This is a genomic window from Rhizobium sp. LjRoot254 (assembly GCF_964254105.1).
Classification (GTDB): Bacteria; Pseudomonadota; Alphaproteobacteria; order Rhizobiales; family Rhizobiaceae; genus Rhizobium_E.
Genome location: NZ_CAXUSM020000001.1, coordinates 4,950,001 through 5,177,662, shown reverse-complemented (window position 1 = coordinate 5,177,662; position 227,662 = coordinate 4,950,001). Strand labels below are relative to the sequence as shown.

218 protein-coding genes, 1 pseudogene and 1 riboswitch (2 of these 220 running past the window's edge) are annotated in these 227,662 nt (G+C 61.4%); of the genes and pseudogenes, 90 read left to right on the top strand and 129 right to left on the bottom strand.

The annotated features are described in order from the left end of the window. A protein-coding gene (locus tag ACSQ26_RS25510; protein ID WP_436013925.1) for a methyl-accepting chemotaxis protein crosses the window boundary here: on the top strand, positions 1-1,244 show its 3' portion. Its footprint begins 988 nt before the window's first position; 1,244 of the gene's 2,232 nt are visible here — the last part of the coding sequence; its start codon lies beyond the left edge, outside the window; its stop codon occupies positions 1,242-1,244. A gap of 64 nt (positions 1,245-1,308) precedes the next feature. Here the strand turns inward: ACSQ26_RS25510 and ACSQ26_RS25505 are convergent, their stop codons facing one another. Together ACSQ26_RS25505 and ACSQ26_RS25500 are read right to left on the bottom strand one after the other, a co-directional pair. After that, complete coding sequence (locus ACSQ26_RS25505) at positions 1,309-1,950, bottom strand: LysE family translocator (protein ID WP_436013923.1); 642 nt, start codon at positions 1,948-1,950, stop codon at positions 1,309-1,311. Next, positions 1,950-2,813: an SDR family NAD(P)-dependent oxidoreductase gene (locus tag ACSQ26_RS25500; RefSeq protein ID WP_436013921.1), complete on the bottom strand. Its 864-nt coding sequence runs from the start codon at positions 2,811-2,813 to the stop codon at positions 1,950-1,952. Before ACSQ26_RS25500 ends, ACSQ26_RS25505 begins: the two co-directional genes overlap by 1 nt. 119 nt (positions 2,814-2,932) lie before the next feature. On the opposite strand from ACSQ26_RS25500, the gene ACSQ26_RS25495 reads away from it, so the two are divergent. The 3 genes from ACSQ26_RS25495 to ACSQ26_RS25485 all read left to right on the top strand — a co-directional run bounded on the left by ACSQ26_RS25495 (position 2,933) and on the right by ACSQ26_RS25485 (position 4,938). After that, positions 2,933-3,208: a type II toxin-antitoxin system Phd/YefM family antitoxin gene (locus tag ACSQ26_RS25495; RefSeq protein WP_436013919.1), complete on the top strand. Its 276-nt coding sequence runs from the start codon at positions 2,933-2,935 to the stop codon at positions 3,206-3,208. Continuing rightward, the gene (locus ACSQ26_RS25490) at positions 3,195-3,626 is read left to right on the top strand and encodes a plasmid maintenance toxin (PemK-like) (RefSeq protein WP_436013917.1); all 432 of its coding nucleotides are present in this window, start codon (positions 3,195-3,197) and stop codon (positions 3,624-3,626) included. The genes ACSQ26_RS25495 and ACSQ26_RS25490 overlap by 14 nt, the downstream gene beginning before the upstream one ends. Before the next feature lie 88 nt (positions 3,627-3,714). Next, on the top strand, positions 3,715-4,938 hold the full coding sequence (locus ACSQ26_RS25485; RefSeq protein WP_436013915.1) for an argininosuccinate synthase: 1,224 nt from the start codon (positions 3,715-3,717) through the stop codon (positions 4,936-4,938). A gap of 184 nt (positions 4,939-5,122) precedes the next feature. Here the strand turns inward: ACSQ26_RS25485 and ACSQ26_RS25480 are convergent, their stop codons facing one another. Beyond that, entirely contained in the window at positions 5,123-6,034 is a 912-nt protein-coding gene (locus tag ACSQ26_RS25480) for an IS110 family transposase (protein WP_436013913.1), read from the bottom strand. 259 nt (positions 6,035-6,293) lie between these two features. Then, positions 6,294-7,469, bottom strand: a complete 1,176-nt coding sequence (locus ACSQ26_RS25475) for an FAD-dependent oxidoreductase (RefSeq protein ID WP_436013911.1) — start codon at positions 7,467-7,469, stop codon at positions 6,294-6,296. 92 nt (positions 7,470-7,561) lie between these two features. Here ACSQ26_RS25475 and ACSQ26_RS25470 point away from each other — a divergent pair, with 92 nt between their 5' ends. The 5 genes from ACSQ26_RS25470 (at position 7,562) to ACSQ26_RS25450 (ending at position 13,065) form a co-directional block, all read left to right on the top strand. Continuing rightward, a complete protein-coding gene (locus ACSQ26_RS25470; RefSeq protein WP_436013909.1) occupies positions 7,562-8,116 on the top strand; it encodes a TetR family transcriptional regulator in 555 nt (184 codons plus the stop codon). 116 nt (positions 8,117-8,232) lie between these two features. Beyond that, positions 8,233-10,290 carry a M3 family metallopeptidase gene (locus tag ACSQ26_RS25465; RefSeq protein WP_436013907.1) on the top strand — a complete coding sequence of 686 codons (2,058 nt, stop codon included), beginning with the start codon at positions 8,233-8,235 and terminating at the stop codon, positions 10,288-10,290. Between the two features lie 114 nt (positions 10,291-10,404). Further along, the gene (locus ACSQ26_RS25460; RefSeq protein WP_436013905.1) at positions 10,405-11,988 is read left to right on the top strand and encodes an alkaline phosphatase D family protein; all 1,584 of its coding nucleotides are present in this window, start codon (positions 10,405-10,407) and stop codon (positions 11,986-11,988) included. A gap of 133 nt (positions 11,989-12,121) precedes the next feature. Then, positions 12,122-12,613 (top strand): hypothetical protein, encoded by a 492-nt coding sequence (locus tag ACSQ26_RS25455; protein ID WP_436013903.1) that lies wholly within the window; start codon positions 12,122-12,124, stop codon positions 12,611-12,613. Next, the gene (locus tag ACSQ26_RS25450) at positions 12,610-13,065 is read left to right on the top strand and encodes a hypothetical protein (RefSeq protein WP_436013901.1); all 456 of its coding nucleotides are present in this window, start codon (positions 12,610-12,612) and stop codon (positions 13,063-13,065) included. Before ACSQ26_RS25455 ends, ACSQ26_RS25450 begins: the two co-directional genes overlap by 4 nt. On the opposite strand, the gene ACSQ26_RS25445 is transcribed toward ACSQ26_RS25450, so the two are convergent. The 3 genes from ACSQ26_RS25445 to ACSQ26_RS25435 form a co-directional block, all read right to left on the bottom strand. After that, on the bottom strand, positions 13,055-14,731 hold the full coding sequence (locus ACSQ26_RS25445) for a M20/M25/M40 family metallo-hydrolase (RefSeq protein ID WP_436013899.1): 1,677 nt from the start codon (positions 14,729-14,731) through the stop codon (positions 13,055-13,057). The two genes, ACSQ26_RS25450 and ACSQ26_RS25445, sit on opposite strands and share 11 nt — an antisense overlap. Before the next feature lie 964 nt (positions 14,732-15,695). Then, positions 15,696-16,640: an IS110 family transposase gene (locus tag ACSQ26_RS25440; protein ID WP_436005541.1), complete on the bottom strand. Its 945-nt coding sequence runs from the start codon at positions 16,638-16,640 to the stop codon at positions 15,696-15,698. Between the two features lie 355 nt (positions 16,641-16,995). Continuing rightward, positions 16,996-17,598: a TetR/AcrR family transcriptional regulator gene (locus ACSQ26_RS25435; RefSeq protein WP_436013897.1), complete on the bottom strand. Its 603-nt coding sequence runs from the start codon at positions 17,596-17,598 to the stop codon at positions 16,996-16,998. A gap of 110 nt (positions 17,599-17,708) precedes the next feature. Here ACSQ26_RS25435 and ACSQ26_RS25430 point away from each other — a divergent pair, with 110 nt between their 5' ends. The 3 genes from ACSQ26_RS25430 (at position 17,709) to ACSQ26_RS25420 (ending at position 22,197) form a co-directional block, all read left to right on the top strand. After that, positions 17,709-18,395, top strand: a complete 687-nt coding sequence (locus ACSQ26_RS25430; protein WP_436013895.1) for a PspA/IM30 family protein — start codon at positions 17,709-17,711, stop codon at positions 18,393-18,395. A 30-nt stretch (positions 18,396-18,425) separates the two neighbouring features. Further along, positions 18,426-18,707: a YiaA/YiaB family inner membrane protein gene (locus tag ACSQ26_RS25425; RefSeq protein WP_258159122.1), complete on the top strand. Its 282-nt coding sequence runs from the start codon at positions 18,426-18,428 to the stop codon at positions 18,705-18,707. Between the two features lie 94 nt (positions 18,708-18,801). Then, positions 18,802-22,197, top strand: a complete 3,396-nt coding sequence (locus tag ACSQ26_RS25420) for an acyl-[ACP]--phospholipid O-acyltransferase (protein ID WP_436013893.1) — start codon at positions 18,802-18,804, stop codon at positions 22,195-22,197. Positions 22,198-22,263: 66 nt separating this feature from the next. On the opposite strand, the gene ACSQ26_RS25415 is transcribed toward ACSQ26_RS25420, so the two are convergent. Further along, a complete protein-coding gene (locus ACSQ26_RS25415; RefSeq protein ID WP_436013891.1) occupies positions 22,264-22,812 on the bottom strand; it encodes a hypothetical protein in 549 nt (182 codons plus the stop codon). Positions 22,813-23,043: 231 nt separating this feature from the next. On the opposite strand from ACSQ26_RS25415, the gene typA reads away from it, so the two are divergent. Together typA and ACSQ26_RS25405 are read left to right on the top strand one after the other, a co-directional pair. Beyond that, on the top strand, positions 23,044-24,876 hold the full coding sequence (gene typA, locus ACSQ26_RS25410; protein WP_436013889.1) for a translational GTPase TypA: 1,833 nt from the start codon (positions 23,044-23,046) through the stop codon (positions 24,874-24,876). A 390-nt stretch (positions 24,877-25,266) separates the two neighbouring features. After that, the gene (locus ACSQ26_RS25405) at positions 25,267-25,776 is read left to right on the top strand and encodes an N-acetyltransferase family protein (protein ID WP_436013887.1); all 510 of its coding nucleotides are present in this window, start codon (positions 25,267-25,269) and stop codon (positions 25,774-25,776) included. Between the two features lie 202 nt (positions 25,777-25,978). Here ACSQ26_RS25405 and ACSQ26_RS25400 read toward each other — a convergent pair whose 3' ends face one another. Both ACSQ26_RS25400 and ACSQ26_RS25395 read right to left on the bottom strand, forming a co-directional pair. Further along, positions 25,979-26,626, bottom strand: a complete 648-nt coding sequence (locus tag ACSQ26_RS25400) for a hypothetical protein (RefSeq protein WP_436013885.1) — start codon at positions 26,624-26,626, stop codon at positions 25,979-25,981. Positions 26,627-26,679: 53 nt separating this feature from the next. Next, entirely contained in the window at positions 26,680-27,285 is a 606-nt protein-coding gene (locus ACSQ26_RS25395) for a hypothetical protein (protein ID WP_436013883.1), read from the bottom strand. A 152-nt stretch (positions 27,286-27,437) separates the two neighbouring features. Between ACSQ26_RS25395 and ppa the strand changes: the two genes are divergently transcribed. After that, positions 27,438-27,971: an inorganic diphosphatase gene (gene ppa / locus ACSQ26_RS25390; protein WP_436013881.1), complete on the top strand. Its 534-nt coding sequence runs from the start codon at positions 27,438-27,440 to the stop codon at positions 27,969-27,971. 83 nt (positions 27,972-28,054) lie between these two features. On the opposite strand, the gene ACSQ26_RS25385 is transcribed toward ppa, so the two are convergent. Next, positions 28,055-28,345 carry a YggT family protein gene (locus ACSQ26_RS25385; protein WP_436013879.1) on the bottom strand — a complete coding sequence of 97 codons (291 nt, stop codon included), beginning with the start codon at positions 28,343-28,345 and terminating at the stop codon, positions 28,055-28,057. Between the two features lie 170 nt (positions 28,346-28,515). Here ACSQ26_RS25385 and ACSQ26_RS25380 point away from each other — a divergent pair, with 170 nt between their 5' ends. After that, entirely contained in the window at positions 28,516-29,766 is a 1,251-nt protein-coding gene (locus ACSQ26_RS25380) for an MFS transporter (protein ID WP_436013877.1), read from the top strand. On the opposite strand, the gene ACSQ26_RS25375 is transcribed toward ACSQ26_RS25380, so the two are convergent. From ACSQ26_RS25375 to hemC, 7 genes are all read right to left on the bottom strand, one after another. Next, entirely contained in the window at positions 29,759-30,115 is a 357-nt protein-coding gene (locus ACSQ26_RS25375) for a YybH family protein (RefSeq protein WP_436013875.1), read from the bottom strand. The genes ACSQ26_RS25380 and ACSQ26_RS25375 overlap by 8 nt on opposite strands. Positions 30,116-30,329: 214 nt before the next feature. Further along, positions 30,330-31,058: a glutamine amidotransferase gene (locus ACSQ26_RS25370; protein ID WP_436013873.1), complete on the bottom strand. Its 729-nt coding sequence runs from the start codon at positions 31,056-31,058 to the stop codon at positions 30,330-30,332. A gap of 9 nt (positions 31,059-31,067) precedes the next feature. Continuing rightward, positions 31,068-31,448 (bottom strand): TerB family tellurite resistance protein, encoded by a 381-nt coding sequence (locus ACSQ26_RS25365; protein WP_436013871.1) that lies wholly within the window; start codon positions 31,446-31,448, stop codon positions 31,068-31,070. A 106-nt stretch (positions 31,449-31,554) separates the two neighbouring features. Further along, positions 31,555-33,162 carry a heme biosynthesis protein HemY gene (locus ACSQ26_RS25360; protein WP_436013869.1) on the bottom strand — a complete coding sequence of 536 codons (1,608 nt, stop codon included), beginning with the start codon at positions 33,160-33,162 and terminating at the stop codon, positions 31,555-31,557. A 14-nt stretch (positions 33,163-33,176) separates the two neighbouring features. After that, positions 33,177-34,370 (bottom strand): COG4223 family protein, encoded by a 1,194-nt coding sequence (locus ACSQ26_RS25355; RefSeq protein WP_436015471.1) that lies wholly within the window; start codon positions 34,368-34,370, stop codon positions 33,177-33,179. Positions 34,371-34,451: 81 nt separating this feature from the next. Further along, the gene (locus ACSQ26_RS25350) at positions 34,452-35,177 is read right to left on the bottom strand and encodes a uroporphyrinogen-III synthase (protein ID WP_436013867.1); all 726 of its coding nucleotides are present in this window, start codon (positions 35,175-35,177) and stop codon (positions 34,452-34,454) included. A 6-nt stretch (positions 35,178-35,183) separates the two neighbouring features. Then, positions 35,184-36,113, bottom strand: coding sequence for a hydroxymethylbilane synthase (hemC, locus tag ACSQ26_RS25345; protein WP_436013865.1), 930 nt, complete (start codon positions 36,111-36,113; stop codon positions 35,184-35,186). A gap of 76 nt (positions 36,114-36,189) precedes the next feature. On the opposite strand from hemC, the gene tsaD reads away from it, so the two are divergent. The 9 genes from tsaD to ACSQ26_RS25300 all read left to right on the top strand — a co-directional run bounded on the left by tsaD (position 36,190) and on the right by ACSQ26_RS25300 (position 44,328). After that, positions 36,190-37,284, top strand: a complete 1,095-nt coding sequence (tsaD, locus tag ACSQ26_RS25340) for a tRNA (adenosine(37)-N6)-threonylcarbamoyltransferase complex transferase subunit TsaD (protein WP_436013863.1) — start codon at positions 36,190-36,192, stop codon at positions 37,282-37,284. After that, positions 37,281-38,270, top strand: coding sequence for an NAD(P)H-dependent glycerol-3-phosphate dehydrogenase (locus tag ACSQ26_RS25335; RefSeq protein WP_436013861.1), 990 nt, complete (start codon positions 37,281-37,283; stop codon positions 38,268-38,270). The genes tsaD and ACSQ26_RS25335 overlap by 4 nt, the downstream gene beginning before the upstream one ends. A 17-nt stretch (positions 38,271-38,287) precedes the next feature. Then, entirely contained in the window at positions 38,288-38,581 is a 294-nt protein-coding gene (locus ACSQ26_RS25330; protein ID WP_436013859.1) for a YciI-like protein, read from the top strand. 1 nt (position 38,582) lies between these two features. Continuing rightward, on the top strand, positions 38,583-39,017 hold the full coding sequence (locus tag ACSQ26_RS25325; RefSeq protein ID WP_436013857.1) for an EVE domain-containing protein: 435 nt from the start codon (positions 38,583-38,585) through the stop codon (positions 39,015-39,017). Further along, positions 39,014-39,670 (top strand): class I SAM-dependent methyltransferase, encoded by a 657-nt coding sequence (locus tag ACSQ26_RS25320; protein ID WP_436015469.1) that lies wholly within the window; start codon positions 39,014-39,016, stop codon positions 39,668-39,670. Before ACSQ26_RS25325 ends, ACSQ26_RS25320 begins: the two co-directional genes overlap by 4 nt. A 247-nt stretch (positions 39,671-39,917) precedes the next feature. Next, positions 39,918-40,358 carry a DUF1761 domain-containing protein gene (locus ACSQ26_RS25315; RefSeq protein ID WP_436013855.1) on the top strand — a complete coding sequence of 147 codons (441 nt, stop codon included), beginning with the start codon at positions 39,918-39,920 and terminating at the stop codon, positions 40,356-40,358. A 34-nt stretch (positions 40,359-40,392) separates the two neighbouring features. After that, complete coding sequence (locus ACSQ26_RS25310; RefSeq protein WP_436013853.1) at positions 40,393-41,331, top strand: tyrosine recombinase XerC; 939 nt, start codon at positions 40,393-40,395, stop codon at positions 41,329-41,331. 69 nt (positions 41,332-41,400) lie between these two features. Next, entirely contained in the window at positions 41,401-42,495 is a 1,095-nt protein-coding gene (locus ACSQ26_RS25305) for a TraB/GumN family protein (protein WP_436013851.1), read from the top strand. 363 nt (positions 42,496-42,858) lie between these two features. Beyond that, positions 42,859-44,328, top strand: coding sequence for a DHA2 family efflux MFS transporter permease subunit (locus ACSQ26_RS25300; RefSeq protein ID WP_436013849.1), 1,470 nt, complete (start codon positions 42,859-42,861; stop codon positions 44,326-44,328). Between the two features lie 43 nt (positions 44,329-44,371). Here the strand turns inward: ACSQ26_RS25300 and ACSQ26_RS25295 are convergent, their stop codons facing one another. The 10 genes and pseudogenes from ACSQ26_RS25295 to ACSQ26_RS25250 form a co-directional block, all read right to left on the bottom strand. Then, positions 44,372-45,862, bottom strand: coding sequence for an FAD-dependent oxidoreductase (locus tag ACSQ26_RS25295; protein ID WP_436013847.1), 1,491 nt, complete (start codon positions 45,860-45,862; stop codon positions 44,372-44,374). A 128-nt stretch (positions 45,863-45,990) separates the two neighbouring features. After that, positions 45,991-47,187, bottom strand: coding sequence for a glycoside hydrolase family 172 protein (locus ACSQ26_RS25290; RefSeq protein ID WP_436013845.1), 1,197 nt, complete (start codon positions 47,185-47,187; stop codon positions 45,991-45,993). A 29-nt stretch (positions 47,188-47,216) separates the two neighbouring features. Next, positions 47,217-48,065, bottom strand: a complete 849-nt coding sequence (locus ACSQ26_RS25285; protein WP_436013843.1) for a carbohydrate ABC transporter permease — start codon at positions 48,063-48,065, stop codon at positions 47,217-47,219. Further along, complete coding sequence (locus ACSQ26_RS25280; RefSeq protein ID WP_436013841.1) at positions 48,055-48,573, bottom strand: carbohydrate ABC transporter permease; 519 nt, start codon at positions 48,571-48,573, stop codon at positions 48,055-48,057. Before ACSQ26_RS25280 ends, ACSQ26_RS25285 begins: the two co-directional genes overlap by 11 nt. Further along, the gene (locus ACSQ26_RS25275; RefSeq protein ID WP_436013839.1) at positions 48,567-48,743 is read right to left on the bottom strand and encodes a hypothetical protein; all 177 of its coding nucleotides are present in this window, start codon (positions 48,741-48,743) and stop codon (positions 48,567-48,569) included. The genes ACSQ26_RS25280 and ACSQ26_RS25275 overlap by 7 nt, the downstream gene beginning before the upstream one ends. 62 nt (positions 48,744-48,805) lie before the next feature. Further along, positions 48,806-50,164 (bottom strand): annotated as a pseudogene (locus ACSQ26_RS25270) (ABC transporter substrate-binding protein). 58 nt (positions 50,165-50,222) lie between these two features. Further along, on the bottom strand, positions 50,223-51,227 hold the full coding sequence (locus ACSQ26_RS25265; RefSeq protein ID WP_436013837.1) for a LacI family DNA-binding transcriptional regulator: 1,005 nt from the start codon (positions 51,225-51,227) through the stop codon (positions 50,223-50,225). Positions 51,228-51,379: 152 nt separating this feature from the next. Next, positions 51,380-52,348 (bottom strand): substrate-binding domain-containing protein, encoded by a 969-nt coding sequence (locus tag ACSQ26_RS25260; protein WP_436013835.1) that lies wholly within the window; start codon positions 52,346-52,348, stop codon positions 51,380-51,382. After that, a complete protein-coding gene (locus ACSQ26_RS25255; protein WP_436013833.1) occupies positions 52,335-53,660 on the bottom strand; it encodes an ABC transporter permease in 1,326 nt (441 codons plus the stop codon). Before ACSQ26_RS25255 ends, ACSQ26_RS25260 begins: the two co-directional genes overlap by 14 nt. Beyond that, positions 53,657-55,258 carry a sugar ABC transporter ATP-binding protein gene (locus ACSQ26_RS25250; protein WP_436013831.1) on the bottom strand — a complete coding sequence of 534 codons (1,602 nt, stop codon included), beginning with the start codon at positions 55,256-55,258 and terminating at the stop codon, positions 53,657-53,659. Before ACSQ26_RS25250 ends, ACSQ26_RS25255 begins: the two co-directional genes overlap by 4 nt. A 215-nt stretch (positions 55,259-55,473) precedes the next feature. On the opposite strand from ACSQ26_RS25250, the gene ACSQ26_RS25245 reads away from it, so the two are divergent. Then, complete coding sequence (locus ACSQ26_RS25245) at positions 55,474-56,490, top strand: LacI family DNA-binding transcriptional regulator (protein ID WP_436013829.1); 1,017 nt, start codon at positions 55,474-55,476, stop codon at positions 56,488-56,490. Between the two features lie 40 nt (positions 56,491-56,530). On the opposite strand, the gene ACSQ26_RS25240 is transcribed toward ACSQ26_RS25245, so the two are convergent. The 21 genes from ACSQ26_RS25240 to sdhC all read right to left on the bottom strand — a co-directional run bounded on the left by ACSQ26_RS25240 (position 56,531) and on the right by sdhC (position 78,865). After that, entirely contained in the window at positions 56,531-58,072 is a 1,542-nt protein-coding gene (locus ACSQ26_RS25240) for a SpoVR family protein (protein WP_436013827.1), read from the bottom strand. Positions 58,073-58,084: 12 nt separating this feature from the next. Further along, complete coding sequence (locus ACSQ26_RS25235) at positions 58,085-59,407, bottom strand: YeaH/YhbH family protein (RefSeq protein WP_436013825.1); 1,323 nt, start codon at positions 59,405-59,407, stop codon at positions 58,085-58,087. A gap of 24 nt (positions 59,408-59,431) precedes the next feature. Beyond that, complete coding sequence (locus ACSQ26_RS25230) at positions 59,432-61,381, bottom strand: PrkA family serine protein kinase (RefSeq protein WP_436013823.1); 1,950 nt, start codon at positions 61,379-61,381, stop codon at positions 59,432-59,434. Between the two features lie 199 nt (positions 61,382-61,580). Further along, positions 61,581-62,987, bottom strand: a complete 1,407-nt coding sequence (lpdA, locus tag ACSQ26_RS25225) for a dihydrolipoyl dehydrogenase (RefSeq protein ID WP_436013821.1) — start codon at positions 62,985-62,987, stop codon at positions 61,581-61,583. 20 nt (positions 62,988-63,007) lie between these two features. Continuing rightward, on the bottom strand, positions 63,008-63,766 hold the full coding sequence (locus tag ACSQ26_RS25220) for an SDR family oxidoreductase (RefSeq protein WP_436013819.1): 759 nt from the start codon (positions 63,764-63,766) through the stop codon (positions 63,008-63,010). Continuing rightward, positions 63,754-64,245: a hypothetical protein gene (locus tag ACSQ26_RS25215; protein WP_436013817.1), complete on the bottom strand. Its 492-nt coding sequence runs from the start codon at positions 64,243-64,245 to the stop codon at positions 63,754-63,756. The genes ACSQ26_RS25220 and ACSQ26_RS25215 overlap by 13 nt, the downstream gene beginning before the upstream one ends. 10 nt (positions 64,246-64,255) lie before the next feature. Beyond that, a complete protein-coding gene (locus ACSQ26_RS25210; protein WP_436013815.1) occupies positions 64,256-64,672 on the bottom strand; it encodes an MAPEG family protein in 417 nt (138 codons plus the stop codon). Positions 64,673-64,693: 21 nt separating this feature from the next. After that, a complete protein-coding gene (gene odhB, locus ACSQ26_RS25205; protein ID WP_436013813.1) occupies positions 64,694-65,938 on the bottom strand; it encodes a 2-oxoglutarate dehydrogenase complex dihydrolipoyllysine-residue succinyltransferase in 1,245 nt (414 codons plus the stop codon). A 50-nt stretch (positions 65,939-65,988) separates the two neighbouring features. Further along, positions 65,989-68,979, bottom strand: a complete 2,991-nt coding sequence (locus ACSQ26_RS25200; RefSeq protein ID WP_436013811.1) for a 2-oxoglutarate dehydrogenase E1 component — start codon at positions 68,977-68,979, stop codon at positions 65,989-65,991. A 93-nt stretch (positions 68,980-69,072) separates the two neighbouring features. After that, complete coding sequence (gene sucD, locus ACSQ26_RS25195) at positions 69,073-69,975, bottom strand: succinate--CoA ligase subunit alpha (protein ID WP_436013809.1); 903 nt, start codon at positions 69,973-69,975, stop codon at positions 69,073-69,075. Beyond that, positions 69,975-70,178 (bottom strand): hypothetical protein, encoded by a 204-nt coding sequence (locus tag ACSQ26_RS25190; RefSeq protein ID WP_436013807.1) that lies wholly within the window; start codon positions 70,176-70,178, stop codon positions 69,975-69,977. Before ACSQ26_RS25190 ends, sucD begins: the two co-directional genes overlap by 1 nt. 4 nt (positions 70,179-70,182) lie before the next feature. Further along, positions 70,183-71,376: an ADP-forming succinate--CoA ligase subunit beta gene (gene sucC / locus ACSQ26_RS25185; protein WP_436013805.1), complete on the bottom strand. Its 1,194-nt coding sequence runs from the start codon at positions 71,374-71,376 to the stop codon at positions 70,183-70,185. 22 nt (positions 71,377-71,398) lie between these two features. Further along, positions 71,399-72,361, bottom strand: coding sequence for a malate dehydrogenase (mdh, locus tag ACSQ26_RS25180; RefSeq protein WP_436013803.1), 963 nt, complete (start codon positions 72,359-72,361; stop codon positions 71,399-71,401). Between the two features lie 196 nt (positions 72,362-72,557). Beyond that, entirely contained in the window at positions 72,558-73,703 is a 1,146-nt protein-coding gene (gene zapE, locus ACSQ26_RS25175) for a cell division protein ZapE (RefSeq protein WP_436013801.1), read from the bottom strand. A gap of 15 nt (positions 73,704-73,718) precedes the next feature. Next, the gene (locus ACSQ26_RS25170; protein ID WP_436013799.1) at positions 73,719-74,240 is read right to left on the bottom strand and encodes a protease inhibitor Inh/omp19 family protein; all 522 of its coding nucleotides are present in this window, start codon (positions 74,238-74,240) and stop codon (positions 73,719-73,721) included. Positions 74,241-74,344: 104 nt separating this feature from the next. Next, on the bottom strand, positions 74,345-75,163 hold the full coding sequence (locus tag ACSQ26_RS25165; protein ID WP_436013797.1) for a nucleotidyltransferase domain-containing protein: 819 nt from the start codon (positions 75,161-75,163) through the stop codon (positions 74,345-74,347). Continuing rightward, positions 75,163-75,942: a succinate dehydrogenase iron-sulfur subunit gene (locus ACSQ26_RS25160; RefSeq protein ID WP_436013795.1), complete on the bottom strand. Its 780-nt coding sequence runs from the start codon at positions 75,940-75,942 to the stop codon at positions 75,163-75,165. Before ACSQ26_RS25160 ends, ACSQ26_RS25165 begins: the two co-directional genes overlap by 1 nt. Further along, positions 75,935-76,228, bottom strand: coding sequence for a CPCC family cysteine-rich protein (locus ACSQ26_RS25155; RefSeq protein ID WP_436013794.1), 294 nt, complete (start codon positions 76,226-76,228; stop codon positions 75,935-75,937). The genes ACSQ26_RS25160 and ACSQ26_RS25155 overlap by 8 nt, the downstream gene beginning before the upstream one ends. A gap of 4 nt (positions 76,229-76,232) precedes the next feature. Continuing rightward, on the bottom strand, positions 76,233-78,074 hold the full coding sequence (sdhA, locus tag ACSQ26_RS25150) for a succinate dehydrogenase flavoprotein subunit (protein ID WP_436013792.1): 1,842 nt from the start codon (positions 78,072-78,074) through the stop codon (positions 76,233-76,235). A 6-nt stretch (positions 78,075-78,080) separates the two neighbouring features. Continuing rightward, positions 78,081-78,461 carry a succinate dehydrogenase, hydrophobic membrane anchor protein gene (gene sdhD, locus ACSQ26_RS25145; RefSeq protein ID WP_436013790.1) on the bottom strand — a complete coding sequence of 127 codons (381 nt, stop codon included), beginning with the start codon at positions 78,459-78,461 and terminating at the stop codon, positions 78,081-78,083. A gap of 11 nt (positions 78,462-78,472) precedes the next feature. Then, positions 78,473-78,865, bottom strand: a complete 393-nt coding sequence (gene sdhC / locus ACSQ26_RS25140) for a succinate dehydrogenase, cytochrome b556 subunit (RefSeq protein ID WP_436013788.1) — start codon at positions 78,863-78,865, stop codon at positions 78,473-78,475. A 328-nt stretch (positions 78,866-79,193) separates the two neighbouring features. On the opposite strand from sdhC, the gene ACSQ26_RS25135 reads away from it, so the two are divergent. Then, a complete protein-coding gene (locus ACSQ26_RS25135) occupies positions 79,194-79,745 on the top strand; it encodes a hypothetical protein (protein WP_436013786.1) in 552 nt (183 codons plus the stop codon). On the opposite strand, the gene hisC is transcribed toward ACSQ26_RS25135, so the two are convergent. Together hisC and ACSQ26_RS25125 are read right to left on the bottom strand one after the other, a co-directional pair. Beyond that, complete coding sequence (gene hisC, locus ACSQ26_RS25130) at positions 79,735-80,796, bottom strand: histidinol-phosphate transaminase (RefSeq protein ID WP_436013784.1); 1,062 nt, start codon at positions 80,794-80,796, stop codon at positions 79,735-79,737. The two genes, ACSQ26_RS25135 and hisC, sit on opposite strands and share 11 nt — an antisense overlap. Further along, positions 80,796-81,704, bottom strand: a complete 909-nt coding sequence (locus ACSQ26_RS25125) for a polyprenyl synthetase family protein (protein ID WP_436013782.1) — start codon at positions 81,702-81,704, stop codon at positions 80,796-80,798. Before ACSQ26_RS25125 ends, hisC begins: the two co-directional genes overlap by 1 nt. Before the next feature lie 238 nt (positions 81,705-81,942). Between ACSQ26_RS25125 and mtgA the strand changes: the two genes are divergently transcribed. The 4 genes from mtgA (at position 81,943) to ACSQ26_RS25105 (ending at position 84,257) form a co-directional block, all read left to right on the top strand. Beyond that, a complete protein-coding gene (mtgA, locus tag ACSQ26_RS25120; protein WP_436015467.1) occupies positions 81,943-82,617 on the top strand; it encodes a monofunctional biosynthetic peptidoglycan transglycosylase in 675 nt (224 codons plus the stop codon). Between the two features lie 72 nt (positions 82,618-82,689). Next, positions 82,690-83,337: a glutathione S-transferase family protein gene (locus ACSQ26_RS25115; protein ID WP_436013780.1), complete on the top strand. Its 648-nt coding sequence runs from the start codon at positions 82,690-82,692 to the stop codon at positions 83,335-83,337. Positions 83,338-83,513: 176 nt separating this feature from the next. Continuing rightward, positions 83,514-83,699, top strand: a complete 186-nt coding sequence (gene rpmF / locus ACSQ26_RS25110; protein WP_258159173.1) for a 50S ribosomal protein L32 — start codon at positions 83,514-83,516, stop codon at positions 83,697-83,699. 153 nt (positions 83,700-83,852) lie between these two features. Beyond that, complete coding sequence (locus ACSQ26_RS25105; protein ID WP_436013778.1) at positions 83,853-84,257, top strand: hypothetical protein; 405 nt, start codon at positions 83,853-83,855, stop codon at positions 84,255-84,257. A gap of 64 nt (positions 84,258-84,321) precedes the next feature. Here the strand turns inward: ACSQ26_RS25105 and phbB are convergent, their stop codons facing one another. Next, the gene (gene phbB / locus ACSQ26_RS25100; RefSeq protein WP_436013776.1) at positions 84,322-85,047 is read right to left on the bottom strand and encodes an acetoacetyl-CoA reductase; all 726 of its coding nucleotides are present in this window, start codon (positions 85,045-85,047) and stop codon (positions 84,322-84,324) included. A gap of 62 nt (positions 85,048-85,109) precedes the next feature. Next, complete coding sequence (locus ACSQ26_RS25095; RefSeq protein ID WP_436013774.1) at positions 85,110-86,291, bottom strand: acetyl-CoA C-acetyltransferase; 1,182 nt, start codon at positions 86,289-86,291, stop codon at positions 85,110-85,112. A 55-nt stretch (positions 86,292-86,346) separates the two neighbouring features. On the opposite strand from ACSQ26_RS25095, the gene ACSQ26_RS25090 reads away from it, so the two are divergent. Then, positions 86,347-86,544 carry a hypothetical protein gene (locus ACSQ26_RS25090; protein ID WP_436013772.1) on the top strand — a complete coding sequence of 66 codons (198 nt, stop codon included), beginning with the start codon at positions 86,347-86,349 and terminating at the stop codon, positions 86,542-86,544. Between the two features lie 62 nt (positions 86,545-86,606). Next, on the top strand, positions 86,607-87,194 hold the full coding sequence (gene phaR / locus ACSQ26_RS25085) for a polyhydroxyalkanoate synthesis repressor PhaR (protein ID WP_436013770.1): 588 nt from the start codon (positions 86,607-86,609) through the stop codon (positions 87,192-87,194). 248 nt (positions 87,195-87,442) lie between these two features. Here phaR and ACSQ26_RS25080 read toward each other — a convergent pair whose 3' ends face one another. Further along, positions 87,443-87,700, bottom strand: coding sequence for a YMGG-like glycine zipper-containing protein (locus ACSQ26_RS25080; protein ID WP_436013768.1), 258 nt, complete (start codon positions 87,698-87,700; stop codon positions 87,443-87,445). A gap of 23 nt (positions 87,701-87,723) precedes the next feature. Further along, entirely contained in the window at positions 87,724-87,879 is a 156-nt protein-coding gene (locus tag ACSQ26_RS25075; protein ID WP_436013766.1) for a DUF3309 family protein, read from the bottom strand. Between the two features lie 644 nt (positions 87,880-88,523). Between ACSQ26_RS25075 and ACSQ26_RS25070 the strand changes: the two genes are divergently transcribed. The 5 genes from ACSQ26_RS25070 to ACSQ26_RS25050 all read left to right on the top strand — a co-directional run bounded on the left by ACSQ26_RS25070 (position 88,524) and on the right by ACSQ26_RS25050 (position 94,198). Further along, positions 88,524-91,838: a helicase-related protein gene (locus ACSQ26_RS25070; RefSeq protein ID WP_436015465.1), complete on the top strand. Its 3,315-nt coding sequence runs from the start codon at positions 88,524-88,526 to the stop codon at positions 91,836-91,838. Between the two features lies 1 nt (position 91,839). Then, positions 91,840-92,235 (top strand): RNA-binding S4 domain-containing protein, encoded by a 396-nt coding sequence (locus tag ACSQ26_RS25065; protein WP_436013764.1) that lies wholly within the window; start codon positions 91,840-91,842, stop codon positions 92,233-92,235. Positions 92,236-92,398: 163 nt separating this feature from the next. Next, positions 92,399-92,737 (top strand): ferredoxin FdxA, encoded by a 339-nt coding sequence (gene fdxA, locus ACSQ26_RS25060; RefSeq protein ID WP_436013762.1) that lies wholly within the window; start codon positions 92,399-92,401, stop codon positions 92,735-92,737. A gap of 450 nt (positions 92,738-93,187) precedes the next feature. Next, positions 93,188-93,754 (top strand): CarD family transcriptional regulator, encoded by a 567-nt coding sequence (locus tag ACSQ26_RS25055; RefSeq protein WP_436013760.1) that lies wholly within the window; start codon positions 93,188-93,190, stop codon positions 93,752-93,754. 105 nt (positions 93,755-93,859) lie between these two features. Continuing rightward, the gene (locus tag ACSQ26_RS25050) at positions 93,860-94,198 is read left to right on the top strand and encodes a DUF2185 domain-containing protein (RefSeq protein ID WP_436013758.1); all 339 of its coding nucleotides are present in this window, start codon (positions 93,860-93,862) and stop codon (positions 94,196-94,198) included. A 36-nt stretch (positions 94,199-94,234) separates the two neighbouring features. Here the strand turns inward: ACSQ26_RS25050 and ACSQ26_RS25045 are convergent, their stop codons facing one another. From ACSQ26_RS25045 to ACSQ26_RS25020, 6 genes are all read right to left on the bottom strand, one after another. Beyond that, on the bottom strand, positions 94,235-95,755 hold the full coding sequence (locus tag ACSQ26_RS25045) for a M48 family metalloprotease (protein ID WP_436013756.1): 1,521 nt from the start codon (positions 95,753-95,755) through the stop codon (positions 94,235-94,237). A gap of 162 nt (positions 95,756-95,917) precedes the next feature. Beyond that, positions 95,918-96,604 (bottom strand): thiamine ABC transporter ATP-binding protein, encoded by a 687-nt coding sequence (locus ACSQ26_RS25040; protein WP_436013754.1) that lies wholly within the window; start codon positions 96,602-96,604, stop codon positions 95,918-95,920. Further along, entirely contained in the window at positions 96,601-98,208 is a 1,608-nt protein-coding gene (thiP, locus tag ACSQ26_RS25035) for a thiamine/thiamine pyrophosphate ABC transporter permease (RefSeq protein ID WP_436013752.1), read from the bottom strand. The genes ACSQ26_RS25040 and thiP overlap by 4 nt, the downstream gene beginning before the upstream one ends. Beyond that, on the bottom strand, positions 98,205-99,185 hold the full coding sequence (gene thiB / locus ACSQ26_RS25030) for a thiamine ABC transporter substrate binding subunit (RefSeq protein ID WP_436015463.1): 981 nt from the start codon (positions 99,183-99,185) through the stop codon (positions 98,205-98,207). The genes thiP and thiB overlap by 4 nt, the downstream gene beginning before the upstream one ends. A 60-nt stretch (positions 99,186-99,245) precedes the next feature. Further along, positions 99,246-99,361: riboswitch (TPP riboswitch) on the bottom strand. A gap of 125 nt (positions 99,362-99,486) precedes the next feature. After that, positions 99,487-100,068 carry a DUF6000 family protein gene (locus ACSQ26_RS25025; RefSeq protein ID WP_436013750.1) on the bottom strand — a complete coding sequence of 194 codons (582 nt, stop codon included), beginning with the start codon at positions 100,066-100,068 and terminating at the stop codon, positions 99,487-99,489. Positions 100,069-100,132: 64 nt separating this feature from the next. Then, a complete protein-coding gene (locus tag ACSQ26_RS25020) occupies positions 100,133-101,113 on the bottom strand; it encodes a bifunctional helix-turn-helix transcriptional regulator/GNAT family N-acetyltransferase (RefSeq protein WP_436013748.1) in 981 nt (326 codons plus the stop codon). A 188-nt stretch (positions 101,114-101,301) separates the two neighbouring features. Between ACSQ26_RS25020 and leuB the strand changes: the two genes are divergently transcribed. Both leuB and ACSQ26_RS25010 read left to right on the top strand, forming a co-directional pair. Next, positions 101,302-102,414, top strand: coding sequence for a 3-isopropylmalate dehydrogenase (gene leuB, locus ACSQ26_RS25015; RefSeq protein WP_436013746.1), 1,113 nt, complete (start codon positions 101,302-101,304; stop codon positions 102,412-102,414). Between the two features lie 19 nt (positions 102,415-102,433). Next, a complete protein-coding gene (locus ACSQ26_RS25010) occupies positions 102,434-103,180 on the top strand; it encodes a phosphatase PAP2 family protein (protein ID WP_436013744.1) in 747 nt (248 codons plus the stop codon). Positions 103,181-103,261: 81 nt separating this feature from the next. Here ACSQ26_RS25010 and ACSQ26_RS25005 read toward each other — a convergent pair whose 3' ends face one another. Continuing rightward, positions 103,262-105,136 carry an MFS transporter gene (locus tag ACSQ26_RS25005; RefSeq protein WP_436013742.1) on the bottom strand — a complete coding sequence of 625 codons (1,875 nt, stop codon included), beginning with the start codon at positions 105,134-105,136 and terminating at the stop codon, positions 103,262-103,264. A 504-nt stretch (positions 105,137-105,640) separates the two neighbouring features. Here ACSQ26_RS25005 and ACSQ26_RS25000 point away from each other — a divergent pair. Both ACSQ26_RS25000 and ACSQ26_RS24995 read left to right on the top strand, forming a co-directional pair. Further along, positions 105,641-106,663, top strand: a complete 1,023-nt coding sequence (locus ACSQ26_RS25000) for an aspartate-semialdehyde dehydrogenase (RefSeq protein WP_436013740.1) — start codon at positions 105,641-105,643, stop codon at positions 106,661-106,663. A gap of 157 nt (positions 106,664-106,820) precedes the next feature. Continuing rightward, entirely contained in the window at positions 106,821-107,648 is an 828-nt protein-coding gene (locus ACSQ26_RS24995; protein ID WP_436013738.1) for a lytic murein transglycosylase, read from the top strand. Positions 107,649-107,692: 44 nt separating this feature from the next. Here ACSQ26_RS24995 and betI read toward each other — a convergent pair whose 3' ends face one another. Continuing rightward, the gene (betI, locus tag ACSQ26_RS24990) at positions 107,693-108,313 is read right to left on the bottom strand and encodes a transcriptional regulator BetI (protein WP_436013736.1); all 621 of its coding nucleotides are present in this window, start codon (positions 108,311-108,313) and stop codon (positions 107,693-107,695) included. 110 nt (positions 108,314-108,423) lie between these two features. Between betI and ACSQ26_RS24985 the strand changes: the two genes are divergently transcribed. Next, complete coding sequence (locus ACSQ26_RS24985) at positions 108,424-109,956, top strand: alpha/beta hydrolase domain-containing protein (protein WP_436013734.1); 1,533 nt, start codon at positions 108,424-108,426, stop codon at positions 109,954-109,956. 38 nt (positions 109,957-109,994) lie between these two features. Here ACSQ26_RS24985 and ACSQ26_RS24980 read toward each other — a convergent pair whose 3' ends face one another. Both ACSQ26_RS24980 and pdxY read right to left on the bottom strand, forming a co-directional pair. Continuing rightward, positions 109,995-110,645, bottom strand: a complete 651-nt coding sequence (locus ACSQ26_RS24980; protein WP_436013732.1) for a carbonic anhydrase — start codon at positions 110,643-110,645, stop codon at positions 109,995-109,997. A gap of 13 nt (positions 110,646-110,658) precedes the next feature. Further along, positions 110,659-111,534, bottom strand: a complete 876-nt coding sequence (pdxY, locus tag ACSQ26_RS24975) for a pyridoxal kinase PdxY (RefSeq protein ID WP_436013730.1) — start codon at positions 111,532-111,534, stop codon at positions 110,659-110,661. A 211-nt stretch (positions 111,535-111,745) separates the two neighbouring features. Here pdxY and ACSQ26_RS24970 point away from each other — a divergent pair, with 211 nt between their 5' ends. Further along, the gene (locus ACSQ26_RS24970) at positions 111,746-113,071 is read left to right on the top strand and encodes an MFS transporter (protein WP_436015461.1); all 1,326 of its coding nucleotides are present in this window, start codon (positions 111,746-111,748) and stop codon (positions 113,069-113,071) included. A 1-nt stretch (position 113,072) separates the two neighbouring features. Here the strand turns inward: ACSQ26_RS24970 and purH are convergent, their stop codons facing one another. The 4 genes from purH to htpX all read right to left on the bottom strand — a co-directional run bounded on the left by purH (position 113,073) and on the right by htpX (position 119,004). Then, entirely contained in the window at positions 113,073-114,686 is a 1,614-nt protein-coding gene (gene purH / locus ACSQ26_RS24965; protein ID WP_436013728.1) for a bifunctional phosphoribosylaminoimidazolecarboxamide formyltransferase/IMP cyclohydrolase, read from the bottom strand. 93 nt (positions 114,687-114,779) lie between these two features. Beyond that, the gene (locus tag ACSQ26_RS24960; protein ID WP_436013726.1) at positions 114,780-116,483 is read right to left on the bottom strand and encodes a heparinase II/III family protein; all 1,704 of its coding nucleotides are present in this window, start codon (positions 116,481-116,483) and stop codon (positions 114,780-114,782) included. Positions 116,484-116,587: 104 nt separating this feature from the next. Beyond that, a complete protein-coding gene (locus tag ACSQ26_RS24955) occupies positions 116,588-117,970 on the bottom strand; it encodes an RsmB/NOP family class I SAM-dependent RNA methyltransferase (RefSeq protein ID WP_436013724.1) in 1,383 nt (460 codons plus the stop codon). Then, positions 117,967-119,004: a zinc metalloprotease HtpX gene (htpX, locus tag ACSQ26_RS24950; protein ID WP_436013722.1), complete on the bottom strand. Its 1,038-nt coding sequence runs from the start codon at positions 119,002-119,004 to the stop codon at positions 117,967-117,969. Before htpX ends, ACSQ26_RS24955 begins: the two co-directional genes overlap by 4 nt. A gap of 104 nt (positions 119,005-119,108) precedes the next feature. On the opposite strand from htpX, the gene ACSQ26_RS24945 reads away from it, so the two are divergent. From ACSQ26_RS24945 to ACSQ26_RS24935, 3 genes are all read left to right on the top strand, one after another. After that, on the top strand, positions 119,109-119,318 hold the full coding sequence (locus tag ACSQ26_RS24945; protein WP_436013720.1) for a DUF1674 domain-containing protein: 210 nt from the start codon (positions 119,109-119,111) through the stop codon (positions 119,316-119,318). A gap of 55 nt (positions 119,319-119,373) precedes the next feature. Next, positions 119,374-119,823: a thermonuclease family protein gene (locus ACSQ26_RS24940; protein WP_436013718.1), complete on the top strand. Its 450-nt coding sequence runs from the start codon at positions 119,374-119,376 to the stop codon at positions 119,821-119,823. Between the two features lie 63 nt (positions 119,824-119,886). Further along, on the top strand, positions 119,887-120,129 hold the full coding sequence (locus ACSQ26_RS24935) for an excalibur calcium-binding domain-containing protein (protein ID WP_436013716.1): 243 nt from the start codon (positions 119,887-119,889) through the stop codon (positions 120,127-120,129). 51 nt (positions 120,130-120,180) lie between these two features. Here ACSQ26_RS24935 and acs read toward each other — a convergent pair whose 3' ends face one another. Beyond that, a complete protein-coding gene (gene acs, locus ACSQ26_RS24930) occupies positions 120,181-122,133 on the bottom strand; it encodes an acetate--CoA ligase (RefSeq protein ID WP_436013714.1) in 1,953 nt (650 codons plus the stop codon). Positions 122,134-122,365: 232 nt separating this feature from the next. On the opposite strand from acs, the gene ACSQ26_RS24925 reads away from it, so the two are divergent. Beyond that, the gene (locus ACSQ26_RS24925; protein ID WP_436013712.1) at positions 122,366-123,058 is read left to right on the top strand and encodes a DUF1013 domain-containing protein; all 693 of its coding nucleotides are present in this window, start codon (positions 122,366-122,368) and stop codon (positions 123,056-123,058) included. 87 nt (positions 123,059-123,145) lie between these two features. On the opposite strand, the gene ACSQ26_RS24920 is transcribed toward ACSQ26_RS24925, so the two are convergent. Then, positions 123,146-123,532 (bottom strand): ectoine synthase, encoded by a 387-nt coding sequence (locus ACSQ26_RS24920; RefSeq protein WP_436013710.1) that lies wholly within the window; start codon positions 123,530-123,532, stop codon positions 123,146-123,148. Between the two features lie 107 nt (positions 123,533-123,639). Between ACSQ26_RS24920 and ACSQ26_RS24915 the strand changes: the two genes are divergently transcribed. Further along, entirely contained in the window at positions 123,640-124,527 is an 888-nt protein-coding gene (locus tag ACSQ26_RS24915) for a LysR substrate-binding domain-containing protein (protein WP_436013708.1), read from the top strand. 125 nt (positions 124,528-124,652) lie between these two features. Then, positions 124,653-125,033, top strand: coding sequence for a hypothetical protein (locus ACSQ26_RS24910; protein ID WP_436013706.1), 381 nt, complete (start codon positions 124,653-124,655; stop codon positions 125,031-125,033). Here ACSQ26_RS24910 and ACSQ26_RS24905 read toward each other — a convergent pair. After that, entirely contained in the window at positions 125,025-125,684 is a 660-nt protein-coding gene (locus tag ACSQ26_RS24905) for a YggS family pyridoxal phosphate-dependent enzyme (protein WP_436013704.1), read from the bottom strand. The two genes, ACSQ26_RS24910 and ACSQ26_RS24905, sit on opposite strands and share 9 nt — an antisense overlap. A gap of 131 nt (positions 125,685-125,815) precedes the next feature. Here ACSQ26_RS24905 and leuS point away from each other — a divergent pair, with 131 nt between their 5' ends. Genes leuS through holA form a run of 3 tightly spaced genes read left to right on the top strand, consistent with a single transcriptional unit; the run spans position 125,816 to position 130,017 of the window. Beyond that, the gene (leuS, locus tag ACSQ26_RS24900) at positions 125,816-128,446 is read left to right on the top strand and encodes a leucine--tRNA ligase (RefSeq protein WP_436013702.1); all 2,631 of its coding nucleotides are present in this window, start codon (positions 125,816-125,818) and stop codon (positions 128,444-128,446) included. Continuing rightward, the gene (gene lptE, locus ACSQ26_RS24895; RefSeq protein WP_436013700.1) at positions 128,433-128,960 is read left to right on the top strand and encodes an LPS assembly lipoprotein LptE; all 528 of its coding nucleotides are present in this window, start codon (positions 128,433-128,435) and stop codon (positions 128,958-128,960) included. The genes leuS and lptE overlap by 14 nt, the downstream gene beginning before the upstream one ends. Before the next feature lie 10 nt (positions 128,961-128,970). Beyond that, a complete protein-coding gene (gene holA / locus ACSQ26_RS24890) occupies positions 128,971-130,017 on the top strand; it encodes a DNA polymerase III subunit delta (RefSeq protein ID WP_436013698.1) in 1,047 nt (348 codons plus the stop codon). Positions 130,018-130,037: 20 nt separating this feature from the next. Here the strand turns inward: holA and ACSQ26_RS24885 are convergent, their stop codons facing one another. The 8 genes from ACSQ26_RS24885 to hemE all read right to left on the bottom strand — a co-directional run bounded on the left by ACSQ26_RS24885 (position 130,038) and on the right by hemE (position 138,858). Further along, positions 130,038-130,919, bottom strand: coding sequence for a ParB/RepB/Spo0J family partition protein (locus tag ACSQ26_RS24885; RefSeq protein WP_436013696.1), 882 nt, complete (start codon positions 130,917-130,919; stop codon positions 130,038-130,040). A 35-nt stretch (positions 130,920-130,954) separates the two neighbouring features. Next, entirely contained in the window at positions 130,955-131,749 is a 795-nt protein-coding gene (locus ACSQ26_RS24880; RefSeq protein WP_436013694.1) for a ParA family protein, read from the bottom strand. A 13-nt stretch (positions 131,750-131,762) separates the two neighbouring features. Next, positions 131,763-132,410, bottom strand: a complete 648-nt coding sequence (locus ACSQ26_RS24875; RefSeq protein WP_436013692.1) for a 16S rRNA (guanine(527)-N(7))-methyltransferase RsmG — start codon at positions 132,408-132,410, stop codon at positions 131,763-131,765. After that, positions 132,407-134,278, bottom strand: a complete 1,872-nt coding sequence (gene mnmG, locus ACSQ26_RS24870; RefSeq protein WP_436013690.1) for a tRNA uridine-5-carboxymethylaminomethyl(34) synthesis enzyme MnmG — start codon at positions 134,276-134,278, stop codon at positions 132,407-132,409. Before mnmG ends, ACSQ26_RS24875 begins: the two co-directional genes overlap by 4 nt. Before the next feature lie 78 nt (positions 134,279-134,356). Continuing rightward, positions 134,357-135,682: a tRNA uridine-5-carboxymethylaminomethyl(34) synthesis GTPase MnmE gene (mnmE, locus tag ACSQ26_RS24865; RefSeq protein ID WP_436013688.1), complete on the bottom strand. Its 1,326-nt coding sequence runs from the start codon at positions 135,680-135,682 to the stop codon at positions 134,357-134,359. Between the two features lie 167 nt (positions 135,683-135,849). Next, complete coding sequence (gene rho, locus ACSQ26_RS24860) at positions 135,850-137,115, bottom strand: transcription termination factor Rho (protein ID WP_258159222.1); 1,266 nt, start codon at positions 137,113-137,115, stop codon at positions 135,850-135,852. A 178-nt stretch (positions 137,116-137,293) separates the two neighbouring features. Next, positions 137,294-137,821, bottom strand: a complete 528-nt coding sequence (hemJ, locus tag ACSQ26_RS24855) for a protoporphyrinogen oxidase HemJ (protein ID WP_436013686.1) — start codon at positions 137,819-137,821, stop codon at positions 137,294-137,296. Next, positions 137,818-138,858, bottom strand: coding sequence for a uroporphyrinogen decarboxylase (gene hemE, locus ACSQ26_RS24850; protein WP_436013684.1), 1,041 nt, complete (start codon positions 138,856-138,858; stop codon positions 137,818-137,820). Before hemE ends, hemJ begins: the two co-directional genes overlap by 4 nt. A 401-nt stretch (positions 138,859-139,259) precedes the next feature. Between hemE and ACSQ26_RS24845 the strand changes: the two genes are divergently transcribed. Genes ACSQ26_RS24845 through dnaQ form a run of 5 tightly spaced genes read left to right on the top strand, consistent with a single transcriptional unit; the run spans position 139,260 to position 142,870 of the window. Beyond that, entirely contained in the window at positions 139,260-140,078 is an 819-nt protein-coding gene (locus ACSQ26_RS24845; RefSeq protein WP_436013682.1) for a pyruvate, water dikinase regulatory protein, read from the top strand. A gap of 29 nt (positions 140,079-140,107) precedes the next feature. Then, a complete protein-coding gene (locus ACSQ26_RS24840; protein ID WP_436013680.1) occupies positions 140,108-140,707 on the top strand; it encodes a Maf-like protein in 600 nt (199 codons plus the stop codon). Beyond that, the gene (locus tag ACSQ26_RS24835; RefSeq protein WP_436013678.1) at positions 140,700-141,560 is read left to right on the top strand and encodes a shikimate dehydrogenase; all 861 of its coding nucleotides are present in this window, start codon (positions 140,700-140,702) and stop codon (positions 141,558-141,560) included. Before ACSQ26_RS24840 ends, ACSQ26_RS24835 begins: the two co-directional genes overlap by 8 nt. Beyond that, the gene (gene coaE, locus ACSQ26_RS24830) at positions 141,560-142,150 is read left to right on the top strand and encodes a dephospho-CoA kinase (protein ID WP_436013676.1); all 591 of its coding nucleotides are present in this window, start codon (positions 141,560-141,562) and stop codon (positions 142,148-142,150) included. The genes ACSQ26_RS24835 and coaE overlap by 1 nt, the downstream gene beginning before the upstream one ends. A gap of 6 nt (positions 142,151-142,156) precedes the next feature. Beyond that, positions 142,157-142,870, top strand: coding sequence for a DNA polymerase III subunit epsilon (gene dnaQ, locus ACSQ26_RS24825; protein WP_436015459.1), 714 nt, complete (start codon positions 142,157-142,159; stop codon positions 142,868-142,870). Between the two features lie 267 nt (positions 142,871-143,137). Here the strand turns inward: dnaQ and secB are convergent, their stop codons facing one another. Together secB and ACSQ26_RS24815 are read right to left on the bottom strand one after the other, a co-directional pair. Beyond that, entirely contained in the window at positions 143,138-143,623 is a 486-nt protein-coding gene (secB, locus tag ACSQ26_RS24820) for a protein-export chaperone SecB (RefSeq protein ID WP_436013674.1), read from the bottom strand. Positions 143,624-143,764: 141 nt separating this feature from the next. Further along, a complete protein-coding gene (locus ACSQ26_RS24815) occupies positions 143,765-144,265 on the bottom strand; it encodes an FxsA family protein (protein ID WP_436013672.1) in 501 nt (166 codons plus the stop codon). An 82-nt stretch (positions 144,266-144,347) separates the two neighbouring features. On the opposite strand from ACSQ26_RS24815, the gene ACSQ26_RS24810 reads away from it, so the two are divergent. The 5 genes from ACSQ26_RS24810 (at position 144,348) to gyrB (ending at position 149,719) form a co-directional block, all read left to right on the top strand. Beyond that, positions 144,348-145,070 carry a Tim44/TimA family putative adaptor protein gene (locus ACSQ26_RS24810; protein WP_436013670.1) on the top strand — a complete coding sequence of 241 codons (723 nt, stop codon included), beginning with the start codon at positions 144,348-144,350 and terminating at the stop codon, positions 145,068-145,070. A gap of 9 nt (positions 145,071-145,079) precedes the next feature. After that, the gene (mltA, locus tag ACSQ26_RS24805) at positions 145,080-146,183 is read left to right on the top strand and encodes a murein transglycosylase A (RefSeq protein ID WP_436013668.1); all 1,104 of its coding nucleotides are present in this window, start codon (positions 145,080-145,082) and stop codon (positions 146,181-146,183) included. Further along, positions 146,183-146,776: a Smr/MutS family protein gene (locus ACSQ26_RS24800; protein WP_436013666.1), complete on the top strand. Its 594-nt coding sequence runs from the start codon at positions 146,183-146,185 to the stop codon at positions 146,774-146,776. The genes mltA and ACSQ26_RS24800 overlap by 1 nt, the downstream gene beginning before the upstream one ends. Beyond that, positions 146,773-147,150, top strand: a complete 378-nt coding sequence (locus ACSQ26_RS24795) for a helix-turn-helix domain-containing protein (RefSeq protein WP_436013664.1) — start codon at positions 146,773-146,775, stop codon at positions 147,148-147,150. The genes ACSQ26_RS24800 and ACSQ26_RS24795 overlap by 4 nt, the downstream gene beginning before the upstream one ends. Before the next feature lie 136 nt (positions 147,151-147,286). Beyond that, positions 147,287-149,719, top strand: a complete 2,433-nt coding sequence (gyrB, locus tag ACSQ26_RS24790; protein ID WP_436013662.1) for a DNA topoisomerase (ATP-hydrolyzing) subunit B — start codon at positions 147,287-147,289, stop codon at positions 149,717-149,719. A 232-nt stretch (positions 149,720-149,951) separates the two neighbouring features. Here the strand turns inward: gyrB and ACSQ26_RS24785 are convergent, their stop codons facing one another. From ACSQ26_RS24785 to ACSQ26_RS24735, 11 genes are all read right to left on the bottom strand, one after another. Next, positions 149,952-151,298: a bifunctional folylpolyglutamate synthase/dihydrofolate synthase gene (locus ACSQ26_RS24785; protein WP_436013660.1), complete on the bottom strand. Its 1,347-nt coding sequence runs from the start codon at positions 151,296-151,298 to the stop codon at positions 149,952-149,954. Positions 151,299-151,322: 24 nt separating this feature from the next. Beyond that, a complete protein-coding gene (accD, locus tag ACSQ26_RS24780) occupies positions 151,323-152,216 on the bottom strand; it encodes an acetyl-CoA carboxylase, carboxyltransferase subunit beta (RefSeq protein WP_436013658.1) in 894 nt (297 codons plus the stop codon). A gap of 59 nt (positions 152,217-152,275) precedes the next feature. Continuing rightward, complete coding sequence (gene trpA / locus ACSQ26_RS24775; RefSeq protein WP_436013657.1) at positions 152,276-153,115, bottom strand: tryptophan synthase subunit alpha; 840 nt, start codon at positions 153,113-153,115, stop codon at positions 152,276-152,278. Between the two features lie 2 nt (positions 153,116-153,117). After that, positions 153,118-154,338, bottom strand: coding sequence for a tryptophan synthase subunit beta (trpB, locus tag ACSQ26_RS24770; protein ID WP_436013655.1), 1,221 nt, complete (start codon positions 154,336-154,338; stop codon positions 153,118-153,120). Positions 154,339-154,351: 13 nt separating this feature from the next. After that, positions 154,352-155,017 carry a phosphoribosylanthranilate isomerase gene (locus ACSQ26_RS24765; protein WP_436013653.1) on the bottom strand — a complete coding sequence of 222 codons (666 nt, stop codon included), beginning with the start codon at positions 155,015-155,017 and terminating at the stop codon, positions 154,352-154,354. Between the two features lie 95 nt (positions 155,018-155,112). Beyond that, positions 155,113-155,313: a hypothetical protein gene (locus tag ACSQ26_RS24760; protein WP_258159241.1), complete on the bottom strand. Its 201-nt coding sequence runs from the start codon at positions 155,311-155,313 to the stop codon at positions 155,113-155,115. Between the two features lie 44 nt (positions 155,314-155,357). Beyond that, positions 155,358-156,116, bottom strand: a complete 759-nt coding sequence (locus ACSQ26_RS24755) for a M48 family metallopeptidase (protein ID WP_436013651.1) — start codon at positions 156,114-156,116, stop codon at positions 155,358-155,360. A 286-nt stretch (positions 156,117-156,402) separates the two neighbouring features. Beyond that, positions 156,403-156,996 carry a nitroreductase family protein gene (locus tag ACSQ26_RS24750; RefSeq protein ID WP_436013649.1) on the bottom strand — a complete coding sequence of 198 codons (594 nt, stop codon included), beginning with the start codon at positions 156,994-156,996 and terminating at the stop codon, positions 156,403-156,405. A 20-nt stretch (positions 156,997-157,016) separates the two neighbouring features. Next, on the bottom strand, positions 157,017-157,304 hold the full coding sequence (locus ACSQ26_RS24745) for a DUF2218 domain-containing protein (protein ID WP_436013647.1): 288 nt from the start codon (positions 157,302-157,304) through the stop codon (positions 157,017-157,019). Positions 157,305-157,386: 82 nt separating this feature from the next. Further along, positions 157,387-158,493, bottom strand: coding sequence for a mannitol dehydrogenase family protein (locus ACSQ26_RS24740; protein ID WP_436013645.1), 1,107 nt, complete (start codon positions 158,491-158,493; stop codon positions 157,387-157,389). Positions 158,494-158,500: 7 nt separating this feature from the next. Beyond that, positions 158,501-159,382, bottom strand: coding sequence for an FCD domain-containing protein (locus ACSQ26_RS24735; protein ID WP_436013643.1), 882 nt, complete (start codon positions 159,380-159,382; stop codon positions 158,501-158,503). A 342-nt stretch (positions 159,383-159,724) separates the two neighbouring features. Here ACSQ26_RS24735 and ACSQ26_RS24730 point away from each other — a divergent pair, with 342 nt between their 5' ends. Continuing rightward, positions 159,725-161,029: a polyhydroxyalkanoate depolymerase gene (locus ACSQ26_RS24730; RefSeq protein WP_436013641.1), complete on the top strand. Its 1,305-nt coding sequence runs from the start codon at positions 159,725-159,727 to the stop codon at positions 161,027-161,029. 207 nt (positions 161,030-161,236) lie between these two features. After that, positions 161,237-161,683: a DUF2852 domain-containing protein gene (locus tag ACSQ26_RS24725; protein ID WP_436013639.1), complete on the top strand. Its 447-nt coding sequence runs from the start codon at positions 161,237-161,239 to the stop codon at positions 161,681-161,683. Positions 161,684-162,049: 366 nt separating this feature from the next. Here ACSQ26_RS24725 and trxA read toward each other — a convergent pair whose 3' ends face one another. The 7 genes from trxA to ahcY form a co-directional block, all read right to left on the bottom strand. Next, positions 162,050-162,370, bottom strand: coding sequence for a thioredoxin (gene trxA / locus ACSQ26_RS24720; protein WP_436013637.1), 321 nt, complete (start codon positions 162,368-162,370; stop codon positions 162,050-162,052). A gap of 74 nt (positions 162,371-162,444) precedes the next feature. Beyond that, complete coding sequence (addA, locus tag ACSQ26_RS24715) at positions 162,445-165,981, bottom strand: double-strand break repair helicase AddA (RefSeq protein ID WP_436013635.1); 3,537 nt, start codon at positions 165,979-165,981, stop codon at positions 162,445-162,447. Next, a complete protein-coding gene (gene addB / locus ACSQ26_RS24710; protein WP_436013633.1) occupies positions 165,974-169,162 on the bottom strand; it encodes a double-strand break repair protein AddB in 3,189 nt (1,062 codons plus the stop codon). Before addB ends, addA begins: the two co-directional genes overlap by 8 nt. 193 nt (positions 169,163-169,355) lie before the next feature. Next, the gene (locus ACSQ26_RS24705; protein WP_436013631.1) at positions 169,356-170,099 is read right to left on the bottom strand and encodes a nucleotidyltransferase family protein; all 744 of its coding nucleotides are present in this window, start codon (positions 170,097-170,099) and stop codon (positions 169,356-169,358) included. Next, on the bottom strand, positions 170,096-171,622 hold the full coding sequence (gene tsaE / locus ACSQ26_RS24700; RefSeq protein ID WP_436013629.1) for a tRNA (adenosine(37)-N6)-threonylcarbamoyltransferase complex ATPase subunit type 1 TsaE: 1,527 nt from the start codon (positions 171,620-171,622) through the stop codon (positions 170,096-170,098). The genes ACSQ26_RS24705 and tsaE overlap by 4 nt, the downstream gene beginning before the upstream one ends. Before the next feature lie 15 nt (positions 171,623-171,637). Beyond that, positions 171,638-174,166: an ATP-binding protein gene (locus ACSQ26_RS24695; protein WP_436013627.1), complete on the bottom strand. Its 2,529-nt coding sequence runs from the start codon at positions 174,164-174,166 to the stop codon at positions 171,638-171,640. A 338-nt stretch (positions 174,167-174,504) separates the two neighbouring features. Further along, positions 174,505-175,905: an adenosylhomocysteinase gene (ahcY, locus tag ACSQ26_RS24690; RefSeq protein WP_436013625.1), complete on the bottom strand. Its 1,401-nt coding sequence runs from the start codon at positions 175,903-175,905 to the stop codon at positions 174,505-174,507. 339 nt (positions 175,906-176,244) lie between these two features. On the opposite strand from ahcY, the gene ACSQ26_RS24685 reads away from it, so the two are divergent. The 6 genes from ACSQ26_RS24685 (at position 176,245) to ACSQ26_RS24660 (ending at position 180,708) form a co-directional block, all read left to right on the top strand. Beyond that, complete coding sequence (locus ACSQ26_RS24685; RefSeq protein WP_436013623.1) at positions 176,245-176,505, top strand: helix-turn-helix domain-containing protein; 261 nt, start codon at positions 176,245-176,247, stop codon at positions 176,503-176,505. 76 nt (positions 176,506-176,581) lie between these two features. Next, entirely contained in the window at positions 176,582-178,285 is a 1,704-nt protein-coding gene (locus tag ACSQ26_RS24680) for a SulP family inorganic anion transporter (protein WP_436013621.1), read from the top strand. 108 nt (positions 178,286-178,393) lie between these two features. Further along, the gene (locus tag ACSQ26_RS24675; protein ID WP_436013619.1) at positions 178,394-179,077 is read left to right on the top strand and encodes a glutathione S-transferase family protein; all 684 of its coding nucleotides are present in this window, start codon (positions 178,394-178,396) and stop codon (positions 179,075-179,077) included. After that, complete coding sequence (locus ACSQ26_RS24670) at positions 179,074-179,418, top strand: ArsR/SmtB family transcription factor (protein ID WP_436013617.1); 345 nt, start codon at positions 179,074-179,076, stop codon at positions 179,416-179,418. Before ACSQ26_RS24675 ends, ACSQ26_RS24670 begins: the two co-directional genes overlap by 4 nt. Beyond that, a complete protein-coding gene (locus tag ACSQ26_RS24665) occupies positions 179,418-179,906 on the top strand; it encodes an SRPBCC domain-containing protein (RefSeq protein WP_436013615.1) in 489 nt (162 codons plus the stop codon). The genes ACSQ26_RS24670 and ACSQ26_RS24665 overlap by 1 nt, the downstream gene beginning before the upstream one ends. Before the next feature lie 61 nt (positions 179,907-179,967). Next, positions 179,968-180,708 (top strand): phosphotransferase family protein, encoded by a 741-nt coding sequence (locus ACSQ26_RS24660; RefSeq protein WP_436013613.1) that lies wholly within the window; start codon positions 179,968-179,970, stop codon positions 180,706-180,708. 49 nt (positions 180,709-180,757) lie between these two features. Here the strand turns inward: ACSQ26_RS24660 and ACSQ26_RS24655 are convergent, their stop codons facing one another. The 5 genes from ACSQ26_RS24655 to ACSQ26_RS24635 form a co-directional block, all read right to left on the bottom strand. Continuing rightward, positions 180,758-181,039 carry an HPr family phosphocarrier protein gene (locus ACSQ26_RS24655; RefSeq protein ID WP_436013611.1) on the bottom strand — a complete coding sequence of 94 codons (282 nt, stop codon included), beginning with the start codon at positions 181,037-181,039 and terminating at the stop codon, positions 180,758-180,760. A gap of 8 nt (positions 181,040-181,047) precedes the next feature. Next, positions 181,048-181,449, bottom strand: coding sequence for a PTS sugar transporter subunit IIA (locus ACSQ26_RS24650; protein WP_436013609.1), 402 nt, complete (start codon positions 181,447-181,449; stop codon positions 181,048-181,050). A gap of 154 nt (positions 181,450-181,603) precedes the next feature. Continuing rightward, entirely contained in the window at positions 181,604-182,062 is a 459-nt protein-coding gene (locus tag ACSQ26_RS24645) for an HPr kinase/phosphorylase (protein WP_436013607.1), read from the bottom strand. Between the two features lie 259 nt (positions 182,063-182,321). After that, positions 182,322-184,109 (bottom strand): stimulus-sensing domain-containing protein, encoded by a 1,788-nt coding sequence (locus tag ACSQ26_RS24640; RefSeq protein WP_436013605.1) that lies wholly within the window; start codon positions 184,107-184,109, stop codon positions 182,322-182,324. Between the two features lie 24 nt (positions 184,110-184,133). Then, on the bottom strand, positions 184,134-184,871 hold the full coding sequence (locus tag ACSQ26_RS24635; protein WP_436013603.1) for a response regulator transcription factor: 738 nt from the start codon (positions 184,869-184,871) through the stop codon (positions 184,134-184,136). A 319-nt stretch (positions 184,872-185,190) separates the two neighbouring features. On the opposite strand from ACSQ26_RS24635, the gene ACSQ26_RS24630 reads away from it, so the two are divergent. The 4 genes from ACSQ26_RS24630 to ACSQ26_RS24615 all read left to right on the top strand — a co-directional run bounded on the left by ACSQ26_RS24630 (position 185,191) and on the right by ACSQ26_RS24615 (position 188,041). After that, complete coding sequence (locus ACSQ26_RS24630) at positions 185,191-186,801, top strand: phosphoenolpyruvate carboxykinase (RefSeq protein ID WP_436013601.1); 1,611 nt, start codon at positions 185,191-185,193, stop codon at positions 186,799-186,801. A gap of 160 nt (positions 186,802-186,961) precedes the next feature. Beyond that, the gene (gene arfB, locus ACSQ26_RS24625) at positions 186,962-187,396 is read left to right on the top strand and encodes an alternative ribosome rescue aminoacyl-tRNA hydrolase ArfB (RefSeq protein WP_436013599.1); all 435 of its coding nucleotides are present in this window, start codon (positions 186,962-186,964) and stop codon (positions 187,394-187,396) included. 35 nt (positions 187,397-187,431) lie between these two features. Then, the gene (locus ACSQ26_RS24620) at positions 187,432-187,701 is read left to right on the top strand and encodes a BrnT family toxin (protein ID WP_436013597.1); all 270 of its coding nucleotides are present in this window, start codon (positions 187,432-187,434) and stop codon (positions 187,699-187,701) included. Positions 187,702-187,738: 37 nt separating this feature from the next. Then, positions 187,739-188,041, top strand: coding sequence for a helix-turn-helix domain-containing protein (locus ACSQ26_RS24615; RefSeq protein WP_436015457.1), 303 nt, complete (start codon positions 187,739-187,741; stop codon positions 188,039-188,041). Between the two features lie 12 nt (positions 188,042-188,053). On the opposite strand, the gene ACSQ26_RS24610 is transcribed toward ACSQ26_RS24615, so the two are convergent. After that, positions 188,054-188,575, bottom strand: coding sequence for an SRPBCC family protein (locus ACSQ26_RS24610; RefSeq protein WP_436013595.1), 522 nt, complete (start codon positions 188,573-188,575; stop codon positions 188,054-188,056). Between the two features lie 1,041 nt (positions 188,576-189,616). Between ACSQ26_RS24610 and ACSQ26_RS24605 the strand changes: the two genes are divergently transcribed. Beyond that, positions 189,617-190,258, top strand: coding sequence for an alpha-ketoglutarate-dependent dioxygenase AlkB family protein (locus tag ACSQ26_RS24605; RefSeq protein ID WP_436013593.1), 642 nt, complete (start codon positions 189,617-189,619; stop codon positions 190,256-190,258). A gap of 36 nt (positions 190,259-190,294) precedes the next feature. Here ACSQ26_RS24605 and coaA read toward each other — a convergent pair whose 3' ends face one another. Genes coaA through hisF form a run of 3 tightly spaced genes read right to left on the bottom strand, consistent with a single transcriptional unit; the run spans position 190,295 to position 192,403 of the window. Beyond that, positions 190,295-191,290: a type I pantothenate kinase gene (coaA, locus tag ACSQ26_RS24600; protein WP_436013591.1), complete on the bottom strand. Its 996-nt coding sequence runs from the start codon at positions 191,288-191,290 to the stop codon at positions 190,295-190,297. Further along, the gene (locus ACSQ26_RS24595; RefSeq protein WP_436013589.1) at positions 191,287-191,610 is read right to left on the bottom strand and encodes a phosphoribosyl-ATP diphosphatase; all 324 of its coding nucleotides are present in this window, start codon (positions 191,608-191,610) and stop codon (positions 191,287-191,289) included. The genes coaA and ACSQ26_RS24595 overlap by 4 nt, the downstream gene beginning before the upstream one ends. Positions 191,611-191,626: 16 nt before the next feature. Further along, on the bottom strand, positions 191,627-192,403 hold the full coding sequence (gene hisF / locus ACSQ26_RS24590) for an imidazole glycerol phosphate synthase subunit HisF (protein ID WP_436013587.1): 777 nt from the start codon (positions 192,401-192,403) through the stop codon (positions 191,627-191,629). Positions 192,404-192,776: 373 nt separating this feature from the next. On the opposite strand from hisF, the gene recQ reads away from it, so the two are divergent. After that, positions 192,777-194,630 (top strand): DNA helicase RecQ, encoded by a 1,854-nt coding sequence (gene recQ / locus ACSQ26_RS24585; protein ID WP_436013585.1) that lies wholly within the window; start codon positions 192,777-192,779, stop codon positions 194,628-194,630. 86 nt (positions 194,631-194,716) lie between these two features. Here recQ and ACSQ26_RS24580 read toward each other — a convergent pair whose 3' ends face one another. From ACSQ26_RS24580 to ACSQ26_RS24535, 10 genes are all read right to left on the bottom strand, one after another. Continuing rightward, a complete protein-coding gene (locus ACSQ26_RS24580; protein WP_436013583.1) occupies positions 194,717-195,076 on the bottom strand; it encodes a cytochrome C oxidase subunit IV family protein in 360 nt (119 codons plus the stop codon). A gap of 9 nt (positions 195,077-195,085) precedes the next feature. Then, positions 195,086-195,808, bottom strand: a complete 723-nt coding sequence (locus ACSQ26_RS24575) for a heme-copper oxidase subunit III family protein (protein ID WP_436013581.1) — start codon at positions 195,806-195,808, stop codon at positions 195,086-195,088. Positions 195,809-195,820: 12 nt separating this feature from the next. Then, positions 195,821-196,525 (bottom strand): cytochrome c oxidase subunit 3, encoded by a 705-nt coding sequence (locus ACSQ26_RS24570; protein ID WP_436013579.1) that lies wholly within the window; start codon positions 196,523-196,525, stop codon positions 195,821-195,823. After that, positions 196,522-198,300 (bottom strand): cytochrome c oxidase subunit I, encoded by a 1,779-nt coding sequence (locus tag ACSQ26_RS24565; protein WP_436013577.1) that lies wholly within the window; start codon positions 198,298-198,300, stop codon positions 196,522-196,524. Before ACSQ26_RS24565 ends, ACSQ26_RS24570 begins: the two co-directional genes overlap by 4 nt. 57 nt (positions 198,301-198,357) lie before the next feature. Further along, positions 198,358-199,173, bottom strand: a complete 816-nt coding sequence (coxB, locus tag ACSQ26_RS24560) for a cytochrome c oxidase subunit II (protein WP_436013575.1) — start codon at positions 199,171-199,173, stop codon at positions 198,358-198,360. Positions 199,174-199,307: 134 nt separating this feature from the next. Further along, positions 199,308-199,694 (bottom strand): c-type cytochrome, encoded by a 387-nt coding sequence (locus ACSQ26_RS24555; RefSeq protein ID WP_436015455.1) that lies wholly within the window; start codon positions 199,692-199,694, stop codon positions 199,308-199,310. A gap of 69 nt (positions 199,695-199,763) precedes the next feature. Beyond that, complete coding sequence (locus ACSQ26_RS24550; protein ID WP_436013573.1) at positions 199,764-200,579, bottom strand: DUF2189 domain-containing protein; 816 nt, start codon at positions 200,577-200,579, stop codon at positions 199,764-199,766. A gap of 243 nt (positions 200,580-200,822) precedes the next feature. Beyond that, complete coding sequence (locus ACSQ26_RS24545; protein ID WP_436013571.1) at positions 200,823-204,020, bottom strand: efflux RND transporter permease subunit; 3,198 nt, start codon at positions 204,018-204,020, stop codon at positions 200,823-200,825. Positions 204,021-204,154: 134 nt separating this feature from the next. Beyond that, positions 204,155-205,342: an efflux RND transporter periplasmic adaptor subunit gene (locus tag ACSQ26_RS24540; protein ID WP_436013569.1), complete on the bottom strand. Its 1,188-nt coding sequence runs from the start codon at positions 205,340-205,342 to the stop codon at positions 204,155-204,157. A gap of 59 nt (positions 205,343-205,401) precedes the next feature. After that, a complete protein-coding gene (locus tag ACSQ26_RS24535; protein ID WP_436013567.1) occupies positions 205,402-206,199 on the bottom strand; it encodes an alpha/beta hydrolase fold domain-containing protein in 798 nt (265 codons plus the stop codon). Between the two features lie 168 nt (positions 206,200-206,367). On the opposite strand from ACSQ26_RS24535, the gene ACSQ26_RS24530 reads away from it, so the two are divergent. Then, positions 206,368-207,279, top strand: coding sequence for a LysR family transcriptional regulator (locus ACSQ26_RS24530; protein ID WP_436013565.1), 912 nt, complete (start codon positions 206,368-206,370; stop codon positions 207,277-207,279). 362 nt (positions 207,280-207,641) lie between these two features. Here the strand turns inward: ACSQ26_RS24530 and hisA are convergent, their stop codons facing one another. The 4 genes from hisA to hisB are packed head-to-tail and all read right to left on the bottom strand — an operon-like array spanning position 207,642 to position 210,120. Further along, the gene (hisA, locus tag ACSQ26_RS24525) at positions 207,642-208,370 is read right to left on the bottom strand and encodes a 1-(5-phosphoribosyl)-5-[(5-phosphoribosylamino)methylideneamino]imidazole-4-carboxamide isomerase (protein WP_436013563.1); all 729 of its coding nucleotides are present in this window, start codon (positions 208,368-208,370) and stop codon (positions 207,642-207,644) included. 15 nt (positions 208,371-208,385) lie between these two features. Continuing rightward, positions 208,386-209,036, bottom strand: coding sequence for an imidazole glycerol phosphate synthase subunit HisH (hisH, locus tag ACSQ26_RS24520; protein ID WP_436013561.1), 651 nt, complete (start codon positions 209,034-209,036; stop codon positions 208,386-208,388). After that, positions 209,036-209,515, bottom strand: coding sequence for a DUF2628 domain-containing protein (locus ACSQ26_RS24515; RefSeq protein ID WP_436013559.1), 480 nt, complete (start codon positions 209,513-209,515; stop codon positions 209,036-209,038). The genes hisH and ACSQ26_RS24515 overlap by 1 nt, the downstream gene beginning before the upstream one ends. Next, positions 209,515-210,120 carry an imidazoleglycerol-phosphate dehydratase HisB gene (gene hisB / locus ACSQ26_RS24510; protein ID WP_436013557.1) on the bottom strand — a complete coding sequence of 202 codons (606 nt, stop codon included), beginning with the start codon at positions 210,118-210,120 and terminating at the stop codon, positions 209,515-209,517. Before hisB ends, ACSQ26_RS24515 begins: the two co-directional genes overlap by 1 nt. Positions 210,121-210,306: 186 nt before the next feature. Here hisB and hslV point away from each other — a divergent pair, with 186 nt between their 5' ends. From hslV to hslU, 3 genes are read left to right on the top strand one after another with little or no spacing between them, the layout of a single operon-like run. Beyond that, positions 210,307-210,867 (top strand): ATP-dependent protease subunit HslV, encoded by a 561-nt coding sequence (gene hslV, locus ACSQ26_RS24505; RefSeq protein WP_308737881.1) that lies wholly within the window; start codon positions 210,307-210,309, stop codon positions 210,865-210,867. Next, entirely contained in the window at positions 210,857-211,399 is a 543-nt protein-coding gene (locus tag ACSQ26_RS24500) for a GNAT family N-acetyltransferase (protein ID WP_436013555.1), read from the top strand. Before hslV ends, ACSQ26_RS24500 begins: the two co-directional genes overlap by 11 nt. After that, positions 211,396-212,700, top strand: coding sequence for an ATP-dependent protease ATPase subunit HslU (gene hslU / locus ACSQ26_RS24495; protein WP_436013553.1), 1,305 nt, complete (start codon positions 211,396-211,398; stop codon positions 212,698-212,700). Before ACSQ26_RS24500 ends, hslU begins: the two co-directional genes overlap by 4 nt. Here hslU and ACSQ26_RS24490 read toward each other — a convergent pair. Further along, complete coding sequence (locus tag ACSQ26_RS24490) at positions 212,697-212,975, bottom strand: hypothetical protein (RefSeq protein ID WP_436013551.1); 279 nt, start codon at positions 212,973-212,975, stop codon at positions 212,697-212,699. The genes hslU and ACSQ26_RS24490 overlap by 4 nt on opposite strands. A gap of 148 nt (positions 212,976-213,123) precedes the next feature. Between ACSQ26_RS24490 and ACSQ26_RS24485 the strand changes: the two genes are divergently transcribed. The 5 genes from ACSQ26_RS24485 to ACSQ26_RS24465 all read left to right on the top strand — a co-directional run bounded on the left by ACSQ26_RS24485 (position 213,124) and on the right by ACSQ26_RS24465 (position 216,550). Beyond that, positions 213,124-213,441 carry a hypothetical protein gene (locus ACSQ26_RS24485; RefSeq protein ID WP_436013549.1) on the top strand — a complete coding sequence of 106 codons (318 nt, stop codon included), beginning with the start codon at positions 213,124-213,126 and terminating at the stop codon, positions 213,439-213,441. 49 nt (positions 213,442-213,490) lie between these two features. Continuing rightward, entirely contained in the window at positions 213,491-213,673 is a 183-nt protein-coding gene (locus ACSQ26_RS24480; RefSeq protein WP_436015453.1) for a type II toxin-antitoxin system HicA family toxin, read from the top strand. 31 nt (positions 213,674-213,704) lie between these two features. Next, positions 213,705-214,103, top strand: a complete 399-nt coding sequence (locus ACSQ26_RS24475; RefSeq protein WP_436013547.1) for a type II toxin-antitoxin system HicB family antitoxin — start codon at positions 213,705-213,707, stop codon at positions 214,101-214,103. A gap of 113 nt (positions 214,104-214,216) precedes the next feature. Continuing rightward, entirely contained in the window at positions 214,217-215,158 is a 942-nt protein-coding gene (locus ACSQ26_RS24470) for a DUF1402 family protein (RefSeq protein WP_436013545.1), read from the top strand. After that, complete coding sequence (locus tag ACSQ26_RS24465; protein WP_436013543.1) at positions 215,159-216,550, top strand: cytochrome P450; 1,392 nt, start codon at positions 215,159-215,161, stop codon at positions 216,548-216,550. On the opposite strand, the gene ACSQ26_RS24460 is transcribed toward ACSQ26_RS24465, so the two are convergent. Then, positions 216,516-217,064 (bottom strand): hypothetical protein, encoded by a 549-nt coding sequence (locus ACSQ26_RS24460; protein WP_436013541.1) that lies wholly within the window; start codon positions 217,062-217,064, stop codon positions 216,516-216,518. The two genes, ACSQ26_RS24465 and ACSQ26_RS24460, sit on opposite strands and share 35 nt — an antisense overlap. A 172-nt stretch (positions 217,065-217,236) precedes the next feature. Here ACSQ26_RS24460 and ACSQ26_RS24455 point away from each other — a divergent pair, with 172 nt between their 5' ends. The 3 genes from ACSQ26_RS24455 to ACSQ26_RS24445 all read left to right on the top strand — a co-directional run bounded on the left by ACSQ26_RS24455 (position 217,237) and on the right by ACSQ26_RS24445 (position 222,143). Next, positions 217,237-219,234, top strand: coding sequence for a hydantoinase/oxoprolinase N-terminal domain-containing protein (locus ACSQ26_RS24455; RefSeq protein ID WP_436015451.1), 1,998 nt, complete (start codon positions 217,237-217,239; stop codon positions 219,232-219,234). A gap of 98 nt (positions 219,235-219,332) precedes the next feature. After that, complete coding sequence (locus ACSQ26_RS24450) at positions 219,333-221,504, top strand: malate synthase G (RefSeq protein WP_436013540.1); 2,172 nt, start codon at positions 219,333-219,335, stop codon at positions 221,502-221,504. A gap of 3 nt (positions 221,505-221,507) precedes the next feature. Continuing rightward, the gene (locus ACSQ26_RS24445) at positions 221,508-222,143 is read left to right on the top strand and encodes a glutathione S-transferase family protein (RefSeq protein WP_436013538.1); all 636 of its coding nucleotides are present in this window, start codon (positions 221,508-221,510) and stop codon (positions 222,141-222,143) included. 72 nt (positions 222,144-222,215) lie between these two features. Here the strand turns inward: ACSQ26_RS24445 and ACSQ26_RS24440 are convergent, their stop codons facing one another. Then, positions 222,216-222,866: a L,D-transpeptidase gene (locus tag ACSQ26_RS24440; RefSeq protein ID WP_436013536.1), complete on the bottom strand. Its 651-nt coding sequence runs from the start codon at positions 222,864-222,866 to the stop codon at positions 222,216-222,218. 182 nt (positions 222,867-223,048) lie between these two features. Between ACSQ26_RS24440 and ACSQ26_RS24435 the strand changes: the two genes are divergently transcribed. Next, a complete protein-coding gene (locus ACSQ26_RS24435; protein ID WP_436013534.1) occupies positions 223,049-223,573 on the top strand; it encodes an MmcB family DNA repair protein in 525 nt (174 codons plus the stop codon). 13 nt (positions 223,574-223,586) lie between these two features. On the opposite strand, the gene ACSQ26_RS24430 is transcribed toward ACSQ26_RS24435, so the two are convergent. From ACSQ26_RS24430 to hrpB, 3 genes are all read right to left on the bottom strand, one after another. Then, a complete protein-coding gene (locus tag ACSQ26_RS24430; RefSeq protein WP_436013532.1) occupies positions 223,587-224,153 on the bottom strand; it encodes an ActR/PrrA/RegA family redox response regulator transcription factor in 567 nt (188 codons plus the stop codon). A gap of 78 nt (positions 224,154-224,231) precedes the next feature. Continuing rightward, positions 224,232-225,512 (bottom strand): ActS/PrrB/RegB family redox-sensitive histidine kinase, encoded by a 1,281-nt coding sequence (locus ACSQ26_RS24425; protein WP_436013530.1) that lies wholly within the window; start codon positions 225,510-225,512, stop codon positions 224,232-224,234. Between the two features lie 14 nt (positions 225,513-225,526). Then, positions 225,527-227,662, bottom strand: the 3' portion of a protein-coding gene (hrpB, locus tag ACSQ26_RS24420) for an ATP-dependent helicase HrpB (RefSeq protein ID WP_436013528.1). The gene runs 327 nt beyond the window's last position; the window shows 2,136 of its 2,463 coding nt (coding positions 328-2,463); its start codon lies off the right edge, out of view; the stop codon is at positions 225,527-225,529.

Here is a 227,662-nt window from a genome sequence, read left to right as displayed (position 1 = left end):
ATGCACCGATATCGAGCCAGAACCGCAAGGACGAGATCGGCGCGATGGCGCGCGCCGTCGATGTGTTCAAGGTCGCGGCGAACGAGAAGAAGCATCTTGAGCAGCAGGCGCTGGAAACGCGCCGCAAGCAGGAAGCCGAACGCGACCGCCTCTCGAACCTCGAAAACGCCAAGGCCGAGGATCTCCGTGCCTTCGTTCACGCCGTCGAAAAGGGCTTCGACAGCCTTGCGGCCGGCGACCTGACCGCCAGGCTGGATACCGCTGTTGCAGCCGAATTCGAGCCGATCCGCTCCAAGTTCAACCAGAGCATATCAGAACTCGAGGAGGTCATCGGCTCGGTTGTCGGTTCCGTCGGCACGATCAGGGCGGGCCTGCAGGAAATCTCCACCGCATCGAACGACCTCGCCAAGCGCACCGAACAGCAGGCGGCATCGCTTGAGGAAACCGTGGCCGCCCTCGGTCAGGTGACCAGTGCCGTCAATGACAGCGCCTCGGGTGCGGTGCGTGCCCAGAACGTTGCCACCGCCGCCCAGCAGAAGGCGTCGCGCGGCGGCGAGATCGTTGCCAATGCCGTGGAGGCGATGGCCGCCATCCAGCAATCCTCGGCGCAGATCAACACGATCATCAGCGTCATCGAGGATATCGCCTTCCAGACCAATCTGCTGGCGCTCAATGCCGGTGTCGAGGCCGCACGTGCCGGTGACGCCGGACGCGGCTTTGCAGTGGTAGCCTCCGAAGTACGCGGCCTCGCACAGCGTTCTGCCGATGCCGCCAAGGAGATCAAGGTGCTGATTTCCGCCTCTGCGGCGCAGGTCAAGCAGGGTGTGGATCTGGTGAGCGCATCGGGCGCCTCGCTCGGCGAGATCGTCGCCGAAGTGGGCCAGATGGGGCTCTTCGTCAACACGATCACGGCGAGCACCAGCGAACAGGCCGTAAGCCTGAGGGAAATCTCGTCCTCCGCCGACAATATGGACAAGGCAACCCAGCAGAACGCGGCCATGGTGGAGGAAACCACCGCCGCGACCCAGAGCCTGTCGCGGGAAACCGAGACGCTCGCGGATGTGGTCGCGCGCTTCAGGGTGCGCGGCAGCCACCAGCCGGCGGCACGCATCCCTCTCGCAGCGCCACGGGTCGTCGCTACGGCACCCGTTGCCCCACGGTCGGTCCCGAAGGCGGCGCCGCGCTATGCCTCGGCGGGCTCCGCAGCGATCGCGGTCAGCAAGGACGAATGGGAAGAGTTCTGATCGGCACGCCCGGCGTCCTGTTTTCTTCTACGGACTTTGAGTAAGTATGACGCAGGCGCGGTGATCACCGCGCCTGCGTCATGAATATCTTGACCGCAAACAGCGAAAATACCCCGGCAAAGGTATAGTCGATGCCGCGTAGCACTTTGCGGTTCCTTTGCAGCCAGGAGGACAATGCCTCGGCAGTTAGCACGACGGCGAAATTCACCGGCATGCCCCAGATGATGAACCACAGGCCGAGGAAGATCAGCTTGCCGGTGACATGGGGATCGGACGCGCTGACGAATTGCGGCAGGAAGGTCATGAAGAATATGATGACCTTTGGATTGAGCAGGTTGATCCAGAAACCGGAGAGATAATTCGCCATCCCCGAATTGACCGGGCCTTCCGCGCGCTTGACCGAAAGGCTCGAACCATGCCGGATGGCCTGGATCGCCAGCCAGACGAGATAGGCGGCACCACCCGTCTTGAGCACGAGAAACGCCGTCGGAGAGGCGACGATCAGCGCCGAGACGCCGAATGCCACCAGCAGGGTATGGACCACGACGCCCGTGGAAGTGCCGAGCACCACCATCGCACCGCCGAGTCGTCCGTCCGTGAGCGCGCGGCTGATCGAGATGGTCATGTCAGGGCCAGGCGTGATCGCCAGCAACAGGGTGGCGACGGTGAACGCCACCAGCGTCGTGAGATCGGGCAGGAATTCCATCACTTGAGGTCCTTTTCGAGGAATGCCTTGAAGGCATCGCCGTAATCCTTGTGCCAGCGCGACAGCGGCGGCCGGTTCTCGATGATGTCATGCGCCGCCCAATGGATACGCTTCTCGTCGAGACTACGCGGCACGTCGTTGTCGGGGCAGAGGATATAGAAATCGCCCTTCGCCAGCGACGCCATCATGAACTCGACCGTCTGCTCGGAAGTCCAGGCCGCAGCCGGCTTCTCCGTGCGGTTGCCCGCCGTCAATCCAGTAAAAACGAAACCGGGGATCAGCAGATGTGCGCTGATCCTACCGCCCTCGGTGTTGCGCAGCTCATGTTCCAAGGCCTCGGTAAAGACCTTCACGCCAGCCTTCGCTATGTTATACGCCGGATCGCCGGGCGGCGTAGTGATGCCCTGCTTCGAGCCGGTATTGATGATCAGCCCCGGCTCGCCATGCGCCAGCATCTTGGGTCCGAACACGCGGCTGCCGTGGATCACGCCCCAAAGATTGACCGCGAAGACCCGCTCCCAGTTTTCCAGCGGCCCGAACAGCGCGCTGCCGCCCCCGATGCCGGCATTGTTCATCAGCACATGCACATTGCCGAATCGTGCGGCGACATCGGTCGCGAGAACCTTGAGGTCTTCGAGTTCGCTGACATCGGTCGGGATCGCCGCAACCGCATCCGCCCCGCGCGGCGACGCGGCGGCGACTTCGTGTTCGGCCAAATGGAGCTTGTCGCTGCCGAGATCGGCGATCACGACATTGAGGCCGAGGGATGCAAACTGCTTGGCGGCGGCAAGGCCGATGCCTGAGGCTCCGCCGGTGATGACGGCCGTATTGCCGGGTTTGAAGACAGGGTGATGTTCGCTCATTGTCGCGATCCCTATGAAATGAATTTGCTATGCTTTTATCGCGATTGCCGGAATTGGCAAAGACCATAGATATTGCGGATATTACGGATTTCCCGTAATATCGGTTTAGGAGTATCCCGATGGTCTCAAAAGTCCCCGCTGCTGCAATCTCGAAGAATTTCGGCGCTTATCAGGACGATGCGTTGCGCGAACCCGTCATCATAACCAAGAATGGCCGTCCCCGCACAGTGCTGATGGCTTATGACGATTTCATGCGGCTTTCGAAGCTGGAACGTCGCGTCGAATTGACGACCGATCTCCAGGCTGAGGAACTTGCAGCCATCGAGATATCCGAAATGGAATCGGGCCTCGAATATCTCGATCGGGAACTGACGGCGACCGATGTTTCCAAGTGACATCAAGGTTGGTTACATTTTCCGCTATTCGTATCTGTGGCATGAGCAATATCGACAAGGCCGAGTGGAAGGCGACAAGGATCGGCCCTGCCTTGTACTCGCCCTGGTGAAGGTCGATGAAGACGGCAATCGTATCGTAAGAGTTCTGCCGATCACTCACACGCCGCCGGCCAATCCGGACGACGCAGTCGAGATTCCCCATGCCGTCAAGAGCCGCCTGCAGCTCGACGATGAGCGTTCCTGGATTATCCTCACGGAAAGCAACCGCTTCATCTGGCCAGGTCCGGACATCAGGCCGCTTGATACTGAGACCGGCTATTACGGGCCTTTGCCGCCCGGGCTTTTCAGGCAAGTGAAGGAGCGTTTCGTGGCGATCGCGAAAACTGCATCGCATCGGGCAATTCCACGCAGCGACTGAGACCTTTCCTATCGTCATCAGGGCTTGCACTTGCCGCATTTCGCGCTAAAAGACCGGCAATTCCAATCTATCCAGGCGGTTTATCATCATGGCGCTTCCCAAGGACGTGAAAAAAGTCGTGCTCGCTTACTCGGGCGGCCTCGATACGTCGATCATCCTGAAATGGCTGCAGACCGAACTCGGTGCCGAAGTCGTCACCTTCACCGCCGATCTCGGCCAGGGCGAGGAACTTGAACCCGCCCGCAAGAAGGCCGAAATGATGGGCATAAAGGAGATCTTCATCGAGGATGTCCGCGAGGAATTCGTCCGCGATTTCGTCTTCCCGATGTTCCGCGCCAATGCCGTCTATGAAGGCGTCTACCTGCTCGGCACATCGATCGCCCGGCCACTGATCTCCAAGCACCTCGTCGAGATCGCCAAACGCACCGGCGCCGATGCAATCGCCCATGGCGCGACCGGCAAGGGCAACGACCAGGTCCGCTTCGAGCTCTCGGCCTATGCGCTGAACCCCGACATCAAGATCATCGCCCCCTGGCGCGACTGGTCGTTCAAGAGCCGCACAGATCTCATCGAATTCGCCGAACAGCACCAGATCCCGGTCGCCAAGGACAAGAAGGGCGAAGCGCCGTTCTCGGTCGACGCCAATCTTCTGCACTCGTCCTCCGAGGGCAAGGTGCTGGAAGACCCTGCTGTCGAAGCGCCGGAATACGTCCACATGCGGACGCTTTCTCCCGAGGCCGCGCCCGACAAGGCGACCGTGATCAAGGTCGGCTTCGAAAAGGGTGATGCCGTCTCGATCAATGGCGTCCGCATGAGCCCGGCCACTTTGCTCGCCAAGCTCAACGATTATGGCCGCGACAACGGCATCGGCCGCCTCGATCTCGTCGAAAACCGCTTCGTCGGCATGAAGTCGCGCGGCGTCTACGAGACCCCCGGCGGCACGATCCTGCTCACTGCCCATCGCGCGATCGAATCGATCACGCTCGATCGGGGTGCCGCCCACCTCAAGGACGACCTGATGCCACGCTATGCGGAGCTGATCTATTACGGCTTCTGGTTCTCGCCCGAGCGCGAAATGCTGCAGGCCGCAATCGACCTCAGCCAGAGACACGTCGAGGGTGAAGTGACGCTCAAGCTCTACAAGGGCAATGTCATGGTCATCGGCCGCGAGTCGAACAAGTCGCTCTATTCCGACCAGCTCGTCACTTTCGAGGACGACCAGGGCGCCTACGACCAGAAGGATGCGGCCGGCTTCATCAAGCTCAATGCGCTGCGCCTGCGCACGCTCGGCAAGCGCAACCTCAAGGGTTGATTGCGGTTTTTATTCAAACGTGAGGCCTCGGCATCATCGCCGAGGCCTTTTCTGTTTCTCCGACGCCCACCTCACCACGGACGTCATCCTAGGGCTTATCTCTAGGATCTGGTACGGTCGCCACATCATAGACGTCGATTGCTGTACTTCGTCACCAGATCCTAGGGACAAGCAACCGTGGTTTTCAGGGTGCGAAAGCTGGATCGGTCCTTGCGATGGCGTTGAGGATTGTGATGAGCTTGCGGATGGTGGCGACCATGGCGAGTTTGAAGGGTTTTCCGTTCTGTCTGAGGCGTTTGTAGAAGCCACCGAGGACTGGGTCGGCTGCCTTGATGGCGCTCAAGACCGCCATGTAGGCAATATCGCGCAGATGTTTACGACCGCCCGAACACCGTCCCGGCCGGTTGGCTTTTCCTGATTGGCGTGCATGCGGTGCGACGCCGAGAAGAGCGGCGACGGTCTTACCCGAGACCTGGCCTAGTTCCGGCAGGTCGGCGAGCAGCGTGGTGGCGAGCACTGGTCCGACACCGCTGACCGCCGGATTGTCGGCGACAAGCGCATGCACCGCGTCCTTGATGCGCACGATCGCTCGCTCGATCGCGGCGAGGCGCTCTTCGATCAAGCTGAGCACCAGGGGTTCGGTCTCGGTATCGCACTGGCTGAGCAACCCACTGCGCTCGGCGACCAGCCGCCGCCTGTGGCCGAGCAGCGCCCCAAGGCTGCCAAGCGCCGGATCCCGACGGTAGGGTGCAAGCGCCTGATGGGCGGTCGCGAGATAGCGGGCAATCACGGCGGCATCGATCGCATCGGTCTTGGCGAGCTGTCCGATCGAGCGGGCAAAGCCGCGCACGCGCGATGGCTGCAGGATACGGACATCGATGCCCGCGGCATGGAGCGCGTCGGCAAGCGGCCGTTCATAGCCACCCGATGCCTCAAGACCGACGACAGATGCCCCCAGAACACGCAGGCGTGCGATGAGATCACTGAAATGCTCTGAAATATTGGCGAGCACCAGGACGTGACCCGCAGGATGGATGTGGACATCGAGGCGGGCTTTGGAAACGTCGATGCCGACAAAGGAAAGTTCAGATATCATGGCCTTGCTCCCAGGCTTGTGGTGCGGGCGAAAGCCCGATCAACCGTTCGGGGTCTAAGGGAGCAGGCAGGGCCAAGCTTGTCCTCGGCTATTCAAAGCCAGCCCAAGTGAACGGCCTCCTGCCTGCACCGGCCGGAGGTTCAGTCCGGCCGGTGCATCAAGTTAAACACACTTCGTCCACACAAGCCCGAGGATGACGAAAGGGGTGTCCCGCCGGTCCTAGCGCTTTCCGGCGAAGGGATAATGCCCGCTCCGAAACTCACAGCTCGGAATAAGCCTTGCGGCTGAGCCCCGACAGGCCGAGTTCCAGCTTCCGCTTCAGCGGCCCGATCTTGTCGAGAACGCCGAGCGCCACGTTGCGCACCGCGCGACGGAATCCGCCCTGGACCATTGCAAGACCGGTCAGGCGATCCGCCATGGCGAGGACTTCGATTGCTGCTGGACGCCGCAGCGCCTCGTAGCGGTCGAGTTCCGTTTCGGGCCGACCGTCCCTGACCACCCGCGTTAGCGCTTCGCCCAGAACCATGGCATCGACCAACCCGGTATTCATGCCCTGCCCGCCGGCCGGGCTATGGACGTGGGCGGCATCACCCATCAGCAGCATGCCGCCGTTGCGATAGGCCGTGGCGACGCGGTGATGCAGCCGGAAGCGCGAACTCCAGATCACCTCGCGAACCATCGTCTTGCCATCCGACGGACCCCGCGCCGCAAGAATCGACTGGATGTCGGCGATGCCGGGCTTCTCAGGCGCATTCTCCATCGTCGCAACGACGCGGTAGCGGCCATGCGGTAGGGGCGCCACGACAGCCATGCCTGATGGCGAGAAGAACAGCGACACTTCCTCATTGCCGATGCTCCAGTCCATGGTGATATCGGCGAGCACAAAGGATCCGGCATAGGTCTCGCCTTCGAAGCCGATGCCCGCACTCTGGCGCACGATCGAATGCATGCCGTCGGCGCCGACGACGAAACGGGCCTGCACTGCACGCTCGCCCTCTGATGTCGTGAGCCGCGCCACATGGCCATCGCCATGCTTCTCGACCGACGACACCGCCGTGTTCCAGTGAACCGATCCGCCCAGCGCCAGAAGGCGCTCCTGCAGCACCGCTTCCGTCTCGTCCTGCGGCAGCATCAATATCTCGGCATAGCGCGAAGGCAATTGGTCGAACCGTAGCCTGAGCAATGTGCGGTCGCGATCCCGAAGTGCGAACTTGGTGAGGTTCATGCCGCGGCGCGTCAGCTCGCCGACGACATCAAGCTTTTCCAATGCTTCCAGCGTATGGGCATGGATGACGGCTGCCCGCGAGGTGTTCTGCCCCGACGGCAGCTTTTCGACCAGCAAATGGGCTACGCCCGCCTGCTTCAGGGCAATGGCCAGGGCCAGTCCGGTGGGACCGGCGCCGACGATCAATACATCCGTCTTTTCGGTCAACATTTCGATCTCCTTTTGTCAACGTGTGTTGACTTTTAGATCGAGCCCTTGCATTTGTCAACGGGTGTTGGCATTTTTGTCGGATGAGTGATTCCGTGAAGCAGACCAAATCCGAACGAACCCGGGCGACCATCCTGGAAGCTGCGCGCCAGATCTTTGCCGAGAATGGTTATGAGCGCACCACGATCCGGGATATCGCCTCGGCGGCCTCGATCGATCCGGCCATGGTGATCCGCTATTTCGGCAGCAAGGACGAACTTTTCGCCCGTATCGCCGTGTTCGATCTCAAACTGCCCGACCCCAGCCAGGTCGAGCCTTCTCGGTTGGGCGAAGTGCTGGTCCGGCATTTCCTCGATATCTGGGAGGGCGAGCAGGGCAATAGCGGCATGGCGGTTCTGTTGCGCTCCGCCGCATCGAACGAGTTCGCGCTGCAAAAGCTCCGCGAGGTCTTCGCCGGCCAAGTCATGCCGGCGCTGGCGCGCATCGAAGGACCGCTGAAGCCAAAAGACCGGGCGGCTCTTGTCGCAACCCAGCTTCTGGGGCTAGCCTTCAGCCGCTACGTCATCAAGTTGCAGCCTGTCGTCGATCTTCCCCCGGAACTCATTGTCCGCGAACTGGGGCGTACTCTGCAAGCCTACCTGAAGGGCTGAGGTGGGCGACAAGCGGAATTTTCGGCCCTTTCAACGTTTGCGGTATCAAATCCCCGGCATGACTTCCTATATTGCTGGTGATTCACGAGACCAGATGCATCCGCGAAGGAAAGCCCATGACCGAACCCGCCATCAACCAGGCCATCTTCAACTGGGACGGCCCGCACGGCCTGCCGCGCTTCGCCGCCGTCCGCGACGAGGATTTCAAGCCGGCCTTCGATTTCGCTCTAGTGGCCCATGACGCAGAGATCGACACGATCGCCAACAATCCCGAAGCGCCGACCTTCGCCAACACCATCACCGCGCTGGAAATCGCCGGCGACGAACTCTCCCACGTCTCGTCGATCTTCTGGAACAAGGCGGGTTCGGATACCAACGAGGCGATCCAGCATCTCGAACGCGAAATCTCGCCCGTCATGTCGCGGCACTATTCGAAAATCGGCCAGAACGAACCGCTGTTCAAGCGCATCGATGCGCTCTGGGAGAGCAAGGACAGCCTCAGCCTGACGCTCGAGGAAACCCGCGTACTCGAACGTCACTGGAAGGGTTTTGTGAAATCCGGCGCCAAGCTGCCCAAGGAGCGGCAGAAGCGCCTTGCCGAGATCAACGAAAAGCTTTCGAGCCTCGGCACCAATTTCGGCCAGAACGTGCTGGCCGACGAGAAGAACTGGTTCCTGTTGCTCTCCGATGAAGACGAACTCTCCGGCCTGCCGGATTTCGTCCGCGATGCCATGGCCGCGGCCGCCGAGGCGCGGGGCGAGAAGGGCAAATATGCCGTCACTCTCTCGCGCTCGATCATCGAGCCGTTCCTGACCTTCTCCGAACGGCGTGACCTCCGCGAACAGGCCTTCAACGCCTGGACCGCGCGCGGCGAAAATCCCGGCCCTACGGATAACCGCGAGATCATCGCCGAGACGGTCGCGCTTCGCGACGAAAAGGCCAGGCTGCTCGGCTATCCGCATTATGCGGCACTCAAGCTCGACAACACCATGGCCAAGGACGCCGGCGCCGTGAACGGCCTGCTGATGAAGGTCTGGGAAAAGGCCCGTCTCCGCGCCCTGGAGGAAGAGGCCGATCTGGCCCGCCTGATCGCCGAGGAAGGCAAGAACCACGGCGTGCAGCCCTGGGACTGGCGGCATTTCGCCGAGAAACTCAGGGCCAAAACCTTCAATTTCTCGGAAAGCGAACTCAAGCCCTATCTCCAGCTCGAAAAAATCATCGACGCCTGCTTCGCGGTCGCCGGCAAGCTCTTCTCCATCAAGGCCGTGCGCCGCACGGATATCGCAGGCTACCATCCCGATGTCCGCGTCTATGAGATCCGCGATTTCGACGACAATCTGGTAGCGCTGTTCATGGGCGATTATTTCGCGCGGCCCTCGAAGCGTTCCGGTGCCTGGATGAGTGCCTTCCAGAGCCAGCACAAGCTGCCGCTCAAGAACGGCGCCAAGGGTGAGATCCCGATCATCTACAATGTCTGCAACTTCGCCAAGCCCGCCGAAGGCAAGCCGGCGCTGCTCTCCATAGACGATGCCCGCACGCTGTTCCACGAATTCGGCCATGCGCTCCACGGCATGCTGTCCGACGTGACCTATCCGACCGTGTCCGGCACCAGCGTATCGCGCGACTTCGTCGAACTGCCGTCGCAGCTTTACGAGCATTGGCTGACCGTGCCCGATATCCTCAAGGAATACGCCCTGCATTACGAGACCGGCGCGCCGATGCCCGAGGAACTGCTCGACAAGGTTCTCGCCGCACGCACCTTCAATGCCGGTTTCAACACGGTCGAATTCACCTCCTCGGCGCTGGTCGACATGGCCTTCCACACCAGGCCGCCGGGCGACCCGATGGTGCTGACAACGGAAGTGCTGGCCGAGATCGGCATGCCGTCGTCGATCGTCATGCGCCACCGCACGCCGCATTTCAGCCACGTCTTCTCCGGCGACGGCTATTCCGCCGGCTACTATTCCTACATGTGGTCGGAAGTGCTCGATGCCGACGCTTTCGAGGCCTTCATGGAAACCGGCAACCCGTTCAACGCCGAGACCGCCAGGCGGCTCAAGGAAAACATCTATTCCGTCGGTGGCTCGATCGACCCGGAGGATGCCTACAAGGCCTTCCGCGGCAAACTGCCGAGCCCCGACGCGATGCTTAAGAAGAAAGGACTGGCGGCCTGAGTTCTGTCACCAAAGCATCATCGAAACGTCATCGGGATATAACCCGGCTGACATGAATTCCCTGTTTGTTGCCGCCCGCGGGCATGACCCGCGAGCGGAATCAAGGAGAGCTTCATGTCCAGGATCACCAGCACACTTTCACGCCGAACCCTTTTGAAGAGCACGGCCGCGACAGGCCTCTTCGCAGCCACATCAGGCCTCGCGATGCCCTTCTATGCGCGCGCCGCCAACGCGCCGAGCTTCACGCACGGCATTCAGTCGGGCGACGTCGATTCGTCCTCGGGCATGATTTGGACGCGCGTCGACCGTCCCTCGCGGATCCAGATGGAGATTTCCACCGTCGAGAGCTTCAAGGACCCGATCCGGCTCGCGCCGATGAACGCGCTGCCCGAAAGCGATTTCGCCGTCAAGCGCCTCGTCGAGAACCTGCCCTCCGACCAGGAGATCTTCTATCGCTTTACGGCGGCCGATCTCTCCGACATCAATGTCATGTCCGAGCCGGTCACCGGCCGCTTCCGTACCGGGCCGTCGTCGCGCCGCAACATCCGCTTCGCATGGTCGGGCGATACGGTCGGCCAGGGCTGGGGCATCGACGACAAGGGCATGTATTCCTATGCCACGATCGCCAGGCACCAGCCGGATTTCTTCCTCCATTCCGGTGACACGATCTATGCCGACGGTCCGCTCAAGGAGAGCGTCGACCTGCCGGATGGCACCAAATGGGTCAACAAGGTCGTCATCCCCGAAAAGATGAAGGTCGCCGAGACGCTCACTGAGTATCGCGGCCAGTGGAAATACAACATGATGGACGAACACGTCCGCGCACTGAACGCCGTCTGTCCAACCTTCTTCCAGTGGGACGACCATGAAGTGACCAACAATTGGTCGGCGTCCAAGAGCCTGATGGCGGATGATCGCTACACGGAAAAATCGGTCGCGCTGCTCTCCGCCCGCGCTGCCCGCGCCTTCCATGAAATGACGCCGATCAGCTATACGCCGGCCGAGCCGGGCCGCATCTATCGCAAGATTTCCTACGGCCCGATGATGGATGTGTTCTTCATCGACCTGCGCTCCTATCGCGGCCCGAACGGTGAATCGAAGGAGACGGTGCTCGACGACAATTCGCGGATTGTCGGCGCCGAGCAGATGCGCTGGCTGAAGCGCGAACTCGCCAATTCCCGCGCCACCTGGAAGATCCTTGCCTGCGACATGCCGATCGGCATTATCGTCTGGGACAACGGCAAGGAGAAGAAGGGTGCCGAGGCGATCTCCAACGGCGACAACGGCCCCGCAAGCGGCCGCGAACTCGAAATCGCCGACCTGCTGCGCTACATCAAGACCTCGGGTATCACCAACACGGTCTGGCTGACCGCCGATGTGCATTACTCCGCCGCACATTACTACAATCCCGACAAGGCACAGTTCCAGGATTTCAACCCATTCTGGGAATTCGTCGCAGGCCCGATCCATGCCGGCAGCTTCGGCCCCAACGACATGGATGCGACCTTCGGTCCGGAAGTGAAGTTCGTCGGCGCGCCGACCAAGGAGCAGGGCCAGAACCTGCCGCCCTCGGCCGGCCTGCAGTTCTTCGGCCTCGTCGATATTGACGGCGCGACCGAACAGCTCACCGTCCGGCTGATCAACCGCGACGACAAGGAACTCTACAAGGTGACACTCGATCCGGTCCGGATGATCTGACGTCCGATCCATCGGCGGCAGGGCGCAGCCTCGTCTGCGCCCTGCCGAGAATAAATGCTTGCATCCCGCCGTTCCCACGTAGATTTTCATATCGGAAGCGCCGGCCCATCGGGTTCGGCGGATGGTGACGAATTTGGCGGACACAGGCGGATCGAGCGATGCAGTCGGAACCTCGGCGCGATGGATTCTGCTTGCGGTCCTCGGCATTGTCGGCCTCGGCCTGCTCATACCCGGCGGCCTGGTATATCTGACGGTTATCGGCGAATGGGCCGATAGCAGCAGGGGTTTCACTGGCATCGAAGGCGCCATCGGCTGGCTCTTCGGCCTTTGCGCCGCGGCTGCGATCGCGGCCGGACTGATTATCGTCGGCGTGATGCTCAGGCTCGCGCATTGGGGTCGTGCGCCGCTTGCGAGCCTTTTCCTCGCCGTCCTGTCGGTCGGGTTCATCATCGGCACCTACTTCGTCTTCTCCGACACCAACACGTCCGACAACAGCATCGAGGTGGTGTTTCTCCAGGGCTGCTGCATCGTCGCCTTGCTGGTGGTGGCGCTTCCGCCCTTCCTGCATTGGGTGATGACTAAACCGCAGCCTGCTATCACCGAGACACCGAAGGGTTGGGAATGAGCGAGCCGGTCACGAGCCAGAACCAAGGCAATGGGCCGGTGGTGCTCCGCATCGTGCTGGCGGTGCTCTGCATGATCCCCGGCTCGATGGGCCTGCTCGTGCTGGGCTTCCTCGTATACGCCTTTGCCGCCCAGGGCTTCCGCCTCATCGAGTCCGACAAGGAACTGACACGGCCCTATATAATCGGCTCGGTCGTCTTCATCGGCTCGTCGGTGATCGCCGTCGGCATCATTCTCCGCTATGCGCGCTCAAAGCGGGCGCCAGCCGCCAGCCTGTGCCTCGCCATCTTCTTCCTCATTGCCGTCATGATCGGTACCGGCATGATGCAAGCCACGTTCGATGCCGGCGACAGCGATAGCTGGCTATTCCTGATCATCGCCAGCGCCTTCGCTATCTTGACCGGCGCGCTGCCGCCGTTCCTGCATTGGTGGAACGCCCGCCCTACCGCTTGAGCAACACCTCCCGGACGATCTCGACGAGGAATTTCGGGAAAACGTCGAAGGCGTACGGCATGTAGAGCCGTTCGAGCCGCTGATGAAACTCCCGTCCCCATGGACCGATATTGACGACGGGATAGGTGAGCGTATCGGCCGGCGGGCGATCGACCCAGAGCGCCGCGGGCGTGTTGTCGGCCACGACGGCGGTATCGCTTTCATCGATCGCGGCGCCGAAGAAGCTCATGTCCGATATGCCGGTGAAATATTCGCGCCGCTTGAAGCTGGTGGCGTGCCGGCTCTCGATCGCGCCGCGCGCCCGGTCCAGCGCTTCGGCAAAACTCCGGTCGAGATCGCGCGACAGGTCCAGATGCGTGTGCGGATAGTGCAGGCTGGAGAAGCCGGTGATGACGGCCGGGCCAGTGATACGCGCCTCGGCCGCCATGAACTCGACCAGCGAGCGGGTGACGTTCAGCGGATTGTCGTTGCCGGCGAGCGACGAAGCCAAAGCATCGAAGCGATGCTGCGCATCCAAGCCTCCCGCCTTCAACGTCTCTTGCCTCAGTTCGGCAAAGCTGATCACGCGACCCGTGAAATCGAGTTTGCCCGGCTCGGTGCCGTTCATGTGAGCATAGTCCGCAGCCTTGGCCTTGAAGTCGCCAAGCGCTTTCTCCACCGCGCGTCCCACGATCGCATTGAAATCGCTGTAGAGTTCGGACGGCGTGCGCGAATGGAAGAGCCAGTTGAAGGCGAGCCAGACCTTGTCGGGCGTCGTCACCTCGTAGCCGCCGCGCAGGTCCTTCGCCTCGAGGCAGATCGGCGGCGGCGAGACTTGCGCCTCGCCGGTGTCGCAAAGCGCCGGATTGGCCTCGAAGGCGAGCATGATCTCGGATGCGATGCGATGCGCGCTGATGCCCTCGAACGGATAGCTCGCATGCGACGCCTGGCCGACAACGAAGGCGAAGGGCAGGAGCTTGCCGATCGTGCCGCGATAGATGGCGCGGCCCTCGGAGCCATCGCCCTGGTCGCTGGTCGCATCGAGATTGACCCCGGCGACAATATCGAGATTCCAGCGTTTCATGAGACCGGGCAGCGCATCGCGGAGCGACCGCATGCCGCGCGAATTGCGCTCCTCGTCGGGCGTGGCGAACAGAACGAGATTGCCCACGCGATCGGCCATTTCGGAAAAACGCTCCAGCGCGGCAATGCCTGCCGCCACACCGCTCTTCATATCAAGCATGCCGCGACCGGGGACGAAATCGCCGCTCCTCAGATCGTCTAGCGCCCGCGCTTCGGTCGCCGTGAGCGGTCGGCTTTCGAGATCGGCGATCAGCGCCGCCGTGAGTTCATCCGGCTTGCAGGCGAGATGCTTGAGTTCGAGATAGTTGCTGGTCTCGACCGTGTCGAAATGGCCGCCGAAAGCCAGCGTCCGCTTGCCCGACCCGCGCACTACGGCCACGACATTCCCAGCCGTCGGCGCGCCGTGGCTGTCGATCAGGGCGATGTCCTCGGGATGGTCGCGGAAATAAGGGATCTCGCGCAGCAGACCGGCGAGCCTGTCGGCGAATTCCGCCTCGCCCGACGTGCCGCTCTCGCTCGGCCAGGAGACGAGGCGGTAGGAGATGTCCTTCACGCGGTTGAATGGCTGCCAGGTGGCATCAACGTCGGTGGCATCGTCGGTCATGTCTGTCTCCTGCCCCATCGAGTCTCGATTCGGATTTCGGTTCGCGTGCAGTCTACCCCCCTCTGCCCTGCCGGGCATCTCCCCCACAGGTGGGGAGAATGGCTAGAGGCGTAAACCTCGCCAAAATCGAATGTCGTTGCTGAGCAACGGACGGTGAATTGGGGCAATGAGTGTGCCGCAGATATTCTCCCCACCTGTGGGGGAGATGCCCGGCAGGGCAGAGGGGGGCGAGCTTGCTCTGACGCTTGCGATTTCATCTCCATCTTCCCTCAAAACACACCTCCGCATTCACGCGAGCCCTTTCGCCCCGTGGTTTGATCATGCACGTCACCGATCTTCTTGCCTTGGCATGAGAGATCGGCCGGGGCACGTTTCCGTGCCACAGTTAGATGACCGGCCCTCGGAAGCCGGTCGTTAAGACACGTAGCCGTGCCCCGTATTCGGTGGTTTTTCCCGTGCAACTCCGGTTCCTCTGCGTCACCGAACGGCTTGGTACCGCTCAGGTTCTCGAACCCGTCGGCATCCGATGTCGATATCCCGCCATCCATCGCTGGCATGGCGTTCGCGGGATCATCACCCCCGCATTCCGATCGGGCCTCCAATGCCTCACAGGCACGCCCCGGCCTTTTTCAGCCGGGAGGAGAACCATTTTCTGCACGGGCCCGATCATGAGGCTTTGCGTCGCCTCCCCATGACCAGCACCGGCTCCGCCCCGCCCGCATCGCCATGCGGGGTAGCCGAAGGTGGAACGAGGGGATTGTGCCATGGAGTTTGAGAAATGGGAAGAGATATGAGGATTATTTTCCTATATTGGACCGCAAGCAATTGATCTTGCTGCAAATAAAAAATGCCAACAAGGCCAGTTCTGGCTAAGAAAGACCCCGCCCGAACCCATATGGATCTGTCACGAAGCGAGCCGCTTGCTCCCTCTTCTCCCCTTGGGGGAGAAGCAACCATGTCATTTTTATTGTGGAACCCAAGGCGTATCGCGCAGGATGACGAGGTTTGCGGCCTCGATGAGCTTTCGCATGATGGCGACGAGGATGAGCTTGGGCGGTTTTCCGGCGGCAGCCAGGCGTTGGGCGAAGCTGCGATGGCCGGGATCGCATCGTTTGGCGGCAAGAGCAGCCATGTAGAGCAGTTTTCGAGGCCTGCGGCGGCCTCCGGCAATGAAGCGCTGGCCCTTTCGCTCGCCGGAATCGCGGTCGAACGGCGCAACACCGACCAGGGCGGCGGCCTGTCCGCGCTTCATCGCGCCCAGTTCGGGCATCCGGATCAGCAGGCTCAGCGCCACGATGGAACCGACACCAGGCAAGGAGTTGAGCAGGGCGAGCCGCCGGGCGAGGTCGGGCCAGAGCCGGACGCGGGCCATGATGTCGGCGACAATCCTGGCCTTTCGCGCCAGCAGGATGGTCAACTGGGCGCGGGCATCCTCAATCAGGTCGGGCAGGCTCAGATGCTCCATCTGGGTCTTCAGCAGCGTTGCAAGCTCGCTGGCTTGCTCATAGGCCGTCAGTCGCTCGGCCAGTTCGGCAAGGCGCGGATCGGCGGCGGCTCTGACGCTCTCGACCTGGGCCGTGGCGCAGGCGATCAGCCGGGCGTCGATGCGATCATTCTTGGCCCGCAGGCGCTTGATGCGGGCAAACAGCCTGACCTCGATGGGCTGGTGCACGACCACCTCAAGCGCTGCGTCGCGCAAGGCTTTGACGATGGCGCGCTCATAACCGCCGGTGGCCTCCAGTCCGACGCGCCCGGCGCCCTGGGCACAAAGCCAGTCGATCAGCTCGCCATGTCCGGCCGGCGTGTTGGCCACCCGAACCATCGCCTCCGAGCCGTGGATCGCCGCGTCCAGCCAGAGCTTGGCGACATCGACCCCGGCGCTAAATGTGTTAGACTTCGATATGTTCATCGATCCCTCCTTGTGGCTCCGGACCCGATCGTCCCTGCAACCATCCGGATCAGTGAACAGCCGACGGCGACCCAGCTTCTCCACAGCCCAAAGGGCTCTGATGCCAACGGTCCCTCCGACGGTGGTCCGCCTGGTGCGTCAACATCAGGCGGACAAACCGGACAAAACCAACTTTACCAGAAATTCAACACACAAGATGCCCGAAGGGCTCAGGCGCAGCATGTCGCGCCCGGGATGAGGGGTTGCGCGCAGCGCCCGAGACCAGAGTTGGAACCCCTCATCCGGCGCATTCGCGCCACCTTCTCCCCAAGGGGAGAAGGGGGAGCCGGCGGCGATGTCTCCGTCCCTCACGGCCCTAAGAGGCCCTTGCCCCCGCCGCCAGCAATGCCACGAAATCATCCAACTCGCTTTCCAGACGCGTCGCGGGAATGCCGACGAAGCGGCCTTCGAGGCTGATCGAGATGATGCCGTGCACGGCGCTGAACAGGGTCAGCGCGCGGATCTGGCGATCTTCCGCTGGCATATCGGGATTGAGCCGGGCGAGCGGGCGGGCGATGAACTGGATCAGGAACATATGACGCTCCAGATGCCAGTCCGGCGGCGTCACATCGTCCGGCAGCTTGTGATCGAAGAGGGCCGCCCAGAGATTCCGGTTCTCGAGCGCGAATTTGAGATAGCCGCGCGCCAGGATTCTCAATTGAGCAGCGGGGTCGCTCTCCTCGGCCAGCATTTCGGTCAGTTGATGCTCCAACATTTCGAGCGTCGAGGAGTTCACATGCCATACCAGCTCGTCGAGATCGCGGAACGCCGTGTAAAGCCCGCCAAGCGCGCAGCCGGCATCCTGCGTCACATCACGCGCCCGGAGATTGCCGAGACCATCCAATATGATCCGGTTGCGTGCCGCCTCGATCAGGCGCGCCTTGAGATCCTCGCGTTTCATTTCCCGTTTGCCGGCCATTAACCATTCACTTTCGAAATAATGAACGACGTTCAAAATAATTCTTGAACATTGTTCGTCTTTGTGTCAGAACTTAATCGTGAACGTTGTTCATACATGGAGAAACCGAGATGTTCAAACAAATTCTCACATTGCTGCGCGGCCGAGCTTTCGAGGCCGAGCAGGACTTTCTCGACAGACAAGCCATCCCGCTGCTCGGGCAGCAAATCCGCGACGCAACGTCGGCGATCCAGTCGGCGCGCCGGGCCGTGGCCATCGCCATCGCCCAGAATGAACAGGAGGTCGGCCAGCACAAGGCCGCACTCGCCCGCATCGCCGACCTCGAAACCCGGGCAATCGCTGCCCTCAGCCAAGGCAATGACCGGCTGGCCCGCGAGGCCGCCGAAGCGCTCGGCTGGCTCGAGGCGGAATGCACAGCCTCCGAGAAGGCGCAGGCGCAGTTCGGCGCCTCGATCGACCGGATGAAATCGGTGGTCCGGGCGTCGGAAGCCCGGCTCAGGGAACTGCAGCGCGGCGAACGCCTCGCCCGCGCCACCGAACATACCCAGAAGCTCGACCGCTCTGCCGGCCATCACGGCCTCGCCACGCTTTCCGAAGCCGAGGAGACGCTGCTGCGCTTGCGCACCCGCCAGCAGGAGATCGATACCACAGCGGCGGCGCTCCGCGAGATGGATGCCGGGACCGATCCCGCCGCCATTATCGAGAAGCTCGCCAGGGCCGGATGCGGCGCGCCGCTCCAGCCCGACCCCGAAAACATTCTCGCTCGCCTGCGCGCGAGAATGAACGACGCCGCCTGACCGTATCAACACTGGACAAGGACCACTGCTATGAACGAGAGTTTCCAGAAGCATTCTTCCGCCTGGGTGAGCTTCTCCTATCTGAGCTTCGGCGCGGCGGGCACCATGCTGGCGCTTGGCCTCTACATGATGCCGCTCGATCTCTGGGGTAAGGGCTACCTCGTCATGGGCATTTTGATGCTCGTGCAGACCACCGTGAATGTGACCAAGACCATCCGCGACAACGCCGAGGCCGACAAGCTGATCCGCAAGGTCGAGGATGCCAAGACCGAGAAGCTGCTGTTCAACATCAATCGTAACGACGCGAGTTAGTGCGCATTAACCTCGCCGCAGGGTTGTTGTCCGATGCAACCATTGGCTAACGACTCTGTGGCTTGGTGACACTGCCCGCAAAAGGAAGATCTCGATGCAACGCAATCTGATGACATCGCGCCAGTTCGCGCCGCTGTTCTGGACGCAGTTCCTCTCGGCGTTCAATGACAATTTCCTCAAGAACACGCTTGTGTTCCTGATCATGTTCCAGATGGCGGCCGAAGGCGCCTCGTTGGTGACGGTGGCGGGCGGCATTTTCATCCTGCCCTTCCTGGCGCTCTCGGCGATCGGCGGCGAACTCGCCGACAAATACGACAAGGCCAAGATGGCGGAGTTTTTGAAACGCGCCGAGATCGGCGTCGCCGCGGTCGCCGTGCTGGGCATCGGGCTATCATCGATCTGGGTCCTGATGTTTGCCCTGTTCGGCTTCGGCGTGATTTCCGCGCTGTTCGGCCCGATCAAATACGGCATCCTGCCCGATCATCTCGACCGCCGGGATCTGCCCAAGGCCAATGCCTGGATCGAGGGCGGCACCTTCATCGCCATCCTGACCGGCACGATCGTCGCCGCCGTGGCCTTCAGCGGCGGCGATAATGTGCTCGTCTTCGGGCCGATGATGATGGGCCTTTCGGTTCTCTGCTGGCTCGCCGCCCGCATGATCCCGCCGACCGGCTCCAAGGCGCCCGACCTGGTGATCGACAAGAACATCTTCCGTTCGAGCGTGACGCTGGTGGGCGAAATCCGTGCGGACCAGCGCATCTGGCGCTCGGCCCTGATGAACTGCTGGTTCTGGTTCGTCGGCGCCTTCGTGATGACCATGCTGCCAATCATGGTCAAGGATATCCTCGGCGGCTCGGAAATCGTTGTGCCGGCCTATCTCGCCATCTTTGCGATCTCGATCGCCGTCGGTTCGGCGATCGCCGGCTGGATGTCGGCCGGGCGCGTCGTGCTGCTGCCGGCGCCTGTTGGTACCGCCATCATCGCGCTGTTCGGCCTCGACCTCGCCTGGAATCTCTGGGGCCTCACGTCGGTCACCCATGCCACGACGATATCAGGCTTCTTCGCCGGGGAGAACACGATCCGCGTCGCGGTGGATCTCGCCGGCATGGCGATCGGCGGCGCGTTCCTCGCGGTCCCGACGTTCGCGGCCATGCAAACCTGGGCGCATGAGGATCGCCGCGCCCGTGTCATTGGTGCGGCGAATGTGCTGTCGGCGCTGTTCATCACCGTAGGGTTGGGGCTCGTCGCCGTGCTGCAGGCTGTCGGCCTGTCGATTCCGATGATCATCCTGGGGCTCTCCGTGCTCAATCTCGGCATTGCCTGGCTGATGCTGAAAACGCTGCCGACCAACCCGTTCCGCGACCTCATCTCGATCGTCTTCCGTGCCTTCATGCGGCTGGAGGTGGAGGGGCTGGAGAATATCAAGAAGGCCGGCGTCGCGCCGATCATCGCGCTCAACCATGTGAGCCTTCTCGACGGTGCGCTCGCGCTCGCCATCACCGAGGAAGAGCCGACCTTCGCCGTCGACTACAAGATCGCGCAGGCCTGGTGGGTGAAGCCGTTCCTGAAATTCGCGAAATTCCTGCCGCTCGACCCGACCAAGCCGATGGCCACCCGCACCCTGATCAAGGTCGTGCAGGACGGCAATCCGATCGGCATCTTCCCTGAGGGCCGCCTGACCGTGACCGGCACGCTGATGAAGGTCTATGACGGTGCCGCCATGGTGGCCGACAAGACCGGCTCGATGGTCGTGCCAATCCGCATTGACGGCCTGGAGAAGAGCTATTTCACCTATCTCAACGACGAGAAGGTGCGCCGCCGCTGGTTCCCCAAGGTCAAGGTGACGATCCTTGAGCCCCGCAAGCTGGAAGTGCCAGCCGAACTCAAGGGCCGCGCCCGCCGCATCGCCGCCGGCGCCGCGCTCTACCAGATCATGTCGGACCTGATGTTCAAGACCTCGAATACCAATTCGACCGTGATCGAGCGGGTGATCGAATCCGCCAAGGATCGCGGCATGAGAAAGCTGGCGGTCGAGGATCCGGTGACCGGCAAGCTGACCTACGGCAAGCTGCTGACCGGTTCCGCCGTGCTGGCCGCCCAGTTCAAGGCACGCTTCCCGGACGACGAGACACTCGGCGTGATGCTGCCCAACGCCAATGGCGCCGCTGCCACGCTGTTCGGCGTGATGAGCGCCGGCAAGGTGCCGGCGATGCTGAACTTCACGGCGGGAGCGACCAATATTCTCTCCGCCTGCACGGCTGCGAAGGTGAAGCATGTGCTGACATCCCGTGCTTTCGTGACCCAGGCCAAGCTTGGACCAGTGATCGAGGAGATGGAAAAGCAGGTCAAGATCGTCTGGCTCGACGATCTGCGCAGCGAGATCGGCTTCAAGGACAAGCTGATGGGCTACCTCGGCAAGGCGCATCCACTGGTCAGGCGGAAGCCCGACGATGCGGCAGTGATCCTGTTCACCTCGGGTTCCGAGGGCACGCCGAAGGGTGTGGTGCTGACCCACCGCAACATCCTGTCGAATGCCGCCCAGGCCGCCGCACGCATCGATTTCCACTCGGGCGACAAGGTGTTCAACATCCTGCCGGTGTTCCATTCCTTCGGGCTAACGGCGGGCACCGTGCTGCCGCTGATCTCGGGCGTACCGGTCTATTTCTACCCCTCGCCGCTGCACTATCGCATCGTGCCGGAACTGATCTATGCCTCCAACGCGACGATCATCTTCGGCACCGACACCTTCCTGTCGGGCTATGCCAGGACCGCGCACCCCTACGATTTCCGCTCGATCCGCTACATCTTCTCCGGCGCCGAGCCGGTCAAGCCCTCGACGCGCGAGACCTATATGGAGAAGTTCGGGCTCAGGATCCTCGAAGGCTATGGCGTCACCGAAACCGCGCCGGTCGTCTCGATCAACACGCCGATGTACAACAAGTCGGGCACGGTCGGTAAGATCATGCCCGGCATGGAATGGAAGCTCGAACCGGTGCCCGGCATCGATGAAGGTGGCCGGCTCTATCTCAAGGGTCCGAACGTCATGGCCGGCTATCTCCGCGCCGAAAATCCCGGCGTGCTGGAGGTCCTGCCCGACGGCTGGCACGACACCGGCGACATCGTCACCATCGATGCCGACGGCTTCGTCAAGATCCGCGGCCGCGCCAAACGCTTCGCCAAGATCGGCGGCGAGATGGTGTCGCTGGCAGCCGTCGAGGCGCTTGCCGGCAGCCTGTGGCCGGGCGCGCTTTCCGCGGTGTCAGCCGTGCCGGATACCAAGAAGGGCGAACGCCTGATCCTGCTCACCGACGCCCCGAACGCCACCCGCGCAGAATTCCTCGCCTACGCCAAGTCGAAGAACGCCATGGACATGATGGTGCCGGCCGAGGTGCGGGTCGGCAAGGTGCCGGTACTGGGCACGGGCAAGGTGGATTTTGTCGAGGCTCGGAAACTGGCGCTGGAGCCGGTGGTGGCGACGGCGGCGGCTTAAAGTTTCGCGCCGTCCGGTGCCTCCCTCTTCTCCCCAGCGGGGAGAAGAGGGAGCAAGCGGCGTAACTCAGCCATAGTCTTGCCCGTAGCCAAACTCGGGATTTCGACTAATCGAGAAAGATGATTTGTCATATCTGTTGAATATCAAATGTATCTCTTGGTTCATGCTGTCGTAATACGCGGAATACCAATCGTCTTCATCATCGTCACTGAGGTGTTTGTCTCTTACAAGGGCATTTTCACCTGTAAATCTCGGCAGAACGTTTTCCTTCTTCATTCCCGATAAACGCTTGCCATCCGAGAATTGGAGATCTTCGGTGTGGATGCAATAGACCCGATAGTGGCTCTTAGCGCCCGGTTCCAACCAGAACGTATTGATCAAGCACACCTCGATGCTTTTTCTGCGGGTTTGAAATTGGAAATGAATACAATCTGCGTCTTCACGTTCAACAGATAGAACTTTCCATCCTACTGCGGCTTCGAACACCTGATCGGCTGACATGTCGAGATAGAATGGGTGGATGCCTTGGCCTAAAACCAGTTCAAAATCAGCAGGGGCCTTTGCCTTTTGCTCTGTGTCCATGGCCTCTCCTCTCGCTGCAATGGCAGCTTGCATTCCTGTGTTCTGACACTTTCTGCTAACTCTTTTCTCTACTCCTGTACATTCCCGGCCCTCTTTTGAACGCAGATGACAAGTCACCCAAGCCCTGCATTTGTCGCATCCCTGTTAAGCGCATTCATTAGATTGTCGCTTCACCCCTTTCGCAAATGCAAAAAAAGGGGTATGAGCCCGCCAAATTGAATTGCGCGCCACTGTGCCCGCCACAAACTTTCAGAGACCGATCAGATGAAAATGCGAAATATCGCGATTATCGCACACGTTGACCATGGCAAAACGACGCTCGTCGATGAACTGCTGAAGCAGTCGGGTTCGTTCCGTGACAACCAGCGCACGACCGAGCGCATGATGGACTCCAACGACCTCGAAAAAGAGCGCGGCATCACCATTCTCGCCAAGGCGACCTCGATCGAGTGGAAGGGCGTCCGCATCAACATCGTCGACACGCCAGGCCACGCCGACTTCGGCGGCGAAGTCGAGCGCATTCTCTCGATGGTCGACGGCGCAATCGTGCTGGTCGACTCCTCCGAGGGACCGATGCCGCAGACCAAGTTCGTGGTTTCCAAGGCGCTCAAGGTCGGTCTTCGCCCGATCGTGGCGATCAACAAGATCGACCGTCCCGATGGCCGCCATGAGGAAGTCATCAACGAAGTCTTCGACCTGTTCGCCAATCTCGACGCCACCGACGAGCAGCTCGATTTCCCGATCCTCTACGGTTCGGGCCGCGACGGCTGGATGAACGTCAATCCGGAAGGTCCCAAGGACCAGGGCCTCGCGCCGCTGCTCGACCTCGTGCTGGAACATGTTCCGGAGCCGAGCGTCGGTGACGAAGACGGCGCCTTCCGCATGATCGGCACCATTCTCGAAGCCAATCCCTTCCTCGGCCGCATCATCACCGGCCGCATTCATTCCGGCTCGATCAAGCCGAACCAGTCCGTCAAGGTGATCGGCCAGGACGGCAAGCTGATCGAAAACGGCCGCATCTCCAAGATCCTCGCCTTCCGTGGCATCGAGCGTACGCCGATCGACGAAGCCCATGCGGGCGATATCGTCGCGATCGCCGGCCTCTCCAAGGGCACCGTCGCCGATACGTTCTGCGACCCCTCGGTCACCGAGGCGCTGCATGCCCAGCCGATCGATCCGCCGACCGTCACCATGTCCTTCATCGTCAACGACAGCCCGCTGGCCGGCACCGAAGGCGAGAAGGTGACCAGCCGCGTCATCCGCGACCGCCTGCTCAAGGAAGCCGAAGGCAATGTCGCGCTGAAGATCGAGGAAGCCGAAGGCAAGGATTCGTTCTTCGTTTCCGGTCGTGGCGAATTGCAGCTCGCCGTGCTGATCGAGACCATGCGCCGCGAAGGCTTCGAACTGGCCGTATCGCGTCCGCGCGTCGTCATGCACAAGGATGAGAACGACGTCCTGATGGAGCCGATCGAGGAAGTCGTCATCGACGTCGATGAAGAGCATTCCGGCGTCGTCGTGCAGAAGATGTCCGAGCGCAAGGCCGAGATGGTCGAGCTTCGCCCGTCGGGCGGCAACCGCCTGCGCCTGCGCTTCTTCGCCCCGACCCGTGGCCTGATCGGCTACCAGTCGGAACTCCTGACCGACACGCGCGGCACCGCGATCATGAACCGCCTGTTCCATGCCTATCAGCCGTTCAAGGGCAATATCGGCGGCCGCGTCAATGGCGTGCTGCTGGCCAATGCCGCCGGCGAGGCCGTGGCTTACGCGATGTTCAACCTGGAAGACCGCGGCCCGATGATCATTGAGCCAGGTGAAAAGGTCTATGCCGGCATGATCATCGGCATCCACACGCGCGACAACGACCTTGAAGTCAACGTGCTCAAGGGCAAGCAGCTGACCAACATCCGCTCGGTCAACAAGGACGAGGCCGTCAAGCTGACGCCGCCGATCCGCATGACGCTCGACCGCGCGCTTTCCTGGATCCAGGACGATGAACTGATGGAAGTCACGCCGAAGTCGATCCGGCTCCGCAAGATGTATCTCGACGCCAACGACCGCAAGCGCTTCGAAAAGTCGCGCGCTGCCGGCGCGGCCTGATATTTAGCCGACGAAAGGATGGCTCGCCAGCGATTGAGCAGGCCATCCGCCCAATACGCGACGTCATCCTAGGGCTTGTCCCTAGGATGACGTCGCGGATGTGGTTCCGGCGCCTTGCCGAACAAGCTCTCCAGGCCCTGAGCTCCGACTATCCTGATAATCGGCACGAAAACCCGGCCATCTGATCGAGCCAATTCCCTCCCCAGCGGCCAGAACCTTGTTGATAACTTGGCCTCGCCTCAGAAGTCGCTCCACCCCGACTCCCCGATCTTTTAACGTCTGATTCGGAACTTGCGTCTTGCCGCGATGGTTAACAATCGGTTAACCTGACTGGCAGTCCCTTTTGAGTATTCGTGGCGTCAGCCACGGCGTGTATGGTGGATAGACGTTATGACGACGTTGTCAATTGACGTGAGGCGTGCCGATCCGCGCGATGCCAGAGCCATCGCAGGCGTTCATCGGACGGCCTGGATCAGCGCTTATGCCGGCATGATTCCGCATCGCGCGCTCGTGCAGATGATCGAGCGGCGGCGCGAAGACTGGTGGCGCCGCGCGGCGCGGGGTCCCTCGACCCTGCTGGTTGTCGAGGTTGCGGACAAGATCGCGGGCTATGCCACGATCGGCCTGAACCGCGTCCGCGAACTGAAGCAGGAAGGCGAGATCTACGAGCTTTATCTCCTGCCGGAATACCAGGGCATCGGGCTCGGCAGCTATCTGTTCCGCGAATGCCGTGCCGTCCTGAGCGGGCTGGGCATGCAGGGCCTCGTCGTCTGGTGCCTGGAAGACAACGACAATGCCGTGACCTTCTACCGCGCCATGGGCGGCATGGATGTCGCCGAGGGCATGGAGCGCTTCGGCGAGAAATCGATCAAGAAGCTCGGGTTTGTCTGGCGGAGTTGATACGCCCGCCGCTTTAGAAAGACCCCGCCCCAAACCCCTCCCCACAAGGGGGAGGGGCTTAACCCGCTGCACACTCGGCACTCAAACAGAATCGTCGCAGCAAGCGCCAACGTTCCCTTTGGGCAATGGGAGTGCCACAGTTTGGCCCCTCCCCCTTGTGGGGAGGGGTTTCGGGGCGGGGTCTTCCTTTCTAAACACAAACCTATTTCGCCGCGCTCAAATCCGGGTAATTGTAAACCGGATAGCCGGAGAGCTTGCCTGTTTTGCCGTGGAATTTCGGCTGCTGCTTGCCGCAGGGAAAGCCCGGCGCCTGTTCATCCGCGAGTTTGCGGGCGATGTCGTTGGCATCCTTGTTCTCCAGTGCATCGACGTAAGCCGTGATGCAGCCGGTCATATCGTCGGGCTGGCCGACGCGGGAGATCACGAGGACCTGGCCCTCATGCGCCTTGTCGGGCTCCGAGGTGTCCGGGTTGAGGTTCTGGATCATGTAGCGCAGGATGGTCGCGCGCGGCACGCCATGATCGTCGAGACGCCACTCGATCTTGTCGCCGATATAGTTGAACGTCTCGAACGTCTCGCCGGCGCCGTCGAGGATCTCTTTGCTCAGGTGGCCGAAATAGGTGCTTTCCCTGTTGTCATAGGCGTTGAAATAGAAGGGATAATCCTTGTAGCCCGGGCACTTGAGCGAGACGTTCCCCATATCCTCGTCTTCAGGCGTCGGCGTGCCCGATGTCACGCAACCCTTGTCGGTCGCGGTGCTCGTATAGGCGCTCTCTCGGGCATGAGCCGGTGCGTTGATGCCAAGCACGGCAAGGGCGGGCAGGGCAATGATGGAAGCGCGGAGGGTCATTGCGGTATCCTTTCGCATAGGGATACGCATGACTGGTCGGATTCATTCAACCGCTAACCGTCATCACCGTGGTAGATCATGGGATCGGCTGCCTTGTCGCCTTTCGCACCATGATAGTCGGGCGTGTCCGCACCGCAGCGGAAGTGCAGGGCAAGGCCGTCGGCGACGGCGCGTGCCAGGTTGTTTGCATCCTTGCTGGCCAGCGCATCGACATAACCCACGGGACACCCTTCCTCTTCGTCCGGCTGGCCGACCTTCGAGATGACGAGGATCTGGCCCTGGGAATTTTCATCTCCGACGAAGAAGCGCTGGATCGCCGCGATCGGCTTGCCGCTGGCGCCGATCCGCCATTCGATCTTCGGGTTCATGTGGTTGAACGGACCGAAGGATTCGAAGGCGTGATCGATGATCGCTTTCTTGAGGAAGCCGTAATGCACACTCTGGCGCAGGTCGCCTTCCTTGAAGAGAACCTTGTAGTCGCCGAGACCAGGGCAAAGCAGGGACGTGAAATCGCCGCCCGGTTCGCCCGGATCGGGCGCCACCAGGGTCTCGCACTTCTCCAGCTCGAGATCGGTAAAGGCGCTCCCGGCGGCCAGTGTGGCATCGGATTGCGTCGCCATCGTAACAAGACAGATCGAGATCGTTGTCGCCCAGCGCATCGCCACCTCCATCACAGGACTAGTGATTAACGCATTCCATTTACCGCCGCATCCGAATTTCTCTTAAATCCGGCCTTTCACGACCACGGCAATGTTGTCAGAACGGCGGAATCCTTCTATTGCCGGGCACGAACAAATGTAGGAGACGCCTGATGCGCATCGACGCTATCAAGATCGGCAACAATCCGCCGGAAGACGTGAACGTGATCGTGGAAGTGCCCGTCGGCGGCGATCCGATCAAATACGAGATGGACAAGGAAGCCGGCGCGCTGGTCGTCGATCGTTTCCTCTATACGCCGATGCACTACCCAGGCAATTACGGCTTCGTGCCGCATACGCTGTCGGAAGACGGCGACCCGATCGACGTGCTGATCGCCTCCACTCGCCCGCTGGTGCCGGGTTGCGTGATCAATGTGCGTCCCATCGGCGTGCTGATGATGGAAGACAATTCCGGCAAGGACGAAAAGATCATCGCCGTTCCCTCGCCGAAGCTGACGCTGCGCTACGAGAAGGTGCATGAATATACCGACATGCCCGAGATCACGATCAAGCAGATCGAGCATTTTTTCGAACACTACAAGGATCTCGAGCCCGGCAAATGGGTGAAGCTCGATGGTTGGCGGGGGGCGGCCGATGCGCGCCGCCTGATCGTCGAGGCGATCGAGCGCTACAAGGCGAGCAAGTAAATCACGCCTTTGGAATAGATTTGCAAAAAGCCTCCAGACCGGGATCGGTCCGGAGGCTTTTATTGGAGTGTGGTGGTTCGCTATCAGCCGTAGGTGCGGGCGATGTAAGCGATGACCTGCTGCAGGAAGAACAGGATGACCAGCACCACGAGCGGCGAAAGATCGATGCCGCCGAGGTTCGGCATGAAGCGGCGGATCGGCCGGTAGAGCGGCTCGGTCAGGCGATAGAGCGCGCCGCCGACCTGGTTGACGAACTGGTTGCGCGTGTTGATGACGTTGAACGCATAGAGCCAGGAGAAGATCGCCGAGACGATGATGATGAACCACATGATGTTGATGATGAAGTTCAGGGTCGACAGGATGACGAGTAGCATAGGGTTCCTCTTGGCCGCGCCCCCAGCCGTTCCGGCCGGGGCTTGCGCGATTTCACGTTGACAGACATGTAATCATTGGCTCTTTATCGGGCAAGAGCGAGCCTGCTTCGCTTACCCGCTATGATTAACGGCCACGCGCCGTTCCAGCTTTTCCCGCATACGAGCGTCACATGCAAGTCAATCCGGCGGAAGACCGCTTCGCCGCCTTTCGCCATCGTTCCTATACACTGTTTTTCTGCGCCCGCTTTCTGGCCGCTTTCGCCACGCAGATCATCTCGGTCGCCGTCGGCTGGCAGATGTACGAGGTGACGAAGAGTGCCTTCCTGCTCGGCATGATCGGCCTCGTCCAGTTCCTGCCGGCACTCATCCTCATCCTCGTCACCGGTTCGGTGACGGATCGCTATAACAGGCGTGCCATCGTGTCGATCTGCCTGACGATCAGCGCACTCTGCGCCGCCGCACTGCTGCTGCTCACCATATCAGGCACGTTCGCGCCGATACCGGTCTTCATCGTGCTTGTCGTCTTCGGCATCGAGCGTGCCTTCATGGGGCCGGCGGTGCAATCGCTGGCGCCCAACCTGGTGCCGGAGAAGGACCTCGCCAATTCCTTCGCCTGGAATGCCTCGTCCTGGCAGACCGCATCGATCATCGGCCCGGTCGCCGGAGGCTTGCTCTATGGATTGGGACCCGTCGTCGCCTATTCCGTGGCGCTCGCCTTCATGGTGGCGGGCGCGGCCCTGGTCTACACCATTCCGAAGCCAGCGCAGCGCAAGGCGGGCGAGCCGACGAGCTGGAACTATATCCTCGCGGGCTTCAAGTTCATCCGCTTCGAGAAGGTCGTGCTCGGCGCGATCTCGCTCGATCTCTTCGCCGTGCTGCTCGGCGGCGCCGTGGCGCTGATGCCGATTTTCGCCTCCGATATCCTGACACTCGGACCTCTCGGCCTCGGCATGCTCAGGGCCGCGCCCGGTGTCGGCGGCATCGCCATGGCGATCTACCTCGCCGCCTTTCCGATCAAGCACGATTCGGGGATAAAGATGTTCATCGGCGTCGCCATCTTCGGCATTACCCATATGGTTTTCGGTCTGTCGCAGACGCCCTGGCTGTCGATTGCGGCAATGGCCGTCATGGGCGCGGGCGACATGATTTCCGTTTATGTGCGCGAGACGCTGCTGGCGCTCTGGACGCCCGACGAGGTGCGCGGCCGCGTCAACGCCGTCAATTCGGTGTTCATCGGCGCGTCCAACGAACTCGGCGAATTCCGCGCCGGCGTCATGGCGCATTTCGTCGGCGCGGTGCCCGCCGTGGTCATCGGCGGCGTCGGCACGCTGGCCGTATCGATCATATGGGCGGTAATCTTCCCGCAATTGCGCAGGATCGATACGCTGGATGCGCCAGACCGGACGACGGCGGTCAAGTGACGGAATAGCGGTCAATCACCCAGAGCCACGTGCCGTCGCTCTGCCTTCGTGCGACTTCGCTGGTGACATCGCCATCGGGCAGCTTCGTCGAGGTCAGCGCGAGATCGCCTGATATCAGCGCCGGCCGCTGCTCGCCCTGGGCGAATTTCCTGCCGGTCGCGGCAAATTCCACATAGAGGGCGCGGATTGCCTCGTGGCCGCGCACGAATTGTCCATCGCTGCAGTCGATCACTGCATCCGGCTCGAACAGCGCGGTCATGCCATCGATATCGCCGGCATGCTGGCGCTCGATGAGCAGGCGTTCGAGGTCGTTGGGCTCACGCGCGGGCTGACGTTGCATCGCGTTCATGTCGGTTCCTCTCGATTGAAGATTGACTCGTCAGAGGCGTGGGCGCTCGATTTGAAGCTGCGGGGGCGCCACTTGCTCCCTCTTCTCCCCTTGGGGAGAAGTGCCGAGCGTATGCGAGGCGATGAGGGGTTCCCATTGGCTGTCCGGCGCTTCGCGCAACCCCTCATCCGGCCTTCGGCCACCTTCTCCCCAAGGGGAGAAGAGGGAGCCAGCCTCAAATCTCGCGCGGCTTGAACACCATGTCGAGCATGCCCGACATCCAGTTCCTCAGCGGCGCGTCATGCAGGAAACGGCCTTCGAGATGCTTGTCGCCGGTTTGCGCACCCGGCAGTTCGAAACGATGGGCGCCGCGGACTACCCAGCGATGCATCATCACCCGGGTCAACTCGCCATGAAACTGGATGCCCCAGGCATTTTCGCCGACCCGGAACGCCTGGTTCTCATAGGCATCACCACGCGCAAGCAGCGTCGCGCCTTCAGGCAGGTCGAAGCCCTCGCGATGGAATTGATAGACCATCTTCGGCCATTCGATCAGCTTTTCGCCTTCTTCGGTCGCCTGGAGCGGATACCAGCCGATCTCGGTCAGTCCCTCGTGATGGCCCGCCACGCGGCCGCCGAGGGTCTTGACCAGCATCTGCGCACCGAGGCAGATGCCGAGATAGGGGCTGTTTTCCGAGAGCGGGATGTTGATCCAGTCGATCTCGTATTTGATGAAGTCGTCTTCGTCATTGGCGCTCATCGGGCCGCCGAAGATGACGGCACCGGCATGATCGGCCATGGTCTCGGGCAGTCTCTGCCCCAAGGCCGGGCGCCTGACATCAAGGCGGTAGCCCTTGGCTTCGAGCATATGCCCGACGCGACCCGGCGTGGAATGCTCCTGATGGAGTACGATCAGAACCGGCCGGTCATCCGCCGGCAGCGTTTTCCTGAGCGATTGCAGCATAGTCCTTAACTACTCACCTTTGTTGGCCCGCTCCGCTTCCTGCCGTTGGGCAATACGAACACGGCCGGAAACGCCGATCAATTCGGCAATTCGCCATACCAGGTGATCCTCGATCTCGTTTCTTTGATCATCGGCATGCACGATTTGCCAGAGCAGGCCGATGAATTCCGTCTTTTGACGCTCATCAAGAGCGCGATTGATCCGTGATGTAAAGCGGAAAAGATCGATTGCGCGCTCTTCCTGGTGCTTCGCGGCCGCGAGCATCTCGTCATACTCGCCCTTGGACAGATTGAAATAATTACGGATTTCCGATTCGAGGACCTGGTTTTCCTTTTCTTCCACCACTCCATCGGCATGGATGACATGGAGCGCAAGCGCCACGATGGCCACAGCCGTTTCGTCCGGTTCGACACTCGGGGTTTCCGAGCCGAGCGAATTCAGGAATGTCTTAAGTCGATCGAACATCGCCGCTTTCCGCCTCCATCGCCACCCGTTTTCAGAACAACCTGAATGTTGCCGGCTTCGCCACCGCTTCCTTGACCGGTTTCACGCCGGGATCGTCCGGCGGACGGCCGAAGAAGGGTTGATCCTCGTTAGCGCTTTCGCGCTTCCTGGGCGCCGCCTCATCCAGAACGATCGGCTCCGGTTTCGGTTCGGGCTCATCAGGCACATCGACCTGCGTGATCGGATTCTCGATGGGCCGCACGACCTCGCGCGGTTCCGGCACGGCGATCGGTTCGCTGGCTTTGGCGGGCGCGGGCAGCGAGCGGAACGCGTGGTCGGCGCCATTGGCCGTGCCGTCACTGACCAGGCCCGGTGCGGGGCCATAGGCCTGTTTCCACTCGAAGGCATCGAGCTTGCCGGTGACCGGTGAGACCGGCAGCCAATGCTGGGACACCTGCCCGTCGGCGACCCATTCCGGATCGCGCGGCGCGCGCAGCGCCTGGGCCAGCCAATGGCGCACCCGGCCCTGGTCCTCGCTGTCGGCCTCCTCGATATCGGCCATCAGGAGATAGACGCTTTCGCGCTCGGATACCTTGGCGGCAGCCTCGGCTTTGTTCCTTGCCCTGTCGAAATCGCGGGCGTCGAGTGCCGCCCAGGCCGAGGCGTACAGCGCCTCGTAGGCATTCGGCTGAAGCTGTTCGAGCCGGTCGGCGCGCTTGAGCTTTTCCTGCGCCGTGGCGCCGCCGGCCGCCAGATAGGCGGTTGCGAGTTCCATCTGCGGCGCGATCTTCCAGGCCTGCTCGATGGTGGAGAGCGCCTTCCTGACGTTGTTTTCCCGGAGATACGCCTTGGCGGCTATGGTCGTCGCAGGCACGAGATCCGGCGCCAGCTTCAGCGCCATATAGGCATCGTCGCGGGCGCCCTTGGGATCGGCGTCGAGCTTCGACAGTGCCCTGCCTGTCAGCAGAACGGCCTTCTTGCGGTCATGCACCTTCTTGTCCATGCCGGACAGAACGCGCTGGCCTTCGAGCAGGCGGATCGCATCGTCGAAGCGGCCGGCCTGGGTGCGGTATTCCAATGTCGCCTCGGCGGCCCAAGGCAGATGCGGGCCTTTTTCGACGGCGCGCTCGGCATAGTGCCGGGCGGCTTCATGGGCGCCCAGGCGAAGGGCCTCGAGGTAGAGGCCGCGCAGGCCCAGTTCCCGGGTCTCGGGATCCTCGGCCATCTGCTCGAATTTCTTGCGCGCGTCCTCGGTCTTGCCTTCGATCAGGCTGGCCTGCGCTTCGAGCAAATGGATCAGCGGTTCGGAATCGCTGGAGATCAGGCCCTTGGTCCGGTCGAGCATCTTGCGCGCCAGCGGCGCATCGCCCGAACCGACGGCGATCAGGCCGGTGGACAGGGCCTGGTAACCACGGTCGCGCTTGCGGGCGCGAAAATAGCGGGTCATCGACTGCGGCGAGGTCCAGATCGTGCGGACCAGCCACCAGATGATCATCACGGCAACGACGAGCACGGTCACCAGTACGGCGGCGACCATCAGCGTCATCTCGACCCGCTGGCCCTGCCAGATGATGTAGAGTTCGCCCGGGCGATCGGCGAGCCAGGAAAAGCCGAAGCCGAGTGCGAGGATGACAGCAAGGAAGAAAACAATGCGAATCATGTGGTTACCTTCCTTCAGCCGTTCGTCTTAGTCGTCGAAACGGCCTTGGTGAGCGCGGCACCGACCAGTTCCTCGACGCGGATGCGGGCATCGAGCTGCTTTTTATACGAGGCGGATGCTGATTTGGCGGGTTCGGGAAGCTTTTCCCATTCGCTCGCGGCACCGGTGAAATCGCCGTTCTTCAGCTTTTCTTCCATGCGCGCCACGACCGCATCCGGTCCCTCGCCCTCGACATTGCCGACCGGCCGGACCTTGATCGCGGAGAACGCGCTCGACATCAGGCGGTCGGTGAGGCTCTGGTTGGGATCGTCGGTCACGACGGCTGCAAGGATCGAGTCCGCCACGGCGGGAAACTCGCCGACCAGGCTTGAACGCGAGGGCACGCCGATCGCCGCGAACTGCTTGAGTTCCTTGACCGCCGGGTCCTCGGGATCGACGCCTTCCAGCGTATCGAGCTCCGAAATGAACGGCCCGCCGCGATCGATCGCCGCCTTGAGACCGGCCGATGCGATGGCGACCGCCACCTCGACATCGTCGCGCGGCTGGCTGAGCGTCTTCTCGATGGCCTCGATGCGCATTTCGAGTGCCGCACGCGCGGTCTCGGCTTCAGTCTTCTGGGTGCCGACTGCCGCTTCCGCAGTCTTGACCTGCTCGGCCAGCGCGTTGATGCGGGCATCGGCATCCGCCGACAGGCCGTTGGCCTCCGGCGCCGTCGTCATCTTCTCCTCGAGCGCCGTGATCTTGGCGTTGACTGGCGAAAGATCGACGTCCGGCTGGGCGGCAGCCTCGGTCTTCAGCTTCTCGACCTCCGACGACATCAGGTTGAGCGCGACCTTGGTTTCCTCGTTCGACCCGAGCGAGGGCAACACGCCCCAATATTGCAGGCCGGCCGCGCCGCCGAGCGCGATCACACCGCCGATCAGGCTTGCTGCAATCAAGGACAGGCTGCCGGCGCTCTTCGCAGCGGTTGGCTGCGGCGGGACAGCGGTCGACGTGTTGGCATTCGGAATGCCGGAATAGCTCTTCGAGGACGTCTCGGTTTCCGCTTCCGCCGCTGCTGCGGGGGCCGGGTCGGTATCCGCCGTCACATTGTCCTCGGTCCCCTCGGGATCGCCTGCAGCCATATCCGCCACCTCTTCGGCGCCGAGGTCTATCGTCACCGGCTCGGGCTTGGTCTTGGAATGGCGGCTCTGGTCTTCCGGTTCCATACGGGGCACCTTTCTTTCATTGGCCTAAGTGTCCAGCTCGGAGCTTAACTGCCCCCTGCTGCACCGCAAGGCATTTCTCTCTCACAGCAGGTCGATCAGCTCATCCTCGTCGGGACTGTCGCTGACCACCGCGCTGTTCTGCAGCTCTTCGGGCACCGCTTCGGCAATATTGCGGCTGAGGCAGAAAAACAGCGTCTTCCTGATCGCATCATGGCTGACGTTGAAGATCTCCAGCGCGAAGAATGCGTTGGCCGTTTCCCGGGAATAGAAGAAGACGGCATCCGCCTTCTTCGCGACGAGCATCGCCTGCTGCTCCTCGATCGTATAGGCGATCGGCTCCATCTGGTAGGTCTCGGCAACGAAGCAGGCTATTCCATTGTCGGCAAGCACGCGTTCGAACCGGCCCATCCGCTTCTCGCCGGCGAGATAAAGCACCGGCAGATCGGGCTGACCTTTCCCGGCGTAGAAGGCGGAAACCAGGTGGGCGAGTTCCAGCCCGCCCCCAGCGCCGGAATCGATATCCGTAAAACCGACGTCGCGGGCGGCCCGCGCCGTCGCCCTGCCGACGGCGAAGACCTTGGTACCGAGATGCGGCGTCAGCGCGTCCCCGAGTTCCATCAGCGAGCGAACTGCCTCGGGCGAGGTGACCGCGATGGCCGAGTGCGGCGTCGCCAGCGCCTGCGAGGCGGCATCGGGATCACGCACCGGCGCAAACAGCGGGAAGCTGACCGGCTCGTGGCCGAGTTCCGTGAGTTTCGCCGCCGTACCCTCCGCCCGCGATTCGGGCCTCGTGATCAGAACCCGCATCGGCGATTACCCCCAGTTCTCGAAGAAGGACGTCCCCGCGCGATCACGGATCGCATGCCCGGCCTTGCGGCCTATCTCATGGGCATCGCCGACCAATCCATCGCTTGCTATGGAATGTGACGTCTGCCCATCCGGCGTCAGGATCATGCCCGAGAAGCGGATGCGGTCGCCCTCGACCAGCGCATAGCCGGCGATCGGCGTGCGGCAGGAGCCATCGAGCACTTCGAGAAAGGCGCGCTCGCAGGTTACCGCCGAATATGTCTCGGCATGATTGACGGCCGCGAGAAGTGCCGCGATCGCCGCATCGCCCTTGCGCGCCTCGACGCAGATGGCGCCTTGCGCCGGCGCCGGCGGAAAGATTTCGGGGTCGAGGATTTCGGTGGCGACTTCCGGCTTGCCGAGGCGCTTGAGGCCCGCATAGGCGAGCAGCGTCGCATCGGCACCGCCCTCTGCGAGCTTGCGCAGCCGCGTATCGACGGAACCGCGGAAGATCTTCACCTGCAGGTCCGGCCTGAGCTTCCTGACCAGCGCCTGCCGCCGCAGCGACGCCGTGCCGACCATGCCGCCAACCGGCATCTCGGCTAGGCGCCGCGCCATGTGGCTGACGAACGCATCGCGCATATCCTCGCGCGGCAGGTAGGCGGTGATTTCGAGCCCTTCCGGCAGGATCGTCGCCATGTCCTTGGAGGAATGGACCGCGAAATCCAGCTCGCCCGAGAGCAGTTGCGCTTCCAGCTCGGCGGTGAACAGGCCCTTGCCGCCGATCTCCGACAGCGACCGGTCGGTGATGCGGTCGCCCTTGGTCGACAGCACCACGATCTCGAAGGCATCTTCCGGCAGGCCATGCGCCAGCATCAGCCGCGCCCGCGTCTCAGCGGCCTGTGCGAGCGCCAGCGGACTGCCGCGCGTGCCGATCCGGTAAGCTTTTGTTTGCATCCAAAGGCCTCTCTCGTGTAATCGGCTCTCAACTAATCATTCTAGGCATTAACCGCAATCGGACAATAGGTTCAAGTTGGCATCCAAGCGCATCCTCGGCATCGAAACCAGTTGTGACGAGACCGCCGCAGCGATCGTCGAAAGGCTGGACGACGGCACCGGCCGCATCCTGGCGGATGTCGTGCTGTCGCAGCTCGATGAGCACTCGGCCTATGGCGGCGTGGTGCCCGAGATCGCCGCGCGCGCCCATGCCGAGGCGCTGGATGCGCTGATTTCGGAAGCGCTGGTTCGCTCGGGGACCAAGCTTAGCGAAGTGGATGCGATTGCCGCGACCTCCGGCCCCGGCCTGATCGGCGGGCTGATCGTTGGCCTGCTCACCGGCAAGGCGATCGCCATGGCATCGGGCAAGCCGCTCTATGCCGTCAATCACCTCGAAGGCCATGCCCTGACGGCGCGGCTGACGGATGGGCTCGCCTTCCCCTACCTGTTGCTGCTGGTTTCCGGCGGCCATACCCAGTTGATCCTGGTCAAGGGTGTGGGCGATTACGAGCGCTGGGGCACGACGATCGACGATGCGCTGGGCGAGGCCTTCGACAAAACAGCCAAGCTGCTCGGCCTGCCCTATCCCGGCGGACCCGCGGTGGAGCGCGCGGCGAAGACTGGCAATCCGAACCGCTTCGCCTTCCCGCGCCCGCTGGTCGGTGAGGCAAGGCTCGATTTCTCCTTCTCCGGCCTCAAGACCGCCGTGCGGCAGGCGTCCGAATCGATCGCGCCGGTCAGCGATCAGGATATCGCCGATATCTGCGCCTCCTTCCAGCACGCGGTGTCGCGGACGCTGAAGGATCGGATCGGGCGCGGCCTCGCCCGCTTCCGCGAGCGCTTCGGCAATACCGTTGCCAATCCCGCGCTCGTCGTCGCCGGCGGCGTGGCGGCAAACGAAGAGGTCCGCACGACCCTGCAGTCCATTTCCGACGCCAACGGCTTCCGCTTCGTGGCGCCCCCGATGAACCTCTGCACCGACAATGCCGCGATGATCGCCTGGGCAGGCCTGGAACGCATGGCCGGGGGTTTTGCGCCCGACGACCTCACCGTCGCGCCGCGCTCGCGCTGGCCGCTCGATGCCGACGCCGCCGCGATCATCGGCAGCGGCAAACGGGGTGCCAAGGCATGAGCGGCGCGGAAAAAATCGTCGTCGTCGGATCTGGCGCCTTCGGCACGGCGCTGGCGGCTGTCGCAGCTCTCGCCGGCAAGGCCGATGTGACACTGCTCTGCCGCCGTGAGGACCAGCGCGCCGAACTCGAAGCCACGCGGATCAACAACCGCAACCTGCCCGGCATCACCCTGCCGCCGGACCTCCACTATGCCACGGACAATGCGCTGCTCGAACAGGCGTCGATCGTGCTGTTTGCCATGCCGAGCCAGGCGCAGGCGGAAACAGCGCGGGAGTTGAAGCCGCATCTCCACCAGCATCAATCGATCGTCACCTGCGCCAAGGGCATCGACAAGGCCACATCGAGGCTGCTGACCGACGTGCTCGAAGAGGAACTGCCGGATCACTCGATATCCGTTCTTTCCGGCCCCGGCTTCGCCGCCGACATCGCCAAGGGCCTACCGACCGCGATGGCGGTGGCTTCGCCTGACATGGCTGAGGCCGAACGCATCGCCCTGGCGATGTCAGGCCCGACCTTCCGGCTCTATCCCTCGACCGACCGCATCGGCGTGCAACTCGGTGGGGCGCTGAAGAATGTGCTGGCGATCGCCTGCGGTATTGTCGAAGGCGCCGGCCTCGGAGATTCCGCCCGCGCGGCACTGATCGCGCGTGGTCTCGCCGAAATGTCGCGACTGATCGAAGCCTATGGCGGCGATCCGGACACCGTGCGCGGCCTCTCAGGCCTTGGCGATCTCGTGCTGACCGCCACCAGCCATCAGTCGCGCAACCTGCGCTTCGGCATCGAGACCGGCCGCACCGGCCGCGCGGCTCTCCCCTCCGGCGAACTGGTCGAGGGCGCGCATGCCGCCGCCATTGCCGCCCGGCTGGCGGCGGAGCATCATGTGGATATGCCGGTAACGCTGGCCGTCGCCTCTATCATCGAGGGCGCGATCGATGTCAAAACGGCGATCAACGGCCTGATGACCCGGCCGATCACCACCGAATGAACCCGAAAGGAACGATCATGCTTTTCGCCTTCCTCTGCCAGGACAAGCCGGGCGCCCTGCAAACGCGCTTGGATACGCGCCCTGCCCATATCGAATTCCTAGACGGACTGAACAGCGCCGGCAAGCTCGCCTTCGCCGGCCCCTTCCTCGACGCCGACGGCAAGCCGAACGGCAGCATGGTCGTGGTCAAGGCCGAGACGATCGAGGAAGCCAGGGCGCTCGCCGCCGCCGATCCCTATGCCAAGGCCGGCCTGTTCGCCTCGGTCGATATCCGCCCGTGGAACTGGACCTACAACAAGCCGGAGGCGTGAGATGGCTTACTGGCTCTTCAAGTCCGAACCCGATGCCTTCTCCTGGGAGAAGCTGAAATCCAAGGGTAAGGGTGGTCAGGAATGGGACGGCGTGCGCAACTACGCCGCCCGCAACAACATGCGGCTGATGAAGATCGGCGACAAGGGCTTCTTCTACCATTCCAACGAGGGCAAGGAGGTCGTCGGCATCGCCGAGGTCTGCGCGCTGGCCCATCCCGATTCGACCGCCGACAACCCGACCTGGGAATGCGTCGATATCCGCGCCGTCGTCGATATCCCCAAGCCGATGAACCTCGACGACATCAAGGCCGATCCCAAGCTCGCCGAGATGATCCTGGTCAAGAATTCGCGACTTTCGGTGCAGCCGGTGACGGACGAGGAATATTTCTACATCTGCAAGACATGCGGACTGGACAATCCTCCCAAATCGCCGTGAAGACCGATCCGGAAGCATTCATCCTCGAAAATACTTGCGTGATGAGCCCGCCGCATGTGCCCGAAATCCGGCTGCATCTCGCCGACGAGGCGCATGATCTGTGGCTGAAGACCGAGGACGAACTCGAGGAAATCGGCCTGCCGCCACCCTTCTGGGCCTTCGCCTGGGCCGGTGGGCAGGGGCTGGCGCGCTATGTGCTTGATCATCCGGAGACGGTGCGCGGAAAACATGTCGTCGATTTCGCGTCGGGCTCGGGGCTCGTCGCCATCGCGGCTATTCAGGCCGGTGCCGCCTCGGTCGTCGCGGCCGATATCGATCCATGGACCGAGAGCGCCGTCAAACTGAATAGCCGGCTAAACAATGTCGAGCTTGCGTTTAAGAACAGCAATCTGATCGGCACGTCACTGGATGCGGACGTGCTGCTGGCTGGCGACGTGTTCTACGATGTCGGCTTCGCGAATGCCCTTGTGCCTTGGTTCATGACACTGGCTCAGACCGGCACAACGGTGACCGTCGGCGATCCGGGCCGCAGCTATTGCCCGCGGCACCTGATGGAACCGCTCGCGACCTATGAGGTGCCGGTGACGCGGGCGCTGGAGGATGCGGAGGTGAAGAAGACAACGGTCTGGCGGTTTGTTGGAAGGTCCGCTTGACGTCCGTTTGTTGATCCGCTCAAACAGTTGATGAATGTGCAAGTAACCCCCCTCTGCCCTGCCGGGCATCTCCCCCTCAAGGGGGGAGATCGGATCGTTGCCCGCGCCTCGCCTGGACAATGCGCCGTATCTACAACTGCGACGTTTCCTTGAGGCAAGGCCTCGCCGCAAGCCAATCTCCCCCCTTGAGGGGGAGATGCCCGGCAGGGCAGAGGGGGTGCTTTTTTGAATTGAGCTGGAGCACCTCATGGATTTCTCATCAATCAACTGGCTCAGCGTCATCCTGGCAACCATCGCGGGCCAAGTGGTCGGCGCGATCTACTATATGACCCTCGGCAAGCCGTGGATGAAGGCGGCGCGGATCGATCCGGCCACCATGAAGATGCGCTACTCGCCCTTTATCATCTCCTTCATCGCCGAACTGATCATGGCGATCGTGCTCTATTTCGTGCTCGACGACATCACCTTCGCCGGAACGTTCTCGGAGGAATTCGACCTGAAATCGGGCCTCGCATGGTCCTTCATCATCTGGCTCGGCTTCACGGCCATGGTGATATCGGTCAACCACCGTTATCAGGACTACGGCTGGGACCTGACCATCATCGACAGTGTCCACTGGCTGCTCGTCCTGCTCGCCATGGGTGCCATTATCGGCTGGTTCGGGCCGTCGGAAGCGGGCTTGAGTTAACGGCCGACTAACCAATTGGCTGCATTCTGCCGCCATGAACGAAATCCTCATCATGGCCGACGAGGCGCTGCTGGCCGAGCGCAAGACATGGCTCGATTCGCTCGCCGAGGAGCGCCGGCTTTCCGCGCTGACGGTCGATGCCTATGAACGCGACACGCGCCAGTTCCTGATGTTCCTGACCAGCCATGCCGGCGGCCCGGCGCGGATGTCCGATCTCAAGGCGCTCAGGCCGGCCGATCTCCGCGCCTTCCTCGCCAATCGCCGTCGGGATGGTGCCGGTGCCCGAACGCTCGGGCGCGGTCTCGCCGGACTTCGCTCCTTCCTCCGGCATCTCGAGAAGAAGGGCATGGTCAATGCGGCCGGTTCGCGCGCCGTGCGATCGCCAAAACAGCCGAAGAGCCTGCCCAAGCCGTTGAGCGCATCGCAGGCCATCCGCGTGACCACCGACGAGGGCCAGCTTGCCGAGGAGCCATGGATCGCCGCGCGAAACGCGGCGTTGCTGAGCCTGCTCTATGGCTCGGGCCTGCGTATTTCGGAAGCGCTGTCGCTGACCAGGCTGGATTTCCCCGCCGACGCCAAAATGCTGCGCGTCACCGGCAAGGGCGGCAAGACGCGCATCGTGCCGCTGATCGGCGCGACGGCCGAAGCGGTCGCGGTCTATGTAAAACTCTGCCCCTTCGTCATCGGTCCGGAACAACCGGTCTTCCTCGGCGCCCGTGGCGGGCCGCTGCAGCCGGCGATCATCCAGCGCGAGATGCAGAAGATGCGCTCAGTGCTCGGCCTGCCGGAAACCGCCACGCCGCATGCGCTGCGTCATTCTTTCGCCACGCATCTGTTGTCAGCAGGCGGTGATCTCAGGGCGATCCAGGAATTGTTGGGCCATGCCAGCCTGTCGACGACGCAGATCTATACCGGTGTCGATTCGGCGCGGCTGCTCGACATCTACGAGAAGGCCCATCCACGTGCCGGTTAACCATATCGGTTAAGGGAATGTGAGGCCGCAGGCTCTAACCTGCCGCAAACCGAAAATCTGGAAGTGACCATGTCTACAGCCGTGCCCGAAATCAGGAACCGATCCAGCCGCATCCTCGACCGCGCGGCCGATAGTGTGTTGTCGTTGATTGTCGCGGTCCACATGTTCGCAGCCTTGTTGCTTGCCGCCACCCTGCTATTCGCCTCGCCGGCGCGCGCTGCCGAGGATGTTGCCTGCGGCGCCCGCGATCTGGTTGCCGAACTCCAGCTGAAAAATCCGGCGGAATACGAGAAACTCAAGGCGGAAGGCGACAAGGTCAAGAATGCCGGTGCCCGTTTCTGGAAGCTGGAAATGGTTGGCCACAAGCCCAACTGGCTGCTCGGCACGATCCACCTGTCGGACCCACGCGTCACCGACCTGCCGCGCGAATCGAAATCCGCCTATGATGGCGCAGCCACCGTCGTGCTCGAATCCGACGAAGTTCTCGATCAGCAGAAGGCGGCGGCCGGACTGATGGCAAAGCCGGACCTGATGTATTTCTCGGGCACGGATACGCTCGACAACTATCTCAAGCCGGACCAGAAGGCGGTTCTGGAAGCCAATCTCATCAAGCGCGGCATTCCATTCCTGTCGATCGTCAAGATGAAGCCCTATCTGGTCACATCGATGGTTTCGCTGTCCACCTGCGAACTTTCACGCAAGGCAAACGGCGCACCGTTCCTCGACATGAAACTTGCCAGGGACGGCGTCGCGGCCGGCAAGAAGATCAAGGGCGTGGAGACCATGCAGGAGCAGATCGAGGCGATGGCCAGCCTGCCGCTCGATTTCCATGTGAGGTCTCTCGTCTCCAGCCTCAAATATCCCGAATACACTGCAGATATGATGGAGACCACGGTACAGCTTTATCTGAGCGACCGGATCGGCATGGTTTTCCCGGCCGGCACATATTTCGCGCCGGAGACGAACGTCAGCGATTTCCAGGACATGGCGAAGTTCGAGGAAGTGCTGATCACGAAGCGCAACCACAACATGGCCGACCGCGCCATGCCGATCCTCGCCGAGGGCAATGTCTTCATGGCGGTCGGCGCGCTGCACCTGATCGGCGACGAAGGCCTGGTCGAACTGTTCCGCCAGAAGGGCTATACTGTCACGGCCGTGAGGTGAGGCGGGGTCGCGGCCAACCGCGAACTGTCGGGCATGAACTATGGTAGCGCCACGACCTTCCTCTTCTCCTCTTAGAGCCTCTTGCACCTCTTTCGCGGTCATTGCCGCATCTAATGATGAGCGCGCTCGGCGTGATCGCCAACCGGTAGCGGCATCCGCAGCCTTGATCTGCCCACATGTTAGCTCAACTTCCTTCCAATCCAGTCTGTAAAACAACGCTGATCGCCAACACGTTGCATGCTGACAGCGTCGCGCATAAAAAAATGTAACGACGATGTCGGAACATCGCTCCGCGATACGTCTTGACGATGCTCCCTTTGTCATTCGAGCACCGTCCTATCCGCACCCATCCAAGGCAGCCCAATGACTCTCGATAATCAAGCGATTTCCGACGTTGAAGTTATCTCCGGCACGGAAGACCAGAGCGCGCGCAACAAACTCGTCATCGGTCTTCTGCTGGTTTCGGCCTTCGTCGTCATTCTCAATGAAACCATCATGGGCGTCGCACTGCCTCATCTGATGGCCGATCTCAAGATCTCCGCAAGCATGGCACAATGGCTGACGACAGCCTTCATGCTGACGATGGCTGTCGTCATCCCCGTGACCGGCTATTTGCTGCAGCGGCTCGATACGCGGCCCGTCTTTATCCTGGCGATGACGCTCTTCAGTGCCGGCACGCTGATTTCCGCGCTGTCGCCGGGCTTCGCCATGCTGGTGGTCGGACGCATCGTGCAGGCGTCCGGCACGGCGATCATGATGCCCCTGCTGATGACCACGATCATGCATCTGGTGCCGCCGCAGTCGCGCGGCAAGACGATGGGCAATATCTCGATCGTCATCTCCGTGGCGCCCGCCATCGGTCCGACGATTGCGGGCCTCATTCTCAGCGCGCTCGATTGGCGCTGGCTGTTCCTGCTTGTCCTGCCGATCGCTCTTGCAGCGCTTGCGCTCGGCGCCTGGAAAATCAAGAACGTCACCGAGCCTATGAAGGCACCGATCGATCTTTTGTCGATCCCGCTTTCCGCCATCGGCTTCGGCAGCTTCGTCTATGGCCTGAGCGGCCTGGGCGACGCCGCAATTCACCCGCCGGTCGTTTCGCCCTGGCTTCCGCTGGGATTGGGCGCGGCGGTCATCGCGGTCTTCATTCTGCGACAACTGCATCTTCAGAAGCAGGACCGGGCCTTGCTGGACATGCGCACCCTGACAATCCCGGCCTTCACCATTCCGGCGGTGATGATGGCGATCCTGATGATGTCGATGTTCGGTGTCTTCATCCTGCTGCCGATCTACCTGCAGAACGTACTGGGACTGACAACGCTTCAGACCGGATTGCTGCTCCTCCCGGGCGGTCTGATCATGGGCCTCTGCGCCCCGAGCGTCGGCAGCCTGTTCGACCGGTATGGCCCGATGCCGCTTGTCGTTCCAGGCGCCATCCTGTTCAGCGCGCTGATGTGGGGCTTGACCTTCATCCAGCAGGACACCTCGTTCTGGCTGCTGCTGGTCGCCCATATCGTCCTCAGCATCGGTCTTGCGCTGATGTTCACACCACTGTTCACCGCCAGCCTCGGAGCCCTGCCGCCCAATCTCTATTCGCATGGCAGCGCCATGATCGGCACCACGCAGCAGGTCGCCGGCGCGGCTGGCACCGCGCTCTTCGTCGCGATCATGACGATGTCGGGCTCGAGCGCCGAACTGGCCGGCAGCGGTGCCCTTGCAGCGACAACGGCCGGAATTCGGGCGGCGTTCCTCTGCGGCGCGATCATCTCCATTGCGGCGGTCGCTACGGCCTTCTTCATCAAGAAGCCGGCCGCCGGCCACGGCATGCCGCATTGAGACGAGGCAGCCGGCTATCGATGCAGGGACTGCCGGCAGCCCTCTAGCTCAGATCACTCTCCAACCGCGCCGGCGACAAAGCCTTGCGTGCCGGCCCGTGAATGACCGAACCGTCCGCCGCAAAGACCGAACCGTGGCACGGACAGTCCCAGGTCCTGTCGGCATTGTTCCAGGTGACGGTGCAGCCCTTGTGGGTACAGCTTGCGGACACGGTGTGAAGCCGGCCGGCCTCGTCTCTCCAGGCCGCGATTTTCTCTTCGTCCCTTATGATCACACCTCCGCCACCAGGCGGAATCTTCTCGACGCTCTCGACCACGGACTGGCTGTCGCCGTCCACGTGGAAGTCCTCGGGATACGGCCGCGACGGATCATAGAGATCCGTCCAATGGCTCGGCCTGTCGGCGATCCGGTCGGCGATCATCATGCCGACGGCGGTGCCATTGCTGATGCCCCAACCGTTGAAACCCGTGGCGATGTAGAAGCCGGGCGCTTTTTCGGGGTCGGCGGCGCCGGCATAGGGCACTTTATCGGGCGTGTCGTAGTCTTCGTTGCACCAGCGCCAGGCTGCCTCTCCTACGTGAAATCGCGCTTTCGTCCAGCGCTCCAGATCGACGAATCGGCGCGCCACGTCGCCATCCTGACCCGTATTGAACTTCGGCCCCAGCACGATCAGCAGCGGCCCATCACGATCGCGTCCGAGCCTGAGGGAATGCGTCGGCTCGTCGATGCCGATGAACATGCCGTCAATCAAGGCGGGGTCATCGATACGGAAAGCCATCACGGTATGACACCGGGGCTGGGTGCGCTTGGCCATCCCCACAGGCGATTTCACGGTCATGTTGGTGGCAACGACAACATTCTCGGCATCGACGCTGCCGCCCTCCGTCAGCACACGCCATCGTTCCGCTTCCTCGAATTCGCTCGCCCGGCTTGCCTCGAAGATTCGACCACCGCAAACGGTCACCGCCGCCGCCAACCCGACCAGATAGCGCGCGGGATTGAATTGAGCCTGCGCCCTGAAGCGAAGCGTCGGACCGGTATGGAACGGCAGCGGTGCATGGTTCAATACCTCTGCCTCCAGCCCGACCATGCGAGCCGCTTCCGCCTCGGCTTCCACGTCATGGCGCCGCTCCGCCCGGTCGGCATATGCATAGGCATCCTTGGATTCGAGGTCGCATGCGATCCCGTAGTGCGAAGCCCACGTTCCGATCAACCAGGCGCCGGCGCGGTTGGCGTCGGCATAATCCTGCGCCGCTCTAAACCCCCTCTTCTCGATCAGATGCCGATAGATCAGCGCGTGCTGCGTGGTAATCTTGGCGGTGGAGCGCCCGGTTACCTGCCCGCCGACGCGAAGCCCCTCGAGCACGACAACCCGACGCCCCAGTTCGCACAGTTTGAGCGCGGCGGTCAGTCCCACGATGCCCGCGCCAACGATCACGGTATCGGTCTTTTGACGGCCGTCCAGCGCTGGATAATGGGTAGTGGGCGCGTTCGCGACCCAACAGCTTTCGGCTCTACCCGGCAGATCTGCCATCTTGACACTCCTCCCAAGACGACGACGACACCATCGATGATGGCGCCAGCACTCAGAGCGATGCTCGGTTCCTCGTTCGTCTCAACTGCCGGATTTGAATGCGGTTCCATAATTCCGCCTTGGAAAGCTCAACCCCGCGCCTTTCTGACCGCCGCGTCCATGTTGCGAAACGGCCGCCGGTAGGTTGGAATGCGGTCGGCGACATCGGGGAGCGCCCCGAACGGCTTGTGCGGCTCGGCCTGGTACCAGAAGGCTACCGATGACACATCATCCGAACGCCGGTTGGCATGGCCGTGCTCGATCGTCACCCGGATCTGCTTCTGGAAGATCGCGGGATCCTCGATATGCCAGCGGTAGAGCGTCACAGGCTCCGTCCAGTTCGGCCCGCCGGCGGCGATGATGCCGTGATAGGGCGCGCTGTAATTCTGGGTCGGGCACCAGGCGGTATTGAAATAGTCCTCGGTGCCCGTGCCATGCAACGTCGGCGGCCAGGCATCGTTGGCGCCGGGCGATGACTCTCCACGCGGCTCGACGAGCGCCGCCTTCGGCCCGATGCGGGGATCGGGTTTGCGCACCGTATCCGGCACCTCCAGTCCCGGCTCGTGGTCGATGAAGATCATGTCGTCGCCTTCGCCGTACCAGTCCCACTCTTCGGAGCGCCTGCGCGAATAGACGCTGTAGAGCACGCCGACATAATGGCCGTGACCCTCGGCTTCGAGGATTGTGTAGTTCTCACTTCCGTCGACATTCTCGCCGCCGAAGAGATGCTGCTCGTTGGTGAGACCCGCCTCACTCTGACCCTCAGGCCGCGATTGCCGGTACTGGGCGTGGAAGCGGCCCATATCCTCTTCCAGCGCCTCGTGCAGTTCGAGATCGACATAATAGTAAAAGAGCAGGTCGTGCTCCGCCTCGTTGGTCACGGTCATGCGCATATGCGAGCCGAACGGCATCGGGAAGTAGCAGTTGAACGCCTTGCCGTCCTCCGGGCTCGCCTGCATCGGCAGGCTCGCATAGTTCGCCGTGCGGCCATGTCCCATGCCGAAAAAATCGCCGATCGGCGCCTCGATGCTGGGCTCGGTCTCGCCGTCCCAATAGGCGCGCAGCACGATCTTGCGGAGAAAATCCTCGCTGTCGCAGGCGAGCGTTGCCCAGATGTGGGTGACGATGCCGGCGCCCGAGTGTTCGGCGATCACCTCGGTCCTGCCCGGCTCGATATGGAAGCGGTCGTCATTCCCGCCGGTGCGATCGTAGCTCGAAAACCGCCTTGTCTTCGCCTGGCGAAGCTTGGCGAGGCCGCGAAGGGGCGAGAGGCCAAGATTGGTCATGAAAGTCTCCTGTTATCGAACGCGTCTGGCTATTTCAGGCCGCTGGTTTTCAGCGAATCCATGATCTGCCGCTGGAAAATCAAGAAAAGAACAAGGGTGGGAATGGCGACGATCGTCGAGGCCGCCATCATGTAGTTCCAGGAGGCCGCATACTGGCTCTTGAAGTTGGCGATGCCGACCTGCACGACCCAGAGATTGGAATCGGATGTGATGGTCAGCGGCCAAAGAAAAGAATTCCAGTTGGCGAGGAAGAACAGGATCGCCAAGGCCGACATGATCGGGCGGCTGAGCGGCAGGACAATGCTCCAGTAGATCCGCCAGTAGCCGGCGCCGTCCATGCGCGCCGCTTCCTCGATCTCCTTGGGCAGCGACAGATAATATTGCCGGAGCAGGAAGATGCCGAAGGCGTTGAAGATCGACGGCACGATCAGGCCGGCATAGGAATTGAGCATGCCCATCGCCCGCACGATGATGAACAGCGGCACGATGACAACAGGCAGCGAGACCAGGAAGGTCGAGAAGATCGCGAGGAAGATCACCTCGCGGCCGGGGAATCTCAGCCGCGCCAGCGCATAGCCCGCCATCGTGTGGAAGAAAAGCGCGACGATGGTCACCGTTGCCGAGACGAAGAAACTGTTGAGCATGTAACGCACGAAGGGCACGCCCGTCAGCACATAGATGAAGTTGTCGAAGGTCGGCGATGTGGGGATGAGGTTCGACGAAAAACTCTCCGCCGCCGGCTTGAAGGCGATCGACACCATCCAGAGCAAAGGAAACAGCGTCATCAGCGCCAGCACCGCGCTGATCAGCATCCAGAGTCCCCGCACAAGCGTCACCTGGGAACGGGCGAAATAGACCTGCGGGCGATCATTCGTCATGTTCGAACCGCCCTCCTCGGGTGACCTTGAAAAAGACTGCCGTCACGACCATCAGCGCGACAACCAGGATGGACGACATGGCTGCGGCGTAGCCGAAGGCGCCAAAGCTGAACGCCTGCTGGTAGATGTAGACGATCAGCACCGCGGTCGAATTGGCTGGTCCGCCCTTGGTCATCACATAGATGATGTCGAAAGCCTGCGCGCCGGCGACCGCCGCCACCATCGAGACCATGATGACGAAGAAGCTGGTCGGCTTGAGCAGCGGCAGGGTGATGTACCAGAATCGGGCGACAGGGCCCGCGCCATCCATCACTGCCGCCTCGTAATACTGTGCCGGAATGTCCTGCAGACCACCGAGGAAGATCAGCATGTAGAAGCCCATCAGGAACCAAACGCTGACCACCACGACCGTGATGAGCGCAAAGCTCGGGTCGCCGAGAAATGACAGCCCGCCAATGCCAAGCATCGGCGTAATGCGGCTGACGACGCCGACCTTGTCGATCACCATGAATTGCCAGACCAGCGCCACAGCAGCATCGGCACACCGAGGAAGACGAGCAGGCCAAGTGCATCAGGCAGCACGAAGAGATAGCCTGCGATCCACTCTTGGTGCTTCGCCGAGAGCCCCTTGGGCTCGGCATCGGCTTCGTCGGTCACGGTTTCGCTGAGTGAGGTCATGCGCTTCATTCCAAAGAGTTGGCCGGTCGCGCTATTGCCCTGCGCGCGACCGGCAATCCATCCTAGAGGATGGGGGCGCCGCTATAGGAGGCGAGGAACGCATCAAGTTGCTGCGAGGCCGCCGTTGCCGCCGCCTGCGGATCGGTATCACCCAGCTGCGTCGTCTGGATCGCGTCGGAGATGATCTTGTAGACTTCCGGGGGAACGCGGGGTTCGGCGCGCGTGCCCGGATGGATTTCCTTTGCGAACTTGCCGATCATGCCCGAGGAGAAGGCTTCGCCGCCGGCCGCCAGCGCGCTGTTGCGCGGCGGCATGTCCGACTTGCCCTTGGTGCACCAGTCGGCCACGCGCTGGATCGAACCCTTGTCCATCGAGGCGAGTGCCCAGGCGCAGAATTCGCCGGCGGCATCGGAATTCCGGCCCTTGGCATTGGCGACGAAGGCCCAGCCGCCGCCGACGGTGACATACTTGCCGTTGGCCGGGGTCGGCAGGCGGAACACGCCGTATTTGAAGTCCTTGGCATTGTTCTGCAGCTGTGAAATGCCCCAGATGCCGACATTCTGCATGGCGACGTAGCCGGAGGCGAGGTTGGCGATCGTATCGTGCCCGCCCGCACCCATGATCTAGCGCGGCGCGGCGCCGGACTTGACTGCATCCTGCCACAGTTTGAGTGCCTGCACGGTCGCCGGCGAATCGAACGCGCTCTTGCCGTCCTTGGTCTGGAATTCACCGCCGCCCTGCCACAGGAAGGGATACCAGGTGAAGTTCTGGTAGTAGCCCGGCTGGGTCTCGAACATCACGCCGAAGCGCTCGGGCGTGGTCAGCTTCTTGGCGACTTCGAGCAGTTCTTCCCAGGTCTTGGGAACATCGTTCTCGTTGAGCCCGGCATCCTCGAAAGCCTTCACCGAATAGTACATGGCCATCGGCTCGACTTCCATCGGCACGCCGAAAATCTTGCCATCGACCATGCGATTGGCGATCACGCTTTCGGGGAAATCCGCCTTGGCGGCATCATCGATGAAGGGCGACAGATCCTTGAGCACGCCGCCATTGTAATAGCGCAGGAAATCACCCGGCGAGATGACGAATATATCCGGCCCCTCGCCCGAGGCGAAGGCGGTCGCCAGTTTCGGACCACTGATATATTCGGAGTTCGGAATGAATTCGAGTTCGACCTTCTGGTCGTGGCTGTCGTTCCAGTCGGCGATCGTCTTGGTGAACCACTCGACCTGGCTCGGTACGGTGCCTCCCGGCGCATAGAACTGCCAGAATTTCAGCGGCGCGTCCTGAGCCCGCACAGCGAGCCGGTTGATATAGGGGAACCCGCTCAGTCCGCCGACGGCACCGCCGGCGAGGACGGCCCCGCCCTTCAGCACGCTGCGACGGGTCAATGGGGAAATGCTCTTGGTCTTCTCAGTCATGACTTCCTCCCTTGGTATTGAAACTGCCGCAGGGCTCCTCTCCCGGCGGCGCGATCACTCATGCCGTGTCATATTCATGCAGGATGCATGGAATGACCTCCGAACGCGGAGGTCCGGCATAAGATCCGGAAAGCCTCTCGAGCAGCATTTCGGCCGCACGATGGGCAAGCAGCGAGGGCGTATTGCCGACCCGGGTAATGCGAGGCCGCACATATTCGAGCTGGGGCTGGTCGCCGAACACGGCGATACCGATATCTCTCGGCACGTTAATGCCGCGATCGAACAATTCGGCCAGCGCGGCCGCCGCCATCAGGTAGTTGCCGAAGAAGACAACCGAGGGCAATTCGCCGCCATATTCGGCCAGCAGCCAGTCCACGGCCTCCTTGCCGGAGGGACCTAGATAGGTGCCCTCGCGCCGCAGTTCGGCGATGGGCTCGGCGCCGTTGTCGCGCAGACCTTGTTCGAAGCCGGCCGCCCGCGCCATGGCCTCGGCGAAGAAGGCCGGACCCGTCACATGGGCGATCCGGCGATGACCCTTGCGGGCAAGATAGGCGCCCATCTGGTAGCCGCCGCCGAAATCGTCGATCTTGACATTGTCGACCGCCTGGTTGGGCAGGTCGCCGATGAAGACAGCAGGCATGTCGATGCCGACCAGCGCATCGTGCATGCCGTGCAGCGCGAAGTCGCCGACGATCAGGCCGTCTATACGGCGATTGCGAATCTGCCTGAGATACTGCCGCCCATGTTCCTGCGCATGCCCGCCCGGCACATCGGTGTTGAAGATCAACACATCGAGCCCATGCGTTTCGAGATCGGACTGCGCCGCCTTGACCAGTTCCGGATAGAACGGGTTGCGGATATCCGGGATCAGCATCGCAATGAGATTCGTCCGGCCGGTGCGCAGGCTCTGGGCCTGCGGGTTCGGCACGTAGCCGAGTTCGGCGATCGCCTCCTGCACGCGCCGGCGCATGTCAAGCGACACCCGGTCGGCATGATTGAGCACATGCGACACCGTCGTGGGCGATACTCCAGCTCTCTTGGCAACCTTGGCTATCGTGATCATGAGAATAAGCTAAAAGATTCCAAATCGATTTGCAAATTGTTTTGCAAATCGATTTGGAGAACAATTCCCGCCCGGTGCACCCGTGACGATCTACGCACAAACGAAAAAAGGCCGGCGCAAATCGCCGGCCCTCATATTGGATCATGCTGAAATTACATGCCCTTTTCCTTGAGCACCTGGGCGGCATTCTCGGCGGTCACCTTCATGGTCGGCAGAACGACGGCCTTTTCGACCTTCTCACCGTTGAGATATTTGATCGCCTGGATCAGGCCCTCGGCACCCGGCGTGGCATAGAGGAAGGTGGCGGTCAGTTCGCCATTCTTCACCCAGGTCACGCCCTCGCCCGGCAATGCGTCGATGCCGATGAACTTGATCTCCTTCTCCCGGCCCGCGTCCTTGGCCGCAAGATAGGCGCCATAGGCCATCGGATCGTTGTGGCCGTAGACAACGTCGATCTTCTCGTTGTTGCGTAGCGCGGTCGCCATGATGTTGTAGGCCTGGTCCTGTTTCCAGTCGCCCGATTGCTGGTCCAGCAGGTTCTTGATGCCCGGCTCCTTGTCGGTGAATTCATGGAAGCCGTCATGCCGGTCATGCGCCGGCTGCGTGCCCATGCCGCCCCAGATTTCGACGATGTTGCCGGTCGCCTTGCCCTTGCCACCGAGCAATTCCACCGCGTACTCGCCCGCAGCGCGCCCGATCAGCTTGTTGTCGCCGCCGACGAACTGGATGTATTTGTCCGTCTCGACGTTGCGGTCGAGCACGAAAACGGGGATCTTGGCGTCGATCGCCTGCAGTACCACACCGGTCAGGCCGGCGGACTCCTTGGGCGAGATGAGGATTGCATCGACTTCCTGGCGGATCAGGTTCTCGACATCCGCCACCTGCTTCTCGGTCTTGTCTTCGCCATCGGTAACGATCAATTCGACTTCCGGATGTTTCGCCGCCTCGGCGATGATGTCCTTGTTGAACTGGGCGCGCCAAGGTTCGATCGTGGTCGCCTGGGAGAACCCGATGCGCCATTTCTTGTCCTGCGCCATCGCGTCGCCAGAAGCGACAAGCGATGTGGTGGTGAAAAGTGCGGCCGTGACGACCGCGAGCTTGAGCATATCACGACGTTTCATTTCCGTTTTCTCCAGTGTTGAGAGACATGGTCTCTTTTGGCGGACGCTCCTCCCGGGACGCCTCCGATCTTGCGCGCTTGGGCATACTGAGCCGAAAACGCGCAAGAATATCGCGTGCATTGCGCTCCTGAACGAGCACCGTGCCGATGATGATGAGCCCCTTCAGCACTAGTTGAAGGTTCGAATTGATGTTGTGCAACTGCAGGATGTTCGACAGCAGGCCGAAGATCAGCACGCCGCAGAAGGTGCCGGCGAGGCTGCCGCGGCCACCCATCAGGCTGGTACCGCCGATGACCACGGCAGCGATCGCGTCAAGTTCCAGCCCCGCGCCGGCATCGGGTTTTCCTTGCCGATACTGCGCGACGTAGAGGACTGCGGCTATGCCCGCGAGCAGACCGGACACCGCATAGGTAATGATCTTGACCCGTCCGCTGTCAATGCCCGAAAGCCGCGCCGCCTCCTCGTTGCCGCCGATGGCATAGACGAAGCGGCCGAAGGGCGTGAATTTGAGAACCACGCCATAGATGACGATCGCGATGATGAAGAAGATGCCCGGCATCGGGATGATGCCGAAGACGAGCGACCGCAGGATGTCGAAATCCGCGGTCGCGTTGGAGCCTGTATAGACCGGCAGCACCGCATTGTTCTGCCCTGCCGTCAGCCGAGCGATGCCGAGCGCCGTGACCATCATCGCCAAGGTGACGATGAATGGTTGTAGCCGCCCCACCACGATGATGACGCCATTGATGGCGCCGAACAGAAGCCCAACGGCCGGCACGACCAGCAGCACACCGAGCACGCCGAACTTGCCGTCGCTCTGCGGCAGCAGGAAGAACAGCAGAAGCGCGCCGAGCACCAGTCCGACGAAGACCGGCACATACATACCCCGCGCCGCATCGAGCGTGAGATCGCGGCCATGCGCGACGCCTGTTCGACTTTTCTCGATATTGAGGAAGATGAATCGTGTGACGGCGGCGCCGATCACCAGCGCCGCGAGCAGGACGGCCGGTACCCCGATGAGAAACGCCGGCGTATCGCCCGGCACCGTCAGCAGCATGGCACAGACAACGCTGCAGATCGCCATCAGTGAACCGACGGAGAGATCGATGCCTCCCGTGATGATCACCGCCGTCATTCCCGTTGCGATCAGACCGGTGGTCGAGACCTGCCGGAGCACGTCGAGCAGATTGCCGCCGGACAGGAAGATGTTCTTCCCCGACGAGGTCACCGGCGACCACGTCACGCCAATCAGGAAGATGGCGATCAGTCCCCAATAGAGTTTCGTGCGGGAAACGAGTTTCATCATTGTCATGCAGTCACCTTTTCCAGCCGTCTCAGCGCGCGCGGTGCGGCAAGCTGCATGATGCGCTCCTCGCTCGCCGACGCCCGGTCGAGGATCCCGGTCTGCCGTCCCTCCGACATCACCAGGATGCGGTCGGCGAGATGCAGGAGTTCGGGCATTTCCGAACTGACGACGACGATTGCCATGCCCTCGCCGGCCAGCCGGAAGATCAGTTCGTAGATCTCGCTCTTGGCGCCGACATCGATGCCGCGCGTCGGCTCGTCGAGCAGCAGGATGCGCGGATTGGCGGCGAGGCATTTGCCGATCACCACCTTTTGCTGGTTGCCTCCCGAGAGCGTCCCGGCCACTTGATCCGTCCCCGAGGCCCTGATGCCGAGCGTCCGTACGGCGTTCGCCGCCAGCGCTTCTTCGCCCGCAAAATCGCGGACGCCGAAACGCGCGAGCCGTCCCACTAGCGGCAGAGCCACATTGTCGGTGATCGTGTCGTTGAGATGCAGCCCCTGCACCTTGCGATCCTCGGTGACGTAGCCGATACCGAGACGGCGCGCGTCGACCGGCGAGGTCACGTTTACCGGCTTGCCCTCGATAAGAATCTGGCCGTCGACCTGTCCTTCCCTGGCAGCCGTAATGGCCTGGAGGATTTCGGTCCGCCCGGCGCCCAGCAATCCGCCGATCCCCAGCACTTCACCGGCCGAGACGTCGAAGGTGACACCTTTCAGCACCTGCTTCCAACCTCGACGATCCGAGATCGACAAACCAAGGTCACGGACCGAAAGCACTGGCGCACGACCGGCACTTGCATCGCCCCGGGCGCTGTCCGATCGATTGAGGTTGCGTCCCACCATGGCCGCGATGATGCGATCCTCGTCGATCTCGGCCATCGCCTTGGTCCAGACGTGGCGACCGTCACGGAATACCGTGACCCGATCACTCAACTGCGTCACCTCGTCGATGCGGTGGGATATGTAGATTACGCCGACACCTGACGCAGCGAGTTGTCGCATGATGGCAAAAAGCCGCTCGCACTCCCCGGGCGACAGCGCCGAGGTCGGCTCGTCCATGATCAGAATGCGGGCATCGAGGGAGAGCGCCTTGGCGATCTCGACAAGCTGTTGCTCACCAATGCGAAGCGAACTGATCCGCGTTTCCGGGTCGAGCTCGATACCGAGGCGGGCAAGCAGCCTGCGTGCCTCACGAACGCAGCTCCTGCGGTCGACGAATAGTCCAGCGATCAAAGGCTCACGGCCGAGGAACATGTTCTCGGCGACCGTCAGTTCGGGAACCAGATTGAGTTCCTGATGGATAATCGCGACGCCGGCAGCCTCCGCATCCCGAACATTGGCGAAGTGGACGCCGCCGCCCGCGATCTCGATCGCCCCTTCATAGTCCGGATAGACGCCGGAGAGGATCTTCATCAGCGTCGACTTGCCCGCACCATTCTCTCCCATCAGGGAATGTATTTCGCCGGACAGGAGATCAAAACCAACGTTCTCCAACGCCGTGATGCCGCCAAATCTCTTTGAAATATTCCTGGCGGCCAGCAATGGAGCGCCAGGGAGGTCGGGCCTGAACGCGCTACCGGGGAAATCATCCAAGTCTTCCTGCATGACAATGACGGCCTCCCTTCCATCTTTGTCTCGCGGTCACGAGAGTGATGAAAAGCTAGTCTAAACGTTTCGATCCTGTCAAGCGATTCCGGGGATTATGAATCTCGCTTATTGCCGGATTGACCGCAATGCCCTAACATCGCTGGATTATTGGCACTCTAAACGTTTTGAAAATGGACCCAGTTTTGTCGAAACGCAGGAAGACGGCTCCGACAATGCTCGACGTCGCGGCAACGGCTGGCGTCTCGGTTGCCACTGTTTCCGCCTTCGTCAATGGCACGGTGCCGGTCAGCAGCGAATTGCGCGGCAGGATCGAACAGGCAATCCGGTCGATCGGCTACAAGCGCAACGCCATTGCGCGCAGTCTGAAGATGGGCACGACCAGGACGATCGGCCTCGTCATTGCTGATATCACCAACCCGTTCTTCACCGACGTAACTTCCGTGATCCAGGATGTGCTGCACCGGTCGGGCTATGCCCTTATGCTCTGCTGCACCGACGAGGATCCTGCCATGCAGGACGAACAGATTTCGCTTCTGCTCGACCGTATGGTGGATGGCCTTATCATTGCGCCGGCTGGCGACGATCACGCTCTCGAACGCATACTCTCGCGCGCCGACATCCCGACCGTGCTGATCGACCGGATATGCAGCGGCACCAACGCCGATGAGGTCGTGCTCGACAATCAACGCGCGGTGCAGGACGCCATCGAATATATGATCGGCCTCGGCCACCGCCGTATCGGTTACATTTCCGGCTCGCTCGATACCTCGACCGGCACAGGTCGGCTGGCAGGTTATAGGGTCGCGCTCGAAAAAGCAGGTTTGCCGGTGCGCGACGAGTTGATCCGCATCGGAAACTTCCGGGAGCGGGACGCATATACCGCAGCAATGGAGTTGCTTTTGCAGCCCGAGCGCCCGACAGCGCTCTTCTCCGCGAACAATCTCATGGTCATCGGCGTGATGAAGGCCATCCGCGACCTGGGACTGCGCTGCCCCGACGATGTCTCCGTCTCGAGCTTCGACGATTTTCCCTGGGCGGATGTCTTCCAGCCGAACCTGACCACCATCGCACAGCCTGTCCAGGCGATCGGCGAACAGGCGGCGCAGCTTATTCTTGATCGCATAGCACATCGAAACGAGCGGCCGCCGCGCCGTGTTGTTCTCACGGGGCGTCTCATGATCCGCGATTCTTGCCGGGCGGTTCCGGTTCGGATAGCGCCTGAGTTATAAATAGGCACCGGACCACAGCAACGCGGCCGGCGTTGCACGATCAACCGGCAATGACCGTGGAGCGCTCGTAAAGAACGTCGCCCGATGCTTCGACGCCGGTCAGGCTGACATCGTATCCCCAAAGCCGGCGAATATGCGCCAGGGTGGCGTCTCGGGTCTTGTCCTCAAGCAACATGCCGTCCTTCACCGTATGCCGCAATCGGAGCTGGCGATCCCCCAACAGATCGACGTCAACCACCTGTATGTCGGGCTTGTTCGTTGCCAGGTCGTAGTTCATGGCAAGCGCCGAGCGCACGGCGGAATAGCCACGCTCGTTGTGGATGGACCTGACTTCACAGAACCTGTCGTTGGCGCGGTCGGAAAGCTGGAACATGCGAAATTTGCGCATCACGGCGGGGCTGAGATATTGCAGGATGAAGGATTCATCGCGATGGTTGGCCCAGGCGTCGATGAGCGTGCCGCGCCAATCGCCGTTGCCCGCTATGTCGGGGAACCAATCGCGGTCCTCCGCCGTCGGAGTCGTGCAGATGCGCTCGATGTCCTGCATCATCGCGAAACCCAGCGCGTAGGGATTGATCCCCGAATAGCGCGGGTCGTCGAAACCCGGCTGGAAGACCACATTGGCGTGGCTCGCCAGAAGCTCCAGCACCGCGCCCTCGCTGATCTTGCCCTGGTCGAATAGCCTGTTGACGATCGTGTAATGGACGAAAGTCGCGCAGCCCTCGTTCATCACCTTGGTCTGGGCCTGCGGATAGAAATATTGCGCGATGACCCGCACGATCCTGAGTATTTCCCGCTGCCAGGGCTCGAGGATAAGGCTGTTCTTCTCGAGGAAGTAGAGCAGGTTTTCCTCGGGGAGATTCAATTTGCCCTTTCGCTCCGAGGCTTCGCGCTCTGCCTCCTCGATGTCGGCGGATCCGGCTCCCGAGGGCAGCGTTCGCCACAAATCGCTGTAATTCTGTTCCTCGTATTCCAGACGTTCCCGCGTCCGCTCCCGCACCTTTTCCGAGGAGAGACGAGGCGGACGGCGGTAGTGGAAGACACCATGGTCCATCAACGCATGGGCCGAGTCGAGGATTTCTTCCACCGCATTGACGCCATGACGCTCCTCGCATTTGGCGATATATTTCTTCGCGAAGTCCATGTAGCCGAGGATCGCGCCGGCATCCGTCCATTGGCGGAACAAATAGTTGTTCTTGAAGAAATGGTTGTGGCCGAAGGCAGCATGCGCGATGACCAATGTCTGCATCGGCATGGTGTTTTCTTCCATCAAATAGGTGATGCAGGGACTGGAATTGATCACGAGTTCATAGGCGAGACCCCGGCGGCCCTTGCGATAGAGCTGACTCTCGAACACGAAGCGCTTGCCGAACGACCAGTGCTGGTACATCAGCGGCATGCCGACGGAAGAATAGGCGTCCAGCATCTGCTCCGAGGAAATGATCTCGATCTGGTTCGGATAGACATCGAGCCCCATCTCATCGATCGCGATGGTCTCGATGGCGTCATAGGCGCGCGAAAGCGTTTCGAAGTTCCACTCGGAACCGTCAAACAGCAGGCCGGAAGCCCCGCGTGTCTCCATTCGCTCGTCCTCTCACTTGCGCATTTCTATTGGCTGATGCCGGGCAAAGAGTTTCCGGAACACCGGATAGATGTCGGCGGGCTTGGATATCCGCGTCATCTGGAAATTCGGCATCTTGCCATGAACCGTCCGGTACGCACGCCAGAGCGACGTTCCGTTGTCGGTCGCCCCGAATATATCGCTTTCACGCTCGTCGATGATCTCGACATAGGCATAATACTGGCAGAGGCGCATGAGATGTTCGCGAAGCAGATAGGCGCAGAGTTCCGAGTCGCCGTTGGCATTGTCGCCATCCGAGGCTTGCGCCGCGTAGATGTTCCAGACATTCGAGGGGTAGCGGTCCGCGATAATGCGTTGCATCTCCTCGAGCGCCGAAGAGACGACCGTGCCGCCGCTCTGCCTGTCATAGAAGAAGGTCTGCTCGTCCACTTCCCGCGCCTCGTCGGTGTGGCGGATGAAGACGATGTCGATCCGCTCGTATCGGCGCTTGAGGAAGAGATGCAACAGAACGAAGAACCGCTTGGCCAGATCCTTCTCGCGCTCGCCCATCGAGGCCGACACGTCCATCAGGCAGAACATCACGGCGTTCGCATTCGGTAGAGGCTGCTTTTCGAAGCGATTGAACCGGACGTCGACGGGATCGACATAGGCGATCCGCCGCCGGCGTCGTTCCAGCATCTCCAGTTCCTCGCGCAGGCTCTGCAAGCTGCGGCGTTGGGACTCGGAAGGCTTCTCTTCCTTCTCGAGTTCGGCGATCTGCTCGGCGATCGCCTGGAATTCCTTGTCGTTTGGACGACGCAACGCAACGCGCCGGCCGAAGCTGTTGCGCATCGTTCGCCCGACATTGATGTTGGTCGGCGTGCCCGCTGTCGTGAAGCCGACGCGGCGCGGCTTGAACGTCACGGTCTCCTTCAGGTTCAGCTTGACCATATCGGGCAGTTCAAGATCCTCGAAGAAAAGATCGAGCACCTCATCGCGCGACAGGATGAAGATGAAGTCGTCATCGCTGCCATCTCCCATGCCGGGCCTGCCGTGACCGCTTCCACCAACGCCGCCCTCGGGTTTCGGGATTCTATCGCCCGGCGAGTAGTCCTGATTGCCGGGCAACACATATTGCCGGTCGCCGGCATTCGCGGACGGCCGGAAGCTCGGCTCGTCGGCACCCCGTTTCGGCATCGGTACGCCGTGAGCGGCGTCCACGTCGATGATGTTGTCCGACTTCACCTGCTCGCGGATCGCACGCTTGATCTCGTCGTGGACGCGCTTGAGGAACCGCTGCCGGTTGTTGAGGCTCTTGTCCTTCGGGTTGAGCCGACGGTCGATGAAATTCGGCATCTGCCTGCCTCCGCTTGCACAGCGTTAGCCGGCCTTGTTGACGCGCATGTACCAATCCACGAGCCGCCGGACCTGTCGCACCGTATATCCACGCTCCGTCATGCGCTGGACGAACTGGGCGTGCTGCTTCTCGGTGGCACTGTCCTTCTTGGAGCCGAAGCTGATGACCGGCAGAAGGTCCTCGACCTGGCCGAACATGCGTTTTTCGATCACTTCCCTCAGCTTTTCATAACTGGTCCAGGCGGGGTTGCGTCCATTGTTCCTGGCGCGAGCGCGCAAGGTAAACTTCACCACCTCGTTGCGGAAGTCCTTCGGGTTGGCGATGCCGGCGGGTTTCTCGATCTGCGAGAGTTCGCTGTCGAGAATTTCGCGATTGAGGATCTGACCCGTATCGGTGTCCTTGAAGTCCTGGTCTTCGAGCCAGGCATCCGCATAGGAAATGTAGCGATCGAAGAGGTTCTGGCCGTACTCGCTGTAGGATTCGAGATAGGCCTTCTGGATCTCGTGGCCGATGAACTCGGCATAGCGGGCTGCAAGCTCGGACTTGATGAAGTCGAGATAGGAGGCCTCGATCTCCTTGGGAAACTGCTCGCGCCGGATTGCCTGCTCGAGAATGTACATGAGATGCACCGGATCAGCCGCGACTTCCTTGGTGTCGTAGTTGAAGGTTTCCGACAGGACCTTGAAGGCAAACCGCGTGCTGACGCCTGTCATGCCTTCATCGACGCCGGCGGCATCACGGTATTCCTGCAACGACTTCGCCTTGGGGTCCGTGTCCTTCAGGTTCTCGCCGTCGTAGACCCGCATCTTTGTGTAGGTCGGCGAATTCTCATGCGGCGCAAGCCGCGTCGCGACAGTGAACCGACTGAGATTTTCCAGCACTTCAGGCGCGCAGGGGCTTTTCGACAATTCGCTCTCGCGAAGCAGCTTCTCATAGATGAGCCGCTCCTCGGTCACACGCAGGCAATAGGGAACCTTGACCACCAGGATACGGTCGAGGAAGGCCTCGTTGTTCTTGTTGTGCTTGAACTGCAGCCATTCCGACTCGTTGGAATGGGCAAGCACGATGCCCTGGTATGGGAATCCACCGAAGTTTTCCGTGCCGTTGTAGCTGCCCTCCTGGGTCGCGGTCAGCAGCGGATGCAGGACCTTGATCGGGGCCTTGAACATTTCCACGAATTCGAGAAGTCCCTGCGTGGTCCTGTTGAGACCGCCGCTATAGGAATAGGCGTCGGGATCGGCCTGGCTGAAGTGTTCGAGCTGCCTTATATCGACCTTGCCGACCAGTGCCGAGACGTCCTGGTTGTTCTCGTCGCCTGGCTCGGTCTTGGCGATGGCGATCTGGCGGAGCCGCGAGGGCATGAGCTTCACAACGCTGAATTTCGAAATGTCGCCGCCGATCTCGTCCAGCCGCTTCGCAGCCCAGGGCGAGATCAAACCGGTGAGCCTTCGCCGCGCAATGCCGTATTTGTCTTCGAGAAGGTCGGCCATCCGGTCGGGGTGGAACAGGCCCAGCGGTGATTCAAACACCGGACTCACGTGGCCGTCGATGGCCAGCGTGTAGATCGGCAATTGCTCCATCAATTTCTTGAGGCGTTCGGCAAGAGACGACTTGCCGCCGCCCACTGGGCCGAGCAGGTAGAGGATTTGCTTGCGTTCCTCGAGCCCCTGTGCGGCATATCTGAAATAGCCCACGATCCGTTCAATCGTATCTTCCATGCCATGGAAGTCCGCGAAGGTGGGGTAGACCTTGATGGTACGGTTGGAAAAAATCCGCCCAAGACGTTCATCGGCACTGGTATCGATCAGTTCAGGGTCGCCGATGGCTTGGACCATCCTCTCCTGCGCCGTCGCATACATGCTTTTGTCATCGCGACACGCGAGGAGGTATTCCTGTAAACTCAGTTTTTCCTGTGCACCACTTATGTAAGTTTTTGAAAAGAGGTCAAAAACGTCGTTTTCATTCGCCCGCATGGTACTCTCCCGCGGCCGCTTGCTGGGAGACGCGATCGTCATGACGGCCGCTTATCGATGAACGAAGTTGAACACGATTCGTTCCCTTCGCCCAGATCAATTCGCAGATTTTTTCAATTGCGCCGCGCAGAGCCACGAGGCATCTTCTCTCCCAAGGGAAGAAGCATTGGCCGGCCGCCGCCGGCCCTTCTGTCAATTGCTACAAATGGATCGGCTTGAAGAACGTCGCCAAGGCGGCTTCCTTCACGGCTTCCGACATCGTCGGATGCGCATGCGTGGTGCGGCCGAGATCTTCCGACGAGCCGCCGAATTCCATCAGCACCGTTGCTTCGTGGATCATCTCGCCGGCGCCGAAGCCGACGATATGGGCGCCGAGCATGCGGTCGGTCGTGGCGTCGGCGAGGATTTTCACGAAGCCCTCGGTCGCCTCCATGGCGCGGGCGCGACCATTGGCGGTGAAGGGGAATTTTCCCACTTTGTAGGCGATGCCGGCCTTCTTGAGTTCTTCCTCGGTCTTGCCGACCGTTGCCACTTCCGGCTGGGTATAGACGACGCTGGGTATGGCATCATAATTCACATGGCCGTGCTGGCCGGCGATGATTTCGGCCACGGCAACACCCTCGTCCTCGGCCTTGTGGGCCAGCATCGGACCCTTGACCACGTCGCCGATCGCATAGATGCCCGCGACATTGGTACGGTAGCTGCCGTCGATTTCCACCCGGCCCCTGTTATCGAGCGCTACGCCCACGGCATCGAGGCCGAGGCCTTCGGTATAGGGCTTGCGACCGGTGGCGATCAGCACGACATCGGCCTCGATCGACTGGGCCTCACCGCCCTTCACTGGTTCAAATGTCACCTTGGCGCCCTTGCCGGTCTTTTCGACATTGGTCACCTTGGCGCCGAGCTTGAGTTCCATGCCCTGCTTGGTCAGCATGCGGGCAAACTGCTTAGAAACCTCGCCATCCATGCCGCCGAGGATCTGGTCGAGAAATTCGACGACCGTGACCTTGGCGCCGAGCCGCTTCCAGACCGAGCCGAGTTCGAGCCCGATGACACCGCCGCCGACAACGACCATCGTTTCCGGCACCTTATCCAGCACCAGCGCACCGGTCGACGAGATGATCACCTTCTCGTCGATCTCGACCGAGACGCCGGGAATGCCCGCGACATCGGAACCGGTGGCGATGATGATGTTCCTGGTCTCGAGTTCCTTGGCCTCGCCGTTATCCGACGTCACCGAAACCTTGCCGGCCGCAACGATTTTGCCCGTGCCCTGAAACCATTCGATCTTGTTCTTCTTGAACAGGAAGGCGACGCCCTCGACATTCGATTTCACCGTCGCATCCTTGTGCGCCAGCATCTTTTCGAGGTTCAGCTTCACGCCCGAGAGTTCGACGCCGAGGCTCTCCATGCCATGGCTGGCATGGGCATAGACCTCCGAGGCATGCAGCAGCGCCTTGGAGGGAATGCAGCCGATATTGAGGCATGTGCCGCCCGGCGTCGCGCGCTTGTCGATGACCGCGACCTTCAAGCCAAGCTGTGCCGCCTTGATCGCCGCCACATAGCCGCCGGGGCCGGTTCCGATAACAACAACATCGTAAGACATGGCAGATCCCTTAATGGCGGTCAGCGGCCGCCGCTCACATTCAAGATGGCCCCGGTAATATAGGTGGCCTGTTCGGAAAGTAGAAACAGCACGGCGTCGGCAATCTCGTCGGGATGACCGGGCCGCTGCACGGGTATCAGGTGGGCGAGCTGGCTTGCACGATCCGGAATGCCGCCGGAGGCATGGATGTCGGTGTCGATGATGCCGGGCCGGATCCCGTTGACGCGGATGCCCTGCATGGCGACTTCCTTCGAAAGCCCGACGGTGAACGCGTCGATCGCGCCTTTGGAAGCGGCGTAATCGACATATTGCCCCGGCGAGCCGATGACGGCGGCCATGGACGAGATGTTGATGATGACACCGCCCTGGCCGCCGCGTGCCGTGGACATGCGCTTGACGGCAGCGCCGGCGGCAAAGATCGCGCCGATGCTGTTGATCGCGAACATCCGCTCGAGCCGGGTCCAGGAATAATCCGCGACCTCGGAATAATGATCGACGACGCCGGCATTGTTGACGAAGCCGTCGAGCCGTCCGAATTTTTCATCGACGGCGGCAAAGATCGCGGCGATGCCCTCTTCCGTCCCGGCATCGCCCCGGACGATCTCAGCAGCGCCGCCATTCGTGCGGATTTCGTCGGCAAGCGTGCGCGCCGCATTGGCATTGCTGACGTAATTGATCATCACCTGCCAGCCGGCGGCGGCGGCCTTTTGGCAGATGCTGGCGCCAATGCCCCGGCTGCCGCCGGTGACCAGCAGAACCTTGCCGCTCATGACTTGCATCCCTTGAAGGTCAATACGTCCCACGGCACAACGCTCGCCATCTTGGCGCCCCAGGCGGTGGAATCGCGGAGCGCCGGGCCGAAGCCCGGCAGCAGGATTTCCGCCGCAGCCACCGACCCGGTCGGCGGCAGGAGCGCGATTTTGCCCTCGGCGCTGGCATAGATCACGCCTTGCCAGACCGTGCATTTGGCGAGGTCGTCGCCCGTGACGTCGCCCTCCGGGCAATTGTGGAACAGGATGCCGTTCGGCCGATCGACGGGCTCCGAGCCCATCACGAAGCCTTCGAGCTTCACGTCGGTATTCTTCACGGCCATCGAGAAGCGATAGGACGACGACGCGGCTTCGGAATCGACGGCTTCGAAGGTCAGTTCATAGGCGCCGTCGCGATCGGCATAGATGGCGTGTTCCTGCTTGCATTCGGCCGCGAAAGCGAGCGAGGGGAGCAGTGCCAGAGCCAGCGCTAGTTTGATGTTCGGCATCTTGGCTCCGTCAGGTTGAATATGCCGAATAAAGCACGCCTGATAACATCATGGCCAGACCGCTGGCGCCGACCAACCAGACGTACGAACGGATATAGGGCACACCGCCGAGATAGAGCGGGATATAGATGATCCGCGCGACGAACCACACCAGCGTGCCGGCAAATCCGATGCCGCTGCTGTCTCCGCCAGCCGCAAGCGCCAGGACCAGAACCACGAAACCCGGATAGGTCTCGCGAAAATTTGCCGAAGCGCGTGCTGCCCGTCCGGCCAGTTCGCCAAGTGGTGCAGGCGTGGCATCCCTCGGACCCGCATTCCACTCGCGCCCAACGTCACGATAGGCGAGACTCGACTGCAAGATGACGTGGAACATCAGCAGCACACTGAGTGCGGCAAGCACGGGAAATGACAAGAAGCCTGCCGCCATCGCGTGTCCCTCGATCGGATCTCAGAGATCCAGAACCAGCCGTTCGGGATCTTCCAGGCTTTCCTTGACGCGGACGAGGAAGGTCACCGCTTCCTTGCCATCGACGATGCGGTGATCGTAGCTGAGCGCCAGATACATCATCGGCCGGATCACGATCTGGCCCGCGACCACGACCGGGCGCTCCTGGATCTTGTGCATGCCGAGAATGCCCGATTGCGGCGCATTGAGGATCGGCGAGGACATCAGCGAACCGTAGACACCGCCATTCGAGATGGTGAAGGTGCCGCCCTGCATGTCGGCCATCGAAAGCGCGCCATCGCGGGCGAGCTTGCCGAGGCGGCCGATATCCTTCTCGATTTCGGCGATCGACATCTGGTCTGCATCGCGCACGACGGGCACGACAAGGCCCTTGTCGGTGCCGACGGCGACGCCGATATGGGCATAGTTCTTGAAGATGATGTCGGTGCCGTCGATCTCGGCATTGACCGAGGGAATTTCCTTCAGCGCGTGCGTCACCGCCTTGGTGAAGAAGCCCATGAAGCCGAGCTTGACGCCGTGCTTCTTCTCGAACAGCTCCTTGTACTTGTTGCGCATCTCCATCACGGCGGACATATCGACCTCGTTATAGGTCGTCAGCATGGCGGCCGAGTTCTGCGCATCCTTGAGGCGCCGGGCGATCGTCTGGCGCAGGCGCGTCATCTTCACGCGTTCCTCGCGCGCCTGATCGTTAGCCGGCGAAGCAGCGCGGGCGGCGGCAGGTGCCGCAACAACAGCGGCAGGCGCCATCGGACCCTTGGCGATAGCCGCAAGCACATCTTCCTTGAGGATCTGGCCGCGCTTGCCGGAGCCTTCGACATCGGATTGCGCGACGCCGGTATCGGCCATCATCTTGGCTGCGGACGGCGCGGGGGGCATTGCACTGGCTGGTGCCGGGGCAGGTGTCGCAGCCGGAGCCGGTTCAGCTTTGGCAGGGGCTTCCGCCTTCGCGGGTTCGGCTGGCTTGGCGACAGGAGCGGCCTCAGCACCAGCACCTTCGGCGATCTGGCCGAGCAACCCGCCCGGAGCGACCGTATCGCCGGCATTGGCGACGATCTCGCTGAGCGTGCCCGCCTTGGGCGCCGGCACTTCCACCGTCACCTTGTCGGTTTCGAGCTCACAGAGGATTTCGTCGACCTTGACGGCATCCCCCACCTTCTTGAACCAGGTGCCAACCGTGGCTTCGCTGACGGATTCGCCGAGTGTGGGGACGCGGATTTCGGTAGCCATGTCTGAAGTCCTGAATTTGAATTGCGTTTGGTCGTTCGTCACCGGTCGTGTCAGCTGCCGAGCGCGTCTTCGAGGAAGGCGGCGAGCTGCTGCAGATGCTTCGACATCAGGCCCGTCGCCGGCGAAGCGGCCGCAGGCCGTCCCGTATAGCGCACGCGCTGATATTTGGCATCGATATGCGCCAGCACCCATTCCAGATAAGGATCGATGAAGGCCCAGGCACCCATGTTCTTGGGCTCTTCCTGGCACCACACCATTTCCGCGCCACGGAAGCGGCTGAGTTCGTTGATCAGCGCCTTGGCCGGGAAAGGATAGAGCTGCTCGACGCGCAGCAGATAGATGTCGTCGATGCCGCGCTTCTCGCGCTCTTCGAGAAGGTCGAAGTAGACCTTGCCGGAGCACATGACGACGCGGCGGATCTTGGCGTCCTTCTGCAGCTTGATCGGGCCGTCCTTGATCACCTCGGCATCGTCCCAAAGCAGGCGATGGAACGAGCTCTCGCCGGCCATCTCGGATAGCGACGATGTTGCGCGCTTGTGGCGCAGCAGCGACTTCGGAGTCATGACAATGAGCGGCTTGCGAAAGTCACGCTTCATCTGCCGGCGCAGGGCATGGAAATAATTAGCCGGCGTCGTGGGGTGCACGACCTGCATATTGTCTTCGGCACAAAGCTGCAGGAAGCGCTCGAGACGGGCCGACGAATGTTCCGGACCCTGGCCCTCATAGCCATGCGGCAGCAGGCAGACGAGGCCCGACATGCGGAGCCACTTGCGTTCGCCCGACGAGATGAACTGGTCGAACACGACCTGGGCGCCATTGGCAAAATCGCCGAACTGCGCTTCCCAGAGCGTCAGCGCATTCGGCCGCGCCAGCGAGTAACCGTATTCGAAACCCAGCACGGCCTCTTCCGAAAGCATCGAATTGATGACCTCGAACCGGGCCTGCGTGGGCGACAGGTTGGCGAGCGGGATATAGCGCTGTTCGGTCTCCTGGTCATAGAGCACCGAGTGGCGCTGCGAGAAGGTGCCGCGTTCGCAATCCTGGCCGGACAGGCGGATCTTGTGGCCGTCGACGCAGAGCGCGCCGAAAGCCAGCGCTTCGCCCATGGCCCAATCGATGCCCTGGCCGGTATCGATCATCTGCGCCCGGTTTTCCATGAAGCGCTGGATGGTCTTGTGGGCGTTGAAGCCCGCCGGGATTTCGGACAGCTTCTTGCCGATTTCCTTGAGCAGCTTCATCGGCATCGCGGTCTTGCCGCGGCGCTGCTCATCGGCATTGTCGGCGATCTTCATGCCGGACCACACGCCGTCGAGCCAATCGGCCTTGTTGGGCTTGTAGTTCTGGCCGGCCTCGTATTCGGCCTCGAGATGGGCGCGCCAATCGGCCTTCATCTGCTCGAAATCGCCCTGGCTCATCTGACCTTCGGCGATCAGCCGCTCGGCATAGAGCGTCGAGACCGTCTTGTGGGCACGGATAACCTTGTACATCTTCGGCTGCGTGAAGCTCGGCTCGTCGCCTTCGTTATGGCCGTAACGGCGATAGCAGAACATGTCGATGACGACGGGCTTGTAGAACTTCATGCGGAATTCGGTGGCGATCTTGGCCGCATAGACCACGGCCTCCGGATCGTCGCCATTGACGTGGAAGATCGGCGCCTCGATCATCTTGGCGACGTCGGACGGGTAAGGCGACGAGCGCGAGAAGGCCGGATTGGTGGTGAAGCCGATCTGGTTGTTGATGATGAAATGCATGGTGCCGGCGACGCGATGGCCGCGCAGGCCGGAGAGGCCGAGGATTTCGGCAATCACGCCCTGGCCGGCAAAGGCCGCATCGCCGTGCAGCAGAAGCGGCAGGACCTTGACGCGCTCGCGCAGCGGAATGATGTCGTCGTCCCAGACCTTGGCAAGCTGGTCCTGCTTGGCGCGGGCCTTGCCCATGACGACCGGGTCGACGATTTCGAGATGCGACGGGTTCGCGGTTAGCGACAGATGCACCTTGTTGCCATCGAACTCGCGATCCGAAGATGCGCCGAGATGATATTTCACGTCGCCCGAGCCTTCGACGTCGTCGGGCGCATAGGAGCCGCCCTTGAATTCGTGGAAGACGGCGCGGTGCGGCTTCTGCATCACGTTTGTCAGCACGTTGAGGCGGCCGCGATGGGCCATGCCGAGCACGACCTCCAGGAGGCCTTCGGAACCGCCGCGCTTGATGATCTGCTCGAGCGCCGGAACCAGCGCCTCGCCGCCGTCGAGGCCGAACCGCTTGGTGCCCTTGTACTTGACGTCGATGAAGGATTCGAAGCCTTCCGCTTCGATCAGCTTCTGCAGGATTGCCTTCTTGCCCTCGGGGCTGAACTCGACGCCCTTATCAGGGCCTTCGATGCGCGCCTGGATCCAGCCCTTGATCTCTGGATCGGAGATATGCATGAACTCGACGCCGATGGTCGAGCAATAGGTGCGCTTGAGAATATCGATCATCTCGCGCACGGTCGCGTATTCCAGGCCGAGCACGTTATCGATGAAGATCTTGCGGTCGTAATCGGCGGCGGTGAAGCCGTAATTCTCCGGTGACAGTTCGTTGAAGTCGTCGACCGGAGCCGCGATGCCGAGCGGATCGAGATTGGCGTGCAGGTGGCCGCGCATGCGGTAGGCACGGATCATCATGATGGCGCGGACAGAATCGCGCGCGGCACGCTCGATCTCTTGCGGGTCGAGCGCCTTGGCGGGCGCTTCCGCCACGGCCTTGGCTTCGAGCTTTTTGGTGACGGCCTTTTCGACCACCGGCCAGTCGCCATCCAGCGCGCTGACCAGTTCGCCGTTGAGCGGCACCGGCCAGTGCTTCTTCGCCCAGGAGGCACCCTTGGCCGCCTTGCTGATATCGGCGGGCGCATCGGCGAGCGCCGCGAAGAACTGCTGCCACTCCTCGGTCACCGAGGCGGGGTTCTCCTGGTAGCGGGCGTGAAGCTGCTCGATATACGGGGCATTTGCGCCATCGAGGAACGATGTCGCGGCGAACTGCTGGTTGGCGTTCTCAACTGCCATTTTTCAATCGCGGAGCGCCTGCTCCGCCTCCTGCTTTGTCACATGCGGGCTGCTTGCCCGCTGATAGCGAGGGCGGCACGATGCCGCCCGTCGTCAACCCTTGAGCACTTCGACCAAGGTTTTTCCGAGGCGCGCCGGCGAGGGCGATACCCTTATGCCGGCCGATTCCATGGCCGCGATCTTGTCTTCCGCGCCGCCCTTACCGCCGGAAATCACGGCGCCGGCATGGCCCATCGTGCGGCCCGGAGGCGCGGTACGGCCGGCGATGAAACCGACCATCGGCTTGGCCCGGCCCTTCCTGGCTTCATCCTTGATGAACTGCGCCGCGTCTTCCTCGGCCGAACCGCCGATCTCGCCGATCATGATGATCGACTTGGTGGCGTCGTCGGCGAGGAACATTTCGAGGATGTCGATGAATTCGGTGCCCTTGACCGGGTCGCCGCCGATGCCGACGGCCGTGGTCTGGCCGAGGCCTTCATTGGTGGTCTGGAACACCGCCTCATATGTCAGTGTTCCCGAGCGGGAGAGAACCCCCACCGAGCCCTTCTTGAAGATGTTGCCGGGCATGATGCCGATCTTGCACTCATCCGGCGTCATGACGCCGGGGCAGTTCGGTCCGATCAGGCGCGATTTCGACCTGTCGAGCCGGGCCTTGACCTTGATCATGTCGGCCACCGGAATGCCTTCGGTGATGCAGACGATCAACGGGATCTCGGCCTCGATCGCCTCGATGATGGCGCCTGCGGCACCCGCCGGCGGAACGTAGATGACTGACGCATTGGCGCCGGTCTTCGCCTTGCCTTCCGCGACCGACGCGAAGATCGGCAGTTTTTCGCCGCCGGCGCCTTCCCACGTCTCGCCACCCTTCTTGGGATGCGTGCCGCCGACCATCTTGGTGCCGTGATAGGCCAGCGCCTGTTCGGTATGGAACGTGCCGGTATTGCCGGTCAGGCCCTGGACCAGGATCTTCGTGTCTTTGTTAATCAGAATTGACATCAAACTTGCCTATCTTTTTCGAGCAGAACTTCGATATTTCGAAGCCTTTTGACCATGTCGAGGTTGGCCTCGAGGAGCGCATTGTTGATCCGCATGACCTCGACCGACCGGGCATTCGCCTTGCGAAGCCACAAGACGTAAAAAACAAAAAATGCCAACAACGGCAACACGCCGATAAGTCGATCGATCAGGTCGGCGGCCATCGCCTCAGCCCTTCACGGCCTTGACGATCTTCTGGGCGGCATCGTCGAGATCGTCGGCCGAAATCACGTTCAGCCCGCTCTCGTTGATGATCTTCTTGCCGAGTTCGACATTGGTCCCTTCGAGGCGCACGACGAGCGGAACCTGGAGGCCGACTTCCTTGACCGCCGCGATCACGCCTTCGGCGATGACATCGCATTTCATGATGCCGCCGAAGATATTGACCAGGATGCCCTTCACGGCCGGATCGGCGGTGATGATCTTGAAGGCTGCCGTCACCTTTTCCTTGGAGGCACCGCCGCCGACATCGAGGAAGTTGGCGGGCTCGGCGCCGTAGAGCTTGATGATGTCCATGGTCGCCATCGCGAGACCGGCGCCGTTGACCATGCAGCCGATATTGCCGTCGAGGGCGACATAGGCGAGATCGTATTTCGACGCCTCGATTTCCTTGGCGTCCTCTTCGGTGAGGTCGCGGAACTCCTGCAGTTCCGGATGGCGGAACGAGGCATTGTTGTCGAAGGATACCTTGGCATCCAGCACCCGCATGCGGCCGTTCTTCATCACGATCAGCGGGTTCACCTCGAGCAGGCTCATGTCCTTCTCGGTGAACGCCTTGTAGAGGATCGGGAAGAGTTTTTCTGCATCGGCCTTGGCTTCGCCTTCGAGCTTAAGCGCCGAGGTCAATTCGCCAAGGTTTTCAGCGGTGACGCCCTTCACCGGATCGATATCGACATTGATGATCTTTTCCGGCGTGTCGTGGGCGACCGCCTCGATATCCATGCCGCCTTCGGTCGAGACGACGAAAGCGACGCGGCCGACGGCGCGGTCGACGAGGATCGAGAGATAGAGTTCGCGATCGATATCGGCGCCGTCCTCGATATAGAGGCGGTTGACCTGCTTGCCGGATGGACCCGTCTGCTTGGTGACAAGCGTGTTGCCCAGCATTTCCTTGGCGTTTGAAACGACTTCATCCACCGATTTGGCAAGGCGCACGCCGCCCTTGGCATCGGGGCCGAGTTCCTTGAACTTGCCTTTGCCACGGCCGCCGGCATGGATCTGGCTCTTGACCACATAAAGCGGGCCGAGGAGCTTCCTGGCAGCGTCAGCCGCTTCGTCGGCGGAGAAGATCGCCACGCCTTCGGCGACCGGCGCGCCGTAGCTCTTGAGCAATGCCTTGCCCTGGTATTCATGAATGTTCATGGGAGATGTCCTTGGGAACAGCTTACTTCAGGGCGGGAGCGATATTGATGCAGGCTTCGCAAAGACCGGCGACAGCCGCGACGGATTTGTCGAAGGCAGCCTTTTCAGGTCCGTTGAGGTCGATTTCGATGATGCGTTCGATACCGCCCTGACCGATGACGGTCGGGACGCCGACATACATGTCCTTCACGCCATACTGGCCGCTGAGGTAGGCCGCGCAGGGAACGACGCGCTTCTTGTCCTTGAGGAAGGATTCCGCCATCATGATCGCCGACGCGGCAGGCGCATAATAGGCCGAGCCGGTCTTGAGCAGGCCGACGATTTCGGCGCCGCCATCGCGGGTGCGCTGGATGATCTCTTCGAGCCGCTCCTTCGAGCACCAGCCCATCTTGACGAGGTCCGGAAGCGGAATGCCGCCGACGGTCGAGTAGCGGGCGAGCGGCACCATCGTGTCGCCATGGCCGCCGAGCACGAAACCAGTGACATCCTCGACCGAAACGTTGAATTCCTGCGCCAGGAAATAACGGAAACGGGCGCTATCGAGCACGCCGGCCATGCCGACCACCATGTTCTTCGGGAGACCCGAGAACTTCTGCAGCGCCCAGACCATGGCGTCGAGCGGGTTGGTGATGCAGATGACGAAGGCGTTGGGGGCATATTTCTTGATGCCGGCGCCGACCTGTTCCATGACCTTGAGGTTGATGCCGAGAAGATCGTCGCGGCTCATGCCCGGCTTGCGCGGCACGCCGGCGGTGACGATGCAGACATCCGCACCTTCAATTGCCGAGTAGTCGCTCGCGCCGGAATAATTGGCGTTGAAGCCATCGACCGGCGAGGATTCCGCGATATCGAGGCCCTTGCCCTGCGGGATGCCGTCAGCAATGTCGAAAAGTACGATATCGCCCAGCTCCTTCATGCCGGCGAGATGAGCAAGCGTGCCGCCAATCATGCCTGAGCCGATAAGAGCGATTTTCTTACGCGCCATGGAATACGTCCTTCGTTCCTGTTAGACCTTTCGAGGCGGCGGCTGACAAAGACCTGTCGCCTTTGGGCAATCGGCTTAAACCCAAAAGCAAAAAAGTCAACGCATTATTTTGTGCTGAGCAATTTCAATCGGTTAGATATAAATTATCTTACGTAAACGTCAATCGCGGTCATGAGTTTGTATTACTGATGGCCTATCAGGGGCAGGATTCGATGTAATCCTGGCTTCGCATTTCGAAGAGCCGCGAAACGGTCCGGTCGAATTCAAAGCCGACGGTACCCTTTCTGACCGGCAGCAAATCCTCCGGCATGGCCTCCGCTGAAGCGATGAGGCGGACATGGCTATCGTAGAGCGTATCGACAAGATTGATGAAACGCTTGGTTTCATTCCGTTTTTCGGGCGCAAGTACCGGTATGTGCTCGATGAAGACAGTGCGGTAGCGGTGCGCAATGGCAAGGTAATCCGCTGCGCCGAGCGGTTTTTCACAAAGGTCGTGGAAGCTGAATCGCGCGGTGCCCAGGGCTGCTTTCGGCACGGGCACTTCGCGACCCTTGATCTCGATATACTCGGCCCTTGGGACAATACCATCAATGACCCGATGCCAGGCGGCCTCGATCTCGGCATCGGTCTCTGGGCCGAGCGGCGTGAGCCAGACCGGCAGGCTCCTGGTCTTTTCAAGCCGGTAATCGGTGCGGGAATCGAGAGAGACGACATCCGTATATTGCTTGAGCAGTGTCACGAAGGGCAGGAAAAGCTGGCGGTTGAGGCCATCCATATAGAGATTGTCAGGCTGGACATTGGAGGTCGCCACGAGCACCGAACCGCGCTGGAAGAGTTCGGTGAACAGCCGCGACAGGATCATCGCATCGGCGATGTCGGTGACGGTGAATTCATCGAAGCAGAGCAGCACCGCCTCGTCGTGGAGCGCGGCGGCGACCGGCGGCACCGGATCGGCCTGGCGGGTCTCGCCGTTCTTCAGCTTCTGACGGTGGGCATGGATGCGGGCATGCACATCGGCCATGAATTCATGGAAATGGGCGCGGCGTTTCTTCGCGACCGGCGCCAGCTCATACATCATGTCCATCAGCATGGTCTTGCCGCGGCCGACGCTGCCATGGATATAAAGTCCGTGAACGGGATTGTCGGTCTTGCGCTTGGCAGCGAACAACCAGCCCAGTGCCGAGGACTTGCTGGCCGGGGCGCGCGCCTTGAGAGCGGACAGAACGCCGTCAAGCCGTTTGGCGACCATGATCTGCTGGGGGTCGCGTTCAAGGGTGCCGTCTGCCGCCAGGACTTCCAGCCGCTCGACGACACTGCATGAATAGTCGGGCGGCGCCTGCATCAGGGAAGGCCTGTCTTAGCGGGAAAGGACGATCGGCGTTCCGGTGTTGCTTCGTCCGTCGAACTTGTTCTCGCCGGTCTTGTAGAAGGTGGCGACCTGGTTGCCGGCGCGATCCTTGATCACGATCTGCTTGCCGGTGACTTCCCAGGAGTTCATCAGCGCCAGTTCATTGCCGCAGCCCCGCGTACCGCCGCGCGAACCGGAGCCGAGATTGGTCAGCGTCAGGAACATCTGGCAATTGGCACCGGCGGCGCTGACCTTCCAGCTGCCGACCATGTTCTCCTTCTTGACGTCGAGCGCGGTCGCCGCCATCTGGTCGCCCTGCAGTGCGGCGTTCGGATCGTTGGCCGGCTTCTGCGGGAACTGCGCCGTATCCGTCGTGGGATCGGGCAACTGCCCGGTTTCGACGGGCGCCACGGGCTGAGCATCGAGCGGCTCGGGCTTCATCGTGGTGTCGACCCTATCCATACGGTCGGTGCCGCAGCCGGCAAGCATCAAACCCGCAGCAAAAACCGCGATCAATCTGGAAGCCTGCATCCCTGTCTCCTTCACTCCGCCTTGCGGCAATCATTCCCTGAACCGGAAAATTATGGCGGATTTAGCGTAAGCCCATATGGTTAATCAAGTCGTAACGCGGTCTTTCAGGCACTTGGCTGGAGGTAATGCGCCTTGATTTCGTCGATATAGAACCGCTCGGCGGCAGCGTGGCGTTCAGCAGCCAGCGCGCGTTCGGGCAGACTGAATGCTTCAAGTATCTTTCCATAGTGGTCCCGCGCCTCAATGAGAAAGCGGCTGACAGCAGCCGGCGCTTTTCCGGTACCCATTTCCCGCGTGATGCTCTTCTCGGCGATCATAACTGCGATCAGGTCCGAAAGCTCCCCAGGAATCCGCACATTTTGCATGAGAAGCTGGAGATTCATCGGCGGAAGTTCGCCGAAACCGTGCTCCTCCATGAACTTCAGCGAAAATGCCGGTCGAAGCGCGTAGAAAAGCTTCTTTAGTTTCACCCCATCATCGGTAAAGACAAAGTCATAGCGCTTGAGCAGGCCTAAATAGTGCCTGGCGACGAGATGCGGATCGACGATACGATCCAGCAAATCGGAAAACCGTTCACGGAATCCGTTCCTCTCCTCGTAGACATGCGGCGACTTCACCCATTCGACGATTGTCGCATTGCCCTTCAGTGCCAGCAGCAGCGCCTTGCGCAGGTCCCAGCCGCCGGTATCGATCTCGCCCTCGATCGGAAATTCGATCACATCGCGATCGGCATTGAGCTTCAGGTGATGTTCGACCGGCCTGACATAGACGAAGCGGCAATCGTAATCGCTGTCGGGCGAGGGAAATCCCCATGCCCTGCTGCCGCTTTCAACGGCGAACAGGATGCGGACGCCGGATGTGCGAACGTGATCCAGCCTCTTGCGGACTTCGCTGACGGCCTCAGGCGAAAATCCTTCGAGCATCAGACCCGGCGCTCGACCATCATCTTCTTGATCTCGGCGATCGCCTTGGCGGGGTTGAGACCCTTCGGGCAGGCCTGGGCACAGTTCATGATCGTGTGGCAGCGATAGAGCCGGAACGGATCCTCGAGATCGTCGAGGCGTTCGCCCTTGGCTTCATCGCGGGAGTCGATCAGCCAGCGATAGGCCTGCAGCAGCACGGCGGGGCCGAGATAGCGGTCGCCGTTCCACCAGTAGCTCGGACAGGAGGTCGAGCAGCAGGCGCAGAGGATGCATTCATAGAGGCCGTCGAGCTTCTGGCGATCCTCGTGGCTCTGCTTCCACTCCTTGGCCGGCGTCGGCGAGACGGTCTTGAGCCAGGGTTCGATAGACCGATGCTGGGCGTAGAAATTGCTGAGATCGGGCACCAGGTCCTTGACCACGGGCAAATGCGGCAGCGGATAGATCTTCACCGTGCCCTTCACCTCGTCCATGCCCTTGGTGCAGGCGAGCGTGTTGGTGCCGTCGATATTCATCGCGCAGGAACCGCAGATACCCTCGCGACAGGAGCGACGGAAGGTCAGCGTCGGGTCGATCTTGTTCTTGATATAGATCAGGCCATCGAGAACCATCGGGCCGCAATCGTCGATATCGATATAGTATGTATCGATCGTCGGGTTCTTGTCGTCATCCGGCGACCAGCGGTAGATGCGGTATTCGCGGACATTCCTGGCACCATCCGGCTTCGGCCAGACCTTGCCTTCGCTCATCGTGGAGTTCTTGGGGAGGGTGAGTTCAACCATCTTGTCTGTCCGTTCTGTGGCCGCTTGCCGCCTGACGAGAAATCCTGCGGCGATAGTTCTCGCGCGCCTCTTCGAGTGAAGCGCCGTTTGCGCCGCCCGCCATTTGAGGATGCGCTTCCTGGACCGGGTCGTCTTCCCAGCCGCAGATATCACAGATTTCCCAGGCGGCGGCCTCGGTAAGCGTATAAGTTTCGCAGCAGGGGCAGGCGAAAAGTCCGTCCTTGGCTACGCGCGGAGACTCCGCCGTAGCAGCCAGTTCGAAATATTGTTCGCCGGCTTTGCTCATGTCCTCAATACACCCGCGCCTTGGGCTCGATCTTGTGCGGATCGATCCCCGGCTGCAGCAGTTCCGTATGCACCGGCCGATAATCGAGCTTCACCTCACCCTCGGGCGAAACCCAGCTCAGCGTATGCTTGCGCCAGTTGACGTCGTCGCGGCCGGAGAAGGGGCCATCGACATAATCTTCGCGGGCGTGGCTGCCACGGCTTTCCTTGCGGGCTTCCGCTCCGTAGACGGTGGTTATGGCGCAGGCCATCAGGTTTTCGAGTTCCAGCGTCTCGACGAGGTCGGAATTCCAGATCATCGAACGGTCGGTGACCTTGACGTCCTTGAGTTCGCTCCAGATTTCCGAGATGCGCTGGCAACCGCTGGCGAGCGATTCCTGAGTGCGGAACACCGCCGCGTCTTCCTGCATGGCGCGCTGCATCTTTTCGCGCAGCACGGCGGTCGGCGTCGAGCCATTCGCATGGCGCAGCCTGTCGAAGCGGTCCATGATCCGGTCGCAGGCGGCATGGTTCAGCGCCGGGATCGGTGCGACGCGGTCGATCACCTCACCAGCACGGATCGCGGCCGCGCGGCCGAAGACCACAAGGTCGATCAGCGAATTGGAGCCGAGGCGGTTGGCGCCATGCACCGAGGCGCAACCGGCCTCGCCGACGGCCATCAGGCCCGGCGCGATGCGCTCGGGATTGTCGCCATCGGCATTCAAAACCTCGCCCCAGTAATTGGTCGGTATGCCGCCCATATTGTAATGCACCGTCGGCAGGACGGGGATTGGTTCGTGGGTCACGTCGACGCCGGCGAAAATCTTGGCGCTCTCGGAAATCCCCGGCAGGCGCTCGGCGAGCACGGCCGGGTCGAGATGGTCGAGATGCAGGTAGATGTGGTCCTTGGCCTTGCCGACGCCGCGGCCTTCACGGATCTCGAGCGTCATGCAGCGCGAGACGACATCACGCGAGGCGAGATCCTTGGCGTTGGGCGCGTAGCGCTCCATGAAGCGCTCACCCTCTGAGTTGACGAGATAGCCGCCTTCGCCGCGCGCGCCCTCGGTGATCAGACAGCCGGCGCCATAGATGCCGGTCGGGTGGAACTGCACGAACTCCATGTCCTGCAGCGGCAGACCGGCGCGGGCGATCATGCCATTTCCGTCGCCGGTGCAGGTGTGCGCCGATGTCGCCGAGAAATAGGCGCGGCCATAACCGCCGGTCGCCAGCACCACCATCTTTGCCGAGAAGCGATGGATCGTGCCGTCGTCGAGGTTCCAGGCGACGACGCCGGTGCAGCAGCCGTCATCAGCCATGATCAGGTCGAGAGCAAAATATTCGACGAAGAATTCTGCATTGTGCTTGAGCGACTGGCCATAGAGTGTGTGCAGGATGGCGTGGCCGGTGCGGTCGGCGGCGGCACAGGTGCGCTGCACCGGCGGGCCTTCGCCGTAATTCTGCATGTGGCCGCCGAACGGGCGCTGGTAGATCCGGCCATCCTCGGTGCGCGAGAAGGGCACGCCGTAATGCTCGAGCTCATAGACCGCTTTCGGCGCTTCCATGGCGAGATACTGCATGGCGTCGACATCGCCGAGCCAGTCCGAACCCTTGACGGTGTCGTACATGTGCCATTGCCAGCTGTCGGGCGTCATGTTCTGCAGCGACGCTGCAATGCCGCCTTGGGCAGCGACCGTATGCGAGCGGGTCGGGAAAACCTTGGTGATGCAGGCGGTCTTGAAGCCCTGTTCGGCCATGCCGAGCGTGGCGCGAAGACCAGCACCGCCGGCGCCGACCACCACAACGTCATAGGAATGGTCGACATATTCGTAGGCCTTGCCGCCGGCTGCCGGTGAAGAGGGAGATGCCATGGTCAATTATCCTGCAAAACCGGTCTTCAGCACGGCGAAAAGACAGAGCGCGCCGACGATGACGGTGAAAAACGTATTGAGCATCAGAAGCGCGACCTTCTGGAATTCATTGTGGATATAGTCCTCGATGACTACCTGCATGCCGAGGCGCATGTGGATCAGCGCCGAGATCACCACCAGGCCCATCACAACGGCGACGACAGGATTGCCGAGGGCAGCCGCGACTTCTTCATAAGGCGCGCCATGATATTTGATGATGAAGCCGATGAAGAACAGCATCAACGGCACATTGGCGACAGCAGTCAGGCGCTGGCGCCAGAAATGATCGGTGCCCTCCTTGGCCGAGCCGAGACCGCGAACCTTGCCGAGGGGTGTGCGCATATCCATGAACAGTCTCCTCAGCGGACCATGAAGCCGACGATCCACAGAAGGACCGCGATGACGGGCGAAGCGACGAAGGTGATCTTGGCGACGCGGGTGGTGAAATGCTTGTCGAAGCCGTAGCCGAGATCCCACATCAGATGGCGCAGACCGCCGAGCATGTGCTGGACCAGCGCCCAGGTAAAGCCGAACAGGATGATCATGCCGATCCAGGAGCCGAAGACCCAATTGGCCCAGGCGAAATATTCGGGACCGGAAGCGGCGGCGATCAGCCACCAGGCCACGAGAACGGTGCCGAAATAGAGGCCCATGCCGGTGATACGGTGGATGATCGAACTCATCATTGTCGGAATGGGACGATAGATCTGCAAGTGAGGAGACAAGGGCCGGTTCTTGACCGTATTCGCCATTTCTGGACCTCCCGGAGGGGCAATCAGGATAGCGCCTGAGCGGCGCGTGCAATGCATTGCGAGGGGCTTATGTGCATTGCGTCATAACGGTGTTTAATCGTCGGAATGCGGCACCGCAAGCCCTCAAAAACAGCCGCGTTCGTTTAAATCGATTTTTATTCCGGGGACTTAGCAAAAAGTCCTGAACAAATGTCCAAGGCCCACCCCTCGCGGCTCACAGAGCAGACTGCGCCATTTCGTAACACATTGACTTTGCGGACATTTTCATTAACTCTCTGTTAATTCGCGCCCGCTTCGGCGCTTTTAGACTCCATGATGGAGAACGGCCATGTTCAGACTCACCGCATATGTCCTTGCCGCACTTGCCATGCTGTCGTTTTTTGCCGTGGCCGATGCGCAGGCGGGCAACCGCCACGAGCGCCGCATCCACAATCATCAGAAGAACGTGCATTTCAAGACGCGCCGGACGGTTCGGATGAGGAGCGTCAACGCGAGCAACCGATACTATGGCAATCGGCGCATCTCACGCGGCACGCTATCATTCAGGGTCGATCGCGACCGCAGGAATGGCTTTCATCGGCATCACAGAAACCGCTACTACGCGAGATATCGCGTCAACACGGGCAATGTCGTCATCATCAATGTCGATGGCAACCGCTCGTATCGCTTGCCCGTCAATCGCGTAGCTCAGCGCAACACCTATTCCGGCGATGTCGATGTCTATTCGGTACCCGGTGTCGGCACCTATTCCTATGGCGAAGGCTCGTCGGAGGTCGTGGTGACGGGAAGCGCTCCCTCCGCCACGATCATCGACGTCAAAACGCTCAAGCCGAACCACGCCTGCGAGATGCAGGCCGGCGTCTGCGTCATCAGGCCCTAACGATCTCGTCGATCGCCTCGATCAGGCGATCGCATTCCGCTTCCGTGCCGATCGAAATACGCAGGAAATCCGAAATGCGCGGCTTGGCGAAGTGGCGCACGAGGATCGATCGCTCACGCAGGGCCTGGGCGAGGCCGGCGCCATCGCGATCGGGATGGCGGGCGAAGACGAAATTTGCCTGTGACGGAAGCACGTCGAAGCCGCGCTGACGCAATCCACCGGTAATACGATCACGCGATGCGATGACTTGTCTGCGCGTCCTCTCGAACCATTCCCCGTCCTCGATCGCAGCAGTGGCGCCGGCTTCGGCCAGACGGTCGAGCGGATAGGAATTGAAGCTGTCCTTCACCCGCTCCAGTGCTTCGATCAAGGGCCGCTGGCCGATAGCGAAGCCGACGCGCAGGCCAGCGAGCGAACGCGACTTCGACAGCGTATGGATGACCAGCAGGTTCGGATAACTTTTGACCAGCGGTATCGCCGTCTCGCCGCCGAAATCCACATAGGCCTCGTCGATCACGACCACCTGGTCCGGATGGGTGGCCACCAGCGCCTCGATATCGGCGAGCGGCAGGCCGATGCCGGTCGGCGCATTGGGATTGGGCAGGATGATCGCGCTGCAGGGCCGGTCGTAGTCGGCAAGCCGGACACGGAAGTTCTCATCGAGCGGCACCCCCACGGCTTCGATCCCGTAGAGCAGGCTGTAGACCGGGTAAAAACTGTAGGTGATATCGGGATAGAGCAGCGGCTTGTCATGCTTCAGCAGCGCCTGGAAGGCATGCGCCAGCACTTCGTCGGAACCGTTGCCGACGAACACTTCCTCGATGCCGACACCATGCCGCCTGGCAATGGCCGTCCTGAGCTTCGTCGAAGCCGGATCGGGATACAGCCTCAGCCTGTCGCCAGCCTCGGCCGCTATCGCCGCAAGCGCTTTGGGCGATGGGCCATAGGGGTTTTCATTGGTATTGAGCTTGACCAGATTGCCGATCTTCGGCTGTTCGCCGGCGACGTAAGGCTTCAACGTCGAGACGACGGGCGACCAGAACTTGCTCATCAATTTTTCCTCGTCGCGACATAGGATGCGAGCGCGATCAGCATGTCTGCTTTTTCGCCATAGGGCGAAAGCAGGGCGGTGGCTTCCTCGATCAGACCTGCAAGCCTGTGCTGGGTCCACTGCCCGCCGTGGATCGACGGCAGGGTCTTCTTGCCCCGCGCGGCATCCTTGCCGGCTGCCTTTCCGAGCGTAGCGCTGTCGGCGGTGAGATCCAGCAGGTCGTCCCGCAATTGAAACGCCAGTCCGACGATCTCGCCGAAACGCAGCATGCGGCAGCGGTCCTCGTCCGATGCACCGGATACCAGCGCGCCCGCCTCGCAGGCAAAGCGGATCAGCGCTCCCGTTTTCATCGCCTGCAGCCGGGTGATCTCGTCTTCGCCGAGCTCGCGGGTCTCTGCTTCGAGATCGAGCGCCTGGCCTCCAGCCATGCCGCCGATGCCCGACGCACGCGACAAGGCGAGAACCAGCGCGATCTTGGTGGCATCCGGCAAAGCGGTCTCGGGCGCAGCGATGATATCGAAGGCATAGGTCAGCAGGCTATCGCCTGCGAGTATGGCGGTCGCCTCGTCGAATTTCCTGTGCACCGTCGGCTGGCCCCGGCGCAGGTCGTCATCGTCCATCGCCGGCAGGTCGTCATGGATCAACGAATAGCAGTGGACGCATTCCAGCGCCGCGGCCACGCGCAACGCCGCAGCGGTGTCACCGCCGAAAAGCCCCGCGCTTTCGATAACCAGCGCGGGCCGCATCCGCTTGCCGCCATTCAGCACGCCGTGGCGCATGGCGGCCAGCAGCCGCTCGGGCCGGATGGTTTCACTGTGACGGGCGTCACCGGACAGCAATTCGCCCAGCAGCGCCTGTACTGCCGCTCCGTGCTGCCCCAACCGTTCCAGAAAGACCTCTTCGCGCATACGACGCTCTTTGGCATGGTCGAAATCCGCTTGCAACCGCGGAACCCTTGGACCAATCAAGAATTCCAGGTCAAAATACTGGTCTTGCCGCATCTGGCGGTCTATGACAGCGATCAGGACTAGCTGGGAACCGCCGAGGCATTGATTGGAGATCGCACCCGACACGAGTGTACTGGTTTCGCCATCCGCTATCCCGGATTTTGCCGGGAACGCGGCTGCCGATACCGGTGAGTCGCCGATGCGGCGACTGCTCAAACGCGCGCTGAAATGGCTGGTCGTAATCGCCCTGCTGCCATTTGCCTTGATCCTGCTCTATGCGGTGGATTTCGTGCGCCCGGTTTCGACCCTCATGTTGTGGGATCTCGTCACGCTGCAAGGCTATGACCGCCAATGGGTGGAATTCGAGGATATCGCGCCCGTCCTCGTCCAGTCGGTCATGATGTCCGAGGATGGACAATACTGCTCGCATTACGGCGTCGATGTCGTGCAGTTGCGCGGCGTGGTCGAGGATGCGCTCGACGGTGAATCCACGCGCGGCGCATCGACCATTCCCATGCAGACGGCCAAGAACCTGTTTCTTTGGAACGGCCGGTCCTTTGTCCGCAAGGGGCTGGAACTGCCGCTGGCTCTCGGCGCCGATGCGGTCTGGTCGAAGAAGCGGCTGATGGAGATCTATCTCAACATCGCCGAATGGGGTCCCGGCATCTATGGCGTCGAGGCGGCGGCGCGGCATCATTTCAAGACTTCGGCGAAGAATCTCAATCGCAAGCAGGCGGCGTTGTTGGCCGTCTCACTGCCCAATCCGATCACGCGCGTAGCCTCGAAACCGTCGCGCGGCATGAACCGGCTGGCCGGAGTGATCCAGCGCCGGGCGCGCGGATCGGGCGATTACATCAAATGTCTTTATGATTGACGCCAAATCTATTCATTTGTGGAAATGAACGGCCAAAACGTAGAACTATCGAAAGTTCAACGGAGATTATCCATGGCAGCGCTCAAGCTTTATGTCGGAAACAAGAATTATTCGTCGTGGTCGATGCGGCCATGGCTCGCCATGAAGGCGGCGGGCATAGATTTCACGGATGAAGTCATCCCCTTCGATTTTCCCGCGGGCAATCCCGCGATCAAGGCGATCTCCGAGAGCGGCACGGTGCCCGTGCTGGAACACGATGGCCTCAAGATCGGGGAAACGCTGGCGATCATCGAATACGTGGCCGAACTCCAGCCCGACAAGCGTCTCTGGCCAGCCGATCGCAAGGACCGCGCGCTCGCCCGCGCCTATTGCTCGGAAATGGCGACCGGCTTCCGTGCCTTGCGCAACGCGGCACCGATGAACCTGCGCTATCCCCGAAAGAAGCTCGACGTCGGCGAGGACGTGAAGGCCGATATCAAACGCATCGAGGAGATCTGGCACAAGAGCCTCTCAAGGAGCGGCGGGCCATTCCTGTTCGGCGAATTCACGGCGGTGGATGCCTTCTTCGCGCCTGTCGTGGCCCGTTTCGATTCCTACATCCTGTCGGAGCATCCGGTTACGCTGGCCTATATCAAGGCGGTCAAGTCGCATCCGGCCTGGATCGCCTGGGCCACCGATGCCGCCAAGGAGACCTGGATCGTTCCCGAAGACGAAATTTAGGCATCAAGCCACCGGCAACATCCGAATCGCGCAAACGCAAGATTTTTTGCCGGAGGTACTGGTCAAGCCGGGAGTCCTTCTGTATAAGCCCGGCAAATTTCCCGGAAAGATCAGCTTTCTCGAGGCCACTCCGGCCGACAGAGAGGTTTTACCGGGCTTCAGATTGGAGTTTCGAAATGGCAGTACCGAAAAGAAAAACAAGCCCGTCGCGTCGCGGTATGCGCCGTTCCGCTGATGGCCTCAAGGCCCCGACATATGTCGAAGACAAGAATTCCGGCGAACTGCGCCGTCCGCACCATGTCGATCTGAAGACCGGCATGTATCGCGGCCGTCAGGTTCTGACGCCGAAGGAAAGCAGCTGATCTTACGAGCCTCTGGCTCTTGAGTAAAATGAGGGCTGGCAGAAATGCCGGCCTTTTTGCTGTCCGAATGAATCGCGATCAAATACCGTCTTTGTCGTGATGGGAATCTATACTAAGACTTCCGTCAAATTGAACTCATGAGGAACCCGACCGATGGCCGCCATACCGCTGATGCTGATCCCGTTCATTCTCTACAATCTGGCGATGGTCGGCGCCTTTGGCGGCGGCGGCACGGCCTCGCTGGAAACCATCGTGACCAGCGTCAACATGATGTCCGGTGCCACCTGGACCATGTCGCTCGGCGACCTTTTCATTGTCATCGCCCTCATCATCCTGTTCCTGGAAATCTTCAAGGCCACGCGCCGCTCGTCGGTGGCGCTGCTCGATCACCTTTTCTCGATGGCGCTGTTCGTCGTCTTCCTGGTGGAATTCCTGCTGGTGCAAGGTGCGGCGACCCAGATCTTCTTCATCCTGATGCTGATCAGCCTGGTCGATGTGATCGCCGGCTTCACCGTGTCGATCAAATCCGCCAGCCGGGACGTCGCGATCGGGCTTTGAGAGCGGACGGCAACGCCACCCGCGACCTTGTCTCAGACGGCCCGGATTAGAAGGCGCCCTGCGGTCAAATCATGTACTGGCCGCCATTGGCCGCCAGCGTCGAGCCGGTGATGAAACCCGCTTCATCCGATGCGAGGAACACCACGCAGCGGGCGATCTCCTCGGGTTCGCCGAGCCGGCCGACCGGGATGTGCGGGATGATCCGCTCGTTGATCACCTTCTCGGGTACCTTCTTGACCATGTCGGTGGCGATATAGCCGGGGCAGATCGCGTTGACGGTGATGCCCTTGGCTGCACCCTCCTGCGCAAGCGCCTTGGTGAAGCCGAGGTCGCCGGCCTTGGCGGCGGAATAGTTGACCTGGCCCATCTGGCCCTTCTGGCCATTGATCGAGGATATGCTGATGATGCGGCCGAAGGACCGGTCACGCATGCCGCCCCAGACCGGATGCGTCATGTTGAAGAGACCGGTGAGGTTGGTATTGATCACCGCGTTCCAATCGGCGGGCGTCATCTTGTGAAACATGCCGTCGCGGGTGATGCCGGCATTGTTGACCAGGACTTCCACCGGGCCGAGGTCGGCTGCGACTTTGGCCACGCCCGCTTCGCAGGCCTCGTAGCTCGAGACATCCCATTTATAGGCAGGAATGTCGTGCTCCCTGGTGAAGGCCGCCGCAGCCTCCTCGTTGCCTGCATAGTTGACGGCTACGGTGTAGCCGGCGGCCTTCAGCGCAACTGCAATCGCTGCGCCAATGCCGCGGGTGCCACCCGTCACAAGTGCCACTCTGCCCATGGATCGTTCCTCCTCTTGTTATGTCAGGCGTATTCGTCCCCGCATTCCCCGTGCCGGGCAGTTCACATGGCTTCGACGCACATGGCGATGCCCATGCCGCCGCCGATGCAGAGCGTGGCCAGGCCTTTCCTGGCTCCGCGACGCTTCATTTCGAACAGAAGCGTATTGAGCACGCGGGCGCCGGATGCGCCGATCGGATGGCCGATCGCGATCGCTCCGCCATTGACGTTGACGATGTCGGGGTTCCAGCCGAGATCCTTGTTGACCGCGCAGGCCTGTGCGGCGAAGGCTTCGTTGGCTTCGACGAGGTCGAGATCATTGATCGACCAGCCGGCCTTGGCAAGCGCCTTGCGCGAAGCGGGGATCGGGCCGGTGCCCATGATCTTCGGATCGACGCCGGCGGTTGCCCAGGACACGATGCGGGCCAACGGCGAAATGCCGCGCTTGGAGGCTTCCGCCTCTGTCATCAGCAGCGCGGCCGCGGCGCCGTCGTTGAGGCCGGAGGCATTGGCGGCGGTCACGGTGCCTTCCTTGTCGAAGGCCGGGCGTAGCTTGGCCATCGCCTCAAGCGTCGCGCCATAGCGGATATATTCGTCGGCATCGACGATCACGTCGCCCTTGCGGCCCTTGACGGTGAAGGGAATGATCTCGTCCTTGAAGCGGCCCGCGACCTGGGCGGCCTCGGCCTTGTTCTGCGACGCCACGGCGAAGGTATCCTGTTCCTCGCGGGTCAGCTGCCACTGGCGGGCGATGTTCTCGGCCGTATTGCCCATATGGTAGCCGTGGAAAGCGTCGGTCAGGCCGTCCTTGATCATCGTGTCGATCATCTTGAAGTCGCCCATCTTCACGCCGCCGCGCAAGTGGGCGCAATGCGGCGCCATCGACATGGATTCCATACCGCCGGCAATGATGATGTCGGCGTCGCCATTGGCGATTTGCTGCATGCCGAGTGCCACGGCGCGCAGGCCCGAGCCGCAGAGCTGGTTGATGCCGATGGCGGTGGCTTCGATCGGGATGCCCGCCTTGACCGCAGCCTGACGCGCCGGGTTCTGGCCCTCGCCCGCCTGCAGCACCTGGCCGAGTATGACTTCGTTGACTTCCGAGGCGTCGACGCCCGCGCGGCTCAGCACGCCATTGATCACCGCGATGCCGAGTTCGTGCGCTGGCGTATTGGCAAACGAACCGTTGAACGAGCCGACGGCGGTGCGCGCAGCGCTTGCGATGACGATCGAGGGGCTGGACATGGCATTTCCTCCTTGGATTTTTTGGGACAGTGGCAAAGGGCCGTAGGACTGTCAAATGGAAAGGGATCGTGCCGCTGATATCGGGACGTGGCACGCCCGTATCAAGTTCCCGTCCGGCATTCCTTGGAATCCCGCATATTTCAAGCGGTTGAGCATGCATGATGCGGTGCAAATTGCTGCGCAAAAAAAATCGCACAAAATCGCCGCATTGCACAAATCGATTGTATTTCCGTATGATTTTCGCTTAGACTGAACCATGCGCTGGGAGTGGAGCGCACTGCAGTCAACGAACTGCGCGCTGTCAGGAGGAAACAGATGGCAAAACACGATGGGCAGACCGTCATCAAGAAATATGCGAACCGGCGCCTCTACAACACCGGGACCAGCACTTATGTAACCCTTGACGACCTTGCCCAGATGGTGAAGCGCGGCGAGGATTTCACCGTGCAGGATGCCAAGAGCGGCGACGACATCACCCATTCCGTGCTGACCCAGATCATTTTCGAGCAGGAATCCAAGAACGGCAACACGCTGCTGCCGATCTCGTTCCTGCGCCAGCTGATCTCCTATTACGGAGACCAGATGCAGACCTTCGTGCCGTCCTATCTCGAGCAATCCATGCACGCCTTCGGCGAGCAGCAGAGCCAGATTCGCGAGCATATGGCGAAGACGCTCGGCGACACGCCGCTGGCCAAGAATCTGTCCGTGCCGATGCAACTGATGGAAGAGCAGATCAAGCGCAACACCGAGATTTTCCGCCAGGCGATGGAAGTCTTCACGCCCTTCGGGGCTACGGGCGGAGCAGCTGCGAAAGCCGAGCCGAAGAAACCCGCGGAAGCCAAGGATATCGACGAGCTCAAGGAACAGCTCCGGGCGCTGCAGACCAAGATCGAGAATATGTAGTAGTTACGGCCACTACGCCTCGACGTCATCCCAACATATGTCGCAAGCCCTTGGACAAGTCCGTCGGTTTGGCAATATGGCTAACATATTGTTATCGCACCAGATATAGCGTTGAACAAACCGGGAAACCTGTACCATTTCCGATTCGTCAGCGATTCGTTCCGGCTCCGATCATACTGTGCATAATTGAAAAAGGCGGCGTCTTGCGACGCCGCTATAAAGCTACCCAGGAGTTGAAACTGTCGGGTTTAACGGCAGCGCGCTTCGTGCCGCCGGCCGCGCCTGTCCTCATAAATGCAATAGCCGGGACGCGTCGCCTTGCTGACGAAGGCCATGGTGACGCCGCCAATGACGGCTCCGACCGCTGCGCTGCGAACATTGCCACCGATCAGGCCACCTACGACAGCGCCGGTTGCCGCGCCGACGGTGACGTTCTTTTCCGTGCGTGTGCACGAGGTCATTGCCAAGGGTATAATGAGGAGGGATGCGACAAGCAGATTCTTCATGGAACTAATCCTTTCGAAGCGCACTATATCCGTCCCATCAGCACAAGGATGAGGACGATGATCAAGACTAGTCCAAGACCGCCCGACGGTCCATAGCCCCAACCGCGGCTGTAACCCCAGCTCGGGATTGCTCCTATCAGGAGAAGAATGAGCACGATAATCAAAATGGTCCCGAGCATGGCGTGGCTCCGTTCAGTGTTTGAATTTGCACGGGCCATCAACGCGCTGAAGGACAAGTTGGTTCCAATGATGCACGCGGAAAGGCCTCAGCGCCAGCGGGTTGAGGCGCGGCATACGCTTATGGTTAGCCAGTTGCTACACCACTAGATGTTGTATGGAACGTATGGGGAAACCGCAGCGCAGCGTGATTCGTCGATGATTCGTTCCATTTTGGTTCAGGCAGCGCCGGAGCGCCTCCCAAATCCGCGGACCGGATTCCATTTATTGTATAGTTACAAAATATTAACCATAATTCGAGGTGGCGTTTGACGCCATATTTTGCCCCCATCGGCGGGCGGATCGACAGTTGACCAGGAAAAGCCAACGGATTCAGCCTATTGCAAAGCGAAGGACCAAAGACACTATATGTGGTATAGAACAAACGCCGAACGACAGTGAGTCAGCGATTCGTCGCCGATTCGTTCCGAGAGTGTTCCAAAACTTGCCAGAGTGCTGATTTTTATCATTAATCAATTATGAACGGGCGACAAATGGCACCGTTGGACGCGTCCCAGGTAGACTTTGACTTGCAATTGCAATGAAGCGGATGCATGGATTGCCGCTTTCCAAGGTCCGGCGCCTGGCCGGACTCCCATGAAATGGACTGGACCCCTTGAAATCCGATCCCCAGAACTTGAGCGGCCGCGGCGTCACCGCGGTGCTTGGCCCGACCAATACCGGTAAGACCCACTACGCGATCGAGCGCATGGTGGCCCATTCATCGGGTGTGATCGGCCTGCCTCTCAGGCTTCTGGCACGCGAAGTCTATGGCCGGCTGGTCGACAAGGTCGGCGCTGCCAATGTCGCGCTGATCACCGGCGAAGAGAAGATCGCCCCACCCAACGCCCGCTTTTCCGTCTGCACCGTCGAGGCCATGCCCGACGAGACCAAGGCGGCCTTCGTCGCCATCGACGAGGTCCAGCTCGCCGGCGATTTCGAACGCGGCCATGTCTTCACTGATCGCATACTGCACCTGCGGGGCCGCGAGGAGACGCTGCTGCTGGGTGCCGCGACGATGAAGCCGATCCTCACCAAGGTCCTGCCGGGCATCAACGTGGTCGAGCGGCCGCGCCTGTCGCAGCTCTTCTATGCCGGATCGAAGAAGATCACCCGCTTGCCGCATCGCTCGGCCATCGTCGCCTTCTCGGCCGACGAGGTCTATGCGATCGCCGAACTGGTCAAGCGCCAGCGCGGCGGTGCCGCCGTCGTTATCGGCGCGCTGTCGCCGCGCACCCGCAACAAGCAGGTGGAACTCTACCAGGCGGGCGACGTCGAATATATCGTCGCGACCGACGCCATCGGCATGGGGCTCAACCTCGATGTCGATCATGTCGCTTTCGCCCAGGACCGCAAATACGATGGCTTCCAGTATCGCAACCTGAATGCCGGCGAACTCGGCCAGATCGCCGGCCGCGCAGGCCGGCATCTCCGGGATGGCACTTTCGGCGTGACGGGCCAGACGCGGCCCTTCGACGATGAGCTGGTCAAGCGCATCGAAAGCCATGAATTCGACAATGTGAAAGTCATGCAGTGGCGGTCCAAGGTGCTCGACTATTCGACCCTTGCCACGCTCAAGGCGAGCCTCGAGGCGGCGCCGCGCATTTTTGGCCTGACCAAGGCATTGCCCTCGGACGATTTCCAGGCGCTGGAACATCTGTCGCGCTACCCTGATATTTTGCCGCTTGCCACGTCGCGCGAAAGGGTGGAAAAGCTCTGGGAGATTTGCGCGCTTCCGGATTACCGGCGTATCACCTCGCTCCAGCATTCGGATCTGGTGGCGGCGATATACAAGGACATCGTTCGCCGCGGCGCCGTCGATGAAAGCTTCATGTCCGAGCAGGTTCGCCGGGCCGACAGGACCGATGGTGAAATCGATACGTTATCAGCGCGTATTGCGCAAATCAGGACTTGGACCTATGTGTCCAACCGGCCGGGCTGGCTTGCAGATCCGGCACACTGGCAGGAAAAAACGCGCGATATAGAGGACCGACTGTCCGACGCGTTGCATGAGAGGTTGACCAATCGCTTCGTTGATCGCAGGACATCTGTGCTCATGAAGCGCCTGAGAGAGAATACGATGCTTGAAGCGGAAATCAGTGTGAATGGCGATGTCTTTGTTGAAGGACATCATGTGGGGCAGCTATCCGGTTTCCGGTTCACGCTGGTCGGCAGTACCGACGGACAGGACCTGAAGGCGGTCGAGAACGCGGCGAGCAAGGCGCTCGCACTCGAGTTCGAGGCCCGTGCAGCACGCCTGCATGCCGCCGGCAACAACGATCTGGCACTATCGAGCGATGGGCTCGTGCGTTGGCTCGGCGAACCTGTGGGACGGCTGACGCCATCGGATCACATCATGCGTCCGCGCGTGGTCCTGCTCGCCGATGAGCTGCTTTCGGGTCATGCCCGCGAACATGTGCAGGCCCGCATCGAGCGCTTCATCAATCATCATATCGCAACGGTGCTCAAGCCGCTCGACGACCTGACACGCGCCGAGGATCTACAGGGCATCGCCAAGGGCCTGGCCTACCAGATCGCTGAAAATCTCGGCGTACTGTTCCGTCGCGACATTACCGAAGAGGTGAAGGCGCTCGACCAGGAGGGCCGCGCCTCGATGCGCAAATACGGCATCCGGTTCGGCGCCTACCATGTCTTCATGCCGGCACTGCTGAAGCCGGCGCCCGCCGAACTGATCACGCTGCTCTGGGCGCTCAAGAACGATGCACTCGACAAGCCCGGCTACGGCGACCTGATCCCCGCACTCGCCGCCGGACGGACCTCGATTGTCACCGACCATACCTATGAGCGCAACTTCTATCGCCTCGCCGGCTTCCGGTTCCTCGGCAAGCGCGCCGTGCGCATCGATATCCTCGAGCGCCTCGCCGATCTCATCCGCCCGCTTCTGCAATGGAAGCCGGGCGCTGCAAACCGTCCCGACGGCGCCTATGACGGTCGCCGCTTCATCGCGACGCCGGCGATGCTTTCGATCCTCGGCGCCACGGCCGACGACATGGAAGAGATTCTCAAGGGCCTCGGCTACCGCGCCGACAGCGTGACTGCCGACGAGGCCTCCGCGCATCTCGCTGCATCGGCGCCCGCGCCGGCTGCTCCAGCCGCTGTAGAGACTGCAGACGCGACCGTTGCGACCGAGTCTGCTTCCGCAGACGCTGATTCTGCTGCTGAGGCTGCTGTCGAAGGTGCCGCGGCCTTGGAAACCAAGGTCGAGGAAACTGCGACGGAGGAAGCAAAGGTTGAAGTAGCCGCTGCCGAATCGACGGATGCACCAGCCGAAGCCGAGACCATCACGGAAGACGCCGTTGTTGCCGCCGAGGCAAGTGTCGAAGGCACTGCGGCCGCGGAAACACCTGCCGACGAGCCGAAGGCCGAAGTTGTCGACGCCGAGACCGGAACTGAACCTGCTGCGGAAGCATCAACCGACGCGGCTGCCGCAACCGAGACCCCTGAAGAAAAGCGTGTCCTGCTCTGGCGTCCGGGTGGCGGCAAGCCGGAACAGCAAAATCGCAACCATCGTCGTGAGGGTGGTCAGCGCCGCGAAGGTGGAGCACCCGCCGACGGCGCACGCCGGCCGGAGCGCACCGGCGAAAACCGGCAGCCGAACCGCAATCGCGGCAATGGCAATGAGGAGCGCAAGGACAACAACCGTCCGCGCGAGGCCCGTGCCGGACAGCCCGGCGGCCAAACCGACCAGCCGCGCCAGAACCGCAACGACAACCGTCCGCGCAACAACAACGATCGCAATGACCGCAACGGCGATCGTCAGGATCGCGGACCGCGCCCCGAGCGTCACGGAAAGCCGCAGAACCAGAACTTCGAGGCGCGTCCGCCGCGCAAGGATAAACCGGTCGATCCGGATTCGCCCTTCGCCAAGCTCGCGATCCTGAAGGAACAGATGAAGAAGTAGGATGGACCAGGCGCCATCGGCCCGGCAGCGTATCGATAAATGGCTGTTCTTCGCCAGGATCGCCAAGTCGCGCACGCTGGCTCAGGGCCTGATCGAGGCAGGCCATGTCTCGGTCAACGGCGAGAAGGTCCGCCGGCCGAGCGCCGAGGTCAAGATCGACGACCGGCTCGAGGTGATCGTCGAGCGCCGCACCTACGTTCTGGTGGTCAAGGCGCCAGGCGAACGCCGGGGTCCCTACGAGGAAGCAAAGCTCCTCTACGAAGACCAGTCGCCGCCGCCGGAGAAGCTGACGCCATTCGAGCAGGCGCAACGCGTTCCCGGTGCCGGACGGCCCGAAAAGAAGGACCGGCGCGATCTCGATCGGCTGCGGGGACGGGATTCGTTCGGCGGCGACTGAATGTCGCACATGAAAGATGCATGTTGCATTGCAGGAATGCATATTTTGCAATGCCGCTTTGGCCTTTCCTCAGCTTGCCAACATCACGCAAAGCCGATAGTGGACGGGTCAAACCGGCGGCCCCGACGCCGTTGGAACAAAAGACAATTCTCTGGAGCGTCACATGACATATGTCGTGACCGACAACTGCATCAAGTGCAAGTACACCGACTGCGTCGAGGTATGCCCCGTCGATTGCTTCTATGAGGGCGAGAACTTCCTCGTCATCCATCCGGACGAATGCATCGATTGCGGTGTATGCGAGCCCGAATGTCCCGCCGAGGCAATCAAGCCCGATACCGAGTCCGGCCTGGACAAGTGGCTGAAAGTAAACGCTGATTTCGCTTCCATCTGGCCCAACATCACCCAGAAGAAAGAGTCTCCGCCCGACGCCAAGGACTTCGACGGCGTCGAGGACAAGTTCGATAAATATTTTTCCGACAAGCCCGGCTCCGGCGACTGACAAAACCAGGGACAAGAAATTCCGTTTTCGCCCGGAACAGTTCCGCGAGCGTGGCGTTTGCCCCTCGCAGGTTTCGTAAAGAAATCTCTAACGACAGGCGCCGATTTGGTTCACCGTGGAGGTAACGGGCTTTACCATTTGTGACGGTCGCAAGGCGCAGCTTTGCGGCCCTTGAAGCAAATTATTGATTTCCACGGTTTTTTGTGCTAGATACAACGTCACTGATCCCGAGCGGGGCGCCGAGCGTCCTGAATCACGAAAGCAATGATCCCCAAATGCGGTTCTTTTGAAAATGCACCCGTCAGGTAGCCGGTTTCATTTGCGCCGCAGCTAAGTTTTGTTTGCACGAAATTAGAGGTTTCAGTCAGATACTATCGCGGGCATCCGCCCCATCCCGGCCCAATGAGGCCACCCGGTATTCCGGGAGTGTTAAGGGAGTTTGTGAAAAGCATGACAACCCAGATCAAAAAGACTGCAACGCGCCAGGGCTTCAAGACCGGTGAATCGATCGTTTATCCGGCACACGGTGTCGGCACGATCACCGCGATCGAGGAACAGGAAGTTGCAGGCATGAAGCTTGAGCTTTTCGTGATCGATTTCGAAAAGGACAAGATGCGCCTCAAGGTTCCGGTCGCGAAGGCCGTGAGCATTGGCATGCGCAAGCTGTCCGAGACCGACTTCGTCGAGCGCGCGCTCAAGGTCGTTCAGGGTAAGGCCCGTATCAAGCGCACCATGTGGTCGCGCCGGGCGCAGGAATATGATGCAAAGATCAATTCCGGCGATCTGATTTCCATTGCCGAAGTGGTCCGCGACCTCTTCCGCGCCGAGAACCAGCCGGAACAGTCCTATTCCGAGCGTCAGCTCTATGAACAGGCTCTCGACCGCATGGCCCGCGAAATCGCTGCCGTCAACAAGATGTCCGAGACCGAAGCCGTCCGCCTCGTCGAAACCAACCTCGCCAAGAGCCCGCGCCGCGCCGGCAAGATGGAGGAAGAGGAACACGAAGAGGCCGCTTGAGGCTTTTCGCAAACCCGCATGCAAAAACCCGGCTCGCACAAAGCCGGGTTTTTTGTTGGCTGATGATCAGGTCGGTGAAATAATCGGCGCAATCGGGAGGCGTGCATGGCCGATAAGAACTACAAACCTATATCTGAGTTCGTCGAGTTGCCTGAGTGGGGCGGTGGTTGTATCGCCACTGATCGTATCACTGTCGACGGGGCTCGTGTCGGCTACATGTACCGCGAGGAGCCCATCGACAAGCTGGACACCGGATGGCGGTTCCTGGCTGGTGACGAGGATGAAGCATACATGAATGACACCGCCAAGCACGGTGTTTATCGCGTCGAAACGATATTCAACTATGACCCGGGAATTCTGGGATATCTCCACGCGCCGGAAGGAAAGCGCTTCGAACTGGAATCCGATGGTTTGGGCTATAAGGATCTGGATGATGACGAGTAGAGGCGAGCTGTGAGAACGTAATACGGGCCGGAGGCCTTACTCCGCCACGATCTTCACGCGCTGACCAACCGTCAGGTTGGCGCCGATCGGCAGGCCGTTGAGCAGCCGGAACAGTTCGACCTTGCGGTCCGTGCCGAGCATACGATTGGACATGGTCTGCACCGTCTCGCCCGTCTGGACCGTGACCACCCGTATGCGCAGTGGCTTGAGCTTGGCGGCCTCACCCGGGCTCATGCGCCGGAAGGTCGTGCGCAGCTTGGAGGCGGTCGCCGTAAGTTCGTCGGCCCTGCCAGTCGGCACCGCCGTGAGGAAGCGGTAGATCTTCTGCCCGTTGCGCACCACGGTCACGTCGAAGTCCCAGCGGTCGGCGGAGGCGCGTGCGGTGGCTGCGGGCATGCCGTTGACAAAGCCGGAGCGGATCGTCTCGGGCTGCAACCCGGTCACCCAGCCGCTGCCGATATAATCCGTCAGGCTGCCGCCGGCCTTGTCATCGACCAGATCGAAGCGCACCGCGATATCGCCGGGACCGGTCGCCATGACGGCTTCGGCCTTGTTGTCAATGCGGAAACCGGCCGGCACCTCGAAGCGGATCGCCAGGTTGGCATGCAGGAAGGTCTGCCCGCGCACATAGCCTTCTTGCGGGCTGTCGCCATAGAGCAGGCCGTCGATGCCGTCGAGGAAGTAGTTCGTGCCCTTGTCGCCCACCTTGCCGTCCATGCCGAAGGCACGCGCATGGCGACGGGCGAGTTCGACGCGTTGCGGCGTCGAGGGATGGCTCGACAGGAAGTCCATGCTCGGATCGGAATCGGCGAGCGATGCGTTGAACCTGCTATAGGCGCCCATGGCATCGAGGAAACGCGCGGCCGCGTAAGGGTCGTATCCGGCCTCGCCCAGCATCCGGACGCCGATCACATCGGCCTGCAGTTCCTGGTTGCGGGAAAAGGCCGCGAGCCGCAGCTTCTGCCGGGCAATGGCTTGTTTGCCGGCGATCGGCGACGAGAGAACCTCGGCCACGACGCGGCTTTCGATCACCGCCGCCTCTTCCTGCCTCTGGCGCTCGATGCCGTGATTGGCGGTGACGTGCGCCATTTCGTGGCTGAGCACGGCGGCCACTTCCGACGCGTCGGTCGCGAGCGCCAGCAAGCCGCGCGTGACATAGACATAGCCGCCCGGCAGCGCGAAGGCGTTGATCGCCGGGGAATTTAGGATCGTGATGCGATAGGACTGGTTCGGGTTTTCCGAAACCTGCGTCAGTGCGCCGGTGATTCGCGCCACGAGCTGCTCGGTCTTCACATCGCGGTATTCGCCGCCATAGGAGGCGACGATGCGCGGATGCTCGCGCGCGCCCATCTCGGCGCGCGGATCGTTCTTCTGGACCTCGTCGACGATCTGCGGCTTGTTGGACGGGGCGACGCTTGGCTCATAGGTGTCGAGAAGGCTCTCACAACCTGAAAGCAGCACCGAGGCCGCAACCACCGATAGGACACGGCTCGCCAACGCCGTGCGCGCCCTTTTGTGAAGGGGCAAACCGGCCGTTGCAGAATTGATTTCGGTCATGGAAGGCGTAAAGCGCAGAGCCCTGTCCTTTTCAATCGTGGTGGGTCCTTCACCAACGAGGCACCATTATCCGATTTCAACTCTTTTTGCATAGCACAAATTATCGGAGATCGGGGCGAATCTGGGATTTGATTCCGCCCTTTTTGAGGCTTGAAGCGAAATTCAGTGTCGCTGTCCACGTGTCGCCAACCATTTGTCCCGGCTTCCGGAAAAGCCGATCCGGCCATCGCGAATCTCGATCACGCGGCCGGCGATTCTCGTGATTTCCCTGATGTCGTGGCTGATCATCAGCACCATCATTCCGCTCTCGCGCTGCAGGTCTACGACGAGATCGCCCATGGCTTGCCGCAAATCCTCGTCCAAGCTCGCAAAGGGCTCATCGAGCAGCAGGAACGGCCGATGCCGCACCAGCGCGCGGGCAAAAGCAACGCGCTGCCTCTCGCCACCAGAAAGCGCCTGGGGCATGCGCTTTTCGAAGCCGGCGAGCCCGACTTTGGTGAGCGCCTCCGAAATCTCCTGGGATTGTTCGGGCGACAGCTTCAGCCGTGGCGATATGCCGAGCGCGATATTGGTCGCGACATCGAGATGCGCGAAGAGATTGTGGTCCTGGAATATATAAGTGAGCGGCCGCTCGCCCGGGCTGCGGCCAATCATGTCGCTGCCGTCTAGCACTACACTGCCGGCATCCGGCGCGACGAAGCCGGCGATCAGATGAAACATCGTCGACTTGCCTGCCCCCGACGGCCCTGCCACGGCGACGATGCCGCCGCCCGAGAGCGCAAGGTCATAGACGAAACGCCGCCCCTCATAGCCGATCGTGACATTGTCGAGCCTGATCTCGGGTGTCATGCGTCGTCTCCAGCACTTGAACTTTCCAGCCTGACCGAGGGCAGCGTCAGCAGGAAGCAGATCACACCAAGGATCAGCGACAATCCCGCGGCATCCGTCGACCGGTAGCTGCCGAGGCTGGCGTAAAGCAGCGAGGGCAGCGTGATGAAGTTATCCGAACCGAAGAGAGCCACCGCGCCGAGATCGCCGAACGACAGCGCCGCGGCAAAAGAAAATGCGGTCAACAGCGGCGCCCGCATGACCGGCCAGTCCACGACCCGGAACCGCGCAAACCCTGAAATGCCGAGGCTCGCGGAGAGCCTGGCCGTTCGCTTGAGATGCGTGGTGAGTTCCGGCGCAATGATCCGCGCCGCAAAGGGCAATGCCATGCCCATGTTGATCAGCACCACGAGAATGGGGCCGGCGCCGTCCGCCATGCCGAAACTGAGCAGGATCAGGAACCAACCCGACCCCAACGCCAGCGGTGGAATAAGCAGCATGAATTCCGGAAAGCGGAACAGAAGCTTGATCGGACCGGATCGGGGTCCATCGGGCAGACTCGCCTCAGCGCGCGCCATCGCATACGTCAATATGGTCGCGAGCAATCCAGCTGAGAGCGCAATCGTCAGGCTGGTACGCAGCGCCTGCCAGAATTTTGGGCCTGCGAGCAATCCGGCGAGGTTCGAGCCGAGCCCTGCTACGACAATTGCCAGGACGGGCGCACCGACGAAGGCGAGAAAGACGCCGAGCGTCACGCCATCCGCCATCCGCGCACCGACCGGCCGTGCGTCCGGACGGAAAGGTCGTCCCGATGCACCGCGCCGATCTTCCTCGGGATCGGGAAACAGCCGAAGCAGCCAGAAGATCACCGCCGTCAGGGCAAATTGCGCGAAACTCAGGATCATCGCGCGCGCCGGATCGAATTCGAATTTCAGCGCCTGATAGATGGCGACTTCCAATGTCGAATTCTGCGGTCCGCCGCCGAGGGTCAGGATGATGGTGAAGCTGGTGACGCAGAGCATGAAGATCAGCCCCGCAATGCCGGGCACGACCCTGACCAGCGCCGGCATTTCCACGAAGCGAAACAGCGAAAAACGGGGGAGCCCAACGCTGGCGGCCAGCCGCCATTCATCGCGCGGTACGCGCTCCAGCGCCTTCAGCATCAGCCGCGCCGCGAGCGGCAGGTTGAAGAAGACATGGGCGAGCAGGATACCCGACAGGCCATAGATCGAAAGCCGGCTAGAGAAGCCTAGCCCGGCACCGATATCGTTGACCAGTCCGGTACGTCCCCAGATTTCCAACAGCCCGAAGACCGCCGGCAGCACCGGCAGGCCGAGCGGCAGGATCATCAGCGCGAGCACGAACCTTCGCCCGGGAAAATCCGGCCGCCGGGCCATCGCCAGCACGAGGGGCAGCGCGAAGAGCACCGACAGCAGCGTCGAAAGCACGGCCTGCTCGATGGTGAAGACGAAGATTCGCGCGAGATAGGCGAAGGGCGGCCAGCTCGAGGCGGCCGCGCTTGCCAGAAGCATGGCGAAAGCGGCGAGGCAGAAGGCGGCGAGGAGGGTTAGCCCCACGCCACCCGCACTGACCCAGAACCGTCTTTCGCCAGTGGCTTCGATCATTTGCCGCTCGTCGCCGCCAGCCATTCGTCGACATACGCCTTGCGAACCTTTGCGGATTCACCCGGCGTCATCGACAGCGTGATCTGGGGATGCACAAGCTGGTCGAACACCGGATTGAGCGGCGTCGAGGTCTTTGCCACCGGCATCATCCAGTTGTTCTCGGGGATGATATCCTGGAATTCCGGACTGATTATGAATTTCAGGAAGCTGCGTGCCAGTTGCTCGTTCTCCATCTTGGTCATCGCCGCGACTTCGATTTGAACAGGATGGCCTTCGGAGAATTCCGCCGCCTGATAGCGGTCATTCTTCTCCGCGATCATATGGTAAGCCGGCGAAGTGGTGTAGCTGAGCACCATCGGCGCCTCGCCCTTGGTGAACAGGCCATAGGCCTCCGACCAGCCGGGCGTCACCGTCAGGATGCGCTTCGAGAGCTTCTTCCATGCCTCCGGCGTCTGGTCGCCATAGACGGCCCGCATCCAGTAGATGAAGCCGAGACCGGGCGTGGACGTGCGTGGATCCTCGAGGACGATCTTCTCGTCGGGATTGCCATCGACCAATTCCCCAAGGCTTTTCGGCGGGTTCTTGATCACCTGCGTGTCATAGATCACGGCGAAGTGGCCGTAGTCATAAGGCACGAAGACGGGGTCGCTGAAATCGCCCGGCACCTTGACGCCTGATGTATCGATCCCGTGCTCAGCCAGAAGACCTGTCGCCTTGGCTTCCTCGATCAGGTTGGTATCGAGGCCGAGCACGATGTCGGCCCTGGTCGCACCGCCTTCCATCTTCAGCCGCGTCAGCAGCGCCACGCCATCGGCGAGGCTCACATATTCGACGGTGCAGCCGCAGGTTTTCTCGAAGGCGGTCTTGACCTTCGGCCCCGGACCCCATTCGGAGGTGAAGCTTTCATAGGTGTAGATGGTCAGCGTTTGGGCGAATGCCAGAACGGGTGAAAATACGGCCATGGCCGCAGCAAGCATAAGCGAAATTCCGCGCATCAGCGCCTCCTTGGTTTCCAATAGACATGGGAATAGGGCGCTGGTTCGCAGGCGTCTAATCCCTCCGCCGGTATGAGCCGGATCAGGTTCCGCGGGTTGGTGGAGACCACCTCTCAGCCCCGGGCCGAATTCGACCGAAGGCACCCCGTTAGAGCGATGCGAGGTTTAGACCGTCGTCAGACGCTTGGCAAGGAGATATGCTGGAGCGGTGCAGAGAGCCCTCTCGCAATATATCGGTACTTTCGCACTGTTCAGGCTTAGCGTCTTGTTCAGCCAGCTGTCGTCAGGCGTCTGGCGAACTGCCTTGCGGCGAAATATAGCTGCGAAGATAAGCGATTATCTTCGCAAACCTGTTGATCCCTGGCATCGGATCCTTTTCCGATCGCCAGATTTTCCACAAATCGGGCTTCAAGTATTCCGCGGGAACTTCTCCCTCTAAAAGAGCCAGCGCGCCGAGCGCCCAGTCCTGATCAAATTCTTGATCGTTGATGGGAAGGTGAGTGTCGAGATAGCGACGCAAAGCAGCCGCACACTCGTCAGTACCGATGAGTGCCAGCGCCACGCAATATCCCTGTCCATGGCCACCTTGGCTAAGCAGCTTATCTATCCGGGGAACGAATTGTTCCCTGAATGTAAGACCGATGAACCAAGGGGCGCAAAGACGGTCGCGCCAATCACCCGAATTTAGAAGTCGCTCAATTTGTGCATCCGAGATTTCCCTCGCTACTTTCAGAAGCGACGACATGAAGGTGTCTCGCTCAGAGGCAGCGTCCAAGAACAAGAAGTTGCCGTGCATGACACGCATATGAAAAGGCCAGACGTACCTTTCCTCTTCAGCAGCGATTCCAACCAGTTCCTGCACCATGGATTACCTAATCAACCTCGCCTTAGCTCACTCCGCCCATCGCTAAGGCGAGGTGTCGAATGAATCAAGATTTTGAGAAAGGCTTTTTGCGCGTGGTGGACGTCCTCACAAACCTCTGCTCCGTCAATTGCTGGCCCCATTGCTCACCGGACCATTCCTCGATCACTTCGAAGCCAACAGACTCATAGAGTTTTCGCGCCGCGTCCAGCCCCTTGAAGGTCCAGAGGTGGATTTCGTCGAAGCCGTAGGCGTCGCAGAATTCGATGGCCCTTGCGAGCAATCGTCGCCCCGTGCCCGAACCGCGCAGGCTATCGTCGACGATCACCCATCTCAGATGCGCCCTGCCGTCGCCGAGATCCTCGCCGTCGATCGCCAGCGAGCCGACGATCTCGCCGGCCTGTACCGCCAGCCACAGCCGATTCATCGGCCGGTCGAGGCGCTGGCTGAATTCGGCAACGCCCGACGCGACGCGCGCCTCGAAGAAGGAACTCATGTTCCAGTCGCGGGCGTAATATCGCCCATGCATTTCGGCGATACGGCCGATAGCGCCGGGCAGGAAGCCCTCATGGATATCCACCGGCAACGCCCTATCGTCGGGAGCCGCCCGGATCATCCGCAGGGCCGTGGCATAGGCGGAAAGCCCGCCGACGGCCTGGTTGCGTGACTGCGCGTTCATGGTATGCAGCGCGCGGCCGACTTTCTGGTTGGCGAAGCGATCGATATCGCCGAGCAACGCGCGACCGGCATCTGTCAGCGACAGGATCTTGGCGCGGCCATCGGCCCGGCTCGGCGCCTCTATCACCAGTCCGCGCTCCACGAGCCGGCTGAGAAGACGGCTGACCGTTGATTTCTCCAGCAGCAACACCTGGCCCAATTGGTTGGCGGTCATCTCCTGGCGATCACCGATCTCGATGAGCGCATGTACAGCCGAAGGCGAGAGGTCGGTCTCGGCCAAGGTCGGCTGCATGAAGCCGAGTTCGCGCACCATCTTTCGTGATGCGTCGCGGACGGAAAGGATGTCGGCATGTCTAAGCGCTGCACTCATGATCATATCCAATATAGTTGTATTGAGCAACTATATTCCGCGTCGCCGCTCATGACAAGAGGGTTGAAAGTGGTCGCGACAGCGCTACATCGACCGTACCGCTTTTCGGCCAATGCGCTTGAAATCAGCCGGATGCACGGATAAACGAGGCCAGCTTCATCATCCGCGACATCACGAAAGCCAGGAACATGACGACACGCAAGCTCTTACTTCTCCCCGGTGACGGCATCGGCAAGGAAACCATGGCCGAAGTCCGCAAGTTCATCACGCTGATGAACGAGAAATACGGCGCCGGTTTCGCCACCGATGAAGGCCTGGTCGGCGGCTCGGCTTACGATGCGCATGGCGTGGCGATTTCGGAAGAGGATATGGCCAAGGCGATGGACGCCGATGCGGTGCTGTTCGGCGCCGTCGGCGGCCCGAAATGGGATGGCGTGCCATATGATGTACGGCCTGAGGCGGGTCTGCTGCGCCTGCGCAAGGACCTGGCGCTGTTTGCCAATCTCCGTCCGGCGATCTGCTATCCGGCGCTGGCGAACGCCTCCTCGCTGAAGCCGGAGATCGTCGAAGGCCTCGACATCCTGATCGTCCGCGAACTGACCGGCGGTGTCTATTTCGGTTCGCCGAAGGAGATCATCGACCTCGGCAACGGCCAGAAGCGCGGCATCGACACCCAGGTCTATGATACGTTCGAGATCGAGCGCATCTCGGCAGTCGCGTTCGAACTCGCCCGGACCCGCAACAACAAGGTCTGCTCGATGGAGAAGCGCAACGTCATGAAGTCTGGCGTCCTCTGGAACGAGGTGGTCACCGCGATCCACAAGGAAAAATTCTCCGACGTCAAGCTCGAGCACATGCTGGCCGACGCGGGCGGCATGCAGCTGGTGCGCTGGCCCAAGCAGTTCGACGTTATCGTCACCGACAACCTGTTCGGCGACATGCTGTCCGACATCGCCTCGATGCTGACGGGCTCGCTCGGCATGCTTCCGTCCGCCTCGCTCGGCGCGCCCGATCCGAAGACCGGCAAGCGCAAGGCGATGTACGAGCCCGTTCACGGCTCGGCGCCCGACATTGCCGGCCAGGGCATTGCCAACCCGATCGCCATGATCGCCTCCTTCGCCATGTGCCTGCGCTATTCGTTCAACATGATCGCCGAAGCCGATCGTCTCGAAAAGGCGATTGCCAATGTTCTCGACCAGGGCATCCGCACCGGCGACATCATGGCCGAAGGCGCACGCCAGGTCGGCACATCGGAAATGGGCGATGCGATCCTCGCCGAATTCGAAAAGCTCGCAGCCTGAATGAAGGGAAGGGACCGTTTTGACTGACCACGGCGTGGAAAAGAAACCCGGCCCCTTCGCCGCCATGCGGCGGCACTATCGCGACACCAGACCGGACCATCGTCCGGTGCCCGTCGTGTTGCCGCTCCTGGTCGTCACGGCCCTCGCGGTCGCGGCGTACTTTCTGCTCGATGCTTATGCCGCGTCGATGTATGACGCCTGGCCGGACTGGATGCGGAAGCCGGCGCGCTTCTTCACCGATCTCGGCAAGTCCTGGTGGATCATCACCGGATCGGTGATCGTCATCATCGCCGGCATTCTGATGCTACGGTTCTCCAGTGATAAAGCCCACCGTCGGCTCGGAGCACAGGCTATCGCCATGGCCAGCTATGTGCTTGTCTCTGTTGCGATATCAGGGCTGATTTCCAACCTCGTCAAGCGCGCCATCGGCCGGCCACGGCCGGAAATGTTCGGCGATCACGGATTGTTTTCGCTCAATCCCTTCGCGCACGATTCGGCCTTGGAGAGCTTTCCCTCAGGCCACGCCACGACCGACGGTGCCTTTTGGACAGCGCTTGCCCTGCTCTACCCGCCGCTCCGCTGGCCGTTCCTGATCATCGGCCTCTACCTCGCCTTCACGCGAGTTTTTGTCGGCGCGCACTATCCGTCTGATGTGCTGGTGGGTTTCGGCTGGGGCATGTGGTTCGCCTTCCTCATGGCGATCGTCTTTGCCCGCCACGGCCTCGTGTTCTCCCATAAGGACGGCAAGCTCGCCAAGCTGATCTGAAATCATCTGAAATGCGACAAAGAAAAACCCGGCGCAATCGCTTGCGCCGGGAGGGAGGGCAGTTTGCCCGGCTCGCAGGGATCAGGTGGCGTGGATATCGCGATCCTTGGTTTCACGCAGGAACAGCGTGCCGATCACCAGGGTCACCGACGCGATCACGATCGGGTACCACAGACCGTAGTAGATGTTGCCGGCCGAGGCACTGAGCGCGAAGACGATCGCGGGCAGGAAGCCGCCGAACCAGCCGTTGCCGATGTGATAGGGCAGCGACATGCCGGTGTAGCGGATGCGGGTCGGGAAGAGTTCGACCAGCAGTGCCGCGATTGGGCCGTAGACCATGGTGACGTAGATCACGAGAACCGTCAGGATCGCGATGACCTGGAACCAGTTGGTCTGGGCCGGGTCGGCATTGATCTTGAAGTCGCCGCCGGCCGGCACCTTGTAGACCGGCAGTTCGATTACACCGTTCAGTTCCGCTGCCGTTGCCAGCTTGTCACGGATCATCTTGGCGGCACCCATCGTCTCCGGCTTCGTCGCCTTGATCTGGTCGACCGTCAGGTTGAGTTCCGGGTTCGCCGCCACATAGGCCGCGAGCTTCGGTTCCGGCACCAGGGCGGCTGCGCGGATCAGCGGGTAGCCGGAAGTCTTGAGCGCCGTGAAGGCAGCCTTCTGGAACTTCGCCGTGTTGGCCTTGGCGTCGTCACCGGCATTGACATAGCTCGGAATGACCGCATCGCCGATCTTCACGCTCGCAACCGTTCCTGCGGCAGCGGGCACAACATCATAGGAGATCGAGTTCTTGGCCAGAAATTCCGTCGCTACGTCGCAAGACGTGGTGAACTTGCTGGTACCTGTCATGTTGAATTGGAACGAGCAATCCTTCGGATCGGCTGTAACGGTCGCCTTGATCGTCTCCTGTGCATTGTAGAGCGCCGGGTTCGCTGCATAGGTCAGTGCCTTGAACAGCGGGAAGTAGGTCAGCGCCGCGAGCAGCAGGCCCGCCATGATGATGGGCTTGCGGCCGATCTTGTCGGAGAGCCAGCCGAACACCACGAAGAAGCCGGTGCCGATGGCGAGCGAGACCGCGACCATCATATTGGCGTCCTTGAGCGGAACCTTCAACACGTTCTGCAGGAAGAACAGCGCATAGAACTGACCGGCATACCAGACGACCGCCTGGCCCATCACCGCGCCGACGAGGGCGAGGATGGCGATCTTGGCATTCTTCCACTGGCCGAAAGCCTCGGTCAACGGCGCCTTGGAGCCCTTGCCCTCTTCCTTCATCTTCTTGAAGGCCGGAGACTCGTTCATCTTCAGTCGAATCCAGACCGAGACACCGAGAAGGATCGAAGACAGCAGGAACGGAATGCGCCAGCCCCATTCGGCGAAATCATCCGCCGACATCATCGACTGGATGATCAGGATAATCACGAGAGACAGGAAAAGACCGCCCGTCGCCGTCGTCTGGATCCAGGACGTGTAGTAGCCTCGACGTCCGTGGGGAGCGTGTTCCGCCACATAGGTCGCCGCACCGCCATATTCGCCGCCGAGCGCGAGGCCCTGGAGCATGCGCAGGCCGAGCAGGATGATCGGAGCCGCGATGCCGAGCGTCGCCGAGCCTGGCAGGAGGCCGACGATGAACGTGGAGAGACCCATGATCAGGATGGTGATCAGGAAGGTATATTTCCGGCCGACGAGATCGCCGAGACGGCCGAACACCAACGCGCCGAACGGACGCACCAGGAAGCCTGCCGCGAAGGCGAGCAGCACGAAGATGTTGCGCGTCGTTTCCGGGTAGGAGTTGAAGAAGGCGTAACCGATATAGACGCCCAGTGAACCATAAAGATAAAAATCGTACCATTCGAACACGGTGCCGAGCGAGGAAGCGAAGATGACCTTCTTTTCCTCGGATGTCATGGCGCGTGTTTCACCGGCAGTTACGGCGATATCAGCCATTTGGAAAATCCTCCAGTTTGAGCGCCGTCAGTCCCCCTCCTCAAGGTTTCCTCCACGGCATGGCGCTGAATCTGCCAGAATTCGGCCACAAACGGCAGCGCTGCTTTGGGATTATGACTTTGGTATTAGGTGCGGCGCAGCGCTTTCGGCACTCGTCCAGGCAAACACGCGCGTCAAAAGAATTGCTCCCGCGTTCCCCGAGGAACTTGACTTTGGACCGGAAAACCATCATCAAGCCCTTCGAAAAAGGAACCTGTCATGGTCGGCCGCGATAACGCATGCCAAATCATATCAGCGCTGGATGCCCAATCCGGCGAACGTTCGCTTTTTTCTCCGGTATTCAAAACCCGGGCCACCAAAACGACGACGAAAACCGTCTGACGTTCCTGGCCCGCCGCTCTCTCCCCGGCTCATGGTCGGGAGCGGAACCCGGCGCGGGCTGATGCCGCGTAAGGTTCGAAACTCCAAGCAACCTGCGGAGAGAGAAGAAAGAGACGAAGTAAAATGGGTTTCAAGGTAGCAGTCGTAGGCGCGACCGGCAATGTAGGCCGCGAAATGCTCAACATCCTGTCCGAGCGCGATTTTCCGGTCGATGAAGTGGTGGCGCTGGCATCCAGCCGCTCGCTCAACACCGAGGTTTCCTTCGGCGACAAGACGCTGAAGGTCAAGAACCTCGAGAACTACGATTTCGCCGGCACCGATATCTGCCTCATGTCGGCCGGTGGCGCCGTGTCGCTCAAGTATTCGCCCCATATCGGCAAGCAGGGCTGCGTGGTCATCGATAACTCGTCGGCCTTCCGCTACGAGCAGGACGTGCCGCTTGTTGTGCCCGAGGTCAATCCCGATGCGATCATGGGCTTTTCCAAGCGCAACATCATCGCCAACCCCAACTGCTCGACGGCCCAGCTGGTCGTGGCTCTGAAGCCGCTGCATGATTTCGCCAAGATCAAGCGCATCGTCGTCTCGACATACCAGTCTGTGTCAGGCGCCGGCAAGGAAGGCATGGACGAGTTGTTCCACCAGACCCGCGCCGTCTTCGTGGCCGATCCGGTCGAGAGCAAGAAGTTCACCAAGCGCATCGCCTTCAACGTCATTCCGCATATCGATAGCTTCATGGAAGACGGCTATACGAAGGAAGAATGGAAGGTACTGGCCGAGACCAAGAAGATTCTCGATCCGGCGATCAAGGTCACTTGCACCGCCGTGCGCGTGCCCGTTTTCATCGGCCATGCGGAATCGGTCAATATCGAGTTCGAACGCGAGATCACTGCCGAGGAAGCCCGCAACATCCTGCGCGAAGCGCCGGGTTGCCAGGTCATCGACAAGCATGAGAACGGCGGCTACATCACGCCTTACGAAAGTGCCGGCGAAGACGCGACCTTCATTTCGCGCATCCGCGAGGATGCCACGGTCGAGAATGGCCTGAATCTCTGGGTCGTCTCCGACAACCTGCGCAAGGGTGCCGCCCTCAACGCCATCCAGATCGCCGAATTGATGGTCAATCGCGGCCTGCTGAAGGCAAAGTGATACAGAAGACAAGATTCTGCCAACCTTGATGGAATAAATCCCCCGCGAGAAACGTTGTCTTGCGGGGTTTTGTCTTGAAGAATCCGGATGCGCTGCTAATAGACGGCCAGCGAATCAGCATCCAGACAGAACGCGGACAAGCTGAAGAGGGATTTTCATGTTCATCGCAAAGAATGTATGCGTGTCACTCGCATTGGCTACGGCAATCTGCGCCGGTGGCTCTCAAGCCTGGGCGGCGTCCTGTTCGAAGACGGCGGCCGGCTTCGACGACTGGAAGGTGGAGATCAGAAACGAAGCGCTCTCCGCCGGCGTCAGTGAACGGACCGCCGACAAGGTTCTCGCCAGCGTCTCCTACAGCAAGGCGACCATCCGCGCCGATCGCGGCCAGAAGAGCTTCAAGCTTTCGCTCAACGAATTCCTGCGCAAACGCGGCGCCACGACCATCGTCTCGCGCGGCAAGAAGATGAAGGCGCAGAACGCCAAGCTTTTTGCCATGATCGAACAGCAATATGGCGTCCCGGCCGGCCCGCTGATCGCCATCTGGGGCATGGAAACCGGCTTCGGCGGCTTCATGGGCAGGGAGCACACGCTCTCGGCTGTGGCGACACTCTCCTTCGATTGCCGCCGTACCGACTACTTCACCGATCAGTTCATGGCGGCCCTGAAGCTCGTCGATGCAGGCAACCTGTCCGTCAACGCACGTGGTGCGGCGCATGGCGAAATCGGCCAGACGCAGTTCCTGCCGAAGAACGTGCTGAAATTCGGCGTCGATGGCGACGGCAACGGCCGTATCGACATGGTCGGCTCGAAGTACGACGCACTCGCCTCGACGGCAAACTTCCTGCGCGGTCATGGCTGGAGCGCGGGTGGCGGCTATCAGCCGGGCCAGGCGAACTACGGCGCGATCCAGGGCTGGAACGCAGCCAGCGTCTACCAGCAGGCGATCGCCCTGATGGGTGCACAGATCGACGGCGAGACGCAGTAACGTTCGCAGGATCATCCTCGGAAAGGCGGCGCAAGCCGCCTTTTTCATGCCGGCTTTTCGGAAGCGCCAGGCATGACCTCCATGGCCTCTTCCGGCAGCGATACCTCGAGGAAGCGATAGGCCATGTCCAGTGCCATCCGCGAAGAGACGGTCGTATCGCCGATGCCCAGCTTGACCCACAGTCCGTCGATGAGCGCCGAGAGACTGAGCGCCAGGCGTTTGGCGTCCGGCTTTCCCATCAGCGGCACGAGTCCCGACATCAGGTTTGAATGCATGCGCGCGTGAATGACCTTCTGTATGCGGGCCAGTTGCGGTTCGCGCGGCGCTTCCGCGCAAAGGGAAAGCCAGGCATGCCCGTTGGGCGCCTTATAAGCATTTTCGCCGAGATTCTCGTCGATCACCGCCCATAGCCGCTGGAACGGTGTTTCAGCCCGCTTCATTCTTTCGGCCACCCGATTTCGGAGCGCCAGATTGGCCTCGCGCATCGCCTGTTCGAACAGTTCCTGCTTGTTGCGGAAATAATGCAGCAGGATGCCCTTTGAAGCGCCTGCCTCGATCGCAACCTTTTCGAGCGTGGTGCCGGCCGCGCCTTCCCGTCGCATTACGATCACCGCCGCGCGGCGCAGTTCCTTGCGTCTGATGTCGCTCAGTCTGGTCAGTTTCATCACGCCACCCCCGACATCCTTATTGACATTTCCGCACGCCAGATCAACTATTGACCGACAGGTCAACATACATCTCGGTTAGTCAATATCTACCGCTCGGAGGATTGCCAATGTCTCGCCATACGATGATCACCAAAGCGGCAGTAGCGCTACTGCTGCTTTCCACCAGTTTTGCTCATGCGATCGCCGCCGATATGTTCGCCGCACCCAAGGTCGAGGGACCGATCTCGGTTACACCCACTTCGCACATCTTCAATGGCGCCGCTTGGCAGGTCGCGCCGATCGACCTGGCCAGCTATGGATATCAGGAAGACGAATACCTGATATCAGGCAAGGCCAATGTCTATGACTGGGCGCCCAATGGCAACTATGCCACCACGATCAAGGGCGAGGGTGCTTACACAACCCGCATCACGATCCGCCGACCCTCTGACATGGCTAATTTCAGTGGCCGTGTGGTCGTGGAAATCATCAATCCGAGCGCGCTCTACGACTGGACCGCGATCTGGTCGGCGCTTTGGGAACGGCTGCTCGCCAACGGCGACATTTATGTCGGCATCACGGCGAAGCCCGCCGTGTTCCTCGGCTTGATCAAGTTCGACCCCGAACGGTACGGCCGGCTCAAGTTCGAAAACCCCGTGCCGGTCGATAAGCAGAGCTGCGGCCTCATGCCGGGCGACAAGGATTTCACGCCGAACATCTCCAAGCTTGAGGAAAACGGGCTTGCCTGGGACATCATCACCCAGGTCGGCACGATGTTCCGCAGCGACAAGAATCCGCTCGGAGTGCCGGCCAGGACCGTCTTGCTCACCGGCGAATCCCAGACCGGCAACTATATCGTCACCTACTATAAATATTTCCACGAAAAGGCGCAGATCGATGCCGGTGGAAAGAAGGTGCCCGTCTTCGACGGCTACCTGCTGGAAGCCGCGACCACGCCCGAGGGTAGCCCGATCAATCAATGCGCCACACCGCTTGCCGCCGACGATCCGCAGCAGGCCATTCCGGGCCGCGCGGCGCCGCTGATGCTGATCAACTCGCAATGGGACTTCTTCCCCTATCGCAAGCACAATCCCAAGCCCGACAGCGCGACCGAAACCGACAAGTCCCGCACCTGGGAACTCGCCGGCGCGAACCACGGCTGGCGCTGGCAATACCTCTATGGCGATGCAGACCACAAGGATCTCGCCAAGGGCGATCTGCTCGGCGGCAGCGAATGGGTGGCCTGGACCTGCGCCGCCGGACGCATCGAGGTGCCGCTCTACATGGCCGAGAAGGCGATGTACGAGCATCTGATAGCCTGGGTCGAGCACGGCGTCGTCCCACCCGGCGCCGATCCGATCGCCTTGAAGCCAGGCACGTTCGATGTGGACTATGATGAGCACGGCACTGCGAAAGGCGGCCTTCGCATGCCCATGGTGGCCGTTCCCGTCAATGCTTACGGCGAGGGCTTGCCGCTGCTCAGCGATGGCTGCCCGGAACTGAAGCCATTTGCCAGCGATAAGCTGAAGGCGCTCTACGGGTCATCGGAGGACTATGTGAAGGCTTATTCGGCCGCGACCTGGAATCTTGTCCGGAAAGGATATTTGCTATCCGAAGACGCCGGAAAGCTCATCGAAGAGGCCAGGGCGGTCAAGTTCTAGAGCCAGCCAAATGTCGAAAGGCGGCTCCGGCCGCCTTTTTATTGATTGTGGATATAGGGCCGGGTGAAATCGCCGGTTTGCGAATCCATCACCCAGAGCTCACCCGTCGAAATGTCGAACCAGGCGCCCGACAGCGTGATCTTCTGCCGCTCCTGCAGGATGCGCACGCAGGGAAAGGTCAGAAGGTTCTCGATCGAGATGCGGATCGAGATGCGCTCCAGCGAACGTTGCCGCTCGGATGCCGTCATCGATTTGTACTGCGTGACCTCTTCGGCCGCCGGCCGCAGCATGCTCATCCACTTGCCGATGAAATCGCCCGGCGACAGCGGCTCGCCGCCCTGGTTGAGGGCTGCATGGATGCCGCCGCAGCGGCCGTGACCCATGACGACGATCTCCCGAATCTTGAGCGACTGGACGGCGAATTCGAGCGCTGCCGAGGTGCCGTGGTTCTGGCCGTCGGGCGCATAAGGCGGCACCAGATTGGCGACATTGCGCACCACGAACAGTTCGCCCGGACCGCTGTCGAAGATGGTCTCCGGCGCCGAGCGCGAATCGCAACAGGCAATCACCATCGTTTTCGGCGTCTGGCCGGTTTCGGCGAGCTGCCGGTAGCGTCCCTGCTCGGACGAGTAGCGGCCCTCCATGAAATTCCGGTAGCCATCCAGCAGATGCGTGGGGAACGTGTCCATCATTGCTCCTTGCCTATTTTTTCCTGGCCCGCGACGGATGCAGCAACTGGCGAAGCTGCACCATGGCCATGGGCGTCAGAAAACTTGAGTAATCCTCGGAAAGCATCAATTCGTCGGCGCCGCGCTTGACCGAACGGGCGAGAATCTCGAACACCGCCGCCGTGGTCATCTGCAGCGCCCGCTCCTCGGCCTCGCCCTTCAGGAGGCGCGCGAGAAACAGCGCCGATGTCAGGTCGCCCAGCCCGTTCGGCGCGTCGCCGACCATGCGGTGCTCGGCGAGCAGCGCCACCCGGTCGGTCAGGAGCAGATTGCCGATGCCACCCGCCATCATCGGCACCGCCGAGGTGACGAGCACCTTGCCGGGACCCAGCGCCAGTGCCGCCTCGATGATCTGCGAATTGCTGTCGAGGCTGGCGCCCGAGAGCCAGCCGAGCTCGTAACGATTGGGCGTCGCGATATCGGCGAGCGGCAGCAGTTCGTCGCGGATGGCTTCGGCGATCGCAGCTGACACATAAAGTCCGCCTGAATCGCCGATCACCGGATCGCAGGCATAGATGAGGCCGGGAGTCTTTTCCTTGAGACGGCGGATCATCCGCGCCACCGGTGCGACCTGTGCGGCACTGCCGAAATAGCCTGTTATCACCGCGCGAATATGCCCCGACCAGCGGGAATCCGTCATGTCCTCGATCGCAGCGGCGAATTGTCCGTCGGGCGTCGTTATGCGTGTCGAAGGACCATGTCCGGGATGCCAGGGCAGGATGACGGTGGGGAGCGACCAGACCGGAAAGCCCATGGTTTCCAGCGCGAATACAACTGCCCGGTTGCCCACCGCGCCGCGCACGACATGGCTGGATATCGCCACGATTTCCGCCGGGCTGCCGCTATCCATTTCGATCCACTCCCTGATATCAGTTTCAATTGCCGCAGTGCAACAGATTGTCAATCAAATTCGTGGATGGCCGTCCGAAGCTGCTTGTCTTGATAACGTCGCCGCAAAGTGCAACTCTGGCACCTTGGAGCCGAAATGCAGGGAAATTCAAGTGGCTGACGGAACCTCTCAACCGGAACGCGCCGTACCGAAACGCGCGATCTGGGGATGGATGATGTTCGACTGGGCCGCCCAGCCGTTCTTCACCGTCGTGATCACCTTCGTCTTCGGCCCCTATTTCGCCGCCCGCATGGCGGCCGATCCCAATGCCGGCCAATTGGCCTGGAGCAATGTCGGAACAGTCTCCTCGATCATCATCGCCGTCCTTTCGCCGATCCTCGGCTCGATCGCCGACGAGACCGGCAACCGCAAGCACTGGATCGCCTTCTTCGCGACGATCAAGATCATCTCGCTGCTGGGGCTCTGGTATGCCGCGCCCGGCAGTTCGCTGCTCGCCATCGGCCTGCTCATCGTGCTGGCCTCGATCGCTGCGGAATTCTCGATCGTGTTCAACGATTCGATGATGACGCGCCTTGTCGACAGCAAAAGCGTCGGCAAGATTTCCAACATCGCCTGGGGCCTCGGTTATGCCGGTGGGCTGATCGCGCTCTTCGCCGTGCTGCTGCTTCTTGCCGGAAGCCCGACGACCGGAAAAACTATCATCGGTATCACGCCGCTCTTCGGCCTCGACCCTGCCCAGGGCGAGGATGCCCGTATCACAGGACCGCTCTCGGCAATCTGGTATTTCGTCTTCATCTTGCCGATGTTTCTCTTCACGCCGGACAGTTCGAAGCATGTCGCCCTAGGAAAAGCCGTTGGCCGCGGCCTGACCGAACTCGGCGCGACGCTGAAGGACCTTCTCGACCGCACGGGGCTTTTGAAATTCCTCATCGCCCGGATGATCTTTCAGGATGGTATCAACGGCCTGCTGTTCCTCGGCGGCGCCTTCGCCGCCAACATGTTCGACTGGCAGACGACCGAGACCGGCCTCTTCGGCATCATGCTGGCCTTCGTCGCCATTTTCAGCTGCCTCATCGCCGGCTATCTCGATGCCCGAATGGGGTCCAAGGCGATCATCGTGATCTGCCTGATCCTGCTGATCATCGCCACGTCAGGCATCATTTCAACCGGCCCCGGGTTCACGCTGTTCGGCCTGGCGCAACTGTCGAGCGACGACACCGGCGGCCTGTTCGGTACCATGGCTGAGAAGGTCTACATCCTCTACGGCCTGCTGATCGGCCTCGCCTTCGGCCCGGTGCAGGCCTCGTCACGATCCTATCTCGCCAGAAGCGTCAGCGTCGAGGAGGCCGGCCGCTATTTCGGCATCTACGCGCTCTCCGGCCGCGCGACATCCTTCCTCGCCACCGCGATCAACAGCCTGCTGATCTGGCTGACGGCGTCGGCCCGCGTCGGCATGGCTTCGCTGATCGCCTTCTTCGCAATCGGGCTGCTGATCCTGCTGTTTACGCCCTATCCGGCGAACAAGACCGACAAATAGCTCAGTGCCGGAAGTGGCGGAAGCCGGTGAAGACCATCGCCACATTGTGCGCATTGGCGGCATCGATCACCTCCTGGTCGCGCATCGAACCACCGGGCTGGATGACGGAGGTGGCGCCGGCAGCGATCATTGAAAGCAGGCCATCGGCGAAAGGCAGGAACGCCTCCGATGCGGCAGCCGAATCCTTGGTCATCGGCTCGGCCCAGCCGTTCGCCTTGGCAGCCTCTTCGGCCTTGATGCCGGCGATGCGGGCCGAATCGACGCGGCTCATCTGGCCGGCGCCGATGCCGGCGGTCTGGCCGTCTCTGGCATAGACGACGGCATTTGATTTCACATGCTTTGCGACCTTGAAAGCGAACTTCATGTCTTCGAGTTCCTGCGCCGAGGGCGCGCGCGACGTCACGATCCTGAGGTCGAGGTCCTCGACCATGGCATTGTCGCGGGTCTGGACCAGAAAGCCGCCGGAGACGGTCTTGGCGGTGAGACCCGGCGTGCGTGGATCGGGCAGGCCGCCGGTGACCAACAGCCGGAGATTGGGCTTGGCCGCAATGATCGCCTTGGCTTCGTCGCTGACCTCGGGTGCAATGATAACCTCGGTGAACAGCTTGACGATCTCGCTTGCCGTCGCCGCATCCAGCAAGGAATTCAAGGCGATAATGCCGCCGAAAGCCGAGGTCGAGTCGCAGGCAAGCGCCTTGAGATAGGCATCCTTCAAGTTTGTCGCCGTTGCCACGCCGCAGGGATTGGCATGCTTGATGATCGCGCAGGCCGGACCGTTAGCCGGCGAAAATTCGGCCACCAGTTCGAAAGCGGCATCCGTGTCGTTGATATTGTTGTAGGAAAGCTGCTTGCCCTGCAGCAGCGTCGCATTGGCAACGCCCGGGCGCCTGTCGCCGGTCACATAGAACGCCGCCTTCTGGTGCGGGTTCTCGCCATAGCGCATTTCCTCGCGCAGAACTCCGCCGATCGTGCGGTGCCGCGGCGTATCGATCTTGAGGTCCTCCGCCAGCCAGTTCGAGATCGCGGCATCATAGGCTGCCGTGCGCGCGAACGCCTTCTGCGCCATCTTCTGCCGGAAGCCATAAGCGACCGTACCGTCCGCCTTGAGCTGGTCCAACAGTTCGGGATAATCGGCCGGATCGGTGAGGACAGTCACATAGGCGTGGTTCTTGGCCGAGGCGCGGATCATCGCCGGCCCGCCGATATCGACATTCTCGACGCTCTGGGCGTAGTTCTCGTCCCGCGCTCGCACCTCCTCGAAGGGGTAGAGGTTGATCACGGCGAGATCGATGCCCTCGATGCCATGTGCCTTCATCGCTTCGACATGCTCGACATCGTCGCGAATGGCGAGCAGGCCGCCATGGACTTTGGGGTGCAGCGTCTTGACACGTCCGTCCATGATCTCTGGAAAACCCGTGACATCGGTGACATCGACGACCTCTATGCCCTCGGCGCTCAGCGCCTTGAACGTGCCCCCGGTGGAGAGAATCCTGACCCCCAGCCCGGCCAGTTCACGTGCCAGATCGGCAATGCCTGATTTGTCGCTGACCGAAATCAGCGCTGTCCGGATCTTGACCTCGTCGGGGGCGGGAATGTTCTTGGATTGCACGGCCATGGGGGCGCTCCGTCGGCGGGAGAAGGGGGTTGCCGGTCGCCTATCATAGCGGGGCCGCGGAGAAAACCGGATTCGGCCTGACCAACGGGATTTTTAGTTGCTGCCGGCGCTGGCAATGCGGCTCAGCACCCATTGAATCTCGAGCGACTCGCCCGGCTCGAAATTCAGTTCAAGCTGTTGCGACGCCCTTATGCCGCTCGGATCGGCAAAAAACACGTCTTCCTCGACCCGGATTGCCGCATCGAGCGTCGAAAGCGCCCAGGTCTCGCCATCGGGCGCGACAAGGCGCACTTCGTGCTCATCGACCTCGCGGATTTCGATCTGCGGGTGAATATGAAAGCGTGCCACTGCCCGCGTCTCGGTGCTGACCGGCGGGTCCGAACCATCCTCCAGCGCCAGCCTATCGTTGCCACGAATCTGGCTGCCCGCCGCATTGATCTGCAACGTGCGCTCGTGGATCAGGCCGAAAGGCTCCGCATAGCCGTCATGGCTGACGATCAACCCGTCGCCGCCGTCGTCGCCGATCTCCTGCCGTTCCAGCTTGATCCTGGTGACGCCCTCGGAAAAAACGGGGCCTGCCATGCCGGATTTAGAGATGCGGGAGGAGCTTGTGTCGTTGACCGTCACCGTCGAATGCGCCGCCGTCGCGCGTGCGAGCTGGCGGTAATTCTCGCCGGCAAAGCGCGGGGCGCCGGAATTGATGACGAACCGGTGCTTGCCGGAGGACATTTCGAACGACAGGCAGCCGGCATGGGCGGTGCGCGACATGGAGGTCGAGATCGGCACGCCGGTATCGACGATGATCACCGTGTCGCCCGCCGCAAGCCGCTGGTAATGCATATGCGGCAGCGCCCGGAACGGCTTGCCCGCCGTCTCATCATAGCGCAGCACCGACATCAGTTCATGGGCAAGCGTCGTGGTGGCGCCGTTGAATAGTGCCAGTTCGCCGCCCTGATGGCGGAAAAACCTGAGCGCGGGATACATGCGGTCGATCGCCGGCATCAGCCGCGCCGGCAGGTCGTGACCGAGATTGACATAGGTCTGGCGCAGCGGCAGCAGGTCGAACAGCAGTTCGAGCCCGGTGCGCGGATTGCGCGAGATATGGCCGCCATCGCCGAGGATCTGCCGTTCCAGCTCGCGATCGAGATCCCTTGACGCCCGCTTGAGCCGTCCGGCCGAGGCGGGGAGCGACACGGTAGCGACCGCCAGCGCGATGCGGATCCTGAGCCTGATCTCGCCATCCGGCGCATGGCGTGCCGTCAGTTCGAGATAGCGGATCTGCATCGCCAGGCTCTTGAGGAACCGGCGATAGAAATTCACGTCGGCGTTCTTCAGCACCACGGTCGAATGCGAGAGCCACGCCACGATCCGCTGCGCCGTGACATCCGCGTCCCATGCAATACCCGTGATCCGCTTGCCGTGCAGCGCGATCCATTCGTCGGTCAGCTGGCGGGCGATGGTGTAGTGGGTATCGGATTTGGTCGCCCTGATATGCCTGAGCCAGGAGAAACTATGCAATCGACTCGCGAATTCCTTCGAGGGCAGTTCAATCGAAAACGGCGAATAGCCATGGGTATCGAGTGCGCGGCCGGCAAGCGGGAAACGGCCTTCCGCGATCTCCTCGGCAATAAACGGATCGGCGGCGCGCAGGTCGGTTGGCGCAACGACCAGGCTCTTCGGCGTGCGCCGCAGGCCGGGCATCATGGTGACACGGAATGCAGCGAAGCCGCGAGAGAACCGCCGCCGCGTTTCCCCCATATAGTGCGACAGGTATCTGCGACGCCCGGATACGCTCATAACGCAACTGCTTACGTGTTTCAGCTTTAGGTAAAATTAAAATCGGGGACGGTCAACCGAATGATGTGCCGGAATGATACAGCACCGTACGGATGTACACCGATTCAGTTAGGCTTGCGGCGCAGGACCGAAGCGTAGAATCCGTCCATGCCGCCGAGCATGACAGGCGTCGTGCGGAAGTCGCCGACGGTGTCGATCGCCTCCTCCAGGCCCGGCCAGTCCTCCGGCCGAATCGGCATGCGCTCGGCATCCGGCACCTCCGCAAGGAAGGCCGCGACCAGTTCCTCGCCCTCAAGCGGATCAAGCGAACAGTTTGAAAAGACCAGGGTTCCGCCCGGCTTGACGAGACCGAAAGCGCTGCGCAGCAGCCGCGCCTGGACCGAGGCGAGCTTCTCGACATCGGCCATGTCCTTGGTCCAGTAGACATCGGGATGGCGGCGGATGGTGCCGGTCGATGAGCATGGTGCATCGAGAAGTACGGCATCGAAGAGTTCAGCGGGTTTCAAATCCTCAAGCTTGGCTTGCTGGAAATCGGCCTCGTAGCCCAACCGTGCGAGATTGCCCTTGAGGCGCTTCATCCGGTTGGCGGATTGCTCGACCGCAGTGACGTTACCGCCCTTCAGGATAAGCTGCGCCGTCTTGCCCCCAGGTGCGGCACAGAGATCGGCCACACGCTTGCCCATGAGATCACCCATCAGGCGAGCCGGAATCGCCGCAGCGGCATCCTGCACCCACCAGGCGCCGTCATCGAAGCCGGGGAGCGCCGTGACGGAGCCATCGAACGCATCGAGCCGCACCGTGCCGGTCGGCAGCACCGTGCCGCCGAGCTTGTCCGCCCAGCGCTTGGGGTCGTCCTTCACGGTCAGGTCCACGGGCGCCGGCGTCAGGCAGGCCTGCCCGATCGCATCGGCGGTGGCCTTGCCATAGACCTTCTCAAGCCGGGTCTGGAACCATGCGGGGAACACCGGTACCTCTGCGCTCACGGCAGCGAGCACCTCGTCCTTCTCGCGACCAAGCCGCCGCAACAATGCATTGACGAGATTGGCAAATCGGGCGGATCGTGGATCGAGACGCGCCTGTTCGACCGCGATATCGACGGCCGAATGATCGGGCACATCGAGAAACAGGATTTGCGCGGCAGCGACCGAAAGTATGTGGCGCAAGTTGCGTGCACCCTCCGGCAGCGGCTTGTCGAGGAAACTGTCGAAGATCGCATCGATCCAGGTCAGGTGCCTAAGGCAGGAATTCATGATCGCCTTGACCAGCGCCCTGTCCGCCGGCGTCAGCGCCCGATACGCCGGATTGCCGTGGTCGTCATCCAGCATGCCATCGAGCGAAGTCTTCTGGTCGATGACGGCCGAGAGAATCTTGACGGCAGCCGCGCGCGGCTGAAAGCCCGGCTTGTCCGAAAGCGGGCTGTGCTCACGCTTGGGTTTTACATGAGCGGATGGCTTGCGCGGCGCGCTACGCCTCGGGTCATAATTCAAGAATAGGGTCCTTCGGGCGGTTTGCGGTCGCCCCGGCCCCAGGTAATGTTGGGAACCGAGCTCGAACGCGGCTTCGGCTCCGCTTTAACAGGCTCGACCGGCTCGGTCGAGGGCCCCCACGGCCCCTGGCGCGTTTCACCATCCGGCTGCTGTGCGTCGCGCGCCTGCGGCTGCTGGCGTGGCGTCTGCCGCATGGCGTGAGCGAATTTCTCCAGCTCCGCGACGCGGTTGTCCGTAGCCGGATGCGTCGAGAAGAGATTGTCCATCCGCTCGCCGGACAGCGGGTTGATGATGAACATATGCGCGGTGGCCGGATTGCGCTCGGCATCGGCATTGGGAATGCGGTGCGCGGCCGCCTCGATCTTCCGGAGCGCCGAGGCGAGCCACAGCGGATTGCCGCAGATCTCGGCGCCGCGGCGGTCGGCGGCGTATTCACGAGTCCGGCTGATCGCCATCTGCACCAGCATCGCGGCGAAGGGCGCCACCACCATCGCCACAATCACGCCGACGAACCCGAACGGCCTGTCATTGTCGCGCGAACCACCCATGAAGAAGGCGAAATTGCCGAGCATCGAGATCGCACCGGCAATGGTCGCGGTGATCGTCATGGTCAGCGTGTCGCGATTTTCGATATGGGCAAGTTCGTGCGCCATCACGCCCGAAATTTCCTCGGGCGTCAGCCGCTGCAACAGGCCGGTCGACGCTGCGACGGCGGCATTTTCGGGATTGCGGCCGGTGGCGAAGGCATTGGGCTGGTCGGAATTGATCAGATAGACCTTCGGCATCGGCAACCCGGCTTTTTGGCTGAGGTCGTGGATCATCTCGAAGAATTCCGGCGCGTTCTTCGCATCGATCTGCTGCGCATCATAGGCGCGCAGCACCATGTCGCCGGAACTCCACCAGGAAAACACATTCATGCCTGCGGCGATCACCAATGCGATCAGCATACCGCCTTGTCCACCGATCAGGTAACCAACGCCCATAAAGAGCGCGGTGAGGAAGGCGAGAAGCATTGCCGTGCGAACGAAATTCATCCTTTTCTCCAATGTCCCGGGGCGATTACGCCATTGCGGGCTGTGATACTTGCCTTATAGAATGGGATTGGGGCGCTTTGAGTTCAATATTCATGGTTTAAGCGATGACAGGCAAGATACCGGAAGCGGCAAATGATTCGGCCCCGCTAGAGAAAAAGCTGAGCCCAGCGGCCCGACGCGCACTCGCCGAAGCGCAAGAACGCCGCAAGGCGCAAGCACAACCCGAAATGCCTCAGGAAGTCGGCGGACGCGGCGGCGCTGATCCCGCTCGCTTCGGTGATTGGGAAGTAAACGGCCGCGCTATCGATTTCTAGTTGTAAGAATATTTTCCGGTTGCGAATCGTAATATTCCGGAATATATTCCTTCTCATGATTTCACGCTACGTCCTTTCCGCTCTCCTGATCTTGCTGCCCATCGCGGCACCATCACTGGCGCGCGAAAATCCGGTGCGGAATATTGTCGAAGGGCCGGTCGAGGCCGAGCTCATCTCTGTCATCGATGGCGACACCCTGCTCGTCAATGCAAGACCTTGGCCGCAGCATTCGATCGCGGTGCTGGTCCGCATCCGGGGCATCGATGCACCGGAAATGAAATCGAAATGCAATACAGCCCGCCGCGCTGCCGAGCGGGCGAAGCAAGCCCTGTCGCATCTGGCGACCGGCAGAATCCGGCTAACCAATATCTCGGGCGACAAGTATTTTGGCCGGATCGTCGCCGATGTGACGGCGGAAGGAGACACCGACATCGGCGCCGCGATGATCGGCACTGGCCTCGCCCACATTTATGATGGCGGGCGCAAGGTGCCGGAGAACTGCTGATTGCGGCTGGTTGCTGGCTGACCTCCACAGGAGTCTGATAGTATCCGCTCCAGGGAGCAAATCGTGACACCGGTTATTTCTATTTTCGCCGCAATGGTGGTCTCTGTAATGCCTTTTGAAATGGGCAATCAGTTACTTCAACACGTGCGCGTCACCTGCAAGCAGGTGAGTTCCTGTGAGGAGGCAGTCCAAATCTGGTGCAATGGCTACCGCCGCGCCGATGGCGACAGCGACGGCATTCCCTGCGAGAACGTTTGCTATACGCTTGAGCAGGTCAATGACATACGTCAGCAGCAGGGCTGCTGAACGAGAATAGCCCGGCTTCCCCCGCCGGGCCTGCTCGATTTCGGGCGAAACTCAACCCTTCTTGTTCTGCCGGTTGGCAACCAAATCATCGACCACCGCTGGATCGGCCAGCGTCGATGTATCGCCCAGCGCACCGAAATCGTCCTCGGCGATCTTGCGCAGGATGCGGCGCATGATCTTGCCGGAGCGGGTCTTGGGCAGGCCCGGTGCGAACTGGATCTTGTCGGGCGAAGCGATAGGGCCGATCTCGGTGCGGACATGGCCGACCAGCGCCTTGCGCAATTCGTCGGACCCCTGCACGCCAGACATCAGCGTCACATAGCAATAGATGCCCTGGCCCTTGATGTCGTGCGGATAGCCGACGACGGCCGCCTCCGAGACATCGGCATGCGACACGAGCGCCGATTCGACCTCGGCCGTGCCGAGCCGGTGGCCGGAGACGTTGAGCACGTCATCGACGCGGCCGGTGATCCAGTAATAGCCGTCGGCATCGCGGCGGCAGCCGTCACCGGTGAAATATTTGCCCTTATAAGTGGCGAAATAGGTCTGGATGAAGCGTTCGTGGTCGCCATAGACCGTGCGCATCTGGCCGGGCCATGAATCGGTGATGCAGAGATTGCCGTCCGTGGCGCCGTCCAGCACCTTGCCTTCGCCATCAACGAGCTCAGGCTTGACGCCGAAGAACGGCCGCGTCGCCGAGCCGGCCTTGAGGTCGGTGGCACCCGGTAGCGGCGTGATCATGATGCCGCCGGTCTCGGTCTGCCACCAGGTATCGACGATCGGGCAGCGGTCGTCGCCGACCACGTGATAATACCATTCCCAGGCCTCGGGATTAATCGGCTCTCCGACCGAGCCCAGCAGCCGGAGCGAGGACCGCGACGAGCGCTTGACGAAATCGTCGCCGGCACCCATCAGCGCCCGGATCGCCGTCGGCGCTGTGTAGAAAATGTTGACCTTGTGCTTGTCGATCACCTCCCAGAACCGGCCCTGGTCGGGATAGTTCGGCACGCCTTCGAACATCAGCGTCGTGGCGCGATTGGCAAGCGGCCCATAGACGATATAGCTGTGGCCGGTCACCCAGCCCACGTCGGCCGTGCACCAGTAGATATCGCCCTCGTGATAATCGAAAACATATTGATGCGTCATCGAGGCATAGACGAGATAGCCGCCGGTCGTGTGCAGCACGCCCTTGGGCTTACCGGTCGAACCCGACGTATAGAGGATGAACAGCGGATCCTCGGCATTCATCGGCTCCGGCGCGCAGTCGGCGCTCACCTTGGCACATTCCTCATGATACCAGACGTCTCGGCCCGTTGACCAACCGGTCGCATTGCCGGTGCGACGCACGACGACGACATCCTTGACCGTGACACGGCCACGCGCGGCGATATCGATCGCCTTGTCGACATTGTTCTTGAGCGGAATGGGCTTTCCGCCGCGCAGGCCTTCGTCGGCGGTGATCACAAAGGTCGATTCGCAATCCACGATGCGGCCGCCCAGCGCATCCGGCGAAAAGCCGCCGAACACCACCGAATGCACGGCGCCGATGCGGGTGCAGGCCAGCATCGCATAGGCCGCTTCCGGGATCATCGGCATGTAGATGGTGACGCGATCGCCCTTCTTGACGCCGCGTTCCTTCATCACATTGGCGAGCCGGCAGACCTGCTCATGCACTTCGCGATAGGTGATCTTCCTGCTGAGCGACGGATCGTCGCCTTCCCAGATGATCGCCACCCGGTCGGCATGCTCCGCAAGGTGCCGGTCGATGCAATTCACGGAAACATTGGTCTCGCCATCCTCGAACCACTTGATCCGGACATCGCCTTCGAAGGACGTGTTCTTGACCTTGGTGAAGGGCTTGGACCAATCGATCCGCTTGCCATGCTCGGCCCAGAAAGCGTCGGGATTTTCGACGCTTTCCTTGTACCATTCCAGATAGGTTTCATTGTCGATGAGCGCCCGCGACTTCACGGACTCCAACACCGGATGGACCTTGACCTCCATGCATTCCTCCCATTGAAACGCGATATTTTCGCGCCTCTTACGCCAATTCGTGCTATATGAATAGCAGCAACATCGGTGTCGGCAATCCAACTTTGGTCAACAGAATAAAGTAGAAGATCAGAGAATTGCATTTCCGCGACACATCGGTTATAAGCCGCGCAAATTTCCCGGACATAGTGGAACACAACCACGGCCTGCGGCACCGGCGCGGACGTTCAAGAAGGATATTCTCATGGCACAGCAGCAGCTCCTCATGCCCAAGGCGACCGCCGTCTGGCTGGTGGACAACACGGCTTTGTCGTTCGACCAGATCGCCCAGTTCTGCAAGCTGCACCCGCTCGAGATCAAGGCGATCGCCGATGGCGAAGCGGCCCAGGGCATCAAGGGTCTCGACCCGATTTCGACCGGCCAGCTGTCTCGCGACGAGATCGCCCGCGCAGAAGCCGACCCGATGCGCAAGCTGAAGCTCTCCGAACCAAAAGTTCGCGTGCCGGAGTCCAAGCGCAAGGGACCGCGCTACACGCCTGTTTCCAAGCGCCAGGATCGCCCGAACGCCATTCTCTGGCTCGTGCGCAACCATCCGGAACTCAAGGACGCGCAGATTTCGCGCCTCGTCGGCACCACCAAGTCGACGATCCAGCAGATCCGCGACCGCCAGCACTGGAATTCGGCCAACCTGACCCCGATGGATCCCGTGACGTTGGGCCTCTGCTCGCAGATCGACCTCGACATGGAAATCGAGAAGGCCTCCAAGGGCCGGCCGTTCCAAACCGCCGAAGAGTCGGGCGCGACGCTCGAATCCGCCCGCGAGACCGAGCGCGCGCCCGTCGAGGAGACCGAGAAGGAGATCGACGCCGACGCCGTCTTCCGAAAACTCAAGTCGCTCACCGGCAACCGCGACGAGGAAGAAGAAGAGCGTTTCTAAGGCCTTCAAGTAATTTCATGAAAAGAGCCCGGGAAGTTCACCACTTTCCGGGCTTTTCAGTTTCTGGTCGTATGTTTCTTCTTATTCCTAGTAAGCCGACCCTTCGCCGGCATCCAACCTGTGCCGCTCGGTGCCCTTGAGCGGTGGATTGAAGACGCTGACCAGGATCAGGTCGCTGGCCTTGCCGCCGCGCAGATAGTGCTTGTCATGCTTGTCGAGCACATAGATATCGCCGGGCCTGATCGGCAGGACATTGCCCTGCATGTCCTCAACCTCGCCTTCGCCCTCAATGCAGTAACAGGCCTCCAGATGGTTGCGGTATTCGAGCACGGATTCGCTGCCCGCCCGCACCACCGTATGGCAAACGGTAAAGCCCATGCCATCCATCTCGGTCAGCATGCGATGGCTGGTGCCATTGCCCCACTCGACGAAGAAATCCGACTGCTCGACATCACCAAGGCTTCGCTTGAACAATTCTCTTCTCCAGAAAAATAACAGATTTACCGTGAGCACTATTTACTTCGCCGGACTGCTCGATGAAAACTGACGATACCTTACGAACCAGTTAGATTTTCTGACATATGAACCTGCCGCCCGCCAACGCCCTGCGCGCCTTCGAGGCCGCCGCCCGCCTGCTGAGCGTTTCTCGCGCCGGTGACGAGTTGAATGTCACGCATGCGGCGATTTCCCATCATATCCGGCATCTCGAGGAATGGTTCGGCACTAAACTGTTTCGCAAGGAGGGCCGCAATGTCATGCTCACCGATCATGGCGCCGCGCTGTCCACGACCCTGACCGACAGCTTCCGACAGATCGAGGCTGAGTGCCGCTCGATCCGGCGGGCGAGCTACCCGGCTGGCCTGACGATTGCCTGCATCCCCTCCATTGCAAGCCGTTGGCTAATACCATTGCTCGCCGATTTGCAGGCAGACCATGCCAACCTCGATCTTCGCGTCATCTATGCCAAGGCGAGCGACCGGCTGGCCGATTTCGACGCCGACGTGTTGATCACGCTGACAGCCGGCAACGAGGCTGGTACCACGAACCGCAAACTGTTCTCGCGCATCAACCGGCCGGTGGCGAGCCCACATTACCTCTCCAGGATGACCGGCGGCGAGCCGACGGATATCGCCCGCGCCAATCTTCTGCACGACGAGGACACCGCGAACTGGACGCTTTGGTTCGCGAAAGCAGGCGTTCTGCCCATGCCCGCCATGAAAGGCCCGATCTTCCAGGATTTCAATCTGCTCGCGACATCCGTCATCGCCGGCCACGGCGTCGCACTCTGCCCGGTCGAGGTCTTCGCCCGCGAAATCGCCGCAGGCGACGTCATCGTCCTCTCGGATATCGCCACGATGGAAGACGAGAGCTATTTCGTCGTGACGCAATCCCGCACGCGCAGCGAAGTCGGCGCTTTTGTCGATTGGTTCATCGCAAGCGTGCGAAGCTCGGCCAGCCAAGGTACTTAGCACTGGCAACGAGTAAATGCACCCAGCAAAGATGCAATTGATAATAGGTTAGGCAAATAAGTCGTTTGCCAAAGTCTACGCTGAAATATAGAATTGATCCGTTGTTCTTGCATGGGGGAGTTTTCATGAACACGCTTGCCAGAATCTGTTGGATCTCTTCGCCCGTCTACCTGCTCGTCGGCATGGTATTCGGTGTCTGGATGTCGGCCACGCAGGACCATACTTTGGCGCCGGCGCATGCCCATCTCAATCTCATCGGCGGGGTGCTGATGGCGATCTTCGGAGGCTTCTACACGCTGTTTCCGGGGGCGGCCCAGACCATGCTCGCCAAGATCCAGGTCGCGGCGACGCATGTTGCCGTCTGGTTCATGTTCCCGGGCATCATAATGGCGCTGACGGGCAGGAGCGACATACTCGCCAAGATCGGCTCGATCCTCGGCATCATCGCCATCGCGCTGTTCCTGATTCAAGCCGTGCGCGCTTCCTCGGCAAGCCGCTCAGCGTGATCCGAAAATCGCTGAACCGACCCTGACGCTTGTCGCGCCGAAGGCGATCGCCGTTTCGAAATCGCCGGACATGCCCATGGAGAGCCGCTCGACGCCGCTCTCCCGGGCGAGTTTGCGCAAGAGCGCGAAATGCGGCCCGGGATTTTCATCCGCCGGCGGTATGCACATCAGCCCCTCGACCGCCAGGCCAAGTTCATCCCGGCAGAGCGCGACGAACTTCGCCGTATCGTCGGGTGCGATGCCGGCCTTTTGCGGCTCGAGGCCGGTATTGACTTGCACGTAGAGCTTGAGTGGGCGCGCCTGCTTGTCCATCTCGGCTTTCACCGCGCGCGCGATCTTCTCCCGGTCGATCGTCTCGATCACGTCGAACAACTTGACTGCATCCGCTGCCTTGTTCGATTGCAGCGGCCCGATGAGATGCAGCTCGATGCCGGAAAACTCCGCCTTGAGCGCCGGCCATTTGCCCTCGGCTTCCTGCACCCGGTTTTCGCCATAAATCCGATGGCCGGCTTCAAGCACGGGCCGGATATCGTCGGCGCCAAAAGTCTTGGTGACGGCCACGAGTTCAGCGCCGCGATCGGTGCGACCCGCCTCGTTGGCAGCCTTCGCCGTCCGTGCCTTGATCTCTTCGAACCGCTCCAGAACCGTCATTTTCAAATCCTCTGTTCCGCCCCTGACTAGCGCATCGCGCGCCGATTGCAAGGCCCGGAAAGCTTGACGCGAGCACCCTTTCATGATGAAGGTCAGCCCCAAATTTCCGAGAATTCAGGTCGCAGAGTACAATGGCTACAGAACGTTACAACCCGCGCGAAGTCGAGCCGCGCTGGCAGAAACATTGGACCGAAAACAAGGTTTTCGAGACCGACAACAACGATCCGCGTGATAAATATTACGTGCTCGAAATGTTCCCCTATCCCTCGGGCCGCATCCATATGGGTCATGTGCGCAACTATGCGATGGGTGATGTCGTCGCCCGCTACAAGCGCGCGCGGGGCTTCAACGTACTGCATCCCATGGGCTGGGACGCGTTCGGCATGCCGGCGGAAAACGCCGCGATGAAGAACAAGATCCATCCCAAGACCTGGACATACGAGAACATCGCCTCCATGCGCAGCCAGCTGAAAAGCATGGGCCTGTCGCTCGATTGGTCGCGCGAATTCGCTACCTGCGACGTAGAATATTACCAGCGTCAGCAGCATCTGTTCCTCGACATGATGGAAAAGGGCCTGGTCTACCGCAAGAATTCCAAGGTCAACTGGGACCCGGAAGACATGACCGTGCTCGCCAACGAGCAGGTCATCGACGGCCGCGGCTGGCGCTCCGGCGCACTGGTCGAACAGCGCGAGCTGACCCAGTGGTTCTTCAAGATCACCGATTTCGCCCAGGACCTGCTGGATCAGCTCGATCACCTCGACCAGTGGCCGGAAAAGGTCCGGCTGATGCAGAAGAACTGGATCGGCCGCTCCGAGGGCCTGATCGTTCGCTGGAAGGTCGTCCCCGGCACTTCGCCGGCGAACGAACACGATCTCACCGTCTATACGACCCGGCCGGATACGATCTTCGGCGCCTCCTTCATGGCGATCTCGGCCGATCACCCAATGGCGAGAGCAGCCGCTGCGAGAGATTCTGCGATTGCCGAATTCTGCGACGAATGCCGCAGGCATGGCACCTCGCTGGCTGCAATGGAAACAGCCGAGAAGAAGGGCATAGACACGGGCGTCCGCGTCGTCCATCCCTTTGATCCCGCATGGGAAATCCCGGTCTATGTCGCCAATTTCGTGTTGATGGAATATGGCACCGGCGCGATCTTTGGCTGCCCGTCAGGCGATCAGCGCGACCTCGATTTCGCCAACAAGTATGGCCTGCCGGTCGTTCCCGTCGTGCTGCCGCCCGGCACTGATAAGAATGCTTTCAAGGTCACCGACGAAGCTTATATCGGCGAAGGCACGATGATCAATTCGCGCTTCCTCGACGGTATGGACACCGATACGGCGTTTGACGCCGTCGCCGAACGCCTGGCCGCCGCCGTGCTCGACGGCACGCCTCAAGGCGAGCGCAAGGTCAATTTCCGCCTGCGCGACTGGGGCATTTCCCGTCAGCGCTATTGGGGCTGCCCGATCCCGGTCATCCATTGCGAAGTCTGCGGTGTCGTTCCGGTCCCGAAGAAGGATCTGCCGGTCAAGCTGCCGGATGATGTGACCTTCGACCTGCCCGGCAACCCGCTCGACCGTCATCCGACATGGCGCCACGTCGGCTGCCCGCAATGCGGCAGGGATGCGCGTCGCGAAACCGACACGATGGATACGTTCGTCGATTCCTCCTGGTATTACACGCGCTTCACCGCGCCTTGGGAGAACGCGCCGACCGACCCCGCGGCCGCCGACGCCTGGCTGCCGGTCGATCAGTATATCGGCGGCATCGAGCACGCGATCCTGCATCTACTCTATTCCCGTTTCTTCACCCGTGCGATGCGGGCGACGGGTCATGTGGGTCTGGACGAGCCCTTCAAGGGCCTGTTCACCCAGGGCATGGTTGTACACGAGACCTATCGCCTCGGCGAGGGCCAGAACAGCGCCTGGATCGAACCGGCCGAGATCAAGATCGAGGAAGTCGACGGCAAGCGCCGCGCCTATATGCTGTCCTCCGGTGAGGAACTGGTGATCGGCTCTATCGAAAAGATGTCGAAGTCGAAGAAGAATGTTGTCGATCCTGACGATATCATCGGCTCCTATGGGGCCGATACGGCACGCTTTTTCGTGCTTTCCGATTCGCCGCCCGACCGCGACGTGATCTGGACGGAAGCTGGCGTCGAGGGCGCGCACCGCTTCGTACAGCGCGTCTGGCGTCTGGTTTCGGAAGCTGCCGACGTCCTGAAGACTTCCGAAGCTAAGCCGGCTAAAGATGGCGAAGCATTGGTTGTCTCCCAGACTGCCCACAAGACTTTGAAGGCCGTCCAGTCGGATTACGACCGTCTCGGCTTCAACAAGGCCGTTGCCCGCATCTATGAACTGGTCAACGCGCTCGCGACCCCCCTCGGTCAGGTTGCTGCCGGCAAGGCCGAACCGGCCACCGTCTCCGCATGCCGCGAGGCCGTCGAAATCCTGATCCGCCTCATTGCCCCGATGACGCCGCATCTCGCCGAAGAGTGCTGGAGGCTGCTCGGCTGCAAGGGCATCGTCGCAGAGGCCGCATGGCCGGTCTACGACGAGGCGCTGGTCGCCGAAAACGAGATCACCCTGCCGGTCCAGATCAACGGCAAGAAGCGCGCGGATTTGACAATTGCCCGCGATGCGGATCAAAGTCTGGTCGAGCGCGCGGTGCTCGAACTTGAGAGCGTACGCATTGCGCTAGACGGTAAAGTGCCGAAGAAGATCATCGTGGTTCCGCAAAGGATCGTGAATGTCGTTGTCTGACGTGAGAAATTTCGGGCTCGGCCGCTGGATCATGACCGCAGCCGGGCTGTCGGCGATGCTTTTTGCCGCCAGCTGCCAGGTCAAGCCACTCTACGCCACCAATTCGGATACCGCGGCAGCGCTTGCTTCGATCGATTTCTCTGAGGCCGACGACCGTGTCGAGCTCGAAGTCCGCAACAATCTCGTCTTCATGGCAGGCCGGGGTGCAGGCGAGCCGGTCAATCCCGAATATGACGTCGATTTCAACGTCACCACCCGCTATATCGGCGTTCTGCTCGATCTCGACACCGACCTGCCTCGCGCCGGTCGTGTCGAAGTGCGCGCCGATTTCACGCTGACTCGCCATGGAACGGGGGAAATCCTCAAGACAGGCAAGCGTCGCGCCGTGGCACTAGTCGATTACCCGAACCAGGAATTCGCCAAGATCCGCGCCACCCGTGATGCCGAGAACCGCGCTGCACGTGAACTTGCCGAGTTGATGCGCGCCGATATCGCGAGCTGGCTCGGCCGGTAAGGGGCGGGCGATGGCGGAGATCAAGGCGCACGAATTCGACCAGTTCGTCAAACGGCGGGCGAAGGAATATCGCATATTCCTGATCTATGGCCCTGATCGGGGTCTGGTTTCCGAGCGCGCCGGCGAGCTGGCTAAAATGACCGGCGTCGATACATCAGACGCCTTCTCCTTCATGCGGCTCGAAGCCTCCGATATCAATGCCGACCCGGGCCGGCTCTACGACGAAGCCAACTCGACCGGCCTGTTCGGCGGCGAAAAACTCATATGGATCAAGGGTGCCGGCGCGGACAAGAACTTGTCGGACGCGCTCTCTGGCATCTCCCAGAATCCACCGGATAATGCCTGGATCATAATAGAGGCCGGAGACCTGAAAAAGGGCGCCAATCTCCGCAAAGCGGCCGAAGGTGCCTCGGCCGCAATCGCCATTCCTTGCTATGCGGATGATGTCAAGGCATTGAATTCATTGATCGATGAAGAACTAGCCGCATCCGGCTTGCGGATCACTGCCAATGCCCGTTCGCTGCTGCTCGACAGTCTCGGCGGCGACCGCATCGCGTCCCGCAACGAGATCCGCAAGCTGGCACTCTACGCCCAAGGCGACGGCACGATCGAAGAGCAGCACATTCTCGATATCGTCGGCGATGCCAGTGCGATATCCGCCGATGATGCTGTGGATGCGATCCTCAAGGGCGATCTGCCTGATTTCCTGCATGCTGTGCAGAAGGTCGTGGCCTCCAAGACCGCTGTGTTTCTCGTGCTGCAGGTCTGCCTGCGCCAGTTTCAGATGCTGGATCTCATGCGGGCCGAGATGGATGAGAGACGCGTCAGCGCCCAGGATGCATTGAACATCCACGGCCGCCACCTTCATTTCCGCCGCAAGCCGGTGATCGAGAGCGCGTTGCGCAACTGGAACGCCGCAGCCGTCTCGACCGAGATGAACCGCCTCCAGGCAGCGATCCTGCAGAGCCGTCAACGCTCCAGTCTTGAGGACACGATCGCGATGCAGACATTGCTCGCGACGACGCTCATTGCAGCACGTGGTCGTTCAAGAGGCTGATCGTTCCGTAGGTGAATCGATTACCGGCGCTCGAGCAGCCGGCAGATTTCTTCCAGTTGTTCCAATGACTTATAGGAAATCATTAGCTTGCCGCCCGTCCCCTTGTGGTTGACGGTGACGCTGAGACCGAGGCTATCCGAGAGCGTGCGCTCCAGAGCTAGCGTATCGGGATCTTTCTCGGCGGATTTCGTCTCGAGTATCGGATTGCTTTGCGCCCTGATATTGTTCTGCGCTAGGCGCTCCGCATCGCGGACGGACATCCCCTTGGCGACGATCGTCCGCGCCAGGCCGAGTGGATCGCTTGTCGGGATCAAGGCCCTTGCATGGCCGGCAGACAGCGTGCCGGCGAATAGCATATCGCGCACCAAGTCGGGAAGCTTGAGCAGGCGCAGGCTGTTGGCGACATGCGAGCGGCTCTTGCCGATGATCTCGCCGAGGTCGTTCTGCGTATAGCCGTGCTCGGCGATCAATTGCTCGTAGCCAAGCGCTTCTTCGACGGGATTGAGATCGGCGCGCTGGACATTTTCCACAATTGCAAGTTCGAGCGCAGTGCGATCGTCAACTTCTCGTATGATAACAGGAATTTCGTTCAGCCCAGCGAGCTGGGCCGCCCGCCAACGACGCTCGCCGGCAATGATTTCGAATCGGCCATCTGCGACGGAACGCACGACGACCGGCTGCACGATCCCATGCTGACGGATCGAGGAGGCCAGATCCTGCAGATCCTCCTCGGCGAAATGCTTGCGCGGATTTCTCGGATTGCGGACGACCAGATCGATCGCCACCTTGCGATCGGCACTGATGCTCGGCCTGCTCGCCATCTCAGACATCGGCTGGTCCATCTCGCCAATCAATGCAGCCAAGCCGCGTCCAAGTCGGCGCTTTGAGGGATCGTCGTTCATCTGCCTATTCCAAACTCGTTTCGCCTAAGAATCGATTATGCTGCGCGGCTCTGCCGCTCGCGCTGGATCACCTCGGATGCGAGCTGCAGATATGCCTGGCTGCCAGCGCATTTCAGATCGTAGAGAATGGCCGGCTTGCCATAGGACGGCGCTTCTGAAACCCGCACGTTCCGGGGTATAAGTGTTTGATAAACTTTGCTTCCCAGATGCTGGCGCACATCAGACACCACCTGCTGGGCGAGGTTGTTGCGCGAGTCAAACATCGTCAGCACGATGCCTTGGATATCAAGGGCCGGATTGACCGTCCGGCGCACTTGATCGACAGTCTCCAAGAGCTGGCTCAAGCCTTCAAGTGCAAAGAACTCGCATTGTAACGGAACCAGAACGGATTGCGCCGCCGCCAGTGCGTTCATGGTCAGGAGATTGAAGGATGGCGGGCAGTCGATCAGGATATAGTCATAGACGTTGGCATCCGAGTGCTGCAATGCCTTCTTCATCTTGAAAACGCGGTCATTCTCGTGACCGATCTCCATCTCAACGCCAAGCAGGTCCATGGTGGATGCGGCGATCGACAGATTGGGCACCACAGTCGGCATCGCGACTTCAGCCACGGTGTTATTGCCAACGAGAAGGTCATAGGTGGAAAGCTTGCGATCCTTGCGATCGATGCCAAGACCGGTCGAGGCGTTGCCCTGTGGATCGAGATCGATGATCAGTACCCGCTCGCCGATGGCCGCCAGCGCAGTAGCCAGGTTGATTGCGGTGGTTGTCTTGCCAACGCCGCCCTTTTGATTGGCGATCGTTATGATGCGGTATTTCGGCTTGTTCATTGATTTGCCCGAGCTAGCCTTTAAGGGGTCGGATGCCGTCAATTTCGAGGATGACGGAGTCTTTCTCGATAACACTGTCGTGTATTACCAGATCATAATGCCATCGCCTACGCGAATTATCGATCTCGCTCTGGTAATCCCGGCCTTTATGCAGATAGGCCTTCAGTTTGTCGTTCCTCTCCGCCCAGGGATTGATCAGGCCGAGCAGTCCATCCAGGTCGGCAAGCGCACGCGCGGAAACATAATCCACAGCTGGTACAACATCCATGGCGGCTTCAATGCGTAGCGCATGGACACTGCCCCGTGCACCGGTCTCGGCAAGCGCCGTACGCAGGAATGCCGCCTTTTTGTTATTGCTTTCAACCAGATGAACCCAGCCGGCGCCTTGTTGCGCCAGCAGGATAGCGGTGATGACGCCAGGAAAGCCGCCACCGCTGCCAAGATCCAGCCAAGTACCCGGCGCTGGCTGCAACTGAAATATCTGCGCTGAATCAGCAATATGACGATCCCAGAGATCGCTCAAAGTCGAAGGCGCCACCAGATTGATGGCTTTTGCCCATTTTGAAAAAAGCGTTGCAAAGTGATCAAGCCGCTCTGCTGTTTCACGTGAAACAGCCTTGCCGTTCAGCCCGCGGCCAAGACTCGTCCCTGTTGCACTCATCCGGCGAGGCTCTGTTCATCCATATGGCGCCGCACCGCAAGTAGCAATAACGAGACCGCTGCCGGGGTCATGCCCTCAAGACGTGAGGCTTGTGCAATGCTGGCTGGCTTGGCGCGTGTGAGCTTCTGCTTCAATTCGATCGAGAGGCCAGGCAGCAACGTATAATCCAGGGACGTGGGGATAAGTTTGGTCTCCTCGCGGCGAACCTCGGCGATATCGGCGTCCTGGCGGTCCATGTAGACGGCGTAGGATGCTTCAATATCAAGTGCCTCAGCGGTACGACGGCTGACATTGCCCAGTTCGGGCCAGATTCGTGCCATCGTGTCGAAATCATGGGCGGGATGTGATATGAGCTCATAAGCCGAGCGGCGCTTGCCATCCAGATTGATATTGAGTCCAAATTCCCGTGCTTCGTTTGGTGTCAGGGATCTCTCGCCAAGTTCATTCCGGTACCGATCCATCTCCGCTGTCCAGATAGAGAACTTGGCTTCCCGCTCTCGCCCAACGATCCCGAATTCCATCCCTATCGGTGTCAGACGTTGATCGGCGTTATCGGCGCGCAGTGAAAGGCGATATTCCGCCCTCGACGTGAACATGCGATATGGTTCAACAACGCCGCGTGAGGTGAGATCGTCGATCATCACGCCGATATAGGAATTCGTCCGGCTGAAGATAGCAGACTCCGAGCCACCGGCAGCGCGCGCGGCATTCAGTCCAGCCACAAGACCTTGAGCGCCGGCCTCTTCATAGCCCGTTGTGCCGTTTATTTGCCCGGCTAGATACAGTCCCGAAAGTTTCCTGGCCTCGAGGGAGAGGTGCAGTTCGCGGGGATCGACGTGGTCATATTCGATTGCGTAACCGGGTTGAAGTATCGTCACATTCTCCAGTCCAGAGATGGTCTTGATAAAGGCCTCCTGGACATCTTCCGGGAGCGAAGTGGAAATGCCGTTGGGATAGACGGTATTGTCATCAAGGCCTTCAGGCTCCAGAAAAATCTGATGCCCGTCGCGTTCCCCGAACTTGACGATCTTGTCCTCAATCGACGGGCAATAGCGCGGGCCAACGCCCTCGATCTGGCCCGAATACATCGCGGACTGGCCGATATTGTCGGATATGATCTTGTGGGTGGCCGGCGTCGTACGGGTCACCCCACACTCGATTTGAGGATTTGCGATTGTGTCAGTCATGAAAGAGAACGGAATCGGATTCTCATCGGCGCCCTGGCGGCCGACTGCGTTCCAATCAATGGTTCGCGAATCCAGCCTCGCCGGCGTTCCGGTCTTGAGCCGGCCCAGTGCTAGACCGGCGCGCATCAGAGTTCCGGAAAGTCCGACGGACGGCGCTTCACCCACACGGCCAGCCGGGATTTTCCTGTTGCCTATATGAATCAAACCTTTGAGGAAGGTGCCAGTGGTCAGAACCACGGCTGCGCAGGACAGTTCGCGCCCGTCCGCCATCACAATGCCCGAGATCGTTCCGGATACGACTCGAAGATCAAGAACATCGCCTTCGACGACAGTCAGATTCTCGTGGTTCAGGATCTCGCGCTGCATCGCTTCGCGGTAGAGCTTCCGGTCAGCCTGCGTCCGCGGTCCACGAACGGCTGGGCCTTTGCGCCGATTGAGCATTCGGAATTGTATTCCTGCAGCGTCAGCAACACGACCCATCAGACCATCGAGCGCATCAATCTCGCGAACCAGATGACCTTTCCCCAAGCCACCAATCGCCGGATTGCAGGACATAACGCCGATCGTCGCCTGCTTATGCGTGATCAGCGCTGTTTTCGCGCCAAAGCGAGCGGATGCGGATGCGGCTTCACAGCCGGCATGCCCTCCACCGATGACGATCACATCAAAATCTCTAGCCATAGCGACACCAACTATTGCGCAAGCGAATCCACTGCCACTTGTTGTTTCACGTGAAACACGAGACTCGCTCTGCGCGCATTATTTTCCAATACAGAACTCCGCGAAGATCACGCCCAGTAAATCTTCGACATCGACGGTGCCCGTAATCTTCCCGAGACTATGCGATGCGCGGCGCAAGAGTTCCGCTCGAAGTTCTAGTGGCAAGTCCTTTGAAAAGACCGTTTCCTCAATCTTTTCAATAGATTCACGAAGATTTGAGACCTGTCGTGCCCGTACCGGCGCCAGTGCAAGACCGCTCGTGGTCCGGGTCGATATTTCGCTGGCGATTCGTTTCGTAAGTGAATCGAATCCCTCGCCCGTCTTGGTCGACAGCCACAATCTGGAATCACCGTCGCTCGGGTCGTGTTCTACCAGATCGGACTTCGTGAGTACATATAGAACCGCCGGACCATCCGGCGACACTGGGAAGTCCGATGGATCCAAACAGTCCTTCAATGCCAGGACAAGGTCGGCCTCGTCCATGGACTTCAGCGCCCGGCGCACGCCTTCGCGCTCGACCTCGTCATCGGTCTCGCGCAGGCCGGCCGTATCCATCACATGCACTAGGAAGCCGTCGATATTGAGATCGACCCCGATAATGTCACGCGTTGTGCCGGCGACGCTGGTGACAATCGCCACGTCGCGCTTCGCCAAAGCGTTCAGCAAGCTCGACTTGCCTGCGTTCGGTCGCCCGGCAATGACGATCCTGAAGCCGTCACGGATGATCTCGGCTGCCCGCTTGCCCGAGAGATGGGCGCGCATGTCACGAGCGATGGCCTCAAGCTCCGGCCACAGCCTGTCACTCATCGCGCCCGGAACGTCATCCTCTTCGGGGAAATCCAGTTCGGCCTCGATGAGCGCCCGAATCCGCGTCAGCCTTTCAGCCCAGCCCATATAGAGCTTGGAAAGCGCGCCGCTCGATTGTTCGAGCGCCAGCCGCCGCTGCATTTCGGTCTCGGCTGAAATCAGATCGGCAAGACCCTCGATCTCCACGAGATCCAGCTTGCCATTGTCGAACGCCCGCCGCGAAAATTCGCCGGGTTCCGCGTGACGCAGCCCCTCGAAGCCCGAGAGTTCATCGAGCAGCGCATCGACCACGGCGCGGCCGCCATGCAGTTGGAATTCGATGCAATCCTCGCCGGTGAAGGAATTTGGCGCCGGGAAATGCAGCACCAACCCTTTGTCTATCGGCTCACCGTTCCGCCGCCGAATCCATCGGAGCGTCGCATGGCGCGGTTCGATCGCGCCACCGCAAAGGGCGTCAACGACAGCAGCACAGCGCGAGCCGCTGACGCGCACCACCGCGACGCCGGATGGAAGCGCACCGGATGACAGGGCATAGACGGTGTCACGCGATAGCGCCATGATGTCTTCGGCTGTTGAAGGGATGAGTTCTGCCGGAAGGCAGCGATTTTGCAGGCCCATAGCCCAATTTCATCGTATTCACAAGCCAAAGCGGCCAGACACGAAAAGGCGCCACGTCCTAAACGCAGCGCCCTTGAGCTGAATCCGGCTAAGAATCCGGCGAAATATCAGGTGTTCATCGAATCGAAGAAATCGCCATTGGTCTTTGTCTGCTTGAGCTTGTCGATGAGGAATTCGATAGCGTCGGTCGTGCCCATCGGCCCCAGGATGCGGCGGAGCACGAAGACCTTCTGCAGGTCCTGGCGCGGCACGAGCAGTTCTTCCTTGCGGGTGCCGGATTTGAGAATGTCCATCGACGGAAAGATGCGCTTGTCGGCGACCTTGCGGTCGAGCACGATTTCCGAATTTCCGGTACCCTTGAATTCTTCGAAGATCACTTCGTCCATGCGGCTACCGGTATCGATCAGCGCGGTGGCGATGATGGTCAACGAGCCGCCTTCCTCGATATTGCGGGCGGCGCCGAAGAAGCGCTTCGGGCGTTGCAACGCATTCGCGTCGACACCACCGGTCAGAACCTTGCCTGACGAAGGCACCACGGTGTTGTAGGCACGGCCCAGGCGGGTGATCGAATCGAGCAGGATGACAACGTCGCGTCCGTGCTCGACAAGCCGCTTGGCCTTCTCGATCACCATTTCAGCGACCTGGACGTGGCGCACGGCCGGTTCGTCGAAGGTCGAGGAGACGACCTCGCCGCGCACCGAGCGTTGCATGTCGGTGACTTCCTCCGGCCGCTCGTCGATCAGCAGCACGATAAGATAGCATTCCGGATGATTGGCGGTAATCGAATGGGCGATGTTCTGCAGCAGCACCGTCTTGCCGGTGCGCGGCGGCGCCACGATCAGGCCGCGCTGACCCTTGCCGATCGGCGCCACCAGGTCGATGACGCGGGGCGACATGTCCTTGGAGGTCGGCACTTCGAGTTCCATCTTGAAGCGCTCGTTGGGATAGAGCGGCGTCAGGTTGTCGAAATGCACCTTGTGGCGGATCTTTTCGGGATCCTCGAAATTGATCGTGTTGACTTTGAGCAGCGCGAAGTAGCGCTCGCCTTCCTTGGGTCCGCGGATCGGACCCTCGACCGTGTCACCAGTCTTCAGCGAGAAGCGGCGGATCTGGGAGGGCGAGATGTAGATATCGTCGGGACCGGGCAGGTAATTCGCATTGGCTGAACGCAGGAAGCCGAAACCGTCCTGCAGAAGCTCGACGACACCTTCACCGATGATCTCGACTTCCTGAGCCGCGAGGTTCTTCAGGATCGCGAACATCAGCTCCTGCTTGCGCATGACGCTGGCATTCTCGACGCCGACTGATTCGGCGAAGGCGAGTAGATCGGTGGGAGTCTTGTTCTTAAGTTCTTGAAGCTTCATTTCAGCCATGAAGTTAAACCACTGGAAGGGAAGGGATCGGAAAAGCGGACGGGGAAGTCGGCAGGGAAAGCATGCGCGGGAGAAGGATGGCACGCTACAATGCTTGGGGAAGCAGGCTTAAACTAGCGCTTCAAATTCCGCACTGCAAGAGCGCTGTGCCAGAAACGACGGGCTTTGGCAAGATATATCAGAATGGCTTCAACACGGCCATCAGCACGATGAGGATCATCAGTAGCGCCGGCACCTCGTTCATGATCCGCCAGTGCCTGATATTCCGCGGCCTCTCGTCGCGACTGAATGCCTTCACCGCGCGGCCGTAATAGACATGCATACCCGTCATCGCGATCACGCCGAGAAATTTCACATGCAGCCAGCCGGCCGAGAACCACATTCCCTGCCAGGCGATGAACAGCCCGAATATCCAGGCCATCATCATCGCGGGGTTCATGATGATCCGGTAGAGCCGGCTTTCCATCGTCTTGAACAGTTCGGAGCTTTCCGAACCAACCGCCACATCAGAATGGTAGATGAACAGCCGCGGCAGGTAGAAAAGCCCCGCCATCCAGGCGATCACGGCCATGATGTGGAAGGCCTTGAACCAGAGATAGCTATCGTCGGACAGGGTGTAGATCAGCACCGCCACCAGGATGAACACCCCGAGCGCGATGCCGGCCCTCAGCCCGCTCCTCGCTCCGGCCTGTACGCTGCCGCTCAACCTGCTGCCTCATAGCTGCGAACGCGTGAAATCAGCCGTTCGACATTGGCGGGATCGGCTTCGGGGGTGATGCCATGCCCCAGATTGAAGATCAGTGGCCCATTGCCGAGCTTGTCCAGGATCCGGTCGATCGCCGCATCCAGATCCACCCCACCGCTGATCATCTTGAGCGGATCGAGATTGCCCTGCACGGCACCTTCCTTCTGCAGCTCGGCCGCGAAATCCAGCGGCACCGTCCAGTCGAGACCGATCGCATCGGCATCCGTACCGGCCCGGTAGTGCTTGAGATTATAGCCAGCCCCCTTGGCGAAGGCGATGATCTTCGCACCCGGCCGGGCGGCACGCACCATGTCGACGATCCGCCGCACGGGCTTGACCGCATATTCGGCGAATTCGTGGTCGGGGAGAATCCCAGCCCAGCTGTCGAATATCTGCACCGCATCGGCGCCGGCATCGAGCTGGGCGACGAGATAGGCGGCCGAGGCTTCCGCGATATCGCCGAGCAGCTTCTCGAAAGCAACCGGATGGCGATAGGCGAAGAGCCGGGCGGGCGCCTGGTCCGGGGTCCCGTGGCCGGCGATCATGTAGGTGGCGATCGTCCAGGGCGCACCGCAGAAGCCGAGCAGCGTCGTCTCATCGGGCAGTTCGTCCCGCAGCCGCCGAACCGTCTCGAATACCGGCGCGAGGCGCGCTTCGATATCCGGCATATGCAGCCGGTTGATACCATGCTCATCGATTGGATCGAGCAACGGTCCTTCGCCTTCTACAAAGCGGACATTGCGATCGAAGGCATCGGGAATGACCAGGATATCCGAGAACAGGATCGCCGCATCGAAGCCGAAGCGCCTTATCGGCTGCATCGTCACTTCGACCGCGAGATCCGGCGTGTAACAGAGATCGAGAAAACCTTTCGCCGTCGCCCGCACCTGCCTGTATTCGGGCAGATAGCGTCCAGCCTGGCGCATCAGCCAGATTGGAGGCGGTGTGACCGTGTGCCCTTCGAGCACCTCGATGATCTTGCGTTTTGCGGTTCCCACAGGCGTCCTTAAATAAATTAATTCCTTATAAGAGAGTTTCTATTTCTTAAGAGTCGGTGAGTTTCAAGGATTAAAGTGTCGCGTCGGGTTATCCAGAGTCCGTGCACCGGTTTTGTCAGTGGGGACAATAATTGAGCACCGCCGGCCGAATGGCGGGGAGAGGCATGATTCGGCGATTGGAATCAATGCGATGGACGATACAAGGAATCGCCGTCGGCTGTGGACAAGCTGTGGGCGGACACGGAAAGGTAACACTTCCTTAAGGTTCTCCACATCGCTGTTTTCAGGTTATCCTTTTGTGCTAAGGCTGTGGAGAAATCGGCCCTTTTCCCCGGCGGTCGGTAACCCCTCCCCGAGCATGCGGGGATTTCCACAGTCATCAACAGGGCCTCTCGAAAAGCTTGGAAAACCGCAAAAACTTCTTTCATCTTCACCTCATATCTGACTCGACGGGAGAGACTCTCATCGCCGCCGGCCGGGCTGCCGCGTCACAGTTTGCCGATTCGCACGCGGTCGAGCATGTCTATCCGCTGGTCCGGAACCGCAAGCAGGTCGCCGATGTCCTGGCCGAGATCGATCATGCGCCGGGCATCGTGCTGCACACGGTCATCGACCAGGAAATCGCAGCTGTCATCGATGAGGCCTGCAATGCCATGGGCGTGCCCTGCGTCTCGGTCATCGAACCGGTGCTGCAGATCTTCCAGTCCTACCTCGGTGCGCCATCCAGGCGCCGGGTCGGTGCCCAGCACGAGCTGAATGCCGGTTATTTCGCCCGCATCGAGGCGCTCAATTTCACCATGGATCACGACGACGGGTTGCTGCCGCATAATGTAGATGAGGCCGATGTCGTCCTGCTCGGCATATCCAGGACGTCGAAGACGCCGACGGCCATCTATCTCGCCAATCGCGGCATCAAGACGGCCAATGTACCGATTGTCACCGGCATGGCTTTGCCCGAGAAACTCTATTCGGCAAGCAAGCCGCTCATCGTCTGCCTGATCGCCTCGATCGACCATATCTCCCAAGTACGGCATAACCGCGTGCTCGGCTCGACGACCGGCTATCAGGATACCTATACGGACCGCGCGGCGATCGCCGAGGAGATCAAATATGCCAAGCAGCTTTGCGCGCGGCACAACTGGCCGGTGATCGACGTCACGCGAAAGTCGATCGAGGAGACGGCGGCGGCCATCGTTGCCCTGCGCGTCAAACAGCGATAGTGGATGCGCGGGCAAAAATGGAAGGGTCCATGTCGGCTAAACTCATACTCGCCTCGAACAGCGCCTCGCGCCAATCGCTGATGCAGGGCGCCGGCCTGCAATTCGAATCGGTCGGCGCCGATATTGATGAACGCGGCCTGGAGGCGCGGCTCGCCGCCAATTACGCCAAGCCGCCGGAGATTGCCGTTGAGCTCGCCAAGGCGAAAGCGCTCTGGGTCTCGGAACGAAATCCCGATGCCTATGTCATCGGTTCGGACCAGGTCCTCTCGCTCGGCGACCGGCTGTTTCACAAGCCGCTGTCGATGGGTGAGGCCGCCGACCATATCCGCGCGATGTCGGGGCAGACCCATCACCTCAATTGCGGTGCGGCAATCGCCTTCCGGGGGGTGATCATCTGGTCGGATGTCTCGATCGCCGCGATGACGATGCGTCCCATTTCACCCGCTTTCCTGCAGACATATCTCGATCGCGCGGGTGAGGGCATTTTGCAGAGCGTCGGCGCCTATCAGTTCGAAGGTCCCGGCATTCAGCTCTTCGATAAAATCGACGGCGACTACTTCACCATTCTCGGCCTGCCGATGCTGAAACTGCTCGCCGGCCTGCGCCAGCTGGAATTGATCGATGCGTGATTCACGTGAAACATTGTTAACGAAAGCCTTCGTCACCGGCTTTCCCGTGAAGCATTCGCGCTCGCCGCTGATCCATGGCCACTGGCTGACGCAGTTCAATATTGCCGGAAGTTATGAAGCGGTCGAGGTGGCGCCGGCTGATTTCCCGGCTTTCATTGCAAGTCTTAAGGATGGATCATCCGGCTTTGTCGGCGGCAATGTCACCATCCCGCACAAGGAAATGGCCTTCGCACTCGCTGACGAGCCTGATGAACTGGCCTCCGAACTCGGGGCCGCCAACACGCTTTATCTACGCGATGGCCGGCTCAAGGCCACCAACAGCGATGGCTATGGCTTCCTCAACAATCTCGACGACCGGGCATCAGGCTGGGACGCTAACAAGAATTCTGCCGTCATTCTCGGTGCAGGTGGCGCCAGCCGGGCCATCATCCAGGCGCTGCGTGATCGCGGGTTCGGTGCGGTGCATGTCCTCAACCGCACCGAGGCACGCGGCCAGGAACTCGCCGACCGCTTCGGGCCGCGTGTGCATGCCGGGCCGATGACGGCATTGACTGAGCGGCTCTCCGGTGCCGATCTCTTCGTCAACACGACCTCGCTCGGCATGGATGATTCGGGTGCCATCGATATCGATTTCACGACGATGCGTTCAGGCGCTCTGGTGACCGACATCGTCTATGTGCCGCTGGTGACACCGATCCTGACGCAAGCAAAAGCGCAAGGCATGAGGATTGCCGATGGGCTTGGCATGTTGCTGCATCAGGCCGTGCCGGGCTTCGAAAAATGGTTCGGCCAGCGGCCGGAAGTCACGCCCGAGCTTCGCGCACTAATCATCGCCGACATGGAGAAACATTGATGATCCGTCTCGGCCTCACCGGCTCGATCGGCATGGGCAAGTCGACGACCGCCCAGATGTTCCGCGACGAAGGCCTGACGGTGATTGATTCCGATGCCGTAGTGCACGAACTCTATCGCGGCGAGGCCGTGCCCCTGATCGGGGGCGCCTTCCCAGGCACGACGGATGACGACCAGGTCGATCGCAAGAAGCTCTCGGCCTGGCTCGCCGCCCATCCGGAGGACTTCAAGCTGCTCGAGGCAATCGTCCATCCGCTGGTCCGGCGGAAGGAAGTGGAGACGATCGCCGAGGCGAGAGAGTCAGGTGCTGACATCATCGTGCTCGATATCCCGCTACTGTTCGAAAGTGGCACCGAATCACGCGTCGACAAGGTGGTGGTTGTGACCTGCGATGCGGATATCCAGCGCGCTAGGGTGCTGGCCCGGCCCGGCATGACCGAGGAGAAGTTCGCGATGATCCTGTCGCGCCAGATGCCGGATGTGGAAAAGCGCAAGCGCGCCGATTTCCTGATCGACACGGGCAGGGGTTTTGACCATGCTCGCGCCGAGGTCCGGAAGATCGTGGACGAGCTTCGGGCAAAGGGAAACTGAATGGCCTTGCGGGAAATCATCTTCGATACGGAAACCACGGGGCTCGATGCGCGCGAGGACCGGATCATCGAAATCGGCGGCATCGAACTCGTCGATCATTTCCCGACCGGCCGCACCATTCATCTCTACATCAATGCCGATGGCAAGAAGGTCCATCCGGATGCTTTGGCTGTCCATGGCATCACCGACGAACAGCTTGCCGACAAGCCGAAATTCCGCGAGGTCGCCGAGCAGATCCTCGAATTCTTCGGCGATGGCCAGTGGATCGCCCATAACGCGACCTTCGACATGGGTTTCATCAATGCCGAACTCGCGCGCCTCGACATGCCGCCGATCGTGCCGGCCAAGGTCACAGATACCCTCGCGCTCGCCCGCCGCAAGCATCCGATGGGCCCGAATTCGCTCGACGCCCTCTGCCGGCGCTACGGCATCGACAATTCCCACCGCCTCAAGCACGGCGCATTGCTCGACTCCGAGCTCCTGGCCGAAGTCTATATCGAACTGATCGGCGGCAAGCAGGCGGCGCTCGGTTTCGGCGGCACCAGCGACAGTCGCGGTGGCCGCGTTATCGTTGAACAGAGCATCGAGATCATGGCGCGTCCCCGGCCGCTATCGCCGCGCTTGACGATCGAGGAGATCACGGCGCACACCGAAATGGTGGTGAAGCTCGGCGAAAAGGCGGTTTGGGCGAGATACGGCATTACGGCGACCAAACACTGATTGCCGGCCGATAGACTTCTCCTAGTTCCTTGCCCCTCACCCTAGCCCTTTCCCCGTAAGAACGGGGCGAGGGGACGATGGGCTTGCTCTCCTCGCTAGCTTCGCACCGCCTCGAAGGGAGCAAGAATGGCCCCACAAGTCCCTTCTCCCCGCTTGCGGGGAGAAGATGCCGGCAGGCAGATGAGGGGCAGACCCCACCAGAGAACAGCCAACAAAAAACCCGGAAGCTTCCTGCCGGGTCTCATCATCCAAATCTCTCGACCGAAATTAGTTGGTCGCAGCGACCTTGGCCTTGGCCTGTTCCTCGGCCATGCGCTGCTGGAACATCTGCGCGAAATCGATAGGATCGATCATCAGCGGCGGGAAGCCGCCGTTGCGGGTCGCGTCGGCGACGATCTGGCGCGCGAAGGGGAAGAGCAGGCGCGGGCATTCGATGAACAGCACCGGCAGCATGTGCTCCTGGGCAAAGCCCTGGATGCGGAAGAGGCCGCCATAGGAAAGCTCGGCATGGAACACGGTCTTGTCGCCTTCCTTGGCGGAAGCGTCGAGCGTCAGCACCACGTCGAAATCGGTTTCCGACATCGGGTTGGCGTTGACGTTGACCGAGATATTGATGTTCGGAGCCTTCTCGCGCGACTGCAGCGAGCGCGGCGCGCCGGGATTCTCGAACGAGAAATCCTTGGTGTACTGCGCCAGGATGTTGATGGATGGTTGACGGGCTCCGTCGGCGCCGTTCGTTGTTTCGTCTGCCATGGTATTTCCTCTAGGGCCGGAGTGAAGTGTGCGGAAGATCCTGCTTCACCAACGTTATCTTTCGGCTTGCCGCTCTATCACTTCACTCCGGGGGTGACAACCCTCGTAAAGGCCTCGCAACCGCTGGCGGGAAGGGCTGTTTCAGTCCTTGCGCTCGATATGCCCAGCCGGTGGATCGCGCGGCTCGCGGCGTTCGAAATCCTCCGGCGACAGGTCGACCACGCCGTCTTCGCGGCCGCCCCGACGAAAGCCTCGGCCGCGCGGACCGCCCGTGTGGAGGGACGTGACCTTGATGCGCGAGCGGACGAAATGCCTGATCCCGCTGCGGATGAAAGGGATCATCAGGAGAAGGCCGATCACATCGGTCACGAAACCGGGTATGATCAGCAGCAGGGCGCCGATGACGATGAGCACGCCGTCGACCAGCCCGACCTCCGGCGTCTGCCCCTGGCGGATGTCGCGATTGATCTTCTTGAGCACGCTGAGGCTCTGGTAGCGCAGCAGCATTGCGCCTACAATCGCCGACAGGATGACCAGTGCAATGACGTTCCAGACCCCGATCGCCTGGCCCACATAGATGAAGACCGCGATCTCGATCACCGGCATCAGGATGAGCAGGATCGGAATGATGATCAGCGGCATGTCTTTTCCCTTGTTACGGCCATTTGATTGATCGATGAATCACGACTATATGGTGGCGATAGAGTTCCAACCAAGGTGAGAAATGGGTACCGACAATATCATTACGCTTTTTTTCCTGATTGTCGCCGCGCTGATATTCCTCAATCTGCGCAGCGTGCTGGGAAAACGTACCGGCACCGAGAAGCCACCTTTCGATCCCTTCCGGCGCGACCAGCAAGATGTCGAGCGCCAGAGCCAGCCGGCGGACGATGGCAAGGTCATCACCCTGCCGCGCCGCGACCAGCAATCGCAGCCGCAGGCCGATGTGCCAGGCCGCTATGAGATCATCGACGATTTCGCCAAACCGGGCACGCCGCTGAACGACCAGCTGCGCCAGGTCTACGACAACGATCCTACATTCGACCCCAAGCAGTTCGTGGACGGCGCCAAGGCGGCGTATGAGATGATCGTGCAGGCATTTGCCGAGGGCGACCGCAAGTCGCTCAAGACGCTGCTGTCCAACGATGTCTATCAGGGTTTCGACCAGGCCATCACCGCCCGCGAGAAGGCCGGCGAGACGGTCAAGTCCACATTTGTCGGCATCGAGAAGGCGGAAATCTCCAATGCCGCGATGGATGGCAGCGAGGTGACGATCACCATGCGCATCGTCAGCCAGTTGATCTCGGCCACCTATAACTCCGCCGGCGAAGTTATAGAAGGCAATGCCGATACGGTTGCCGAAGTCGTCGACAGCTGGAGCTTTGCCCGCGACACCCGTTCGCGCGACCCCAACTGGAAGCTCGTGCAAACCCAATCCGAAGGCTGAAACCGAGCCATGGATTTCGCGCTCAAGCCGCTATCGTTCGAAGAAATAGAGGGCTGGAAGGATGATGATCCTTCCAGCCTTTTTCCCGTCATGGCGCGCTGTCTCGACCACATCAGGGGCACCAAGCGTTACAAGACCGGCTCACTCGGCGTCACCGCGGATGAACTGGCTGCCGTCTTCGATGCAGCAGGCGGTGCCGAACCAGCCAGCGCCGCGGACGCACGAAGCTTCTTCGAACAGAATTTCCAGCCGTTCCTCATAATGCCCGATTCCGGCAAGCCGGGTCTGGTCACCGCCTTCTATGAGCCGGAAGTCGAGGTTTCCGAAACCCGGTCGGATGTCTGGTGTCATCCCTTCTACCGCCGGCCGCCCGATCTCATCGACATCGACGACACCAACCGGCCGGAGGGTTTCGATCCATCCTATGCCTTTGGCAGCGAGTCCAAGGAAGGCATCGGCTACTATCCGCGCCGCCAGGCCATCGACGGAGGCTGTCTCGAAGGCAAGGGATTGGAAATCGCCTGGGCCAAATCGCGCGTCGATGTGTTCTTCGCCCATATCCAGGGCGCCGCGCGGCTGGTCTATCCCGATGGCCGCGTCCAGCGCATCACCTTCGTCGCCAAGGCCGGCCATCCCTTTACCGGCATCGGCCGCTACCTGATCGACATCGGCGAAATCCCCCCCGAAAAGATTTCGATGGGCTCGATCCGTGATTGGCTCGCCGCCCATCCCGACCGGCAGGACGAGGTGCTCTGGCAGAACCGCTCCTACATTTTCTTCCGCGAGGCGCCCGTCGAGGGCCTCGAACTCGGCCCGGTCGCAGCCGCGAAAGTGCCGCTCGAGGCCATGCGTTCGATTGCCGTCGACCGGATGATCCATACCTTCTCCTCGCCCTTTTTCATCCGTAGCCAGACGCTCACCCATCTCACGGATGGAAAGCCCTTCGCCCGTTTGATGATGGCACTCGATACCGGCTCGGCAATCCTTGGTCCGGCACGCGGCGATATCTTCACCGGCTCCGGCAAACAGGCAGGTGATCTCGCCGGCAATGTCAAGAACGACGCCGACTTCGTCATCCTGGTGCCGAACTCCGCTGCCGGGAGGTTTCTGTGATGCGCGGGCGCGGCAAGAAGATACTGACGACGGACGACCGCATCCTCTGGGGCAAGGTGGCGCGCAGTACCAATGCGCTTCCCGGCCGTATGAGCGAGATCGAGGCCTTCGAAAAATCGATTGCCGAGGTCGAGGACGAACCGAAGCCCATCATCAGGCAGGCGGCTCCGGCCTTGAAGAAGGCCGTCGTCACTACCTTCGAGGACATATCCTATCAGGCTCCGCCGCAGCCGAGGCATCCAGGCGGCACGCACCAGCCGCTCGAACGTCCCGTCAAGCGCAAGCTCGCCAAGGGCCGGCTGGAACTCGATGCGCGGATCGACCTGCACGGCCTGTTCCAGGAAGAGGCGCATGCGCTGCTCCATTCCTTCATCCTGCGTGCCCATGAACGCGGTCTCCGACACGTCCTGGTCATAACAGGCAAGGGCTCGTCCATAGGCAGCGACGGCGCGCTCAAGCGCGCCGTGCCGATGTGGTTCGGCAAGCACGAATTCCGCCACCTGATCTCGTCCTGGGAAACCTCGGCGCCCAACCATGGTGGCGAGGGCGCGCTCTATGTCCGGCTGTCGCGCCGGCGGGGAGAGGCCGAATGACACCCTTCGGCGAGGCGGTCCGCCGCATCCGACGCAAACGTGGCATCACCCAGAAGGAGATGGCGAAGGCACTAAACGTTTCGCCCGCCTATCTCTCGGCGCTGGAAAGCGGCAAGCGCGGCAAACCGGGCTTCGATTTCCTCCAGCGGGTCGCCGGTTACCTCAATATCATCTGGGACGAGGCCGACGATCTGTTCCGCGTCGCGGCCATTTCCCACCCCCGCGTGGTGGTCGATACGTCGGGCCTGCCGCCGGATTACACCGCCTTTGCCAACCGCCTGGCGGGCGAAATCCGCACGCTTCCTCCCCAAACCATCCGCGAATTGTCGGCGGTTTTGGCGAATGCCGCCAAATCAAGGGAAAAGCGGCCCTGATCCCCTGTTTTCTGCCGTATTTCTGGCCTCTAGATTTGGTTCTTGGGGTCAAAATCCCTATATTCGAAGGCATATAGCACTAGGTGATTCGGGCGCGGTTCTCGCGCCCTGAGATCTTTGGAAAAGAAAGTAGTCCATGGCCGGTTCATCCGAAGAAGAAATTCCGGAGAGCGCCGAATACGGCGCCGATTCGATCAAGGTTCTGAAGGGGCTGGATGCTGTCCGCAAGCGTCCCGGCATGTATATCGGCGATACCGACGACGGCTCCGGTCTGCACCACATGGTCTACGAAGTTGTCGATAACGCTATCGACGAAGCACTGGGCGGCCATGCCGACTTGGTGACCGTCACGCTGAACGCCGATGGCTCGGTGACAGTCACCGACAACGGTCGTGGCATCCCCACCGGCATGCATGAGGAGGGCGTCTCGGCGGCCGAGGTCATCATGACCCAGCTCCATGCCGGCGGCAAGTTCGACCAGAATTCCTACAAAGTCTCCGGCGGCCTGCACGGCGTCGGCGTCTCGGTCGTCAACGCGCTGTCGGTCAAGCTCAAGCTCAAGATCCGCCAGAAGGGCAATATCTACGAGATGAGCTTCACCCACGGCGTCGCCGATGCGCCGCTTGCGATCACGGGTGACGCGGGTGACGAGACCGGCACGGAAGTGACGTTCACCGCCAGCGACCTGACCTTCACCAAAACCGAATACGACTATGCCACGCTCGAGCACCGCCTGCGCGAACTCGCCTTCCTCAATTCCGGCGTCCGGATCGTACTGACCGACAAGCGCCATTCCGATATCAAGCAGGAAGAGCTGCTCTATGACGGGGGCCTGGAAGCCTTCGTGCTCTATCTCGACCGCGCCAAGAAGCCGCTGATCGACAAGCCGATCGCCATCCGCAGCGAGAAGGACGGCATCACCGTCGAAGTCGCCATGTGGTGGAACGACAGCTACCACGAGAATGTGCTCTGCTTCACCAACAACATCCCGCAGCGCGACGGCGGCACCCATCTTGCCGGTTTCCGTGGCGCCCTGACCCGCCAGATTACCAGCTATGCCGACACTTCAGGCATCCTGAAGAAGGAAAAGGTCTCGTTCACCGGCGATGATTGCCGCGAAGGCCTGACTGCCGTTCTCTCCGTCAAGGTACCGGACCCGAAATTCTCGTCCCAGACCAAGGACAAGCTCGTCTCGTCCGAAGTCCGGCCGGTGGTCGAGAACCTCGTCAACGAGGCGCTCAACCAGTGGTTCGAGGAACATCCGGCCGAATCCAAGGTCCTGATCGGCAAGGTGGTGGAAGCCGCAGCCGCCCGCGAGGCCGCCCGCAAGGCCCGCGAACTCACCCGCCGCAAGGGCGCTCTCGATATCGCCTCGCTGCCCGGAAAGCTCGCCGATTGCTCCGAGCGCGATCCGGCGAAATCCGAAGTCTTCCTCGTCGAGGGAGATTCGGCAGGCGGTTCGGCCAAGCAGGGCCGCTCGCGCGAGAACCAGGCCATCCTGCCGCTCCGGGGCAAGATCCTCAATGTCGAGCGCGCACGTTTCGACCGCATGCTCGGCAGCGCCGAAATCGGCACGCTGATCACCGCGCTCGGCACCGGAATCGGCAAGGATGAGTTCAACGCCGACAAGCTGCGTTACCACAAGATCATCATCATGACGGACGCCGACGTCGACGGCGCCCATATCCGCACCCTGCTGCTCACCTTCTTCTTCCGGCAGATGCCGGAGCTGATCGAGCGCGGCCATCTCTACATCGCCCAGCCGCCGCTTTATAAGGCAAGCCGCGGCAAGTCCTCGACCTATCTCAAGGACGAGAAGGCGTTCGAGGAATTTCTCATCGATGCCGGCCTCGAGGACGCGACGCTGACGTTGGGCAGCGGCGAAATGCGCGGCGGCCCCGATCTCCGGGAAATCATCGCAGATGCGCTTCGCCTGCGCAGCCTGGTCGAAGGCCTGCATTCCCGCTACAGCCGTTCGCTGATCGAGCAGGCGGCAATCGCGCAAGGCTTGAATGCCGAACTGATGAGCGATCTTGGCCGCGCCAACACCGTGGTCAGCGAAATCGCCCGCCGTCTCGACTTGATCTCGGAGGAAACCGAGCGCGGCTGGACCGGGCTGCTCGGCGAGGATGGCGGCCTGCGCTTCGAACGTATGGTGCGCGGCGTCAAGGAATCGGTGCTGATCGACATGGGCCTGATCGGTTCGTCCGACGCCCGCCATATCGACCAGATGAGCGAACGGCTGCACGAAATTTATTCCGTACCGCCGAAGCTCAACAAGAAGGATGGCAGCGTCGAGATTTCAGGCCCGAAGGCTTTGCTCGAGCAAATCTTCGGCATCGGCCGCAAGGGCCTTTCCATGCAGCGCTACAAGGGCCTCGGCGAGATGAATGCCGATCAGCTCTGGGAAACCACGCTCGATCCGAATGCCCGCTCGCTGCTGCAGGTCCGCGTCAACGACGCGACCGACGCCGACGGCCTCTTCTCGCGCCTGATGGGCGACGAGGTCGAGCCCCGCCGCGAATTCATCCAGGAGAACGCGCTGGGTGTTGCGAATTTGGATATTTGAGGCTGGCTCCAGACGCGGCGTCTTCCTCGGGCTTGACCCGAGGATCTGGTGCCATCTCCAATTGCTCGACGATGACGTTGACCGCGCAAAACAATTGACGTCACCAGATGCTCGGGACGAGCCCGAGCATGACGTCGCGGGCGCGGGTCGGCGATAGGCAACGCTGCGGCAGCGCTTCGAACATCGTCGAATACGCCACACCCCAATTCATGATTCACGTGAAACCAAAGTCTCACTCCGGCGGCGTGCCATTCTCTTCGAGAATATTGCCGGCGAAGTAGAGCGAGCCGCCGATCAGGATGCGCGGCGCCCGGTCGTCGCCCTTCGCCAAAGCTGAAATCAGCGCCAATGCGTCAGCAGCCGAATCGACGGGTTCGGCGATGAGGCCCGCTTCCGCCGCGTCATGCGCCAGCGCCACCGGATCAATCGTAGCATCGGAATTGCGAATGCCGACGGTGAAGACCTTGCGGGTCAGCCCTTCAAAGGCCTCGAAATAGCCCTTGGGGTCCTTGGTGTTGATCATGCCGGTGACGAGATAGAGCGGACGCGGGTCGCGTTCCTCGAAGCCGGCGATCGCCTCGGCCACCGCACGCCCGCCATGCGGATTATGCCCGCCGTCGAGCCAGATCTCGGATCCCTCAGGCGCCAGCGCCACGAGATTGCCGGTCCGCAAACGCTGCAGGCGCGCCGGCCAGTTGACGTTCTTCATTGCCTTGGCGGCGATCTCCTCGTTGACGAGGAAGCCCGCCGCCTTCACCGCGCGGATCGCGGCACCGGCATTGGAATATTGATGCCTGCCGGGCAGTGCCGGCAGCGGCAAATCCATCAGGCCATTGTCGTCCTGGTAGATCAGCCGGCCGTTTTCCTCGTGCGCGAGATAGTCCTGGCCGTAGATCACGTAAGGCGCGCCCAGCCGCTCGGCCCGATCAACCAGCGCGTCGAGCGCCGCGCCCTCTTCCTGCCGGCCGAATACGGCCGCCGCGCCGCGCTTGATGATGCCCGCCTTGGCCAGCGCAATCTCTTCGATCGTCTGGCCGAGCCAAGTCTGGTGATCGAGCGCGATCGGCATGATCAGCGACACGGCCGGGTCCTCGATGACATTGGTGGCATCGTACATACCGCCAAGCCCGACTTCGATCACCACCGCGTCCGCCGGATTCTCCGCGAACAGCAGGAAGGTCACCGCAGTCAAGAGTTCATAGACCGTGATAGGCTGTCCGGCATTGACGCGCTCGCTGCGTTGCACGGCATCGAGCAAAGCTTCATCGCTCACCAGCTTTCCAGGGCCGCCACGCACGCCGATGCGGTAGCGTTCATGCCAGCGCACGAGATGCGGCGAGGTGTGGACGTGAACGGCAAGCCCTTGCGCTTCGAGCAGCGCCCGGCAAAACGCGGTTGCCGAACCCTTGCCGTTGGTACCGGCGACATGGATGATCGGCGGCAGGGCATCCTGCGGCCGGCCTAAATCATCGAGCAGCCGCGCGATGCGGTCGAGAGACAGGTCGAAGCCGCGCGGAAAGATGCCGAGCAGCCGGTCGATTTCCTGCTCTGCCCGGCTGTGCGGTCGAACTTCGGACATTCCGCCTCTTCCGCTCTTCGTCTGTTATTCGGCTGCGAGCGCGAGCTGCTTCATTTCTTCGGCCGGCATACGCATCATCATCCGGCACATGCGGGCCAGCGTCTCGGGGATTTCGCGGCGGTCGATGACCATGTCGACCATGCCGTGTTCCATCAGATATTCCGAGGTCTGGAAGCCTTCGGGCAGCTTTTCGCGGATCGTCTGTTCGATGACGCGCTTGCCCGCGAAGCAGATTTCCGCGCCCGGTTCGGCCAAATGCACGTCGCCCAGCATGGCATAGGAAGCGGTCACGCCGCCGGTCGTCGGATTGGTCAGCACGACGATATAGGGCTGGCCCGATTCTTTCAGCATATCGACGGCCACCGTGGTGCGCGGCAGCTGCATCAGCGACAGGATGCCTTCCTGCATGCGCGCGCCGCCGGAAGCCGGGAACATCACCAGCGGACATTTCTCCTGGATCGCGCGCTCGAAAGCCTTGATGATCGCCTCGCCGGCGGCAAGACCCAGCGAGCCGCCCATGAAATTGAACTCATGGACCACGCCGACCATCTTGACGCCACGGACATAGCCGACGCCGGCGAGGATCGTGTCCTCTAGCCCTGTCTTGATACGGCCATCGCGCAACCGGTCGGCGTATTTCTTGTTGTCGCGGAAGCGGAGCGGATCCTGCGCCACCTTGGGCTGCGGCAGGAGTTCATAGGCAGCGTCGTCGAACAGGTCGTTCAGGCGTTCCTTGGCCGGCATCTTCATGTGATAGCCGGAATTCGGGATCACCCACTTATTGGCCTCCAGCTCCTTGTGGAACACCATTTCGCCGGTCTCCGGGCACTTGATCCAGAGATTTTCGGGCGTATCGACCGTCGGGCGACCGAGCATGGAGTTGATCTTCGGGCGGACGAAATTGGTAATCCAGTTCATGATGAACTCCTTTTACCCCAAGGTAAGAATCAAGAGGTTCTAACCCCAGATATGGCTATTTATTCGGCGGCCGCAAGGCGCGCGGCGTGCACGCCTTCCGACAGGTCGCGTACGAAGCTCGCGACCGATGATACGGTTTCAGGCGTGGCCTTGCCGTCCTGATCGAGCGAAGCCGCCACGACATTCACGATCGCAGTGCCCACGACAACCCCATCGGCCGAAGCGCCGATCAGCCTTGCATGCTCGGCGGTCTTAACGCCGAAGCCGACGCAGACCGGCAGTGCGGTGTGGCTCTTGATGCGGTTGACGGCGCCCGCGATCTTCGTGGGATCAGGCAGCGCCGAGCCGGTGATACCGGTCATCGAGACGTAATAGACGAAGCCGGATGTGTTGGTCAGCACCTTCGGCAGGCGCTTGTCATCGGTCGTCGGCGTCGCGAGCCGGATGAAGTTGATGCCCTTGGCGAGCGCCGGAATGCAGAGTTCGTCATCCATTTCGGCCGGCAGGTCGACGATGATCAGGCCGTCGATGCCGGCGTCCAGCGCGTCGTCGAGGAACCGGTCGACGCCATAGATGTAGATCGGATTATAATAGCCCATCAGCACGATCGGCGTCGTCTGGTCGCCGGCACGGAAGGCTTTGGCGATGGCGAGCGTCTTGACCATGTCCTGGCCGGACTTCAGCGCGCGCTGGCCCGCCAGCTGGATCACCGGGCCGTCGGCCATCGGGTCGGAAAACGGCGCGCCAAGCTCGATGATATCCGCACCGGCCCCGGGCAGCGCCTTCATGATGTCGAGCGAGGTCTGGTAGTCCGGGTCGCCGGCCATGATGTAGGTCACGAAGGCCGGGCGGCCCTCGGCTTTCACATCGGCGAATTTCTTGTCCATACGCGCAGTCATGATCAGAGCCCCATACCGAGAATCTTGCCGACAGTGAAGATGTCCTTGTCGCCCCGGCCGGAGAGGTTCATCAGGATGATCTGGTCCTTGCCCATCTTGGGCGCCCGCTTGATCACCTCAGCGATGGCATGGCTCGGCTCCAGCGCTGGAATGATGCCCTCGAGCTTGGTGAGCAGCTGGAATGCCTCCAGCGCCTCGTTGTCCATGATCGGAACGTATTCGGCGCGGCCGATATCGTTGAGCCAGGCGTGTTCCGGCCCGATCCCGGGATAATCGAGGCCGGCCGAGATCGAATGACCTTCAAGGATTTGGCCGTCGCGGTCCTGGAGAAGATAGGTGCGGTTGCCATGCAGCACGCCGGGCGATCCCGCGGTGATCGAGGCGCAATGCTCGACGCCTTCCAGCCCGCGTCCGCCGGCTTCGACGCCGACCAGCTTGACGTTCTGATCATCGAGGAAGGGATGGAAGATGCCGATGGCGTTGGAGCCACCGCCGACAGCCGCGATCACCATGTCAGGCAATCTGCCTTCGGCTTCCATCAGCTGCTGCTTGGCCTCAGAGCCGATCACCGACTGGAAATCGCGCACCATCTCAGGATAGGGATGCGGACCTGCCGCCGTGCCGATCAGGTAATAGGTGTCGTCGACATTGGTCACCCAGTCGCGCAAGGCCTCGTTCATCGCGTCCTTGAGCGTGCCGCTGCCGGCGGTCACCGGCACCACTTCGGCGCCGAGCAGCTTCATGCGGAACACGTTCGGCGCCTGTCGCTCGACATCGGTCGCGCCCATATAGACGACGCAAGGATAGCCGAAGCGCGCCGCGACCGTCGCCGAGGCCACGCCATGCTGGCCGGCGCCGGTTTCGGCGATGATGCGGGTCTTGCCCATGCGCTTGGCGAGGAGGATCTGGCCGATGCAGTTGTTGATCTTGTGCGAGCCGGTGTGGTTCAGTTCCTCGCGCTTGAAATAGATCTTCGCACCGCCGAGATGCTGGGTCAGGCGCTCCGCATAATAGAGTGGGCTGGGGCGTCCGATGTAATGCGTGCCGAGGCTCTTGAGCTCCGCCTGGAATTCCGGATCGGTCTTGGCCTTCTCCCACTCGTCCTGTAGTTCCAGGATCAGCGGCATCAATGTTTCGGCGACGAATCGACCGCCGAAAATGCCGAACCGCCCGTCCTCGTCGGGACCGGAGCGCAGGGTATTGGGTCTTAGGGCCTCGTTCACTGGTCTTCTCCCCTCAAGCCGCGACGTTGCCTGACGCTTGGGCCAGGCGCACGGCTTCGAAAAACTCGTCCATCATCTCCAGATCCTTGACGCCGGGACTCGATTCGACGCCGGATGATGTGTCTATGCCGGTCGGCCGCGCAATGCTGAGCGCCTCGCCGACATTGTCCTTGTTGAGCCCGCCGGACAGCATGTAATCCACGCTGGCGTCGAGGCCGCTGAGCAGCCGCCAGTCGAAGCTCACGCCGTTGCCGCCTGGCAATTCGGAATTTATAGGCGGCTTGGCATCGAGCAGGAAGCGGTTGGCAATGCCGTCATAGGCTTCGATCCGCCTCAGATCATCAGCGTCGGCGATCGAAAGCGCCTTCCACACCGGCAGGCCGGTGACGGCCTTGATCGTCAGCACCCGGTCGGGCGTCTCCTTGCCGTGCAGCTGTAATATATCGGGTCGCATCAGGGCGACAATCTCGTCGAGGTCGTCATTATCGGGATCGACCGATACGGACACGATCTTGACCTTGCCACGCACGCGACCGGCGAGCCGCCCGGCATCCGCGGGCTCGATATGCCTGGGGCTCTTGGCGAAGAAGATGAAGCCGATATGGGTAGCACCGAGCGCCACCGCGCGATCGACCGCTTCCTCGGTCTTCAGGCCGCAAATTTTGATGTCCAGCGTCATGAGCATGCCAGTGACATGAATTCTCGGCCAAGTCGAGGCAAATTTGCGGCATTCGCAGGCGTTTGCCGATGGCCGGGAGGCAAAAGTCGGGTGCTTCAGGGCTTGGTGGATGCGGCGGCGGAGATCGCCATCAGCACAGCACCGACGGCCATGAAGACCAGCACAAACGGCCACGATGCCGCCAGCAACAGCAGCCAGATCGCTTGGGAACGGTCGGTCGCCTGTCCGCTCATCGCCACGGCAACAAAGATCAGGGCCGCTCCCAGGAGCCAGATGTAAAACGTCATCTCGACCATGAGCACATTCTAACACACGAACGACTGCGCGAAACGTGCGTAGACTAGCCGAAATCCATGACATGCAGCATGGCGCCGTTGCGTTTCAGCCAGCGCTTGGCCTCGTCGCTTTGCGGGCAGAGGTCCTCGCAGATCGCCCAGAACCGGTCCGAATGGTTCATCTCGGCGAGATGCGCCACTTCATGCGCCGCGAGATAATCGATCACATGATCCGGCGCCATGACGATGCGCCACGAAAACGAGAGATTGCCATCATGCGAGCAACTGCCCCAGCGGCTCTTCGTATCCTTCAGCGAGATCGAGGCGACCTTGCGCCCGATCGCGGCGGCATGCCTGCGCGCCAGCAGGTCGAGATCCTTCCGGGCCTCCACCTTCAGGAAGTCGCGGATGCGCCGGGCGAGATGATCCTCCGCGCCGCCGACCAGCAGCACCTTCTCGCCATCCTTCTCGGTCGTTTCGGTCAGGCCGCGCAGCTTTCCGGTGCGCTCGATCCGGTGCGCCACGCCGCGGATCTGGATATAGCGCCCCTCGGTCACCGCATTGGTGGTCGGAAACCGCGCCAGCTTGGTCATCAGCCAGCCCTGGTGCCGGTTGAGGAAATCCTGGATTTCCCGCTCCTTCAGCCCCTTGGGCACGGTCAATTTGAGCGATTGTCCGCCTGGATCGATTCGGAGCGTAATCCGCCGCGCCCGCGCATCCGGGCGGACGGCCAGCGGCACGCTTCGGCCCGCGACATCGATCGTCCGTGTCTTCGGATCGGACGGCCGTTCGGGCTTCTGGAGGAAGGAGAGGCGTGAGAGCATGGGAGAGAGTTAGCAGATTCGAGAGGAAAGGTAGAGGGTGCATTGCGCGGCGATTTACCCCTCACCAACTTCGGCCATGGGTTCGCTTTGCTCACCCGGCCTTCGTATCCTCTCCCACAGGGGGAGAGGTAGGGTGCCACGCATTCGACCCTTCACTTGTGGCGAAGCGGTGCCACGAGTTTACCTCTCCCCTTGTGGGAGAGGATAGCAAGTCCATGCGAAGCGTCAGCTGAGCATCTGGACGCGCTTGGTGACGGGTGAATCCTTCCCCGGGAAGGCCTATACTCTACCCCCGAAACATCCCCTTGAAAGCCGTCTCATTCAGCGGCCGCCGCCCGCCCTTCTTTTCGCGCTCCTGGAATTTCTCCGGCAGCAGGTCCTTGTCGGCGAGCTTGCCGATCGCGATCCCCGCCTCGACCTTGTAGCGATCCGGGTCGATCCCGAGCCCGGCCACGATCCTGTCCTTCTCGATGCCCGCCATCGGATGCGCCACATAACCCAGCATCGCGGCCTGCAGCGTGAAGCTCTGCAGCGCCGCGCCCGTATCCAGTGAATGGGTGCCGATCGGCCGGGGTTCGGAACCATCTGTCGGCGTGGTGAACTTGGCCGAGATGACGATCACGATCGCCGCCGCCTTGTGCCCCCATTGCTGGTTTCCCTCATCGAGAAACTGCACATATTGCTGGAAGTTCGCGTCGCCACGGAGCGCATAGCTGAAGCGCCACGGCTGGCGGTTGGATGCCGAATGCGCCCAACGCGCCGCTTCGAACATCGTCAGCAGATCCGCCTCCGGCATGGCCTCGCCGGTGAAGGACCGCGCCGACCAGCGTTCGAAAAATATGGGATTGACCGGGTGGTCCGGCTTGCGTTCGTCTGTCATTTATTTGTCCCGGTATGTGATTAAGCCGCTTTGGCCCAATCGAAGGTCAGTTCCTCGCGGAAGGCGAAGCGCTTCAGATGATCTGCCACCACGCCTTCCATCCGCTCGAGGCTGTCGTCCGGCGCCTCGAGCTTCAAGCGCAGCACGCCTTCGTCCGCTTCGAGGAACAGTTGCGCGCCCGACGGGAAATCGACGCGGCCCTGCCTGGGGTCGAACTCAGTCACCATCTTGTGCGACCAGTGCTTGCAGAGCTGCTGGAGATATTTGCTGCCGCTTTCGGTCTGAACGTTCGCGGTCGATAGGGCCATGAGCTTGCTCCTTGTTTTCCCAAGTTATGGCAAGCCGGGCATGGTTCCGCAATCGCGCGTGATGCGACATTGCGTTCATGAATCAGGTATTTCGCGACGCGTCGGCGGCCATGGCGCCCAGCATCAATGCGTCGGCGCCGCTCCATTCGAGAAATCCGCCCATCCGGCGCCGAATCTTTTCCTGGTGGTTCTGCGCGATGTCGGAGAGCCTATGCTTCAGGAACGGGTTTTCGAAGCGTTCGATGGTCTGCGCGACGTAAGCACGCGCCGCGCCACGCATGCCCTGTGCGGCAAAGCCGGGCAGCACCTCGTCCTCGTAGAGATCCTCGAGCCGTGCCCGCGCATCGGGCCGGTCCATCAGTTGTTTCACGGTCATGTCGCGCGGCAGATCGGATTTCAGCCAGCCGTCGGCGAGATAAGTATGGCCGAGATTGAGGATGAACAGCTTGAGCCGCTCATACCGGGCGATGTCGCTCGCCACCACCATTGCCGGATGCGTGCAGGGCAGGACCTGACCCGGCTGGCTCTCGATCGCCCAGAGCGCATAGGGTTCGGCAATCGCCCCCGCCGGCTCCAGTGGTTCGGATACGATCCGGTCGACCAAAGTGTTGGAAAATATCACCTTTTCCTCGAGCCAGGCGATGAATGGCTCGCCGATATGCCAGTCGCGCGCGAGCTTCAGCACGATGGCTTTGAGATTGTCGCCGTTGCGGGGAATGAGTTCGGCGGGCAGGATCGTCAGCGCTTCGCCGGATTGCTGGAAGCGTGCGAACAGCAGCTTCGTCAGCTTGCCGGGAAAGGACGCCGGGATCGCCTCCGGCCATCCGGCGCTCTCGGCGGAAATATCATAGCCCGTGTCGGCCGTGTTGCAGATGACGACCTTTGTTTCGCCGGCGAAGATTCGGGCTACCTCGTCCCATTGCGTCAGCGCCGACATGGCCCGCTTGACCGACATCACGCAACTCACCTTGTCGATGATCCTTCCGTCCTGCTTGCCGCGGATATGGATGAGAAACCCGTCCTTCGCCGCCAGTGCGGCGAGCCGCCGGCTTCGTTCGCCCGCCCCGGTCGTCTGCACGATGGTCACCGGTCCCAGAGCTTCCCCGCGTTTCATCGCCTCGCTAATGAAGAGATCGGCATGGGCCTGGAGAAAGCGGCTGGTTCCGAATTGCAGGACCGGTGTATCCATTTGCACCTCAGCCGGGAACGGATTGCAGGAGCGTTTGACGCGCGGAATTCAGATGCAGCCGACACGCCGCCTCGATTCGATCAGGATCGCGCGACCGGAGCGCCGCGATGTAATCGAGATGCTCGATCATCGCGCGCTCGTTGCGGGCACGGGCAAACGCCTTGTTCCACTGGTAGTGATAGTGGAAAATGAAGGCGATCACGTCGTAGAAATCCACCACGAAGCGGTTGCCGGATGCCCGGTGCACCAGAAGATGGAATTTTTCGTCGAGCGCCGAGAAATCCTTGTAGCGCGCATCGATGTCGGCGAGCAGCACATGGTGCTCGGCCTCGATCTCGTCGAGATCGGCCCAGGCCGGATGATCGTCGGAGAGATGGGCAAAGGACGCCGCCGACCTCAATTCGAACATTTCGCGCACTTCGGTCAGTTCCAGCGCGAAATCAAGGGTGAAACCCTTGAGAATCCAGTGGCTGTTCGGCCGCTTCTCGATCAGCCCGAAGCGCGAGAAGCGAATGAGGAATTCCCTGACGCTGGTCGTGCCGGTGCCGATCTCGCGGGCCAGCTCCGCCTCGTTGATCTGGGTGCCGGGTTCGGCGTCGCCGGTGAGAATCCGCTTCATGAAGCTCTTCTCGATGACGTCGTTCAGCGAATTGGTTTCCTCGTCGGGAAAGAAGTCCTGCACTTCGGGCCCGCGCAGCACCGTCTTGACGCGCTTGTCCCAATTGATCAGCCGCGCCTCGTGCATCCGCGTGAGGATCGCGCGCACGGTGGTGCGGCTGATGCCCAGCCGCTCGCCGAGCTCCGGCTCTGAGGGCAAGTTGTCATTGGTACTCAGCTCCGCCAGACAGCGGTTATAAGCTTCCTTGAAGACGGTATTCTGCCGCGCCATGCCGGGAGTCCCAATGTTACATCTCCATGACAATATTACCCATTGGCGGCCATCTGTCTATTGTCGATAAAAGACAAAAATCAAGCCAGACCCGCCATCCCGGGATCGAACCGACCGCACCAAAGGGAAGGTCCGATCAAGGCCGTGATTACGATTTGAAGTGGATAAGCCTGGCACAGGCAACATTGGTTACTACATATAGTCATACGAATTGATAGGTTGATCCGAATCGGAACAATCGGCTTTGTTGTTGATTAGGGGAAACCTGTTAGGTTCTTCGCGGTTGCAATAAGCACAAGACGGCAGACGGGAAGCCGCGGTGCGAAAAAGTAAGGCGTGTGAATGTTTTATCAGCTTTATGAACTAAACCATGCCGCAATGGCGCCATGGCGCGCTGCAGCAGACTCCATGCGTGTTGCCTATCGAAACCCCTTCAATCCCATGGCTTACACCAAGCTCGGCCGCGCATTCGCCGCGGGCTTCGAGGTTTTCGAGCGCGCCACGCGGCGCTACGGCAAGCCGGCTTTCGGCCTCGATACCACCGATATCGGCGGCAAGCCGGTCTCGGTCCACGAGAATGTGGTCTGGTCGAAACCTTTCTGCGATCTCCTGCATTTCGAGCGCTGTCTGCCGTCGGGCCACAAAAAGGATCCGAAGATCCTCATCGTGGCGCCGATGTCCGGCCACTATGCCACGCTGCTACGAGGCACAGTGGAAACGCTTCTCCCCGATGCCGAGATCTACATTACCGACTGGAAGGACGCGCGCATGGTGCCGCTGTCCGAAGGCCGCTTCGATCTCGACGATTATATCGATTACGTCATCGAAATGATCCATCACCTCGGCGAAGACACCCATGTGATCGCCGTCTGCCAGCCCTCGGTTCCGGTCCTTGCCGCCGTTGCGCTCATGGAGGAAGAAGGCGATCCGCTTTCGCCGTCGTCCATGACGCTGATGGGCGGCCCGATCGACACCCGCATCAACCCGACGGCCGTCAACCAGCTCGCCCAGGCCCGCCCGCTCTCCTGGTTCGAGGAGAACGTCATCATGCCAGTGCCGTGGCCGCAGCCGGGCTTCATGCGTCCGGTCTATCCCGGCTTCCTGCAGCTCTCGGGCTTCATGTCGATGAATCTCGACCGCCACATGATCGCCCACAAGGATTTCTTCTTCCATCTGGTGAAGAACGACGGTGAGCCGGCCGAGAAGCATCGCGATTTCTACGACGAATATCTCGCCGTCATGGACCTGACCGCCGAATTCTACCTGCAGACGGTCAAGACCGTGTTCATCGAACATTCGCTGCCGAAGGGCGAACTGACCCATCGCGGCAAGCCGGTCGATCCCTCGAAGATCAGAACGACCGCGCTGCTCACGGTGGAGGGCGAAAACGACGACATTTCAGGCCTCGGCCAGACCAGGGCGGCACAGACGCTCTGCTCGAGCCTCACGGACGACATGCGCATGCACTATATGCAGCCGGATGTCGGCCACTACGGCGTGTTCAACGGTTCGCGCTTCCGCAAGGAAATCGCGCCGCGCATTCTGAAGTTCATGAACGACCACGGCAAGACTGCGCGTGCGGCAGCCAAGCCCGCTATCCGCGTCATCGAGGGCGGCAGGCGCCGCATGGCCGCTTCCGGAAAGTAAGTAACGCCCTGATATTGTTAAGTATTGTAAAGCGGGCCGGAGCATGAAATTGCTCCGGCCCGCCGCTTTTCGTGCTGAAATATTGCTTGATTATCAAGCACCTGTCCGATTCCCGTCGCTAATGTTCTTGAAGGCCGCAAAATCCTTCCCACATCGATTGTACCGGTTCACGCTTTTGTGAGCCGTCTACTGCAAGGAACTGGAAAGATGTACCGCACTGCACCACTCATACGGCCCGATTGGACGCCGGCCACCATCGCGCTGATGGTCCTGGGTTTCATCGTCTTCTGGCCGCTTGGCCTGGCAATGCTCGCCTATATCCTCTTCGGTGACCGGCTGCATGCCTTCAAACGAGAGGCGAATGAAAAGATGGATGGATTCTATCGCAACTGCAGGCAAGCCGGCGGCTGGCACGGCCGCGGCCGTCACCATCGCCCTGACACAGGCAATGTTGCCTTCGACGACTGGCGCAAGGCCGAACTGGAACGCATCGAGGAAGAACGCCGCAAGCTCGACGAAATGCGCGCCGAGTTCGACAACTACCTCCGCGAACTGCGCCGCGCCAAGGATCAGGAAGAGTTCGACCGCTTCATGCGCGATCGCAACAACCGTCCCCCGGCCAACACCGACAACCACGAAGGCTTCTCCGGCTGATTTTTCGCCGGGGGAGTGCCAGAAGACAGGCCCGCGTTCCACCGCCAGGGACGCGGGTTTTTGCGATTGAGGACGTGTTTGCCGCCTTGCTTCTCTTCTCCCCTTGGGGAGAAGGTGGTCCGAAGGACCGGATGAGGGGTTGCGCGAAGCGCCCAATGCTATCGGGGGAACCCCTCATCGCCTCGCATTCGCTCGGCACTTCTCCCCAAGGGGAGAAGAGGACCTAAGCGGCCGCATCGCCAATCAAGGCAGGCTAAGCGACATTGACTTTACGAAAACAAAAAAACGCCGCGCACCTCTCGATGCACGGCGTTCCAAATTTCTACCGTTGCGATGACCCCATGTCACTGCATGGTTTCACGTGAATCACGCGGCGCCGGCGATCCAGGCGGTGAGCGCGGTCTTGGGGGCAGCCCCGACCTTGATGTCGGCAACCTTGCCGCCCTTGAAGATGGCGAGCGTCGGAATCGAGCGCACGCCGAACTGGGCGGCCAATTCCGGATTATCATCGATATTGAGCTTCACGACCTTCACCTTGCCGGTCATCTCGTTGGAAATTTCCTCGAGCGCAGGCGCGATCATCTTGCAGGGTCCGCACCATTCGGCCCAGAAGTCCACCACGACCGGTTCGGCCGAATTCAGGACCTCGTTCTGGAAATTGTTGTTGTCGACCTTCACGGTGGCCATGCGTCTCTCCTTTCGGGACGAAATGAATATGCGCTGTATGTGAGCATGCGGCGCCTACCTTTCAATGGGGTAAATCATTGGGGCGAAATAGCAAGCAGGGCTTTTTCAAGATCAGTGGGTTCGAGAGCATAAAGATGCGGACCTTCGGTATAAATCAGCAAGCATTCCACCGCTTTGCCGGCAAAAAGAGGTGATAAAACCTGGGCGTAGAGCGCCAGCTGCGCCCTGTGGGCAAAGGGGATATCCTCCCGTGAGGCCGGCGGCACCCGGTTGGTCTTGTAGTCGAGGATGAAGACCTTGTCGCCTGCCACCCCCATGCGATCGATTCGCCCCGAGACGGCATAATCGCGGCCTTTGATATGGATCGTGCCCATGATGGAGACCTCCGCGCGCGACCCCTCGGCAAACAGGCTGGCGAAGCGGGGGTCGGCGATCATCCCGAGCACATCAGTGGCCAGAGCCTGCCGCGCCGCCGCGCTCCATTGCGGCAGTGCGCGGTCGAGATAGCGCATCGCTGCACCCGGGCGTTCCGCTGGTTCGAAATCCGGCAGTGCCTGCAGCAGCCGGTGCACGATCTTGCCCTTCACCTGCGCGCCCGTGCCCGATGGCTTGTCGACAAACAGCGCCGAGGGCACGATCGTATCGCCCTCCTCATCGTCGATAATCGCATGCACGCCGGAGGGCGCCAGCGGGCGAGGCAGGCTTGGCATCAGCGCCAGCGGCTCGAACAGCGAATCCGGCAAACCAATCGCTTCGCCGGCTTCGCTACGTTCCACCCGATCCGCCGCCCGCGGCACCCGATCATGATGCCGCCATTTATAGCCCGTCCATTCGAACGGACCCGATCTGAACGTCACCGGCAGGCATTTGTCCTCGTTGCGGGAAAGTGCCGAGGTCGCCAGTTCCGCCCAGGTGCCCGGAACCAGCCGCTTCCTGCGATAGCCGCAGAGGATCAGCCGGTCCGACGCCCGCGTCATGCCGACATAGAGCAGCCGCCGGTATTCCTCCTCCGCCAATTCACCGAGCCGCGTGTCATCGGCGGTGGAAATCCGGTTCTGGTAATCCTTGGCAGGTACCCAGAACGGTATCGGCGCCTGGTCCTCGCCCCGCGACATCAATCTCAGTTTCGGCAGCATCGATTTGTCGAACGCCTTCGAGCCGCCATCAACCAGGAACACCACTGGCGCCTCCAGCCCTTTGGAGGCATGTACGGTCATGATCCGCACCTCGTCGCGGCCCTTGTCCTGCTCGCGCTTGATCTCGGGCGAATCCTGTTCGAGCGTGGTGACGAAACTTGTCAGCCCCGGAATGCCGGCCTCTTCATGCGACAGCGCGAAATTGAGGAATTCATCCAGCACGTCGCTGACCTCATGCCCGAAGCGCGCCAGGAATTTCTTCCGCCCGCCCTCGCGGCCCAGCAGCGCGGCATAGAAATCGTGCACCCGCATCGAGCAGGCCATTTTCACCCAGCGGACCAGCTTGTCGCGCATGTCAGCCCAACGGGCATCGGCGCCGGCCAATTCCTTTAGCCGGCTCCATACCGTCTGCTCGCCGCCGCGCAACCCGCACAGCATGTCGAGATCGTCCTCGCCCATATCGAAGAACGGGCTCTTCACCAGCGCTGCCAGCGACAGATCATCCTCATGCAGCAGCGCGAAGCGGGCCAACGCCATCAGGTCCTGTATGGCGATATGGCTCGACAGCACCAGCCGGTCGGTACCGGCGACAGGCACGGACCCGCTGCGCTTCAATTCCCGCGCTAAGGCCCCGGCAAAGGCATCGCGCTTGCGCACCAGCACCAGGATATCGCCGGCGGTGATCCGGCGCGGACCGTCCTTGGCGTCCAGCGTCTCCTTGCCCACCATGTCCTGGATCACCGCCGCCATGCGCTGCGCCAGCTGCACGATCGAAGACTTCTCCGCCGGCCGGTCGAACGGCGCCAGCCAGTCCTCATCCTCGTCTTCGTTGCCCTCCTCGGCAATGATGTCCCAGATATCCACCGCGCCGGCATGGTTCATGCGGTTGGAGACATGCACGACCGGCTCCCGGTCGGCGCTCAGCCCGCGCGCATTGCCTTCGTCCGAGAACACCTGGTCCACGGCGGTCAGCACATCCTCGGTCGAGCGGAATGATACCTGCAATTGCAACGGCTCGAACCGTTTCGAGCCCGAATCGGCGCGCTCCATGGCGCGGCGGCGTTCCATCGCAAACCGCTCCGGCCGCGCGCCCTGGAACGAATAGATCGACTGCTTCTCATCACCGACGGTGAAGATCGTGCGGTTGATCATCCGCGCGCTGGCGCCCGAGAAGAACTCGTCGGTCAGCGACATGATGATTTCCCACTGCGAGGGGCTGGTATCCTGCGCCTCGTCGAGCAGCAGGTGGTCGATGCCCTGGTCGAGCTTGTAATGCACCCACGGCCCGATCTCGCTCTTCTTCAAGAGCGCCTCGGTGCGGGTGATGAAGTCGTCGAAATCGAGAAAGCCGCGCTCCTTCTTCAGCGCCTCGTAGCCCGAGATCAGCCGCTCGGCCAGCACCAGCGCCGCCCGCGTCGCCTCGAACATCCGGAGAATCTTGAACTCCTGCCAGAGATCGGAAACGAAGGCCGCCGCCGCAACCATATCGGCGCACAGCGCGGGATCGGCCTTGCGCATCGCGGTCGTGTAGAAGCCGGTATCGGCATAGGGCAGTTCGTCGGATTTTTTCAGGAACGTCGCGCGCAGCAGTTGCAACCGCTTCACCGGGTCGCCCTCGCTCCGTGCCGCGCCCAGCGCATAGGCGCGCTCCTGGGCATTCTTGCCGCCGGTGCCATTGGCCAGCGCGATATAATCCTGCATCCGTCCTTCGCCCAGCCCGGGCAGCGGCCAGGCCCGCGCCGCGATCGACGCGACGCTTTCGGTGAGCCCGATGCCGAGCCCATTTCGCAGCGCCACCTCGATGCCCTCATGCCGCGCGGAATCGAAGAAGCGCTGTAGCGCCCCGCGCCGGCTAACGATCTCCTGCAACAGCCGGTCGAGGCCGAATTCGTCGGCAAGCGTCAACACGTCGTGGAAGGCCGCCGCCAGCGTGCTGTCATGCTCGGCCTGCGTCGCGGTCAGCAGTCCGCGCCGTGCCTCCGATAGCAGGCTCGCCGCCGCCTTGTCGTCCAGAACGTTGAAATGCCCGGCCACATTGGCCTCGAGCGGAAACTGGTGCAGCAGCGCCTCGCAAAAGGCGTGGATGGTCTGGATCTTCAGCCCGCCCGGCGTTTCCAGCGCCCGCGCGAACAGCCGCCGCGCATCGGCCAGCTTGATCGCGTTCGGCGTCCGACCCTCCATACCAGCGATTTCCTCGGAAAGCGCCGCGTCATCGAGCGAGGTCCAGCGCGACAGCCGCTCGAACACGCGGTTGGACATCTCGCTCGCGGCCGCCTTGGTATAGGTCAGGCAGAGGATCGAGGACGGCCGTGCACCATCGAGCATCAGCCGGATCACGCGCTGAGTCAGCACATGCGTCTTGCCCGAACCGGCATTGGCCGACACCCAGGCCGAATGCGCTGGGTCGGAGGCGAGGTTCTGCTTGCGGCGGGTCTCGTCGAGCACATCGGACGGCTGGAGGACGGCATCATTCATCGCCGGTCTCCTCTTCCAACTCGGCCGCCGACCACTCCGCCACCCGCGCCAGATGGTCGTATTCGCCGCCATAGTCGGCGTCCTTGAATGGCGCGACACGGCTCTTGAATCCGGCTTTCTTTTCTCTCAGCGCCTCCGTCAGTTTCGTAAGCTGGCTAATCGACTCATTCGCCAACTCGCTGGCCGATTTCCGGCTTTCCGGTTTGCCATAGGTGGAATTCTCGTTGTTGACCGTCTCCACCACGAATTTCGAGCCCGGTCGCAGCCGCATATAAATCAGGTCCTGCGTCTCATGCGCGCCGACCCCGAAGAAGCCATCGCCCTTCAGCACGGCGGCCTCCAAAGCCAATTGCGGATCGAGCAGCGTCCGCGCCACCTTGGCCGATGGCGATGAGCCGGTCTTGTAATCGACGATATCGGCCAGCCCGTCCTTGCGGATATCGATGCGGTCGGCGCGGCCCGTCACGGCGAGATGGTCGGTCACTTGCAGTTTTGCAGAACGCTCGACATAGGTCTTGCGGATCATCGGCCTGCGCTCGCTTTCCTTATCGAGAAAGGCGCGCGCCATATCGATCGCCCGCGGCCGCCAGACCGCATCGATATGCGCAGGAAGTGCCGCACGGTCGAAAACCTGATGCGTGATGTCCCTGATCCTCTCTAACGCGCTCTCCGCGCGCGGATCAACCCCGCTTTCGACGAAAAGCTGGACGATCTCGTGATAGATATTACCCCGGTCGGCCGCCCCCGGATCCTCGTTGAAGCCGTCGAGCGGATCGAGCCTCAGCACCCGCCGCGCATAGATCGCATAGGGGTCGCGCCGCAGCCGTCCGGCCTCGCTGAAGGAGTAGGACACCGGTTGCCGCCCCGCGTCAGGCGTCGGCGCCGGCCGCGCCGCGAATGGCTGTTCCTCGGCCCTGCTGCTCCGGTCGATCAGCCCGGCATATCGGCGGTAGCGCTCGCCGCGGGCGATCATCGCGTCGCCGATATGCTCGCCGGTGACCGACAACAGCCGTTGCACGAAGCGCGACGCCACCGATGGCGCGCCGCCCTGCCTCAGCGCCCGCGTCAGGATCAGCTTCCGCGTGCCCATGCCCATCACGAAATCATGTGCCGACTGACCGATCCGCCGCTCCGGCGGTTCGAGCCCGATCTCGGTCTTCATCGCTCGCGACAGGAAGGGATTGTTGGCGGTGGCGCCCGGCCAGGTGCCCTCGTTCAGCGCGCCGAGCACCAGCGTATCAACGCTCTGCAGCCGTGCTTCGAGCGTGCCCCAGATGAACACGCGCGGGTGGCCGATCGCCTTCGGCTTGATGCCGACGCCGGCTAACAAAGCGTTTGTGACATCGGCCCATTGCGGCCCTGTCGCATCCATGGTCTCGGCCGTTTCGATCAGGTCCTTGAGCAGCCCCGCCAGAGCGTCGCCCGCTTCGCCCGACCACAGCGTGCCGAGGCTGCCGCGCTCATCCCGGCACAGTGCTTCCAGCACCTTGCCCGTCGCCTCTGCCCAGGCGCCGAGCGGATGCTGCGCCCGCAATCCGTTGCCGTTGTCCGCCACCAGCATGCGCGCCAGCGGCTCGACGGCCGCTTCGATGTCGCGCGCGAGGTCCACGATCCGGCTCTGGCACTCCGCCGTCCTGAGCCGCATCTGCCAGCGCCTGGAGAACCTGTTCTTGCCGAGTTCCTCTATGGCCTGCAGCACCACGGGTGTGAGCGCGGCCGCATCGACCAGCGCCGTCCCGCCACGCAAGGCCAGCATTTCCAGCGCATGCGAGGCGCTGTCGAGCGCCTCGCGCTCGCGGCCGAGCCGCACCAGCGGATGCTTGATCAGGCTCGCCAGCGCCACCGGATCGCCGGGCCGGAGAATGCTTTCGAGCGCCAGCCGGATCAGGCTACCATGATGGGAGGCGGCGAGCGGCGTGCCGGCCGAATCGTCGGCCTCGATGCCGAACCGTTGCAGCTCGGCTGAGACGCGGCGCGCCAGCGTCCGGTCCGGCGTCACCAGTGCCGCCTGCACCGCAGGACCCTCGCTATCGAGCGCCAGTTTCAGTGCAATTGCAATGGCCAATGCCTCCTCGCGTTCGTTGTTTGCTTCTATCAGCGCGATCCCGGCGAAGGCTTCGGCCAGCAGGCCTTCATCCCGATCGCGAAATTTCTGATGGTTGACCTCGGCCTCCGCCGGCATGAAGGCCACGGACGCGGCCTCGATCCGCTTCGCCATATCCGGCGCGTCGGTCGCGAGCGGCGTCACCTCCTCGCGCTCGACGCCGAGCTTCCTGAGCAGATGAAACAGGCCATATTGCGGGTGGCTGCGGCTTGCCGGATCGGTGTTTTTCGAGCCATCAGCGCGGATTGCACCGGCCAGCGGCCAATCCGCACGCGGCATGGCCTGGTCGAGGCCCGGCAGCACCACCGCTCCATTGTCGAGGCGATGAATCGCGGCAATCAGGTCCGCCGTTGCGGGAATCGAGCCGGTCGAACCCGCCACGACGACCGGCCCATGGCTGCCATCACGCGCCACGCGGGCCGCCTCGGCGCGGATTGCGAGATTGCGATGCAAAGCCGGCGAAGAACGGTTGAGCTCAGTGAGCCGCGCCGGCCAGAATGCGCTGGCGACCTTGATGAATTCGCCTGTCAGCTCCCACCAGATGGCGCGATCGGCCTCGTCGAATGCCTTCAGCCCCTCCCAGCCCGTCTCCTCGGTTTCGACCGCGTCGATCAGTTCGATCAGGCTGCGCGCCAGCCAGATCGCGTCGGCGGGGCTCGCCGGCGCCACCAGCGGCGAATCGTCATGGATTGCCCTGAGCTTTTCCGGCAGGCGGTTGCGCCAGATCAGGATCAGCCGCGCCAACTCGATCAACCGCGTGAGATTGCCGACCGGCGGCAGCAGGTCGAGCAGGCTGTTCGGCTCCTCGTCGAAATAGCCGGCATCGTCATCGGTCTCGCCGAGCGGCCGGATCACAGGCAGGATCGCCGAGCGCCCACCCAGCAGATCGACGAATTCCGAGCGCAGCACGCGCGCGGCGCGGCGTGTGGGAAGGTAGATGGTGGTAGACGCGAGGCTCAGCGGATCAGCTGCATCGTATCTGAAGCCAGGAACCAGACGGCTCTCGCACAGCGACTGCGCCAGCACCTTCAGAAAGGGCGCGCCGGGCGGGATCGTGAAGACATTGCTTTTGGCCATGGTTCTCTCCGTCCCGATTGCTTCATTGCAAGGCGTGCCGTGGGACTCCCCCTCACCCCGCCTCCGCTGCGCTCGGCGGACCTCTCCCCGCTGGGGAGAGGAGTACCGAGACGCTGCGGCAGCCTCCCTCTTCTCCCCAGCGGGGAGAAGGTGGCCCGAAGGGTCGGATGAGGGGGTTCTAACACTTAGCCTGCTAGCTATACCGCCGCACCGCGTCCTCCGCCGCACCGATTGCCGCCGGCGTCCCCGCCGTCACCCAGTGCCCTTGGAGTATTAGGCCATACAAGCGATTCGCCGCAATCGCGCGGTCGAAATAGATGTTGAGATTGAAGGCTCCCTCCGGAGCATCTGCGAGCAGCGATGACCGCATGGCGATCGCGCCGGCATAGACCACACCCTCGCCCTCGGGCATCACGCCATCGACTGGTCGGTAGCGCACGAGGCGCCCGTCGTCGTCCATGGCAAAGTCGATCTTGCCATCGTGCCCGGTCGTATCCTCCAGCCGCACGCAGAGCATGGCCATGTCCATGCTGTCTGCATCGAAGAATCCGGCTAACCTTTCGAGATTGGTTGGCTGTCCGGGCGTCTCGCCGACCCAGAACAGATCGGCATTCATCACGAACACATTCGTGTCCGGCAGCAGTTTCAGCCCCTTGGCCAGCCCGCCGCCGGAATTCAGCAGCATGTCCCGCTCGTCGGAAACCAGAATCTGCATCCCGCTGTAACCGGCGAGATGCGCTTTCATCTGCTCGGCGAAGTGATGGACATTGACCACCGCCGTCTCGCAGCCGGCGTCCTTTATTGTGTCGAGCGCATAATCGATCAGCGGCTTTCCCGCGATCTTCACCAGCGGCTTGGGAATCGTGTCGGTGATCGGCCGCATCCGCATGCCGAGCCCGGCCGCCAGCACCATCGCGTGGCGAATCACCTTGCTCATGCGACGGCGGCTTCCGGCGAATCCATGGTGATCACCCCCGCCCGCCGGCACCAGTCCTTGAGCGGCGCGTTGATCTCATGCTCGAAGGCCATCGAGAGATGCCAGAGCGTGCGCGGCATGTGGCGCATGTAGCTTTCCATGCCGTCACGCTGCCAGAGGCGTACCCACAGGCCGTTGAGGCGGCAGGCGCGCTCGGCCGACATGATGGCGAACGACTTGAGGAAGGCCTTGCGGTCGAACGGTCCCTGCGCCTCCCGCGCGCTCATATAGATCTCCATCAGCCGCTCCATCAGCGGCCGCTCGACGGTCACCCGCGCATCCTGCGCCAGCGACACCACGTCGTAGGACGACGGTCCGATGATTGCATCCTGGAAGTCGATGATGCCGACCCGATCGAACCCCTTCCGCCCCGCCATCCACATGATGTTCGGCGAATGGTAGTCGCGCAGCACGAGATTGGTCTCGAGCCCCGTGAGTTCGTCGATCAGGTAATCCCAGATCTCGAAATATTCGCGTGCTTCTGCCGCACTCGCCTTCTGGCCGCCGCGCCGCCAGGGAATGTGCCAGTCGAGCAGCACCTCGGCTTCGAATTTCAGCGTCTCGCGGTCGAAATGCGGTAGGTCGTGGTATTCGCCATTACCGACCGGCAGCCGTGCCGGCGGCTGTTGCTTGTGGAAATCGGCAAGCCCGCGCACCGCCTCCTCATAACGCTCGGCGATCGGCTTGCCCGATGCGTCGAGCACGCCCTCCGAGCCGAGATCCTCGATCATCAATATGCCCTGTTCGATATCCATCTCGTAGATATCAGGCGCCGAAAGCTTGATGCTTTTCAGGTATTTGCCGATCGCGATGAACGGCCGGACATTCTCGGCCAGATGCACCAGCTGCGAATAGGGCTTGCCGTCGCGGATCGGTGGACCATTCGGCCGCGCCGCCGAATCCATCAGGATGAACGGCTTGCCATCCACGGTCTTCACCCGCTCATAGGCGCGAAACGACGAATCGCCGATCAGGAATTTGCGCCGCGCACCCCGGTAGCCGTTCTCGTCCATGAAGGCGCGGATGGCATTCACCCGCGTCAGCCGGTCCGCGAACCGGCCCTCGCCGACATCAAGTTTCAGCCGGCGGCCCGCACCCTCATGCGAAATCTCGATCCGGATCGCATCCCCGGGCAGCGCCGATCCGGCCTTGTCAGGCCATTCGATCAGCACGACGCCACGCTCCAAGGCCTCGTCGAGCCCGAGCTCGGCCAGTTCGCTTTCATCGGCCAGCCGGTAGAGATCGAAATGCGCGACCTGATATTTGAGATCATAGCTCTGCACCAGCGTGAAGGTCGGGCTCGGCACTTCGAGTTCGTCATCGCCCGCAATGGCGCGGATCAGTGCCCGTGCCAGCGACGATTTGCCGGCGCCGAGATCGCCCGAAAGCGCCAGGCAGTCGCCGGGCTTCACGGTCAGCGCCAGGTCTTCGCCCAGCGCGCGGGTGGCTTCGTCATCGGCGAGAAAGTAGGAGAAAGTGGGCATAGAGTTCCGTTAATGTTATTCGGCGGCGCTCAGGCGCTCGTTTTTTTCGCCGGCGGGAATACGGCAGGTGACGCGGGTTCCGGTTCCCGGCGCCGAATCGACCGAAATCGAGCCATGATGCAGGTTCACGAAGCTCTCGACAATCGCAAGGCCCAGTCCTGCACCGGATTTGCGCCCGCCGCGCCCGTCGCTTTCGAAGCGGTTGAAGATTTTTGCCAGCATTTCCGGTGTCATGCCCGGTCCGGCATCGGAGACGGTGAAGACGAAATCATTCGCCTCGCGCCAGCATTTCAGCCCGATCGATGAACCATCGGGGGCGAAATTGGCGGCATTGGCCAACAGCTTGATGAAGATCTGTTTCAGCCGCTGGTGATCGGCCATCACGGCGCCGAGATCGTGGTCGGCGGTGATCTTCAGCGTCACGTCGTTTTCCTGCAGCCGGTGGGCGATCTGCAGCGACACTTCGTCGAGCAGGTCGTTGATATCGACGGGCTCCAGCGTGAGTTCCATGATCCCGGCGTCGACGGTCGCGAGATCGAGGATGTCGTTGACCAGCGTCAGCAGCACCGAGGAGGAATTCGAGATATGGTCGAGATATTCCGCCTGCCGCCCGGTCAGCGGGTCCATGCCCGGCGTGCGCAGCAGGTCGGTGAAGCCGATGATATTGGTCAGCGGCGAGCGCAGTTCGTAGGACACATGCTGCACGAAGGCATTCTTGAGTTCGTCGGCCTTGCGCAGGGCTTCGTTCTTGTCCTTCAGCGCCCGTTCGGCCAGTTCGCTGTCGGTGACGTTGACGAAGGTCAGCATGGTCTGGGCGTTCGGCAGCGGTATCACTGCATAATCGAGCACCAGTCCTGTCTTGAGTTCCAGCTTGCCGGAGATCTGCTCGCGCATGTCCTCGAAACTGGTGATGATCCGCGAATAGGTCTTCCAGCCGTCCGAACCCTCATAGCTCGGCAGGCAGGCCGCCTCGATCGCCTTGATATGGGTGCCCGGCTCGGCCTCGGCCGCCGAAATACCCCAGAGTGCCCGGAAAGCCGGGTTCGACAGCGTGATCCGCCCATCCGGCTCGAACACCGCAACGCCTTCGGCGAGATGATCGATCGTCTCACCCTGCACCTTGAGCAACGTATTGTAGCGGGTTTCGAGATCGACTTTCTCGGTCAGGTTCTCGAACACCCAGGTTGCGCCGCCCTGCGGACGGGCGGTGGCGAAGACGCGCAGCGTCTGGCCGTTCGACAGGTGCCAGACATCGGTATGGGTATCGAGCGAGCGGTAGACGGAAAGGATGCTTTCCTTCCAGGTCTTCCAGTTCAGCTGTTCGGGCAGCCGCGATACGGCCCGCAGCCGATCAAGCAACTCGCCATGGGCGGGCTGCGATTCCAGGAAGGCTATGTCGAGATCCCAGAGCTGGCGGAAGGCCTGGTTGTAATATTGCAGCTTCTGCCGGTCGTCGAAGATCGCCACCGGGGTCGCCAGCATATCGAGCGTCTCGGCGTGGCTCTTGATCGTCCGGTTCAGCTCGTCGCGGATCGCTTCCTGGCGCGATACGTCCAGCGCGATGCCGGCCGAGCCGCTCGGCGTCTTCACGTCCACCACCTCGTAATAGGTGCGGTTGCCGTTGACCACGGTCGCCACCTTGTCGCGGAACGGGTTATCCAGCGTCGCCACGGCCTTGATCTTCTCGCGGCTCACGGTCTCGAGCAGTTCGCGGCCTTCCTGCACCACGACATCGGTTGTCGGCGCCTTGACGGCCTCGCCAAAGGCATCGTTGACCCAGGAGAGCTTGCCATCCGGACTGCGCTGCCAGCTCGGCATGTCGACGGCATCCATCAGCGTCTGGAAGGTGCGGATCGAACCCTGCAGTCGGTCGCGCTCGATCTGCAACTCCGCCAGTTGGGCGCGCAGATTGTTGAGCGACACGAAGCGCACGAAAGCGCGGCCGCCGGATACCCGGCCCTGCGCTTCCAGCACCTCGTCGCGGCTTGTCTCCACCACGATGTCGAAGCTCGCCGCATCGGCGCGCAGCCTGTCGATCGCCCGTTCCAGTTCGCCCGCCGAACGAGGGCGGAGCCAGCGGCCAAAGGCTAGGAAGTCGCGGTCATTGACCGGCGCACCGGTTTCGGGCGGCAACTGGCCGAGAAATTCTGGATTTCCGTCCATTCCGTCCCAGATCACGATCCGGCGGTTCTTGTCCGCGATCAGCGCCTCGAAGCGCGAAATGCGGCTCTGGGCATCGGAAAGCGCGGTGCGGATCTGGCGGTTTTCGTTCTCCATGTCAGAGCGCTTGCGCATCAGGATGAAGGCGCCGATCAGCGAGACGGAGATCAGGCCGGCCGCCGCGGCAAAGCCGATCGTGTTGGAAGAGGAGAGCATGCGTTCGGCCGTCGGCACGGCAGCAAAGGCGGCGCCGGGAATGAGGGCGGTGGCTGAAAACAGTGCGTTGCCCAGCAGGTTGGAGCTTACGCCATCACGCTTCGCGCTCCGCAGCGGATTTTCCGCGCCCCGCGATCGCGTTGCAATGTCCTCGAATCCCGATTTCATCAGGCAGTCCCCGCTATTCCGCCAAATAGTCTTCTAATGCAGCCGGTCAGGCAGCGTTTTGACCCGAGGGTCCGACCGTCGTGCCGAAACGAGACTGTTCCGGCAAAAAGCTCCAGATCATGCGGAGCCTGTTGACTGCGAGCGCCTGACAATCGGGCCCGCTGACCGCTACCTGTCTCGTCCGCCGCCGCCGTGGGGTCGAGCTAGGTCACAGTCGAATCAACTTAGAAAACAATACTATCGCGGGCCTGACCAGCAAAGCGTTTTGCCCAAAAAAGAAGCCACGGCCGCAATTTACAGCCGTGGCTACAAGATTTGGTATAATGGTTAATAAAGTCTTAATACCGGTAGTGTTCAGCCTTGAACGGACCGGTTTTTTCGACCGAGATATAGTCGGCTTGGCTGTCCGAAAGCTCGGTCAGGCGCACGCCGAGCTTTTCGAGATGCAGGCGAGCGACCTTCTCGTCGAGGTGCTTCGGCAGCACATAGACTTCGTTCTTGTATTTTCCGTCATTGTTATAGAGCTCGATCTGGCCCAGCACCTGGTTGGTGAAGGATGCGCTCATCACGAAGGACGGGTGGCCGGTTGCGTTGCCGAGGTTGAGCAGACGTCCTTCCGAGAGCAGGATCATGCGGTTACCCCTAGGGAACTCGATCATGTCGACCTGCGGCTTGATGTTGTTCCACTTTAGGTTCTTGAGCGCCTGCACCTGGATCTCGTTGTCGAAGTGGCCGATATTGCCGACGATCGCCATGTCCTTCATCTCGCGCATATGGTCGAGACGGATGACGTCCTTGTTGCCGGTGGCGGTAATGAAGATGTCGGCGGTCTTGACGACATCTTCGAGCTGCACGACCTCAAAGCCGTCCATGGCGGCCTGAAGGGCGCAGATCGGGTCGATTTCCGTGACTTTCACGCGCGCGCCGGCGCCGGCCAATGAAGCGGCCGAGCCCTTGCCGACATCGCCGTAACCGCAGACGACGGCGACCTTGCCGGCCATCATCACGTCGGTGCCGCGGCGGATGCCGTCGACCAGCGATTCCTTGCAGCCATACTTGTTGTCGAACTTCGACTTGGTGACCGAGTCATTGACGTTGATCGCCGGGAAGGGCAGCAGGCCCTTTTCCTGCAGCTGGTACAGGCGATGCACGCCGGTCGTGGTTTCTTCGGTCACGCCCTTGATCGCATCGCGCTGCTTGGTGAACCAGCCGGGAGAAGCGGCCAGGCGCTTCTTGATCTGGGCGACCAGCACTTCTTCCTCTTCCGAGGTCGGGTTCGAAAGCACGTCCTCGCCGGCTTCGGCGCGGGCGCCGAGCAGGATGTACATGGTGGCATCGCCGCCATCGTCGAGGATCATGTTGGAGAAGCCGCCATCGGTCCACTGGAAGATCTTGTCGGTATAGGTCCAGTATTCCTCGAGCGTCTCGCCCTTGACGGCATAGACCGGAATGCCGGCGGCGGCGATCGCGGCGGCGGCATGGTCCTGGGTCGAGAAGATGTTGCATGAGGCCCAGCGCACTTCGGCGCCGAGCGCCACCAGCGTCTCGATCAGCACGCCGGTCTGGATCGTCATGTGCAGCGAACCGGTGATGCGCGCGCCCTTCAGCGGCTTCTTTTCGCCATACTCGGCGCGAGCGGCCATCAGGCCCGGCATTTCGGTTTCGGCGATTGTCAGTTCCTTGCGGCCGTAGTCGGCCAGGCCGATATCGGCGACAAGATAATCCTTGGCAGCGGTCATAGATGGTCTCCAGATTGATGGTGCCGGGTTTTGCCGGTCGCGGATTTGGCGGCTGAGCACGCCGAATTCGATAATGGCGAGCCGTTTACCAGCCTTCGATCAAAAAAGCAATAAGGATATAAAGAAGTCTTTATGTGATTGTCGCGACTGCCCTCGTGCCCCTGAGGCGCCAACGACGCCACGAATCCCTTCTTTCCGCGAGCGGGGAGAAGATGCCGGCAGGCAGATGAGGGGAGAACAAAGCACGGCGCCACCCACATCTCATCCCTTATTACTGATGCTTGAAGCATCACTATCGCTATGTCACACTCCCATTGTGATAGCGTAGGGATCACCCACATGATGACATCGGGTCAATTGCGCGCTGCCCGCGCACTCCTCGGCATAGACCAGAAGACGCTCGCCGAACTCTCAGGCGTCTCGGTGCCGACCATCCAGCGCATGGAAGCGAGCGAGGGCAATGTCAGAGGCGTCGTCGACAGCCTGTCCAAGGTCGTCGATGCGCTCAACCTTGCCGGCATAGACCTGATCGGCGACGGCGCCCAGAGCCTGGGCGGCGGGCGCGGCGTTCGCCTCAAGGAGACATCACCCAAGCCATAGCCATTCGCAAATTGCGACGCCGACCGCCGACATCAGCCGACGATCCCGCCGCCTTATCCCAAGGGTGCCGCAGATCATGCAAGCCAGTACCGCTTCCCAGCCACTCGACGCGCAACCGACATTCGCCGAACTCTATACGCCGAAGCTGGTCACGACGCTCCGCGAGGGCTATGGGCTCGCGAATTTCCGCGCCGATGCCATCGCCGGCCTCACCGTCGCCATCGTAGCACTGCCGCTCTCCATGGCCATCGCCATCGCATCCGGTGCCTCGCCGGCGCAGGGCCTGTTCACGGCCATCATCGGCGGCTTCTTCGTCTCAGCGCTGGGCGGCAGCCGGTTCCAGATCGGCGGCCCGGCTGGCGCCTTCATCGTGCTGGTAGCGGCAGCCGTCCATCAGCATGGCATGGAAGGGCTCATTCTGGCCACCATCCTCTCGGGCTTGATTCTCTCGGCAATCGGTTTTCTCCGGCTCGGCACTTATATCAAGTTCATTCCCTATCCCGTCACGGTCGGCTTCACCGCGGGCATCGCGGTGATCATTTTCGCCAGTCAGATCAAGGAATTGCTGGGCCTGACGCTGGCTGCCGAACCCGGGCCGCTGCTCGAGAAGCTCCCCGCCCTCTGGTCCAGCCTGCCCACAGCAGATCCGGCCACGATCGGGCTGACCGCCGCGACGGTCGTTATCATCCTGGGGCTCAAACGGCTCCGCCCCCATTGGCCCGGCATGCTCGTCGCGGTCGCCGTGACCTCGATCGCGGCGGGCCTGTTCGTTCTGCCGGTGGCGACGATCGGAACGCGCTTCGGCGGCATTCCGAACAGCCTGCCGATGCCGGCATTTCCCGAGATCAGTCTCGCCAAGCTTCAGGCTGTGCTGCCGACGGCCGTCGCGTTCGCGCTTCTCGGCTCGATCGAATCGCTGCTGTCGGCCGTCGTCGCTGACGGCATGACCGGACGCCGCCATCGTTCGAACTGCGAGCTCGTCGCCCAAGGCGTCGCCAATGTCGCCTCCGGCCTGTTTGGCGGGATCTGCGTGACGGGAACCATCGCGCGCACCGCCACCAATGTCCGCGCTGGCGCCCACGGCCCGATATCGGGCATGCTCCACTCCGCCTTCCTGCTGCTGTTCATGCTGGCCGCAGCCCCGCTTGCGAGCTACATCCCGCTCGCGAGCCTTGCCGGCGTCCTTGCCGTGGTCGCCTGGAACATGGTCGAGAAGCCGGCCTTCGCGACGCTCATCCGCGCCTCGCGCGGCGATGCGGCGGTCCTTCTGACCACCTTCCTGCTGACGATCTTCCGCGACCTGACCGAAGCGATCGTGGTCGGTTTCGCATTGGGCTCGGTGCTGTTCATCCACCGCATGTCGAAGACCACGTCGATCGAAAGCCACATGCCCTTCGTGCCCGATGACAGGGCAGATGATTCCAACGGCGATCGCAAGCCCTATGACGAAGCCACCGCCAGCGACCCCGATGTCATCGTCTACCGCATTTCAGGCGCGTTCTTCTTCGGCGCCGCCGCCTCGATCGGCTCGGTGCTCGATCGCATCTCGGACACCCACCGGCTGCTCGTGATCGATTTCACCGCCGTCCCGTTCCTCGATTCGACCGCCGCGAACACGATCGAAAGCCTCGCCCACAAGGCTCGCCGCCACGGCGTCGACGTTTACCTGACCGGCACCAACCACGAGGTCCGCAAAGACCTCTTCGCCCACGGCATCAAGCCGCCACTGGTGCATTACGCCGCCCATATCGAGGACGCGGTGGCCAAGGCGAAGGTCTAGTCGGGTAGGATCAGAGTATTTAAAATACTTTCCATATCTGGAAAGTCTCTTGTCATGGCAGTGGCGTTGCGCTAATGGTTTCCAAAATAGGAAACTATGAGGTTCACCATGTCGCTGACACTGTACATTCATCCACTCGCCTCATTCTGCCACAAGGTGCTGATTGCGCTTTATGAAAATGAAACCGAGTTCGATACGCAGATTGTCGATTTCGCCGATCCCGGCTCTGCGGCGGCCCTTCTCGACAAGTGGCCGGTCGGCAAGATTCCGGTCCTTCATGACAGCAAGGCCGCGCAAACGGTGCCGGAGACCAGCATCATCATCGAATACCTGCAGGCGAATTATCCAGGTGAGGTGAGATTGCTGCCGGCCGATCCCGACGAGCTGCTGCAGGTCCGGCAATGGGACCGGTTCTACGATCTCTATGTCAGTGTGCCGATGCAGAAGATCGTGACGGATCGGATCAGGCCTGCAAATGCCAACGATCCGCACGGCGTCACCGAGGCAAAGTCCACACTTGATCAGGCTTACAAAATGATCGATGCTCATCTCCAGGCAAAGCGGTGGGCGACAGGCGAAGACTTCACCATGGCGGATTGCGCCGCTCTGCCCGGCCTTTTCTTTGCGTCTATCGTGGATCCGTTTCCCGGTGATCGGGAGCATCTCAAGGCGTATCTGCAACGGCTGCTCGTTCGGCCATCGGTGAGGCGGGTCATCGCGGAAGCGCAGCCATATTTCTCGATGTTCCCTTATCGGGATGCGATGCCTGAACACTATCTGGGAATCTCATGAACGGCACATCGCCATCCATTTCATTCGACCGAATGTTCCAGGCCCTGGCGGACCCGAACCGGCGAGGATTTGTCGAACATCTCGCGCGCAAGCCGGCGTCCGTAAAGGAACTGGCCGCGTCCGCCGATGTCGGCTTGCCCGCGGTTCTCAAGCACCTGCGAATCCTGGAGGACGGCGGCCTTGTCATGTCGGAGAAGACTGGCCGGGTCCGTACCTATCGCATGCAGAAGGATGCGTTTGCCGCGATCAACGCTTGGATTGACCAGAGGCAGGCGGCGATGAACCTCGCCTTCGATCGTCTCGTGGCGCTGATGGCCGAATTGCCGGAAGAGGAAGAATAATGGGTGTGAACGTCAACCATCGAACCTTCGTCATCGAGCGCGAACTGCCCGGCCGCCCGACCCATGCCTTTCGCTTCTGGTCGGTCCACGCCCTCAAGCGCCGCTGGACCTCCTGCCACCCCGACTGGACGGTGATCGAGGATCGCATGGACTTTAGAGAGGACGGCAGCGAACGGATGATCTGGCACATGCCCGATGGGGTCGAGCAAAGCATGCTGGCGCATTATCTTGAAATCGTTCCCGCTGAACGGATTGTCTATGCCTATACGATGCGCTCGGGCGGCAAACCCATCTCCTCGTCCCTTGTGACTGTCGAACTGACCGGCAATGGGACGAAAACTCTCATGACCTACACAGAGCAAGCCGTCTTTGGCGACGTCCGCGATGGCGACATACGTGAAAGCGGTACCGGCAGCGGCTTCGAGCGGCTTCGCGAGGTGATGATGGCTGCGCTGGAAGCGCGGGAAGCATCGTTAAGTCCGTCCTGACCGGCAATCAGGGATGCACTCTGATTGAGATCGGGGCTTCAATGGAGGCAGTTGGTTTCCAATGAACAAGATCGGCCGACTTCTCGGCGCCGGCAAGGAGGCGGACGTCTACGAATACGGCGAGATGGCCCTCAAACTTTATCGGTCTCGGGCATCGAAAGGCTCGGCGTTCAGGGAAGCCGCGAATTTGGCGGTGCTTGAGGCGCGGTCATTGCCGACGCCCAGAATTCATGCCGTCGGGGAATATGACGGCCGCTGGGGCGTGCTCATGGATCGCGCGCCCGGCACCTGCTTCGCCGACCGGATCGCTTCGGCGGTACACATGTCCGACCTGGAGACGATGGCGCAGCTGCATCGACGCATCCATGAACAGCCTGGCAGCGGATTGCCCTCGCTCAAGGAAAGACTGTCCGGCAATATCCAGCGCGCGGAAAGCCTGCATCCCGCGGCCCGCGATCGTCTGCTTGGACAAATAGAGGCGCTTCCGGATGGGGATAGAGTATGCCACGGCGATTTTCATCCCTGGAATATCCATGAGTCCGCCAACGGCATCATAGTCTTGGATTGGTTGGATGCCTGCAGCGGTGATCCGGCCGCCGACGTCTGCCGGACCTATGTCCTGATGCATCACGTCTCCCCCGTCATCGCCGCCGACTATGTGGGAGCCTATGCAAGGGTGGCCGGATTGAGCCCCGCGAACGTTCTCGTCTGGCTGCCAGTGGTGGCGGCCGCACGTCTGGCGGAAGGCGTGGCAGCCGAAAACCATGCCTTGTTGCAGCTTGCGGGTGTCGCTCGGGACTAAATTAAGAATGGCGTTGATCGCCAGCCGGTCGGCTGGGGAGCTCCGACCCCTATATCTCCTCGCCGAACTTGTCGGCGATCAGCGCCTCGATCGTGTTGAGCGCTTCAGTCGCCTGCGCACCGGATGCCGTCACCATGATGGTCGAACCCGGCGCGGCGGCCAGCATCATCAGCCCCATGATCGAGGTGCCGCCCACCGTCATCCCGTCCTTCGTGACATGGATCTCCGCGTCGAACAGTTCGACCGTCTGGACGAACTTCGCCGAGGCGCGGGCATGAAGGCCCCTTTTGTTGATGATCAGGATTTCGCGTTCGAGGCCATCGTCCGCCATGGGGTTCCTTATTTTCCGGAGAGCACCCGGCTTGCGACATAGATGTATTTGCGGCCGGCCTCGGAGGCTTCGGCGAGCGCCTTCTGCATGTTGTTTTCGCCGCGCACGCCGGCGAGCTTGATCAGCATCGGCAGGTTCATGCCGGCGATCACTTCGGTATTGCCGCGCGACATCACCGAGATCGAGAGATTGGAGGGCGTGCCGCCGAACATGTCGGTGAGAATGATCACGCCATTGCCGTCATCTGCGGCGGCGACGGCGTCCACGATGTCCTGGCGGCGGTTGTCCATGTCGTCATCGGGGCCGATGGAGATCGTGCCGATCGCCTTCTGCGGACCCACCACATGTTCAAGAGCGGAACGGAACTCATCCGCCAGATGTCCATGTGTGACAAGCACCAGTCCGATCATGCTTTATAGAGCTCCGGTTTCGGTTTTTTATCGTTGTGGGCGGTGCTGATAGCGAGTTTGAACTGTCTCGTCCACTGTGTGGGCGGCCATCATGGCGATGAAACCCGGAAGTTCAAGTCAAAAATGCGCCATCTGTAACGTTTCGTTCACTACCTCAGCCCGGCATGTTGCGCGGAAAGCCCGGCAGCAGCGCGGCAAGCCAGGGAAAGGGATCGCGCACCCGCCGGTCCAGCATGATCAGCGGCAGTTCGATGCCCTGGTCGGCTTTCCAGCGCTGATTCTCCTCGGGAATCCTGTTGTCGGCATGCACCTCGATCAGCCGGATCGCATAGTGGAGCCGCGCTTCCGGCACGAAGTCGACTCTCCCGATGCCACTGCCCCTGAGCTCGATCATCCCCGCTATCGACGGTGGGCAAAAGCCGGTCACATCTCCGTTAACCGCCTCAAGGAAGACCTGATCGTCGCTCAGAAGCGCGGCAAAATGTCCCGCCATCCGGGCGCTGAACATGATCTGCAGCGCCAGCGACGATTTCCCCGAACCCACCGGGCCGGTGAAGATCAGGCCGGTTTCGCCCACCACTACAGCCGTGCCGTGTGCGAGGACGCGGGTCATAGCGATGCAGCCTGGGTGGCTGAGTGGTGTGGAACGGCGGCGGCGCAACTGGCTCCCGCTTCTCCCCTTGGGGAGAAGATGCCCGAAGGGCTCAGGCGCAGCCTGTTCGCGCCGGAGATGAGGGGTTGCGCGAAGCGCCGGCGACTGGATGAGAACCCCTCATCCGGCGCTACGCGCCACCTTCTCCCCAAGGGGAGAAGCGGGAGCAAGCTCTTCGCCCACCGCAAACCTAACTGTGGTTGCCCTGCCAACACCCTTCTCACGATTGCCCCTTTTCCGGCAGCACCAGCGTGAACCGCGCGCCCTTGCGCTCGCCGTCCGGTCCAAGCACGTTCACCGCATCGAGCGAACCGCCATGTGCCTCGGCGATCTGCCGGCTGATCGACAGGCCGAGGCCGGAATTCTGGCCGAAATCCTCGATTCCCGGCCGGTCGGTATAGAAGCGCTCGAAGATCCGGTCGATATTCTCCGCCTCGATGCCCGGACCATTGTCCTCGATCTCGACCACGCAATTGCCACCGCTCTTATGGAGCTTCACCGCGATCTTGCCGCCTTCCGCCGGCACGAAGGAGCGGGCATTCTCGATCAGGTTGCTGATGATCTGGCCGATGCGCGATTCGTGGCCCACCACCTTGAAGCCGCCCTTGCCCACCGCCTTGCGATCCGCTTCGAAGGTGACGGTCACTGTCTTGCCACGCGCCCGCACCTCGCTGGAAATCTCGCAGAGCCCGGCGAGCAGCTTTTCGAGATCGACCGGCCGCGAATCGGCGCGCGCCAGTTCCGCGTCCAGCCGTGAGGCGTCCGATATATCCGAGATCAGCCGGTCGAGCCGCCGCACGTCGTGCTGGATCACGTCCATCAGCCGCTTCTTGGATTCCTCGGTCTTGGCGAGCGGCAGTGTTTCCACGGCACTTCGAAGCGAGGTCAGCGGGTTCTTGAGCTCGTGGCTGACGTCGGCCGCGAAGCTCTCGATCGCGGCGATCCGGTCGTAGAGCGCATTGGTCATCTCGCGGATCGCCGAGGACAGGTTGCCGATCTCGTCCTGGCGGAAGGAGAAATCCGGGATCTCCTCGCGCGATTTGACGCCGCGCCGCACTCTGATCGCCGCCGCAGAGAGCCGCCTCAGCGGATTGGCGATCGTCGAAGACAGCAGGAGCGACAGGATGACTGTCACCATGGTGGCGACGCCGAACACCCGCATGATAGCCAGCCGCTCGGCATGCACGATCTGGTCGATATCGCCGGCCTGGGTCGACAGCAGTAGCACGCCTACCACGGCGCGGAAACGCTGCACCGGCACCGCCACAGAGACGATCAGTTCACCCTTCTCGGTCACCCGGACCACGGCGCCGCGTACGCCGGTCAGCGCGTTCTTGACCTCGGGATAGATCAGCCCGTCGCCACCGGGGCTCTCCTTATAGACCGGCAGGTTGGATGGCTGCAGCAGCCGGTTGAAGATGCCGGAAATCCGCTCCGACCACGATATCGATTCGTTATCGACCGGCGGCAGGTCGAAGCGCAGCACCTGGCCGCGGGCATAGAGGAAGCGCGAATCGAGGATCAGGTTGGCATCGGGATCGAAAATGCGCGCCCGCGTATGGGTCGGCGAGATCAGCCGCCGCAGCACCGGCGCGACCTTTTCCGGATCGATCGGGAATTCGAGGTCCTCGTCGTTCGGCACCGGCGTGATCGACTGGCCGGCCTGCAGCTCCAGCAGCTTTTCCGGGTCGATGGTGATCGAGTTTGTATCGATCGAGGCCGAGGCCGACACGGCGGATGCGATGATTTCGCCCTGGGTCAGCAGGCTCTCGACCTTGGCATCGATCAACCCCTCGCGGAACTGGTTGAGATACATGATGCCGCCGACCAGCACGACGAGCGCGACGAGGTTGAAAAACAGGATCTGCCGGGTCAGGCTGGAAAAGACCGCATGGCCGAGAATGCGCCGGATGAACAGGAACGGCCGCGACCAACGGCTCCGCCGCCGGGTGCGTATTCTCGGCGCCGTCCTCACTTCTTTCACCAGTTCTGCATCTGCAACAGCCATCTATACCCCGCCGGCGATCCCGTGTCAGGCGCCGGGGCCCTCGCGGAACCGGTAGCCGACGCCGTAAAGCGTTTCGATCATGTCGAAATCATTATCCGCCATTTTGAACTTCTTGCGAAGGCGCTTGATGTGGCTGTCGATCGTCCGGTCGTCAACATAGACCTGCTCGTCATAGGCCGCATCCATCAGCGCGTCGCGGCTCTTGACCACGCCGGGCCTGAGCGCCAGCGCGTGAAGAATAAGAAACTCGGTCACGGTTAAGGTCACCGGCATGCCCTTCCAGGTGCAGGTATGCCGCTCCTGGTCCATCACCAGTTGGCCGCGTTCGAGCGACTTGGATTGCACGGCACCCGGCTTGGATGCCGCAGCCGTCCCAGGCGTGGCGCCCGGCTCGCGGCCTGCCGCACCCCGGCGCAGCACCGCCTTCACCCGCTCGACCAGCAGGCGCTGGGAGAAGGGCTTGGTGATGAAATCGTCGGCGCCCATCTTCAGCCCGAACAGCTGATCGATCTCCTCGTCCTTGGAGGTGAGGAAGATCACCGGCAGGTCCGATTTCTGGCGCAGGCGCCGCAACAGTTCCATGCCGTCCATGCGCGGCATCTTGATGTCGAAGATGGCAAGCTGCGGCGGCCGCTGCAGGAGACCATCGAGCGCCGATGCGCCGTCCGTATAGGTCTCCACCTTGTAACCCTCCGCTTCGAGCGCGATGGATACCGAGGTGAGAATATTACGGTCGTCGTCCACGAGGGCGATTGTCAGCATGAGGTTCTCCGGAAAAGCCTTGTCTGTTGTCCGTGATGGCACGGTGCGACGCAGTTCATGAGTATAAAGGTGGAACAAATTGTGGCAAAGAGCCCTTGGGTTGTTTTTTAACCCCTGTGCCGTGACGGGACGCCGCGTCCGGAATCGGCATTCCGCCAGCATATTTCAAACGATTTAAAAAATAGGACTTTTATTTAAATCGATTAATACATTGATAGCATTGATATATTCGCATCTTTCCCACTTGTCTTTTTAAAATTCCTATGCCTTAGCTCCTGATGTCGAACAGAGGCTAACCTCATCTCGAAAGGATAGAGCCATGGAAGAACTCGGAATGACGAACCCGGAAAATCGGTTGGAAGCGTTTGGTTTTGAAGGCCTCGTTTCCGTTCGTTATAACTATTCCGAGCCGTATCTCTATGAGGACGCTATCCGGAATGGCGAGGCCGTCGTTACCGCCCAGGGCGCGCTCCGTGCGCTGACCGGCCAGCACACCGGCCGTTCACCGAAGGACAAGCACGTCGTCCGCGACGGCAATACCGAACCGCATATCTGGTGGGAAAACACCCGCGAAATGTCGCCCGAACACTTTGCAGTGCTGAAATCAGACATGCTGGCCCACGCCAAGGGTAAGTCGCTCTATGTGCAGGATCTCGTCGGGGGCGCCGACCGCGCCAATGCACTGCCCACCCGCGTGGTCACCGAACTCGCCTGGCATTCGCTGTTCATCCGCAACCTGCTGATCCGGCCGAAGCGCGAAGATCTCGAAACCTTCGTGCCTCAGCTTACGATCGTCGACCTGCCGGATTTCAAGGCCGATCCCGTTCGCCACGGCACGCGTTCCGAGACCGTGATCGCCTGCGATTTCACCAATGGCGTGGTGCTGATCGGCGGCACGTCCTATGCCGGCGAGATGAAGAAATCGGTCTTCACCGCGCTCAATTACCTGCTGCCCGCCAAGGGCGTCATGCCCATGCATTGCTCGGCCAATATGGGTCCGGATGGCGATACCGCCGTGTTCTTCGGCCTGTCGGGCACCGGCAAGACCACGCTCTCGGCCGATCCGAACCGCACGCTGATCGGCGATGACGAGCATGGCTGGGGCGAGGACGGCGTCTTCAATTTCGAAGGCGGCTGCTATGCCAAGACCATCAAGCTCTCGGCCGAATCCGAACCCGAGATCTTCGCCACCACCCAGCGTTTCGGCACCGTGCTCGAAAACGTCGTGCTGAACGACGACCGCATGCCCGATTTCAACGATGGTTCGCTGACGGAAAACACCCGCGCCGCCTATCCCCTGCATTTCATCCCGAATGCGTCGAAAACCGGCCTCGGCAGCCATCCCCGCACCATCATCATGTTGACGGCGGATGCCTTCGGCGTCATGCCGCCGATCGCGCGGCTGACACCCGACCAGGCCATGTACCACTTCCTCTCGGGCTACACGGCCAAGGTCGCCGGCACCGAAAAAGGCGTCACCGAGCCGGAAGCAACCTTCTCGACCTGCTTCGGCGCACCCTTCATGCCGCGTCACCCCTCCGAATACGGCAACCTGCTCAAGGACCTGATCGCGCGCCACGGCGTCTCCTGCTGGCTGGTCAATACCGGCTGGACCGGCGGCGCCTATGGCACCGGTCGTCGCATGCCGATCAAGGAGACCCGCGCTTTGCTGACGGCCGCCTTGTCCGGCAAGCTCCACAGTGCTGTCTTCCGCCGCGATGCCTATTTCGGCTTCGAGGTTCCGGTCGCCGTCGACGGCGTATCGACCAAGATCCTCGACCCGCGCTCGACCTGGATCAATGGCGGCGCCTACGATGGCCAGGCCCAGAAGCTGGTCGACATGTTCGTCGCCAACTTCGCCAAGTTCGAACGCCATGTCGAAGGCTCGGTCCGCGATGCCGCCCCCGGCATCCGCATGGCCGCCGAGTAAGCGGTACGGATTCACGTGAAACCCGGGCCGGAGGATTAGCCCGGATTGAGCCCCGCCATTGGCCGAGGGCGGTTAGGGGCGGCAGCGATGCCGCCCTTTTCGTGGTCACCGTCTAGCAGATTTCCAGCCCTCATGGCATGAAGCGTCAGGAGACAACGCCATGCCCGCTGACACGCTCTACATCGACGACACCATCACGATTGCCGGCTGGGAGATGACGGAAAGCTTCGTGCTTGCGTCGGGTCCCGGCGGCCAGAATGTCAACAAGGTGGCGACCGCCGTCGAGCTGCGCATCGACATCATGAACTCCCCGTCCCTGCCCGAGCGGGTCAAGCAGAACGCCCGACGCGTCTTCGGCCGCAAGCTGTCGAAGGATGGCGTCGCCATCGTCTTCTCCGATCGCTTCCGCTCGCAGGATCGCAATCGCGAGGACGCCCGCGAACGCCTCAAGGAACTCATCCTTCAAGCCAATCAGCCGCCCCCGCCGCCTCGCCGCAAGACAAAGCCGACCAAGGGCTCCATCGAACGCCGCCTCAAGGCCAAGGCCGGCCGCGGCGAGATCAAGAGGGGGCGAGGGAAGGTGGATGATGACTGAAGCGAAACTACTGGAAACCCGTACAGGTGCGTGGTATGTTTGACTGGGATGAAGAGAAGAACCGGGTCAACCGCGCCAAGCACGCGATCGATTTCTCGATCGCGTCATGGGTATTCCGAGACCCGCACTGGTATGGCTCGGAGGACCGGACCGCCGACTATGGCGAGGCCCGTTTTTGGGCAGTCGGTTATGTCGGCAATCGCATGATTACCGTGGTTTACACCGAGAGAAATTCTCAAATCAGGATCATATCCGCCAGAAGGGCAAGTCCACATGAGCGCTATTGTTACGAAGAAAATCGCTAGTGATCCAAACGACTTTGATTGGTCGCGCTTCGACGCCATGACCGACGAGGAGGCGGAAGCCAATGCGCTTTCAGACCCTGACAATCCGCCGAGGACCGAGGAGCAGCTTCGGAGCGGCCGACGCATATCACTCGCCAAGCATCTTCGTTTTCGTTTGATGCTCACCCAGGAAGAATTCTCCGCCCGCTACCACATCCCCCTCGGCACGCTCCGAGATTGGGAGCAGCATCGCTCGGAGCCGGATCAGGCGTCCCGCGCCTATCTCAAGGTCATTGCCAAGGACCCCGATTTCGTCGCCGCGGCATTGGCCGATGACAAGCCTGCGGCTGCTGCTGAATAGCCACCGGACGCTTCATCCTTGCGGGCGCCGGACGTCCGCTGTGGGCGCGTTGGCCTCCGCATTCAACACGCGCCGCCTCTCCAGATACGCCTCCAGCCCCCGCCTTCCGCGTTCCATGACCTGATTGTGATTCCAGGCAAAAACGGGCCGCAGAAGAAAGGCCAGCTTGACCATCCATGGTTTTGTCACCGCCACGATCCAGTCGTAGCGGACGGCCGTGCGGCCGCCCTGCGCGGCGATCGTCCAGCGACCGATGCCGTCGAGCTCGCCCTTCGCACGCGCTTCGATCAGCGTCATGGGCTCGACACGGGTGGTCGTGGTCTCGAACACGATGTCATAGGGCAGCGCGGTCGACCATGTCATGCGCCGCACAGCGCCGATTCCGTCCGCGTCGCCGGGATCGAGAAGCTCGACGCGCTTCACCGTCGGCCACCAGTCCGGCCAGCTCTCCGGCGCGACCAGCACCCGCCAGACCTCTTCGTCGGATGCATCAAGCACCCATTCCGTGACGAGGTAAAACTGCGTCGATGCCATGGCCATCCACCGCTTCGGGGCGCTCCTCAGCAGCCCGGGAGCGCCGGGCACACTTATGGCAATACGATACGCCGTCGCATAGCGGGTGCAACATGTTTCGCCGGCGTGTGGCACCCTACCTCTCCCCTTGTGGGAGAGGGTGAGGAACGGTCCGCGAAGCGGAGCAATCGATCCAGTGAATCGATTGCAGTGACGAACGAGGCCGGGTGAACACAGTGAATCCTTGGCCGAAGTTGGTGAGGGGTCACAAACGCGACGTCATCCTCGGGCTTGACCCGAGGATCTGGTGCGCTATCCGATTAAGCGCTTTAAAACAAACAGTTACCTCGCGCTTCTATCCACCCTTACCAGATCCTCGGGACAAGCCCGAGGATGACGTCGCGGTTGGTTCAATCTCTCGCAGAAAGCGAGCTTCGGGAGGGTTGCGGGGGAGCTCTTCCCTTCCTAAACACATCCTCGAAATGATATAGGAAAATAATCCTTTATATTCCTCCAAACCCATGCCATAATCCGTCCCGTTCCGCATCGGCTACACCCTGAGGCGTCAGGGCGAGGCGGGACCGGTGACCGGCATGGAGAAGCGACGCAAGTCTCCATGCGGGGCGTCCGAGAGAAGGGCCAGCCCTCTGGGCCGAAGCCGCAAGGCCTCGACCCGGACGCACATTGGTCATGTGCACATGCCCGTTTCCCAAAGCTCCTCAAAGGCTGCGGGACAACGGGCGCAGAGCTGGTGAGTTCGAGGATGGAGCACACCGCTTAACGGGGCACGGCGACGTGTCTTAACGGCCCGTTCCACAGGCGGGCCTATTACCCTGGCACGGAGACGTGCCCCGGCCGATCTCTCATGCCGAGTGCAGGAAGATCGGGGACGTGCATGGTCAAACCACGGGGCGGAACGGCTCGCGTGAAGGAAGGGGTGTGTCTGGTGAATGACGGTGAAGATCACAGCGGCAAGGGGTACGATTGCAAAGAAAACCGGGTTGCGGGCAGCCTGTGCATGCAGCAAAATCCAGCCTCGCCAAGAATTTCAGGCACGATCCCATGACCCAAACGCTCCCACCCGGCATTCGTCACCTTCCCATCTATCTCGATCGCGCGTCGCAGGAACGTTTGCTCGAAGCGGTACGCGCCATCGTCGCGGAGGCGCCGCTCTACATCCCCGCCATGCCGAAGACCGGTAAGGAAATGTCGGTCAGGATGACCAATTGCGGTTCGCTCGGCTGGGTCACCGACAAGGAACGCGGCTATCGCTACCAGCCAACACATCCGGTGACGGGCAGGCCCTGGCCTGATATCCCCGACATGCTGTTCGAGATCTGGCGCGACACGGCGGGCACCGACATTGAGCCCGAGGCCTGCCTGATCAACTATTATGATTCCAGTGCGAAAATGGGCCTGCACCAGGATCGCGACGAACAGGAATTTGCCGCACCCGTCCTCTCCATCTCGCTCGGCGACGATTGCCTGTTCCGCGTCGGTGGCCTGAAACGCAGCGACCCCACCACGTCTCTCCGGCTGCAAAGCGGCGATGTCGTGGTGATCGGTGGCGAAAACCGGCTGGCCTTTCACGGTGTCGACCGGATCTATCCCGGCACATCGATGCTTCTGAAGCGAGAGGGCCGGATCAACCTGACAATGCGGCGAGTGACTCCGGCTAACAAAGCAATTCCAGGAAAAGTGTGAAGCGGTTTTCCGTCCGGAATTGCGCAAACAAAAAGGCTAAAGTTTCCTAAGCGACACCTGCTCGACCAGATGGTTCTCGCCCTTCTTGAGGATGAGGTCGGCGCGCGGCCTGGTCGGCAATATGTTGCGGTGCAGGTTCTTCAGGTTGATGTTCTTCCAGAGATATTCCGCCCGCTCCAGCGCCGCCTCGTCGGTGATCTCCGAATAGCGGTGGAAGTAGGACTCTGGATTGACGAAGGCCGTCTTCCTGAGCCGCATGAAGCGGTCGACATACCAGCGATGGATCATCTTCTCCTCGGCATCGATATAGATCGAGAAGTCGAAGAAATCCGACACCATCGGCACGATCTTGCCATCCGCCGGAAGATCCCGCGATTGCAACACGTTGATTCCCTCGAAGATCAGGATATCGGGCCGGTCGACGATCTGGAAACTGTCCGGCAGCACGTCGTAGGAGAGATGCGAATAGAGCGGTGCCGGGACATTCGATTGCCCTGCCTTGATCGCCGAGAGGAATTTGAGCAGCGACGGCATGTTGTAGCTCTCGGGAAAGCCCTTGCGCTCCATCAGCACGTTTTCTTCGAGATAGCTGTTGGGATGCAGGAAACCGTCCGTGGTCACCAGATCGACCTTCGGGCTCGACGGCCAGCGCGACAGGAGCTCCTTGAGGATACGCGCGGTGGTCGACTTCCCCACCGCGACCGATCCGGCGATGCCGATGATGAATGGGGTCTTCTGGTCATTGGCGAGATTGAGGAAACGCTTGCGCTGGGCAAACAGGATCTGCGACGATTCGACATGCGCCGAGAGCAGCCGCGACAGCGAGAGATAGATCCGACGCACCTCGTCGAGATCGATCGGGTCGTTGAGCGAGCGCAGCCGCTTGACCTCGTCGGCCGTCAGCGTCAACGGCGTATCGGCCCGGAACTTCGCCCATTCCTCGGCGGTGAAGAATTTATACGGCGAGTAGTCGGCATCCCTGAGATGATCGAGCGCCACGCCGTCCGGGCTGATTCGCAATTCGCGATTCATGCGTCTGTCCTCGCGGCCTTCTCGGCAATGCCTGATTTTGTCGTGCGCCGTTCGAGTTCGGTCATGACATTGGCAAGCGGAATGCCGGCGACATTCAGCACCACGAGCAGATGGAACAGCAGGTCGGCGGCCTCGTATGTGAGATTTTCGCGATCATCGGCGATCGCCGCGATCACCGTCTCGACCGCCTCCTCGCCGAGCTTCTTGGCGGCCTTCTTCTGGCCACCGGCGACGAGTTTCGCGGTCCAGGATTCCTCGGGCGAGGCTTCCGCGCGCGAAGCCACGATCCTTTCGAGATCGGCAAGCGTAAAGTCGCTCATCCGCAATTCCTTCAACTCAATCGAGCCGCATGGCGATGCCGTGCTCTGCCATATAACGCTTTGCCTGGCCTACCGTATAGGTGCCGAAATGGAAAATGGAGGCCGCCAGCACCGCCGTCGCATGCCCGTCCCGGATTCCCTCGACCATGTGGTCCAGCGTGCCGACACCGCCCGAGGCAATCACCGGCACCGGCACGGCGTCAGCGATGGTCCGCGTCAGCGCGATATCGTAGCCGCTCTTCTGTCCGTCCTGGTCCATCGAGGTCACCAGCAACTCGCCCGCACCGCGCTCGACCATGGCCCGCGCGAATTCCACGGCATCGAGGCCGGTCGGATTGCGGCCGCCATGGGTAAAGATTTCCCAGCGGGGATTTTGGCCGTCGGCAGAGACCTTCTTGCAGTCGAGCGAGACGACGATGCACTGGTTGCCGAACTTGTCGGCCGCCGCCGCGACGAAATCGGGGTCCTTCACCGCCGCCGAATTGATCGACACCTTGTCGGCGCCGCAGAGCAGCAGCTTGCGGATATCGGCCAATGCGCGGACGCCGCCGCCCACCGTCACCGGCATGAAGCACTGTTCGGCGGTGCGCGCCACGACGTCGAAGATCGTCTCGCGATTGTCGGAAGATGCGGTGATGTCGAGAAAGCAGAGTTCGTCTGCACCAGCCGCGTCATAGGCGATCGCGGCCTCCACCGGATCGCCGGCATCGACCAGATCGACGAAGGAGACGCCCTTGACGACACGGCCGTCCTTGACATCGAGACAGGGGATTACCCGGGCCTTGAGAGTCAAATTTTGTCCTCATGCGCTCAATGGCTTGCGATAAGCGGGTACATAACGATCAAAGCGCGGAATTGCGAGCATATTTTTGTGCGGCTGAGCCCATTTGATGTTTGCAGGGCGGAGAGTTGCCCCTCACCCTAGCCCTCTCCCCGTGAAGGACGGGAAGAGGGGACGCTGGAGGCGCTCTCTGAGCCACGAACTCACTGCTGGTGGAAGCCAAGGGCTCTCGACGAGTCCCTTCTCCCCGCAAGCGGGGAGAAGATGGCGGCAGCCAGATGAGGGGCGCTCCAATCGCTGCCACCGAACCGTGGATTGAACCACCTTCACCCTCGCGACCTGTACCCAAGCCATGCCATAAAGCATCACCTTTGAAAGTGATTCCATGACCGCAACCCAGACCAGCCACCTGTTCGACAATGATGGCGCGAAAAACCCGCTCGCCATCCTCAAGCAGGTCTACGGCTATTCCGCCTTCCGGGGAAAGCAGGCCGACGTGGTCGCCCAGGTCGTGTCCGGCGGCGATGCGGTGGTCCTGTTTCCCACCGGCGCCGGAAAATCCCTCTGCTTCCAGATCCCCGCACTCTGCCGCGATGGCGTCGGCATCATCGTCTCGCCCTTGATCGCCCTGATGCGCGACCAAGTGGAGGCATTGAAGCAGCTCGGCGTGCGGGCCGCAGCCCTCAACTCGTCGCTGACGCGCGAGGAATTCATCGATGTGCGCCGGGCGATCGACAGGGGCGAACTCGATCTCCTCTATGTGACGCCCGAGCGCATCGTCACATCCGGTTTCAAGGAGATGATCGGCAGTGCCAGGATCGCGCTCTTCGCCATCGACGAAGCCCACTGCGTCTCCCAATGGGGCCATGATTTCCGGCCGGAATATCGCGAACTCGGCCATCTCGCCGATCTCTATCCCGGCGTGCCGCGCATCGCGCTGACCGCCACGGCCGATCCGCATACCCGCGAAGACATTATCGACAAGCTCGGCCTTCATGATGCGGAGGTCTTCACCACCTCGTTCGACCGTCCCAATATCGCCTACGAGATCGTCGAGCGCGACCAGCCGCGCCAGCAGCTGTTGCGATTTCTCTCGCGACACAAGGGATCGAGCGGCATCGTCTATTGCCTGTCGCGGGCCAAGGTCGAGGACACCGCCGAGTGGCTGAATGTGCAGGGCATCCGCACGCTCGCCTATCACGCCGGCATGGATCGCAGCCTGCGCGACGCCAACCAGGATGCGTTCCTCAAGGAGGAGGACCTTTGCCTGGTCGCCACCGTCGCCTTCGGCATGGGCATCGACAAGCCGAATGTGCGCTATGTCGCCCATCTCGACCTGCCGGGCTCGGTCGAGGCCTATTACCAGGAGACCGGCCGTGCCGGGCGCGACGGCCTGCCGTCCGATGTCTGGATGGCCTATGGCATGGCCGATGTCATCCAGCGTGGCCGGATGATCGACGAGGGCAATTCGGGCGACGACATCAAGCGCGTCGAACGCGCCAAGCTCAACGCCCTGCTCGGCATCTGCGAAACACCGGGCTGCCGGCGGCAGTCGATCCTCGCGCATTTCGGCGAAGCCCATCCCGGCCAGTGCGGCAATTGCGACACCTGCCTCACGCCCGTCGAGACCTGGGACGGCACCGATGCTGCGATCAAGGCGCTCGCCGCGATCTACCGCACCGGCGAGCGCTTCGGCACCGGCCATCTCATCGACGTGCTGCTTGGTCACGAAAACGAGAAGACCGCCCGCTTCGGCCATACCGGCATGCCGGTCTTCGGAGCAGGCAAGGACATCGCGTCGAAGACCTGGCAGTCGGTCTACCGCCAGCTCCTCGCCAGCGGGCTGATCAGTGTCGATCACAACGCGTTTGGCGCACTGAAGCTGGAGCCCGAGGCCCGCGCCGTCTTCAAGCGCGAACGCGAAGTCCGCTTCCGCCACGACCGGCCGACCAAGGGCAAGGCGGCGAGAAGCGCGTCCTCAAGTTCGGCCAGCGCGAAGTCGGCATTGCAGGGTTCGGATGTGGAACTCTTCGAGGCGCTGCGGGCGAAACGCACCGAGATCGCCAAGGCGCTTGCGGTGCCGCCATACGTGGTTTTTCCGGATACGACGCTTGTGGCTTTTGCCAGGGAGCGGCCGGCGGATGAAGAGGAGATGCTCGGCATTTCAGGCGTTGGGCAGTCGAAGCTGGAGCGGTATGGGGAGGATTTTCTCGAGGTGATTCGAGGGTTTGAGAGGTAGCGCACCGGCTTGGCCCCTCTGCCCAGCCGGGCATCTCCCCCACAGGTGGGGAGAGTGCCGGCACCGTCACACGAAGGAACCAAACGTCAGGGCCCGGCGCTGAAGAACAACAGGCGAGTTAGGCTCGTATAGTTCGACTCAGATACCATCATTGCGACAAAGACGAGCACCAGGATGGGTGGAAGCAGGATCACGTAGACCAGCGCAAGCCGCTCCCATGCCATGTGCATGAAGACGGCGACGATGAGTCCTGCCTTCAGCATCATGAAGATGATGATCAGGGACCACCGCCAATAGCTCTGGAAGCCGAAATAGTCGACCATGTAGGAACAGGCGCTGAGTATGAAAAGCCAGCCCCAAACCACGAGATAGAGCTTGATCGGATGCTGCTGGGTGGATTTCGCCGCCACATGCGCCACCCCGGAATCCACTGTCGTTTCTGACATTGCATCACCTCACCAGAGATAGAAAAACGCGAAGATGAAGACCCAGACGAGATCGACGAAGTGCCAGTAGAGGCCCGTGATCTCGACGATCTCGTAATGGCCCTTCCGGCTGGTGAAAAAGCCCCGCTTCTCCGTGTCGAAATCGCCCCGCCAGACCTTGCGGGCGATGATGATGAGAAAGAGCACGCCGATGGAGACATGGGTTCCGTGGAAGCCGGTGATCATGAAGAAGGACGAACCGAATTGCGCCGCCCCGAAGGGGTTCCCCCACGGCCGCACGCCTTCATGGATCAGCTTCGACCACTCGAATGCCTGCATGCCGACGAATGTGGCGCCGAGGATTGCCGTCAGCAACATGAGGATCGCCGTCTTCCTCCGGTCCCGCCGGTATCCGAAATTGACGGCCATGGCCATCGTGCCGCTGCTGCTGATGAGCACGAAAGTCATGATCGCGATCAGGATGAGAGGGATCTCGTGTCCTCCCAGAGTGAGCGCGAAGACCTTGCTCGGATTGGGCCAGGGGACCAGGGTCGACATGCGGGCCGTCATGTAGCTGAGCAGAAAGCAGCCGAAGACGAATGTGTCGCTCAGCAGGAAGATCCACATCATGGCCTTCCCCCAGGACACGTTCTTGAATGCGCGCTGGTCCGAGGACAGGTCCGCGGCAACGCCGCGCAGCCCTGCGGGCCGCACAAGCGGTTCGGTTGCGTGAGTTTCGGCAGTCTGCGACACGATCGATACTCCCTATGAGAGCAATTGCCCGCAAATCTCGATGAAATCCCGCGCCCAGCCGGCAAAGAGCGCGAGCAGGATCAACCAGACGACAAGCATGAAATGCCAATAGGTGGTGCACAATTCGACGCCGAGACGCATGCCCGATGTCACCTCGCCGCCCCGTGCCTTGATCATCGTTCGGCCAAGCGCCAAAAGCCCGCCGAGGATGTGGAGGCCATGCATGCCGGTTATCACGTAGAAGAAACTGCTCGCCGGATTGCCTGCCAGGCCGTAGCCATCGGCGGTCAGTTCGCGCCAGGCAAGGATCTGTCCCACGAGAAAGAGGACCGCCAGCGCAAAGGCAACGAAGAGAGCGATCCTCATCGTATTGGCGCGACCGTGCTGCGCTTCGGAACCTGCCCATTCCAGGGCGACGCTGCTCAGGATCAGCACGGCCGTGTTCAGCCAGAGCTGGCGGGGAAGAGGCGTCGACCACCACTCGCTCTCCCCGACGCGCATGAGGTAGGCGCTGATGAACAGGCTGAAGAGAGAGCCGACGACCGCGAGAAACACGCCGAGGCCGATCTTGGCCGGTTCCATCGGCGGGCGCTCCCCAATCGCCGGCTTTTCAAGGTGTCCAACCTCCAGCCATGGCCGGGATGTCAGGCGCTGGCGGGTCATCCACCAGATGACGACCGCGGCGATGCCCGCGAGGAAGATCAGCATGACGGTCATGATGCCGCCTCGCGCGACGCTGGACTGAGCCCGGGCTGGTTCTGCGGGATGAAATCCTCCGGTGCCCCGGGCACGCTGTAGTCATAGGCCCACCGATAGACGACCGGCAGTTCCTTGCCCCAGTTTCCATGCGCCGGCGGCGTCTGCGGCGTCTGCCATTCGAGCGTCGTCGCACGCCATGGATTGCCGCCCGACGGCTTGCCGCGCGTCAGGCTCCAGCCCAGATTGAACAGGAACAACAACTGCGCGGCACCGACGATCAGTGCGACGATGGTGATGAACTCGTTGAGCGTATGCGCCGAAGGCGGCATGAAGGACATCTCGCCCAGCTCGTAGTAGCGGCGTGGCACGCCCAAGAGGCCAATATAGTGCATGGGGAAGAAGATCGCATATGCGCCGACGAAGGTGACCCAGAAGTGGATCTGGCCCATGACCTCGTCGAGCATGTGCCCGGTGATTTTCGGATACCAGTGGTAGATGGCGCCGAAAACCACCATGATCGGCGCCACGCCCATCACCATGTGGAAGTGCGCCACGACGAACATCGTGTCGGAGAGTGGCACATCGACGACGACATTGCCGAGAAACAGGCCCGTCAGCCCGCCGTTGACGAAGGTGACGATGAAGGCGAGTGCGAAAAGCATCGGCAGCGTCAGATGGATATCGCCACGCCAGAGCGTCAGCACCCAGTTGTAGACCTTGATCGCCGTGGGCACAGCGATGATCAGCGTGGTGGTGGCGAAAAAGTATCCGAAGGCCGGATTCATGCCGCTGACATACATATGATGCGCCCACACGACGAAGCTCAGCACGGCAATGATGAGGATCGCCCAGACCATCATCCGGTATCCGAAGATGTTCTTGCGCGCATGCGTGCTGATAAGATCCGAGACGATGCCGAAGGCGGGAAGCGCCACGATATAGACCTCGGGATGGCCGAAGAACCAGAAGAGATGCTGGAACAGGATCGGGCTGCCACCGCCATGCTTGAGCTGCTCCCCCATCTCGACGATTGCCGGCATGAAGAAACTCGTCCCGAGCAAACGGTCGAACAGCATCATGACGGCAGCGACGAACAGCGCCGGAAAGGCGAGCAGCGCCATCACCGTCGCGGTGAAGATGCCCCAGACGGTCAGAGGCATGCGCATCAGCGTCATGCCGCGCGCGCGTCCCTGCAGCACGGTCACGACATAGTTGAGGCCCCCCATGGTGAAGCCGATGATGAACAGGATCAACGACGACAGCATGAGGACGATACCCCAGTCCCGCCCCCCAGGCGTGCCTGATAGCACCGCCTGGGGCGGGTAGAGCGTCCAGCCGGCGCCTGTCGGCCCGCCGGGCGCGAAAAAGCCGGCAACCAGCACCAGCACGGCGAGCAGGTAAATCCAGTAGCTCAGCATGTTCGCATAGGGGAACACCATGTCGCGGGCGCCCACCATCAGCGGAATGAGATAGTTGCCGAAGCCGCCGAGAAACAGTGCGGTCAGCAGGTAGATCACCATGATCATGCCGTGCATGGTGATGAACTGGTAATAGCGTTCGGCATCGATGAAGGTGAAGTAGCCGGGAAATCCGAGCTGCAGCCGCATCAGCCAGGAAAGTACGAGCGCCACCACGCCGATGGCCGTGGCGGTCAGCGCATACTGGATGGCGATCACCTTGGCATCCTGGCTGAAGACGTATTGTGTCCACCAGCTCCGGGGATGATAGAGTTCCACATCCTCGACTTCGGCGGGCGGTATGACGGCGTCGTCGCCGGCACGGACATCGACCATATTCTTCCTCCCCGGTTCCTCCCGGCGTCTCACACCCCGATGCTTACGCCGGCGGGCTTAGTTCGCCGGCGGATTCTCAACCGATGCCGTCATCTGCGAGAAAGTCTGCTGCTCGCGCAGCCAGGCTTGATAGGTGGCCTCGTCTTCGACAACGACCGTGCCCCGCATCTGCGAGTGAGCGACACCGCAGAGTTCTGCACATAGAATTTCGAACGTTCCCGTGCGCGTCGGGGTGAACCAGAAATAGGTGACGCTGCCGGGGATCATGTCCATTTTCGCCCGGAATTCGGGCACGTAGAAGTCATGCAGAACGTCCGTCGAGCGGAGCAGGATGTGAACCGGCTTGCCGACGGGCAGATGCAGTTCACCGCTCTGGACGATGACGTCGTCGAGGCCTGCCGTATCGCCGGCATCCACCCCCACGGGATTATCGGCACTGACGGCGCGCGTATCGGCCCGGCCAAGCTTTCCATCGGTGCCGGGAAGCCGGAAGCTCCATAGCCATTGCTGGCCGAGCACCTCCACGGCGGAGGCATCGGAGGGCACGGTTACGAACTGCTTCCACACGATCAGGCCAGGCGCCAGCATGGCCGCTACGCCAATCGCGGTGCCGATCGCTAGCCATGATTCGAGCCGGCGGCTCTCGGGCTGGTAAGCTGCGACATTTCCCGGGCGATGCCGGAAGCGCCAGACGCAATAGGCCATGAAGGATACGACAAGCGAGAAGACGACGCCGGTGATCCAGAAGGTGATGACGATGGTGTCGTCGATATAGCTCCAGTTCGACGCGATCGGCGTCCACCACCACGGGCTCAGCAGGTGGAATGCAATGGAAGCCACCACGACCACGACGAGAAGCAGCACTACAGCCATTTTGCCCCCTCACCCGGCGGCGACCTTGTCGCACATGATCCGGCAAGAGAATTTTAAGCACTATCTCATAAACATCTCACACGTGCAAACCGCGGCTCAGATGACTTGCCGGGCGGCAATGCCGCATGCATCAATTACTTGGAAAACTGCTTCAGGTAGGCAACGACGTTGGCGATGTCGGCTTCGTCCTTCAGCCCCGGAAACGCCATCTTGGTTCCCTTCACCTTTTTCCTCGGATCATGGAGATAGTCGCGCAGCGTCGCTTCATCCCAGACAAGTCCGCCTTCGCCGGCGGCCAGCATCGCCGGTGAGTACTTGAAATCCGGATGCGTCCCCGCCTTGCGGCCCATCACGTGGTTCAGCGACGGGCCCACCTTGTTCTTGTCGCTGTCCACCACATGGCAGACCGCGCATTTCTTGAACACGGCTTCGCCCGCTGTCGCATCACCCTCCTGCGCGAGGCCACCGAGAGCCGAAACAAACACAAGTGGCAGACTGATGAAAATTGCACGACACTGCATAATTCCCTCGCTCTGTTGCACCGGTCCCTCCAGGAAACGGCGGATTCAATCAAATTCGTTTCCCGATACTCAGAGCGCTCCATCCTCCTCCATCGGGACGATCAGCTTGCGATAGAAGTGCCAAGTCGCATGACCGAGAACGGGCAGCACGATCGCGAGTCCGATAAAGAACGGGATCATGCCCGCGACGAGCAAGCCCGCGACGATCAGACCCCAGAGCGCCACCGGACCTGGATTGGCAAAGGTGGCACGAATGCTCGCATTGATCGCCACGCCTGTGCGGACATGACGGTCGAGAAGCAGGGGGAACGTCACGACCGTCGTCGCGAGCACCACGGCCGCGAAGAAGAAGCCGATAATATTTCCCCACAAGATCATGGACCAGCCCGCGGGGGTCGTGAGCACGTCCGACACGAAGGAGGAGATCGACGCCGGAGCGCTCTCGCCGAAGCTTGCGACATAGATCCTCTGGGCCACCATGAGCCACACGATGAACAGCACCAAAAGCAGAACGCTGACGGCGATGATGGACGGCATGGCTGGCGAATGCCGCACCTCGAGCGCATGAAACCAGGAACTGTCCAGCCCCTGCTCTCGACGCCGACTGATTTCGTAAAGGCCGAGCGCCGCGATCGGGCCCAGAAGCGCGAACCCCGACATCAAGGGATAGAGCAGCGGCACCAGGTTCTCACCGACGCTCCAATACGCCAGGACGATGCCGGCGATCGGGTACATCAGACAGAGAAAAACGTAGTGCGATGGCTTCGCGTTAAAGTCTTCCAGCCCCAGCTTCAGCGCATCCATGATGTCTGCGGTGCCGACCTTTCGAACCACGGGGCGCGCATATTCGCCCCGCGCATTGACCATGACATGAGATGTCGCCATAGCGTCTCTCCCTCCCAGTCGCGATCCGCCCGGCAGCGTGCGTAGGATGGTCGAACGTCGGCTACCGGGCAGCAACCGGAGTATTATCACATGCTACCGGCTTTGTCGCCTCCTCAGCCCGACCCGGAACTTGCTCATCCAACACCTGCGACAGGCTGCTACCGCAACCCGTCGCAAGGACATTGTCAACCCGACGGTAATGGTTGGCTCTCGCCTTAACGTTCGACCCTGCCTATGACGTCACTACTCGGCAGGCATGCCGGCCAGTTCGCCTGCACTTTCGTGCTCCACCGCCTTGTGCTGTACCAGCGGGCGATTGCCTGCAAGCCTGCGGATCAGCACGTAGAAGACCGGCGTCATGAAGATGCCGAAGAAGGTGACGCCGATCATGCCGGCGAACACCGCGACCCCCATCGCCGCGCGCATTTCCGCACCCGCACCGGTCGAGATAACCAGCGGGATGACGCCCATGATGAAGGCAAGCGACGTCATCAGGATCGGGCGCAGGCGCAGTCGGCTCGCTTCGATGGCTGCCTGGACGGGCGTCCTGCCTTCGAATTCGAGTTCGCGGGCAAATTCCACGATCAGGATCGCGTTCTTCGCCGACAGCCCGACAAGCACGATCAGCCCAATCTGGGTGAAGATGTTGTTGTCTCCACCGGTAAGCCAGACGCCCGTCAAGGCGGCGAGCACACCCATCGGCACGATCATTATGATCGCCAGTGGCAAAGTGAGACTTTCATACTGGGCGGCCAATACGAGATAGACCAGCAGCAGCGCCAGCGGAAAGACCAGCAGGCCCGAACTTCCGGCAAGGATCTGCTGGTAGGTGAGATCCGTCCATTCGAAGCTGATGCCCGTCGGAAGTGTTTCGGCGGCGATCTTCTCGATCGCGGCCTGGGCCTGGCCCGAAGAAAAGCCGGGTGCCGGTCCACCATTGATATCGGCGGCCAGGAAGCCGTTATAGCGGTTGGTGCGCTCCGGCCCGGTCATGGCTTCTACCTTCAGCAACGCCGACAGCGGGATCATCTGGCCCGAAGCCGAGCGGACCTTGAGCTGGCCGATGTCATCAGCCGTTGCGCGGAACTTCGCGTCGGCCTGCGCCCGCACACTGTAGGTACGGCCGAAGGCGTTGAAGTCGTTGACATAGAGCGAGCCGAGATAGATTTGCAGCGTCTCGAACACGTCCGTGACAGAGACACCGAGCTGTTCGGCCTTGGCGCGATCGAGATCGGTGTAGAGCTGCGGAACGTTGATCTGGTAGCTGGAGAACAGCCCTGCCAGTTCCGGCGTCTGATAGGCCTTGGCGAGGAACGCCTTGGTGGCTTCATCGAGCGCCTGGTAGCCGAGCCCGGCGCGATCCTCGAGCTGCAGCTTGAAGCCGCCGGTCGTGCCGAGACCCTGGACGGGCGGCGGCGGGAACATGGCGATGAAGGCATCCTGCACCGCGCCGAACTTCTGGTTCAGCTTCATGGCGATCGCACCAGCCGACAGATCCGGCGTCTTGCGCTCATCGAAATCCTTCAGCGTCACGAAGACGATGCCGGCATTGGACGAGTTGGTGAAACCGTTGATCGACAGGCCCGGGAAGGCGATCGTATGTTCGACGCCGGGCTCGGCAAGCGCGATGTCGCTCATGCGCTTGATGACATCTTCGGTTCGATCCAGCGTCGCTGCATCGGGAAGCTGCGCAAAGCCGATCAGATACTGCTTGTCCTGCGCCGGCACGAAACCGCCCGGCACGGCGTTGAACATCGCATAGGTGCCGCCAGCCAGCGCGAGATAGATCACCATGACGATGCTCTTGCGCGACAGTAGGCCGCCGATGCTTCTGCCATAGGCATTGGAGCTCGCGCCGAAGGCACGGTTGAAGCCACGGAAGAACCAGCCGAACGCGAAATCCATACCGCGCGTCAACCAGTCCTTCGGCGCGTCGTGGCCCTTGAGCAGCAGAGCTGCAAGGGCCGGGGACAGGGTCAGAGAATTGATCGCCGAGATGACGGTCGAGATCGCGATCGTCAGCGCGAACTGGCGATAGAACTGACCGGACAGGCCTGTGATGAAGGCCAGCGGGACGAAGACCGCGACCAGCACCAGCGCGATGGCAATGATCGGGCCAGACACTTCCTTCATGGCCCGATAGGTCGCCTGTCTGGGCGACAGCCCGTTCTCGATATTGCGCTCGACATTTTCGACCACGACGATCGCATCGTCGACAACGATACCGATCGCCAACACCAGCCCGAACAGGCTCAGCGCGTTGATCGAGAAGCCGAAGGCATACATCACCCCGAATGTACCGATGATCGAGACCGGCACCGCGATCAGCGGAATGATCGATGCGCGCCATGTCTGCAGGAACAGGATGACGACCAGCACGACCAGCGCAATGGCTTCGAGCAGCGTATCGACGACCTTTTCGATCGAGGAGCGGACGAACTTGGTGGTATCGTAGACGATCTCATATTTCACGCCTTCCGGCATGGCCAGCTGCAGCTCCTTCATGGTCTTGACGACCTCGTCCGAGATGGTGATGGCGTTGGAGCCCGGCGCCTGGAAGACGGGAATCGCGACGGCGGCCTTGCCATCGAGCAGCGAACGCAGCGAATAGTCGGCAGCACCAAGCTCGACGCGGGCGACGTCACGCAGCCGGGTGATCTCGCCATTGGCGCCGCTCTTGACGATGATGTTGCCGAATTCCTCCGGCGTCGTCAGGCGGCCCTGGGCGCTGACATTGAGCTGCACGTCCACGCCCGCGAGGCTCGGCGATGCGCCGATGACGCCGGCCGCGGCCTGCACGTTCTGCTGGCGGATGGCATTGGTGATATCGCTGGCGGCAAGGCTGTGCTCGGCCGCCTTCTGCGGATCGATCCAGACGCGCATCGAATAGTCGCCCGAGCCGAAGATCTGTACCTGGCCGACGCCCTGAATGCGCGCCAACCGGTCCTTGATGTTGAGGACGCCGTAGTTGCGCAGATAAGTGATATCGTAGCGGTTGTCGGGCGAGGTCAGGTTCACGACCATCATCAGGTCGGGCGAGCTCTTGACCGTGGTAACGCCGATGTTCTTGACCTCTTCGGGCAGGCGCGGCTCGGCCTGCGAGACGCGGTTCTGAACAAGCTGCTGCGCCTGGTCGGGATCGGTGCCGAGCTTGAAGGTGACGGTCAGCGTCATCACGCCGTCCGATGTCGCCTGGCTGGACATGTAGAGCATGTCTTCGACGCCGTTGATCTGCTCTTCGAGCGGGGTGGCGACGGTTTCGGCTATCACCTTCGGGTTGGCGCCGGGATAGACGGCGCGCACGACGATCGATGGCGGAACGACATCGGGATATTCGGAAATCGGCAGGGATCGCATGCCGAGGAGGCCGGCGACCACGATGAGGACCGATAGCACCCCGGCAAAGACCGGGCGGTCGACAAAGAATCTGGAAATATTCATTTCAGGGCCCTCTTCGGCATGAAAACGGAGTGCAAGAACCCTCTCCGGCCGTTCGCATGCCGCCAGTGGTTCAGGTCAGGTCTGGTATGGAGGCCCCCTCCCCTGGAGGAGAAGGAAGGGGCCTGGGCCGCCGTCTATTGTGCGACTGCGACTTTCTTTTCCAGCTCAGGCGCCACGATCGCGCCGGGGCGGATGCGCTGCAGGCCGTTGACGACAATCTTGTCGCCGGCCTTCAGGCCGCTTTCGACCACGCGCTGTCCCTCGGCCATGGCACCGAGCTGGATCGGCCGGTAGACGACCTTGTTTTCGGCATCGACTACGAACACGAATTTCTTGTCCTGATCGGTGCCGATCGCGCGCTCGCTGACAAGGATCCTGGGTTCAGCCTTCGGCTGGCCCATGCGGACCTTGACGAACTGGCCGGGGATCAGCTTGCCGCCGGGATTGTCGAACACGGCGCGAACGCCAATCGTGCCGCTTGCAGCGTCGACCTGATTGTCGATCAGTTGCAACGTGCCCTTTGTCGGTGTGTCGCTATCGGCTGATGTGCCGATCTCGACCGGAATCTGCTCGATCGCGGGTGAGACGCCGGACACTGACGGCAGCTCCGCCAGCGCTTGGGTGACAATTTCCTCGCTGGCGCTGAAGCTCGCATAGATCGGATCGACCGACACCAGCGTCGTCAGCGCCGGCGACGTCGAACCGCCAGCAACGAGGTTGCCGACGGTGATTTCGACTTTGCCGACACGACCGCCCACCGGGGCACGGACCTCGGTATATCCGAGTTCGAGATTGACAGTCTGCAACGCGGCCTGAGCCGTCATCATGCCCGCTTCGGCCTCTGTGACGGCATTCTGCCGCTGATCCATGTCGCTTTGGGAAATGGCCTTGCTCTCCGAGAGCTTCTGAGCCCGCTCGAACTGCAATCGTGCAAGGTCCAGCTTGGCCCTGGCCGCTGCGACCTGGCCTTGCGCCTGGGCGACGGCCGCCTGATAGGGCGCTGGATCGATGGTGAACAGCAGGTCGCCCGCCTTCACCAATGCGCCCTCGCGGAAACTGACGGACTGGATGACACCATCGACCCGCGAGCGGATCTGCACCCGGTCGACGGCTTCCAGACGCCCGGAAAACTCTTCCCAGGTGGTGATGTCCCTGGCTTCGACCATGGCTACGGTCACCGGTGTCGCCGGCGCCTCTACTGTTGCGGCCGCGACCGCGACCGTGCTCATCGGCAGGTCCAGAAACAGGGCTGCGGTTCCAAAAGACGCAGCAATTCCCATGCCGGCGCCCACAAGGGCCCAGCGCTTGCTTTTCGTTGTCATTCGTTACTCTCCTTGCAGCCCCAAACGGGCGCGCATGATCAGTCTGTTTTCAATCCAAATCAGTGTTGGCCGATATCCGCGACGAAGCTTGCAAATTCCCGGCGAACGCTGTCCTGCCAGGTCGCAGCGTCATCCGATGCCCCGCCGTAAATCGAAGGCCAGCCTGTCCCGGCGGGAAGGACATGTTGGCGAACTTTGTTGCCGGCCTGCTCGAGCCGCCCGGCATAACCGATAGCTTCATCGCGCAGGGGATCGTCATTTGCTGTCAGCAGCAAGGTCGGCGCGACACCCGTCATTCGCGAGCAAAGGCAAGGCGCCGCATAGGGATGACAAACGCCGGCGCTCAGATACTGGCTCCAGCCCTCCGCCCAGCGCGCGCGCATGCCGATCGCATCTGCCTCGCGCATCGAGGCCGAGCCCATGAACGCATCGATTAGCGGCGACAGCAGCACCTGCCCGTCGAGCTCCGTGGCAAAGTGATCCCTCGCCTTCAGCGCCACGGCCGCTGCAATGTTGCCGCCGGCCTCTTCGCCGCCGACCAGCAGAAGCGATTTGCGATCCCCCAGACCTGCACGCTTCTTGGCAAGATAGGAAAAGATCGAAAATCCGACCTCCAGCGGCTTGGGAAAGGCACGTCCGAGCGGTGCAATATAATCCGGTACCACGACGATGGCGCCGATGCTCGCCAGGCATTCGGCCACCGGACAATCACGCAAGCCCTGATCGAGAAATGCGCCGCCGCCGAAGAAAAGAACGATCGGCGGCCCCTTGGCGAATTCGGCGCCCTGATAGACGCGCGCCGACACGGGGCCGATGGCCACCTTGTCCAGCATCATGTCTTTCACGTCGACCGGCATCGTCCTGATTTCCATCCTGTTTGAATAGCGCGCGCCTTTGGAGCAGGCCACTTGCAATTTCTTATCAAGAGGTATTGTTATTCGACGTGCGGAACAAGATAGCGAATTGCGATTATACTATTCGGAATTTCGAACAATATCGCAATGCAGCACTTCAGGTGAGACCCAATGGACCAGCTTTCAGCGATGCGCGCCTTCATACGCGTTGTAGAAACAGGCAATTTCACGCGGGCATCCGACGCGCTTCGCATGCCCAAGGCAACAGTCACCAATCTCATCCAAGGGCTGGAGGCGCATCTCCAGACGCAGTTGCTCAATCGCACGACACGGCGGGTGGTGGTGACCACGGATGGCGCGCTCTACTATGAGCGTGCGACCCGCATCGTGGCGGAGGTTGACGAACTGGACGGCAGCCTGTCGAACGCGACCGGCAGCCCCAGCGGCCGGCTTCGGGTCGAGATGGCCGGCGCTTTCGCGGACTGGATCGTCATCCCGGCGCTGTGCGATTTCTATCAGAAATTCCCCGACATCCGCATCGACCTTGGCGTCGGCGACCGCACGGTCGATTACCTCGCCGAGAATGTCGACTGCGCGCTGCGCGGCGGCCCGCCAGGCGACCAGTCGCTGATCGCGCGGCGCGTCTCCGAAATGGGAATGATCACATGCGCCGCACCCCTCTACATCGAAAAATTTGGCGTGCCGGATTCGCCCGCGGCGCTGGAGACGGACCATTATTGCGTCAATTACTTTCAGGCCCAGAACAACCGGACGCTGCCGTTCGAATTCCGCAGAGACAGCGAGACTGTGGAAGTCACCGGCCGGTACCTGATCTCCGTCAATGATGCCAGAAGCTACCTGACGGCAGCGCTGACCGGCCTCGGCATCGCACAGCTTCCGCACTTCCTCATCCCTGGCGAGTTGGAAAAAGGCGGGCTGGTTCAGATTCTGCCGGAGTGGAACATCGAGCCGATCCCGCTCTACATCGTCTATCCCTCCAACCGGCATCTGAGCAATAAAGTCCGTGTTTTCGTCGACTGGCTGGTGAAGCTTCTGGCGGAGTGGCGATTGAATGAGGCATGAAGCCGCGTTGCCTCGGGGATGCCCGGTGAGCCGCGATCCCGCAAAACACTATGCCCGCAGTGGCAAAAGTGAGATCATTCGGCATCGCCGGCAGATCGAGCTGGCATTACCCTCAGTAGCATGACGCGGAAATAAATTCCGCGCACCATCTCGGTGGGATTTAGAGCTCTTGAAGGGATCAGAAGCTGCGACAACACTGTCTTCCAGTGCGCGGGCCGGGATGACCGGCCTTGGCAATGGCCCGATTCAACGTCCCAAACTATCGTCATCCAAGCTCAAACAGCGCCAGTGTCGTTTGCTTCCAGTCACCTGATCGCCATGTCAGGGTCGCGAAACTTGGTCGAGGGGGGTGAACCCCAGGGCTAGCGCCCCTTCAAAATCCGCAACGCCTCAGCCGGATCGATCCGCCCGTCATAAAGCGCACGTCCCGAAATCGCCCCTTCCAATATCGCCGCATCCGGCTCCGCCAGCCGCCTGATATCATCGAGTGACGCCAGCCCACCTGAAGCAATCACCGGGATCGAGGTCGCCCGCGCCAGTTCCAGCGTCGAATTCCAGTTGATGCCGGCGAGGATGCCGTCGCGGTCGATGTCGGTATAGATGATAGCCGCGACACCGGCGCCTTCGAAACGCTTAGCCAGCTCAATAATGCCGAGTTCAGAGGCTTCCGCCCAGCCCTCGACCGCGACCTTGCCGCCCTTGGCATCGATGCCGACGGCGACCTTGCCGGGGAATAGCTTGCAGGCCTCAATCACCAGCGCGGGGTCACGCACCGCCACTGTGCCGAGGATGACGCGGGAGAGGCCCTTGGCCAGCCACGCCTCGATGTGATCGAGTGTGCGGATGCCACCGCCGAGCTGGACGGGATTTTTCGTGGTCTTGAGGATCGCTTCGACCGCCGCGCCATTGACGCTTTCACCAGCGAAGGCGCCGTTGAGGTCGACCACATGCAGCCATTCGAAGCCCTGGTCCTCGAAGGCCTTGGCCTGCGCCGCCGGATCGGGATTGTAGACGGTCGCCTGCTCCATGTCGCCGAGCTTAAGGCGCACGCACTGGCCGTCCTTGAGGTCGATCGCAGGGAAAAGAATCATGACTTAATCATTTCTTCAGGGCGTCCATTTCAGGAAATTCGCGATCAGCCGGAGGCCGAGCGTCTGGCTCTTCTCGGGATGGAACTGGGCACCGGCCATGTTGTCCCGTGCTACGAAGGCCGTCACCGGGCCGCCGTATCCGGCCGTCGCAACCACGTCTTCCGGGTTCTTCGCCGCCAGATGATAAGAATGGACGAAATAGGCATGCAGGCCATCCTCGCCGGTCGGGATGCCGTTGAACAGCGCATGCGGCACCTGCAGTTCCAGCGTGTTCCAACCGATCTGCGGGATCTTCAGGCTGGGGTCGTCGGGCGTCATCAGCACGACATCGCCCTCGATCCAGCCGAGGCCCTCGGTGATGGTCTTTTCCAGCCCGCGCGAACTCATAAGCTGCATGCCGACGCAGATGCCGAGGAAGGGCCGGGCCTTTGTCTCGACCACGTCGCGCAGAGCTTCGACCATCCCCGTCACGGCATCGAGACCACGGCGGCAATCGGCATAGGCACCGACGCCGGGCAGTACGATGCGGTCGGCGGTGGCGACGCGATCGGCTCTGTCGGTCAGCTCGATTTCGGCGTCGACGCCGCTTTCACGCGCGGCGCGCTCGAAGGCCTTGACCGCCGAACGCAGGTTGCCGGAGCCATAATCGATGATCGCGACGCGCATCAGCGTCCCCCGGCCGGGCCGATCAGGCCAAGTGCCACGGCGTCGCTGGAGGCAATCGCCTTGCGGGCGGGCAATGGCGGCAATGGACGCTCCGGCTCGCTGCTCTTGCTGGAAGCTTTGCCGGCGAAGTAAATCTCCTCGGCATCGCTCAGCCGGTCGGCGGCGATGACGCGCTCGATCTGCCAGCCCTTGCGTTCGAGCGCGCGCGCCTGCGCATGCCCGCCTTCAAGCGCGGTCCACAGGCTCAGCATGAAGCTGAAGGCGATGGGCAGGGCATCGAGCCCGTATTGTTCGGCAATATAGATCGTCACGAGATAGACGAGCACGGCGGCCAGCGCGATGACCCACAGCCGCTTGACCAGCAGCCAGGGCAGCGGCAGCAGGAAGGCGAGCCATGAGAAGCCGTCGCGAATGAATTTCGTGTCGCGATCAGCACCCGTCGAGGTCGGCGCGGTCAGAACGTAATAGCTTCGGGCCATCAGAGTGTCCCCTTGGTCGAGGGAATGCGGCCGGCCTGGCGCGGATCGATCTCGGTCGCCGTCCTCAGCACGCGGGCGACGGATTTGAAGCAGGTCTCGGATATGTGATGGTTGTTGGCGCCGTAGATATTCTGGATGTGCAGCGTGATGCCGGCATTCATCGCCAGCGCCTGGAAGAACTCACGCACCAGTTCGGTGTCGAACGTGCCGATCTTCGGCGCCGAGAACGCGACGTTCCACACCAGGAACGGCCGGCCGGAAACATCCACCGCCGCCCGCGTCATCGTCTCGTCCATTGCGAGGTCGAGCGAGGCATAGCGGGTGATGCCACGCCGGTCGCCGAGCGCCTTTGATATGGCCAGGCCGATCGCGATGCCCGTATCCTCGACCGTGTGGTGGTCATCGACGTGAAGATCGCCATTCGCTTCGATCTGCATGTCGATCAGCGAGTGCCGCGACAGCTGGTCGAGCATATGGTCGAAGAAGCCGACACCGGTCTTGATATCAGATGTGCCGGTGCCGTCTATATTGACGCTCACCGAGATCGAGGTCTCGTTGGTCTTGCGGGAGATCGTCGCTTTGCGCTTTGCGCTTTGGTCTGCCATTCAGGCTTCCATCCTTTATCGAGGATATTCTCGGGCTCATTATCAGCCGGATTGCTAAATATCTAGCTTCAGGGACCGCAAAAATGCCGGGGAATGCCGTCCGGATTGCATTTCCCAGCCCCGCGCCTACATAGGAACGGAATTCGGCGCGGAAAAATGCATGGCCGAGGTAACAACGAGTAGAACATGAGCGAAGAACACAATCCTTATGGAACGATGCATGCCACGACCATCATCACCGTCCGCAAGGGCGGGCACGTGGTGATGGCGGGCGATGGCCAGGTTTCGCTGGGCCAGACAGTGATGAAGGGCAATGCGCGTAAGGTGCGCCGGCTTGCCAAGGGCGAGGTAATCGCGGGCTTTGCCGGCGCCACCGCCGATGCCTTCACGCTGCTCGAACGGCTGGAATCCAAGCTCGAGCAATATCCCGGCCAGCTGCAGCGCGCCTGTGTCGAGCTTGCCAAGGACTGGCGCACCGACAAGTATCTGCGGCGGCTCGAGGCCATGATGCTGGTTGCCGACAAGTCGATCACGCTCGCTGTCACCGGCAATGGCGATGTGCTGGAACCGGAACATGGCACGATGGCGATCGGTTCGGGCGGCAACTACGCCTTTGCAGCGGCCCGCGCGCTGATGGACAGCGACAAGTCGGCCGAGGAAATCGCCCGCAAGGCGATGGGGATCGCCGCCGATATCTGTGTCTATACCAACCACAATGTCGTGGTGGAGACGCTGGATGCCGCCTGATTCCACCAGGATCAGCTTTGCGCCGGTCACGCCGGAGCACTATTCCCTGCTCGGTGCGTGGCTCGCCGCGCCGCATATGCGGGAATGGTGGGGCGATCCCGAGGAGGAGCTGCGTTTCATCCGCGACATGGTCGAAGGCCGCGACACGACGCGTCCCTTCATGATCGTGCTCGACGGCGAGCCCATCGGCTATATCCAGTACTGGTTCATCGGCCATCACCAGAACGAGCAATGGACGAAGGACCATCCCTGGCTCAAGGGACTGCCGCCGGAAACGCTCGGCATCGACCTCTCCATCGGTGATCCCGCGAAGCTTTCGCAGGGCATCGGCTCGACGGCGCTTGCCGCCTTCGTCGCCGTGTTGCGCAGCCAAGGCCATCAGAGCATCATCATCGATCCCGATCCGGCGAATGTCCGAGCGGTGAGGGCTTACGGGAAGGCGGGCTTCCAGCCGATTCCCGAACTCCTGGGCCGCGCCGGCGACGACGTGCTGATCATGCAACATCATCTGAAAGCGAACGAGATATCATGACCACCTTTACCCCGCGCGAGATCGTCTCCGAACTCGACCGCTACATTATCGGCCAGCAGGACGCCAAGCGCGCCGTGGCGATCGCGCTGCGCAACCGCTGGCGTCGCCAGCAGCTGACCGGCGACCTCAAGGATGAGGTCATGCCGAAGAACATCCTGATGATCGGACCCACCGGCGTCGGCAAAACAGAGATTTCCCGGCGTCTCGCCAAGCTCGCCGGTGCGCCTTTCATTAAGGTCGAGGCCACCAAGTTCACCGAAGTCGGCTATGTCGGCCGCGATGTCGAGCAGATCATCCGCGATCTCGTCGAGGTCGGCATCACGCTGGTGCGCGAGAAGAAGCGCGCCGAGGTCAAGGCCAAGGCGCATATCAATGCCGAGGAGCGGGTGCTCGACGCGCTGGTCGGTGCCACCGCCTCGCCCGCGACCCGCGATTCGTTCCGCAAGAAGCTGCGCGCCAACGAGCTTGATGACAAGGAGATCGATATCGAGGTCGCCGACACATCCGGTGGTTCGGGATTCGAGCTTCCCGGCATGCAGGGCGCGTCGGTGGGCGTGTTCAACCTCAACGACCTCTTGGGCAAGGCCATGGGCGGCCGTTCGAAGAAGGTCAAGACGACGGTCAAGGACAGCTACGGCCTGCTGGTCGCCGACGAATCCGACAAGCTGATCGATTCCGACCAGATCAACCGCGAGGCGGTGCAGTCGGCCGAGAATGACGGCATTGTCTTCCTCGACGAGATCGACAAGATCGCGGCGCGCGACGGTGGCATGGGCGCAGGCGTGTCACGCGAAGGCGTGCAGCGCGACCTGCTGCCGCTGGTCGAAGGCACGACGGTTTCGACCAAGTATGGGCCGGTGAAGACGGATCATATCCTGTTCATTGCTTCCGGCGCCTTCCATGTGTCGAAGCCCTCCGACCTCTTGCCGGAACTTCAGGGGCGGCTCCCGATCCGCGTCGAGCTAAAGGCACTGACCAAGGAGGATTTCCGCCGCATCCTCACCGAGACCGAGGCGAGCCTCATTCGTCAGTATGTAGCCCTGATGGCGACCGAGGGCGTCAAGCTCGACTTCACCGAGGACGCGATCGACGCGCTGGCCGATGTCGCGGTCAAGCTGAACTCGACGGTCGAGAATATCGGCGCCCGGCGGCTTCAGACGGTGATGGAGCGGGTGCTCGACGAGATGTCCTTCGACGCGCCCGACCAGGACGGCCAGGAACACCAGATCGACGCCGCCTATGTCGAAAGCCATGTCGGCGAACTGGCGGCCAATACGGACCTGTCGCGGTTTATTCTCTAGGTATCGGCAGGCTTGTCCTTGAGTTTCACCGGATGGCCGGCAAGGCCTTCCGGTGGCGCTCGATACTCACCGACCTCGACGGTTTCGAATGGCTCCGGTTCGTATTGGTCGGGGTGCCATTCGTCCTTCGGGTCATGGACGTCGGTCTGGAGATAGCCCGGCCTTTCCCTGTTGGCCAGATGGTAGACAAGTCCGACAACCGCTGCGAGGGCGCCCAGCCTCAACAAGAAGAACAATGGACCTATGGGACGTTCGGCTCCGCCATACGCAATCATGGCGTGAATCTACATCAGGCAATAGCGATTGGATAGATATCCGCTCGCATTCCTGTCGGAATCATGAACGGCGGCTTCAGGGTGGGTTCAATAAGGGTGCACTAGTTTGGCACCATCCGAGCAAGGTGCTCACCTGGAGGAAATTCCCATGAAAAAGCTTGCACTTACTGTTGTTGCCGCCGTTGTCGCAACTGTCGGCATGGTATCTGCCGCATCGGCCGATTCCCGCCGCGGCGACGACGAATGGCGCCGTCACGGCCATCACGAAAACCGTCATGCGGACCGTGACGACAATTGGCGCCGCGGCCATCACGACGGCTGGCGCCGTCATCACTGGCGTCGCCACCATGGCCCGCGCATCGTCTTCCGCGGCGACTTCTACGACGATTATTGCTTCGTCAAGAAGGTCCGCCGCTACGATGACTGGGGCAATGTCTACATCAAGCGCGTGCGCATCTGCCGCTAATAGATTGCAAATTCCGCCGACCATGTGTATATAAATACACATGGTCGGGGTGGAAACTGACAGTAGCAAGATCATCCGAAGGCTCAGGGACGATGGCTTCGTTCCTGTTTCGGTGAAAGGCTCCCATCACAAGTTCCGCAAGGATGGGAAAACTGTGATTGTTCCTCATCCGAAGAAAGACCTGCCTGTCGGGACCGCCCGCAATATCGCCAAACAGGCGGGCTGGCTGTGAGGCCGTCCCTCTTGCACACGGGAGTTGGATGATGCGCATCTATTATGCAGTTGTTGAGCAGGATGGGGACAGTGCCTATGGCGTCTCCTTTCCCGATCTTCCCGCTGTCTTCTCGGCTGCGGACGAGGAAGGGGACATCGTGACGAATGCGATCGAGGCGTTGCGCCTCTGGTCGGAAGACGAATTGCTGCCGGAGCCCTCGTCCATATCAGCGATCCGTGCCCGCTCGGACGTGCTGGCGGCGCTCGCCGCCGGTGGATTTCTGGTGCGTGTGCCATTGATCGAGGACGATACACGGGTCGTGCGGGTCAACCTCACCTTCGAGGCGGGCATGCTCGACGCGATCGACACGGAGGCGAAGCGGCGCGGCCTGACCCGCACTGCGTTTCTCGCCAGCGCCGCCCGTAAGGAGATCGAAGCGGCTGCGTGAGAGGGGATTTCGACCCCTGGCGCGCCAATCACCCAACTCTTTATTTCGCCATCATTGCGGGCCATGCGCTCCATCCGGTATAACGATCCAAAGCCAACCGGATTTTCACGCCCTTGCGCCGTTTTCTCCTCACGCTTCTCGCCCTTGCTGCCTTCACTCTCAGCACGCTCGTGCCCGTCCAGGCTGCGTCCGTGGTGCCTGCGGGTAACCGCAATGTGGAGCAGCCGGCGGTGCCTGGTGCCTCCAAGCGCCGCACCAAGGCGGGCAAGACCACGTTCGACCGGAAATATGCCAAGGTCGTCAGGCTGCTCGCCCGGGACAAGAAGCTGATTTCGAAGATCAAGTCGATCGCGGGACAATACGGCATCGCGCCGATCCACATGGTCGGCGCCCTGGTCGGCGAACATACCTACAATGTCGACGCCTATGACCGGCTGCAGTCCTATTACGTGAAGGCCGCCGCCTATTCCGGCGACAAGTTCCGCTTCGCCTATGAGGGCCAGTCGATCCAGCAACTGATCGCGCTGCCGCAATTCGCCGATTGCGCATCCAGCTCGGGCTCCTACGAACTCTGGACCTGCCGCGAGCGGGTGTGGAACAAGTCTTTCCGGGGAAAGAATGTCGGCGGCATGGCCTATCCCAACAATCGCTTTTCAGCGGTCTTCTTCCAGCCCTTCTACGCCGGCCAGACCTTCGGCCTCGGACAGATCAATCCGCTGACGGCGCTGGAACTCTCCGATCTCGTCAGCCGCGTCTCGGGCTATCCCAAGCTCGACGAGAACGATGCGGGCGAGGTCTATGCCTCGATCATGGATCCCGACAAGTCACTGGCCTACATGGCGGCTTCGATCAGGATGTCGATCGACGAGTATCGCAAGATCGCCGGCGTCGATATTTCGGGGAATCCCGGCATCACCGCGACGCTCTACAATACCGGCAATCCGCGCGAACGCGCCTATGAGCTGAAGGCGAGGGGTGCGGGCACGCTTCCCGAAGAGAACTATTATGGCTGGCTGATCAACGACAAGCTGGCCGAACTCGAGGCACTTCTCTAGATGGATATCAGGCCGGAACCTTTCGAACCACCGGCGCCGATACCACGCACCATCCCGCCGTCGCGGCTGGAAATCATCAAGGTCATGTTCCGCAATCCCCTCGAACTGTGGGGAAAGCCGAGCTATACGCTGCCCTGGCTGCAGGTGAAGTTCTTCGGCCAGCTGACGACGATCTGTCATGATCCCGGCCTCATCAAGCATGTCCTGGTCGACAATGCGGCGAATTACGCCATGCAGCCGATCCGCCAGCTGGTGCTCCGCCCGATCCTGCGCGATGGGCTGCTGACCGCCGAAGGCGATGTGTGGAAGCGCTCGCGCAAGGCCATGGCGCCGGTCTTCACGCCGCGCCATGCGCGCGGCTTTGCGAGCCAGATGCTCCGGAAGTCTGAGGAGTTTGCCGAGCGCTATGCTGAGCCGGCTAAGCATGGGGCCGAGGTCAACATCGCGACGGGCATGACGGAACTCACCTATGAGATCCTCGCCGAAACGCTATTCTCCGGCAATATCGCGACCGGCACGGATGGTTTCGCTGACCGAGTCGATTCGCTGCTCGGCAATATGGGCCGCATCGATCCCATGGACCTGCTGCTGGCGCCGGCCTGGATTCCGCGTGTCACGCGCTTTTCCGGCCGCAAGGCGCTGAGGGCCTTCCGGCAGATCGTTTCCGAGACCATGGACGCGCGCCGAGCGCAGATGGCGTCAGGCGGTCATGTGCCGGATGATTTCCTGACGCTGCTCTTGAAGATCGAAGGGCCTGACGGGCTGACCCGCGACGAGATCGAGGACAATATCCTCACCTTCATCGGCGCGGGCCACGAAACGACGGCGCGCGCGCTGGCTTGGACGCTCTACTGCGTCGCCGAAAGCCCGCATTTCCGCGTGCTGATGGAAGAGGAAATCGATCGCGTGCTGGCCGACGGCGCCGATCCTGTCGACTGGCTCGACCTGATGCCGCATGTCCGCGCGGCCTTCGAGGAGGCCTTGCGCCTTTACCCGCCTGCGCCCTCGATCAACCGCGCGCCTGTGAAGGACGACACCTGGACCGCCGAGAACGGCACGGTCCTGCACCTGCCCGCCGGCGAATCGGTGCTGGTCATGCCCTGGACGCTGCATCGCCACGAACTCTATTGGGATCGGCCTAGGCATTTCATCCCCGAACGCTTCCTGCCTGAGAACCGCGACCGAATCGGACGCTTTCAATACCTGCCCTTCGGTGCGGGTCCCCGCGTCTGCATCGGCGCGACTTTCGCGCTGCAGGAGGCGGTGATCGCGCTTGCCGTGCTGATGAAGCGCTACCGCTTCGACGTGACTGAAAATACGACCGCATGGCCGGTGCAGCGGCTGACCACCCAGCCGCTCAACGGGATTGCCCTTCGGGTGTCGGCGCGCTGAGCTTGTGCTCGGGCTTGGCAATCTTCTTGATCCGAGCGCAGGTCGATTCGCCGACATTGTCGCAAGGGCGGTAAGTGACGATCTCGCTGCCGGAGCCATCCGCCCAGACGACCTGGATCGTCAATGTCTTGGCTCCGTTCGGCGGCAGCTCGATATACATGAACTTGCCGGGATCGTCGGAATCCGGGATGTTGAAGGGTTGCTGCGGATCGCAGGGTCCGAGCGGAAAGCGCTTGTCGAGTGCTTCCGAGTTGACAGAGTAGCGGACCTCCGAAAGCCGGCAGCGCATGGTCTGCAATGCCGTGAAATAGATCAGTTGCTTGCCCGAGAATTCCCGGAACTGTACCCAGCCCGGTTGCCGGTTGGCATCCAGCATCGCCTTGTACATCGACATATCGGGCAGTTCCGGCTGGTACTCGTCCTCGTCGCCCTCCTGTGCGAAGGCCGGCATGGCAGCCATTGCCGCCAGCATTGCGGCTGCGATGCCGCGCGAGATTCGACTGATTCTGCTCATAAAGCCTTCCCTAGGGGTCATTGACCCGATATTTTTCGCGTGCGCCTGTCGCATACCGCACTGGATAAAGTGTGGGCAATGCCATATCCCGGGAACGTGGGAAACGTGCCTCGAAGCCGTGTTGGATTCAAGGCATGGGTCCGTATTCCGGTCAATATGAATGGTAGACGGCGTGGCATTGCGATTTCTTCTCGGCATCGACACTGGCGGCACCTATACGGATGCCGTGCTTTTCAACCCCGAAGAGGGCGTCAAGGCCCGGGCCAAGGCGCTGACCACGCGGCACGACCTATCGGAAGGCATTCGCGGCGCGGTCGACAACGTGCTGTCCGAGACGGGCACCGAGCCCTCGTCGATCCGGCTTGCCTCGCTTTCGACCACGCTTGCCACCAATGCGCTAGTCGAAGGCCAGGGCGGCCGCGTCTGTCTCGTCATGATCGGCTTTGGACCTGAAGATCTGGAGCGCGATGGCTTGAAGGCGGCGCTCGGCACCGATCCGGTCGTCTTCCTTCCCGGCGGGCACAATGTCCACGGCCATGAGGCGCCGCTGGACACGAGCGCACTGACCGGACAGCTGGACGCGCTTGCCAATTCGGTCACCGCCTTTGCAATCGCCGGCTATTTCGCCGTCCGCAATCCGGCCCATGAGCTCCGCATCCGCGATCTCATTCGCGAAACAACCCATCTGCCGGTCACCTGCAGCCATGAACTGTCCTCCAAGCTCGGGGGGCCGCGCCGGGCGCTGACGACCCTGCTCAATGCCCGGCTGGTGTCGATGATCGACCGGCTGATCGGCTCCTCGGAGGATTTTCTCAAGGCGCGCGGCATCACCGCGCCGCTGATGGTGGTGCGCGGCGACGGTGCTCTGATTTCGGCTGCCGAGGCCCGGCTGCGCCCGATCGAAACCATTCTCTCCGGCCCGGCGGCAAGCCTTGTCGGCGCTCGCTTCCTGACAGGGCTCGACGATGCCGTGGTCTCCGATATCGGTGGCACGACGACCGACGTGGCGATCCTCGACGAGGGCCGCCCAAGGCTCGATGAGAACGGCGCCGTGGTCGGCGGCTATCGCACCATGGTCCAGGCGGTGGCGATGCGCACCTATGGCCTCGGCGGCGATTCGGAAGTGCATGTGAACGCACGCGGCCTCGAGGGCGCGTTGACGCTCGGACCCCGCCGTGTGCTGCCGCTCAGCCTGATCGCCAAGCTGCATGGCGCCAGCGTTCGCGACACGCTCGACAAGCAGATCAAGGCAACCCATGCCGGGCGTTACGACGGCCGTTTCGCGATCCGCTCCGGCCTGCCGGATCGTTTCGCCAGCGGATTGTCGCCGGCCGATGAGGGGCTTTATGCCCGCGTGGCCAATGTGCCGATCGCGCTCAATGATCTGCTCTTGAGCTCGATCCAGAAGGCCTCACTCGACCGGTTGGTCAGCCGCGGTCTCGTGCATATCTCGGCGATCACCGCATCCGATGCGATGCATCTGCTCGGCCGGCAGGGCCAGTGGGACAAGGATGCCGCGCGACTGGGCCTCGAACTCGCCTGCCGTATCCGCGATGGATCGGGCAAGCCGATCGCGAGTTCGGCCGTTGAACTGGCTCACAAGATCGAGGCGCGGATGACGCGCCAATCGTCCGAGGTGATTCTCGCCGCCTCGCTCGGCGAGGACGGCGTCGAGAACATCGATCCCGCCAAATCCGTCTCGATCGACCGCTCGCTCAACCGCACGCCGGGCGTGGTGCGCTTTTCGCTGGCGCTCGACCGGCCTTTGATCGGTCTCGGCGCCTCCGCGCATGTCTATTACCCCGCGATCGCGGCGATGCTGGGCGCCGAATCGGTGATCCCCGCCGATGCGGGCGTCGCCAATGCCGTCGGCGCAGTGGCCGGCGAGATCAGCCAGACCGTACTCGTCACCGTCACGTCACCCGATGAGGGCGTATTCATCATCTCGGGCGGCGGGCGGACGGAGCGCATGACCGGCGAGAAGAAGACCTTCGACCTCGCCCGGACCCGCGCCCGGGAGATGGCCGTCCGCATGGCGATCGACAGCGGCGCCGAAGATCCCGTGGTCCGTTTCCACGAGGAGATCGAGGCGCCGGAGATCGAGGGACAGCGAAAGCTGGTGGAAGCCCGCTTTGCCGCCACCGCCTCCGGCCGTCCCCGGATCACCTGAAAAGCCTGAGCGAGACGCTTTGCCACTTCAGTGCAATTGACTGACATGACAAGCTGACGCAGTGTCTGCCCGGACTTGAATTTTGGGAGACGCGCGGCATGGCGATGATTGACGAACACGGGCTTCATATCGACGAGGAACTGCATGGTTTCCTCGTCAACGAAGCTTTGCCGGGCACGGGCATCAAGCCGGACAAGTTCTTCAAGTCCTTTTCCGAGATCGTCCACGAGTTGGAACCCAAGAACAAATCGCTGCTGCAGAAGCGCGACGCGATGCAGATGCGCATCGATGACTGGCACAAGGCGCATGGCGCGCCGTCCGATATGGCCGTCTACGAAGCGTTCCTGCGCGAGATCGGCTATATCGTGCCGGAAGGCCCGGATTTTTCGGTCTCCACAGACAAGGTCGATCCGGAAATCGCTGTTATCGCCGGGCCGCAACTCGTCGTACCCGTCTTGAATGCGCGCTACGCGCTGAATGCCGCCAATGCCCGCTGGGGTTCGCTTTACGATGCGCTCTATGGCACCGATGCCATTCCCGAGACCGATGGTGCGACGAAGGGCAAGGGCTACAATCCCGCTCGCGGCGAGAAGGTCATCGCATGGGCGCGCGATTTCCTCGATGCCTCGGTGCCGCTTGCCGGCGGCAGCTGGAAGGCCGTGGCCAAGCTTGCCATCCGCGACGGCGCGCTGATCGTCGTCAACGAGGCCGGAGAGACCGGCCTCAAGGATCCGTCACAATTCGCCGGCTATCTTGAGAATGATCTCTGCGACCTGCAGGTCCTTCTCCGGCAAAACAATCTGCTGATCGAGATCCTCGTCGATCCGACCAGCGAGATCGGCAAGTTCGATCTCGCCAATATCTCGGATGTCTGGCTCGAATCGGCGATCACCTCGATCATGGATTGCGAGGATTCGGTCGCCGCCGTCGATGCCGCCGACAAGGTCGTCGTCTATCGCAACTGGCTGGGGCTGATGAAGGGTGACCTTGAGGAGGAGGTCTCGAAGGGCGGCAAGACCTTCACCCGCAAGCTCAACCCGGATGTCGAATACAACAAACCCGATGGCGGCAAGCTGCTGGTCAAGTGCCGCTCGCTGATGCTGGTGCGCAATGTCGGCCACCTGATGACCAATCCGGCGATTCGCGACAAGCACGGCAACGACGTGCCCGAAGGCATCATGGATGCGATGATCACGGCGCTGATCGCGCTGCACGACATCGGCGTCAACGGACGGCGCAAGAACTCCGCAACCGGCTCGATGTATGTGGTCAAGCCCAAGATGCACGGCCCCGAGGAAGTGGCTTTCGCGACCGAGATCTTCACCCGCGTCGAGCAGGCCCTCGCAATGCCGCTCGACACGATCAAGATGGGGATCATGGACGAGGAGCGTCGCACCACGGTCAACCTCAAGGAATGCATCCGCGCCGCGCGGGGTCGCGTCGTCTTCATCAATACCGGCTTCCTCGACCGCACCGGCGACGAGATCCACACTTCGATGGAAGCCGGCCCGATGATCCGCAAGGGCGACATGAAGCAGGCCGCCTGGATTTCTGCCTATGAGAACTGGAATGTCGATATCGGGCTGGCCTGCGGCCTTTCGGGCCGCGCCCAGATCGGCAAGGGCATGTGGGCGATGCCCGACCTGATGGCCGATATGCTGGAACAGAAGATCGCCCACCCCAAAGCTGGCGCGAATACCGCCTGGGTGCCCTCACCGACGGCCGCGACCTTGCATGCCACGCATTATCACCGCGTCAATGTCGCCTCGGTGCAGGCAGGGTTGAAATCGCGCGCCCGGGCAAAACTCTCCGACATATTGAGCGTGCCTGTCGTGCCGCGTCCGAACTGGACGGCGGAGGAAATCCAGCAGGAGATCGACAACAATTGCCAGGGCATCCTCGGCTATGTCGTACGCTGGGTGAGCCAGGGCGTCGGCTGCTCCAAAGTGCCCGATATCCACAATGTTGGCCTAATGGAAGACCGCGCGACGCTCAGGATCTCGGCCCAGCACATGGCCAACTGGCTGCATCATCATGTGATCTCGGAAGCCCAGGTCATGGAAACCATGAAGCGCATGGCCGAAGTGGTCGATGGCCAGAATGCAGGCGACCCGCTCTACGAGCCGATGGCGCCGCACTTCGGCTCGTCCGTCGCCTTCCAGGCAGCACTCGAACTGGTGATGAAGGGCCGCGCCCAGCCGAACGGCTACACCGAACCGGTGCTGCACAGGCGCCGGCTGGAGCAGAAAGCCAAGGCGGGGACGGCCTGATCGATGACAGTCACACTCTACGGTGCCGACTATAGTTGCTATGTGAGAATCGTCCGCTTGGCGCTCGAGGAGAAGGGCGTCGAATATCGGCGTGTTCCGGTCGATATCTTTGCCGAGGAGGAGCGGACGCCGGAATATCTCGCCAGGCATCCGTTCGCCAAGATCCCGGCATTCGAGCATGATGGCTTTGCACTCTATGAGGCCTCGGCGATCACTCGCTATATCGACGCCGCGTTCGATGGCCCGCCGCTGCTGCCGACCGAGCCCAGGGTCACGGCGCGGGTCGATCAACTGATCTCGGTCTGCGATTCCTACGTCTATCAACCGCTGGTCTGGGACGTCTTTGTCGAGCGCGTCGAAACGAAAAAGCGGAGTGAACGGCCTGACGAAGAGCGAATCGCCAACGGGCTGGCGAAGGCGCGGATCAGCCTGACGGCCATCACCAAGCTGATGAGCGGCAAGACCTGGCTGGCGGGCGAGAACATAACGCTCGCCGACCTTCACCTCGCGGCAATGATGGATTTCTTCCTGATGACGGAAGAAGGCCGCAAACTGATGGGGATATTTCCCGCACTCAGCGCCTGGTGGCAGCGCATGAAAGCCCGGCCAAGCATGCTGGCGACGCCATATCCGGATTGATGGGCTACCAAAATAAAGAAAGCCGCCAGGTTGCCCCAGCGGCTCTGCCCAGTCCCCCGACCGGAAACTAAATTACAGCACCACCACGCGGGCGCCCTTGCCGGGGCGGACGCGTGAATAGAGGTCTATGACATCCTGATTGATCATGCGGATGCAGCCCGACGAAGCGGCGGTGCCGATCGAATTCCATTGCGGCGTGCCATGGATACGGAACAGTGTATCCTTCCCCTTGTCGTCGAAGAGATACATCGCGCGTGCGCCAAGCGGATTGCTGATGCTCGGCTCCTGGCCCTTTTCGACATATTTCGCGTATTCCGGCTTGCGCTCGGCCATTTCCGCCGGCGGATGCCAGGTCGGCCATTCCTGCTTCCAGGCGATATAGGCCTCACCCTTCCAGGCAAAACCTTGCTTGCCGATGCCGATGCCGTAGCGAACGGCCTTGCCGCCACCCAGCACGTAATAGAGGAAACGATTCTTCGTATCGACGATGACAGTGCCGCGCTTCTCGGTCGACGGATAGGCGATGATCTGGCGATGGAACTTCGTGTCCAGCTTCTTGATCGGGATCGCTGGGAGCGCGTAGCCCGAATCGGTGACTTTGCCGTAAGAATCAGAGAAGATCTGGGAGGTTTCGATATTGCCGGTTTCGGCCGTAGTTGAGCAGGAGGCAGCGCCCAGGCTGAGCATGATGCCGAATGCCGTAACAAGTGTGCGTACGCGCATCTTATTCTCTTGTAAAAGGTGAGCAGCCGGGCTCCCCGCGAGCCGGCTGGTGGAGCAAGGTGTATGGCTTTCACGCGCTGATTTGCAAGGGGTTGAGCGGCCCGGCGCACCTGCGATGCACGCAAATGGAAAAGCCATGACTTTTTTGCAACATAGCCTGATGGCGGCTGAAAGAGACTGAAATGGCGATATTATCGATCCATGGCGACAATCCGCTGAAAGACGGGCGTCAATCGGCCCGTGCGCTTGCCATAAGACGCGGCATGCAGAGGCTGCTCATCGATATGCGCCACGTCACGCTGCCGGAGCTGAGCCTGCGCAGCGGGCGCCGCGCCGATATTGTCACTTTGTCGGAAAAGGGTGAGATCTGGATCATCGAGATCAAGTCCTCGATCGAGGATTTCCGGGTCGACCGCAAATGGCCGGAATACCGCAATTTCTGTGATCGGCTCTATTTCGCGACCCTGCCTGATGTGCCAGAGGCGATCTTTCCCGAGGACGCAGGGCTGTTCATCGCCGACCAGTACGGCGCCGAACTCATCCGCGATGCGCCCGAGCACCGCCTGGCGCCCGCGACACGCAAATCCATGACGCTGAACTTCTCACGCATCGCCGCGGCACGCCTGATGCATGCGGAATGGGCGGCCGACCGGCTGGGCATTCCCAATCCGAACGAGCCGACGGCGGACGAATCAGCGGATTTCTGATCGTGAAGGCCGATTACTTCGGCGCGCGCTTGGCGAGAATGCGCTGCAGCGTGCGGCGATGCATGTTGAGCCGGCGCGCCGTCTCCGACACGTTGCGGTCGCACATCTCATACACGCGCTGGATATGCTCCCAGCGGACGCGATCGGCCGACATCGGATTCTCAGGCGGCTCAACCTTCTCACCACCCTTGCGGGTCAGCGCCGCGAATACCTCGTCGGCATCGGCGGGCTTGGCGAGATAGTCGACAGCGCCGAGCTTAACAGCGGTCACTGCCGTCGCGATGTTGCCGTAGCCGGTCAGCACGATCATGTGGCTGTCGTCGCGCTTCGAGCGGATCGCCTCGATGACGTCGAGACCCGAACCATCGCCGAGCCGGAGATCGACCACCGCATATTTCGGCGGCCGGCCCTTGGCCTTGGCGACGCCTTCCGCGACCGTTTCGGCGGTCTCGACGGTGAAGCCGCGGGTTTCCATGGCTCGCGCCAGGCGTTTCAGGAAGGGGGCGTCATCCTCGACAATGAGGAGGGAAGGGTCGGCACCTATGGCATCCGCGTGCCCGGTCTTTGGATCGTTCATCATTCAGCTCTCAATAGCCAGCAATCGTCATTTATATCCAACATGACAATAAATAGGTTGCGGCAACTGGAAATACGACAATCAGCCGGAAACGTCCATGAATTCGCGCTTCCATTCGACCTTGATTCGCGCGCCCGGCGAGTTTTCGAACGAAAGTTCGGCGCCTGACCGTTCCAGCAGCGTCTTGGCGATGAACAAGCCGAGGCCCAACCCGCCGGCCTTGGCCTGCGGATTGCGGCGCGTCACATAGGGGTCGCCGATGCGCTGCAGGATGTCGGGCGCAAAGCCCTCGCCGTCGTCCTCGATCATGATCGTCACCCTCTCCTTGTCGTGGATGACGGTGACGGTGACCTTGGATTTCGCATAATCGACAGCGTTTTCAATGAGATTGCCAAGCCCGTACATGATGCCGGCATTGCGCCGCCCCATCGGCTCGTCGCCGCGCGGCGAGAGTTCGATCACCTCGATCGCGATGCCGAACTCGCGATGCGGCGCCGTGACCTCCTCGATGAGAGAAGAGAGCGGCAGGAGCTTCATGTGCTCCTCGTTGTCGGCGGAGAGCGTGGTCAGCCGCTTCATGATGTCGCGGCAGCGTTCGGCCTGCGAAATCAGCAGATGAACATCGTCATAAAGCCGGTGTCCGGGCTCGATCTCGCGGCTCATCTCCTTGGCGACAAGCGAGATGGTGGCAAGCGGCGTGCCGAGCTCATGCGCTGCGGCGGCGGCAAGCCCGTCGAGTTCGGAAAGATGCATCTCCCGTTGCAGCACCAGTTCGGTCGCGGTGAGTGCCTCCGAAAGCTGGTTGGCCTCATGCGACACCCGATAGGCGTAGAAGGCGGCGAAGGATGTGGTGGAAACGATGGCGAACCACATGCCGGCCAGCAGCAGCGGCTCGAACGGCACGACGCTGCCGGGATACCAGGGCAGCGGAAAGGGCGAAAAGACGAGCGCCGTAATCGCCAGCATCGCCATGACAACCAGAGCCAGCGAGAACCGGATCGGCTGCGCGGCGCTCGATATAATGACGGGTACGGAGATCAGCGGCGCGAAGGGATTGGAGATGCCGCCTGTCACATAAAGAAGTGCAGTGAGCTGCAACAGGTCGAAAGCCAGCAGCGCCAGCGCCGACGACGGTTCGAGCCGCCATGTCGCGGGATAGGAGAATTGCAGCCAGGCATTGACCACCGCGAGTGCTGCGATCAGCAGGGCGCAGATTTCGATCGGCATCGAGAACTGCAAGAACACACCGACGATGAGAACCGTGACGGTCTGGCCGCCGACTGCCAGCCAGCGCAGGCGCACCAGCGTCTCGAGCCTGAGCTTGCGGCTTTCCGGTCCTTCGCGGACGAGTTCCACGACCATGTCGGCTCCTTGTGTTATGTGCCGCGCGGTTTGGCGCGTGCGGTCGGCGGTGCCTCGGCCGGATTTTCCGGCCAGGGATGTTTCGGATAACGTCCGCGCATGTCGGCCCGAACATCCCGCCAGGAACCGGCCCAAAAGCCCGGCAGGTCGCGTGTCGTCTGGATCGGACGATGTGCCGGCGAGGTCAGTTCCAGCGTCAGCGGTATCCGGCCACCGCCGATCGCGGGATGGGTCTTCAGGCCGAACAGTTCCTGCACCCGCACCGAAACGAGCGGTTCCGCGCCACTATAATCCACGGGATGGCGGTTGCCAGCCGGTGATTCGAAATGCGTCGGTGCGAGCTTTTCGAGATCGCGGCGCAAGTCGTGCGGCACGAGGCTCATCAATCCATCATGCAGAGAACCCGCGTCGATCGAATCCAAGCCCCTGATGTCGGTTTGGTAGGGCAGGAACCAGTCCTCCAGCGATTCGAGGAGCGCCGCATCGCTGACATCCGGCCACGGCTCGCCCAACGTCCGGTGCAGGAAGCCGATTCGTTCACGGAGTTGCGCGGCAGCTTTCGAAAACGGCAGTGTCTCGATTCCCAGCAGCCGCACACCTTCCGCAAGTGCTGCTTGCGCGGCAGGTCCGGTCGGGCGGGGCAGCGGAGATTCCTCGAAGATAATGGCGCCCAGCCGCGTCACCCGCCGAGCGCGGACCTGCCGGCTCGCTGGGTCAAAGAGGGACTGGTCTTCGCGGACAATGGCATTCGGAAGCTCTTCTTCTATCTCGGCGCGCGAAATTTCCGCCGCGGCGAGAATCCGCTGCGCGCCGGCGCGGCCGGTCAGGTCGGCGATAACAAGCATTTTCGCGCCGGCCAGCCGTTCGGTCTGCATGATCTCGCCGCCCCGGCCATTGGCCATGACGAACCGGCCACGTCCGCCGCGCTGGAGCGCGACCCTGTCGGGAAAGGCGTGCAGGAGAAGACGACCGGCATGGACGGGCACTCCCTTTTCCTTGGCGCCCGGCAGCGAATCGGCGAGCCGCCTTGCCAGCCGGCGCGATGATTCGGCCCGCTCGCCGCGCTCGTTGCGGAACCGGCCAAGCCGCTCTTCCAGATCGATCGAATTGCCGCCAAGCCCCTGTTCGGTGATCAGGACCGCGAGTTCGCAAGCCGCCAGACCCTGCCCTTCATGCGAAGCGGCCACAGCCATCGCCGCCAGCCGGGGCGGCAGCGCCAGGTCGCGAATCAGTTTGCCCTCTGTTGTGATCTGGGCTTTTTCATCGAGCGCGCCGAGCGACATCAGCAAAGCCCGCGCCTCGGCGATCGCTGCGGCCGGCGGTTGGTCGAGAAACGAAAGCTGGTCCGGCCCGGAAACACCCCAATGCGCGAGATCGAGGATCAGCCCCGAAAGATCGCTCGCCAGAATCTCCGGCGGCGTGAAGGCTTCGAGTGCAGCATTCTGCCCCTGATGCCAGAGGCGGATGGCAATTCCGGGTTCGGTTCTCCCGGCGCGGCCGGCGCGCTGGTCGGCCGAGGCGCGAGACACGCGGCGCGTTTCCAGCCGCGTGATTCCCGTGGCGGGTTCGAACACGGGCAGCCGCTGCAACCCGCTATCTATGACGATCCGAACGCCATCGATGGTGATCGAGGTCTCGGCGATTGAGGTCGCCAGCACGATCTTGCGCTTGCCTGGCGGCGCCGGCTTGATCGCCTGGTCCTGCTCGGCCTGGCCGAGATTGCCATAGAGTGGCGCGACGATCGTGTCGGGGCCGAATCGCCCTTCCAACCGCTCGGCGGTACGGATGATTTCGCGCTGGCCCGGCAGGAAGGCGAGGATGGAACCTGGTTCGCCGGCAAATGAATCGGAAATCACCCGCGCCATCACATCCTCGATACGCTGGTCGGTATCGCGATCCTGGTAGCGGATATCGATCGGGAAGCTGCGGCCCATGCTCTCGATCATAGGCGCATCTCCCATCAAAGCCGCGACCCGCGAAACATCGAGCGTCGCCGACATCACCAGTATCCGGAGGTCGTCGCGCAGCCCGGCTTTCACGTCGAGCGCCAGCGCCAGGCCGAAATCCGCATCCAGAGACCGCTCGTGGAATTCGTCGAAGATCACGCATGCGACACCGCCGAGCTCGGGATCGTCGAGGATCATCCGGGC

Coding starts and splice junctions, on each gene's coding strand:
- ACSQ26_RS25460 (WP_436013905.1), top strand. CDS start 10,405: ATGTCCAGGATCACCAGCACACTTTCACGCCGAACCCTTTTGAAGAGC.
- ACSQ26_RS25395 (WP_436013883.1), bottom strand. CDS start 27,285: ATGCGCTGGGCGACAACGATCTCGATCTGTCTTGTTACGATGGCGACG.
- ACSQ26_RS25480 (WP_436013913.1), bottom strand. CDS start 6,034: ATGATATCTGAACTTTCCTTTGTCGGCATCGACGTTTCCAAAGCCCGC.
- ACSQ26_RS25285 (WP_436013843.1), bottom strand. CDS start 48,065: ATGACGAATGATCGCCCGCAGGTCTATTTCGCCCGTTCCCAGGTGACG.
- ACSQ26_RS24925 (WP_436013712.1), top strand. CDS start 122,366: ATGGCACAGCAGCAGCTCCTCATGCCCAAGGCGACCGCCGTCTGGCTG.
- ACSQ26_RS24500 (WP_436013555.1), top strand. CDS start 210,857: ATGCCGCCTGATTCCACCAGGATCAGCTTTGCGCCGGTCACGCCGGAG.
- tsaE (WP_436013629.1), bottom strand. CDS start 171,622: ATGCCCACTTTCTCCTACTTTCTCGCCGATGACGAAGCCACCCGCGCG.
- betI (WP_436013736.1), bottom strand. CDS start 108,313: ATGAAACTGACCAGACTGAGCGACATCAGACGCAAGGAACTGCGCCGC.
- ACSQ26_RS24985 (WP_436013734.1), top strand. CDS start 108,424: ATGTCTCGCCATACGATGATCACCAAAGCGGCAGTAGCGCTACTGCTG.
- ACSQ26_RS24685 (WP_436013623.1), top strand. CDS start 176,245: ATGATGACATCGGGTCAATTGCGCGCTGCCCGCGCACTCCTCGGCATA.
- ACSQ26_RS24755 (WP_436013651.1), bottom strand. CDS start 156,116: ATGCTCTCACGCCTCTCCTTCCTCCAGAAGCCCGAACGGCCGTCCGAT.
- ACSQ26_RS24610 (WP_436013595.1), bottom strand. CDS start 188,575: ATGGCATCGACGCAGTTTTACCTCGTCACGGAATGGGTGCTTGATGCA.
- hisH (WP_436013561.1), bottom strand. CDS start 209,036: ATGCGCGTCGCGATCATCGATTATGGCTCCGGCAACCTGCGTTCGGCG.
- mnmG (WP_436013690.1), bottom strand. CDS start 134,278: ATGGCTAGAGATTTTGATGTGATCGTCATCGGTGGAGGGCATGCCGGC.
- ACSQ26_RS24535 (WP_436013567.1), bottom strand. CDS start 206,199: ATGCCGGTCGACGTGAAAGACATGATGCTGGACAAGGTGGCCATCGGC.
- ppa (WP_436013881.1), top strand. CDS start 27,438: ATGCGCATCGACGCTATCAAGATCGGCAACAATCCGCCGGAAGACGTG.
- ACSQ26_RS25260 (WP_436013835.1), bottom strand. CDS start 52,348: ATGAAACGTCGTGATATGCTCAAGCTCGCGGTCGTCACGGCCGCACTT.
- ACSQ26_RS24450 (WP_436013540.1), top strand. CDS start 219,333: ATGGCGATGATTGACGAACACGGGCTTCATATCGACGAGGAACTGCAT.
- htpX (WP_436013722.1), bottom strand. CDS start 119,004: ATGAATTTCGTTCGCACGGCAATGCTTCTCGCCTTCCTCACCGCGCTC.
- ACSQ26_RS25290 (WP_436013845.1), bottom strand. CDS start 47,187: ATGACCAATCTTGGCCTCTCGCCCCTTCGCGGCCTCGCCAAGCTTCGC.
- ACSQ26_RS24810 (WP_436013670.1), top strand. CDS start 144,348: ATGGGTACCGACAATATCATTACGCTTTTTTTCCTGATTGTCGCCGCG.
- ACSQ26_RS25235 (WP_436013825.1), bottom strand. CDS start 59,407: ATGCCGAATTTCATCGACCGTCGGCTCAACCCGAAGGACAAGAGCCTC.
- ACSQ26_RS24425 (WP_436013530.1), bottom strand. CDS start 225,512: ATGGTCGTGGAACTCGTCCGCGAAGGACCGGAAAGCCGCAAGCTCAGG.
- ACSQ26_RS25000 (WP_436013740.1), top strand. CDS start 105,641: ATGGGTTTCAAGGTAGCAGTCGTAGGCGCGACCGGCAATGTAGGCCGC.
- ACSQ26_RS25230 (WP_436013823.1), bottom strand. CDS start 61,381: ATGCGGGCGAATGAAAACGACGTTTTTGACCTCTTTTCAAAAACTTAC.
- hslV (WP_308737881.1), top strand. CDS start 210,307: ATGAGCGAAGAACACAATCCTTATGGAACGATGCATGCCACGACCATC.
- typA (WP_436013889.1), top strand. CDS start 23,044: ATGAAAATGCGAAATATCGCGATTATCGCACACGTTGACCATGGCAAA.
- ACSQ26_RS24515 (WP_436013559.1), bottom strand. CDS start 209,515: ATGGCCCGAAGCTATTACGTTCTGACCGCGCCGACCTCGACGGGTGCT.
- ACSQ26_RS25445 (WP_436013899.1), bottom strand. CDS start 14,731: ATGACCGACGATGCCACCGACGTTGATGCCACCTGGCAGCCATTCAAC.
- ACSQ26_RS25275 (WP_436013839.1), bottom strand. CDS start 48,743: ATGACCTCACTCAGCGAAACCGTGACCGACGAAGCCGATGCCGAGCCC.
- ACSQ26_RS24595 (WP_436013589.1), bottom strand. CDS start 191,610: ATGAGCGACTTTACGCTTGCCGATCTCGAAAGGATCGTGGCTTCGCGC.
- ACSQ26_RS25255 (WP_436013833.1), bottom strand. CDS start 53,660: ATGACAATGATGAAACTCGTTTCCCGCACGAAACTCTATTGGGGACTG.
- acs (WP_436013714.1), bottom strand. CDS start 122,133: ATGGAGGTCAAGGTCCATCCGGTGTTGGAGTCCGTGAAGTCGCGGGCG.
- ACSQ26_RS25380 (WP_436013877.1), top strand. CDS start 28,516: ATGCAAGTCAATCCGGCGGAAGACCGCTTCGCCGCCTTTCGCCATCGT.
- ACSQ26_RS25415 (WP_436013891.1), bottom strand. CDS start 22,812: ATGCAAGCTGCCATTGCAGCGAGAGGAGAGGCCATGGACACAGAGCAA.
- ACSQ26_RS24835 (WP_436013678.1), top strand. CDS start 140,700: ATGCGTGATTCACGTGAAACATTGTTAACGAAAGCCTTCGTCACCGGC.
- ACSQ26_RS25330 (WP_436013859.1), top strand. CDS start 38,288: ATGCTTTTCGCCTTCCTCTGCCAGGACAAGCCGGGCGCCCTGCAAACG.
- addA (WP_436013635.1), bottom strand. CDS start 165,981: ATGAATGATGCCGTCCTCCAGCCGTCCGATGTGCTCGACGAGACCCGC.
- ACSQ26_RS25325 (WP_436013857.1), top strand. CDS start 38,583: ATGGCTTACTGGCTCTTCAAGTCCGAACCCGATGCCTTCTCCTGGGAG.
- ACSQ26_RS24740 (WP_436013645.1), bottom strand. CDS start 158,493: ATGGATACACCGGTCCTGCAATTCGGAACCAGCCGCTTTCTCCAGGCC.
- ACSQ26_RS25430 (WP_436013895.1), top strand. CDS start 17,709: ATGTTCAAACAAATTCTCACATTGCTGCGCGGCCGAGCTTTCGAGGCC.
- ACSQ26_RS24745 (WP_436013647.1), bottom strand. CDS start 157,304: ATGGCCCTATCGACCGCGAACGTTCAGACCGAAAGCGGCAGCAAATAT.
- recQ (WP_436013585.1), top strand. CDS start 192,777: ATGACCGCAACCCAGACCAGCCACCTGTTCGACAATGATGGCGCGAAA.
- ACSQ26_RS24605 (WP_436013593.1), top strand. CDS start 189,617: ATGACCCAAACGCTCCCACCCGGCATTCGTCACCTTCCCATCTATCTC.
- ACSQ26_RS25105 (WP_436013778.1), top strand. CDS start 83,853: ATGGCCGCCATACCGCTGATGCTGATCCCGTTCATTCTCTACAATCTG.
- ACSQ26_RS25475 (WP_436013911.1), bottom strand. CDS start 7,469: ATGTTGACCGAAAAGACGGATGTATTGATCGTCGGCGCCGGTCCCACC.
- ACSQ26_RS25240 (WP_436013827.1), bottom strand. CDS start 58,072: ATGGAGACACGCGGGGCTTCCGGCCTGCTGTTTGACGGTTCCGAGTGG.
- ACSQ26_RS25375 (WP_436013875.1), bottom strand. CDS start 30,115: ATGAACGCGATGCAACGTCAGCCCGCGCGTGAGCCCAACGACCTCGAA.
- trpA (WP_436013657.1), bottom strand. CDS start 153,115: ATGACTGCGCGTATGGACAAGAAATTCGCCGATGTGAAAGCCGAGGGC.
- ACSQ26_RS25220 (WP_436013819.1), bottom strand. CDS start 63,766: ATGCAAGTCATGAGCGGCAAGGTTCTGCTGGTCACCGGCGGCAGCCGG.
- addB (WP_436013633.1), bottom strand. CDS start 169,162: ATGGCCAAAAGCAATGTCTTCACGATCCCGCCCGGCGCGCCCTTTCTG.
- ACSQ26_RS25125 (WP_436013782.1), bottom strand. CDS start 81,704: ATGCGCGAAGAGGTCTTTCTGGAACGGTTGGGGCAGCACGGAGCGGCA.
- ACSQ26_RS25505 (WP_436013923.1), bottom strand. CDS start 1,950: ATGGAATTCCTGCCCGATCTCACGACGCTGGTGGCGTTCACCGTCGCC.
- ACSQ26_RS25280 (WP_436013841.1), bottom strand. CDS start 48,573: ATGGTGATCGACAAGGTCGGCGTCGTCAGCCGCATTACGCCGATGCTT.
- rpmF (WP_258159173.1), top strand. CDS start 83,514: ATGGCAGTACCGAAAAGAAAAACAAGCCCGTCGCGTCGCGGTATGCGC.
- leuB (WP_436013746.1), top strand. CDS start 101,302: ATGACGACACGCAAGCTCTTACTTCTCCCCGGTGACGGCATCGGCAAG.
- ACSQ26_RS24815 (WP_436013672.1), bottom strand. CDS start 144,265: ATGCCGCTGATCATCATTCCGATCCTGCTCATCCTGATGCCGGTGATC.
- ACSQ26_RS24555 (WP_436015455.1), bottom strand. CDS start 199,694: ATGCAGTGTCGTGCAATTTTCATCAGTCTGCCACTTGTGTTTGTTTCG.
- ACSQ26_RS25400 (WP_436013885.1), bottom strand. CDS start 26,626: ATGACCCTCCGCGCTTCCATCATTGCCCTGCCCGCCCTTGCCGTGCTT.
- ACSQ26_RS24580 (WP_436013583.1), bottom strand. CDS start 195,076: ATGTCAGAAACGACAGTGGATTCCGGGGTGGCGCATGTGGCGGCGAAA.
- ACSQ26_RS25245 (WP_436013829.1), top strand. CDS start 55,474: ATGCTCGACGTCGCGGCAACGGCTGGCGTCTCGGTTGCCACTGTTTCC.
- ACSQ26_RS24840 (WP_436013680.1), top strand. CDS start 140,108: ATGTCGGCTAAACTCATACTCGCCTCGAACAGCGCCTCGCGCCAATCG.
- ACSQ26_RS25350 (WP_436013867.1), bottom strand. CDS start 35,177: ATGCGGGTTCTGATCACGAGGCCCGAATCGCGGGCGGAGGGTACGGCG.
- ACSQ26_RS24620 (WP_436013597.1), top strand. CDS start 187,432: ATGTTTGACTGGGATGAAGAGAAGAACCGGGTCAACCGCGCCAAGCAC.
- ACSQ26_RS24465 (WP_436013543.1), top strand. CDS start 215,159: ATGGATATCAGGCCGGAACCTTTCGAACCACCGGCGCCGATACCACGC.
- ACSQ26_RS25115 (WP_436013780.1), top strand. CDS start 82,690: ATGGCAGCGCTCAAGCTTTATGTCGGAAACAAGAATTATTCGTCGTGG.
- ACSQ26_RS25040 (WP_436013754.1), bottom strand. CDS start 96,604: ATGACACCCGAGATCAGGCTCGACAATGTCACGATCGGCTATGAGGGG.
- ACSQ26_RS25005 (WP_436013742.1), bottom strand. CDS start 105,136: ATGGCTGATATCGCCGTAACTGCCGGTGAAACACGCGCCATGACATCC.
- ACSQ26_RS24645 (WP_436013607.1), bottom strand. CDS start 182,062: ATGACCCGCGTCCTCGCACACGGCACGGCTGTAGTGGTGGGCGAAACC.
- ACSQ26_RS24945 (WP_436013720.1), top strand. CDS start 119,109: ATGACAGGCAAGATACCGGAAGCGGCAAATGATTCGGCCCCGCTAGAG.
- ACSQ26_RS24915 (WP_436013708.1), top strand. CDS start 123,640: ATGAACCTGCCGCCCGCCAACGCCCTGCGCGCCTTCGAGGCCGCCGCC.
- ACSQ26_RS25135 (WP_436013786.1), top strand. CDS start 79,194: ATGTTCAGACTCACCGCATATGTCCTTGCCGCACTTGCCATGCTGTCG.
- ACSQ26_RS25095 (WP_436013774.1), bottom strand. CDS start 86,291: ATGTCCAGCCCCTCGATCGTCATCGCAAGCGCTGCGCGCACCGCCGTC.
- fdxA (WP_436013762.1), top strand. CDS start 92,399: ATGACATATGTCGTGACCGACAACTGCATCAAGTGCAAGTACACCGAC.
- ACSQ26_RS25335 (WP_436013861.1), top strand. CDS start 37,281: ATGAGCGGCGCGGAAAAAATCGTCGTCGTCGGATCTGGCGCCTTCGGC.
- ACSQ26_RS24550 (WP_436013573.1), bottom strand. CDS start 200,579: ATGGCGACATCTCATGTCATGGTCAATGCGCGGGGCGAATATGCGCGC.
- lptE (WP_436013700.1), top strand. CDS start 128,433: ATGTCGTTGTCTGACGTGAGAAATTTCGGGCTCGGCCGCTGGATCATG.
- ACSQ26_RS24630 (WP_436013601.1), top strand. CDS start 185,191: ATGGAAGAACTCGGAATGACGAACCCGGAAAATCGGTTGGAAGCGTTT.
- sdhA (WP_436013792.1), bottom strand. CDS start 78,074: ATGGCATCTCCCTCTTCACCGGCAGCCGGCGGCAAGGCCTACGAATAT.
- ACSQ26_RS24490 (WP_436013551.1), bottom strand. CDS start 212,975: ATGATTGCGTATGGCGGAGCCGAACGTCCCATAGGTCCATTGTTCTTC.
- hisC (WP_436013784.1), bottom strand. CDS start 80,796: ATGAGCAAGTTCTGGTCGCCCGTCGTCTCGACGTTGAAGCCTTACGTC.
- ACSQ26_RS25190 (WP_436013807.1), bottom strand. CDS start 70,178: ATGGCCGCCGACCTGATCGATCGACTTATCGGCGTGTTGCCGTTGTTG.
- phaR (WP_436013770.1), top strand. CDS start 86,607: ATGGCAAAACACGATGGGCAGACCGTCATCAAGAAATATGCGAACCGG.
- ACSQ26_RS25155 (WP_436013794.1), bottom strand. CDS start 76,228: ATGAGCAAAGCCGGCGAACAATATTTCGAACTGGCTGCTACGGCGGAG.
- sdhC (WP_436013788.1), bottom strand. CDS start 78,865: ATGGCGAATACGGTCAAGAACCGGCCCTTGTCTCCTCACTTGCAGATC.
- ACSQ26_RS25025 (WP_436013750.1), bottom strand. CDS start 100,068: ATGGTGCAGGAACTGGTTGGAATCGCTGCTGAAGAGGAAAGGTACGTC.
- ACSQ26_RS25050 (WP_436013758.1), top strand. CDS start 93,860: ATGGCCGATAAGAACTACAAACCTATATCTGAGTTCGTCGAGTTGCCT.
- ACSQ26_RS25490 (WP_436013917.1), top strand. CDS start 3,195: ATGTTTCCAAGTGACATCAAGGTTGGTTACATTTTCCGCTATTCGTAT.
- ACSQ26_RS25420 (WP_436013893.1), top strand. CDS start 18,802: ATGCAACGCAATCTGATGACATCGCGCCAGTTCGCGCCGCTGTTCTGG.
- ACSQ26_RS24730 (WP_436013641.1), top strand. CDS start 159,725: ATGTTTTATCAGCTTTATGAACTAAACCATGCCGCAATGGCGCCATGG.
- sdhD (WP_436013790.1), bottom strand. CDS start 78,461: ATGGATATGCGCACACCCCTCGGCAAGGTTCGCGGTCTCGGCTCGGCC.
- ACSQ26_RS25495 (WP_436013919.1), top strand. CDS start 2,933: ATGGTCTCAAAAGTCCCCGCTGCTGCAATCTCGAAGAATTTCGGCGCT.
- gyrB (WP_436013662.1), top strand. CDS start 147,287: ATGGCCGGTTCATCCGAAGAAGAAATTCCGGAGAGCGCCGAATACGGC.
- rho (WP_258159222.1), bottom strand. CDS start 137,115: ATGGCTGAAATGAAGCTTCAAGAACTTAAGAACAAGACTCCCACCGAT.
- ACSQ26_RS24570 (WP_436013579.1), bottom strand. CDS start 196,525: ATGACCGTCATGCTGATCTTCCTCGCGGGCATCGCCGCGGTCGTCATC.
- sucC (WP_436013805.1), bottom strand. CDS start 71,376: ATGAACATTCATGAATACCAGGGCAAGGCATTGCTCAAGAGCTACGGC.
- ACSQ26_RS25075 (WP_436013766.1), bottom strand. CDS start 87,879: ATGCTCGGGACCATTTTGATTATCGTGCTCATTCTTCTCCTGATAGGA.
- ACSQ26_RS24885 (WP_436013696.1), bottom strand. CDS start 130,919: ATGAACGACGATCCCTCAAAGCGCCGACTTGGACGCGGCTTGGCTGCA.
- ACSQ26_RS24705 (WP_436013631.1), bottom strand. CDS start 170,099: ATGAGCAAGGTGATTCGCCACGCGATGGTGCTGGCGGCCGGGCTCGGC.
- ACSQ26_RS24875 (WP_436013692.1), bottom strand. CDS start 132,410: ATGAGTGCAACAGGGACGAGTCTTGGCCGCGGGCTGAACGGCAAGGCT.
- hisA (WP_436013563.1), bottom strand. CDS start 208,370: ATGATTCTTTTCCCTGCGATCGACCTCAAGGACGGCCAGTGCGTGCGC.
- ACSQ26_RS24695 (WP_436013627.1), bottom strand. CDS start 174,166: ATGAAATCGGGATTCGAGGACATTGCAACGCGATCGCGGGGCGCGGAA.
- coaA (WP_436013591.1), bottom strand. CDS start 191,290: ATGAATCGCGAATTGCGAATCAGCCCGGACGGCGTGGCGCTCGATCAT.
- ACSQ26_RS25165 (WP_436013797.1), bottom strand. CDS start 75,163: ATGCTCGAAGGATTTTCGCCTGAGGCCGTCAGCGAAGTCCGCAAGAGG.
- ACSQ26_RS24540 (WP_436013569.1), bottom strand. CDS start 205,342: ATGACAACGAAAAGCAAGCGCTGGGCCCTTGTGGGCGCCGGCATGGGA.
- ACSQ26_RS24650 (WP_436013609.1), bottom strand. CDS start 181,449: ATGATCGGACTGGTGCTTGTCACACATGGACATCTGGCGGATGAGTTC.
- mtgA (WP_436015467.1), top strand. CDS start 81,943: ATGCGGCGACTGCTCAAACGCGCGCTGAAATGGCTGGTCGTAATCGCC.
- ACSQ26_RS24680 (WP_436013621.1), top strand. CDS start 176,582: ATGCAAGCCAGTACCGCTTCCCAGCCACTCGACGCGCAACCGACATTC.
- ACSQ26_RS24460 (WP_436013541.1), bottom strand. CDS start 217,064: ATGAGCAGAATCAGTCGAATCTCGCGCGGCATCGCAGCCGCAATGCTG.
- accD (WP_436013658.1), bottom strand. CDS start 152,216: ATGAACTGGATTACCAATTTCGTCCGCCCGAAGATCAACTCCATGCTC.
- ACSQ26_RS24655 (WP_436013611.1), bottom strand. CDS start 181,039: ATGGCGGACGATGGCCTCGAACGCGAAATCCTGATCATCAACAAAAGG.
- ACSQ26_RS25090 (WP_436013772.1), top strand. CDS start 86,347: ATGGAAAGGGATCGTGCCGCTGATATCGGGACGTGGCACGCCCGTATC.
- ACSQ26_RS24545 (WP_436013571.1), bottom strand. CDS start 204,020: ATGAATATTTCCAGATTCTTTGTCGACCGCCCGGTCTTTGCCGGGGTG.
- ACSQ26_RS24765 (WP_436013653.1), bottom strand. CDS start 155,017: ATGACGCTGGACATCAAAATTTGCGGCCTGAAGACCGAGGAAGCGGTC.
- thiP (WP_436013752.1), bottom strand. CDS start 98,208: ATGATCGAAGCCACTGGCGAAAGACGGTTCTGGGTCAGTGCGGGTGGC.
- ACSQ26_RS25440 (WP_436005541.1), bottom strand. CDS start 16,640: ATGAACATATCGAAGTCTAACACATTTAGCGCCGGGGTCGATGTCGCC.
- ACSQ26_RS25425 (WP_258159122.1), top strand. CDS start 18,426: ATGAACGAGAGTTTCCAGAAGCATTCTTCCGCCTGGGTGAGCTTCTCC.
- ACSQ26_RS25465 (WP_436013907.1), top strand. CDS start 8,233: ATGACCGAACCCGCCATCAACCAGGCCATCTTCAACTGGGACGGCCCG.
- ACSQ26_RS24660 (WP_436013613.1), top strand. CDS start 179,968: ATGAACAAGATCGGCCGACTTCTCGGCGCCGGCAAGGAGGCGGACGTC.
- ACSQ26_RS24475 (WP_436013547.1), top strand. CDS start 213,705: ATGCGCATCTATTATGCAGTTGTTGAGCAGGATGGGGACAGTGCCTAT.
- ACSQ26_RS25355 (WP_436015471.1), bottom strand. CDS start 34,370: ATGGAACCGGAAGACCAGAGCCGCCATTCCAAGACCAAGCCCGAGCCG.
- arfB (WP_436013599.1), top strand. CDS start 186,962: ATGCCCGCTGACACGCTCTACATCGACGACACCATCACGATTGCCGGC.
- ACSQ26_RS24665 (WP_436013615.1), top strand. CDS start 179,418: ATGGGTGTGAACGTCAACCATCGAACCTTCGTCATCGAGCGCGAACTG.
- ACSQ26_RS24640 (WP_436013605.1), bottom strand. CDS start 184,109: ATGGCTGTTGCAGATGCAGAACTGGTGAAAGAAGTGAGGACGGCGCCG.
- ACSQ26_RS24430 (WP_436013532.1), bottom strand. CDS start 224,153: ATGATGAACGATCCAAAGACCGGGCACGCGGATGCCATAGGTGCCGAC.
- ACSQ26_RS25170 (WP_436013799.1), bottom strand. CDS start 74,240: ATGCAGGCTTCCAGATTGATCGCGGTTTTTGCTGCGGGTTTGATGCTT.
- mnmE (WP_436013688.1), bottom strand. CDS start 135,682: ATGGCGCTATCGCGTGACACCGTCTATGCCCTGTCATCCGGTGCGCTT.
- sucD (WP_436013809.1), bottom strand. CDS start 69,975: ATGTCAATTCTGATTAACAAAGACACGAAGATCCTGGTCCAGGGCCTG.
- mltA (WP_436013668.1), top strand. CDS start 145,080: ATGGATTTCGCGCTCAAGCCGCTATCGTTCGAAGAAATAGAGGGCTGG.
- mdh (WP_436013803.1), bottom strand. CDS start 72,361: ATGGCGCGTAAGAAAATCGCTCTTATCGGCTCAGGCATGATTGGCGGC.
- ACSQ26_RS24760 (WP_258159241.1), bottom strand. CDS start 155,313: ATGGTCGAGATGACGTTTTACATCTGGCTCCTGGGAGCGGCCCTGATC.
- phbB (WP_436013776.1), bottom strand. CDS start 85,047: ATGGGCAGAGTGGCACTTGTGACGGGTGGCACCCGCGGCATTGGCGCA.
- ACSQ26_RS24785 (WP_436013660.1), bottom strand. CDS start 151,298: ATGTCCGAAGTTCGACCGCACAGCCGGGCAGAGCAGGAAATCGACCGG.
- ACSQ26_RS25250 (WP_436013831.1), bottom strand. CDS start 55,258: ATGCAGGAAGACTTGGATGATTTCCCCGGTAGCGCGTTCAGGCCCGAC.
- ACSQ26_RS25300 (WP_436013849.1), top strand. CDS start 42,859: ATGACTCTCGATAATCAAGCGATTTCCGACGTTGAAGTTATCTCCGGC.
- coxB (WP_436013575.1), bottom strand. CDS start 199,173: ATGGCTGTAGTGCTGCTTCTCGTCGTGGTCGTGGTGGCTTCCATTGCA.
- ACSQ26_RS24670 (WP_436013617.1), top strand. CDS start 179,074: ATGAACGGCACATCGCCATCCATTTCATTCGACCGAATGTTCCAGGCC.
- ACSQ26_RS24905 (WP_436013704.1), bottom strand. CDS start 125,684: ATGACGGTTCTGGAGCGGTTCGAAGAGATCAAGGCACGGACGGCGAAG.
- ACSQ26_RS24675 (WP_436013619.1), top strand. CDS start 178,394: ATGTCGCTGACACTGTACATTCATCCACTCGCCTCATTCTGCCACAAG.
- ACSQ26_RS24530 (WP_436013565.1), top strand. CDS start 206,368: ATGGACCAGCTTTCAGCGATGCGCGCCTTCATACGCGTTGTAGAAACA.
- ACSQ26_RS25200 (WP_436013811.1), bottom strand. CDS start 68,979: ATGGCAGTTGAGAACGCCAACCAGCAGTTCGCCGCGACATCGTTCCTC.
- ACSQ26_RS25295 (WP_436013847.1), bottom strand. CDS start 45,862: ATGGCAGATCTGCCGGGTAGAGCCGAAAGCTGTTGGGTCGCGAACGCG.
- ACSQ26_RS24440 (WP_436013536.1), bottom strand. CDS start 222,866: ATGCGCGTACGCACACTTGTTACGGCATTCGGCATCATGCTCAGCCTG.
- ACSQ26_RS25065 (WP_436013764.1), top strand. CDS start 91,840: ATGGACCAGGCGCCATCGGCCCGGCAGCGTATCGATAAATGGCTGTTC.
- hslU (WP_436013553.1), top strand. CDS start 211,396: ATGACCACCTTTACCCCGCGCGAGATCGTCTCCGAACTCGACCGCTAC.
- ACSQ26_RS24725 (WP_436013639.1), top strand. CDS start 161,237: ATGTACCGCACTGCACCACTCATACGGCCCGATTGGACGCCGGCCACC.
- ACSQ26_RS24970 (WP_436015461.1), top strand. CDS start 111,746: ATGATGTTCGACTGGGCCGCCCAGCCGTTCTTCACCGTCGTGATCACC.
- ACSQ26_RS25055 (WP_436013760.1), top strand. CDS start 93,188: ATGACAACCCAGATCAAAAAGACTGCAACGCGCCAGGGCTTCAAGACC.
- ACSQ26_RS25160 (WP_436013795.1), bottom strand. CDS start 75,942: ATGGTTGAACTCACCCTCCCCAAGAACTCCACGATGAGCGAAGGCAAG.
- ACSQ26_RS25315 (WP_436013855.1), top strand. CDS start 39,918: ATGGATTTCTCATCAATCAACTGGCTCAGCGTCATCCTGGCAACCATC.
- ACSQ26_RS25370 (WP_436013873.1), bottom strand. CDS start 31,058: ATGCTGCAATCGCTCAGGAAAACGCTGCCGGCGGATGACCGGCCGGTT.
- leuS (WP_436013702.1), top strand. CDS start 125,816: ATGGCTACAGAACGTTACAACCCGCGCGAAGTCGAGCCGCGCTGGCAG.
- hemC (WP_436013865.1), bottom strand. CDS start 36,113: ATGCAAACAAAAGCTTACCGGATCGGCACGCGCGGCAGTCCGCTGGCG.
- ACSQ26_RS25020 (WP_436013748.1), bottom strand. CDS start 101,113: ATGAGTGCAGCGCTTAGACATGCCGACATCCTTTCCGTCCGCGACGCA.
- ACSQ26_RS25080 (WP_436013768.1), bottom strand. CDS start 87,700: ATGAAGAATCTGCTTGTCGCATCCCTCCTCATTATACCCTTGGCAATG.
- ACSQ26_RS24795 (WP_436013664.1), top strand. CDS start 146,773: ATGACACCCTTCGGCGAGGCGGTCCGCCGCATCCGACGCAAACGTGGC.
- ACSQ26_RS25450 (WP_436013901.1), top strand. CDS start 12,610: ATGAGCGAGCCGGTCACGAGCCAGAACCAAGGCAATGGGCCGGTGGTG.
- ACSQ26_RS25435 (WP_436013897.1), bottom strand. CDS start 17,598: ATGGCCGGCAAACGGGAAATGAAACGCGAGGATCTCAAGGCGCGCCTG.
- ACSQ26_RS24750 (WP_436013649.1), bottom strand. CDS start 156,996: ATGACAGACGAACGCAAGCCGGACCACCCGGTCAATCCCATATTTTTC.
- purH (WP_436013728.1), bottom strand. CDS start 114,686: ATGGCCGTGCAATCCAAGAACATTCCCGCCCCCGACGAGGTCAAGATC.
- trxA (WP_436013637.1), bottom strand. CDS start 162,370: ATGGCCACCGTGAAGGTCGACAACAACAATTTCCAGAACGAGGTCCTG.
- ACSQ26_RS25265 (WP_436013837.1), bottom strand. CDS start 51,227: ATGATCACGATAGCCAAGGTTGCCAAGAGAGCTGGAGTATCGCCCACG.
- ACSQ26_RS24445 (WP_436013538.1), top strand. CDS start 221,508: ATGACAGTCACACTCTACGGTGCCGACTATAGTTGCTATGTGAGAATC.
- ACSQ26_RS25045 (WP_436013756.1), bottom strand. CDS start 95,755: ATGACCGAAATCAATTCTGCAACGGCCGGTTTGCCCCTTCACAAAAGG.
- ACSQ26_RS25215 (WP_436013817.1), bottom strand. CDS start 64,245: ATGCCGAACATCAAACTAGCGCTGGCTCTGGCACTGCTCCCCTCGCTC.
- ACSQ26_RS25305 (WP_436013851.1), top strand. CDS start 41,401: ATGTCTACAGCCGTGCCCGAAATCAGGAACCGATCCAGCCGCATCCTC.
- ACSQ26_RS24565 (WP_436013577.1), bottom strand. CDS start 198,300: ATGGTCGATGTCCGTGCCGGCGACGACGCCGTCATACCGCCCGCCGAA.
- pdxY (WP_436013730.1), bottom strand. CDS start 111,534: ATGGATAGCGGCAGCCCGGCGGAAATCGTGGCGATATCCAGCCATGTC.
- holA (WP_436013698.1), top strand. CDS start 128,971: ATGGCGGAGATCAAGGCGCACGAATTCGACCAGTTCGTCAAACGGCGG.
- ACSQ26_RS24735 (WP_436013643.1), bottom strand. CDS start 159,382: ATGGCGCGGCAGAATACCGTCTTCAAGGAAGCTTATAACCGCTGTCTG.
- ACSQ26_RS24635 (WP_436013603.1), bottom strand. CDS start 184,871: ATGCTGACAATCGCCCTCGTGGACGACGACCGTAATATTCTCACCTCG.
- ACSQ26_RS24980 (WP_436013732.1), bottom strand. CDS start 110,645: ATGGACACGTTCCCCACGCATCTGCTGGATGGCTACCGGAATTTCATG.
- ACSQ26_RS25500 (WP_436013921.1), bottom strand. CDS start 2,813: ATGAGCGAACATCACCCTGTCTTCAAACCCGGCAATACGGCCGTCATC.
- ACSQ26_RS24800 (WP_436013666.1), top strand. CDS start 146,183: ATGCGCGGGCGCGGCAAGAAGATACTGACGACGGACGACCGCATCCTC.
- ACSQ26_RS24940 (WP_436013718.1), top strand. CDS start 119,374: ATGATTTCACGCTACGTCCTTTCCGCTCTCCTGATCTTGCTGCCCATC.
- ACSQ26_RS25360 (WP_436013869.1), bottom strand. CDS start 33,162: ATGATTCGCATTGTTTTCTTCCTTGCTGTCATCCTCGCACTCGGCTTC.
- hisB (WP_436013557.1), bottom strand. CDS start 210,120: ATGGCAGACCAAAGCGCAAAGCGCAAAGCGACGATCTCCCGCAAGACC.
- ACSQ26_RS25405 (WP_436013887.1), top strand. CDS start 25,267: ATGACGACGTTGTCAATTGACGTGAGGCGTGCCGATCCGCGCGATGCC.
- ACSQ26_RS24960 (WP_436013726.1), bottom strand. CDS start 116,483: ATGAGCGTATCCGGGCGTCGCAGATACCTGTCGCACTATATGGGGGAA.
- secB (WP_436013674.1), bottom strand. CDS start 143,623: ATGGCAGACGAAACAACGAACGGCGCCGACGGAGCCCGTCAACCATCC.
- ACSQ26_RS25310 (WP_436013853.1), top strand. CDS start 40,393: ATGAACGAAATCCTCATCATGGCCGACGAGGCGCTGCTGGCCGAGCGC.
- ACSQ26_RS24880 (WP_436013694.1), bottom strand. CDS start 131,749: ATGAACAAGCCGAAATACCGCATCATAACGATCGCCAATCAAAAGGGC.
- ACSQ26_RS24995 (WP_436013738.1), top strand. CDS start 106,821: ATGTTCATCGCAAAGAATGTATGCGTGTCACTCGCATTGGCTACGGCA.
- ACSQ26_RS24435 (WP_436013534.1), top strand. CDS start 223,049: ATGGCGATATTATCGATCCATGGCGACAATCCGCTGAAAGACGGGCGT.
- ACSQ26_RS24485 (WP_436013549.1), top strand. CDS start 213,124: ATGAAAAAGCTTGCACTTACTGTTGTTGCCGCCGTTGTCGCAACTGTC.
- ACSQ26_RS24910 (WP_436013706.1), top strand. CDS start 124,653: ATGAACACGCTTGCCAGAATCTGTTGGATCTCTTCGCCCGTCTACCTG.
- thiB (WP_436015463.1), bottom strand. CDS start 99,185: ATGCTTGCTGCGGCCATGGCCGTATTTTCACCCGTTCTGGCATTCGCC.
- odhB (WP_436013813.1), bottom strand. CDS start 65,938: ATGGCTACCGAAATCCGCGTCCCCACACTCGGCGAATCCGTCAGCGAA.
- ACSQ26_RS25210 (WP_436013815.1), bottom strand. CDS start 64,672: ATGGCGGCAGGCTTCTTGTCATTTCCCGTGCTTGCCGCACTCAGTGTG.
- ACSQ26_RS24615 (WP_436015457.1), top strand. CDS start 187,739: ATGACCGACGAGGAGGCGGAAGCCAATGCGCTTTCAGACCCTGACAAT.
- ahcY (WP_436013625.1), bottom strand. CDS start 175,905: ATGACCGCTGCCAAGGATTATCTTGTCGCCGATATCGGCCTGGCCGAC.
- ACSQ26_RS25385 (WP_436013879.1), bottom strand. CDS start 28,345: ATGCTACTCGTCATCCTGTCGACCCTGAACTTCATCATCAACATCATG.
- coaE (WP_436013676.1), top strand. CDS start 141,560: ATGATCCGTCTCGGCCTCACCGGCTCGATCGGCATGGGCAAGTCGACG.
- lpdA (WP_436013821.1), bottom strand. CDS start 62,987: ATGTCTTACGATGTTGTTGTTATCGGAACCGGCCCCGGCGGCTATGTG.
- zapE (WP_436013801.1), bottom strand. CDS start 73,703: ATGCAGGCGCCGCCCGACTATTCATGCAGTGTCGTCGAGCGGCTGGAA.
- ACSQ26_RS25485 (WP_436013915.1), top strand. CDS start 3,715: ATGGCGCTTCCCAAGGACGTGAAAAAAGTCGTGCTCGCTTACTCGGGC.